The organism is Streptomyces sp. NPDC058295, assembly GCF_042880655.1.
GTDB lineage: Bacteria > Actinomycetota > Actinomycetes > Streptomycetales > Streptomycetaceae > Streptomyces > Streptomyces coriariae.
Map to the genome: position 1 here is coordinate 1 of NZ_JBHVYO010000007.1, position 220,871 is coordinate 220,871.

The 220,871-nt window shown below is 71.8% G+C and carries 216 protein-coding genes and 6 pseudogenes (1 of these 222 running past the window's edge); 104 read left to right on the forward strand and 118 right to left on the reverse strand.

Annotation, left to right across the window (positions count from 1 at the left end; all coding sequences use genetic code 11):
* The first annotated feature begins 313 nt into the window (after positions 1–313).
* Positions 314–859 carry a hypothetical protein gene (locus ACFVYS_RS09390; RefSeq protein ID WP_389500347.1) on the forward strand — a complete coding sequence of 182 codons (546 nt, stop codon included), beginning with the start codon at positions 314–316 and terminating at the stop codon, positions 857–859.
* Between the two features lie 13 nt (positions 860–872).
* Here the strand turns inward: ACFVYS_RS09390 and ACFVYS_RS09395 are convergent, their stop codons facing one another.
* From ACFVYS_RS09395 to ACFVYS_RS09410, 4 genes are all read right to left on the reverse strand, one after another.
* Entirely contained in the window at positions 873–1,418 is a 546-nt protein-coding gene (locus ACFVYS_RS09395; RefSeq protein WP_389500349.1) for a PadR family transcriptional regulator, read from the reverse strand.
* A 31-nt stretch (positions 1,419–1,449) separates the two neighbouring features.
* Positions 1,450–3,465, reverse strand: a complete 2,016-nt coding sequence (locus tag ACFVYS_RS09400) for an FAD-dependent oxidoreductase (RefSeq protein ID WP_389500351.1) — start codon at positions 3,463–3,465, stop codon at positions 1,450–1,452.
* A gap of 140 nt (positions 3,466–3,605) precedes the next feature.
* On the reverse strand, positions 3,606–3,974 hold the full coding sequence (locus tag ACFVYS_RS09405) for a hypothetical protein (RefSeq protein WP_389500353.1): 369 nt from the start codon (positions 3,972–3,974) through the stop codon (positions 3,606–3,608).
* 133 nt (positions 3,975–4,107) lie between these two features.
* Positions 4,108–5,001, reverse strand: coding sequence for a hypothetical protein (locus ACFVYS_RS09410; RefSeq protein ID WP_389500355.1), 894 nt, complete (start codon positions 4,999–5,001; stop codon positions 4,108–4,110).
* A gap of 244 nt (positions 5,002–5,245) precedes the next feature.
* Here ACFVYS_RS09410 and ACFVYS_RS09415 point away from each other — a divergent pair, with 244 nt between their 5' ends.
* Both ACFVYS_RS09415 and ACFVYS_RS09420 read left to right on the forward strand, forming a co-directional pair.
* Positions 5,246–7,312 (forward strand): SpoIIE family protein phosphatase, encoded by a 2,067-nt coding sequence (locus tag ACFVYS_RS09415; RefSeq protein ID WP_389500357.1) that lies wholly within the window; start codon positions 5,246–5,248, stop codon positions 7,310–7,312.
* A 117-nt stretch (positions 7,313–7,429) separates the two neighbouring features.
* Complete coding sequence (locus tag ACFVYS_RS09420) at positions 7,430–8,134, forward strand: hypothetical protein (RefSeq protein WP_389500359.1); 705 nt, start codon at positions 7,430–7,432, stop codon at positions 8,132–8,134.
* Here ACFVYS_RS09420 and ACFVYS_RS09425 read toward each other — a convergent pair.
* Positions 8,127–8,882, reverse strand: coding sequence for a putative protein N(5)-glutamine methyltransferase (locus ACFVYS_RS09425; RefSeq protein ID WP_389500361.1), 756 nt, complete (start codon positions 8,880–8,882; stop codon positions 8,127–8,129). The genes ACFVYS_RS09420 and ACFVYS_RS09425 overlap by 8 nt on opposite strands.
* A gap of 375 nt (positions 8,883–9,257) precedes the next feature.
* Between ACFVYS_RS09425 and ACFVYS_RS09430 the strand changes: the two genes are divergently transcribed.
* Positions 9,258–9,719, forward strand: a complete 462-nt coding sequence (locus ACFVYS_RS09430) for a MarR family winged helix-turn-helix transcriptional regulator (protein WP_389500363.1) — start codon at positions 9,258–9,260, stop codon at positions 9,717–9,719.
* Positions 9,720–9,738: 19 nt separating this feature from the next.
* On the opposite strand, the gene ACFVYS_RS09435 is transcribed toward ACFVYS_RS09430, so the two are convergent.
* Both ACFVYS_RS09435 and ACFVYS_RS09440 read right to left on the reverse strand, forming a co-directional pair.
* Positions 9,739–10,467, reverse strand: a complete 729-nt coding sequence (locus tag ACFVYS_RS09435) for a GNAT family N-acetyltransferase (protein WP_389500365.1) — start codon at positions 10,465–10,467, stop codon at positions 9,739–9,741.
* Positions 10,464–11,396 carry a zinc-binding alcohol dehydrogenase family protein gene (locus ACFVYS_RS09440; protein WP_389500366.1) on the reverse strand — a complete coding sequence of 311 codons (933 nt, stop codon included), beginning with the start codon at positions 11,394–11,396 and terminating at the stop codon, positions 10,464–10,466. Before ACFVYS_RS09440 ends, ACFVYS_RS09435 begins: the two co-directional genes overlap by 4 nt.
* A 207-nt stretch (positions 11,397–11,603) precedes the next feature.
* Here ACFVYS_RS09440 and ACFVYS_RS09445 point away from each other — a divergent pair, with 207 nt between their 5' ends.
* The 7 genes from ACFVYS_RS09445 (at position 11,604) to ACFVYS_RS09475 (ending at position 17,361) form a co-directional block, all read left to right on the forward strand.
* Positions 11,604–12,209, forward strand: a complete 606-nt coding sequence (locus ACFVYS_RS09445) for a sulfite oxidase-like oxidoreductase (protein ID WP_389500368.1) — start codon at positions 11,604–11,606, stop codon at positions 12,207–12,209.
* Entirely contained in the window at positions 12,202–12,957 is a 756-nt protein-coding gene (locus ACFVYS_RS09450; protein ID WP_389500369.1) for a ferredoxin reductase, read from the forward strand. Before ACFVYS_RS09445 ends, ACFVYS_RS09450 begins: the two co-directional genes overlap by 8 nt.
* Before the next feature lie 156 nt (positions 12,958–13,113).
* Positions 13,114–13,701 (forward strand): hypothetical protein, encoded by a 588-nt coding sequence (locus ACFVYS_RS09455; protein WP_389500738.1) that lies wholly within the window; start codon positions 13,114–13,116, stop codon positions 13,699–13,701.
* 87 nt (positions 13,702–13,788) lie between these two features.
* Positions 13,789–14,757 carry an acetylxylan esterase gene (locus ACFVYS_RS09460; protein WP_389500371.1) on the forward strand — a complete coding sequence of 323 codons (969 nt, stop codon included), beginning with the start codon at positions 13,789–13,791 and terminating at the stop codon, positions 14,755–14,757.
* Between the two features lie 10 nt (positions 14,758–14,767).
* Entirely contained in the window at positions 14,768–15,172 is a 405-nt protein-coding gene (locus ACFVYS_RS09465) for a nuclear transport factor 2 family protein (protein ID WP_389500373.1), read from the forward strand.
* A 108-nt stretch (positions 15,173–15,280) separates the two neighbouring features.
* The gene (locus ACFVYS_RS09470) at positions 15,281–16,447 is read left to right on the forward strand and encodes a serine hydrolase domain-containing protein (RefSeq protein WP_389500375.1); all 1,167 of its coding nucleotides are present in this window, start codon (positions 15,281–15,283) and stop codon (positions 16,445–16,447) included.
* Positions 16,448–16,602: 155 nt separating this feature from the next.
* Entirely contained in the window at positions 16,603–17,361 is a 759-nt protein-coding gene (locus ACFVYS_RS09475; protein ID WP_389500377.1) for a GntR family transcriptional regulator, read from the forward strand.
* Between the two features lie 29 nt (positions 17,362–17,390).
* On the opposite strand, the gene ACFVYS_RS09480 is transcribed toward ACFVYS_RS09475, so the two are convergent.
* A complete protein-coding gene (locus ACFVYS_RS09480; protein ID WP_389500379.1) occupies positions 17,391–18,119 on the reverse strand; it encodes a class I SAM-dependent methyltransferase in 729 nt (242 codons plus the stop codon).
* 5 nt (positions 18,120–18,124) lie between these two features.
* The gene (locus ACFVYS_RS09485) at positions 18,125–18,688 is read right to left on the reverse strand and encodes a PadR family transcriptional regulator (RefSeq protein WP_389500381.1); all 564 of its coding nucleotides are present in this window, start codon (positions 18,686–18,688) and stop codon (positions 18,125–18,127) included.
* Between the two features lie 79 nt (positions 18,689–18,767).
* Here ACFVYS_RS09485 and ACFVYS_RS09490 point away from each other — a divergent pair, with 79 nt between their 5' ends.
* Complete coding sequence (locus tag ACFVYS_RS09490; RefSeq protein ID WP_389500383.1) at positions 18,768–19,175, forward strand: nuclear transport factor 2 family protein; 408 nt, start codon at positions 18,768–18,770, stop codon at positions 19,173–19,175.
* Between the two features lie 121 nt (positions 19,176–19,296).
* Here the strand turns inward: ACFVYS_RS09490 and ACFVYS_RS09495 are convergent, their stop codons facing one another.
* Together ACFVYS_RS09495 and ACFVYS_RS09500 are read right to left on the reverse strand one after the other, a co-directional pair.
* Positions 19,297–20,196 carry a hypothetical protein gene (locus ACFVYS_RS09495; RefSeq protein ID WP_389500385.1) on the reverse strand — a complete coding sequence of 300 codons (900 nt, stop codon included), beginning with the start codon at positions 20,194–20,196 and terminating at the stop codon, positions 19,297–19,299.
* Positions 20,197–20,248: 52 nt separating this feature from the next.
* Positions 20,249–20,818, reverse strand: coding sequence for a hypothetical protein (locus ACFVYS_RS09500; RefSeq protein ID WP_389500387.1), 570 nt, complete (start codon positions 20,816–20,818; stop codon positions 20,249–20,251).
* 41 nt (positions 20,819–20,859) lie between these two features.
* On the opposite strand from ACFVYS_RS09500, the gene ACFVYS_RS09505 reads away from it, so the two are divergent.
* The 3 genes and pseudogenes from ACFVYS_RS09505 to ACFVYS_RS09515 all read left to right on the forward strand — a co-directional run.
* Positions 20,860–21,162 (forward strand): hypothetical protein, encoded by a 303-nt coding sequence (locus ACFVYS_RS09505; protein ID WP_389500389.1) that lies wholly within the window; start codon positions 20,860–20,862, stop codon positions 21,160–21,162.
* Positions 21,163–21,396: 234 nt separating this feature from the next.
* On the forward strand, positions 21,397–22,539 hold the full coding sequence (gene rho, locus ACFVYS_RS09510; RefSeq protein ID WP_389500391.1) for a transcription termination factor Rho: 1,143 nt from the start codon (positions 21,397–21,399) through the stop codon (positions 22,537–22,539).
* A gap of 88 nt (positions 22,540–22,627) precedes the next feature.
* Positions 22,628–23,515: pseudogene (locus ACFVYS_RS09515) on the forward strand (D-alanyl-D-alanine carboxypeptidase family protein); the annotation flags it as partial.
* A gap of 83 nt (positions 23,516–23,598) precedes the next feature.
* Here the strand turns inward: ACFVYS_RS09515 and ACFVYS_RS09520 are convergent.
* From ACFVYS_RS09520 to ACFVYS_RS09590, 15 genes are all read right to left on the reverse strand, one after another.
* Positions 23,599–25,017, reverse strand: coding sequence for a glycosyltransferase 87 family protein (locus tag ACFVYS_RS09520; protein ID WP_389500393.1), 1,419 nt, complete (start codon positions 25,015–25,017; stop codon positions 23,599–23,601).
* A 20-nt stretch (positions 25,018–25,037) separates the two neighbouring features.
* Positions 25,038–26,693: a polyprenol phosphomannose-dependent alpha 1,6 mannosyltransferase MptB gene (gene mptB, locus ACFVYS_RS09525; protein ID WP_389500395.1), complete on the reverse strand. Its 1,656-nt coding sequence runs from the start codon at positions 26,691–26,693 to the stop codon at positions 25,038–25,040.
* Positions 26,594–27,532 (reverse strand): glutaminase, encoded by a 939-nt coding sequence (locus tag ACFVYS_RS09530; RefSeq protein WP_389500397.1) that lies wholly within the window; start codon positions 27,530–27,532, stop codon positions 26,594–26,596. Before ACFVYS_RS09530 ends, mptB begins: the two co-directional genes overlap by 100 nt.
* Positions 27,533–27,605: 73 nt before the next feature.
* Positions 27,606–29,018 carry an aspartate ammonia-lyase gene (gene aspA / locus ACFVYS_RS09535; protein ID WP_389500399.1) on the reverse strand — a complete coding sequence of 471 codons (1,413 nt, stop codon included), beginning with the start codon at positions 29,016–29,018 and terminating at the stop codon, positions 27,606–27,608.
* 266 nt (positions 29,019–29,284) lie between these two features.
* Positions 29,285–30,301, reverse strand: a complete 1,017-nt coding sequence (locus ACFVYS_RS09540; RefSeq protein ID WP_389500740.1) for an asparaginase — start codon at positions 30,299–30,301, stop codon at positions 29,285–29,287.
* A gap of 44 nt (positions 30,302–30,345) precedes the next feature.
* A complete protein-coding gene (locus tag ACFVYS_RS09545; protein WP_389500401.1) occupies positions 30,346–31,785 on the reverse strand; it encodes an amino acid permease in 1,440 nt (479 codons plus the stop codon).
* Complete coding sequence (locus ACFVYS_RS09550; RefSeq protein ID WP_057605258.1) at positions 31,782–32,459, reverse strand: FadR/GntR family transcriptional regulator; 678 nt, start codon at positions 32,457–32,459, stop codon at positions 31,782–31,784. The genes ACFVYS_RS09545 and ACFVYS_RS09550 overlap by 4 nt, the downstream gene beginning before the upstream one ends.
* Positions 32,460–32,667: 208 nt before the next feature.
* On the reverse strand, positions 32,668–33,504 hold the full coding sequence (locus ACFVYS_RS09555) for an undecaprenyl-diphosphate phosphatase (RefSeq protein WP_389500402.1): 837 nt from the start codon (positions 33,502–33,504) through the stop codon (positions 32,668–32,670).
* A gap of 93 nt (positions 33,505–33,597) precedes the next feature.
* On the reverse strand, positions 33,598–33,963 hold the full coding sequence (gene crcB / locus ACFVYS_RS09560) for a fluoride efflux transporter CrcB (RefSeq protein WP_389500403.1): 366 nt from the start codon (positions 33,961–33,963) through the stop codon (positions 33,598–33,600).
* Positions 33,960–34,364, reverse strand: coding sequence for a DUF190 domain-containing protein (locus tag ACFVYS_RS09565; RefSeq protein WP_389500405.1), 405 nt, complete (start codon positions 34,362–34,364; stop codon positions 33,960–33,962). Before ACFVYS_RS09565 ends, crcB (ACFVYS_RS09560) begins: the two co-directional genes overlap by 4 nt.
* Positions 34,361–34,816, reverse strand: a complete 456-nt coding sequence (crcB, locus tag ACFVYS_RS09570; protein ID WP_389500407.1) for a fluoride efflux transporter CrcB — start codon at positions 34,814–34,816, stop codon at positions 34,361–34,363. Before crcB (ACFVYS_RS09570) ends, ACFVYS_RS09565 begins: the two co-directional genes overlap by 4 nt.
* Positions 34,817–34,894: 78 nt before the next feature.
* The gene (locus ACFVYS_RS09575; RefSeq protein WP_389500409.1) at positions 34,895–35,863 is read right to left on the reverse strand and encodes an SMP-30/gluconolactonase/LRE family protein; all 969 of its coding nucleotides are present in this window, start codon (positions 35,861–35,863) and stop codon (positions 34,895–34,897) included.
* 132 nt (positions 35,864–35,995) lie between these two features.
* Positions 35,996–36,283 carry an ArsR family transcriptional regulator gene (locus tag ACFVYS_RS09580; protein WP_389500411.1) on the reverse strand — a complete coding sequence of 96 codons (288 nt, stop codon included), beginning with the start codon at positions 36,281–36,283 and terminating at the stop codon, positions 35,996–35,998.
* Positions 36,284–36,503: 220 nt separating this feature from the next.
* On the reverse strand, positions 36,504–38,072 hold the full coding sequence (locus ACFVYS_RS09585; protein WP_389500413.1) for an arabinogalactan endo-beta-1,4-galactanase: 1,569 nt from the start codon (positions 38,070–38,072) through the stop codon (positions 36,504–36,506).
* 104 nt (positions 38,073–38,176) lie between these two features.
* Positions 38,177–40,198 (reverse strand): beta-galactosidase, encoded by a 2,022-nt coding sequence (locus ACFVYS_RS09590; protein WP_389500415.1) that lies wholly within the window; start codon positions 40,196–40,198, stop codon positions 38,177–38,179.
* 228 nt (positions 40,199–40,426) lie between these two features.
* Here ACFVYS_RS09590 and ACFVYS_RS09595 point away from each other — a divergent pair, with 228 nt between their 5' ends.
* From ACFVYS_RS09595 to ACFVYS_RS09620, 6 genes are all read left to right on the forward strand, one after another.
* The gene (locus ACFVYS_RS09595; RefSeq protein WP_389500417.1) at positions 40,427–41,755 is read left to right on the forward strand and encodes an ABC transporter substrate-binding protein; all 1,329 of its coding nucleotides are present in this window, start codon (positions 40,427–40,429) and stop codon (positions 41,753–41,755) included.
* Positions 41,752–42,687 carry a carbohydrate ABC transporter permease gene (locus ACFVYS_RS09600; protein ID WP_389500419.1) on the forward strand — a complete coding sequence of 312 codons (936 nt, stop codon included), beginning with the start codon at positions 41,752–41,754 and terminating at the stop codon, positions 42,685–42,687. Before ACFVYS_RS09595 ends, ACFVYS_RS09600 begins: the two co-directional genes overlap by 4 nt.
* Complete coding sequence (locus ACFVYS_RS09605; protein ID WP_389500421.1) at positions 42,684–43,589, forward strand: carbohydrate ABC transporter permease; 906 nt, start codon at positions 42,684–42,686, stop codon at positions 43,587–43,589. Before ACFVYS_RS09600 ends, ACFVYS_RS09605 begins: the two co-directional genes overlap by 4 nt.
* A complete protein-coding gene (locus ACFVYS_RS09610) occupies positions 43,586–44,620 on the forward strand; it encodes a LacI family DNA-binding transcriptional regulator (protein ID WP_389500423.1) in 1,035 nt (344 codons plus the stop codon). Before ACFVYS_RS09605 ends, ACFVYS_RS09610 begins: the two co-directional genes overlap by 4 nt.
* 126 nt (positions 44,621–44,746) lie before the next feature.
* The gene (locus ACFVYS_RS09615) at positions 44,747–45,097 is read left to right on the forward strand and encodes a VOC family protein (RefSeq protein WP_389500425.1); all 351 of its coding nucleotides are present in this window, start codon (positions 44,747–44,749) and stop codon (positions 45,095–45,097) included.
* Positions 45,098–45,172: 75 nt separating this feature from the next.
* Complete coding sequence (locus ACFVYS_RS09620; protein WP_389500427.1) at positions 45,173–45,565, forward strand: MarR family winged helix-turn-helix transcriptional regulator; 393 nt, start codon at positions 45,173–45,175, stop codon at positions 45,563–45,565.
* Positions 45,566–45,629: 64 nt separating this feature from the next.
* Here ACFVYS_RS09620 and ACFVYS_RS09625 read toward each other — a convergent pair whose 3' ends face one another.
* Positions 45,630–46,028: an SseB family protein gene (locus ACFVYS_RS09625; protein ID WP_389500429.1), complete on the reverse strand. Its 399-nt coding sequence runs from the start codon at positions 46,026–46,028 to the stop codon at positions 45,630–45,632.
* 475 nt (positions 46,029–46,503) lie between these two features.
* A complete protein-coding gene (locus ACFVYS_RS09630; RefSeq protein ID WP_389500431.1) occupies positions 46,504–47,133 on the reverse strand; it encodes a MerR family transcriptional regulator in 630 nt (209 codons plus the stop codon).
* A gap of 132 nt (positions 47,134–47,265) precedes the next feature.
* Here ACFVYS_RS09630 and ACFVYS_RS09635 point away from each other — a divergent pair, with 132 nt between their 5' ends.
* Complete coding sequence (locus ACFVYS_RS09635) at positions 47,266–47,667, forward strand: DUF3291 domain-containing protein (protein WP_389500433.1); 402 nt, start codon at positions 47,266–47,268, stop codon at positions 47,665–47,667.
* A gap of 118 nt (positions 47,668–47,785) precedes the next feature.
* The gene (locus ACFVYS_RS09640) at positions 47,786–49,240 is read left to right on the forward strand and encodes a glyceraldehyde-3-phosphate dehydrogenase (protein ID WP_389500435.1); all 1,455 of its coding nucleotides are present in this window, start codon (positions 47,786–47,788) and stop codon (positions 49,238–49,240) included.
* A gap of 56 nt (positions 49,241–49,296) precedes the next feature.
* Here the strand turns inward: ACFVYS_RS09640 and gndA are convergent, their stop codons facing one another.
* The 4 genes and pseudogenes from gndA to ACFVYS_RS09660 all read right to left on the reverse strand — a co-directional run.
* The gene (gene gndA / locus ACFVYS_RS09645; RefSeq protein WP_054240726.1) at positions 49,297–50,736 is read right to left on the reverse strand and encodes an NADP-dependent phosphogluconate dehydrogenase; all 1,440 of its coding nucleotides are present in this window, start codon (positions 50,734–50,736) and stop codon (positions 49,297–49,299) included.
* Positions 50,737–50,924: 188 nt separating this feature from the next.
* On the reverse strand, positions 50,925–51,431 hold the full coding sequence (locus ACFVYS_RS09650) for a MarR family winged helix-turn-helix transcriptional regulator (protein WP_389500437.1): 507 nt from the start codon (positions 51,429–51,431) through the stop codon (positions 50,925–50,927).
* A gap of 307 nt (positions 51,432–51,738) precedes the next feature.
* On the reverse strand, positions 51,739–53,421 hold the full coding sequence (locus ACFVYS_RS09655; protein WP_389500742.1) for a cellulase family glycosylhydrolase: 1,683 nt from the start codon (positions 53,419–53,421) through the stop codon (positions 51,739–51,741).
* A gap of 234 nt (positions 53,422–53,655) precedes the next feature.
* Positions 53,656–54,066: pseudogene (locus tag ACFVYS_RS09660) on the reverse strand (hypothetical protein); the annotation flags it as partial.
* A 45-nt stretch (positions 54,067–54,111) separates the two neighbouring features.
* Here ACFVYS_RS09660 and ACFVYS_RS09665 point away from each other — a divergent pair.
* Positions 54,112–54,309, forward strand: coding sequence for an SDR family oxidoreductase (locus tag ACFVYS_RS09665; protein WP_389500439.1), 198 nt, complete (start codon positions 54,112–54,114; stop codon positions 54,307–54,309).
* 29 nt (positions 54,310–54,338) lie between these two features.
* Here the strand turns inward: ACFVYS_RS09665 and ACFVYS_RS09670 are convergent, their stop codons facing one another.
* Positions 54,339–55,082, reverse strand: coding sequence for a GntR family transcriptional regulator (locus ACFVYS_RS09670; RefSeq protein ID WP_389500441.1), 744 nt, complete (start codon positions 55,080–55,082; stop codon positions 54,339–54,341).
* A gap of 455 nt (positions 55,083–55,537) precedes the next feature.
* On the opposite strand from ACFVYS_RS09670, the gene ACFVYS_RS09675 reads away from it, so the two are divergent.
* Positions 55,538–56,197: a YceI family protein gene (locus ACFVYS_RS09675; RefSeq protein ID WP_389500442.1), complete on the forward strand. Its 660-nt coding sequence runs from the start codon at positions 55,538–55,540 to the stop codon at positions 56,195–56,197.
* 266 nt (positions 56,198–56,463) lie between these two features.
* Here the strand turns inward: ACFVYS_RS09675 and ACFVYS_RS09680 are convergent.
* Positions 56,464–56,616, reverse strand: a pseudogene (locus ACFVYS_RS09680) (FAD-dependent monooxygenase); the annotation flags it as partial.
* A gap of 234 nt (positions 56,617–56,850) precedes the next feature.
* On the opposite strand from ACFVYS_RS09680, the gene ACFVYS_RS09685 reads away from it, so the two are divergent.
* A complete protein-coding gene (locus ACFVYS_RS09685) occupies positions 56,851–56,991 on the forward strand; it encodes a hypothetical protein (protein WP_389500443.1) in 141 nt (46 codons plus the stop codon).
* A gap of 407 nt (positions 56,992–57,398) precedes the next feature.
* Here ACFVYS_RS09685 and ACFVYS_RS09690 read toward each other — a convergent pair whose 3' ends face one another.
* Positions 57,399–57,959 (reverse strand): TetR/AcrR family transcriptional regulator, encoded by a 561-nt coding sequence (locus ACFVYS_RS09690; RefSeq protein WP_389500444.1) that lies wholly within the window; start codon positions 57,957–57,959, stop codon positions 57,399–57,401.
* A gap of 111 nt (positions 57,960–58,070) precedes the next feature.
* Between ACFVYS_RS09690 and ACFVYS_RS09695 the strand changes: the two genes are divergently transcribed.
* The gene (locus tag ACFVYS_RS09695) at positions 58,071–58,757 is read left to right on the forward strand and encodes an SDR family oxidoreductase (protein WP_389500445.1); all 687 of its coding nucleotides are present in this window, start codon (positions 58,071–58,073) and stop codon (positions 58,755–58,757) included.
* Positions 58,758–58,797: 40 nt separating this feature from the next.
* On the opposite strand, the gene ACFVYS_RS09700 is transcribed toward ACFVYS_RS09695, so the two are convergent.
* Positions 58,798–59,298: a PaaI family thioesterase gene (locus tag ACFVYS_RS09700; protein ID WP_389500446.1), complete on the reverse strand. Its 501-nt coding sequence runs from the start codon at positions 59,296–59,298 to the stop codon at positions 58,798–58,800.
* 91 nt (positions 59,299–59,389) lie between these two features.
* Between ACFVYS_RS09700 and ACFVYS_RS09705 the strand changes: the two genes are divergently transcribed.
* Positions 59,390–59,863, forward strand: a complete 474-nt coding sequence (locus ACFVYS_RS09705; RefSeq protein WP_389500447.1) for a winged helix-turn-helix transcriptional regulator — start codon at positions 59,390–59,392, stop codon at positions 59,861–59,863.
* Here the strand turns inward: ACFVYS_RS09705 and ACFVYS_RS09710 are convergent.
* The 8 genes from ACFVYS_RS09710 to ACFVYS_RS09745 all read right to left on the reverse strand — a co-directional run bounded on the left by ACFVYS_RS09710 (position 59,817) and on the right by ACFVYS_RS09745 (position 66,569).
* The gene (locus tag ACFVYS_RS09710) at positions 59,817–60,647 is read right to left on the reverse strand and encodes a hypothetical protein (RefSeq protein WP_389500448.1); all 831 of its coding nucleotides are present in this window, start codon (positions 60,645–60,647) and stop codon (positions 59,817–59,819) included. The genes ACFVYS_RS09705 and ACFVYS_RS09710 overlap by 47 nt on opposite strands.
* A 69-nt stretch (positions 60,648–60,716) precedes the next feature.
* Complete coding sequence (locus tag ACFVYS_RS09715; protein WP_389500449.1) at positions 60,717–61,436, reverse strand: DinB family protein; 720 nt, start codon at positions 61,434–61,436, stop codon at positions 60,717–60,719.
* A gap of 389 nt (positions 61,437–61,825) precedes the next feature.
* Positions 61,826–62,611, reverse strand: coding sequence for a PfkB family carbohydrate kinase (locus ACFVYS_RS09720; protein ID WP_389500450.1), 786 nt, complete (start codon positions 62,609–62,611; stop codon positions 61,826–61,828).
* Between the two features lie 19 nt (positions 62,612–62,630).
* Positions 62,631–63,212 carry a DUF84 family protein gene (locus ACFVYS_RS09725; protein ID WP_389500451.1) on the reverse strand — a complete coding sequence of 194 codons (582 nt, stop codon included), beginning with the start codon at positions 63,210–63,212 and terminating at the stop codon, positions 62,631–62,633.
* A complete protein-coding gene (locus ACFVYS_RS09730; RefSeq protein ID WP_389500452.1) occupies positions 63,202–63,858 on the reverse strand; it encodes a class I SAM-dependent methyltransferase in 657 nt (218 codons plus the stop codon). Before ACFVYS_RS09730 ends, ACFVYS_RS09725 begins: the two co-directional genes overlap by 11 nt.
* Positions 63,851–64,468, reverse strand: coding sequence for a uracil phosphoribosyltransferase (locus ACFVYS_RS09735; protein WP_389500453.1), 618 nt, complete (start codon positions 64,466–64,468; stop codon positions 63,851–63,853). Before ACFVYS_RS09735 ends, ACFVYS_RS09730 begins: the two co-directional genes overlap by 8 nt.
* 2 nt (positions 64,469–64,470) lie before the next feature.
* Positions 64,471–65,853 carry a prenyltransferase/squalene oxidase repeat-containing protein gene (locus tag ACFVYS_RS09740; RefSeq protein ID WP_389500454.1) on the reverse strand — a complete coding sequence of 461 codons (1,383 nt, stop codon included), beginning with the start codon at positions 65,851–65,853 and terminating at the stop codon, positions 64,471–64,473.
* Entirely contained in the window at positions 65,850–66,569 is a 720-nt protein-coding gene (locus ACFVYS_RS09745) for a hypothetical protein (RefSeq protein ID WP_389500456.1), read from the reverse strand. Before ACFVYS_RS09745 ends, ACFVYS_RS09740 begins: the two co-directional genes overlap by 4 nt.
* A gap of 237 nt (positions 66,570–66,806) precedes the next feature.
* Between ACFVYS_RS09745 and ACFVYS_RS09750 the strand changes: the two genes are divergently transcribed.
* Entirely contained in the window at positions 66,807–66,932 is a 126-nt protein-coding gene (locus tag ACFVYS_RS09750) for a hypothetical protein (RefSeq protein ID WP_389500458.1), read from the forward strand.
* Positions 66,933–67,077: 145 nt separating this feature from the next.
* Here the strand turns inward: ACFVYS_RS09750 and ACFVYS_RS09755 are convergent, their stop codons facing one another.
* The gene (locus tag ACFVYS_RS09755) at positions 67,078–67,812 is read right to left on the reverse strand and encodes a dienelactone hydrolase family protein (protein ID WP_389500460.1); all 735 of its coding nucleotides are present in this window, start codon (positions 67,810–67,812) and stop codon (positions 67,078–67,080) included.
* 615 nt (positions 67,813–68,427) lie between these two features.
* On the opposite strand from ACFVYS_RS09755, the gene ACFVYS_RS09760 reads away from it, so the two are divergent.
* Together ACFVYS_RS09760 and ACFVYS_RS09765 are read left to right on the forward strand one after the other, a co-directional pair.
* The gene (locus tag ACFVYS_RS09760; protein ID WP_389500462.1) at positions 68,428–69,285 is read left to right on the forward strand and encodes an SDR family oxidoreductase; all 858 of its coding nucleotides are present in this window, start codon (positions 68,428–68,430) and stop codon (positions 69,283–69,285) included.
* Positions 69,286–69,499: 214 nt separating this feature from the next.
* Complete coding sequence (locus ACFVYS_RS09765; protein ID WP_389500464.1) at positions 69,500–69,631, forward strand: hypothetical protein; 132 nt, start codon at positions 69,500–69,502, stop codon at positions 69,629–69,631.
* Between the two features lie 22 nt (positions 69,632–69,653).
* Here ACFVYS_RS09765 and ACFVYS_RS09770 read toward each other — a convergent pair whose 3' ends face one another.
* The 3 genes from ACFVYS_RS09770 to ACFVYS_RS09780 form a co-directional block, all read right to left on the reverse strand.
* Positions 69,654–71,171: a glycoside hydrolase family 43 protein gene (locus ACFVYS_RS09770; RefSeq protein WP_389500466.1), complete on the reverse strand. Its 1,518-nt coding sequence runs from the start codon at positions 71,169–71,171 to the stop codon at positions 69,654–69,656.
* A gap of 233 nt (positions 71,172–71,404) precedes the next feature.
* A complete protein-coding gene (locus ACFVYS_RS09775; protein WP_389500468.1) occupies positions 71,405–72,271 on the reverse strand; it encodes a GNAT family N-acetyltransferase in 867 nt (288 codons plus the stop codon).
* A gap of 78 nt (positions 72,272–72,349) precedes the next feature.
* Complete coding sequence (locus tag ACFVYS_RS09780) at positions 72,350–73,120, reverse strand: response regulator (protein ID WP_389500470.1); 771 nt, start codon at positions 73,118–73,120, stop codon at positions 72,350–72,352.
* Positions 73,121–73,229: 109 nt separating this feature from the next.
* On the opposite strand from ACFVYS_RS09780, the gene ACFVYS_RS09785 reads away from it, so the two are divergent.
* A complete protein-coding gene (locus ACFVYS_RS09785; RefSeq protein WP_389500472.1) occupies positions 73,230–74,837 on the forward strand; it encodes an ATP-binding protein in 1,608 nt (535 codons plus the stop codon).
* Complete coding sequence (locus tag ACFVYS_RS09790; RefSeq protein WP_389500474.1) at positions 74,834–76,039, forward strand: PP2C family protein-serine/threonine phosphatase; 1,206 nt, start codon at positions 74,834–74,836, stop codon at positions 76,037–76,039. Before ACFVYS_RS09785 ends, ACFVYS_RS09790 begins: the two co-directional genes overlap by 4 nt.
* Before the next feature lie 30 nt (positions 76,040–76,069).
* Here the strand turns inward: ACFVYS_RS09790 and ACFVYS_RS09795 are convergent, their stop codons facing one another.
* The 10 genes from ACFVYS_RS09795 to ACFVYS_RS09840 all read right to left on the reverse strand — a co-directional run bounded on the left by ACFVYS_RS09795 (position 76,070) and on the right by ACFVYS_RS09840 (position 86,359).
* Positions 76,070–76,672 carry a dihydrofolate reductase family protein gene (locus tag ACFVYS_RS09795; RefSeq protein ID WP_389500476.1) on the reverse strand — a complete coding sequence of 201 codons (603 nt, stop codon included), beginning with the start codon at positions 76,670–76,672 and terminating at the stop codon, positions 76,070–76,072.
* Entirely contained in the window at positions 76,669–77,577 is a 909-nt protein-coding gene (locus ACFVYS_RS09800; protein ID WP_389500744.1) for a metalloregulator ArsR/SmtB family transcription factor, read from the reverse strand. Before ACFVYS_RS09800 ends, ACFVYS_RS09795 begins: the two co-directional genes overlap by 4 nt.
* A gap of 139 nt (positions 77,578–77,716) precedes the next feature.
* Positions 77,717–78,529 carry a VOC family protein gene (locus ACFVYS_RS09805; protein ID WP_389500478.1) on the reverse strand — a complete coding sequence of 271 codons (813 nt, stop codon included), beginning with the start codon at positions 78,527–78,529 and terminating at the stop codon, positions 77,717–77,719.
* Between the two features lie 304 nt (positions 78,530–78,833).
* Positions 78,834–79,526: a response regulator gene (locus ACFVYS_RS09810; RefSeq protein WP_389500479.1), complete on the reverse strand. Its 693-nt coding sequence runs from the start codon at positions 79,524–79,526 to the stop codon at positions 78,834–78,836.
* Positions 79,523–80,890 (reverse strand): sensor histidine kinase, encoded by a 1,368-nt coding sequence (locus ACFVYS_RS09815; RefSeq protein WP_389500480.1) that lies wholly within the window; start codon positions 80,888–80,890, stop codon positions 79,523–79,525. Before ACFVYS_RS09815 ends, ACFVYS_RS09810 begins: the two co-directional genes overlap by 4 nt.
* 7 nt (positions 80,891–80,897) lie before the next feature.
* A complete protein-coding gene (locus tag ACFVYS_RS09820) occupies positions 80,898–83,156 on the reverse strand; it encodes an MMPL family transporter (protein ID WP_389500482.1) in 2,259 nt (752 codons plus the stop codon).
* Positions 83,157–83,566: 410 nt separating this feature from the next.
* Positions 83,567–84,364 carry a maleylpyruvate isomerase family mycothiol-dependent enzyme gene (locus tag ACFVYS_RS09825; protein ID WP_389500483.1) on the reverse strand — a complete coding sequence of 266 codons (798 nt, stop codon included), beginning with the start codon at positions 84,362–84,364 and terminating at the stop codon, positions 83,567–83,569.
* Positions 84,365–84,393: 29 nt separating this feature from the next.
* Positions 84,394–84,519, reverse strand: a complete 126-nt coding sequence (locus ACFVYS_RS09830; protein WP_389500485.1) for a hypothetical protein — start codon at positions 84,517–84,519, stop codon at positions 84,394–84,396.
* Positions 84,516–85,523, reverse strand: coding sequence for an NADP-dependent oxidoreductase (locus ACFVYS_RS09835; RefSeq protein WP_389500487.1), 1,008 nt, complete (start codon positions 85,521–85,523; stop codon positions 84,516–84,518). Before ACFVYS_RS09835 ends, ACFVYS_RS09830 begins: the two co-directional genes overlap by 4 nt.
* Positions 85,524–85,657: 134 nt before the next feature.
* Entirely contained in the window at positions 85,658–86,359 is a 702-nt protein-coding gene (locus tag ACFVYS_RS09840; RefSeq protein ID WP_389500488.1) for a TetR/AcrR family transcriptional regulator, read from the reverse strand.
* 146 nt (positions 86,360–86,505) lie between these two features.
* Between ACFVYS_RS09840 and ACFVYS_RS09845 the strand changes: the two genes are divergently transcribed.
* The 3 genes from ACFVYS_RS09845 (at position 86,506) to ACFVYS_RS09855 (ending at position 89,820) form a co-directional block, all read left to right on the forward strand.
* Positions 86,506–87,558 carry an alcohol dehydrogenase catalytic domain-containing protein gene (locus tag ACFVYS_RS09845; RefSeq protein ID WP_389500490.1) on the forward strand — a complete coding sequence of 351 codons (1,053 nt, stop codon included), beginning with the start codon at positions 86,506–86,508 and terminating at the stop codon, positions 87,556–87,558.
* Between the two features lie 172 nt (positions 87,559–87,730).
* Complete coding sequence (locus ACFVYS_RS09850; protein ID WP_389500492.1) at positions 87,731–88,213, forward strand: DUF485 domain-containing protein; 483 nt, start codon at positions 87,731–87,733, stop codon at positions 88,211–88,213.
* Positions 88,210–89,820 carry a cation acetate symporter gene (locus ACFVYS_RS09855; RefSeq protein ID WP_389500494.1) on the forward strand — a complete coding sequence of 537 codons (1,611 nt, stop codon included), beginning with the start codon at positions 88,210–88,212 and terminating at the stop codon, positions 89,818–89,820. Before ACFVYS_RS09850 ends, ACFVYS_RS09855 begins: the two co-directional genes overlap by 4 nt.
* 150 nt (positions 89,821–89,970) lie before the next feature.
* Here the strand turns inward: ACFVYS_RS09855 and ACFVYS_RS09860 are convergent, their stop codons facing one another.
* Positions 89,971–92,391 carry a SpoIIE family protein phosphatase gene (locus ACFVYS_RS09860; RefSeq protein ID WP_389500496.1) on the reverse strand — a complete coding sequence of 807 codons (2,421 nt, stop codon included), beginning with the start codon at positions 92,389–92,391 and terminating at the stop codon, positions 89,971–89,973.
* 599 nt (positions 92,392–92,990) lie between these two features.
* On the opposite strand from ACFVYS_RS09860, the gene ACFVYS_RS09865 reads away from it, so the two are divergent.
* The gene (locus ACFVYS_RS09865; protein WP_389500498.1) at positions 92,991–94,406 is read left to right on the forward strand and encodes an MFS transporter; all 1,416 of its coding nucleotides are present in this window, start codon (positions 92,991–92,993) and stop codon (positions 94,404–94,406) included.
* Between the two features lie 66 nt (positions 94,407–94,472).
* Here ACFVYS_RS09865 and ACFVYS_RS09870 read toward each other — a convergent pair whose 3' ends face one another.
* The 4 genes from ACFVYS_RS09870 to lnt all read right to left on the reverse strand — a co-directional run bounded on the left by ACFVYS_RS09870 (position 94,473) and on the right by lnt (position 99,462).
* Positions 94,473–96,401 (reverse strand): helix-turn-helix domain-containing protein, encoded by a 1,929-nt coding sequence (locus ACFVYS_RS09870; protein ID WP_389500500.1) that lies wholly within the window; start codon positions 96,399–96,401, stop codon positions 94,473–94,475.
* A gap of 85 nt (positions 96,402–96,486) precedes the next feature.
* Positions 96,487–97,290 carry a 3-hydroxybutyrate dehydrogenase gene (locus ACFVYS_RS09875; RefSeq protein ID WP_389500502.1) on the reverse strand — a complete coding sequence of 268 codons (804 nt, stop codon included), beginning with the start codon at positions 97,288–97,290 and terminating at the stop codon, positions 96,487–96,489.
* Positions 97,291–97,344: 54 nt separating this feature from the next.
* On the reverse strand, positions 97,345–97,824 hold the full coding sequence (locus ACFVYS_RS09880) for an NUDIX domain-containing protein (protein ID WP_389500504.1): 480 nt from the start codon (positions 97,822–97,824) through the stop codon (positions 97,345–97,347).
* A gap of 27 nt (positions 97,825–97,851) precedes the next feature.
* Entirely contained in the window at positions 97,852–99,462 is a 1,611-nt protein-coding gene (lnt, locus tag ACFVYS_RS09885) for an apolipoprotein N-acyltransferase (RefSeq protein WP_389500506.1), read from the reverse strand.
* Between the two features lie 221 nt (positions 99,463–99,683).
* Here lnt and ACFVYS_RS09890 point away from each other — a divergent pair, with 221 nt between their 5' ends.
* Positions 99,684–100,766: an O-antigen ligase family protein gene (locus tag ACFVYS_RS09890; RefSeq protein WP_389500508.1), complete on the forward strand. Its 1,083-nt coding sequence runs from the start codon at positions 99,684–99,686 to the stop codon at positions 100,764–100,766.
* A 25-nt stretch (positions 100,767–100,791) separates the two neighbouring features.
* Here ACFVYS_RS09890 and ACFVYS_RS09895 read toward each other — a convergent pair whose 3' ends face one another.
* Both ACFVYS_RS09895 and ACFVYS_RS09900 read right to left on the reverse strand, forming a co-directional pair.
* Entirely contained in the window at positions 100,792–101,367 is a 576-nt protein-coding gene (locus ACFVYS_RS09895; protein WP_389500510.1) for a hypothetical protein, read from the reverse strand.
* A gap of 105 nt (positions 101,368–101,472) precedes the next feature.
* Positions 101,473–102,258, reverse strand: a complete 786-nt coding sequence (locus tag ACFVYS_RS09900) for a glutamate racemase (protein WP_389500511.1) — start codon at positions 102,256–102,258, stop codon at positions 101,473–101,475.
* Between the two features lie 39 nt (positions 102,259–102,297).
* Here ACFVYS_RS09900 and ACFVYS_RS09905 point away from each other — a divergent pair, with 39 nt between their 5' ends.
* Positions 102,298–103,491, forward strand: coding sequence for a glycosyltransferase (locus ACFVYS_RS09905; RefSeq protein WP_389500746.1), 1,194 nt, complete (start codon positions 102,298–102,300; stop codon positions 103,489–103,491).
* 75 nt (positions 103,492–103,566) lie between these two features.
* Here ACFVYS_RS09905 and ACFVYS_RS09910 read toward each other — a convergent pair whose 3' ends face one another.
* Positions 103,567–104,874 (reverse strand): TerD family protein, encoded by a 1,308-nt coding sequence (locus ACFVYS_RS09910; RefSeq protein WP_389500748.1) that lies wholly within the window; start codon positions 104,872–104,874, stop codon positions 103,567–103,569.
* A 299-nt stretch (positions 104,875–105,173) separates the two neighbouring features.
* Here ACFVYS_RS09910 and ACFVYS_RS09915 point away from each other — a divergent pair, with 299 nt between their 5' ends.
* The 4 genes from ACFVYS_RS09915 (at position 105,174) to ACFVYS_RS09930 (ending at position 109,812) form a co-directional block, all read left to right on the forward strand.
* On the forward strand, positions 105,174–105,605 hold the full coding sequence (locus ACFVYS_RS09915) for a DUF6643 family protein (RefSeq protein WP_020125984.1): 432 nt from the start codon (positions 105,174–105,176) through the stop codon (positions 105,603–105,605).
* Positions 105,606–105,644: 39 nt separating this feature from the next.
* The gene (locus ACFVYS_RS09920; protein ID WP_389500513.1) at positions 105,645–106,469 is read left to right on the forward strand and encodes an MOSC domain-containing protein; all 825 of its coding nucleotides are present in this window, start codon (positions 105,645–105,647) and stop codon (positions 106,467–106,469) included.
* Between the two features lie 182 nt (positions 106,470–106,651).
* Positions 106,652–107,257, forward strand: coding sequence for a hypothetical protein (locus tag ACFVYS_RS09925; RefSeq protein ID WP_389500750.1), 606 nt, complete (start codon positions 106,652–106,654; stop codon positions 107,255–107,257).
* A gap of 107 nt (positions 107,258–107,364) precedes the next feature.
* A complete protein-coding gene (locus ACFVYS_RS09930; protein WP_389500515.1) occupies positions 107,365–109,812 on the forward strand; it encodes a right-handed parallel beta-helix repeat-containing protein in 2,448 nt (815 codons plus the stop codon).
* Positions 109,813–109,817: 5 nt separating this feature from the next.
* Here ACFVYS_RS09930 and ACFVYS_RS09935 read toward each other — a convergent pair whose 3' ends face one another.
* Positions 109,818–112,163: a hypothetical protein gene (locus tag ACFVYS_RS09935; RefSeq protein WP_389500517.1), complete on the reverse strand. Its 2,346-nt coding sequence runs from the start codon at positions 112,161–112,163 to the stop codon at positions 109,818–109,820.
* Positions 112,164–112,443: 280 nt separating this feature from the next.
* Between ACFVYS_RS09935 and ACFVYS_RS09940 the strand changes: the two genes are divergently transcribed.
* Both ACFVYS_RS09940 and ACFVYS_RS09945 read left to right on the forward strand, forming a co-directional pair.
* Positions 112,444–113,274: a DeoR/GlpR family DNA-binding transcription regulator gene (locus ACFVYS_RS09940; protein WP_389500518.1), complete on the forward strand. Its 831-nt coding sequence runs from the start codon at positions 112,444–112,446 to the stop codon at positions 113,272–113,274.
* A gap of 55 nt (positions 113,275–113,329) precedes the next feature.
* Positions 113,330–113,800 (forward strand): SRPBCC family protein, encoded by a 471-nt coding sequence (locus ACFVYS_RS09945; protein WP_389500520.1) that lies wholly within the window; start codon positions 113,330–113,332, stop codon positions 113,798–113,800.
* A 39-nt stretch (positions 113,801–113,839) separates the two neighbouring features.
* On the opposite strand, the gene ACFVYS_RS09950 is transcribed toward ACFVYS_RS09945, so the two are convergent.
* The gene (locus tag ACFVYS_RS09950; protein ID WP_389500521.1) at positions 113,840–114,964 is read right to left on the reverse strand and encodes a PLP-dependent cysteine synthase family protein; all 1,125 of its coding nucleotides are present in this window, start codon (positions 114,962–114,964) and stop codon (positions 113,840–113,842) included.
* 385 nt (positions 114,965–115,349) lie between these two features.
* Between ACFVYS_RS09950 and ACFVYS_RS09955 the strand changes: the two genes are divergently transcribed.
* Together ACFVYS_RS09955 and ACFVYS_RS09960 are read left to right on the forward strand one after the other, a co-directional pair.
* A complete protein-coding gene (locus ACFVYS_RS09955) occupies positions 115,350–115,673 on the forward strand; it encodes a hypothetical protein (RefSeq protein ID WP_054240675.1) in 324 nt (107 codons plus the stop codon).
* Positions 115,674–115,897: 224 nt separating this feature from the next.
* Positions 115,898–116,434: an ATP-binding protein gene (locus ACFVYS_RS09960; RefSeq protein ID WP_389500523.1), complete on the forward strand. Its 537-nt coding sequence runs from the start codon at positions 115,898–115,900 to the stop codon at positions 116,432–116,434.
* Between the two features lie 84 nt (positions 116,435–116,518).
* Here the strand turns inward: ACFVYS_RS09960 and ACFVYS_RS09965 are convergent, their stop codons facing one another.
* Genes ACFVYS_RS09965 through ACFVYS_RS09975 form a run of 3 tightly spaced genes read right to left on the reverse strand, consistent with a single transcriptional unit; the run spans position 116,519 to position 120,125 of the window.
* Positions 116,519–119,080, reverse strand: a complete 2,562-nt coding sequence (locus ACFVYS_RS09965) for an ABC transporter permease (protein ID WP_389500525.1) — start codon at positions 119,078–119,080, stop codon at positions 116,519–116,521.
* Complete coding sequence (locus ACFVYS_RS09970; protein ID WP_389500527.1) at positions 119,077–119,835, reverse strand: ABC transporter ATP-binding protein; 759 nt, start codon at positions 119,833–119,835, stop codon at positions 119,077–119,079. The genes ACFVYS_RS09965 and ACFVYS_RS09970 overlap by 4 nt, the downstream gene beginning before the upstream one ends.
* Positions 119,832–120,125 carry an SHOCT domain-containing protein gene (locus tag ACFVYS_RS09975; protein WP_020125972.1) on the reverse strand — a complete coding sequence of 98 codons (294 nt, stop codon included), beginning with the start codon at positions 120,123–120,125 and terminating at the stop codon, positions 119,832–119,834. The genes ACFVYS_RS09970 and ACFVYS_RS09975 overlap by 4 nt, the downstream gene beginning before the upstream one ends.
* 172 nt (positions 120,126–120,297) lie before the next feature.
* On the opposite strand from ACFVYS_RS09975, the gene ACFVYS_RS09980 reads away from it, so the two are divergent.
* Genes ACFVYS_RS09980 through ACFVYS_RS09990 form a run of 3 tightly spaced genes read left to right on the forward strand, consistent with a single transcriptional unit; the run spans position 120,298 to position 122,377 of the window.
* A complete protein-coding gene (locus ACFVYS_RS09980) occupies positions 120,298–120,879 on the forward strand; it encodes a TetR/AcrR family transcriptional regulator (protein WP_389500529.1) in 582 nt (193 codons plus the stop codon).
* Positions 120,880–120,887: 8 nt separating this feature from the next.
* Positions 120,888–121,472: a DUF4865 family protein gene (locus ACFVYS_RS09985; protein ID WP_389500531.1), complete on the forward strand. Its 585-nt coding sequence runs from the start codon at positions 120,888–120,890 to the stop codon at positions 121,470–121,472.
* Complete coding sequence (locus tag ACFVYS_RS09990; protein ID WP_389500751.1) at positions 121,469–122,377, forward strand: phosphotriesterase; 909 nt, start codon at positions 121,469–121,471, stop codon at positions 122,375–122,377. The genes ACFVYS_RS09985 and ACFVYS_RS09990 overlap by 4 nt, the downstream gene beginning before the upstream one ends.
* A gap of 24 nt (positions 122,378–122,401) precedes the next feature.
* Here the strand turns inward: ACFVYS_RS09990 and ACFVYS_RS09995 are convergent, their stop codons facing one another.
* The 3 genes from ACFVYS_RS09995 to ACFVYS_RS10005 form a co-directional block, all read right to left on the reverse strand.
* Entirely contained in the window at positions 122,402–122,824 is a 423-nt protein-coding gene (locus ACFVYS_RS09995; protein WP_389500533.1) for a PPOX class F420-dependent oxidoreductase, read from the reverse strand.
* Positions 122,825–122,888: 64 nt separating this feature from the next.
* Positions 122,889–123,773, reverse strand: coding sequence for an NAD(P)-dependent oxidoreductase (locus ACFVYS_RS10000; RefSeq protein ID WP_389500535.1), 885 nt, complete (start codon positions 123,771–123,773; stop codon positions 122,889–122,891).
* 9 nt (positions 123,774–123,782) lie between these two features.
* On the reverse strand, positions 123,783–123,953 hold the full coding sequence (locus ACFVYS_RS10005) for a hypothetical protein (RefSeq protein WP_389500536.1): 171 nt from the start codon (positions 123,951–123,953) through the stop codon (positions 123,783–123,785).
* A gap of 111 nt (positions 123,954–124,064) precedes the next feature.
* Between ACFVYS_RS10005 and ACFVYS_RS10010 the strand changes: the two genes are divergently transcribed.
* The 4 genes from ACFVYS_RS10010 to ACFVYS_RS10025 all read left to right on the forward strand — a co-directional run bounded on the left by ACFVYS_RS10010 (position 124,065) and on the right by ACFVYS_RS10025 (position 127,030).
* Complete coding sequence (locus tag ACFVYS_RS10010) at positions 124,065–124,538, forward strand: hypothetical protein (protein WP_389500753.1); 474 nt, start codon at positions 124,065–124,067, stop codon at positions 124,536–124,538.
* 42 nt (positions 124,539–124,580) lie between these two features.
* Positions 124,581–125,192 (forward strand): hypothetical protein, encoded by a 612-nt coding sequence (locus ACFVYS_RS10015; RefSeq protein WP_389500538.1) that lies wholly within the window; start codon positions 124,581–124,583, stop codon positions 125,190–125,192.
* A gap of 1,319 nt (positions 125,193–126,511) precedes the next feature.
* Complete coding sequence (locus tag ACFVYS_RS10020; protein WP_389500540.1) at positions 126,512–126,844, forward strand: MerR family transcriptional regulator; 333 nt, start codon at positions 126,512–126,514, stop codon at positions 126,842–126,844.
* A gap of 63 nt (positions 126,845–126,907) precedes the next feature.
* Entirely contained in the window at positions 126,908–127,030 is a 123-nt protein-coding gene (locus ACFVYS_RS10025; protein ID WP_389500542.1) for a hypothetical protein, read from the forward strand.
* Between the two features lie 396 nt (positions 127,031–127,426).
* On the opposite strand, the gene ACFVYS_RS10030 is transcribed toward ACFVYS_RS10025, so the two are convergent.
* Positions 127,427–127,963, reverse strand: a complete 537-nt coding sequence (locus ACFVYS_RS10030) for a hypothetical protein (protein WP_389500544.1) — start codon at positions 127,961–127,963, stop codon at positions 127,427–127,429.
* A gap of 227 nt (positions 127,964–128,190) precedes the next feature.
* Here ACFVYS_RS10030 and ACFVYS_RS10035 point away from each other — a divergent pair.
* The 6 genes and pseudogenes from ACFVYS_RS10035 to ACFVYS_RS10060 form a co-directional block, all read left to right on the forward strand.
* Positions 128,191–128,513, forward strand: a pseudogene (locus ACFVYS_RS10035) (hemolysin III family protein); the annotation flags it as partial.
* 486 nt (positions 128,514–128,999) lie between these two features.
* Positions 129,000–129,203 carry a cold-shock protein gene (locus ACFVYS_RS10040; RefSeq protein WP_007387007.1) on the forward strand — a complete coding sequence of 68 codons (204 nt, stop codon included), beginning with the start codon at positions 129,000–129,002 and terminating at the stop codon, positions 129,201–129,203.
* Between the two features lie 322 nt (positions 129,204–129,525).
* Positions 129,526–131,037, forward strand: coding sequence for a DEAD/DEAH box helicase (locus ACFVYS_RS10045; RefSeq protein ID WP_389500546.1), 1,512 nt, complete (start codon positions 129,526–129,528; stop codon positions 131,035–131,037).
* A gap of 52 nt (positions 131,038–131,089) precedes the next feature.
* Positions 131,090–131,494 carry a CBS domain-containing protein gene (locus ACFVYS_RS10050; protein WP_389500548.1) on the forward strand — a complete coding sequence of 135 codons (405 nt, stop codon included), beginning with the start codon at positions 131,090–131,092 and terminating at the stop codon, positions 131,492–131,494.
* Between the two features lie 52 nt (positions 131,495–131,546).
* Positions 131,547–131,858 carry an SCO5918 family protein gene (locus ACFVYS_RS10055; RefSeq protein WP_362521259.1) on the forward strand — a complete coding sequence of 104 codons (312 nt, stop codon included), beginning with the start codon at positions 131,547–131,549 and terminating at the stop codon, positions 131,856–131,858.
* A gap of 347 nt (positions 131,859–132,205) precedes the next feature.
* Positions 132,206–133,444, forward strand: a complete 1,239-nt coding sequence (locus ACFVYS_RS10060; protein ID WP_389500754.1) for a PP2C family protein-serine/threonine phosphatase — start codon at positions 132,206–132,208, stop codon at positions 133,442–133,444.
* A 438-nt stretch (positions 133,445–133,882) separates the two neighbouring features.
* On the opposite strand, the pseudogene ACFVYS_RS10065 reads toward ACFVYS_RS10060, so the two are convergent.
* The 8 genes and pseudogenes from ACFVYS_RS10065 to ACFVYS_RS10100 form a co-directional block, all read right to left on the reverse strand.
* A pseudogene (locus ACFVYS_RS10065) lies at positions 133,883–134,035 on the reverse strand (transposase); the annotation flags it as partial.
* A gap of 265 nt (positions 134,036–134,300) precedes the next feature.
* Entirely contained in the window at positions 134,301–134,798 is a 498-nt protein-coding gene (locus ACFVYS_RS10070) for a hypothetical protein (RefSeq protein WP_389500550.1), read from the reverse strand.
* A complete protein-coding gene (locus tag ACFVYS_RS10075; protein WP_389500552.1) occupies positions 134,782–137,883 on the reverse strand; it encodes a dynamin family protein in 3,102 nt (1,033 codons plus the stop codon). Before ACFVYS_RS10075 ends, ACFVYS_RS10070 begins: the two co-directional genes overlap by 17 nt.
* Positions 137,884–137,923: 40 nt before the next feature.
* The gene (locus tag ACFVYS_RS10080; RefSeq protein ID WP_389500554.1) at positions 137,924–139,726 is read right to left on the reverse strand and encodes a hypothetical protein; all 1,803 of its coding nucleotides are present in this window, start codon (positions 139,724–139,726) and stop codon (positions 137,924–137,926) included.
* Positions 139,716–141,620: a dynamin family protein gene (locus ACFVYS_RS10085; protein WP_389500556.1), complete on the reverse strand. Its 1,905-nt coding sequence runs from the start codon at positions 141,618–141,620 to the stop codon at positions 139,716–139,718. Before ACFVYS_RS10085 ends, ACFVYS_RS10080 begins: the two co-directional genes overlap by 11 nt.
* 85 nt (positions 141,621–141,705) lie before the next feature.
* A complete protein-coding gene (locus ACFVYS_RS10090) occupies positions 141,706–142,074 on the reverse strand; it encodes a hypothetical protein (protein ID WP_389500558.1) in 369 nt (122 codons plus the stop codon).
* 18 nt (positions 142,075–142,092) lie between these two features.
* Positions 142,093–142,467, reverse strand: coding sequence for a hypothetical protein (locus tag ACFVYS_RS10095; protein WP_389500560.1), 375 nt, complete (start codon positions 142,465–142,467; stop codon positions 142,093–142,095).
* Between the two features lie 231 nt (positions 142,468–142,698).
* A complete protein-coding gene (locus ACFVYS_RS10100; protein WP_389500562.1) occupies positions 142,699–143,088 on the reverse strand; it encodes a hypothetical protein in 390 nt (129 codons plus the stop codon).
* A gap of 126 nt (positions 143,089–143,214) precedes the next feature.
* On the opposite strand from ACFVYS_RS10100, the gene ACFVYS_RS10105 reads away from it, so the two are divergent.
* The 5 genes from ACFVYS_RS10105 (at position 143,215) to ACFVYS_RS10125 (ending at position 146,019) form a co-directional block, all read left to right on the forward strand.
* Positions 143,215–143,697, forward strand: coding sequence for a LysR substrate-binding domain-containing protein (locus ACFVYS_RS10105; RefSeq protein WP_389500564.1), 483 nt, complete (start codon positions 143,215–143,217; stop codon positions 143,695–143,697).
* Entirely contained in the window at positions 143,603–144,202 is a 600-nt protein-coding gene (locus ACFVYS_RS10110; protein ID WP_389500566.1) for a LysR substrate-binding domain-containing protein, read from the forward strand. Before ACFVYS_RS10105 ends, ACFVYS_RS10110 begins: the two co-directional genes overlap by 95 nt.
* Complete coding sequence (locus ACFVYS_RS10115) at positions 144,147–144,527, forward strand: hypothetical protein (RefSeq protein WP_389500568.1); 381 nt, start codon at positions 144,147–144,149, stop codon at positions 144,525–144,527. The genes ACFVYS_RS10110 and ACFVYS_RS10115 overlap by 56 nt, the downstream gene beginning before the upstream one ends.
* A gap of 60 nt (positions 144,528–144,587) precedes the next feature.
* Positions 144,588–145,172, forward strand: coding sequence for a TetR/AcrR family transcriptional regulator (locus tag ACFVYS_RS10120; RefSeq protein WP_389500569.1), 585 nt, complete (start codon positions 144,588–144,590; stop codon positions 145,170–145,172).
* Between the two features lie 79 nt (positions 145,173–145,251).
* Positions 145,252–146,019 carry an SDR family NAD(P)-dependent oxidoreductase gene (locus ACFVYS_RS10125; RefSeq protein WP_389500571.1) on the forward strand — a complete coding sequence of 256 codons (768 nt, stop codon included), beginning with the start codon at positions 145,252–145,254 and terminating at the stop codon, positions 146,017–146,019.
* A 74-nt stretch (positions 146,020–146,093) separates the two neighbouring features.
* On the opposite strand, the gene ACFVYS_RS10130 is transcribed toward ACFVYS_RS10125, so the two are convergent.
* The gene (locus ACFVYS_RS10130; protein ID WP_389500572.1) at positions 146,094–147,338 is read right to left on the reverse strand and encodes an ROK family protein; all 1,245 of its coding nucleotides are present in this window, start codon (positions 147,336–147,338) and stop codon (positions 146,094–146,096) included.
* Positions 147,339–147,365: 27 nt separating this feature from the next.
* Complete coding sequence (locus tag ACFVYS_RS10135; RefSeq protein WP_389500574.1) at positions 147,366–148,028, reverse strand: alpha-ketoglutarate-dependent dioxygenase AlkB family protein; 663 nt, start codon at positions 148,026–148,028, stop codon at positions 147,366–147,368.
* A 78-nt stretch (positions 148,029–148,106) separates the two neighbouring features.
* Here ACFVYS_RS10135 and ACFVYS_RS10140 point away from each other — a divergent pair, with 78 nt between their 5' ends.
* Positions 148,107–149,246, forward strand: a complete 1,140-nt coding sequence (locus ACFVYS_RS10140; RefSeq protein ID WP_389500576.1) for a methyltransferase — start codon at positions 148,107–148,109, stop codon at positions 149,244–149,246.
* Here ACFVYS_RS10140 and ACFVYS_RS10145 read toward each other — a convergent pair.
* Together ACFVYS_RS10145 and ACFVYS_RS10150 are read right to left on the reverse strand one after the other, a co-directional pair.
* On the reverse strand, positions 149,233–150,075 hold the full coding sequence (locus tag ACFVYS_RS10145) for a ketose-bisphosphate aldolase (protein WP_389500578.1): 843 nt from the start codon (positions 150,073–150,075) through the stop codon (positions 149,233–149,235). The two genes, ACFVYS_RS10140 and ACFVYS_RS10145, sit on opposite strands and share 14 nt — an antisense overlap.
* A gap of 27 nt (positions 150,076–150,102) precedes the next feature.
* Entirely contained in the window at positions 150,103–150,984 is an 882-nt protein-coding gene (locus ACFVYS_RS10150; protein ID WP_389500580.1) for an SIS domain-containing protein, read from the reverse strand.
* Between the two features lie 94 nt (positions 150,985–151,078).
* Between ACFVYS_RS10150 and ACFVYS_RS10155 the strand changes: the two genes are divergently transcribed.
* Positions 151,079–151,858 (forward strand): DeoR/GlpR family DNA-binding transcription regulator, encoded by a 780-nt coding sequence (locus ACFVYS_RS10155; protein ID WP_389500582.1) that lies wholly within the window; start codon positions 151,079–151,081, stop codon positions 151,856–151,858.
* A gap of 90 nt (positions 151,859–151,948) precedes the next feature.
* Here the strand turns inward: ACFVYS_RS10155 and htpG are convergent, their stop codons facing one another.
* From htpG to ACFVYS_RS10170, 3 genes are all read right to left on the reverse strand, one after another.
* Complete coding sequence (gene htpG / locus ACFVYS_RS10160) at positions 151,949–153,883, reverse strand: molecular chaperone HtpG (RefSeq protein WP_389500584.1); 1,935 nt, start codon at positions 153,881–153,883, stop codon at positions 151,949–151,951.
* A 175-nt stretch (positions 153,884–154,058) separates the two neighbouring features.
* Positions 154,059–154,691, reverse strand: a complete 633-nt coding sequence (locus ACFVYS_RS10165) for a hypothetical protein (RefSeq protein WP_389500586.1) — start codon at positions 154,689–154,691, stop codon at positions 154,059–154,061.
* A 100-nt stretch (positions 154,692–154,791) separates the two neighbouring features.
* Positions 154,792–155,568, reverse strand: coding sequence for a class I SAM-dependent methyltransferase (locus ACFVYS_RS10170; RefSeq protein WP_389500588.1), 777 nt, complete (start codon positions 155,566–155,568; stop codon positions 154,792–154,794).
* Between the two features lie 339 nt (positions 155,569–155,907).
* Here ACFVYS_RS10170 and ACFVYS_RS10175 point away from each other — a divergent pair, with 339 nt between their 5' ends.
* The 5 genes from ACFVYS_RS10175 to ACFVYS_RS10195 all read left to right on the forward strand — a co-directional run bounded on the left by ACFVYS_RS10175 (position 155,908) and on the right by ACFVYS_RS10195 (position 160,489).
* A complete protein-coding gene (locus tag ACFVYS_RS10175; protein WP_389500590.1) occupies positions 155,908–157,284 on the forward strand; it encodes a sensor histidine kinase in 1,377 nt (458 codons plus the stop codon).
* Positions 157,281–157,928 (forward strand): response regulator, encoded by a 648-nt coding sequence (locus tag ACFVYS_RS10180; RefSeq protein ID WP_389500592.1) that lies wholly within the window; start codon positions 157,281–157,283, stop codon positions 157,926–157,928. The genes ACFVYS_RS10175 and ACFVYS_RS10180 overlap by 4 nt, the downstream gene beginning before the upstream one ends.
* A gap of 50 nt (positions 157,929–157,978) precedes the next feature.
* The gene (locus tag ACFVYS_RS10185) at positions 157,979–158,182 is read left to right on the forward strand and encodes a hypothetical protein (RefSeq protein ID WP_389500594.1); all 204 of its coding nucleotides are present in this window, start codon (positions 157,979–157,981) and stop codon (positions 158,180–158,182) included.
* Positions 158,183–158,403: 221 nt separating this feature from the next.
* Positions 158,404–159,693, forward strand: coding sequence for an MFS transporter (locus ACFVYS_RS10190; RefSeq protein WP_389500595.1), 1,290 nt, complete (start codon positions 158,404–158,406; stop codon positions 159,691–159,693).
* A 49-nt stretch (positions 159,694–159,742) separates the two neighbouring features.
* Positions 159,743–160,489 carry a maleylpyruvate isomerase family mycothiol-dependent enzyme gene (locus ACFVYS_RS10195; RefSeq protein ID WP_389500597.1) on the forward strand — a complete coding sequence of 249 codons (747 nt, stop codon included), beginning with the start codon at positions 159,743–159,745 and terminating at the stop codon, positions 160,487–160,489.
* A 67-nt stretch (positions 160,490–160,556) separates the two neighbouring features.
* Here ACFVYS_RS10195 and ACFVYS_RS10200 read toward each other — a convergent pair whose 3' ends face one another.
* Positions 160,557–160,961, reverse strand: coding sequence for a MarR family winged helix-turn-helix transcriptional regulator (locus ACFVYS_RS10200; RefSeq protein ID WP_389500599.1), 405 nt, complete (start codon positions 160,959–160,961; stop codon positions 160,557–160,559).
* Positions 160,962–161,047: 86 nt separating this feature from the next.
* On the opposite strand from ACFVYS_RS10200, the gene ACFVYS_RS10205 reads away from it, so the two are divergent.
* On the forward strand, positions 161,048–162,538 hold the full coding sequence (locus ACFVYS_RS10205) for an MFS transporter (protein WP_389500600.1): 1,491 nt from the start codon (positions 161,048–161,050) through the stop codon (positions 162,536–162,538).
* Between the two features lie 102 nt (positions 162,539–162,640).
* Complete coding sequence (locus ACFVYS_RS10210) at positions 162,641–162,925, forward strand: DUF6332 family protein (RefSeq protein WP_389500601.1); 285 nt, start codon at positions 162,641–162,643, stop codon at positions 162,923–162,925.
* Here the strand turns inward: ACFVYS_RS10210 and ACFVYS_RS10215 are convergent.
* From ACFVYS_RS10215 to ACFVYS_RS10225, 3 genes are all read right to left on the reverse strand, one after another.
* Positions 162,886–163,551, reverse strand: a complete 666-nt coding sequence (locus tag ACFVYS_RS10215) for a response regulator (protein WP_389500603.1) — start codon at positions 163,549–163,551, stop codon at positions 162,886–162,888. The genes ACFVYS_RS10210 and ACFVYS_RS10215 overlap by 40 nt on opposite strands.
* A gap of 104 nt (positions 163,552–163,655) precedes the next feature.
* Positions 163,656–164,915, reverse strand: a complete 1,260-nt coding sequence (locus ACFVYS_RS10220) for a histidine kinase (protein ID WP_389500604.1) — start codon at positions 164,913–164,915, stop codon at positions 163,656–163,658.
* A 335-nt stretch (positions 164,916–165,250) separates the two neighbouring features.
* Positions 165,251–165,940, reverse strand: a complete 690-nt coding sequence (locus ACFVYS_RS10225; protein WP_389500606.1) for a TetR/AcrR family transcriptional regulator — start codon at positions 165,938–165,940, stop codon at positions 165,251–165,253.
* A gap of 182 nt (positions 165,941–166,122) precedes the next feature.
* Here ACFVYS_RS10225 and ACFVYS_RS10230 point away from each other — a divergent pair, with 182 nt between their 5' ends.
* Positions 166,123–166,578, forward strand: coding sequence for a nitroreductase family deazaflavin-dependent oxidoreductase (locus tag ACFVYS_RS10230; RefSeq protein ID WP_057605354.1), 456 nt, complete (start codon positions 166,123–166,125; stop codon positions 166,576–166,578).
* Positions 166,579–166,593: 15 nt separating this feature from the next.
* On the opposite strand, the gene ACFVYS_RS10235 is transcribed toward ACFVYS_RS10230, so the two are convergent.
* Positions 166,594–167,865, reverse strand: a complete 1,272-nt coding sequence (locus ACFVYS_RS10235) for a geranylgeranyl reductase family protein (protein ID WP_389500608.1) — start codon at positions 167,863–167,865, stop codon at positions 166,594–166,596.
* Between the two features lie 193 nt (positions 167,866–168,058).
* Here ACFVYS_RS10235 and ACFVYS_RS10240 point away from each other — a divergent pair, with 193 nt between their 5' ends.
* Together ACFVYS_RS10240 and ACFVYS_RS10245 are read left to right on the forward strand one after the other, a co-directional pair.
* A complete protein-coding gene (locus tag ACFVYS_RS10240; protein WP_389500610.1) occupies positions 168,059–169,414 on the forward strand; it encodes a dipeptidase in 1,356 nt (451 codons plus the stop codon).
* A 127-nt stretch (positions 169,415–169,541) separates the two neighbouring features.
* Positions 169,542–169,817: an MBL fold metallo-hydrolase gene (locus ACFVYS_RS10245; RefSeq protein ID WP_389500612.1), complete on the forward strand. Its 276-nt coding sequence runs from the start codon at positions 169,542–169,544 to the stop codon at positions 169,815–169,817.
* 121 nt (positions 169,818–169,938) lie between these two features.
* Here the strand turns inward: ACFVYS_RS10245 and ACFVYS_RS10250 are convergent, their stop codons facing one another.
* Entirely contained in the window at positions 169,939–170,982 is a 1,044-nt protein-coding gene (locus ACFVYS_RS10250) for an NUDIX domain-containing protein (protein ID WP_389500614.1), read from the reverse strand.
* Positions 170,983–171,132: 150 nt separating this feature from the next.
* Entirely contained in the window at positions 171,133–171,327 is a 195-nt protein-coding gene (locus ACFVYS_RS10255; RefSeq protein WP_389500616.1) for a hypothetical protein, read from the reverse strand.
* Positions 171,328–171,445: 118 nt separating this feature from the next.
* On the opposite strand from ACFVYS_RS10255, the gene ACFVYS_RS10260 reads away from it, so the two are divergent.
* Positions 171,446–172,417, forward strand: coding sequence for an ADP-ribosylglycohydrolase family protein (locus ACFVYS_RS10260; RefSeq protein WP_389500618.1), 972 nt, complete (start codon positions 171,446–171,448; stop codon positions 172,415–172,417).
* A gap of 184 nt (positions 172,418–172,601) precedes the next feature.
* Here the strand turns inward: ACFVYS_RS10260 and ACFVYS_RS10265 are convergent, their stop codons facing one another.
* Entirely contained in the window at positions 172,602–173,585 is a 984-nt protein-coding gene (locus tag ACFVYS_RS10265; protein WP_389500620.1) for an ROK family protein, read from the reverse strand.
* Between the two features lie 233 nt (positions 173,586–173,818).
* Here ACFVYS_RS10265 and ACFVYS_RS10270 point away from each other — a divergent pair, with 233 nt between their 5' ends.
* From ACFVYS_RS10270 to ACFVYS_RS10280, 3 genes are all read left to right on the forward strand, one after another.
* Positions 173,819–174,856: a LacI family DNA-binding transcriptional regulator gene (locus ACFVYS_RS10270; protein WP_389500622.1), complete on the forward strand. Its 1,038-nt coding sequence runs from the start codon at positions 173,819–173,821 to the stop codon at positions 174,854–174,856.
* A gap of 6 nt (positions 174,857–174,862) precedes the next feature.
* Positions 174,863–175,600, forward strand: a complete 738-nt coding sequence (locus tag ACFVYS_RS10275; RefSeq protein ID WP_389500624.1) for a hypothetical protein — start codon at positions 174,863–174,865, stop codon at positions 175,598–175,600.
* Between the two features lie 86 nt (positions 175,601–175,686).
* Positions 175,687–176,076, forward strand: a complete 390-nt coding sequence (locus tag ACFVYS_RS10280) for a VOC family protein (protein ID WP_389500626.1) — start codon at positions 175,687–175,689, stop codon at positions 176,074–176,076.
* A gap of 170 nt (positions 176,077–176,246) precedes the next feature.
* On the opposite strand, the gene ACFVYS_RS10285 is transcribed toward ACFVYS_RS10280, so the two are convergent.
* Complete coding sequence (locus ACFVYS_RS10285; RefSeq protein ID WP_389500628.1) at positions 176,247–177,587, reverse strand: DUF6986 family protein; 1,341 nt, start codon at positions 177,585–177,587, stop codon at positions 176,247–176,249.
* Positions 177,588–177,765: 178 nt separating this feature from the next.
* Here ACFVYS_RS10285 and ACFVYS_RS10290 point away from each other — a divergent pair, with 178 nt between their 5' ends.
* Positions 177,766–178,686 carry an endonuclease/exonuclease/phosphatase family protein gene (locus ACFVYS_RS10290; protein WP_389500630.1) on the forward strand — a complete coding sequence of 307 codons (921 nt, stop codon included), beginning with the start codon at positions 177,766–177,768 and terminating at the stop codon, positions 178,684–178,686.
* Between the two features lie 63 nt (positions 178,687–178,749).
* Here the strand turns inward: ACFVYS_RS10290 and ACFVYS_RS10295 are convergent, their stop codons facing one another.
* The 4 genes from ACFVYS_RS10295 to ACFVYS_RS10310 form a co-directional block, all read right to left on the reverse strand.
* Positions 178,750–179,712 carry an electron transfer flavoprotein subunit alpha/FixB family protein gene (locus ACFVYS_RS10295; protein WP_385254212.1) on the reverse strand — a complete coding sequence of 321 codons (963 nt, stop codon included), beginning with the start codon at positions 179,710–179,712 and terminating at the stop codon, positions 178,750–178,752.
* Positions 179,713–179,762: 50 nt separating this feature from the next.
* Positions 179,763–180,551 carry an electron transfer flavoprotein subunit beta/FixA family protein gene (locus tag ACFVYS_RS10300; RefSeq protein ID WP_389500632.1) on the reverse strand — a complete coding sequence of 263 codons (789 nt, stop codon included), beginning with the start codon at positions 180,549–180,551 and terminating at the stop codon, positions 179,763–179,765.
* 218 nt (positions 180,552–180,769) lie between these two features.
* The gene (locus ACFVYS_RS10305; RefSeq protein ID WP_389500634.1) at positions 180,770–181,279 is read right to left on the reverse strand and encodes a flavin reductase family protein; all 510 of its coding nucleotides are present in this window, start codon (positions 181,277–181,279) and stop codon (positions 180,770–180,772) included.
* A 208-nt stretch (positions 181,280–181,487) separates the two neighbouring features.
* Positions 181,488–181,901, reverse strand: coding sequence for a thioredoxin family protein (locus ACFVYS_RS10310; RefSeq protein ID WP_389500636.1), 414 nt, complete (start codon positions 181,899–181,901; stop codon positions 181,488–181,490).
* A 75-nt stretch (positions 181,902–181,976) separates the two neighbouring features.
* Between ACFVYS_RS10310 and ACFVYS_RS10315 the strand changes: the two genes are divergently transcribed.
* From ACFVYS_RS10315 to ACFVYS_RS10325, 3 genes are all read left to right on the forward strand, one after another.
* Positions 181,977–182,393: a DUF4395 domain-containing protein gene (locus ACFVYS_RS10315; RefSeq protein ID WP_389500638.1), complete on the forward strand. Its 417-nt coding sequence runs from the start codon at positions 181,977–181,979 to the stop codon at positions 182,391–182,393.
* A 190-nt stretch (positions 182,394–182,583) separates the two neighbouring features.
* Positions 182,584–183,312 (forward strand): lysophospholipid acyltransferase family protein, encoded by a 729-nt coding sequence (locus ACFVYS_RS10320; RefSeq protein WP_389500640.1) that lies wholly within the window; start codon positions 182,584–182,586, stop codon positions 183,310–183,312.
* A gap of 211 nt (positions 183,313–183,523) precedes the next feature.
* Positions 183,524–184,522, forward strand: coding sequence for a hypothetical protein (locus ACFVYS_RS10325; protein ID WP_389500642.1), 999 nt, complete (start codon positions 183,524–183,526; stop codon positions 184,520–184,522).
* Positions 184,523–184,533: 11 nt separating this feature from the next.
* Here ACFVYS_RS10325 and ACFVYS_RS10330 read toward each other — a convergent pair whose 3' ends face one another.
* The 5 genes from ACFVYS_RS10330 to ACFVYS_RS10350 form a co-directional block, all read right to left on the reverse strand.
* Positions 184,534–185,778, reverse strand: a complete 1,245-nt coding sequence (locus tag ACFVYS_RS10330; RefSeq protein ID WP_389500644.1) for a hypothetical protein — start codon at positions 185,776–185,778, stop codon at positions 184,534–184,536.
* Positions 185,779–185,825: 47 nt separating this feature from the next.
* Positions 185,826–186,419 carry a transglutaminase domain-containing protein gene (locus ACFVYS_RS10335; protein ID WP_389500646.1) on the reverse strand — a complete coding sequence of 198 codons (594 nt, stop codon included), beginning with the start codon at positions 186,417–186,419 and terminating at the stop codon, positions 185,826–185,828.
* 81 nt (positions 186,420–186,500) lie between these two features.
* Positions 186,501–187,571 (reverse strand): threonine aldolase family protein, encoded by a 1,071-nt coding sequence (locus ACFVYS_RS10340; RefSeq protein ID WP_389500648.1) that lies wholly within the window; start codon positions 187,569–187,571, stop codon positions 186,501–186,503.
* On the reverse strand, positions 187,568–188,314 hold the full coding sequence (locus ACFVYS_RS10345) for an SDR family NAD(P)-dependent oxidoreductase (protein ID WP_389500755.1): 747 nt from the start codon (positions 188,312–188,314) through the stop codon (positions 187,568–187,570). The genes ACFVYS_RS10340 and ACFVYS_RS10345 overlap by 4 nt, the downstream gene beginning before the upstream one ends.
* 41 nt (positions 188,315–188,355) lie before the next feature.
* On the reverse strand, positions 188,356–189,753 hold the full coding sequence (locus ACFVYS_RS10350; protein ID WP_389500650.1) for a DUF6421 family protein: 1,398 nt from the start codon (positions 189,751–189,753) through the stop codon (positions 188,356–188,358).
* Between the two features lie 288 nt (positions 189,754–190,041).
* Between ACFVYS_RS10350 and ACFVYS_RS10355 the strand changes: the two genes are divergently transcribed.
* Positions 190,042–190,725, forward strand: a complete 684-nt coding sequence (locus ACFVYS_RS10355; protein WP_389500652.1) for a glycerophosphodiester phosphodiesterase — start codon at positions 190,042–190,044, stop codon at positions 190,723–190,725.
* A gap of 29 nt (positions 190,726–190,754) precedes the next feature.
* On the opposite strand, the gene ACFVYS_RS10360 is transcribed toward ACFVYS_RS10355, so the two are convergent.
* Complete coding sequence (locus tag ACFVYS_RS10360) at positions 190,755–191,294, reverse strand: GNAT family N-acetyltransferase (protein WP_389500653.1); 540 nt, start codon at positions 191,292–191,294, stop codon at positions 190,755–190,757.
* Between the two features lie 73 nt (positions 191,295–191,367).
* Between ACFVYS_RS10360 and ACFVYS_RS10365 the strand changes: the two genes are divergently transcribed.
* Together ACFVYS_RS10365 and ACFVYS_RS10370 are read left to right on the forward strand one after the other, a co-directional pair.
* Complete coding sequence (locus ACFVYS_RS10365) at positions 191,368–191,760, forward strand: VOC family protein (RefSeq protein ID WP_389500654.1); 393 nt, start codon at positions 191,368–191,370, stop codon at positions 191,758–191,760.
* A 358-nt stretch (positions 191,761–192,118) separates the two neighbouring features.
* On the forward strand, positions 192,119–192,883 hold the full coding sequence (locus ACFVYS_RS10370) for a VOC family protein (protein WP_389500656.1): 765 nt from the start codon (positions 192,119–192,121) through the stop codon (positions 192,881–192,883).
* 49 nt (positions 192,884–192,932) lie between these two features.
* Here the strand turns inward: ACFVYS_RS10370 and ACFVYS_RS10375 are convergent, their stop codons facing one another.
* Together ACFVYS_RS10375 and ACFVYS_RS10380 are read right to left on the reverse strand one after the other, a co-directional pair.
* A complete protein-coding gene (locus ACFVYS_RS10375) occupies positions 192,933–193,448 on the reverse strand; it encodes a MarR family winged helix-turn-helix transcriptional regulator (RefSeq protein WP_389500757.1) in 516 nt (171 codons plus the stop codon).
* A gap of 287 nt (positions 193,449–193,735) precedes the next feature.
* Entirely contained in the window at positions 193,736–195,349 is a 1,614-nt protein-coding gene (locus ACFVYS_RS10380; protein ID WP_389500758.1) for an FUSC family protein, read from the reverse strand.
* A gap of 258 nt (positions 195,350–195,607) precedes the next feature.
* Between ACFVYS_RS10380 and ACFVYS_RS10385 the strand changes: the two genes are divergently transcribed.
* From ACFVYS_RS10385 to ACFVYS_RS10405, 5 genes and pseudogenes are all read left to right on the forward strand, one after another.
* The gene (locus ACFVYS_RS10385) at positions 195,608–196,150 is read left to right on the forward strand and encodes a DUF5134 domain-containing protein (protein ID WP_389500658.1); all 543 of its coding nucleotides are present in this window, start codon (positions 195,608–195,610) and stop codon (positions 196,148–196,150) included.
* 98 nt (positions 196,151–196,248) lie between these two features.
* Positions 196,249–197,184, forward strand: a complete 936-nt coding sequence (locus ACFVYS_RS10390) for a M56 family metallopeptidase (protein WP_389500660.1) — start codon at positions 196,249–196,251, stop codon at positions 197,182–197,184.
* Between the two features lie 690 nt (positions 197,185–197,874).
* Positions 197,875–198,546, forward strand: coding sequence for a phosphatase PAP2 family protein (locus tag ACFVYS_RS10395; protein WP_389500662.1), 672 nt, complete (start codon positions 197,875–197,877; stop codon positions 198,544–198,546).
* A gap of 48 nt (positions 198,547–198,594) precedes the next feature.
* A pseudogene (locus ACFVYS_RS10400) lies at positions 198,595–198,678 on the forward strand (hydrolase); the annotation flags it as partial.
* Positions 198,679–198,891: 213 nt separating this feature from the next.
* Positions 198,892–199,575 (forward strand): TetR/AcrR family transcriptional regulator, encoded by a 684-nt coding sequence (locus tag ACFVYS_RS10405; RefSeq protein ID WP_389500664.1) that lies wholly within the window; start codon positions 198,892–198,894, stop codon positions 199,573–199,575.
* Here ACFVYS_RS10405 and ACFVYS_RS10410 read toward each other — a convergent pair.
* Positions 199,563–201,065 carry an LVIVD repeat-containing protein gene (locus tag ACFVYS_RS10410; protein ID WP_389500666.1) on the reverse strand — a complete coding sequence of 501 codons (1,503 nt, stop codon included), beginning with the start codon at positions 201,063–201,065 and terminating at the stop codon, positions 199,563–199,565. The genes ACFVYS_RS10405 and ACFVYS_RS10410 overlap by 13 nt on opposite strands.
* Before the next feature lie 191 nt (positions 201,066–201,256).
* Between ACFVYS_RS10410 and ACFVYS_RS10415 the strand changes: the two genes are divergently transcribed.
* A complete protein-coding gene (locus tag ACFVYS_RS10415; RefSeq protein ID WP_389500668.1) occupies positions 201,257–201,895 on the forward strand; it encodes a DUF305 domain-containing protein in 639 nt (212 codons plus the stop codon).
* 231 nt (positions 201,896–202,126) lie between these two features.
* Here the strand turns inward: ACFVYS_RS10415 and ACFVYS_RS10420 are convergent, their stop codons facing one another.
* Positions 202,127–202,705, reverse strand: coding sequence for a DUF6214 family protein (locus tag ACFVYS_RS10420; RefSeq protein ID WP_389500670.1), 579 nt, complete (start codon positions 202,703–202,705; stop codon positions 202,127–202,129).
* A 199-nt stretch (positions 202,706–202,904) separates the two neighbouring features.
* Here ACFVYS_RS10420 and ACFVYS_RS10425 point away from each other — a divergent pair, with 199 nt between their 5' ends.
* Both ACFVYS_RS10425 and ACFVYS_RS10430 read left to right on the forward strand, forming a co-directional pair.
* Positions 202,905–204,281, forward strand: a complete 1,377-nt coding sequence (locus ACFVYS_RS10425; protein ID WP_389500760.1) for an FAD-dependent oxidoreductase — start codon at positions 202,905–202,907, stop codon at positions 204,279–204,281.
* A gap of 155 nt (positions 204,282–204,436) precedes the next feature.
* Positions 204,437–205,831: a nucleobase:cation symporter-2 family protein gene (locus tag ACFVYS_RS10430; protein WP_389500671.1), complete on the forward strand. Its 1,395-nt coding sequence runs from the start codon at positions 204,437–204,439 to the stop codon at positions 205,829–205,831.
* 41 nt (positions 205,832–205,872) lie between these two features.
* Here the strand turns inward: ACFVYS_RS10430 and ACFVYS_RS10435 are convergent, their stop codons facing one another.
* Positions 205,873–207,174 (reverse strand): PHB depolymerase family esterase, encoded by a 1,302-nt coding sequence (locus ACFVYS_RS10435; protein WP_389500673.1) that lies wholly within the window; start codon positions 207,172–207,174, stop codon positions 205,873–205,875.
* A gap of 556 nt (positions 207,175–207,730) precedes the next feature.
* Between ACFVYS_RS10435 and ACFVYS_RS10440 the strand changes: the two genes are divergently transcribed.
* Positions 207,731–208,534, forward strand: coding sequence for a pectate lyase (locus ACFVYS_RS10440; RefSeq protein ID WP_389500675.1), 804 nt, complete (start codon positions 207,731–207,733; stop codon positions 208,532–208,534).
* 81 nt (positions 208,535–208,615) lie between these two features.
* On the opposite strand, the gene ACFVYS_RS10445 is transcribed toward ACFVYS_RS10440, so the two are convergent.
* The gene (locus ACFVYS_RS10445; protein WP_389500677.1) at positions 208,616–209,368 is read right to left on the reverse strand and encodes a PaaX family transcriptional regulator C-terminal domain-containing protein; all 753 of its coding nucleotides are present in this window, start codon (positions 209,366–209,368) and stop codon (positions 208,616–208,618) included.
* Between the two features lie 72 nt (positions 209,369–209,440).
* Between ACFVYS_RS10445 and ACFVYS_RS10450 the strand changes: the two genes are divergently transcribed.
* Complete coding sequence (locus ACFVYS_RS10450) at positions 209,441–211,147, forward strand: acyl-CoA dehydrogenase family protein (RefSeq protein ID WP_389500679.1); 1,707 nt, start codon at positions 209,441–209,443, stop codon at positions 211,145–211,147.
* A 101-nt stretch (positions 211,148–211,248) separates the two neighbouring features.
* Here ACFVYS_RS10450 and ACFVYS_RS10455 read toward each other — a convergent pair whose 3' ends face one another.
* Positions 211,249–211,830, reverse strand: a complete 582-nt coding sequence (locus ACFVYS_RS10455; RefSeq protein ID WP_389500681.1) for a hypothetical protein — start codon at positions 211,828–211,830, stop codon at positions 211,249–211,251.
* Between the two features lie 280 nt (positions 211,831–212,110).
* On the opposite strand from ACFVYS_RS10455, the gene ACFVYS_RS10460 reads away from it, so the two are divergent.
* The 4 genes from ACFVYS_RS10460 (at position 212,111) to ACFVYS_RS10475 (ending at position 216,113) form a co-directional block, all read left to right on the forward strand.
* On the forward strand, positions 212,111–213,196 hold the full coding sequence (locus ACFVYS_RS10460; RefSeq protein ID WP_389500682.1) for a WD40/YVTN/BNR-like repeat-containing protein: 1,086 nt from the start codon (positions 212,111–212,113) through the stop codon (positions 213,194–213,196).
* Between the two features lie 81 nt (positions 213,197–213,277).
* Positions 213,278–213,955, forward strand: a complete 678-nt coding sequence (locus ACFVYS_RS10465; protein ID WP_389500684.1) for a uracil-DNA glycosylase — start codon at positions 213,278–213,280, stop codon at positions 213,953–213,955.
* 80 nt (positions 213,956–214,035) lie between these two features.
* A complete protein-coding gene (locus ACFVYS_RS10470; protein ID WP_389500762.1) occupies positions 214,036–215,001 on the forward strand; it encodes an N-acetylglucosamine kinase in 966 nt (321 codons plus the stop codon).
* Positions 215,002–215,189: 188 nt separating this feature from the next.
* Complete coding sequence (locus tag ACFVYS_RS10475) at positions 215,190–216,113, forward strand: sirohydrochlorin chelatase (RefSeq protein WP_389500686.1); 924 nt, start codon at positions 215,190–215,192, stop codon at positions 216,111–216,113.
* A 113-nt stretch (positions 216,114–216,226) separates the two neighbouring features.
* Here the strand turns inward: ACFVYS_RS10475 and ACFVYS_RS10480 are convergent, their stop codons facing one another.
* Positions 216,227–217,267, reverse strand: coding sequence for a lactonase family protein (locus tag ACFVYS_RS10480; RefSeq protein WP_389500688.1), 1,041 nt, complete (start codon positions 217,265–217,267; stop codon positions 216,227–216,229).
* Positions 217,268–217,523: 256 nt separating this feature from the next.
* The gene (locus ACFVYS_RS10485; RefSeq protein WP_389500690.1) at positions 217,524–219,107 is read right to left on the reverse strand and encodes an FUSC family protein; all 1,584 of its coding nucleotides are present in this window, start codon (positions 219,105–219,107) and stop codon (positions 217,524–217,526) included.
* A gap of 315 nt (positions 219,108–219,422) precedes the next feature.
* Between ACFVYS_RS10485 and ACFVYS_RS10490 the strand changes: the two genes are divergently transcribed.
* Together ACFVYS_RS10490 and ACFVYS_RS10495 are read left to right on the forward strand one after the other, a co-directional pair.
* Positions 219,423–219,899, forward strand: a complete 477-nt coding sequence (locus ACFVYS_RS10490; RefSeq protein WP_362521057.1) for an Lrp/AsnC family transcriptional regulator — start codon at positions 219,423–219,425, stop codon at positions 219,897–219,899.
* A gap of 139 nt (positions 219,900–220,038) precedes the next feature.
* Positions 220,039–220,871, forward strand: the start of a protein-coding gene (locus ACFVYS_RS10495) for a beta-L-arabinofuranosidase domain-containing protein (RefSeq protein WP_389500692.1). It continues 1,954 nt past the right edge of the window; only the first 833 of its 2,787 coding nucleotides appear in the window; its start codon is at positions 220,039–220,041; its stop codon lies beyond the right edge, outside the window.

Genomic DNA, 220,871 nt, shown 5'->3' on the forward strand with positions numbered 1-220,871 from the left:
GGTCCGGCCACGGCCGGGGCCACTGCCCGGCCGTGGCATCGCGCCGACACTCGCACCGCGGGTCGCCCCGCGGCCGGGGCATCGGCAGGGGCATCGGTCGAGGGACCGTCGGGCCCCTCGGCCTCGGGTCGGTCACCGCGCCGGGAGGCGGTCCGCATGGGCCGTCCGAAGGAATCCGTCACCTGGGCGGTGGCCGTCCGCATGCGGGGCGGGACCGGGGCGCGTTGGCTTCCCCTGAGGCAGCACGGGCGTACCCGACCTTCGGCGGCGCAAGGGATGTACCGCCAACCGTGCCGCCGCCGGAGGACATCCGATGCGCACTTCCCGTTTCCTCGTCCACTCAGGGCTGACCGTCGCAGCCGCCGCCGCTCTGCCGCTCGCCCTCACCGCCCAGCCGGCCGTGGCCCGCGCTTCGGGCATCTCCGTGAGCACGACCGGCTCCACGGTGTCGGTCGTGACCAGCGCCTGCACCCAGATCAACGGCAGCTGGGGCACGGCGGCGCTGCTCGGCAGCGCCCAGGCGAATTTCGCCCAGGGGCGCCAGGTCGCCCTGTCCGGGACGGCCGCCGGCCAGTCCGCCGCCTGGTCCGGCGTCTCCCCGGGCACGTACACCGTGGTCGTCATGTGCTCCAACGGCAGCACCGCGGGCACCCAGTCGGTGATCGTCTCGACCCCGGCCACGGCCTCCCCGCGGGTCACGGTGACACCTACGCCCTCGCGGGGCGTCATGGGAGGCCTCGGTGGCGCGGCCCGCGACTTCGGCCCCGTCGCCATGGGGGTGGGCGGGGCGCTGGTGGGGACGGGCATCATCGCGGCGGCCTGGTTCCTGCGCCGCCGCTCGAAGCCGTACCGGCTCTAGGCCCCGTCCCCCACTAGGTCGCGTCCCCCACCACGGGCAGCTCCTCGACGGCCTGGGTGAGCCACTGGGTCCAGAAGGTCTCCAGCTCGATGCCCGCGCGCAGGACCAGGTGCTGGAGCCTGGCCTGCGCGCTGTCGTCGCCGGGCGGGAAGTCGCGCTTCTCGATCTCCTCGTACTCGGCCAACTGCCGCCGGTGCAGCTCGAGATGGCGGCGCAGGTCGGCCTCGATGCCCGCGGTGCCGACGACCGCCGCGGCGCGCAACCGCAGCAGCATGGCGTCGCGGTGCGGCTTCGGATCCTGGGCGGCCGCCGTCCACCGGGCGAGTTCGGCCCGTCCCGCGGGCAGCACCTCATAGGCCTTCTTCTGCCCGCGGGCCGGCGCCTGGGTCGGCAGGGCCCGGATGTGCCCATCGGACTCCAGTTTTCCCAGCTCGCGATAGATCTGCTGGTGCGTGGCCGACCAGAAGTAGCCGATCGACCGGTCGAACCGGCGGGTCAGATCCAGCCCCGACGAGGGCCTCTCGAGCAGGGCGGTCAGGATCGCGTGCGGGAGTGACATGCAGTCATCCTAGGGAGGCGCCGGCCCGGTCCTACAGCGCCGCCGCCAGTTCCGTGCCCTGCTGAATCGCGCGCTTGGCGTCCAGTTCGGCGGCGACGTCGGCGCCCCCGATGAGGTGCGCCTTCGCGCCGTCGGCGAGAAGCGCCTCGTACAGGTCCCGGCGCGGGTCCTGACCCGTGCACAGCACGATGGTGTCGACCTCCAGGAGCGTGCTCCGCTCGCCGACGGTGAGGTGCAGCCCGGCGTCGTCGATACGGTCGTAGCGCACGCCGGGAACCATCGTGACGCCCCGGTGCTTGAGCTCGGTGCGGTGGATCCAGCCGGTGGTCTTGCCGAGGCCCGCGCCGACCTTGCCGGTCTTGCGCTGGAGGAGGTGGACCGTGCGCGGCGGGGCCGGGCGCTCGGGAGCGGTGAGACCGCCGGGGCCCTGGTAGTCCATGTCGACGCCCCACTGCCGGAAGTAGGCCGCCGGGTCCTCGCTCGCCTTGTCGCCGCCGTCGGTGAGGAACTCGGCGACGTCGAAGCCGATGCCGCCCGCGCCGAGGATCGCGACGCGGTCGCCGACGGGGGCGCCGTCGCGCAGGACGTCGAGATAGCCGACGACGCTCGGGTGGTCGACGCCGGGGATGTCGGGGGTGCGGGGGCTGACGCCGGTGGCGACGACGACCTCGTCGTACTCGGCCAGGTCCCCGGCGGCGACGTGGGTGTCGAGCCGTACGTCCACGCCGTGCCCGTCGAGCTGGTGGCGGAAGTAACGCAGCGTCTCGTCGAACTCCTGCTTGCCGGGGACCTTGCGGGCCACGTTGAGCTGGCCGCCGATCTCGCTCGCCGCGTCGAAGAGGGTGACGTCATGGCCGCGTTCGGCGGCGTTCACCGCGCAGGCCAGGCCCGCCGGACCGGCACCCACCACCGCCACCCGCTTGCGCAGCCGGGTCGGGGCGAGGATCAGCTCGGTCTCGTGGCAGGCGCGCGGATTGACCAGGCAGGAGGTGATCTTTCCGCTGAAGGTGTGGTCCAGGCAGGCCTGGTTGCAGCCGATGCAGGTGTTGATGGCCTCGGAGCGGCCGGCCGCGGCCTTGGCCACGAACTCGGGGTCGGCGAGCATCGGACGGGCCATCGACACCATGTCCGCGCAGCCGTCGGCGAGCAGTTCCTCGGCCAGTTCGGGGGTGTTGATGCGGTTGGTGGTGACGAGGGGGACGGAGACCGCGCCCATGAGCTTCTTCGTCACCCAGGTGTAGGCGCCGCGCGGCACGGAGGTGGCGATGGTGGGGATGCGCGCCTCGTGCCAGCCGATGCCCGTGTTGATGATCGTGGCGCCGGCCGACTCGACGGCCTTCGCGAGGGTGACGACCTCGTCCAGGGTCGAGCCGCCGGGCACCAGGTCCAGCATGGACAGCCGGTAGACCACGATGAAGTCCTCGCCGACCGCCTCGCGCACCCGCCGCACGATCTCGACGGGGAAACGCATCCGGTTCTCGTACGAGCCGCCCCAGCGGTCGGTGCGGTGGTTGGTCGGGGCGGCGATGAACTCGTTGATGAGGTAGCCCTCGGAGCCCATGATCTCGACGCCGTCGTAACCGGCCCGCCGGGCGAGGCGGGCGGCGCGGACGTAGTCCTCGATCGTGCGCTCGACGTCGGCGTCGGTCAGCTCGCGGGGCGGGAAGGGGCTGATCGGCGCCTGGAGCGGGCTGGGAGCGACCAGGTCCCGGTGGTAGGCGTACCGGCCGAAGTGCAGGATCTGCATCGCGATGCGGCCGCCCTCGCGGTGCACGGCGTCGGTGATCGCCCGGTGCTGCTCGGCCTCCGCCTCCGTGGTGAGCTTCGCGCCCCCCTCGTACGGCCGCCCCTCGTCGTTGGGGGCGATGCCGCCGGTGACGATGAGGCCCACTCCCCCGCGGGCGCGGGCGGCGTAGAACGCGGCCATGCGCTCGAAGCCGCGCTCGGCCTCCTCGAGGCCGACGTGCATCGAGCCCATCAGGACGCGGTTGGGCAGCGTGGTGAAGCCCAGGTCGAGCGGGCTCAGCAGATGCGGGTAACGGCTCATGACAGCCCTCCGTGCGCGGTGTCTTCCCTCCAGTTCTAGAGGACCGCGCACGGTTTATGCAACTAGTTGCACAATGGGATCGGCATCATGTGCCGCAGGTCACCGGCGTCGCCGCCTACCGGCTCACCGGCGTCGCCGCCTCACCGGCTCTCCAGCAGAACGTGCAGCTCCCGCTCCTGGTCCCCGGAGGCCGAGGAGAGGTCGCGCACCGCGAAGACCGAGTCCAGGGTCGAGCGGAGCCGCTCGATCGCCCAGTAACTGCCCTGCGCGTCGGCCTCGACGGAGGACGAGAGCCGGGCCGGCCGGGCGCAGTCGCGCGCCTCGGTCACCTCGAAGGTGCCGAGCCACACCATCGGGCGGCTCTCGTGGAGCTGCTGCGGCGCCTCGTCGCTGCCGCGATCCGACTCGAAGCACTCGTTCAGCGTGTCGAACACGATCCGGGCGTCCTCCTTGCTGCACCCGCTGATCTCGACGGAGACGGACTCCTCGTGCGGTCGTTCGCGATCCATCGTGATCGCTCCTCTCGTGGGATGTGACGCGGAGGTGCGGGTTCCCCGCGCACCGCGCCACATCCCCAGAAAAGCACCACTTTCCGAGTGGGACCAGCGACAGGAGGGGCGCCGGAGGTCGGGCCGGCCCCGGTCAGCTCCGGGTGAAGCGGTACGTCTTGCTGTCGGTCAGCACACAGAACCCGGGAGACACGACGATCACCCGCAGGGTGCCGGAACGGCGGTCGTAGTCGATGCCCTCTGCCTCGAACGTGCCCGAGCAGGAGCTGCGCAGCGGCAGCTGACGCAGGGCGGTGACATGGCCGGTGACGTCGGAGGTGCCGTTCGGTTCGGCGGACAGGTCGATCTGGAGGAGGGGCTTGGTGATGCCGAAGAGAGTGCCCGCCGGGTCGTCCGAGGCGCACAGCAGGGTGGTCGGGCCGGTGAAGTCGCAGCCCTGGACATCGCGCACCGCATGGTCGAGGCGGACGGTCGACACCTGCGGCAGGTTCGCGGAGGGCGAGGTGGCGGGGTTGGCGCCCGGGGTCGGGAAGACGAGGAACCGGGTCATGGTGCCCCACTCGCCGGACAGCATCCACTGGCTGTTCGGGGTGATCGCCGCCCAGGAGTTGTTCAGGGCCTCACCCGAGCCGAGCGCGTGGACGTACTCGGACCAGGCGCCGCCCGGTGCCTGCACGCGGTACATCTTCGCGTTGTTCGAGTCGCTCTGGTACGGCTCGACGTAGTAGCCGTCGTAGGAGGCGTCGGGGTCGCCGACGTGGTTCCAGCCCCGGGTGGAGACGGAGAAGGGGATGGTGCCGATGCCGGTGTAGCGGTTGGCGCTGCCCGCCGGGATCTCGACCGACGCCAGGCCCTGGCTCTCGGTCAGCGGGTCGGCGCGGTCGGAGCCGACCTCGGTCCAGGTGTCGGCGGCCGCGGCGGGCGGGGCCGCGGAGAGGACGGCGACCGTCGCCAAGGCCAGCGCCAGGGCGGCGGTGCGGGCGGTGCCGGCCGGGGGGCGACGGCGGCGGGCAGGACGCAGGGGCATGGGACTCCTCGTCAAGTGGGGGGGGTGGGCGCGCTCGGCGGACAGTCTGGCCCGGCAGGATAGTCATGTACAGACCAATTCCATGGACAGGTGCGGGCCTTGAGGAGAACGGCGCGCGACGCCGTACTGGAGGAGCATGAAGAAGGGCGCCCAAGGCGTGGGAGAAAAGGGTTGAGCACGGTAGAACAGGGGAGTCGGCACGGGGGACGGCGTGCCGCGTCGATAAGCGGAGGCGGTGCGTGGCATGAACGGAGCCGGATCGTCCGCGGCTGAGGGCAGTGCCCCGACCGGGCCCAGCGGCCTGCTGGACGTGCTCAACGTGGCTTCTGTGGTGCTCGACACCCAGGGGCGCATCGCCCTGTGGAGCCCCCAGGCCGAGGAGTTGTTCGGATACTCGGCCCATGAGGCGCTGGGGCGGTACGCGGCCCATGTGATGGTCCACGAACGCCACGTCGACCTGGTCGTGCAGCTGTTCGCCGATGTCATGGCCACCGGCGAGAGCTGGGCGGGGGCGTTCCCGATCCTGCGCAAGGACGGCACCACCCGGTTGGTGGAGTTCCGCAACATGCGCCTCATGGACGACCGGGGCGACGTCTACGCCCTGGGTCTCGCCACCGACCGGACGACGGTGCGCCGGCTGGAACGGGACCTGGCTCTCTCGACGCGGATGGTCGCGCAGTCCCCCAACGGCCTCGCCGTCCTGGACACCGACCTGCGGTACGTCTCGGTCAACCCGGCGCTGGAGCGGATCAACGGCGTTCCGGCCGCCGATCACCTGGGCCGGACCATCCACGAGGTGCTGCCCCGGCTGGACGCGGAGGCCCTGGAGGCCGCGGCGCGCCAGGTGCTGCGGACCGGGGAGCCGCTCCTCGACCGGTCCACGGTCGGCCGCACCCCCGCCGACCCTGACGAGGACCACGCCTGGTCCCTGTCCCTGTACCGCCTGGAGGACGCCCGCGGCACCGTGCTGGGCGTGGCCGTCTCGGTCGTCGACGTCACCGACCGGCACCGGGCCGCCGTCGAGGCCGAGGCGGCGCGCCGCCGGCTGGCACTGATCGCGGACGCCTCCGCGCGGATAGGCACCACCCTGGACCTGGAACGCACCGCCTTCGAACTGGCCGACGTGGCCGTTCCGGAACTGGCGGACGTGGCCGCGGTGGATCTGCTCGACGCGGTGATGGCGGGCCGCCGCACCAGCCTGGGGCCCGCCGAATCGGCCGTGATCCGCGCCCTCGCGGTGTGCGGCGCCGACGAGCCCGACGCCCTGCGGGCCGCCGACCAGCCCGGCCAGGTGGCCCGCTACGCGCCCGACCGGCTCGTCACCGAGTGCGTACGCTCGGGCCGGCCGGTCATGGTGGCCCAGGTCAAGGACGAGGACCTGGGGCGCATCGCCCACTCCCCCGAGGCGGCCGCCCTGCTGGCGCGGGCCGGTGTGCACTCCTATCTGGCCGTGCCGCTCATCGCGCGGGGCGAGGTGCTGGGCGCCCTCGACCTCAAACGGACCCGCAACCCCCTGCCGTTCGGCAACGACGACCTGCTGCTCGCCCGCGAGCTGGCGGCCCGGGCGGCCGTCCAGATCGACAACGCCCGCTGGTACCAGAGCGCCCGCACCACGGCGCTCACCCTCCAGCGCAGCCTGCTGCCGAGCCATCCGCCCGTCACCGGCGGCCTCGAGGTCGCGTCCCGCTACCAGCCCGCGGGCGCCACCACCGAGGTCGGCGGCGACTGGTTCGACGTCATCCCGCTCCCGGACGGCAAGACGGCGCTCGTCGTCGGTGACGTGATGGGCAGCGGTATCGACGCCGCCGCCACGATGGGCCGGCTGCGCACCGCGACGACCACGCTGGCCTCCCTCGACCTCGACCCGGCGGTCCTCCTGGAACACCTGGACCGGATCACCCAGGGCCTGGACCACTCCATCGCCACCTGCGTGTACGCCGTCCACGACCCCCGGCTGGGGAGGTGCCGGATCGCCAACGCCGGCCATCTGCCGCCGGTGCACATCCGCCCGAACCGTCAGCCGGAGCTGCTCGACCTGCCCACCGGCGCGCCGCTGGGCGTGGGCGGGGTGCCGTTCTCCACGACCGACGTCGACTTCGCCCCCGGCGACCAGCTCGTGCTGTACACCGACGGCCTGGTCGAGACCCGCACCCACTCGCTCGACGAACGGCTGGACGCGCTGCTGGCGCTGCTAGACGATCCCGCGCGGCCGCTGGAGGAGGTGTGCGACCTGCTGCTGAGCGCGTTGCACCGCCCCGACAACCACGACGACGTGGCGCTGCTGGTGGCGCGTGCGCGGGCCGGGGAGTGAGCGGCGCCGCCGTCCGATTCACAGGCTTTTGTTATCGCTTCCTTACCGCACACCTCGGACAATCACAGTGAGGCGTGGCAGTGGTGCCGCCGTCGTGGCCGAGGAGAGTGAGCCGTGATGCAGGAGCCGGACAGGCCCGAAGGGCCGCAAGAGGTCGAACTGCTCTCGGGACCGGTCCACACGGAACGGGACCGTGCGGACCTGCGCGCGCTGTGGCGGCGCCGGTCGGCCCGCGGCCGGGCGGTGATCGCTGCCACCACCGTCGCCGTCCTGGCGCTCGGCGGCACCGTCGCATACGCGGCGACCTCGGGCGACTCCGGAGGCGGCTCGCCGTCGGCGGCCCCGTCCGCGTCCTTCTCCGAGGGGCCCGGTGGACGGCACGGCCACGGCGGCATGTGGTTCGGGACGGGCGGGGACGCCGCGCACGGTGAGGCGACCGTCAAGGACCCCGAGAGCGGCGACTGGGTGGTCCGCGTCTGGCAGCGGGGCACCGTGACGAAGGCGGCCGACGACCGGGTCACCGTCAGGAGCGAGGACGGCGTCTCGTGGACGTGGACGGTGGGCGCGGACACGACCGTGTCCGCCGACGGTGCCTCCGGCTCCGGGGCCGACGCGCTGAAGAAGGGCGACACCGTCCGCGTCGTCGGCTCCCGTTCCGGTCACACCTACACCGCCGACCGCGTCCTGTCCGGCACCTTCGACGAACGCGGCCCCGGCGGACGCGGCCCCGGCGACCGGCACGACGACTCCCCGGGGCACGGCCCGTGGAACCGCGGGGACGACCGCTCCCCCGGCCCCACGGGCAGCGGAGCCGCTACCTGACCCTGGTGCCGACGACCACGTGGGCGTACAGCTCCTCGTCCTCCGTCAGACGCACCGTCAGACCGCCGCGGGTGAACGCCTCGACGGCGGCCGGGGCCTGGCGCTCGCTGGTCTCGACGAGGACACAGCCGCCGGGGGCGAGCCAGCGCGGCGCCTCGGCGGCGACCCGGCGCAGCACGTCCAGCCCGTCACCGCCGCCGTCGAGGGCGGCGAGCGGCTCGTGGTCGCGGGCCTCCGCGGGCAGCAGGGGGACCTCGCCGGTGGGAACGTAGGGCACGTTCGCCGCCAAGATGTCTATTCGGCCCCGTAGTTGTCCGGGAAGCGCCGCGAACAGGTCGCCGACGTACGCGTGTCCGCCGTGCTCCGCGAGGTTGCGCCGGGCGCAGCTCACCGCCGCCGGGTCGATGTCCGCGGCGTGCAGCTCGACTTGTCCGAGGGAGGCGGCGAGGGCGGCGCCGACGGCGCCCGAGCCGCAGCACAGGTCGACGACGACGCGGGCGTGCGGCACCGCGGCGAGGGCCTGGTCGACGAGGAACTCGGTGCGGCGGCGAGGCACGAAGACGCCCGGCTCGACGGTGATCCGCAGACCGTGGAACTCGGCCCAGCCGACGACGTGTTCGAGCGGCAGGCCCGCCGCGCGGCGGGCCGCCATGGCCGCGGCCTCGTCGGGCGTGCGGGCGGCGGTGAGGATCAACTCCGCCTCGTCCTCGGCGAACACACACCCGGCACCCCGCAGAACGGCGACCAAAGCGTCACGGGACGACGAAGGGGAGGCCGAGGAAGGCGAGGAACCAACGGGAGAACGAGAAGAGCGAGAGGAACGCGGAAGGGGAGAAGCGGGAGAGGACGAAGACGCGGGAGAACGAGGGGGCATGAAGCCGAGAAGCCTTTCGGAAGCCGAAGGGCGCTCTCACGGTCGCCTACCGGCGGCGATCCACGCTGTCACGGGAGGAGAGCACCCGACCTGACACTGCGGTAATGGGTCCCACCTCCTCGGTCACGCGCGACTGGGAACCTCCGCAGCCGGACGGCCACCCTACCCCAGAGACCGGACGGCGTTCCTGGCACGGGAGCCCTCGCCACCTGAGTTGTACTATGCAACCAGGCTACTGAGGGAGGACCGGTGGAAGCACCCGAGGCCGTGGAGACCATCCAGCGCGAGATGACGAGCTTCGCCCGGCGGGCCCGTGCCTCGGCGGGCCGGCTGCACCCCGAGCTGTCGCTGGTGTCCTACACGCTCCTCGGCCACCTCGAGGACAGCGGCGGCTGCCGGGCCACCGACCTCGCCGCGCACTACGCCCTGGACAAGTCCACGGTCAGCCGCCAGGTCGGCGCCCTGGAGCGCGCCGCCCTGATCGAGCGGCGCCAGGACCCCGAGGACCACCGCGTCCAGGTCCTGCACCTCACCGACACCGGCCGCCGCATCCTCGCCCAGGTCACCGAGAGCCGCCGTACGGCCTTCCGGGAACGGCTGGCGCAGTGGCCGCAGGCGGACCTGGAGCGGTTCGCGGAGTACCTGGTGCGCTACAACGCGTGGCGCGGGCCCGCCGCCGGGAGCGACCTGCCTCCCCCGGCGGCCCCGTGACCCCCGGCCGGCCGGCCCGCTACGCCACCGGGACCGACTCCCGCCCCTCCCCCAGCCGCTCCGGCACCCGTGCCGCCAGGAACGCCGTTCTGCGGCGCAGCCGGAAGCCCAGGGACTCGTAGAGGCGGATGGCGTTCGTGTTGCCCGCGCTGGTGTGCAGGAAGGGCGTCTCGCCCCGTTCGCGGATGCCGTGGGCGACGGCCAGGATCAGCCGGGTCGCCAGGCCCTCGCCCCGGAAGGCGGGGTCGGTGCAGACCGCGCTGATCTCGGTCCAGCCCGGCGGATGCAGGCGCTCGCCGGCCAGGGCGATCAGGGCGCCGTCCCGTCGTATGCCCAGGTAGGTGCCGAGTTCGATGGTCCGGGCCTCGAACGGCCCCGGCTGGGTGCGGGCGATCAGGTCGAGGATCTCGGGCACGTCGGCGGCACCGAGCCGGACGGCCTCGGGTTCGGGTGCGGCGGCCAGCCCGTCGTCGACGAACTGCACGCCCTCGATCTGCAGGGTGAGCTCCCAGCCGGCCGGGAGCTCACCGCGGAAGCCCGGCAGCGGGACCTCCGCGCCGGGACCGGCGAGCGCCGCGAGATCCGCCCAGTCGGCCGCGTCCGGCTCGTCCGGCAGCGCCAGCCAGGGCGACACGTCGACGGGGTAGCGCAGCACCCGGCCCCGGCGCTCGGCGAAGTGGGCGTGCGGACCGGTCAGGGAGGCGAGGGCGGGGTTGTCGAGGACGTGCGGGGGCTCGACGGCGCTCATGCGTCCGCTCCGATCTCCAGGACGACCTTGCCCCGGGCGTGGCCGCTCTCGACCTCGCGCAGTGCCTCGCCGGCCCGCTCCAGCGGGAACGTGAGGGTGACATGCGGGTCCAGTTCGCCGCGCACGACCAGGTCCGCCACCGCCCGCAGCACGGCCGCGTCGCGGGCGCGGGCCACCCGGGCGCCGCCCAGCCGCTCGACCTCCTCGGCCGGGGCTCCGGCGGTGATCAGCCGGGTGCGGTCCCGCACCAGGCCGGCCGCCTCGTGCAGCACCTCGCCGCCGACGAGGTCGTAGACGCCGTCGACGCCGTCCGGCGCGGTCGGACGCACCGCTGCCGCCCAGTCCGGGCCGGACGGCACGTGCACGGCGCCCAGCGACTCGAGGAGGTCCTTCTTGCCCTCGCTCGCGACGCCCAGGACACGCAGTCCGCGGGTGCGGGCGATCTGCGCGACGGCGACCCCGACTCCGCCGCCCGCGCCGGTGACCAACAGGGTCGCTCCGGCCGGCAGGTCGAGCTGGTGCACACCGTCGTAGGCGGTCGCCGCGGCCACGGGAAGGGTCGCGGCGTCGGCGAACGACAGCCCGGCGGGCTTGTGCGCGGTGATGCCGGCGGCCAGCAGCGCGTACTCGGCGTAGCCGCCCGCGACCGCGGTGCCGAACACCTCGTCGCCGGGCGCGAACCCGTTGACGCCCTCGCCGGTCTCCTCGACCACGCCGGCCACCTCGTTGCCCAGGACCGAGGGGAACGCGCGCTCGCCGCTCTCGCCGGGGCGCCGGTATCCCGTGCGCTGTTTCCAGTCGACGGGGTTCACACCCGCCGCGCGCACGGCGACGAGCACCTCGCCGGGCCCGGGCCGGGGGCGGTCCAGGTCGACGAGGGCCTCGGTCTCCGGGCCGCCGTACCGGGTGAAGACGTACGCCTTCGGCATTGCTCCCACTCTCCTTCGCTGGCACCGGACCGCTGGACCGCTGGATCCGGAACGACACCTGCAAGAGCCGGGGCCCGGTGGCTATTCCCCCCTCGCGGGACTGTTCATACGGGCTTAATGATCGGCGGGCGGACCGGTTGCGGAGCACGGCTGACATGCACGTACGGTGGACTGCGTGAACATCCGCCGTCCGCCCGCTGGAACCCCATGAACGTCACCCGAGGCTTCACCGGCCGTCCCCGTGTCCACCGTCCGGGACTGCCCCCCGGCCAGTACGACGCGGGCGACGACTGGCCCGTGCTGTCCGCCGAGGTCACGCCCGACCTCGCGCCCGCGGACTGGACCTTCCGCGTCGACGGGCTGGTGGCGGCGCCCCGCACCTGGGACTGGGACGAGGCGCACGCGCTGCCGGAGTCCGCGTACGAGGGTGACATCCACTGTGTGACCAGCTGGTCCAAGTTCGGGGTGCGGTTCGGGGGCGTGTCCCTGGACGCGTTCCTCGCGGCCGTCCGGCCCGACGCGTCCGCGACGCACGCGGTCGCGTACTCGCACACCGGCTACTCCACCAACCTGCCCCTGTCCGACCTGACCGGCGGCCGGGCGTGGATCGCCTGGGAGTACGACGGGAAGCCGCTCGCGGCCGAGCACGGCGGTCCGGCGCGGCTGCTGGTGCCGCACCTGTACTTCTGGAAGAGCGCCAAGTGGATCGCGGGCCTGCGGCTCCTCGACCACGACGAGCCGGGCTTCTGGGAGCAGAACGGCTACCACGCGCGGGGCAACCCGTGGGAGGAGCAGAGGTACGCCGGTGACTGAGACCTTCACTCCCCCGACCCGGTTCGCGGTGCCGGGCCGGATCGCCGTGAGCAACCGGGCCGCCGCCCTGTGGCAGACGGCGACGCTCACCGAGATCCGCCGCGAGACCCCGCACGCGGCCACCTTCCGGTTCGCGGTGCCGGCCTGGGCGGGGCACCTGCCCGGCCAGCACCTGATGCTGCGGCTGACCGCGGACGACGGCTACACCGCCCAACGGCACTATTCGATCGCCTCGGCGCCCGACGACGGCGGGCACGTGGAGCTGACCCTGGACCACGTGGACGGCGGCGAGGTCTCGGGCTGGTTCCACAGCAGGGCACAGCCGGGTGACGAGGTCCAGGTGCGGGGTCCGCTCAGCGGCTTCTTCGCCTGGCCGGGCGACCGGCCCGCGCTGCTGATCGGGGCCGGCTCCGGGGTCGTCCCGCTGATGTCGATGGTCCGCCACCACCGGGCGCGCGGCCTCGGCGTACCGCTGCGGCTGCTGGTGTCCGCGCGCGGTCCCGAAGAGCTGATCTACGCGCGGGAGTACGGCGCCGAGACGACGCCCGTGTTCACGCGGAGCGCGCCGCGGGGTGTGCCCGTGGGGCGGCTCGCGGCACGTCACCTCGCCCCGCTGCTCGCCGAGGAGCCGGCGGGCGGCTGGGAGGCGTACGTGTGCGGCTCCAACGCGTTCGCCGAGCACGCCTCGCGGCTGCTGGTCCGGGCGGGGCAGCCGGTCGACCGCATCCGGATCGAACGCTTCGGCTGACCCGCCGGGCCGCCGCACCGGGCCGCTCCCTCCCCGCCCGTCCCCGGCGTCCCCGGCTGCCGAGGGGCCGACGTGAACGATGCGTGAAACGATGTACTCCGAACGGGGTATGACGCTCATGTGGGCACTCGTACGCGTGACGGCGAGGAGGTCGACATGCGAGACCGGGTGCGCGGCCGACGTCTGCGGGACAACCCGCTGCGACGGCGGTCCGACGTGGTGGAGGCGTGGACGGCGCTGTTCTTCGCCGTGCTGCTGCTGGTCGCCGTGCCGCTGGCCGGGGCGCTCGCCGGCCAGTGGGGCCATGCCGACGCCCAGGCGGTCGCGGACCGACTGCGGGCCGAACGCCACCGGGTCCGGGCCGAGGTCGTCGGTCACCCTCCCGAGGCCCTGCCCACGGTGGAGGGCGTAAGACAGCAGATGTCCACGGTGGCCGTGCGGTGGACCCCGCCGGGCGAGCCCGCGCGGACGGCCACCGCCCGGGTTCCGGCGGGCACGCGCGCGGGCGAGATGGTGGACGTCTGGTTCGACACGCGGGGCCGCAACGTCGCACCGCCGCCGAACGACACCATGGTGTGGCAGCACACCCTCACCATGGGTGCGTGCGCGGCCGGGGGTACGGCCGTCGTGGTGCTGCTCGGGCACGCCGTGACCCGCCGGGTGGCGATGCGGCACCGGCTGGGCGAGTGGGAGCGGGAGTGGGCCCGCACGGAACCCCGGTGGACCCGCCGCAGGCCCGCCTGAAGCTCCTGACCAAAGTCTGGCGAGGCCTCCCGGTGCCCACGTACGGTGTGATCATTCGTATGGGCACTTAACAAAAGGCGGTCCTTCATGCCCCTGTTCGACCTGACCGACGAGGAGCTCCGTACCTACCGCAGCGCGTCCACCGAGCCCGAGGACTTCGACGCGTTCTGGTCCAAGACCCTCCAGGAGGCCCGTGCGCACGACCTGGACGCCCGCTTCGAGCCGGTCGACACGGGTCTGACCACGGTGCGGGTGTACGACGTGACCTTCGCCGGCTTCGGCGGGCATCCCGTCAAGGGCTGGCTGACGCTGCCCGCCCAGGCGGAGGAACCGCTGCCCCTGGTCGTGGAGTTCGTCGGCTACGGCGGGGGACGCGGGCTGCCGCACGAGCATCTGCTGTGGGCGTCGACGGGCCGCGCGCACTTCATCATGGACACCCGCGGCCAGGGCAGCGCCTGGGGCGGGGGCGGCGGCACCGCGGATCCGGTGGGCGGTGCGCCCTCGTACCCCGGTTTCATGACGCGGGGCATCGACGCCCCGGAGAACTACTACTACCGCCGGGTGTTCACGGACGCGGTGCGCGCGGTCGAGGCGGCCCGCTCCCACCCGCTGACCGACGCGGCACGGACCGTGGCGACCGGCGGGAGCCAGGGCGGCGGCATCACGATCGCCGTGGGCGGCCTGGTGCCGGATCTCGCGGGCATCGCCCCGGACGTGCCGTTCCTGTGCGACTTCCCGCGCGCTGCGGTGCTGACGGACCGTCACCCGTACCGCGAGATAGGCCTGTTCCTCAAGACGCACCGCGGCCGCTCGCAGGACGTCCTGGGCACCCTGGCGTACTTCGACGGGGTGCACTTCGCGTCCCGGGGTTCGGCTCCCGCGCTGTTCTCGGCGGCCCTGGAGGACCAGACCTGCCCGCCGTCGACCGTGTTCGCGGCCTTCAACGCGTGGGCGCACGAGGACAAGGAGATCGAGGTGTACGACTTCAACGACCACGAGGGCGGCGGCCCTTACCAGGAGGCGGCCAAGCTGCGCTGGCTGCGGTCGTACGTCTGAGGGCCGGCGCGTGGACACGCGTGCCGCCGCCGAGCGGTTCACAGCGGTGTGGGAGCGGGCCTGGGCCTCGCACGACGTGGCGGCGCTGCTGGAGCTGTACGCCGAGACCTGCGTCCACCTGTCGATGCCGTTCCGGGAACCGCACCGGGGGCGGGCCGAGCTGGAGGCCTATCTGCGCTGGTCGTTCACGGCGGAGCGGGTGACCGACGTGCGGTTCTCGCCTCCGCTCGTGGGCGCGGACCGGGTCGCGGTGGCGGAGTTCCGGGTGCTGGCCGAGGAGGACGGGGCGGCCGGCACGCTGGCCGGCTGTGTCTTCGTCCGGTTCGACGAGGCCGGGCTGGTGGTCGAGTCACGGGACTACTGGCACACGACGGAGGGCCACCAGGAGCCGACAGGGCCGGCCTTTCTCCTGTGATCCAGGACCCGTTCGGCACACTTCCCTCCAGTCCGACCAGTCGGTATGTTCGGGGTGCCCGGGCCGCACCGTAGCGGTCCGGGGTTCCGGCGGAACCACGGAGGCTCCATGTCCGAGCACGTGCCACAGATCCACGGCCACTGCGATCCACGGTTCGCGGCGGTGCGCGCGGCCTTCGAGGAGAACTTCCGGGACCGGGGCGAGCTGGGCGCCGCGGTGAGCGTCACGGTCGACGGCGTACCGGTGGCCGATCTGTGGGGCGGCCGGGCCGACGCGGCGGGCACGCGCGCGTGGGAGCGGGACACCGTGGTCAACGTGTGGTCCACGTCGAAGGGGCCGACGGCGCTGTGCGCGCACATCCTCGCCGACCGGGGGCTGCTCGACCTCGACGCTCCGGTGGCCGCGTACTGGCCGGAGTTCGGCGCGGCGGGCAAGGAGCGCGTCCTGGTCCGGCAGTTGCTGTCCCACCGGGCGGGCCTGGCCGGGCTGCGCGAGCCGCACTCCCTGGAGCAGCTCTACGACTGGGAGCTCACCACCGCCCGCCTCGCGGCCACGGAGCCCTGGTGGGAGCCGGGCACCCGGTCCGGCTATCACGCGCTCACCTACGGCTTCCTGGTCGGGGAGGTGGTGCGGCGGGTGTCGGGGCTGCTGCCGGGGGCCTTCCTGGAGCGGGAGGTAACCGGTCCGCTGGGCGTCGATTTCACGATCGGGCTGCCGGAGAAGGAGGCCGGGCGGGCGGCCGAGCTGGTGCATCCGCCGGTCGCCTCGTCCAGCGAACAGGCCGCGATCCTCAGCCAGTTGGCACCGGCGGCCGTCGCCGCCCTGACCAATCCGGTGGCGGGCGCGAGCGAGGCCAACTCGCCGCGCTGGCGGGCCGCGGAGATCCCGGCGGCGAACGGCCACGGCACCGCGCGGGCGGTGGCCGCGCTCTACGGGATCTTCGCCGGCCGGGGCACGTACGGCGGGCGTCGGGTCCTCTCCCCCGAGGCGGCCGAGCGGGTGCGCGAGGGACAGGGCGCCTGCCGGGACCTGGTGCTGGGGGCGGGGTTCGCGCACGAGACGGAGATCGGGCTCGGGCTGTGGCTCAGCGGTCCGAACGGATCGTACGGACCCAACCCGCGCGCTTTCGGACACGACGGCTTCGGCGGCTCGTGCGGGCTCGCCGACCCGGAGGCGGGGGTGTCGCTGGGGTACGTGATGAACCGCATGGGGCCGCACATCGCCGACGACCCGCGGAAGACGGCGTTGGTGGACGCCCTGTACAGCGCGCTCTGAGCGGCGGCGCGGCGCGGGCGTACGGGCGGCGCGGGGCGGTCCGGTTTCGGCCGATCGGGCGGCACACCCTTCCCTGCTGGTTTAGACCAATGCTAGATCTGGTGGCGCACCGAGTCCGCACGACCACGGCACGTCACCCACAGGAGGCGCGCGGCATGGCCCGCAGCACCACCCCCACCACCCCTCATGTCCACCCGCACCCCGACGAAGGACCGCTGTACCGGCGGATCGCCACGGAGCTGCTCGGCGAGCTGCGCGAGGGCACCATCGCTCCCGGCGAACGACTGCCGGCCGAGCGGCGGTTGGCCGGACACTTCGGCGTCAGCCGGCAGACCGTACGGCAGGCCCTGGAGGTCCTGCGGAGCGACGGGCTGGTCGAGACCGACCGGCGGGGCAGTCACGCCGCCCTGCCGGCCGGGTCGCTCGGCACCCCGTCGTTCCTCGCCTTTCCCCTGGGCGCCCGGCCCGCGGACGACGCGTCGGCGGTGGCCCGCGCCGCCGTCAGCTGGGAGACGCCCCCGCCCGCGCACGCCGAGGCGCTCGGACTCGCCCCGCACCGGCCGACGCTGGTGCACCGCTACGAGTCCGCCCGCGCCGACGGACGCGGTCTGCGTACGGCCGTCACGTCCTTCTCCGCGGTCGCCCTGGCCGAGGTGGAGGAGCTGGCCCGCTACCGCGACCGCGCCGACTCGAACGCCTCCCCGGAGCTGCGGCGGGCCTACGACTGGATGCGCCGGGCCGGCCTGACCCTGCACCACCGCGACTGCATCACGCATCTCGACGACGACCCGTCGATGCGGGTCACCCGGCGCGTGCACGACCAGTACGCGCGCCCCCTGGAGATCACCGACCTGGTGGTGGACACCCGGCGGGAGGCACTGGTCTACGCGTTCACACTGCCCGCGGCCGGCTGATCCCGTCCGGACCGGCTCCGCGCACCGTCTCAGCGGTCCGTCCGGCGCGCCTCGACCATGCGCACCCGTGGGCTTCCGTCGCTCCTCGTCCCGAACTCGGGCAGGGCGCGGAGGTCCACCCGGAACCCGGCGCGCTCCAGTTCGCGCCGCACGTCACCGAGCCGGAAGGCGCGGTAGTACATCACGAACGGCGGCCGCCACAGGGCGTTACGGACCCGCATCACGGCGTCGAAGCCGAGGAGCATCCAGTACGCCGGTGAGGACCGCCTCGGCGGGGCCAGGACCGGGAACGCGAAGCATCCGCCCGGCCGCAGCGCGGTCCGCACCCGGGCGAACAGGCCCGGCAGCTCGCGGGGCAGGAAGTGCCCGAACGCGCCGAAGCTGACGACGAGGTCGAAGGCCGAGGTGAACGGCAGGGCGCGGGCGTCCGCGCGCACCCAGGACACCCGCGGGCCCGCCGGACGGACCCGCTCGCGCGCCTGCGCCAGCATGCCGGCGCTGAAGTCGACGCCCGTCACACTCCCCCGGCACACCGTCGCCAGGACCTCGGCCCCCGCGCCCGTGCCACAGCACAGGTCGAGGCCGTCCTCGTACGGGCCGGAGTCCTTCAGGGCCGAGGCGACCGCGTCCAGGACGGCGTCCGGGGTGCGGAAGGGCGTGTGGTCGAACTTCGGCGCGAGGAGGTCGTAGCCGTGCTCGACGGACGACATGGCCTGGACGGCGAGTTCGCGCAGGGTGGGACCTTCGGGACTGAACATCCGCGTCAGCCTACGGCCGTCCGCCGCTTCAGGAGCAGCAGGGCGCGTTCGCACCAGGCCAGGTTCGTCTCCTCGAAGGCGATGCCGGCCGTCAACGTCAGATAGGGGCCGATCCGGTCGGCCTCGGTCAGGTACGCGTCCTCGGTGCGTCCGTCGAGGAGGCGGTCGCGCACCCGCAGATAGCGGTCGAGCTTGGCGCGGGACCAGGTCCTGCGCTCCTCGACCAGGGCGCGGGTCACCTCGGGGTCCACGCCGTCCATCGCCTGGATCCTGATGAGGAGTTCGTCGCGGATGACGGTGGGCCGGCGCGGCGGGGTGGCGGCGAAGGCGTCCAGGTCCGCGCGGCCGGCCTCGGTGAGGGTGAACATCCTTTTGTTCGGCCGGCGTTCCTGCTGCACCACCCGTGCCTCGATCAGGCCGTCCTGCGCGAGGCGCTCCAGTTCGCGGTAGAGCTGCTGCGGGGTCGAGGGCCAGAAGTTCGCGAGGGAGACGTCGAAGACCTTCGACAGTTCGTAGCCCGAGGCCTCGCCTTCCAGGAGGGCGGCCAGGACGGCGTACTTGAGGGACATATGGACACGGTAGCAGGAGGCGATTATTGTCATCGACACCTACTCAACAAATTTATTACTTACGCGATGAGGTGATCCGATGCGCGCGTTCCGCGAGGCGGTCGAGGCCGGCGATCTCGATGCCGTCGAAGCGCTGCTGGCCGAGGACGTGGTGTTCACCAGTCCGGTCGTGTTCAAGCCGTACCCGGGCAAGGCGATCACCGCGTCGATCCTGCGCGGGGTGACGCGGGTCTTCGAGGACTTCCGCTACGAGCGCGAGCTCGACGGGGGCGACGGGCGGGACCACGCGCTGGTGTTCCGGGCCCGGGTGGGCGGGCGGGAGCTGACCGGCTGCGACTTCATCCACCTGAACGAGGAGGGGCTCATCGACGAACTCACGGTCATGGTCCGCCCGTTGTCGGGCGCCCAGGCTCTCGCGGCGGCGATGGGAGCGCAGTTCGACCAGATCCTGAAGGAGGCGGAGGCCCGGTCGGCCTCCGCCTCCTGACGTCGGGCCACCGTGAGAGTGAGGGCTCCCGTGTAGGTCGCGCCCGGCGCGAGGGCCGTCGGCGTCCCGTCGACGGCCAGGGTCACCTTCCTGCCCCGCGGCGCCTTGACCCGGGCGGGCCTCAGCCCCCGAGGTCCGCCAAGGTCGTCCTCGTGTCCGTCTTCAGGTAGCCGGTGACCTCTTCGAGCGTCGGCGGGTCCTTGTCGTCGTCGTACGAGGAGTAGTAGGCGCTGTAACTCATCGTGTACGTCACCCAGCCGTCCCGCACGGCGAGCGTGGCGTAGAGGGATCCGCTCGTCGACCCGGACGTGGTGTCGTCGCTGACGAGATAGGCCTCGTCGCCTATGCCCGTGACGGCCTCCACGTCGTAACCCGTGTGGCTGTCCGCATAGTTCTTCCACGCCGCCGTGAACTCCGGTCCCGGGTCGGTCTTCTTGTGCAGGTCCAGCTGGGAGTACAGGTAGGCGTCCGCGTAGCTGGACGTGGACTTCTTCAGGCTGATGCTGCACAGGCCCTCGTCGAGGGCGTCGTCCTTGAGGCTGTTGTGCGTCGGGGAGGTGTCGTTGTCCGGGTACTCCTCCTTGAAGGACGAGTAGTCCGTGGAGTTGCACAGGTTCGACGGCGCCGAGTAACCGCGCAGGTCCGGATCATCTTCGGCGCCGATCAGGAAGACGCCGGCCGCCCAGGCGGCGGACGCCAGCACCGCTCCGACGGCGCCCCACAGGACGGCCTTCCCCGCGCCACCGCCACCGCCACCGCTTCCGGGCGGCGGGCCGACCACGGGGTACGGACCCTGCTGGAGGTACGGGTTGACCGGCTGGGGCGGCGCGGGCTGCCCGACCAGGGTCGGCTGGGCATAGACGCTCGGCTGGCCGACTTGGGTCGCGGGCGCCGCCGGCGGGAAACCCAACGGCCCGCCGGGGGCCGGCGACTGCGGATGCGGATAGGGGTACGCGCTCGGCTGGGCCGGCGCCTCGGACGACTGCTCCGGCTGCTGCGGGGGCTGAGGCGGCGTGGACATGACGTGAAGATAATGCAGAAATGGCGGTCAAGTCCCCTACCGTTACGGATCGTTACCCTCTGGGGACATCTGTGGGAGAACCCGGAAGAGGCCGGGACCTTCGCCCGGCCTCTCCTGGGTGCGCCGTCGGTCCGGCTCCCCCTCCCGGACCGCTGGTGCGGCCGAGGGCCGGTGCCTGGACGGTCGCCGTCTGCACCTGGGCGCCGACCGTCGCCTGCGCGGTGCTCCTCCGCACCAGGAACAGCGTGACCAGCGCGCCCAGCAGCGACGCGCGGCCGCAGATCACCACGCCGGCCGCCATCCCGTGACCGAGGGCGGCCTCGGCCGCCGCGCGGGCGCTGTCGCTGCCGGCGTTCACGGCGGCTGAGGTCAGTGAGGAGACCACGCAGATGAAGCCGATGCCGAGCAGCAGCACCGGGCCGATGAACGCGGCGAGCGAGGTGGTCGTGATGGGCAGGGCCGCGATCCAGAACTGCCCGGCGGCCATCGGCAGCAGGCCGCCCATCAGCAGCCGGCGGGGTTCTACCCGGGTGAGCATCCGGCTCAGCACGGGCGCCAGGAGCAGCGGGACGAGCTGGAGGATCACGAACGGCATGCCGGCCCGCAGCGCGCTGAGGTGCATGGCGGCGCCGAGGCGGATCGGAGACGCAGTAGGCGGTGCCGATGAAGCCGAACACGCCGGCCGGCGCACCCACGGCGGCGGACGCGAACGACGGGATCCTCAGGAGCTCGAAGTTGAACATCGGCGACGCGGCGCGCTGCTCCGCGACGACGAAGGCGACGAAGGCGACGAAGGCGACGAAGGCGACGAAGCTGGTATGCGGCCGCGACGGACGGCACGGCTCGGCACAGGCGACACAGCACCTCCGCGCCACCCTCCGTTGGGTGGCCGCGCTATGGGGAACAACCGTCGCCGTGGGGGCGTTGACGCCATCGGGACCGACCGGCGTGCTACAGTGCCGGTAGCACTTGTGTACGCCCCCTTTGTGGGCGCCGGTGCCAGTTCCCTTCAGTTCGCCGCATCACCCGTCGTTTCCGACCGGTACAGCGGCTTTCCCGCACCACCTCACCGACGGTTCGGTTCCGCCGTGGCCGAGGTGTTGTTCCCGCCGCCCGAGGCGCGCCGTGCGCCCTCCCTTCGCGGCTGCTCCCCCCTCTCCGCATGCCTCATGCCTTCCGTCCTCGAAAGGACCGACCACCATGACCACCACTCTCGAACACCCCCCTGTACGGCAGCAGCCCCCGGTCCGGGTCGCCGCCGGTGTCCTCGACATCGACGCCGGCGGGAAGGGGCAATTGCGCCCCGCGGACTGCCTGCCCACACCCGCCGACCTCCAGGTCCCGGCCGCGCTGATCCGCCGTCACGGCCTGCGCAGGGGCGACCTCGTCGAAGGGGTGCGCGGTACCCAGCGCGCCCTCACCGAGGTCGCCCGTGTCAACGGCCGTACGCCCGAGGAGCTGCGCGCCCGCCGGAACTTCCGCGATCTCACACCCGTCCACCCGCACGAGCGGCTCCGCCTGGAACATCCCGCGGCCGGCCTCGCCGGACGCGTCACGGATCTCCTCGCGCCGATCGGCAAGGGCCAGCGCGGACTGATCGTCGCCCCGCCGAAGACGGGCAAGACCGTACTGATCCAGCAGATCGCCGCCGCCGTCGCCGGTAACCACCCCGGGGCACGGCTGATGGTCGTCCTGCTCGACGAGCGGCCCGAGGAGGTCACCGACATGCGGCGCTCCGTGCGCGGCGAGGTGTACGCCTCGACGTTCGACCGGGCGCCCAAGCAGCACATCGCGCTGGCCGAACTCGTCATCGAGCGGGCCAAGCGGCTCGTCGAGGCGGGCGAGGACGTCGTGATCCTCCTCGACTCGCTCACCCGGCTGTGCCGGGCCCACAACAACGCGGCCGCCGCCGGGGGCCGCACCCTCAGCGGTGGTGTGGACGCGACCGCGCTGATCGGCCCCAAGCGGTTCTTCGGCGCCGCCCGGGCGGCCGAGGAGGGCGGCTCGCTCACCGTCCTCGCCACCGCCCTGGTCGAAACGGGCTCCCGCGCCGACGACTTCTACTTCGAGGAACTGAAGAGCACCGGCAACATGGAGCTCCGCCTCGACCGCGAACCGGCCTCCCGCCGGGTCTTCCCGGCCGTCGACATCGACGGCTCCGGCACCCGGCGCGAGGAACTCCTCTACTCCCCCGGCGAGTTGACCGCCGTACGCGGTCTGCGCCGGGCCCTGCAGACCCGGGACGGCCAGGCGAACCTGGAGACGCTCCTGGAGCGGATGCGCGAGACGCCTGACAACACGGCCTTTCTGCGCCGCATCCAGCCGACCCTGCCCGCCGCATAGGGCGCAGCGTGCGGCATCCGGGTGCACGCGCCCCCGTGTCCGGCACGGGAAGCGCGGGGAACGCCGGGTTCATTCCTACGTTGTTCGTATGACGATCGGATTCTCTTCCCGGGCCGTTGCGACGGCGTGCGCGTTCTGTGTGGCGGGCGTCCTCGCCCTCGGCCCCGCCGTGGCCGCCCCGGCCGGCGCGGACCCCGGAACGCCCGGTGGACCCGGATCGCCCGGTGGACCCGGAACGCCCGGTGGGCCCGGTGGACCAGGTGGCCCACGGGTGACCGTGCCCCGGCCGTCCGTGCTCTACCGCTCCGGGACGCAGGTCAGACCCCACCGTGGCGCCCCCGAGGTCCCGGACGTCTCGGCGCTGTCCTGGCTGGTCTCCGACGCGCGGACGGGTGAGGTGCTCGCCGCGTCGAACGCGCACCGCAAACTGCCCCCGGCCAGCACCCTCAAGACCCTGTTCGCCCTCACGGTGCTGCCGGTCCTGCCCGGCGAGATCCGGCACCGGGTGAGCGAGGAGGAACTCAGCGGCGTCGGGCCCGGCAGCAGCCTCGTCGGAGTCACCGAGGGGCACACGTACCGGGTGGCCGACCTGTGGCGCGGAGTGTTCCTCAACTCCGGAAACGACGCCGTGCACGTACTGGCGGCCCTCAGCGGCGGCTGGCACGCCACGGCCACCCGGATGCAGGCCAAGGCGCGCTCCCTGGGCGCCCTGGACACCCAGGTGCTGTCGCCCGACGGATACGACACCCCGGGCCAGGTGTCGTCCGCGTACGACCTGGCGGTGTTCGGGCGGGCGGGACTGCGCAACGCGGACTTCGCCCGGTACTGCGGCACCGCGGAGGCGAGCTTCCCCGGGGACGAAGGCTGGTCGTACGAGATCGCCAACACCAACCGGCTGCTGACCGGGGCGGACGGGGTCGAGCCGTACCCGGGGCTGATCGGGATCAAGAACGGCTACACCAGCAACGCCGGCAACACCCTGGTCGCCGCCGCCCGTCAGGGCGGACGCACCCTCGTCGTGACGGTGATGAACCCTCAGGCGGGCGGCGGGTTCGAGGTCTACGAGGAGGCGCGCGCGTTGCTGGACTGGGGGTTCGCGGCCGCCGGGCGGGTCGATCCGGTGGGCTCGCTGGACGCGCTGCGGGTCCGTCCGTGGCCGTTTCCCGGCCCCGGGCCGAAGCCGGCGTCCACGCCGGAGCCCACGCCCGATTCCACGCCGGTGCCCGGCACGACCCCGGTCGCCGTCGCCGCCGCTGTCGACGCCGGCCACGCTCCCGGCTGGCCGGAGGCGGCGCTGATCGCGGGCGCCGCCGCGCTGGGCGGGGCGGCCGTGGCACTCGGGCTGCGGCTCGCCGGCCGGCGCTCTTCGGGAAGCTGACCGGCGGGCAGCCACACCAGCAGGCCGAGCGTGATCCAGGTGTAGGTGTTGCTGCCGAGGAAGCCGTCGACGCCGGACGCGTCGTCGAACCACAGCCACACCACGCTGGTGCACAGCACCGCGTACAGGGCGCCCGCGACGCGTGGGCGCCCCGCGCGGATCAGCACCGCGAAGGACGGCAGCAGCCACACCAGGTGGTGCACCCACGTCACCGGGCTGACCAGACAGGCGGTGAGGCCGGTCAGGGCGAAGGCCGCCTGCCAGTCCCCGGCGGCGACCGCCCGCCGGGCCCGCCACACCCACCAGCCCAGCGCAGCCAGCACCAGCACCGCCCAGACCACCCGGCTCTCCACGCCCAGCCGTGCCAGGACGCCCTGGAGCGACTGGTTGGAGACGTAGTCGAGCCGGCCCACCCGGGTCGTGTCCCACAAAGCCCGCGTCCAGTAGAAGCGCGAGGCGTCCGGGGCGACCAGGGCCGCGAGCGCGGTGGCGGCCGCCGCCACGGTCGTGGCCACCGCGGCGGCCCGCCACCGGCGGGCGACCAGCAGCAGGCCGATGAAGAGCGCGGGCGTGAGCTTGACGGCCGCCGCCAGGCCGATGCCGACGCCGGCCCAGCGGGTCCGCCCGGACGCGAGCAGCCCGGCGTCGGCCAGCACCAGGGCCAGCAGCAGCAGGTTGACCTGGCCGAAGCTGAGGGTGTCGCGCAGCGGTTCGAAGAGCGCGAGCGCGCAGGCGGCGAGGCCGGCTCCGTACCAGCCGTACCGCCGCCACCGGGGTCCGACGCACACCCGCACCGCGAACGCCAGCGCCGCCAGGTTGAGCAGCAGGGCGGTCACGATCGCGGTGCGCAGCCCGACCAGCGCCATCGGCAGCATGACGACGGCCGCGAACGGGGGGTAGGTGAAGCCGTACGGCGTGCCCGGTACCCGGTAGTCGTAGACCCGGCCGCCTTCGTGGATCCAGCTGTTGACGGTGCCGTAGTAGACACGCAGGTCGAACCAGTCGCGCAGCAGCGGAACCGTCGCAGTGAAGACGGTGACGACGGCGGCGAGCGCGAGGAGCAGCAGAAGGCGGCCGCGGTCGGTGCGGGGCGGTCTCACCCCGCGGATCTCACGAGGTCTCACGCCGTACGACCCAGGGCGGTCGGCGCCTGTGCCGCGAGGTGGGCCTGCCACAGGACGACCACGGCGAGCGCGCCGCCGCAGACGGCCAGGATCAGGCGGCCCGAGTCGGCGGGGTCCCCGTCGGGCAGGACGGCGAGGGCGAGGACGCCCGCCACGGCCGCCGTCCGGTGGCGTATCAGGGTGTCCGGGGCCGCCGCGGCGATGAGGAACAGACCCCACAGCGCGTACCAGGGGCGGAGGGCCGGGCCGAACGCGGCCACCGTGGCGAGACTCAGGCCGAGCGCGTACACCGGGCGCCGACGCAGCCGCCACCAGATGACGACGAGGGCGACGGCGGTGACCGCGAGGCCCAGGGCGTGCCAGACGGGTACCGCCCAGGGCGCGAGGTCGCTGCCCAGGCCGTCCAGGAGAGCACGGGTGGCCCGGCCCAGCAGGCTGGTGAGCGCCCAGTTGTGCGCGGAGACGGGTGTGTCCAGGGCGGCTATCCAGCCGTAGCCGGTGCCCGCGACGGCGGTCGCCGCCACCGTGGTGACGGCCGTCGCGGCCGCCGTGCTCAGCAGGGTCCGGACCGGGGGCCGGCCCGCGCGCAGGGACAGGACCACGACGGCGACGAGGCCCAGGGCGGCGGGCGCCTTGACCAGCGCGGCCAGGGTGACCAGGACGGCCCCGAGCACCGGGCGCCGGCCGAGCGCGGCCACCAGCCCGACACCGAGCAGACCCAGCATGATCGCGTCGTTGTGGGCGCCGGCCACCAGATGCAGCAGGACCAGCGGATTCAGCGCGCCGAGCCAGAGCGCGGCGGCCGGGTCCGCTCCGCTGTGCCGGGCGAGGCGGGGCAGGGCGGCCGTCATCAGCGCCACCCCCGCGATCGCGACGCACCGCATGCCGAGAAGGCCGGCGGACAGGGCGCCCCGGGTCAGTCCGGACAGGGCGGCGGCGACGGCGAGGAAGACCGGGCCGTACGGGGCTCCGGTGTTCCGCCACAGCGGGGCGACCTCGTCGGCGAGCGGACCGCCGAGCCGGGCCGGACCGTGCGCGTACACGTCGAGGTGCGCGTCCACCATGGCGCCCTGCGCCAGGTAGCTGTACACGTCCCGGCTGAACAGCGGCGGCGCGATCAGCAGCGGCGCCGCCCAGACGGCGAGGACCAGGACGAGGGCGCGGGGGGCCGGCGGATCCGCGCCGCGCACCAGTGTGCCGAGCAGGATCCAGGCCGCGGTCAGCAGCACCAGCCCGAAGTACACGCCAACCAGGCCGAGCACGGCGTGCACCGAGGACGGGGCCAGGAGCTCCCGGGCGGGCAGCGCGCCGGCCGTCTCGCCGCCGAGCGCGAGACAGGCAGTTCCGGCCAGGCCCAGAACCTGACAACGCCGGAGATCGATGGGAAAAGCCTTGGTCAGCACGCTGTCATGGTGTCCGGCCCGGGTGACCGCAGAGCGACATCGCGCCTGCCTGGCGGCGGCCTGCGCGTGACCGACGTGTGAGTCGGGCGCCGTGGCGATGAGCGCCGCGGGCCGGGACCGTCCCGCTGTCCTCTGTCCGAACCGCGGGCTCAGAACACCGACACCCCGGTCAGAGTCGTGAACCGGTCCAGGGCGGCCACTCCGGCCACCGAGTTGCCCCGTTCGTCCAGACCCGGGCTCCACACGCACAGCGTGCAGCGGCCCGGTACGACGGCGATGATGCCGCCGCCCACGCCGCTCTTGCCGGGCAGGCCGACCCGGTAGGCGAAGTCGCCGGCCGCGTCGTAGGTACCGCAGGTCAGCATCACCGCGTTGACCTGCTTGGCCTGGCTGCCGGTGAGCAGCCGGGTGCCGTCGGCGCGGACGCCGTGCCGGGCCAGGAAGCCGGTGGCCAGGGCGAGGTCGGCGCAGGAGGCGGTGAGGGAGCACTGCCGGAAGTACTGGTCGAGGAGGACCGGTACCGGGTTGTCGATGTTGCCGTAGGAGGCCATGAAGTGGGCCAGGGCGGCGTTGCGGTCGCCGTGCGCGGCCTCGGAGGCGGCCACTCCCTCGTCGAAACCGAGCGTGGGGTTGCCGCTCTCCGCGCGCAGGAAGCCGAGGAGTTCGCCCGCCGCGTCCCCCGTACGGGTCTGCAGCCGATCGGTGACGACCAGCGCGCCCGCGTTGATGAAGGGATTGCGCGGGATGCCGTTCTCGTATTCCAGCTGGATCAGGGAGTTGAAGGGGTTGCCCGAGGGTTCGCGGCCCACGTGCTCCCAGAGTTCGTCGCCCTCGCGGGCCAGGTCCAGGGCGAGGGTGAAGACCTTGGTGAGGGACTGCGTGGAGAACGGCTCCCGCCAGTCCCCCACGCCGTACACCGTGCCGTCCGGCTCCGCGACGGCCATGCCGAAGCGGCGCGGGTCGCAGGCCGCGAGCGCCGGGATGTAGTCGGCGGGACGGCCCCGGCCGGGGGTGCGTTCCATCTCCTCGGCGATGCGGTCCAGGACCGGCTGGAAGGCACGGGACGGCGTCGTTGTCATGATCACCATTGTGCCTCCGTGCCGGCCCCGGCGCGTCGTCGCGGGCGACGGGTGTCGGACGAGGGCGGTCGGACGAGGGGGGTCAGACGAGGGGGGCTCCGCTGCCCGCCAGGACCTCGGGGCGCAGCAGTTCGGCGAGCCGCTCGGCGGGCAGCAGGCCCTTCTCCAGGACGAGTTCGGCGACGCCGCGGCCGGTGACGAGGGCCTCCTTGGCGATGTCGGTGGCCGCCGTGTACCCGATGTGCGGGTTGAGGGCGGTGACCAGGCCGATGGAGTTCTCGACGGTCGCGCGCAGCACCTCGGTGTTGGCGGTGATGCCGTCCACACAGCGCTCGGCGAGGGTGAGGCAGGCGGCGCGCAGGTGGGTGATCGACTCCGACAGGGAGTGCAGGATGATCGGCTCGAAGGCGTTGAGCTGGAGCTGTCCGGCCTCGGCGGCCATGGTGATGGTGACGTCGTTGCCGATCACCTCGAAGGCGACCTGGTTGACGACCTCGGGGATCACCGGGTTGACCTTGCCCGGCATGATGGACGAACCGGCCTGCACGGGCGGCAGGTTGATCTCGCCGAGGCCGGCGCGCGGCCCGGAGGACAGCAGCCGCAGATCGTTGCAGCTCTTGGAGAGTTTGACCGCGACGCGCTTGAGCACGCCGGACATCTGGACGAACGCGCCGCAGTCCTGGGTGGCTTCGACCAGGTTGGCCGCCGTAATCAGCGGCAGCCCGGTGATCTCGGCGAGGTGGCGGCGGGCGGCCTCGGCGTATCCGGCGGGGGCGTTGAGTCCGGTCCCGATGGCCGTGGCACCCAGGTTGATCTCATGGATCAACTGGACTGCCTCGTCAAGACGGTTACGGTCCTCGTCAATCATGACGGCATAGGCGGAGAACTCTTGACCGAGCGTCATCGGTACCGCGTCCTGCAACTGTGTACGGCCCATCTTGAGCACGTCACGGAACTCGACGGCCTTACGGGCGAAGGCGTCCTGGAGTACGGACATCGCCTTGAGCAGTCCACGTACCGCGAAGACCGTCGCTATCTTGACGGCGGTCGGGTAGACGTCATTGGTCGACTGCCCGAGGTTGACGTCCTCGTTGGGATGCAGGTACCGGTACTGCCCCTTCTGGTGCCCCAGCAGCTCCAGCGCCCGGTTGGCGACGACCTCGTTGGCGTTCATGTTGGTCGAGGTGCCCGCGCCGCCCTGGATGACGTCGACGACGAACTGCTCGTGCAGCTTCCCCGCGCGGATCTCACGGCAGGCGGCGACGATGGCGGCCGTCTTGTCCGGCGCGAGCAGGCCGAGCTCCTCGTTGGCGAGGGCGGCGGCCTCCTTGACGGCGGCGAGGGCGTCGATGAGGTGCGGGTAGGCGGAGATCGGCGTCCCGGTGATGGGGAAGTTCTCCGTGGCGCGCAGGGTGTGGACGCCCCAGTACGCGTCGGCCGGGACGTCCCGGTCTCCGAGCAGGTCGTGTTCGCTGCGGGTGACGGCGGCGGTCATGAGGGTGCGGCCTCTTTCCGAGGGTGAGGGTGCGGATGAGCGGCGGGCGGCGCGGGTGGGGTGATGCCGGCTCGGGCGGTACGGGGTGACGACCGCCCGAGCCGGTCGGGCGCCGGTCCGGTGGTGACCGGACCGGCGGTTCGAGGGCCGGGCGCGGGCCTGATCGCGGGCCTGATCGCGGGCCTGATCGCGGTACGGGGACCGCGCGCGGCGATCCGGGAGTACGCCGGTGACCACCGCGCACACCCGGTGGTCACCGGAGACCGTCAGGCGCAGGCGCGCACGGTGACCGGGTCCAGCGCGCGGACCGGGCGGACGCAGCCGACCGGTTCGCCGCCGCCGAGGAGGGGTTCGCCCGCGAACCCGGTGAGCAGGGCGGGGTCCACACCGGCGCGGACGAGGGCGGCCGCGGTGACCGGGACACGGGCACGGTTGGCGCCGTCGGAGATCTTGACGGCGACGGCTCGGCCGTCCGGGAGCGCGGCGACCTCGACACCCTCGAAGCCGTCCTTCGCCAGCAGGCCGGGGACGGCCCGCATCAGCGCGGCCACGTCCCGGCCGGAGCCGGACGCCATCTCGGCGTGCTCGCGCATCGCGTCGGCCACCCGCGCCTCGGGCGTGCCGGGCGCGGAGGCGGTGACGCGGGCGGCGGCCCGGGCGAGGCCGTGCAGGGAGACCGAGAACAGGGGGGCGCCGCAGCCGTCGACGGTGACCCGTGCGATCCGCTGTCCGGTGAGGTCCTCGACGATCTCGGCGATCGCATGCTGGAGCGGGTGCCTCGGGTCGAGGTAGTCGTCCAGGGACCAGCCGTTGAGCCTGCAGGTGTACAGCATGGCCGCGTGCTTGCCGGAGCAGTTCTGGGCCAGTCGGGAGGGCGCGCGGCCCTCCCGTATCCAGCCGTCGCGGACCGCCGGGTCGTACGGCAGGTCGGTGACGTTGCGCAGGTCGTCCTCCGCGACGCCCGCCAGTTCGAGGATCCGCCGGGTCCCGGCGAGGTGGCGTTCCTCGCCGGAGTGGCTGGCGGCGGCGAGCGAGAGCAGCTCGCCGTCGAGCGGCAGCCCGGCCCGGACCATGGCGACGGCCTGGACTGGCTTGAGCGCCGAGCGTGGGTAGAAGGCGGCCTCGATGTCGCCGAGCTGGAGCTCGATCTCGCCGCCCGCGCCGAGGACGACGACGGAGCCGTAGTGGATGCCCTCGGTCACCCCGCCGCGGACGAGGTGGGCGACGGGGGCGTGGAGGGGTTCGCGGATCGCGGGGGCGTCGGCGAGGGAACTGCTGTACATCACTGCCTGCATCACTGGTGGGTGGTCGGCGGCCGGCGTCGGGGTCACGCGCCGGCCTTGGCTGAGGTGCGCGCGAGGTTGCGGCGGATGGCGTACCACCCGGCGACCAGCGCAGCGGCGATCAGCGGCAGGCACAGCACGGTGGTGCGTCCGGCGCCGCCGTCGGCGTACATGAGGACCAGGACCGAGGCGAGGAAGAACAGCGTCACGAGTTCGGTCCAGGGGGAGCCCGGCAGCCGGTAGTCGGGCCGGGTCAGTTCGCCCTTCTGGGTCTTCTGCCAGAAGAGCAGGTGACAGATCATGATCATGCCCCAGGTGGAGAGGATGCCGATCGCCGCGAAGTTCAGCACGATCTCGAAGGCGTCCGCCGGGACCACGAAGTTGAGGCCGACGCCCAGCACACAGATACCGCTGGTGAGCAGGATGCCGCCGTACGGGACCTGGCTGCGGCTCATCACGCCGGTGAACTTCGGCGCGGAGCCGGACATCGCCATGGAGCGCAGGATGCGGCCGGTGGAGTACAGGCCGGAGTTGAGCGAGGACATGGCAGCGGTGAGGACGACGAGGTTCATCACGCCGCCCGCCGCGGGAATGCCGATGTTGGAGAGGACCGTCACGAAGGGGCTCTCGCCGGACGTGTACTTGTTCCAGGGCAGCAGCATCGACAGCAGGACCACCGAGCCGACGTAGAACAGACCCACCCGCCACATGATCGAGTTGATCGCCTTCGGCATGATCTTCTCGGGGTTCTCGGTCTCACCGGCGGCGACGCCGACCAGCTCGACGGAGGCGTAGGCGAAGACGACGCCCTGGATGATCAGCAGCATGGGCAGCAGACCGCTGGGGAACAGTCCGCCGTTGTCGGTGATGAGGGACGGGCCGGGGGTGGCGCCGTCCACCGGGTGCTGCGTGACCAGCAGGAAGATGCCGATACACATGAAGATCACCAGTGCGCTGACCTTGACGATGGCGAACCAGAACTCCAGTTCGCCGAAGATCTTCACCGAGATCAGGTTCACGGTGAGGACCACGGCCAGGGCGATGAGCGCGATCACCCACTGGGGTATGTCGGAGAACATCCCCCAGTAGTGGGTGTAGGTGGCCACCGCGGTGATGTCGGCGATGCCGGTGGTGGCCCAGTTCAGGAAGTACATCCAGCCGGCCGTGTACGCGCCCTTCTCGCCCATGAACTCGCGGGCGTAGGACACGAAGGCGCCGGAGGAGGGCCGGTACAGCACGAGTTCACCGAGGGCGCGTACCACGAGGAAGGCGAAGACTCCGCAGACCGCGTAGGCGATGAAGAGGGACGGGCCGGCGTCGGCGAGCCGCCCGCCGGCGCCGAGGAAGAGACCGGTGCCGATGGCGCCCCCGATGGCGATCATGTTGACGTGTCGGGACTTCAGCGACTTGCTGTAGCCCTCGTCTCCGGCGTCGACGTGACGGGTCGAGGGGCGCGTCTCGTCTTTGAGGTGCTGGTCGCTCACGCCGCGGGTCCGCCTTCCAGGGGAGGGTCCGTGCGCGGGGCGCGCACGATGTCGGTGAGGGTCGTCTCGACGCGGTCGAGGTGGTGGCTCATGGCCTCCACCGCGTCGGGCTCGGAACCGTCGATCAGCGCCTCGACGATCGCCCGGTGCTCGCGGTTGGACTGCTCGCGCCGTCCGCCCAGCTCGTTGAGGAAGGCCGACTGACGCGCCAGTGCGTCCCGGATCTCCTCGATGACCCGGCGGAACACCGGGTTCTGGGCGGCCTCGGCGACGGCCAGGTGGAAGAGGGTGTCCATCGCGACCCACGCGGTGGTGTCCGTCTCCCGCTCCATGCGGTCGAGGAGATGCGCCAGGTGGTCCAGGTTCTCCGGGGTGCGGCGCAGCGCCGCGTACCCGGCGACCGGGACCTCGACGTGCCGGCGCACCTCGAGCAGGTCGCTGGCCGCGTAGTCGCCGAAGGTGGGGTCCTCCACGGTGTTCGCGATCACAAAGGTGCCTTTGCCCGTCTTGGCGACGGTCAGGCCCATCGTCTGCAGGGCGCGCAGGGCTTCCCGCAGGACGGGCCGGGACACCTCGAGGGTGCGGCAGAGCTCCGCCTCGGAAGGGAGCTTGTCACCGATGGCGTAGCGGCCGCGTTCGATGGCGCCGCGGAGGTGGGTGAGGACCGCTTCCATCGCGCTGATGCGTCGCGGCCCCGCTCCACCTGTCTGGCTGTCTGACAGGTTCACGGGAGTGATACTCCGGGTGTGCTGCCGCCGCTGTCAAGACGGGCCGTGAAACAAAAAATTCAGGGGGCGGAGAGCCTGAAAGGCATCTTCCCGCCCCCTGAGGGGATCGCGAGGGGATTCCCCCACCGGCACGCGACCGGCCGCCGGGGCCCGGTCAGCTGTCGAGGACCCCGGCGGCCAGCAGTCCGAACAGGGCCACGCCGACGACGAGCCGGTAGATGACGAACGCGTTGAAGGAGTGCTTGGCGACGAACTTCAGCAGCCAGGCGATGGAGGCGTAGGCGACCACGAAGGACACCGCCGTGCCGACGGCCAGGGGCGCCGCGCCGGCGCCCGTGCCCAGGGCGTCCTTCAGCTCGTAGATGCCGGCGCCGGTCAGGGCGGGGATGCCGAGGAAGAACGACAGCCGGGTGGCGGCCACCCGGTCCAGGTCGAGCATGAGCGCGGTGGACATGGTGGCGCCGGAGCGGGAGAAGCCGGGGAAGAGCAGCGCGAGGATCTGGGAGCTGCCGACCAGCATCGCGTCCTTGAACGAGGTGTCGTCCTCGCCGCGCTTGTGGCGGCCCATCTGGTCGGCCGCCCACATCACGCCGCTGCCGACGATCAGCGAACCCGCGACCACCCACAGCGAGGCCAGCGGGCCCTCGATGAAGGGCTTGGCGGCGAGCCCCACGACGACGATCGGGATCGTCGCGTAGATCACCCACCAGGCGAACTTGTAGTCGTGGTGGTGACGCTCCTCACGGCTGCGCAGCCCGCGGAACCAGGCCGTGACGATCCGCACGATGTCCTTGCGGAAGTACACGAGCACGGCGGCGATCGCCCCGACCTGGATGACGGCCGAGAACCCGACGACGGCGTCGTCGTCGACCTTGATGCCCATCAGGCCCTCGGTGATCTTCAGATGGCCGGTGGAGGAGACGGGGAGGAACTCGGTCACTCCCTCGACGGCTCCGAGGACGACGGCTTGGCCGACGGAGATGGCGCTCATGGAATCCAGTTCTGAGGAGACGAATCGGTCGACAGCGTTGTATACGCTCCGGTGCGTACACAGTCCTACCAGGCGCGGAGCCGGCCGGACCGCCTACGACCACGCCCACCGGCCTATCGCGACCCCGGCGAACGCGGCCCCGAGACCCGCCGTCACACTCGCGACGGCGTTGACGGCGGCGTAGAGGCCGGCGCCGGTCTCGGTCAGCCGCAGTGTCTCGTACGAGAACGTCGAGTACGTCGTCAGCGCTCCGCAGAAACCCGTCCCCAGGAACAACCGCAGGTCGGGACCGACCGTGGCGGCGCCGGTCAGGGCGCCGAGGATCAGGCAGCCGCCGATGTTGACGACGAAGGTGCCCCAGGGGAAGAGCGAGTCGCGCCGGGCCTGTACCGCGCGGTCGGTCAGATAGCGGAGCGGGGCGCCGATCATGCCGCCGGCGACGACCACCAGCCAGTTCACAACGACTTCTTACCCTTCGTGTCCGTATCGTCCTGTTGCTCGACCCGGTGCTCCGCCCGCTCCCCGCCTCGGCCGACGTACCGGATGACCTCGCAGGGATCGAGGGTCACCATGCCCTCGGTGACCAGCTCGTCGAGCTCGGGCAGGAAGGCCCGCACCCGCTCCTCGGTGTCCACGACGACGATCGCGACCGGCAGGTCCTCGCTGAGCGACAGCAGCCGGGAGGTGTGGATCAGCGAGGAGGCGCCGAAGCCCTCGATGCCGCGGAAGACGCTGGCTCCCGCGAGACCGGCGGCGCGGGCGCGGTGCACGATCTCCGTGTAGAGGGGCTTGCGGTGCCAGGTGTCGCTCTCGCCGACGAAGACGGTCAGCCGCAGGGCAGTGCCGGTCGGTCTCGTCATCGCCGCCTCCACAGAAGAACGCGGCGGGTGGCCGTGGCCGCCAGCCGGACCGCGAGGAGCGCCGCGAACAGGGTCGCGGCGAGGTAGGCCAGGGCCGTGCCGGGACGGCCCTCGTCGAACAGCTTGCGGATGTCGACGGCGTACGTCGAGAAGGTGGTGAATCCGCCCAGCACACCGGTGCCGAAGAACGGCCGCACGAGCCGGTGGGCGGTGACCGCCTCGGTGATCACCACCAGGAAGACGCCGATCACCGCGCAGCCGACCACGTTCACCCAGAAGGTCGTCCAAGGGAACCCGCCGGTCTGCGTGGGCCACCGGAGGGAGGCCGCGTAGCGGGCGGCGGCACCGAGCCCGCCACCGACGGCCACGACGGCGACCACCGGGAGCTGACCCGTCCCGGTGGCCCTGCGTGCCGCGCCGGTGCGGAGGCTCTCGGCCTCCGGAGCTGTCATGTCGTACGTCTCCTGCCCGGGCCGGGACCGTCCCGCCTCATCGAAGTGATCACGACCGGGCACCAGCGTAACGCCGTCTCACTTGGTCACGGGCGCCTCGCAGACCGCGATGCCGCGCTCCCAGAGGCTGCCCAGGACCAGTCGGCCGCCGGTCTCGCAGACGCTGGTGACCATGCGGAACCCGGAGCGGCGGTGGGTGAGGTGGTGGACGATCCGGCCGTCGTCGTCGACCGCCAGCACCCCCGTCGTGCCCGACGGACGGTACGGCGCGTTCACGGCGAGGCGGGCGGCGCGGCGGCGTACGGCGGGGCCGGCGCGGTGCAGGAGGTCGAGCGGGGGGACGCGCGGGCCGGCCAGCGCCACCCAGACCGGGCCGTCGGGCGCGCCGCGCCACAGGTTGTCCGGGAACCCCGGCAGCTGCTCGACGAGCGGCTCGGCCCGGCCGGCCCGGGGGCCGGTGAGCTGGTAGCGGGTGAGGCGGCGGGCACCAGTCTCCGCGACGATCAGGAAGGAGTCGTCGGCGCCGCGCGCCAGGCCGTTGGCGAACTGGAGCCCCTCCAGCACGACTTCGGCCTCCCGGGCGCCGGGTTCCAGGCGCAACAGGCGTCCGGTACCGGTGTGTTCGACGAGGTCGCCCATCCAGTCGCGCAGGGGGTGGACCTGGCTGGACACGGTGAAGTAGACGGTGCCGTCGGGCAGCGCGACGACGTTGCTGCAGAAGCGCAGCCGCTCCCCCGCCACCGACTCGGTCAGGACACGGACGTTTCCGGTACCGCCGTCGGGGTCGAGGCGCAGCAGCGCGCCCTCGGCGCAGCAGACCAACAGGTCGCCGTCCGGGAGGAGTTCGAGGCCGAGCGGCCGGCCGCCGATCTCGGCGATGTGCTCGACCCGGGCCGCGGGCGGGTCGTCCAGACCGTCGATACGCAGGATCCGCCCGTCCGCCACCCCGGTCAGTACCCGCCCTCTGGGGTCGGCGACGACGTCTTCGGGGCCGTGCCCGGGGAGTGTGATGTACCTGAGGGGGACGAGAGGCGTCCGACGGTCCATATGGGCCGCCTTCCTTGAGGAGGCGGCCATCCTCGCAGGCGGGCAGGGCGTCGACAGGTCGTGGCCGGGGTCTTTGCCTGGCCTTTCCGGAGGGTGGGCCCTCCGTCCCCTATCGCCCCTTCCCGAAGTCCTTCACCACCCCTTCTCGAACATCCGCGCCACTTCGGCGATGCGCATCTCGTCGCGCCGGTAGTAGGTGCGGCGTCTGATCCGCTTGGCGCGCAGCAGGCCGATGCCGGCGAGCAGGCTGAGGTGGGTGCCGGCCACCTGCCGGCGCACGCCCAGCTTGGCCGCGACGAGGTCCGCCGTGACACCGTCCTCGACGAGGTCGCCGTGGCGCTGTGGCGGGAAGTGCCGGCTTGGCTCCTTCAGCCACTGCAGGATTTCCAGTCGCCTCTCACTCACGGGAGTCCTCAGCATCGTGGTCCCCTCCGTCCCTGCGGTCGGGGCTCCCCCGGTACCGCGTCGTCCCACTGTTCCGCAGCCGGGGCCGCCGTGTCCCGCACTCCGCGAGCCTTGGCCGGGATCGAACATCCTTGCCCCGCAAGGGCGTTCGGATGAACGGCCGGAAGACGGACGGGGGCCCGGCCGCGCGGTGCGGCCGGGCCCCCGCTTCGGGAGAGAAGGACGGATCAGCGGATCAGCGGTGGCTGAACCACGACATGGAGGACAGGGCCTTGTCGTCGTAGCCGAACAGGGCCTGGTTCTCCCAGCCGTTGCCGGAGGAGGCGTCGGTCGGGTCCCAGCCGTTGCCGGTGACGGCGGTCCAGGTGGACTCCCAGTAGAAGACGCCGAGTCCGCGGCCGTTCGGGACGGCCTCCACGATGCTCGCCACGTCGTTCATCCACCGGGTCTGGCCGGCGACGGAGGCCGGGTAGCCGGACACCAGCTCACTGGAGAGGTCGATGATGTTCTCGTGCGAGTCCTCGCTGTCCAGCCGGAACGGGTACGCGGTCTCGGCCACGAAGACCGGCTTGGCGTAGCGGGAGGCGGCGTCGTCCAGGGTGGTCTGGAAGTCGGCGAGCGTGCCGTGCCAGTACCCGTAGTACGACAGGCCGATGACGTCGAACTTCACCCCGTTGGAGACGGCGTTGTCGAACCACCAGCGGGTGCCGGCCAGGTCACCGCCCTTGGCGAGGTGCAACGCCACGGTCGTACCGGAGTTGACCGCCTTGACCGCGTCGTAGCCGGAGTTGAGCAGTCCGGCGAGCTGCGACCAGTTGTCGGTGGAACCCGTGGACCACAGCATGCCGCCGTTGATCTCGTTGCCGACCTGCACCATGTCCGCGGTGGTGCCCTGCGCCTTGAGGGCGTTGAGGACGTCGTAGGTGTGGTTGTAGACGTCCGTCTTCAGCTGGCTGTAGGAGTGCCCGGCCCACGCGGCGGGCACGGTCTGCGCCCCCGGGTCGGCCCAGATGTCCGAGTAGTGGAAATCCACCAGGAGCTTCGTGCCCTGCGCCTTGATGCGCTTGGCCGCCGCCAGGACCCGCGCCTTGTTGTTGTAGCCGTCGGCGGGGTTCACCCAGACCTTGACGCGCGCGTAGTTCTGCCCGGCGTTCTTCAGGACGGCGAGCGCGTCCTGGGTGGTACCGGAACTGTTCTTGTAGACGCCGCCGAGGGCCTCGCTCTTGATGAGCGACGACACGTCCGAGCCCTTGACGGTCAGGCCGGTGGAGCCCGACGCGAAGGTCAGGTCGTCGACGTTGATCCAGTTCCCGGCGTTGGCGTCGGAGTTGACGCTGACGGTGCACTGGTTGTTCGTCACCGCGATGGAGGTGACGATGCGGATCCAGCCGCTCGACGAGACCGGAATCGCGGTGCGCTGCTCGGCGCTGCCGCAGTTCTTCAGCGCTATGTACGCGGAGTTCTGGCCGCCGCCGGAGCGCACCCAGGCGGTGAGCTTGTAGGTGCCGTTGGTGAGCCCGGACAGGTACTGGTACGTCTCGACCTTGTAGGCGGAGGCCGAGTAGTGCGAGAGGCGGTAACCGCCCGCGTGACCACCGGACTCGGTGAAGGAGGCGGAGTTCTGCCCGGCCGCCGAGTACGTCGACCAGCCGGACGGGGTCGCGGTGCCGGCGCCGTCGGTCTCGAAGCCGCCGTTGGTGAGGGTGGTCGCGGCCTGCGCGGCATGCGCGGGCAGGACGGTGAGGGCGAGCCCCGCGGCGAGCGGCAGCAACAGGGTTCTGAGCGTGCGTCTGGGATGGAACATCGTCGTCCGTCGTCCCTTCGACGTGATGGATGGGGTTTCCCTCGTGCGATGAGGGACCCCCTCCGCCCGCGGCTCGCGGCTCCACGGGCGAAGGGGGAGTCGGCTCAGCCGTCGAGTCGCACGACCCGTACGGCTCCCGCCGGGACCGCGAGGCGGCCGGCGGCGCGTTCGCCCGTCAGCAGTTCGGTGCCGGAAGTCTCCAGCGGCACCTTGACGTCGGTCGCGGTGTGGTTGATCGCGAAGAGGTAGCTGCCCGTCTCGCCCGAGCGGCGCACGACCTCCACATCGTGCGGCAGCTCGGCGCGCGGGGCGATCGCCGCGTCTTCGGCGGCCCGGCCGAGCAGCGCGTCCAGGCCGTCCTGGCCGAGGCGGGTGGAGACGTACCAGGCGGTGCCCTCGCCGAGCCGGTGCCGGGTGACGGCGGGCCGGCCGGCGGTGAGGCCGTCGGCGTAGCTCCAGACGGTCTCGGCGCCGCGCGGCACCACGAACTCCGTCCACACGTCGCCGGCGAGCTCGCTGCCGTCGGGGCCGGTGAGGCGCACGCTCCCGCCCTGGAGCAGCGGCGAGAACTCCTCGACCGTCAGGCCCAGTACGTCGCGGAGCACGCCGGGGTAGGCGCCCTCGTGGACGGCGTCGTGCTCGTCGACGATGCCGGAGAAGTACGACACCACCAGGGTGCCGCCGTTCGCGACGTACTCCCTGAGATTGTCGCCGGCCGCCTCCGTCATCAGGTACAGGGCGGGCACCACGACCAGCGGGTACCGGGAGAGGTCGGCCTCGGGGTGGGCGAAGTCGACGGTGAGGTGGCGGTCGTAGAGGGCCTCGTAGAAGGCGTCGGCGCGTTCGCGCGGGTCGGCGTCCTCGCTGGGCCGCCAGTCGAGGTTCTGCGCCCACCAGGAGTGCCAGTCCCACAGGACCGCCACGTCGGCCTCGGTGCGGGTGCCGCGGATCACGCCGAGCGAGTCAAGGGAGGCGCCGAGTTCGACGACCTCGCGCCACACACGGGTGTCGGTGCCGCCGTGCGGGACCATCGCCGAGTGGAACTTCTCGGCGCCGCGCCGGGACTGCCGCCACTGGAAGAACATGGCGCCCTCGGAACCTCGGGCCACGTGACCGAGGGAGTTGCGGGCCATCTGGCCGGGGGCCTTGGCGGGGTTGCGCGGCTGCCAGTTGACGCCCGAGGTGGAGTGCTCCAGGAGGATCCAGGGGGCGCCGGCGGCGACGGACCGCGTGAGGTCGGCGGCCATCGCCAGGTTGACGTGGGTGCGGCGGCCGTCGGTGATCAGGTAGTGGTCGTTGGTGACGATGTCGACCTCACGGCCCCAGGCCCAGTAGTCGACCGAGTCGCACTGGCTGAGGGCGGTCATGAAGTTGGTCGTCACCGGGACGCCCGGCGCGAGGCGGTGCAGGATGTCCCGCTCCGCGCGGAAGTTCTCGCGCATGGTGGCGTCGGCGAAGCGCTTGTAGTCGAGGGCCTGCCCCGGGTTGCCGACCGTGGGGGTGGCGCGCGGCGGGTTGACGTCCTCGAAGCTCGCGTAGCGCTGGCCCCAGAAGGCGGTGCCCCAGGCCTCGTTGACGGCGTCGACGGTGCCGTACGTGGTCTCCAGCCAACGGCGGAAGTGGGCGGCGCAGGAGTCGCAGTAGCAGGCGGAGACGGGGACGCCGTACTCGTTGTGCACGTGCCACATCGCCAGCGCCGGGTGGTCGCCGTAGCGCTCGGCGAGGCGGGTGGTGATGTTCGCCGCGGCCGCGCGGTAGTCCGCGTTGCTGTGACAGATCGCGGCGCGCGAGCCGAACTCGTAGCGCACGCCCTCGGGGGTCACGGGCAGGGCGTCGGGATGGTCGCGGTAGAACCAGACCGGCGGCGCCACGGTGGGCGTGCCCAGGTCGACGCGGATGCCGTTGTCGTGCAGCAGGCTGATGACGCGGTCCAGCCAGCCGAAGTCGTACTCCCCCCGCGAGGGCTCCAGCAGGGCCCAGGAGAAGATCCCGACACTCACCATCGTGACGCCGGCCTCGCGCATCAGCCGGACGTCGTCCTGCCAGACGCTTTCCGGCCACTGCTCGGGGTTGTAGTCCCCACCGAAGGCGAGCCTGGTGAGGCCCTTGGGGCTGGTCTCCGGCATGGATCTCTCCCGTTTAATCGATCATTTGGGAACGTGCACACACTGCGGCGGCGTTCGGATCCCAACATAACCGCACAGCAACAACCATTGACAAGTGTCCGGGATGTTTCTCTACTGTGAACGCTCACAGACAGCAGAGCAGCTTCTCGCGACGGGCGGGGAGCCCGCTCATGCGATCGCATGGCAGGTTTTCGCACCGGGCGAGAACCCAGGTCAGGGGAGAGATCCATGCCCAACACGAAGCGCCGGCGGCTCTTTGTCAGAGGTGCGGCTGCCGCCATCACCGTCACCCTCGGCGCCACCGCCCTCACCGCCTGCGGCTCGTCCGACGAGGACAGCGCCGAGTCCGGTCCGGTCTCGCTCACGTACTGGACGTGGACGCCCGGCATGGACAAGGTCGTGGACCTGTGGAACAAGGGCCAGGGCAAGAAGGACCAGATCACCGTCACGGTGAAGAAGCAGGCGTCCGGCGACACGCTGGTCACCAAGATCCTCACCGCGCACAAGGCCGGCAAGGCCCCCGACCTGGTCCAGGCCGAGTACCAGGCACTGCCGACGCTGGTCAGCAATGACGCGCTGGCGGACATAGCGAAGAACGTCGGCGACGCGCAGAGCAAGTTCGCCGACGGTGTCTGGCAGCAGACCACGCTGGGCACGGACGCCGTCTACGCGGTGCCGCAGGACATCGGCCCGATGATGTTCTACTACCGCGCGGACCTGTTCAAGAAGTACGGCCTGACGGTCCCGACGACCTGGGAGCAGTTCGCGGCGACCGCCCGGACGCTGAAGGAGAAGGCTCCGGACACGGACCTCACCACCTTCTCCGCCAATGACTCCGGCCTCTTCGCGGGCCTCGCCCAGCAGGCCGGCGCCAAGTGGTGGACCACCTCCGGCGACAAGTGGAACGTCGGCATCGACGACGCGGCCACCAAGAAGGTCGCCGACTTCTGGGGCGGCCTCGTCAAGGAGGGCGCCATCGACAACCAGCCGATGTACACGCCGGCCTGGAACAAGGCGCTCAACACCGGCAAGCAGATCGCCTGGGTCTCCGCCGTGTGGGCCCCGGGCACCCTGACCACCGCCGCGCCCGACACCAAGGGCAAGTGGGCCATGGCCCCGCTCCCCCAGTGGTCGAACAGCGAGAACGTGACCGGCAGCTGGGGCGGATCCTCCACGGCCGTGACGACGGACTCGAAGCACAAGGAGGCCGCCGCGAAGTTCGCCGCCTGGCTGAACACCGACGGCGACGCCCTCAACGCGCTGGCCAAGGAGGGCGGCATCTACCCGGCCTCCACCTCCGCCCAGCTCAGCGGCGCCTTCACCACCCCGCCGGACTACTTCTCGAACCAGGCGGACTTCTACACCACGGCCGCCAAGATCGCGAAGACCACGGCGCCGTCGGCCTGGGGCCCGAACGTGAACGTCGCCTACACGACCTTCAAGGACGCGTTCGGCGCCGCCGCGAAGGACAAGTCGGACTTCTCCGCCGCCCTGGCCAAGATGCAGGCGGACACGGTCGCCGACCTCAAGAAGCAGGGCTTCGAGGTCTCCGAGTGACCATCGCACGCCGGAGGTCGTACGGGGTCAAGGGGGCCCCGTACGCCTTCCTCGTCCCGGCGACGCTCCTCTTCGCCCTGTTCTTCGCGCTGCCCATCGGGTACGCGGTGTGGCTCAGCTTCCGCAAGGTGCACGTCTCCGGCCTCGGCCTGGGTTCGGGTGCGCGCAAGGAGGTCTGGGCCGGCCTCGAGAACTACACCGACGCCTTCACCGACAGCGAGCTGCTCGACGGCGCGCTGCGCGTCCTCGGCTACGGCTGCATCGTCGTCCCGGTGATGCTGGGCCTGGCGCTGCTGTTCGCGCTGATGCTCGACTCCGACAAGGTGCGGCTCGCTCCGTTCACCCGGCTCGCGATCTTCCTGCCTTACGCCATCCCCGGCGTGGTGGCGGCGCTGCTGTGGGGCTTCCTCTACCTGCCCGACGTCAGCCCGTTCTACTTCGTGCTGGAGAAGCTGGGCATGCCGCAGCCGGACCTGCTGGACGGCGGTCCGCTGTATCTCGCCCTGTCGAACATCGCGGTCTGGGGCGGCACCGGCTTCAACATGATCGTCATCTACACCTCGTTGCAGGCCATCCCGGCCGAGGTGTACGAGGCGGCGAAGCTGGACGGCGCCACCCCGACCCAGATCGCGCTGAGGATCAAGATCCCGATGGTGGCGCCCTCCCTGGTGCTGACCTTCTTCTTCTCGATCATCGCCACCCTGCAGGTGTTCAACGAGCCGACCACCCTCAAGCCGCTCACCAACTCCGTGTCCACGACCTGGAGTCCGCTGATGAAGGTGTACCGGGACGCGTTCGGCACCGGAGACATCTACCAGGCGGCCGCCGAGGCCGTGATCATCGCCTTCGCCACGCTGGTGCTGTCCTTCGGCTTCCTGCGGGCCGCGAACCGCCGCAACAAGCAGGACGCCCGTCAAGGAGCCGCACGATGAGTTCTCTTGCCGTCCGGAAGGCCCCCTCCGCGGCCGGCGCGACCGGCGCGTCGCACAGCCGTCCGCCGCTGCGCGGCCGGATCGCGCTGGTCCCCACGATCGGGCTGCTGCTGGGCGCCCTGTACTGCCTGCTGCCGGTGGCCTGGGTGGTGATCGCGTCCACCAAGTCCGGCAGTGAGCTGTTCTCCACGTTCACCTTCCTGCCGGGCAGCGGTTTCACCGACAACCTGCACGACCTCAACGCCTACCGCGACGGTATCTACTGGCAGTGGATGGCCAACTCCGCCCTGTACGCCGTGCTCGGCGCGCTGCTGTCCACCTGTGTGTCGGCGTTCAGCGGCTACGCGCTGGCGATGTACCGCTTCCGGGGCCGAGAGACGCTGTTCAACGTCCTGCTCGCGGGCGTGCTGATGCCGCCGATCATCCTCGCCATCCCCCAGTACCTGCTGATGGCCAAGGCGGACCTGACGGACTCCTACTGGTCCGTGCTGCTGCCGCAGATCCTCTCCCCGTACGGCGTCTACCTCGCGCGCATCTACGCGGCCGCGGCCGTGCCGAGCGACGTGGTGGAGGCGGGCCGGATGGACGGCGCGAGCGAGTGGCGGATCTTCACCAGGGTCGCGCTGCCCATGATGGTGCCCGGCATGGTGACGGTGTTCCTGTTCCAGTTCGTGGCGATCTGGAACAACTTCCTGCTGCCGTACATCATGCTCAGCGACGACGAGAGGTTCCCGCTCACCCTCGGCCTGTTCACGCTCCTCGAACAGGGCGCCAACACCCCGGCGCTCTACACGCTGGTGATCACCGGCGCGTTCCTGGCGGTGATCCCGCTGGTGGCGCTGTTCCTGGTCATTCAGCGGTTCTGGAGCCTGGATCTGCTGTCCGGAGCCGTAAAGTCATGACCATGAACCATGGTGCGGGGGGCCGCCGCAGACCACCGACCATCCACGACGTGGCACGGGAGGCGGGCGTCTCACGGGGCACCGTCTCACGGGTGCTCAACGGTGGACACTACGTCAGCCCCACCGCGGCCGAGGCGGTCAACGACGCCATCCGCAGGACGGGTTACGTCGTGAACCGGCACGCCCGCTCCCTGATCACCGGCCGCTCCGACTCGGTGGGCTTCCTGCTGACCGAGCCCCAGGAGCGGTTCTTCGAGGACCCCAACTTCAATGTCCTGCTGCGCGGCTGCACGCAGGCGCTGGCCGCGCACGACGTCCCCCTCCTGCTGATGCTGGCCGGGACCGAGGACGAGCGGCGGCGCATCACGCGGTACATCACCGCCGGGCACGTCGACGGGGTGCTGCTGGTCTCCAGCCACTCGGGGGACCCGATCGCCACGGAGCTGCGCGAGGCGGGCGTCCCCCTGGTCGCGTGCGGCAAGCCGATCGGGATCGGGTCCAAGGTGAGTTACGTGGCCGCCGACGACCGCGACGGCGCCCGGGACATGGTGCGCCATCTGCTGGCGCAGGGCCGTCGGCGGGTCGGCGTGGTCACCGGACCGCTGGACACCCCCGGAGGTGTGGAGCGGCTGGCCGGCTACCGGGAGGTGCTCGCCGAGGCAGGCGTCGACTACGACGAGCGGATCGTCGTCTCCGGTGATTACAGCCGGGCCAGCGGTGAGGCGGGCGCCGAGCGGCTGCTGGCGCAGGCACCGGACCTCGACGCGGTGTTCGTCGCGTCCGACCTGATGGCACAGGGCGTGCTGACGGCGCTGCACCGGGCGGGACGGCGGGTGCCCGAGGACGTCGCGGTCGGCGGCTTCGACGACTCCCCGGCGGCGACCGCGGCCAGCCCCTCGCTCACCACCATCCGTCAGCCCTGGGACCGGATCAGCAACGAGATGGTCCGGGTGCTGCTCGCCCAGATAGGGGGCGAGGACCCGGCGGCGGTGATCCTGCCGACGGAACTGGTGAAGCGGGAGTCCACGTAGCCGACCGGGCGATGCGCGCCGAACCGGTCAGGATCGGAGAAGCCGTCGGCCGCTCCCCGGCCTAGCGTGAGTAGTGCGGGAACACGGACCCGTTCCCGCCTACCGCACTTCACCGAGGAGAACGTCATGAGCGCCGGCCTGCAGACGATCATCTACCCCGTCAAGGACCTCACCCGGGCGAAGGCCCTGTTCAGCGCACTGCTGGAGGTCGAGCCGTACGCCGACGAGCCCTACTACGTCGGTTTCAAGGCCGCGGGGCAGGACGTCGGTCTCGACCCGAACGGACACGCCAAGGGCATGACCGGACCGGTTCCGTACTGGCACGTCACCGACCTGCGCGAGCGGCTCGCGGCGCTGGTCGCGGCGGGGGCGGAGCTGCTCCAGGACGCGCAGGACGTCGGCGGCGGCAGGCTGATCGCCTTCGTCAAGGACGCGGACGGCAATCAGGTGGGGCTGCTCCAGGACCCGGCCGCCTGAGGCGCCCGCGGAACCGCTTGCAACCGCACTAGTTGCACACTCAATGAATCGCCGTATCGGTGTTACCGTGCACATATGGCAGCGAAGACGGCCGTTGCGGGCCTCGAAGAGCGGTGGCGGGACATCCTGTCGGTGCACGCGCGCACGATGTGCGAGATCGATCGCGCGCTGCACCCGCACGGTCTCGGGGCGAGCGACTTCGAGGTGCTCGACATCCTGGCCTCCGAGGCCCCCCGGGAGGGCGACCAGTGCCGGGTGCAGAACCTGGTCGGGCGGGTGCACCTGAGCCAGAGCGCGCTGTCCCGGCTGATCGGCCGCCTGGAGAAGGAAGGCCTGGTGGAGCGTTCCGTCTGCGTGGAGGACCGGCGCGGGGTGTGGGTCGCCCTCACCCGCAAGGGCCGCGACCTGCACACCGAGGTACTGCCGCTCCAGCGTGCGGTACTGGGCCGGATGCTGGCGGAGTCCTAGTCACTCACGCCGCCCGGCTCCCCCGGCCTGCGGGGGAGCCCCGATGCGGGGAGGCGTCCGTGGGTCAGCGGGCCAGCAGCGTGCGGACCCCCTCCGAGGTGAGCGTCAGCGGATGGTCTCCGGCCGCGTCGATCGACAGGGACAGCTCACCGGTCGGCCACTGCGCGGCGAGCGCGCCGAGCGGCACGAGACGGTAGCGGGCGACCTCGGGCAGCAGGTCCGCCATCTCCGGCTCGGAGGTGAAGACCGGCACCACGGGCGCGCCACCGGGCTGTTCGAGGACGGGCAGCGCGACCGTGGCCGGGTTGGTGACGTCCTCGTCGATGGCGTCGTCGGGCACGGGCACCAGGACGTCGCAGTGCGCGAGCGTGTCCAGTGCGGCCGTGTCTGCGGTGTCCCGGGCCAGCGCGTCCAGCGCCAGCGCGGCGGGGTTGTTGATGCGGTCGTGCGCGGGTGTCTCCATGACGGTCTCCCTGGTAGCGGCGGTCCGGCACGCGTACCCGACCGGCAGACGCTCAATCCCCCGCCGGCCGCCGGGGGGCCGACCGCCACATGCCCAGCACAGATCCGGACGTTCCGTACGATCCGTGTGCCCCATGGAGAGACGGCCCGAGCCCGCCCGGGACCGGGTCGCCCGGCCGGTCCGGAACGGGTTCCCCCGGCTGACCGAGACGGGTTCCCCGGCCGGTCCGGAGACACTCGGATGCCGACGCCGGCCGCGCGAAAGCCTCACCGCGACCCTCGTGACAGCCCTCACCGCAGCCCAGCGCGCCCCTCACCGCGACCCTCGTCGCGCACCTCCCACCGGCTCACCGTCCCGGCGCTTCGATCACCCGGCGGCGCCACCCCTGGCGACGTCACGCGCTCGCCGCCGGGCGCTCAGCGGGGCGACGCGGACCGCGCGGCAGCCCTCCACGGCGTCGGCGGGGGTCCGTGGTTCACGGCAGTTCCCGGGAGGAGTGCCGGCGGGCCGACTCGTTCTCCTGCGCCATGCGCCTGAGTGCCATCAGTGCGGGCTCCAGCAGGACGGTCAGCAGCAGCGCGCGTTCGGCGGCCTCCAACGGGTCGGTGAGGCCTTCGAGTTGGTCGAGATCGAGGGTGGCGGTGCGCTCGGCGAGCCGTGCGTACGGCAGCAGGGTGCGCCGGTCCAGCGGGACGCCGAGGGAGCGCAGCGAGGCCAGGGTTTCGGCGAGGGTGGCCCGGGCGGGCGCCGACTCGTGCACGTTCCAGCCCAACTCCTCGACCAGCGCGGCCACTTCGGCGGCCTCCGGTGTCTCCTCGGCGGGCTCGTCGTCCACCCGGAGCGAGCCCAGGGCGAGGCCGAGCAGGCGGTGGGTGTCGCCGGTGTGCTCCGCGAGGGCGTCCAGCACCTCGCGGGTGGTACTGACGGACAGCCCCCGGACGCCGGTCAGGGCGCGGATCAGGCGGAGCCGGCGCAGGTGCTGGTCGTCGTATTCGGCCTGGGTCGCCGCCGTCTGCCGGCCGGGCCGGAGCAGGCCCTCGCGGAGGTAGTACTTGATCGTCGTCACGGAGACGCCGCTGTGGCGGCTCAGCTCGGAGATGCGCATGCGGTTCGGCTCCGGTTCCTGCGGTTCGGTTTCGGTCGGGCACTGCCCTTGAAAACTGGATACCTTCACTGTCTAACATGGATAGTGAAGGTATCCAAAGTTCCTTCGCCCACCGAAGAGAAGGCGACAGCCATGCCCACCCTGCGCTGGACCACCGTCGACACCCCCGCTCCGGACACCGAGGCGTTCGTCATGGCGTCCCGGTTCGAGGTGCGCTCGCTCAAGGACGTGCCGCACTTCTTCGCCCAGTCCCTCAGGGCCTGGAAGCAGGTCTCCGGCGCGCCCGGCGCCTACGGGGCCTCACTGATCGCCCAGCCGCTGAAGCGCACCTTCTGGACCCTGTCGGCCTGGGAGGACAAGGCCGCGCTGTACACGTACGCGCGGACCGAACCGCACAAGTCGATCATGCAAGGGCTGCGGCCCACGATGAAGGGCTCGGTCTTCACCTTCTGGGAGGCACCGGCGGCCGACCTGCCCGTCGACTGGACGGACGCCCGGCGGCGACTCGCCGACCAGGAGCGGTCCGGCGCCTGAAAACCCTCCTCCCGAGGCCTCCCGGCACGGGGGTGCACAGCTGAGCGCGGCCCCGCTTGAATGATCGAATGACCGCAGGGTTAGCATATGAGCGCCACCTAGCTCGAAAGATAGGCCCGTGACGCTCAACGACGATTCGTTCACCAACTGGAAGAACCGCGAGGAGATCGCGGAGTCGATGATCCCGATGATCGGGAAGCTGCACCGCGAGCGGGACGTGACCGTCCTGCTGCACAGCCGCTCCCTGGTGAACAAGTCGGTGGTCAGCATCCTCAAGACCCACCGGTTCGCCCGCCAGATCGCGGGCGAGGAGCTCTCGGTCACCGAGACGCTGCCGTTCCTCGAGGCCCTCACCACGCTCGATCTCGGCCCGTCGCAGATCGACCTCGGCATGCTCGCCGCAACCTACCGGGCCGACGACCGCGGTCTGTCGCTGGCGGAGTTCACCGCGGAGTCCGTGGCCGGTGCCACCGGCGCGAACAAGATCGACCGGCGCGAGCCGCGCGATGTCGTCCTGTACGGCTTCGGCCGCATCGGCCGGCTCGTGGCCCGTCTGCTCATCGAGAAGTCGGGCTCCGGCAACGGCCTGCGACTGCGCGCCATCGTGGTGCGCGGCGGCGGCGAGCGGGCCGCCGAGGACATCGTCAAGCGCGCGTCCCTGCTGCGCCGCGACTCGGTGCACGGGCAGTTCCAGGGCACGATCACGGTCGACGAGGCCAACAGCAGGATCATCGCCAACGGCAACGAGATCACGGTGATCTACGCCGACGACCCGAGCCAGGTCGACTACACGGCGTACGGCGTCCGCAACGCCATCCTCATCGACAACACCGGCAAGTGGCGCGACCGCGAGGGCCTCGCCAAGCACCTGCGGCCGGGCATCGACAAGGTCGTGCTGACCGCGCCCGGCAAGGGCGATGTGCCGAACATCGTGCACGGCGTCAACCACGACACCATCAAGCCGGACGAGCAGATCCTGTCCTGCGCCTCCTGCACCACCAACGCGATCGTCCCGCCGCTGAAGGCGATGGCCGACGAGTACGGCGTGCTGCGCGGCCATGTGGAGACCGTCCACTCGTTCACCAACGACCAGAACCTGCTGGACAACTACCACAAGGCCGACCGTCGCGGCCGTTCGGCGCCGCTGAACATGGTCATCACCGAGACCGGCGCCGCCTCCGCCGTCGCGAAGGCGCTGCCCGACCTCAAGGCGCCGATCACCGGCAGCTCGATCCGGGTGCCGGTGCCGGACGTCTCGATCGCCATCCTCAGCCTGCGGCTGGGCCGGGAGACGACCCGCGAGGAGGTCCTCGATCACCTCCGTGAGGTGTCGCTGACCTCGCCGCTCAAGCGCCAGATCGACTTCACCACGGCGCCGGACGCGGTCTCGATGGACTTCATCGGCTCGCGCCACTCCTCGATCATCGACGCCGGCGCCACCAAGGTCGACGGCGACAACGCGATCCTCTACCTCTGGTACGACAACGAGTTCGGCTACTCCTGCCAGGTCGTCCGTGTCGTCCAGCACGTCTCCGGGGTGGAGTACCCGACGTACCCGGCGACTGGCGTCTGAGACCGACCGCGCGGAGCAGCAGTGGGGCGCCCTGGGCCGAGGGCGCCCCACGTGTGTCAGGCCGACGTCTCCGGGCGGTCGGCCTCGGCCCAGTGGGTGTGGAAGGCGCCGGGACGGTCGGTGCGCTGGTAGGTGTGGGCGCCGAAGTAGTCGCGCTGGCCCTGGAGAAGGGCGGCGGGCAGGCGCTCCGCGCGCAGGGTGTCGTAGTGGGCGAGCGCGGCCGAGAAGGCGGGCACGGGGATTCCACGGCGGGCGGCGGAGGCCACCGTCTCGCGCCAGGGCACCTGCGCGTCCGTGATCTCCATGGCGAACTCCATCTCGCCGAGCAGGCTGACCAGGTCCGGGTCGGCGGCGTACGCGGCGCGGATGCGGTCGAGGAACGAGGCGCGGATGATGCAGCCACCGCGCCAGATCCGGGCGACCGCACCGAGGTCGATCTTCCAGCCGAACTCGCCGGCCGCGTCCTGGATCATCTTCCAGCCCTGGTCGTAGGCGATGACCTTCGACGCGTACAGGGCGTGCTCGACCTGTGAGGTGAAGCGGGTGGCCTCGGTGCGGCTGAGCGGGGGTGTGGTGCCGCCGGGGAGGCCGGCGTAGGCGGCGCGCAGGGCGCTCTGCCCGGAGGCGGCGCGCGCGAAGGTGGCCTGGGCGATGGCGGTGACCGGGGAGCCCAGGTCCAGGGCGGTCTGCACGGTCCAGCGGCCGGTGCCCTTCTGACCCGCGGCGTCGGCGACGATGTCGACGAAGGCCAGGCCGGTGGTGGCGTCGGTGTGGCCGAGGACGTCAGCGGTGATCTCGATCAGGTAGGAGCCGAGCCGGCCCTCGTTCCAGGTGCGGAAGATGTCGGCGATCTCCGCCGGGGTGTAGCCGGCGACCTGGCGCAGCAGGTCGTACGCCTCGGCGATGAGCTGCATGTCGGCGTACTCGATGCCGTTGTGCACCATCTTGACGAAGTGCCCGGCGCCGTCGGTGCCGATGTGCGTGGCGCAGGGCTCGCCGCCGACCTTCGCGCTGATGGACTCGAACATCGGGCCGAGGACGTCGTACGACTCGGTCGAGCCGCCGACCATGACGGCCGGCCCGTTCAGCGCGCCCTCCTCGCCGCCGGAGACGCCGGCGCCGACGAAGTGGAGGCCGCGCTCGCGCAGGGCCTCCTCGCGGCGGCGGGTGTCGGCGTAGTGGGCGTTGCCACCGTCGATGATCATGTCGCCGGGCTCCAGGAGCGGGGCGAACTCATCGATGACCGCGTCGGTGACCGCGCCCGCCTGCACCATGATCATCAGCCGGCGGGGCCGTTCGAGCGCGGCCACGAAGTCCGCGGCCGACTCGGCGGGGACGAAGGCGCCCTCGTGGCCGAACTCCTCGACGAGCGCGCGGGTGCGACCGGCGGAACGGTTGTGGACGGCGACGGTGTAGCCGTTGCGGGCGAAGTTGCGCGCGAGGTTGCGGCCCATCACGCCGAGGCCGGTGACGCCGATGGCGGCGGTTGCGTTCACGAGGTACGTCCCTAGGATCGGTGGCGTGGTCGGAGGGGCGGGCGGCCCCCCGGTACCCCCAGGTACGGACCGTCGGCCGGTTCTTCTCGATCCGTCACCGATTCCTTGCGGCGATCAGCGATTCCGTGAGCCGGTCAGGCCCCGTCGAGCCGCCCGGACCGACGGGACCGACCGAGTCGCCCGACCCGCTACCGGCGGCGCCAGGGCAGCCCCGCGGGGTCGGCCTCGGTGTTCTCGGCCCGCACCAGGGCCTCGCTGATGGCCTCGCCGATGTCCGCGAACTGGCGCACCTGTTCGGGGGTGAGGGCGTCGAACACCGCTCGGCGGACGGCCTCCACATGCCCCGGTGCGATCTCCTCCAGCAGGGACCTGCCCTGTTCGGTGAGGAAGGCGAGCTGGCCCCGGCCGTCGGCGGGGTCCTCCCGCCGGTCCACGAGACCGACCTCGCGCAGCCGGTTCACCGCATGGGTGAGCCGGCTACGGGTGATCTTCAGACGCTGCGCGAGCTCGGACATGCCGAGGGTGTCGTCCGGGGCCGCGGAGAGGTAGGCGAGCACGCTGTAGTCGGCGTGGGTCATCCCCGCGTCGCGTCGCAGCTGCCGGTTGAGGTGGTCGGCGAGCAGGGTGGAGAAGTCGATGTAGGCCAGCCAGGCTCGTCGTTCGTCGGCGTTGAGCCAGCGGGGCGTCGTGGACATGGGCACACCCTACGGCGTGGTCCCGTGCCCGCCCGGAGAGTCCGAATGGGCGGACGGGCGGGCGGACGGGCGGACGGGCGGACGGGCCGGAACTACCGGACGTGCCGGAACGACCGAACGAGCGGAACGGCCGGACCGCTTCGTCGGAGTGCGCCGAACGCAATGCGGCGGCCGATCTTCGGTTGGCCCCTTTCCGGGACGGCACCCCGGGACGGAACCCCGGTAGGAAACCCGGGACAGAATCCTGGTACGAAGCACCGGCCGGCGGAGGCACCGAAGTCCTCCGCCGGTCGGGGGGAGCGGCCGGTCAGGTGGTGGCGCAGGCACCGCCGTTGAGGGTGAACGCGGTCGGTGCGGTGTTGGTCGCGCCCTTGCTGCCGATGAAGCCGACGGTGACCGAACCCCCGGCGGGGACGGTGGACGTGTACGAGGCGGGGGCGACGCTCACCGAGCCGCCGCTCTGGGTGGCGGTCCCGCCCCACATGTTGGTGACGGTCTGGCCGTCGGCGAAGGCGAAGGCCAGTTTCCAGCCGCTGATGGCGGTGGTGCCGGTGTTGCGCAGGGTGATGTCGCCCTGGAAGCCGCCGGGCCACTCCCCCACGACGCGGTAACCGACGGCGCAGGCCACGGCGGGTGCGCTGCCGGTGGTGACGTTCACCGAGGCGGAGCGGGCGGAGCGGTTCCCGGCGGCGTCGCGAGCGTAGACGGCGAAGGTGTACGCGGTGTTCGCGGTGAGGCCGGTCACGGTGGCGGAGTTGGTGGTCGAGGCGGCGACACCGGTCTCGGTGGTGCCGCTGATCCGTACGACGTCATAGCCGGCGACGCCCACGTTGTCCGTGGCGGCCGTCCAGGAGAGCGTCGCGGAGGTGGCCGTCACCGTGGCCGCGGTCGGGGTACCCGGGGTGGTGGGGGCCTGGGTGTCACCCGGCGAGCCGCCGCCGAAGATCGTGGCCTCCTCGGCGGTCTGGGCGATGCCGTTGACGCCGTTGAAGATGCGCTGGCCCCATGAACTGAGCTGCGCGGGATCGAAGTTGATGGTCAAGTCGAGGATCGGGTCGGTGTTCCCGCTCCAGGACCAGGCGAGGTAGCCCAGGTCGAGCTGCTGGGCGGTGGCCATCATGGTGTCCTCGTCGGGGTCGCCCCACTGGTCGGCTGGCCCCCCGAACTCGCCGATGAGTATCGGGAGTCGGGCGTCGACGAAGGCGTTCAGATAGTCGGTGATCTCCGCCGCGGTGTCGAAGACGCTGTACATGTGGATCGAGAACATCAGGTTGCCGGTGGTGTCGGCGGCGTACACGGACTGGGCGTTGGCGCGCATGACGCCCTGCCAGTCCTGACCCCAGTTGGGCGCGTCCACCATGATCGTGTGCTGGAAGCCGGCGTTGCGCAGCTTCTTGATCGCGGCGATGGTCGGATCGGTCCAGCCCGCCGGATCGGTGTTGCCCCAGGGCTCGTTGCCGATGTTGACGATGATGTAGTTCTCCTGGCCGGCCAGCACGTCCTTCAGGCCGATCCAGTAGTCGGCCGCCTGGTCGAGCGTGCCGGCCGCGGTGTCCTCGCCGTACCCGGTGGTGTCGTGCACCTCCAGTACGCAGATGAGCCGGTTGGCCTTGCACTGCGCGACGACGGTCGCCACGTCCGACGCGCTGTTCGCACTCCAGCGGTGGCCGTCGGCGAGGACGACCCGCACCGCGTTGGCGCCCATCGCCTTGATGTCGGCGAGCGACTGCTGCGTCCTGCCCGGGTACCAGGTGTGGGCGTGGTTCACGCCGCGCATGACGAAGTCGTTCCCGTTGCTCTCGACCAGCCGGCCGTCGCTGATGTGCAGGCCGGTGGCGAGAGCGCCGGGCGATCGGGTCTGGGCCTGGGCGGCGGCCGGGCAGAGGGCACCGACGAGGACCAGGCCGAGGAGGGCCGCGAGTCTGGTCAACAGCGTGCCCAGGGGGTGCGCCGGCGACACGCCGCGGGTCGTGCTCCTTGCCGTGCGCACAGTTGCGCGCACAGCCGTGCTTCTCTTCGTGATTCTTTTCGTGCTTCTCTTCGTGCTCCTTGTCGTGCTCGGTGTCGTGCTCCTTGTCGTTCTCACTGCGACTCCAGAAGTGAGGCCAAGAAACTCAGGCGGCAGAGGGGGTGGGGGGTGCGGGGGATGGTACGTGGGAGCGCTCCCATGAAAGCCACTGCGTCAAGTACACGTCAAGCCCTTGCGCAGGGTCCCGCCGGATACGGGGAGGCACGCGAGCGCCGCGCCGAGGTCCGCGGTGCAGTGGTCGTCGGGGAAGACCGCCCGGGTGCCGCCGATCATCTCCAGGTCGGCGGCTCCCGGCCGGCCGCGGCCATGGCCTCCCGGAGCGTCCGCAGATCCTCACCTTCACGCACGACGCGGCCGGACGCGAAGTGGAGCGCGTGCGGTGCCGGCCGCCCCAGCGGATGGAAACCGTGGCCGTACCGTACGAGCCTGCGCAGGACGGGCCCGCCGAGGCGCTGATCGCCGAAGCAGAGCCGTGGTCCGGTGGGGCGGAACGCCTTGGGTTCGAAGTGGACGTCCCGGAACGGGTAGTGCTCGCTCTCGTGCGAGATCGGCGACGCTCCCCCAGGCTTTCGCCCAGATGTCGAGATGTTCGTCGAGCAGCCGCCCGCAGGAGGCCCGTCGGGCATTCGCGCCGACACCAACTCGCCCGGCATGGTACGGGCGCCCGCGACCGGGTCCGCCGGGGCCCACGACGGCGCGGCCCGGGAGGCGCGGCCGGCCCGGATCCCGCTGGGCCGGGTCGGGACGCCCGAGGACATCGCCTGGCGCGCGGTCTACCTCGCGTCGGAGGAGTCAGCCTGGGAGACGGGCGGCGACTTCCCCGTGGACGGCGGAGTGCCGGCCAAGTGAAGTGTTCCCAGGGGGTGTTGCGGCGGGGGTTAGGAGGCGGCGCGACGGCCGCGCGCGGGCTTGCGTCCGCGTGCCGCGCCGTCCTGCTCCAGCTGTTCCTCCACGGCCCGCTGCGCCCGTACGGTCGCCCCCGCGATCAGGGCGGAGGCCAGTTCCCCGTCCCGCTCCTCGCAGGCCTGGAGCAGCCGTTCCTGGTCGTCGGCGCTGTGCGCGAGCCGGCCGGCCCGGGTCAGGCTGAGGTGCCGCAGCATCAGCGTGCGCAGGGCCAGCGAGTCCAGGATCTGCTTCAGCGTGGGGTTGCCGACGATCTCGGTCATCCGCTCATGGAGCAGCACGTGGTTCCACAAGTACCCGTCCACGTCACCACCGTCGGCGAGCTTGCGCATCCGTTCTACCCGGGTGCGCAGCTCGGCGAGTTGCTCGTCGTCGGCCCGCTCCACCAGCAGCCCGGCGAGCATCGACAGGAGGTTCTTGCGCACCTGGTAGATGTCCCGGATGTCCTGCGGGGTCGGCGCGGCCACCCTGGGGCGGCGGCGCGCCTTCATCTCGACCAGGCCCTCCTGTTCGAGGAGCATCAGCGCCTCGCGGACGGGCGTCCGGCTGGTCTCGAACCGGCGTGACAGATCGACGCTGTTGAGGTCCTGACCGGGCTCCAGGCGGCCCTCGATGATGCCCGCGCCGACCCATTCGGCGATCTGCGCGACCAGCGGTTCACGCCGGTCCCGCAGCCGCAGGAGGCGCTCCAGCACGAGGTGCGTGTCCTGATCGGTCATGCGGCACATCTCCCTGCCTGCCCGGGCTCACAGCCGACGCAACGGTGTCGACACTATCTCACCCCAGGGTGGTCTACGCCGGAGATCCCCCCGCATCCTGTCGACAGACGGGCCCGCTTACCTCAGTTCGACCCGGAGTGGACAGAGACGTCGGCAAAAAGGCTCTCTTCGAACTGTCCACGCTGACGGGCCACTACAGCACCCTGGCTCTCCAGCTACCGCTCTTCGACGTCCCGGCCCGACGGCGATTTCCCCGGATTTCATCGAGCGGGTCCGATACGGAACCACCGGCCGAAGTCCGTGGATTCACTTGACCAAGGAGTGACGGGCATGTGTGGGTATTGTATCCACCGGTCATTCCGTGACGGTGTATCAGCCTTTCGGTACGGATTCCTCCGCCGTCGCTCCGGAGAAAGGCTTGCGGCGATATCTGCGGTGCAGTAACTACGTGAATCATGAACCTGTTCACCCGCGGCGCATCCTCCCGACGCCCGGCTCCCCCCACAGCTCCGCAGCGCCCGACCGACTCGCCCTTCCCTCCCTCCGCCGGCCTGCCGAATCCCGCCCTCGCGGCGCTGACCGGCGACTGGATGATCGACCCGGCGCACAGCCGTATCGGCTTCTCCGTCCGGCACGCCCTGGTGACCACCGTGCGCGGTGCTTTCACGGAGTACCAGAGCCGGCTCTACTTCGACGGCCACGACCCGGCCCGCTCACGGGCCGAGATCGTGTTGTCCACCGCCAGCGTCGACACCGGCGTGGAGCAACGCGACGCGCATTTGGCCGGCCGTGACTTCTTGGATGCCGCGACCTATCCGCGTATGCGTTTCACCAGTACCGCCGTACAACTCGCGGGTCCCGACGTCTACCGCATGAGCGGCGACCTCACCATCAAAGAGACTACTCGTCCCGTAACCCTTGAACTCACCTACATAGGACATGTCACCGACCCGTTCGGCTATGAACGCGCCGGTTTCGACGGGACCACCACCATCGACCGTTCCGAATGGGGCCTGACCTACAACGCGCGACTGGCCGAGGGCGGCGCCATGGTGAGTGAGAAGGTGCGCCTCCAGTTCGACATCGCCGCCATCCGCACCACCCCCGCGCGCTGACCTGCTCGGGCGGGACGTCGGCGCAGGGCCCCTTGGTGGCGTCAGCGATGAATCCACGGGCGAAGAAGGTGAGCCGCCGCCCCTCGCCGCTTCCGCATGCGCACCTCGACGTGCGCGGCCGCTACGGCACCCCCGTCTCCGCCGAGGCCGCCTGCGCGCCCTGCGCCCTGCGCCCTGGGCCCGCTTCGCGATCCAGGCGCTGCGGAGCCGGACGAGGACGACGACGCAACGTGACCCGGCCGCATGTGCGGCTGCCGGAGCGAGCCGTCGAGCAGGCTGGAGTCGCCTTCCTCGACCTGGCGGATGACAGCGCGGGCGAAGACCTCGGTGTCGTGGAGGGCGAGGTGGATGCCCTCGGCCCTCATCGGCGGGACGATGCGGGCCGCGTCTCCGAGACGGAAGAGCCTGCCGCGGCTCAGGACGCACCGGCACAGCAGGATCAAGTACTGGCGGCTTTGGGCTTACGCCGGCGCTGCGCCCGCCCGGGTGCCGGGCCCTACCGGGCCGGGCCTCCCTGTACGTCGTCGTCAACCAGGCCGATCACCGCTGCCTGGACGCAGACGCCGCCGGTGCGGGCCTCAACGGCCACGGGGTCCACAGCACCCGGTGCGACGGGGCCGGCCGCGCAGCGGTGGTGGCTGGGCGCCTCCGCCGTGTCCGGCACCCGGACCCCGGTCGGCGTTCCGGACGGTTTCCGTCCGGACGCGGAGGCCGCCGGTTCCGGCCAGGACGGTCAGCGGGTCCAGGCCTGGAGCTGCGCGGGCAGTACCGACCAGGCCTGGAAGTGGGGCTGACCGCACGCAGTGGGCGGCGGCGCCCCGGACCTTGCGGCCGCACGGTCCGGCAGGTGACAGGGTAGGCGTGTGAGCGGCCCGTGCGGGCCCTGCAGCTCGGCGTGCCCATCGTGTCCACCGTGTCCTGCGGGCACCCGTCACCGCTCGTCGCCTGGCACGTCGAGACGGCCACCCGGCGTCTCGACGCCGTCCCGACGGACGAGAGCCCGCGGAGAGTCCGGTGCAGGCGGCTCCGGCGCAGCACAAACCCGCACCAGCCCTTCATATGCCGGGCACCATCACCAACAACAGGGCCCGCCTCCACGTAGGGGTGCCTCCCCCGCGGGCATGCCTCCACACCCGTCGGGCAGGCACCCCGGCCCGCAGCCGCACTCCTCCGTACGAGGTCTGCCTGGAGTCGGGCCTTATCAGCCCTCGTCCGTCAGGGCCGCCCGCGCGGCGGCGAGGATCTCCTCGGAGAGGGGCGAGTCCTTGGTGGCCCGAGCCAGGACGAGTGCGCCGAGCATCGTGCACAGTCGGGCGATGCCGTCCTCGTCCTCGGTGGCGAGCCACTCGGCGAAGTCGCCCACGCCCTGGGTGTAGACGCGATGCGCCCCGTCGGCGCCGGGTTCACGGGCCATGTCGTGGGCGAGCGCGGCCGTGGGACAGCCCTCCGCCGGGTTGTCGCGGTGCTCGACGGACAGATAGGCGTCGATCAGCGCCCGCTGGGCGGCGGCGCGCCGTCCGGCGCCCTGCTCGAGGGCGGCCGCGCGATTCTGGGCGAGTTCCCCGAAGGCATGGGCGGTGGCCTCGTCGATGAGCGCGTCCTTCGACGCGAACTGCTTGTAGAAACCGCCGTGCGTCAGCCCGGACGCCTTCATCAGGTCGGCGACGCTGATGTGCGTGCCCTGCTCGCGGAACAGCCGGGAGGCGGTTCGCACGACCCGCTCGCGGTTCTCCCGCGCCTGCGCCTGTGACACACGACCCATCGGCCCTCCTCGGTTGAATGTCGGTTGCCATCTATTCTATGCTCAGTTTAGATTGCGAACGTAATCTAAATACGGACCCCTCCCCCGGGGTCCACAGCACCGGGAGCAGACATGGAACTCAAGGACGCCGTCGTAGTGGTCACCGGCGCCAACCGCGGACTGGGGCGCGAGCTGGCCACCCAGCTCCTGGAGCGTGGCGCGAAGGTGTACGCGGCGGCGCGCCGCCCGGAGACCGTCGACCTGGCCGGCGCGATTCCGCTCCGCCTGGACGTCACGGACGAGGAGTCCGTCGTGGCCGCGGCCCGCGTGGCGTCCGACGCGACGCTGCTGGTGAACAACGCCGGCATCTCCACCGGCACCCCGCTCATCGCCGGCGGCCTGGACGCGGTGCGACAGGAGATGGCGACGAACTTCTTCGGGCCCCTCGCCGCGACCCGGGCCTTCGCCCCGGTCATCGAGCGCAACGGCGGCGGCGCCGTACTCAACGTCCTGTCCGTGCTCTCCTGGCTGCACCCGGCCGGCCTCGGCTCCTACGCGGCGAGCAAAGCCGCCGCCTGGGCGCTGACCAACGCGACCCGGGAGGAGCTGGCGCCCCGCGGCATCACCGTGTCCGCGCTGCACGTCGGGTACATGGACACCGACATGGCCGCCGCGGTGCCCGCCGACCAGAAGGCCGACCCCGCCGACGTCGCCGCACAGGCGCTCATCGGCCTCGAGCAGGGCCTGCCCGAGGTCCTCGCCGACGAGACCACTCGCTACGTCAAGCAGGGACTGGCCGCAGCGCCGAGCGCGGCATGAGGCCGCCCCGCCGGATGGCCCGGTCCCGCACGGAGCCGGGTCATCCCTGAGGGCGAGGCACCGGGAAGAGCAGGCAGCTGCTGGTGGCGTGGGCGAGGAGACGGTCCGTCGCGTCGAACAACTGCGCCTGGGCCAGGGCCGTTTGACGGCCGGCGCTGACCACCGTACCGATGGCACGGACGGTGCCCGTGTCGGCGGTGATCCGCCGCAGGAACTTCACCGTCAGGTCGAGCGAGGTGTAGGCCGTGCCCGGCGGGAGGGTGGACTGGACGGCGCACCCCGCCGCCGAGTCGAGCAGGGTGGCGAAGATGCCGCCGTGGACGCTGCCGATCGGGTTGTAGTGCTCCTCCCCGGGCGTCAGGGAGAAGACGGCCCTACCGGGCTCCACCTCGTCCAGGGTGAAGTCGAGGGTGTGGCTGACGGGCGGTGCCGGCAGTCGTCCCGCCTGCAGCTCGCGCAGGAAGTCGATACCGGCCATGCGTCCGGCGGCGTCCGCCAGGATCTCCGGATCTTCCCACTGATACGTACGTGTTCGTCCCACGGTCCCGTGCCTCCATCTGGCTTTTTGAAGTGAAGCTAGCCTCCCCGTCGGCTGACTGTCAATGACGAAGTCAGGGCCCTAGGATGGCGGGATGAAGTGGCTTGAGGCGAGCACGGAGAACTGCCCCGTCCAGCGCACGCTCGACGTGATCGGGGAGAAGTGGACCCTGCTGATCCTGCGCGACGCCGTCAACGGTGTCCGCCGCTTCGACGACTTCCACCGCCATATCGGTCTGTCGGAGGCCGTCCTCAGCGACCGCCTCCGCAAGCTGACCGCGGCCGGCGTCCTGAGGACCGTCCCCTACCAGGAGCCGGGCAGCCGCCCCCGCAACGAGTACCGCCTGACCCGCAAGGGCTGGGACCTGTGGCCCGTCCTGATGGCACTGAGCCAGTGGGGCGAGGCGTACACCCTCGACGCCGAGGGACCCGTGCTGGACGTGCGCCACACCGACTGCGGCGCTCCGCTCCGCGTCGTCGTCGAATGCTCCGCGGAACACTCCGCCCTCGGCCCCGGGGAGGTCACCGCCCGGCTGGGACCCGGCGCCCGAACCCGGTCGCGAGGGTGACGTCGTACGCCTCCGGGTCGAACCCGGCCAGCCGTCGGCGCATTCGGACCGTCGACCAGGGCCAGCTGAAGCTGTTGCGGCCGTTGCCGTCGAGGTAATAGCTCGAGCATCCACCGGAGTTGTAGACGGTGGGCGGAAGGGCCTGCTGCACCTCGGCGTTGAAGGCGGCCTGGACCTCGGGACGGACGTCCGTGGCCGCCCAGCCCGCCGAGCGGATGTGCCGCACCGCGCCCGCCAGATACTCCAGTTGGGCTTCCAGGACCATGAAGGCCGAGGAGTGCCCGGTTCCGAGATGCGGCCCGAGGAGGATGAACGCGTTGGGGAATCCGCTGACGGTGGTGCCCAGATAGGCGTCCGGGCTGCCCTTCCAGTGCCGCTCCAGGCAGACACCGTCGGTGTCGAACACCCGCTGGGCGATGGGCATGTCCAGGATGTGGAAGCCCGTGCCCAGGATGATCGTGTCGACGTCGGCGCCGGTGCCGTCCGTGCCGACGACCCGGTTGCCGCGGACGGCCTCGACCGCAGTGGCGTGGACCGTGACGTTGAGCCGGGTCAGTGCCGGGTAGTACGTGTTCGACAGCAACAGCCTTTTGCAGCCGAGCGTGTAGTCGGGTGTCAGCGCCCGGCGCAGCCGCGGGTCCTTCACCGTGGCCGCGAGATGGAGGGTGCCCACCTTCTGCACCGCCCGCAGAAGGGCGGGATGCCGGAAGCCTAGGCCCAGGGTCTCCATCGCCGCGTACTCCGCGCTCCGCAGGGCCCGTTGGGCGGCCGGGAAGCGTCGCATGAGCCGGCGTTCGGCCCCCGGCACACCGGACGCCCGGCCCAGCCGGAGGTGTGCGCCGGGCTGCCCGGCCTAGCCGGAGGTGGTGAAGCGGGACCGCCACAGGTCGCGGAGCAACGCGATCTCAGCCATGTGGTGGATGAATTCGAGGTTGGCCGACGCGAGCACACCGATGTACGGGTAGTCGCGGTCGTTGCTGTACGGGTACCGCGAGAACCCGACCGTGTCGAGCTGCTGGTCGGTGACGCCGGCGACGCCGTCCCGCCAGCGGTCGATCACCGCCCAGAACCGCTCCAGTGTCGGGGCGGCGGCGGGCGTGAAGTCGACCATCAGCTTCGGGTCCTGCCGCCGTTCACCGAAGGTCCACTCCCACATGCCCGCGAACTCGAAGTGCAGGTGCCCCAGCCGCCACGCGATGGTCGTGATCGGCGTCGCGTCGGGCTCCGGGGCGCCGGTGTGGGCGAGGATCTGCTCGACCCGCTCGACACTCACGCTCCAGTCCTCGGCGATCTTGGCGACGGACATGCCGTCGGCGGCCTGCCGGGCGACCTCGGCGTACTCGTTCGCCGGGATGTCCGCGGCACCCAGGTCGAGCACCCACTCCCCTGGCCCGAACGCCCTGGGCGTCGCCGCCTCGCCCCGGCGCCGGAGCGACCAGCAACCGGGCACCGGCTCCCACAGATACTCCTCGTCGCCGAGCCCTGTCAGCCGCACCTGGGCCATCTCCCTGGCCTGGTCGAACTGGTCGAGCAGTGGACCCAGACGGTCGGGTCGCGCGCCCTCGGTCTCCATACGTGGCTCCCCTCACGGTCGCGCCTCGTAACCCACCGCGTTCAGGCGGAAGTTAACGGCTCACCTCACAGGACGCCACCGAATTCCCCGCTGTGCGGAGCGGCAGGTGGTGCGGCGGGCCACAGGCGCTACATCATGGGTTCGCTGCCGGCGGGCTCCCGCATCGCGAACAAGCCGAACATCAAGGCCTTCCTGTCGAAGCCGTCCACACTCTGGTTCCTGTTCCTGTTCCTGTTCCTGTTCGACGGCGGCGGGGCCGCGTTCTGCCGCCTGACCATGGACTCCGTGAAGGGCGTGGCGACGGCCGGTACGGACCTGGTGCCGCTGGGCGCGACCGGAGGCCTCGTCGGAAAGCTCCGAACCGAATGCGCTGGATGTTCCGCACGACGTCATAGCGAGATGAAGTGCTCGCGCAGTGTCGACACCAGAAGTCTGTCGGTCAGTCCGCGCCGTTCGAGGGCGTCCGACGGGCGGGGAAAATCGCCCTCCACGATGCCTGAGCGGGTGTGGACGTGGTAGCGGTCGCCGAGGGTGTGCATGAGCACTCCGCGGACGTCGTCGAGCAGAAGTTCCGGTGAGGCTCCGAAAGCCGCGAACGTCTTGTGCTCGCCTGCCAGAAAATCCACCGGGCCGAGCAGCGACCGCAGTTCCTCCAGCCGCAGCCGGCGGTTCACCGAATGCGGGACGATATCGAGGGCCACCCTGGCGCCACGTGCCGCGGCCCGGTGCATGATCTCCAGAGTGCCCTCCCGCGTCGATGCGCGGAACAGCATGTATCCCGAGACAAGGACGAACGGGGCTCGCACGGCGCCTGCCAGGGTGACCGCGTGTTCGGTGAGGGCGCTCCGATTGGCGTTCGGCGCCGCCACCATGGCGCGCGAGCCGTCCGGAAGGTAACCGACGAGTACCGCCCCAGTCTGCTCGACGGTGTTCTTGTCGCTGATCAGGTCGATGCCGAGCGATTGCAGTTCCTCGGCCAGAAACCGGGCCGGGAAGGATTTGGGGTCGCCCAGGCCACAGACCAGCGAAACGGGCGAGAACCCGTTCTCCGTGCCCGCCCGGGCGAGGTTGAAGCCGGAGCCTCCCGGAGTGAGAAGAACCGCCCCCTCGGTGTATCCCCCTTCGCGCAGATCCTCATCGGGCGTCACCAGTACGTCGACCGCGATGTCCCCCACGACCAGGAGCCCCACGCCGTCACCGCGAGACATCGAAGTGCGAGGCGAGGCTTTCCCGCGCCTCGGACCAGGGGCCGAGGAACGGGAGAAGCGCAAGGGTCACCGGTTGTACATAGAGAGAGCCTCTGGTGATCAGCCCGGTGGACAGCCAGGCCACCAAGCCGCACGTCCGCCAGTCGTCGCCTCCCACGGCTGCCGAGACATCGCCGAGAGAGCCGCCGGCCGTGAGAACGGCGGCGGCCGAAGGGGGCAGTTGGTAGGTGGAGCTTCTGCTGAGTCCGACCTGGTCGGCGGTGGTGATGACGACCCAGGCCATGACCATGAGCGTGCCGTCGACCGTCTCGACTCCCCCCTCCAGTCCCACCCAGAAGTCAGCTTGCGGAAGTGCCTTCCGCACCGCCTCGGCGCGGAACTCGGCACCCCTGCGCGTCTCGTCGTCACCGCGGGGCTGCTCCGGGGCGCCCGCGATCGCCACGCCTTCGACCAGGACGGGTCCGAGCAGCTGGGTGAAGCCCTCCCGGATCGCGTCGATCTTGGCCTGGTTGGTCGAGCCGACGGCGATGCGCGGGCGCGCGGTCGAAGTCATTTCCTCAAAGGGCATGGGGCTTGCTCCATGTCACGGTCATTCGGCCTTCCTCGTGGGAGAAGCGTGCACCGGGCAGGAGCGAGCCGTAAACGGATACGAAATCCCGCTCGCTCAGAAAGACGTCCGCGCGAAGATGAGATCTCCACCGCGGACCCAGACGGAACAGTACGATCCGCAGCGCCGCGACGGCACCGAGGCGACCTCGATAGTTGCGGAATGTTTTGACGACCCGCCAGCTGTATCCCATCCGGCGTTGTCGGGGCACATCCGTCGCGGAGAAATCGATGAGAACGATCCGTCCGCCGGGAGAGGTGACCCGAACGATTTCCGCCAGCGATTGCTCCGGATCGGTGTGGTGCAGCGCTCCGTAGCTGAAGACATAATCGATGCTTTCTGTGGCGAACGGCAGCGTCGCCGCGTCCGCCGTGATCAAGGGAACCTCGGGAACCCTCGCGCGGCGCAGTAGGGCGTGATCGATGTCGAGCCCGATCACGCGGTCGAAGCGATCGCTCAACTGCCGTGCCACAGCGGCTGAGCCGCACCCCACATCGAGTGCCACGCCGGACATCGTCTGTGACCCGGTGACGCCGAGCCCCTTCAGGATCGCCGCGCCGGTGAGGGGGGCCCGGGTTCGTTCCCAGTGAGCGAGCCCGTCAAGCATGTTCGCCCCTTTCACCGCTCCAGACGAGATGCCGACCGTTCCACCCGAGGACCAGGTCCCCGACGTCGAATCCCGGGCCGACCATGCGACCGTCGCCGTCGACGTCCTCCGCGTGCCATACGCAGTGGAGGTGGGTGTCGGCCGCGTCGGCGATGATGCGTTCCCGGCCGGCGGTGGCGAGGAAGGGTGCGACGACGTCCACCCGGGCTCCTGGAACCCGGACCCGCAAGGCGTGGAGACACGCGGTGATCGTGCGGCCCGAAGCGACGAGTGTGTCCACCAGCGCGTACCGAGCGCCGGGCACCACAGGCAGGGAGGCGTAACGGACCGTCGGTTCCTCGGTGTGCCGCGCCCGCCACGGGACGATCACTCCGGTCGGCCCGAAGCCCGCGGCCTCTGCGTAGGCGTCCCTGAGGGCGAGCCCGCCCCGCAGAACGAAGATCGGCACCAGACCCGCGGTGTCCATACGAAGGAACAGCTCCCTGCCGATCGCACCGAGAATGCCCGTCTCATGGTGCTCGAGGAGACGGCTCTTCAGGCGATCGGCTTCCTGAGAGGGGTAGATGTGCAGGCGCGGATCGATCTGTTCGGGATACGAGATCTCCTGCATGTTCATCCTCGTCGTGCGGCCATGATGAACAGCGGGATCGCCACGACCCAGGCGCCCCAGGCGAACACGAGGGCTTCGGTGTCCCCTCCGATCACCCTCCCCAGGGCGGCGACGAGACCGCCGCCCAGGGCGACGGCGGTCAGTTCGAGCGCGAGCACGCGCGGGGACAACAAGGCCGTCCATGCGCGACGGCCCTCGTCAACGGGTGGTGTCGCGAGCACGTCGGTGCGCAGGCGTAATTCTTCCTGAGCCTGCTCCAGCTCCGCGATACGCGGGATGACGCTGCCCGTCAACGCTTGGCAGACAGTCCGCCAGCGGGATGCTTCGACCGCGTCCAGGTAGCGGCTGAGCGCGTTGACCGCCTCGAGCACCGCCCACGAGGCCGATACGGCCGGGACGCCGGGGACCTGCCAGCAGAGTTCCTTCTCGTGCCGTTCGGCCAGGTCGTCGACGAGCCGGCGCACCGTGGGGTGGTGAACGTCGACTCCCAGTCCCAGTAAGGCGATCAGTGATCTCTCGGCCGGCAGGTGGGTCCAGCGGAGGCGGGCCGAATGCAGGCGGCGGGGCAACCCTGAGGCGATGGAGGCGGGTAGCTGGTAGTGCTCGATCCACGGGACCAGGGGCGCCTGCGGAAGCGTCGCGAGGAGCCACTCCCTGGCGTCGTCGAGGGCGGCGGCACAGGCCCATGGCATGTGGGCGGCCTGCATGCCCTCCACCGCGTGTGCCGTGTGGGCGGCCGTCGAGCGCTCGCCGTGCCGGATGCCCCAGCCACCGTCGTCGTTCTGCTGGCGGACGAGCCAGTCGGCACCTCGTTCTCGCACCTGTCGGAGAGGGGACGCCGATGCATGGCTCATGTCCAGCGCTCTCAACGCGTAGGCCGTGGCCGTGACGTCACTCAGGTCGTCGGAGGCCAGACAACCCCACCCGCCGTCGTCGTTCTGCGCGCGACTGAGCCACATCAGGCCCTCGTCGACCACCGGGTGTCCACTGAAGAGGCCGAGCGCCGCGAGAGCGTGCAGGGACAGGCAGGTGACCAGAGTGAGGCTCAGGTGATCGGCGAACCCCGGCTTGGACCAGCCGCCGTCGGCACACTGCTCGCTGCACAGCAGGTCGGTCGCCTCGATCAGGTGGACATCCTGGCGCTTGACCCCCATGCGGATGAGCGACGACGCCACGCACGCGGTTCCCGTGGCGGTCGGGGGACCCGATTCGTCCAGGAATTGGGGCCAGCCGCTGGCCTCGGGACGCTGGACGAAACGGCTGTAGATGTAGTGGTGCGCCTCTTGAAGGTCGGCCGACACCTGGGCGATGTCCTGATCGATGCGTAGCAGCGCGCGTTCGAAGATCCGGCTCACATCGGTTCCGCCGACATCACCCGCGGTCATGAACGCTCCGGTTCCACGCCGTTGCGTTCGGCGGATTGCGCCGGGGCACCGTCGGGCCTGCATTCAGGACATCGACGTAGCCCCTTCACGCGCGCCTCGCTCAGTGTCACAGCCGTCAATTTGACGGTCTCGGTCCTGCGGCAGCCCTGCCGGTGATATTCACGGCTTTTACCGAAGGTGTTGCCGAGAGCGGCTGGAGTCGCGTAGACGAGTGGATTCTGGCGACGGATTTCAGCGATGCTCATACGCACGGTCACCGGGTCCCTCGTCACCTCCGCCAAAGGGGTCGATTCACACGAAGACCGGTTCGCCCAGGCCGCATTGACAATCGCCTCGGCCTGCCTCCGCGCGTCGGCAATGATCTCGTCCGCTTGCCGGCGGGCTGCTTCGAGCAGCCGTGCGCATTGTTGTCGGACCGCCTGGACGTCGATGTTCGCCGGAGGACCTTCGATGGTGGCGAGGCGTTCCCAGGCCCGCTCCCACGGAGCGGTCCGGCTGATGCCGCACTGACCGAGGAAGGCGAGCAGCACGGCTTTCCTCGGGAACCGTCGACCGGCGAGCATGTCCGACGTCGTCGATCTGGAGAGTCGGACAGGCGCGTTGCGGGTGCGTAACTCCAGCTCGCGCAGGGAGGGGTGATCCGCACGGAGGTGGACGACACGAAGCAGGGCCGCCAGCTCGAGACGGGTCGTCACGGTGGAGAGTTCGTGGTCCACATCCGCTGTGTCAAGTCGCTCGATCACTGAACCACCCAGTGTCCGCACCTGTCCGCACCTGTCCGACGGCAGTCTAGGTCAGCCGCTGTGCGGCGAAAAGGGCGCGTCCTGAAACGGCTTCATTCGTCCGCCGACGCCACCTCTTCGTCCGCCCATCTTCTGGACACCCCCTCAAATGCCTTCTCCTTTTACCAGGATCCCCGACGCATCGGGGTGGGGAATGAAGGGGAGAGTCACATGCCGAGCGGAACTCCGATGAAACCCGAAGACCAATACTGGCGCACGCTCATCGCCATCGAGAGTTTCAAGGTGACGGTCTGGACTATTATCCAGATCATCTCCGTCGTCGTGAATTTCTTCTAGTGCCCGGCACTCGGAAAGGTCCTGTCGGCGGTCCCGCGCTCGAAAGGGAGAGCGGGACCGCCGACGGCTTTCAGCTGGAGCCGGACTTCAACAGGCAGCTGTCACCCGGACCGACCACGACCGGTTTGGTTTCCGAGCTGCAACCTCAACTGTCGGCCAGGGTGTGGTCCAGGAGAGGGAGCAGGCGATCCCAGTGGCGCTGCAGCCCGGAGGCGCTGAAAGCGTCGGTGTCGGACATGGTGAAGCCGTGGACGGTGCCGGGGTAGATCTCGGAGGTGTGGCCGACGCCCGCGGCATCCAGGGCCTGGTTGAGCTCGTCGAGGGCCTCGGGGGTCATGTCGCCTTCGGCGTGGCCGAGGTGGACCTGGGCGGTGAGCTTGGAGAAGAGGTCGGGCCCGTCGACGCTCACGGGGCCGTGGAATGCGGCGACGGCGGCCACCTGGCCGGGGTGGGCCGCGGCAGTACGCATCGCCAGGAGGCCGCCTATGCAGTAGCCGGTCACCGCGACCGGTCCGGCGGCGACCTCGGGCTGGGTGGTGAGGAACCTGAGGTAGGCGTCGGCGTCGCGCAGGACCCGTTCCGCGGTGTGCGCCTCGATCAAGGGCATCACCTGGGCGAAGACCGCGGGCCGGGCCTCGTCTCCGATGTACTCGGGGAGTTCGATCACCGGTGCCGGGCCGTGCCGGTAGAAGAGGTTGGGGACGAGCACGTAGTACCCGTGCGCGGCCAGTTCGCGGGCCATCTCCCGCAGCACGGGCCGGATGCCGAAGCCGTCCGCGTACATCAGCACCCCTGGGTGCCGCTCGCCGCGGTCGGGGAAGGCGGCGAAAGCGTCGGCCCGGCCGTCCGCGGTGGGAATGTGCAGCGTCTTGGTGGGCATGAGTTCTCCTGTCGTGGTTGATGTGTCGAGCATGTGATCAACACGACGGAGGCGGAGCCCGCGCAGCAGCGCGAGGTCCTCGATCGAACAGCGGGCCCGCACCGGCCCGCACGGCGCTCAGAGGAGCACCGGGTCACCCATCCGTGTGTGGCGCGATGCCGTCCCGGTAATCATGTCCGCAACATAGTCCACCGAACAAAGCCGATGCCAACACCCCCAGTCCACTGTGTGGTTCGCGAGAACGATCTCGGCCAACTCCTCGGTCCCGGACCCGGTCGACGCGCTGTCCGTGAGACCAGTGACGAGGTGGCGGACCGGGGAGGTTCTGCCGCGCGAGGTTCTGCCGCGCTGCGGAGGGACGCCGATCGCGCGCGCATGGACTGGGCGGCCGACCGGGCCCATGAGCGGCTCGTCCCGCCTCACGTCGTAGGACGAGGTCTCCAGCGTCACTCGTCAAGCGTGAAGCAGGAGCAGGGCGCCCGGTCGCCATCGTCGGCGTCGCCCTCTTCCGGCGCGACGCGCCCACGGTGCGCGCCTGCTCGTCGAGGGGCGCGACTCCGGTTTCAATACACCGGCGTCAACCACCCACACCGACCTGACGGAAGTGATGTCAGCATGACCGGATCACCTCGACCGACCCTGGTGGTCACCGGAGCCACGGGCCGACTCGGCGGTCGTGTCGCCCGTCGGCTGGCCGCGCGGGGAGTGGCCCAGCGGATGCTGGTCCGCAACCCCGAGCGGGCGCCCGAACTGCCCGACGCCACGCCGGTCCAGGGCGATTTCGGCGACCACGACGCCGTCCTGCGCGGTCTGGACGGCGCGAGGACCGTGTTCATGGTGTCCGCCTCGGAGAGCCCCGACCGGCTCCTCCAGCACAAGACGTTCGTGGACGCCGCTGCGGAGGCGGGCGTCGAGCACCTCGTGTACCTCTCCTTCTTCGGCGCCGCGCCGGACGCCACCTTCACCCTCGCCCGCGACCACTTCCACACCGAGGAACACATCCGTGCGCGCGGCCTGTCGTACACGTTCCTGCGCGACAACCTCTACGCGGAGTTCGTCCCCGACCTGGCCGGTGAGGACGGTGTCATCCGTGGTCCGGCCGGGCACGGACGTGCCGCGTTCGTCTCGCAGGACGACGTCGCCGACGCCGCCACCGCCGTACTGACCCGCCCGGCCGAGCACGCCGGCCGCGTCTACGACCTGACCGGGCCCGACTCCCTGAGCTTCGCCGAGGCCGCGGTGATCCTGTCCGAGACGCAGGGCCGCACCGTCACCTATCTGCCCGAGACGGTCGAGGAGGCGTACGCCTCCCGCGCCTCCTACGGCGCCCCGAGCTGGCAGCTCGACGCCTGGGTGTCGACCTACACGGCCGTCGCCGCCGGTGAGCTCGACGGGGTCGGCGAGGCCGTGCCCCGCCTCACCGGCCGCCCCGCCACCCCGCTCGCCGACGTCATCCGCGCGAGCCAGGGCTGACCGGCGCGAGGACCCTCCGTCGACACCACCGGCGCCGCGGATCGAAGCGATGTCGTTTTTTGACCATCAGAGGTCGTCAAAAGGTGACGGCGACCCTTCCATGTCGGCATGTTTGAACACATCACCCCCGCGCAACCGCCGACAAGGAAGACAGTCACTGCTGCACCTCGGATTCAACACCCCCGGCGTGATCCGCCGGCCCATGGAGAACCCGGTGCGCCGAACGCCTCGGGCCCGACTCGTCCGGGTCAACCCCGAACACCCCGAGGTTCCCGCCGACCTCGCCGGACGAGCGCTGTCCGTCCCTCTGGGCGCGGACCTGCTCCTGCACGAACTCCTCGCTTGAGGGGCCTCGGACCCGGGGCGGGTCAGCGATCGACCGGCTCGTACGCGAACCAGTCGAAGTGGACGGCGCCGGAGCCCGCGAACATGCCGATCACCCGGCCGGTGAAGCCGCCGGCGACCTCCGTGGAGAGGTACTTCCCGTCCAGTGAGGCCAGTTCGACGAAGGTGCCGTCCGGCTCCTCGATGCCGAACGTGACGGTGTCCGGGCCGGTGCGGGCATCGCGCACGGCGTGCACGGCGGCCACCTCGACGCGGAGGACCACGGGACCCGGGGGCGTCGGCCGGGACGCCACCACGGTGTTCGAGGGACCGATACGGGCCCGCACCCGCACCTCACCTGACGAGGCCTCGATGTCATAGTGATGCTGCTCGTCAAGGCGGACGGCCAGGCCCCCGCGGCCGTCCGCCACGTCGACCAGGGCGCGCACGCGGCACGACATGTGTTGCTGGCGCCGGCCGACGAACGTCACGTCGGTGTCGTCGAGCGATCCGCCGCGGGCACGCAGGGTGAGCCAGCCGGGCTTCTCCTTCGTCGTGCACACCTCCGGCGACCGGTGCCTCAACGAGACCCAGAACGGGGCGAGTTCACTCAGCTCGAAATCGTCCCGGTCCGGCACCGCAGGCTGCGGCAGCAACGGCCAGGGGGGTGCGGGCATCGAGGTCGACAGTTCGCCGACGACCGGCCAGCCGTCCACCCAGTCGACCGGCACCAGAAACGTCTCCCGGCCGAGTACATGCCACCCCGGGGTGCCACCGCCCGGCCGCACGCCGAGGAGCACCATCCACCACGAGTCGTCGGGTCCCTGCACCAGGTCCGCATGACCGGTGTTCTGGATGGGATGGTCGGTGCCCCGGTGGGTCAGGATCGGGTTGGCCGGGCACGGCTCGAACGGGCCGGCGGGTGTGCGACCGCGGGCGACGGAGACGCTGTGGCAGCGCTCGGTGCCGCCTTCGGCGATGAGCAGGTACCAGTAGTCGCCGATCCGGTAGAGGTGCGGTGCCTCCGGGGCCTTGGCACCGGGGCTGCCGGACCAGAGCCGGCGCTGCGGGCCGAAGGTCTCCCCGGTGTGGGGATCGATGCGGATCTGGCCGACTCCGGCGGTGGTGCACCAGCAGGTGCCGTCCTCGTCCCAGGCGAGGTCCGGGTCGATGCCGTGCACTCCGGGCAGCCGGACGGGATCGGACCAGGGGCCGGCCGGGTCGGTGGCCGTGAACAGCAGATTGCCGTCGGCGCTCACATTCGTGACGATCAGCCAGAAGCGGCCGTCGTGGTGGCGGAGCGTGGGGGCGTAGATGCCGCCCGAGGACGGGGTGTCGAGCGGCAGGCGCAGCTGACTCGGCCGGTCGAGGGCGTTGCCGAGTTGCGTCCAGTGCACCAGGTCCCGGCTGTGGAAGACCGGTACTCCCGGGAAGTACTCGAAGCTGGAGCAGGCCAGGTAGTAGTCCTCCCCGACCTTGCATACGGTCGGATCGGAATGGAAGCCCGGAATCACCGGGTTGTCGACGGTCTCGGCCTTCTCTGACTTGCTCGACACCCTCATCGAGTCCTTTCACTGGTGTGACCCGCCACAGGCGTCGGCGGAGCCGGTCAGGTCGGTTCAGCGGCGGAGCTAAGACGATCACGATCGAGTAGGCGCGGCGCGCTGCTTCCTGTCAATTTCTCCGCCGCGTACCGAAAGTTTTCGTCGCCGAGAAGGATTCCGTCGCGGAGAGATCCAGCGAGCTGACCGGCGGGTCTCCCCCGGTGCCGCGGCAGACGGTGGTGAGCTGCGGCTCAGGCGTCCCGGGACAGATCCCGGGTCTCGGCCAGTTGCCGGAAGCCGGCCGCCCGGTAGGTGGCGACGGCGCCCGCATTCGCGCTCGGGGTGCAGACGATCGCGCTCGACGAGCCGAGTTCGCGGAGCGCGGCCGCCGCGGCGACGGTGATCGCCTTGCCGTGGCCGTGACCGCGATGTTCCCGGTGCACGCCCATCGGCTCGAGCAACCCGGGCTTGCCCGGACCGGCCGACCACACCGTCACCGCCGCCACCGCGTCGCCCTGGGCGTCGTACCCGAGCAGACACCGGGCGTCGGCGTACGGCGGTCCGGCCGCCATCGCGTGCCAGTGCTCGTCCGTGAACGTCGACCTGTCGAACGCTGCCCGCTGGACGGCGGTCCGGGCCCGCGCCTGCTCCGGCCCGGTCACCTCGATCCGTAGGCCTGGGTCCTTCACCGGGCGCGTGAGGTCACGGCGCAGGGGCGTCCAAGGCTCGTCGGCGTTCCAGCCGTGCTCGAGCAGCAGATCTTGGAGCAGTGCGTCCATCGGCGCCTCGACGGACACCTTGCCCGCAGGCAGTACGCCGTGCTCGGGCTCGGCCAGGTCCTCGAGGAGCCGCTGGGCCAGCTCCTCGTCCCGCCGGGCGTCGGGGGCGATCGTCAGCCGTACCAGCCGGGGCTCGTCCAGCAGCCCGACGGCGAGAATCCGGCCGTCCCGGCTCCAGGTCCGGACCGCCGCGGCCGTCGCCTCGGCTCCGAACCGCCAGAACCAGCCCAGGTCCCCCGGATGCAGTTGCGTCGGCGCCCCGTCGTACTGCCACTCCCGCAGCACGCCCACGGCCGCCCTCAGCCCGTCGGCTTCCGGCTTGCCCAGCACCATCGCCATATCCCCGATGACACACCACCGCGCCGCCCGCCCGCACCCGAGATTCCGAGGGGCGGGCGTGGTGGGGGTTCGGCTGCTTCAGGGGCGGGGCCGGGTGGCGGTGTCGAGGTAGAAGGCGTCGATGCTCTGGACGGCCTGTTCGAACTCGTCCAGGTTGACGGGCTTGGTCACGTAGGCGTTGGCGTGGCTGCTGTACGCGTCGGTCACATCTCCGGGGGCCGTGGACGTGGTGAGGACGACCACGGGGATGGTCTGGAGGTCTTCGTCGCTCTTGAGGACCTTCAGCAGCTCGCGGCCGTTCATGCGCGGCATGTTCAGGTCGAGGACGATGAGGTCGGGCCGCGGGTTGCCGGGGGTGCGCAGGTGCTCCAGAGCGGCGACCCCGTCGGTGACCTGGACCAGGTTGCGCGCTCCACGCTCGGAGAGGGCTTCCTCGATGAGCATCGCGTCGGCGGCGTCGTCCTCGACGAGCAGGACGTCGAACGGGCGGGCGGGGGTGGTCATCATCGGATGCTCCGTGGGTGTCTCGTCAGAGTGGTGAAAGAGCCCCGGCCAGCGACGCCGGGCGCCTTGGCGGGTCAGGCCGCAGGCGGCGCCGAGCTGCGGGTAGCCCGCTCCCGCGCGGGCGGCAGCCACGGCTGCTTCCCGCTGGAGCCGTTCGGCGGCCTGTTGGAGTTGGTCCAGCAGGTGGAGCAGGGCCAGGGCATGGGCCGGGTCGTCCGGTGCCGGGTCCGGGGGGCCTTCCAGCAGCCGGTGGGCAAGGCGCTGGGCAAGTTTGCCGACCGCGGCGTCCGCGATGACGGCCGTCTCCTGCGGACCGGTCCGCAGACCGAAGTTCTTGCCTGGCATACCTGGCACTCTATGGTCCGGGAGGAGCTCGCGACAACAAGCGTTGTCGCCGTCTAGAGTGTGCAGACCGTTGCCTTCGGGCAAATGTTCGCAGCGAGGAGTCCACAGAATGACCGGCAGTGAGAGACCACCGCGTACGCGGTGGCTTTCCACGTGGACGACCCGGCGGTGGCTCCGCGTGGGGGCGGCCATGTCCCTGGCGGTTCTGGCTCTTCTCGGTAGCACGGGAGCCTGGGTCCTGGCACGGACCGAGTCGATCAGCAGGGACCTCGTCGACGTGCGGTCCCCCGCGCTGACCACGGCGATCCGGCTGGAGTCGGCTCTTCTCGACCAGGAGACCGGGATCCGCGGCTACGGGATCACCGGCACGGCGGACTTCATCACTCCCTACCAGGAGGGCCTGGCCGAGCAGAAGACGAGCATCGCGCAGCTCACCGGGCTGCTCGCCGGCGACCGGGCCGGCCTGGACGACCTGAAGGCCGTACAGGCCGCGTTGACCACGTGGCAGGAGAGGATCGCGCGGCCGATCGCCGCCGCGCCGGCCGGCTCACCCTCACCGCTGGCCACCGAACGGGCGGCGGAGGGCAAGAAGACCTTCGACGACGTACGTGCCGCCCTGAGCGCGCAGCAGGAACGGCTGCGCGCGGAGCGCGTCCGGGCGCGGGACGACCTGATGGCCACGATGGCCCTGCGGAACGTGGTGTTCGGCGCCGCCGCGGTGCTCGTCGTCGTCCTCACCGCTTTCGTCTTCGAAGGACTGCGCCGCGGCATCACCCGGCCGCTGGATCAGCTCGGCGCGGACGCCCGCACCATCGCCGACGGTGACTTCGACCACCCCATCTCCCCGACCGGCCCCGCCGACCTGCGGCGCCTCAGCGGTGAGATCGAGTTCATGCGCCGCCGCCTCGTACGGGAACTCGCCTTCAGCGAGGAGGCGCGTCAGCGTCTCGACGCGCAGGCCGCGGACCTTCAGCGCTCCAACGCGGAGTTGGAGCAGTTCGCGTATGTCGCCTCCCACGACCTCCAGGAGCCGCTGCGCAAGGTCTCCAGCTTCACCCAGCTCCTCCAACGGCGCTACGGCGGGCAACTCGACACCCGGGCCGACCAGTACATCGACTTCGCGGTCGACGGCGCGAACCGTATGCAGGTCCTCATCAACGACCTGCTCGACTTCTCCCGGGTCGGACGGATGCACAACACCCACCAGAGCGTCGACCTGGACACGGTGCTGGAGCGGACCCTGTCCGCGCTGAGCGTCGGCATCGAGGAGGCCGGAGCGACGGTCACCCACGATCCGCTGCCGACCCTGGTCGCCGACCCCACCCAGATGGGCATGCTCTGGCAGAACCTGATCGGCAACGCCGTCAAGTTCCGCCGCCCCGGCGAAGCACCGAAGATCCATGTCACGGCGGCCCGGGAAGACGAACTGTGGCGGTTCACCGTCACCGACAACGGCATCGGCATCGCTCCGGAATACGCCGACAAGGTCTTCGTGATCTTCCAACGGCTGCACACCAAGGACGCCTATTCCGGCAGCGGCATCGGCCTCGCGATGTGCAAGAAGATCGTCGAATTCCACGGCGGCACCATCGGCGTCGACACCGCCTACCAGGCCGGCGCCCGCATCACCTTCACCCTGGCACCCGAGCCGCCGGCGGACCCAGGCCCGTCCACCCTGCCGCAGGCCGACCGGGCCGGCACCGAGCAGACACGATGACCACAGCGATGACGACCGGCCCCGAAGCGGCGCCCGACGCGCCGATGTACCGCATCCTTCTCATCGAGGACGACCAGGGCGACGCCCTGCTCGTCGAGGAGCTTCTGTACGACACGGGGCTGCGGTTCGAACTGACGACCCGCACCACCCTGGCCGAGGCTCGCACCGAACTGGCCGGCGCCCCGATCGACTGCGTCCTCCTCGACCTGCACCTCCCCGATGTGTCGGGCATCGACGCGGTCGCCGCCGTGCGAGCCCTGGCCCCGCACACCGCCGTCATCGTCCTGACCGGGCTGGCCGAGGCCCAGGCGGGCACCGACGCCATGGCCGCCGGAGCCCAGGACTACCTGGTCAAGGGCAAGGTCGAAGCGGACCTGCTGCACCGGACGGTGCGCTACGCCGTCTACCGCAGCCAGACCGAGCGCGCAAGCGCCGAAGCCCAGGCCACCCGCCTGCGGGCGGAGGAGAACGCCCGCCTGGAACGCGGCCTGCTGCCCCAGCCGATGCTCGACACCTCCACCGTGCGAGTGACCTCCCGCTACCTGCCCGGCGCCGCGATGGCCCTGCTCGGCGGGGACTTCCTCGACGTGGTGGAGGGAGACGACGGACTGCTGCACGCCGTCGTCGGTGACGTCAGCGGCCACGGCCCGGACGCCGCCGCGCTCGGTGTCTGCCTGCGCATCGCCTGGCGTTCCCTCGTTCTCGGCGGACATCGCGGCGAGGACCTGCTGCATCTGATGGAACGCATCCTGATCGCCGAACGCGGCGACCAGCAGCTGTTCGCCACCTGCACCCTCCTCACCCTCGACCAGGACACCGCGACCGCCACCCTCCACCTCGCGGGACATCACGAGCCCCTCCTCACCACGGTCGACGGAACCCGGGAACTGACCGCAGCGCACGGCATCGCCCTGGGTATCGTTCCCGGGCTGCACAGCTGGCCCTCCACTGTCATACCGCTCCCGGCCACGGGAGCCCTGACCCTGTACACCGACGGCCTCACCGAGGGGCACAACGGGGCGACGAACGAACGGCTCGGCGTCGAGGGACTGCTCACGCTGATCGGAACCCTGCCGTCGGCGGACCCTGCCGCCCATGTCGACCTCCTCATCAAGGAGACCCACGAGTTGAACGCCGGACGCCACTCCGACGACCTCGCCGTGCTGCGCCTCGACTGGGGCGTGCGCCCCACCCACCCCTGAGACCTTCCCGAGCGGCGGCTCCGCGGGAACTCAGCGGACCCGGTCGTAGACGAGGGCCAACGTGCCGTGCTCGCCCGCGGTCTGGCTGACGAGCGTCCACCGCTGCGCGGGCAGGCCGTCGTCGAAGAGGCGTGGCCCGCCGCCGAGGAAGACCGGGAAGACCGTGAGCGCCAGCCGGTCGACCTCGTCGGCCGCCAGCAGCGCCTTGACCACGCTCGCGCTGGAGAGCACGAGAATGTCGCCGCCCTCGGTGGCCCTGAGGTCCGCGACGACCTCTGCGGCCGGCTTGTCGACGACCGTCGTGCGCTCCCACGGCGCCTTGTCGAGGGTCGAGGAGAGAACCACCTTGTCGGTGTCGACCAGCCACTTCGCGAAGCCCTCGTCGCGCGGGTCGGCGCCCTCCATACCGATGACGGTGGGCCAGAAACCGAGGAAACCCTCGGCGTTGACCCGCCCGAGCAGGGCCGTCGTGGCCGGCTCCCAGAGGCTGGTCAGGTGGTCGCGGGCGACGTCGGTCACGGCGTACGGCATCACCCAGCCCATGTCCACGGGGTTGTCCGGTGCGGCGTAGCGACCGTCGAGGGAGAGGGCCATGTTGGTGACCACTCGACGGCCGGCGATCTGCTCTGTCATGTCGCGCTCCCTGTGTCGGTGCGGGCTGCGCCGCCCGCACTGTCAGTGCTCTTGGTGTCTGTGCCGTTGGTGTCGGTGTCGCTGTCGTGCGGGTCCGTGGCGAGGGTCGCCGCGAGCTTGTCGAGGCTCTGGCCGAAGCCGATCTCGATGCCCGCGACGAAGTCCGCGGACTCGACGGTGCTGTCGGTCATTCGCCAGTGGACGTCGAGGTCCGTGCCCGTGCCGGTGGGCCGCAGGCCCATGTCGACGTGGGCGGTGAACGCGAGGCGGCCGTCGGGAAGCAGCGGGGAGAGCCGGTAGGCGAGGCGCTCACCAGGGCTTACGTCGACGACGACGCCCTCCGCGCGCCCGGCGACCGGGTCGGAGCCTCCGTCGTCCTCGGCATCGCGGTACTCCTGGACGATCCGCCCACCGGGCCGTGCCTCGAAGACGAGTTCCGAGACGCGGAGGTCTTCGGGGGTCCACCAGCGCGCGAGCAGCGCGGCCTCTGTCAGGTGGCGCCAGACGAGTTCGGGGCGTTCCGCCAGTGACCGGTGGAACGTGAAGGAGCGGCCGTCGGCCCACCCCGGCTCCTGCGCGGCGAGCCGCTCCGTGTGGACGCTGAGCCCGTAGCGGTCGTACGGCGTGTCCGTGCCACTGACCTGGTCCGCGGCATCCGCGAGCCGGCTCAGCGCGGCCGCCAGCTCGCGGAGGGGGCCGGGCCGGAGCGCATAGATCCGGCGCTGACCGGTGCGCCGGGAGGTCACGACGCCGACCCGCTCAAGGGTCTGCAGGTGCTTGGTCGTCTGCGGTTGGCGTGCGTCGGCGAGCTGGGCGAGAACACCCACCGGGCGGGGCCGCTCGGCCAGCAGGCTCACGAGCCGCCGGCGGGCCGGGTCGGCCAGTGCGGCGAGGAGTGCGTCCATGGCGTCCATGGCAGCAAGTATTCCCGATGACGAATATTCGTGTCAAGGAATATACAGGCCACCGGACCCGGCAGCACAGCTGCACGTCCCGCCGGGACCCGCGACCCGCGGCCCCGACCCCATGCGGGAGGGGGAGCGCTCAGCTCGGGGAGGTCGGGGTGAGCACCACGAAGTCGGCGTCGGACGGGTCGAGGCAGACGGCGAGCCGGCCGACGCCCTCCGCGTCCATCGGTCCCATCTGCACGCTGCCGCCGCCCCCGGTGACCGCGGCCACCGCGGCGTCACAGTCGGCGACGGCGAACACCGGGTGCCAGTACGCCTGCCCGCCCGCCAGGGCGAGGTCCTCCTCGCGGACCTGCATCAGGCCGCCCTGCATACGTTCCTCGGGAAGCCCGGCCGGTGTGATGAGGGTGTACGTGCCCCCGCCGCCCGGCATTTCCGTGTCACTGAACCGCCAGCCGAAGACCCCTCCGTAGAACTCCTTCGCGGCCGCGGCGTCGCTCGTGTACAGCTCGGTCCAGGACAGGGAACCCGGTACGTCGGCCAGCTCGAAGCCCGCGTTCTTCCCTGGCTGCCAGACCGCGAACTGGCCGCCCGACGGGTCGGTGTACTGCGCCATCCGCCCCCACTCACCGAGGTCTCTCGGGGGCACCCGGACCGTGCCGCCCGCGCCCTCCACCGCCTGGGTGGTGGCATCCGCGTCGGTGACGCAGTAGTAGATCATCCAGGCCGAGCGAGCGCCCTCCTCGGACAGCTTGCCCAGACCGGCGACGGTCTTGCCGTCCTTCTGGAACATCCCGCCCTCCATGTCCCCGTCCTCGCCCCCGCCGCCGCCCATGGACTCGTAGTTCCAGCCCAGCACCGAGCCGTAGAAAGCCGCGGCGGAGCGGACGTCGGGCGCCCCGAGGTCGAGCCAGCAGGGGGAGCCGGGAGTGAGCTCGGTCGTGATCACGGCTGTTCCCTTCGCAGGTCCTGTGTCATTTCAGCGTGACACCCGCCACCGACAATCGCGCGTCGGCCGCGGCCGAGGCTCGGGTGTCGGACCGTGCGCCCAGGCTGGCCGCCGGACAAGTGATCAAGGAGCGGCGTAGTGCGGATAGAGCGTCACCAGGTGGGCGGGGCAGTGGTTTCGGCGGCGCGCGAGGACTTCGCGAACCGGCTCGGCGGACAGGTCCGGTCGATGTCGAAGGCGGGTCGGATGGCCACGTACGAGCGCGGGCACGGCGGCGTCCCCGGAAGGGCCCGGCACCGGCGGGCTACGACAGGTGGTCGGTGCGGCCGTCGGGGGCGGCGCGGGCCAGGCCCGTCCGGTAGGCGATGACGACGAGTTGCGCCCGGTCGCGGGCGTCCAGCTTCGTCATGGCGCGCTGCACGTGGGCGCGGACGGTGAAGGGGCTCAGGAACATCCGCTCGGCGATCTCCTGGTTCGACAGGCCGGTCGCGACCAGAGCCACCATCTCGCGTTCGCGCGGGGTGAGCGCGGCGAGTTGTTCGGGGTGATACGGCGGGGCGTCGTCCGGTGTGGCCAGGAAGCGGGCGACCAAGGAGCGGGTCGCGGCGGGCGACAGAAGGGTGTCGCCGTCGGCGATCGTACGCACCGCGTCCAGCAGGGCCTCGGCCCCGATGCCCTTGCCGATGAAGCCGCCTGCCCCCGCGCGCAGCGCCTGAGCAACGTACTCCTCGGTCTCGTACGTGGTGAGGATCAGGATGCGGCTGGCACGCAGTTCCGGGTCCGCGCAGATCTCCGACGTGGCGGTGAGACCGTCCACCTCGGGCATACGGATGTCCATGATCACCACGTCCGGGCGCTGTTGACGAGTGAGTCTCACCGCCTCCCGGCCGTCGGCGGCCTCACCGACCACGGTGATGTCGTCGGCGCTGCCGAGAAGTATGCGGAAGGCCTCGCGCAGCAGGGCCTGATCGTCGGCGAGCAGTACCCGGAACGTCACGGCGCATCCCCGGCCTCTCCGCCGCCCGTTCGGCTGTCGGCTGTCGTTGCGTCGGCTGTCCGCCCCTCGATGGTGGTCGCTCCGTCAGTCCTCCGTGCCGTGTCCTTCGTGGGGTCTTTAGCAGGTTCCTTCGCGGGGTCCTTGGCGGGCGGGAGGGGCAGTTGGGCGGAGACGAGGAAGCCGCCCTCCGGGGGACTGGCCGCCGAGAGCTCTCCGCCGACCGCGGTGGCCCGTTCACGCATCCCGATCAGACCGTAACCGGGCGGCCGTTCCACCGCCGTGGACGCACTCGGTCCCGCGGGTGGGGTGGACGTCGTACGGGCGCCCCCTCCGTCGTCGGCGACGGTGATGGCGAGGCGATCGCGCTTCCACGCGAGGCGCACCCGGGCGGTGGCGGTACCGGCGTGCTTGGTCACGTTGGTCAGGGCCTCCTGGACGATGCGGTAGGCGGTGAGGTCCACCCCCGGCGGCAGCGGCCGGTCCGTGCCTTCCTGGTGCACCGACACCTCCAGACCCGCGCGGCGGAACGACTCGACGAGCGTGGGCAACCGGGACAGCCCGGGCGCCGGTTCGGAGGGCGTGGGCGCGTCCCCGGACTGACGCAACAGGCCGACCGTGGCCCGCAGTTCGTCGAGCGCGTGGCCGGTAGTCTCGACGAGCTCCTTCAGGCTCTTGCGGGTCTGCTCCGGGCGGGTGTCGAAGAGGTGGGCGGCGACCGTGGCCTGCGCGTTGGCCAGGGTGATCTGATGGGCCACGAGGTCGTGCAGTTCCCGGGCGATGCGCACCCGTTCCTCGGCGACTCTCCGGCGCGCCTCGCTGTCCCGGCTCTCCTCGGCCCGCCGGGCCCGCTCCTCCACTGCCGCCAGGTAGGCCCGTCGGTTCTGCGCCGAGTGACCGAGTACGCCGGCCACCAGCGGGAACGCCGCCACCGCTGCCACCCGGCTCGCGTCCTGCCACGAGAGGGCCCCGAACAAGGGGGCGGAGGCGACCAGCAGCGCCGCGGAGATGAGCAACACCGCGCTCACCGCACGCCGTTCGGTGCGCGCGGTGAGCGAGTACGAGTAGGCGGTGATCACGGCGGGGGCCACGATGAGCGGGCTCAACAGGAGGCCAAGGGGCGGCCCCAGCACTCCGCCCGCGGTCGTGACCGCCATGGCGGTCAGGGGCGCCCGGTGCCGCAACGGCAGCACGGTACAGGTCCCCACCGCGATGACGTAGGCGGCGGCGGTCGGCGGTGACAGCCTGCTGCCGTCGTCCTGCACCGCGCCACCGAGCAGACAGAGCGCGAACGCCGTCGCCGTGATCGCTGTCTCCCGCCACCACCTGCCGCGTGGTCGCGGATCACCGCCACCCGTGTTCTTCATGGCCGACTCAGTGCCGGTGCCGGCCGACAGGGAGGAGCGGCACCACCGCGTCCGGCTCGGCCGCGGAGGCCGGGACAGGCTTGCTCAGCTTCTCCCCCTCGATATCCACATTCGGCAGCACACGGTGCAGGATACGGGGCAGCCACCAGGCCCGGTGGCCGAGCAGTGCCAGGACCGCGGGTGCGATCGTCATCCGGACCACGAAGGCGTCGAAGGCGACGGCGGCGGCCAGGCCGACGCCCATCGTCTGGATGGTCGGGTTGCTCATCCCGATGAATCCGGCGAACACACTGATCATGATGATCGCCGCCGCGGCCACCACACGGCCGCTGTGCCGGAACCCTGTGACGATCGCCTCGCCCGGGGACGCGCCATGGACGTAGGCCTCGCGCATCCGGCTGAGCAGGAACACCTCGTAGTCCATGGCGAGGCCGAACACGATGCCGATGATGAGAATCGGCATCAGCGACATCACCGGGCCGGTCTGCTCGATGCCGACCAGGTCTGCCGCCCAGCCCCACTGGAAGACGGCGACGAGGACGCCGAAGGCGGAACCCACCGACAGCAGAAACCCGAGCGCTGCCTTGACCGGGACCAGGACCGACCGGAAGACCACCAGCAGCAGGAGTACCGCCAGTCCGATGACCACGGTCAGATAGGGAAGGAGAGCGTCGGACATGGCTTCGGAAATATCGATGTTCAGCGCGGTGGTGCCGGTCACCAGGATGCCGGCGCCCGTGTCGGCCTCGACGCCGGAGACCGCGCTGCGGATCGCGTGCACCAGGTCCTTGGTCTCGCCGCTGTTCGGCGCGGTCCGCGGGACGGCGGTGAGGACGGCGGTGTCCGCGGCCCGGTTCAGCACCGGTTCACCGACCGACGCGACCCCGTCCACTCCCCGGAGGGTCTTGACGACCAGGTCCGTGGTGGCCCGGGTGTCGGCGGACTCCGACGCGTCCACGACCACGGTCAACGGGCCGTTGAAGCCGGGTCCGAAGCCTTCTGAGAGCAGGTCGTAGGCACGGCGCTGCGTGGTCTCCACCGACTTGGACTCGTCTCCGGGCAGCCCGAGTTCGAGGCTCAGCGCCGGCAGGGCCACGACGCCGAGACCCAGTACGGCGATCATCAGCACGGCCATCGGCCGACGCAGCACGAACCGCGCCCAGCGCGTGCCGAGCTTGGCCCGGCCGCCGACGGTGTCCGGGTGCCGGCCTTCACTTCCCGGCCCGGCGGCCTTGCGGGCGGCCTTGCGGGCGGCGCGCGAAAGTATCCGCCGCCCGAAGAAGCCGAACAGCGCGGGGACCAGGGTCAGCGCCACGAGTACGGCAAGGGCCACGGCGCCCGCGCCGCCCAGGCCCATCTTGGTGAGTTCGGGGATTCCGACGACCCCCAGCCCGACCAGGGCGATGAAGACGGTCGCGCCGGCGAAGACGACGGCGGATCCGGCCGTGCCCACCGCCCGGCCGGCAGCCTCCTCCGGCTCGCTTCCTCGGGCGCGCTCGTCGCGGAAGCGGGAGGTGATGAACAGCGCGTAGTCGATGCCGACCGCCAGCCCCAGCATCAGCGACAGGATGGCGACGGTGGACGTCAGGCCCAGCGGAACGGCCAGCGCCGAGACCAGGCCGAAGGAGATGGCCACGCCCACGAAGGCGGTCAGCAGCGACAGTCCGGCCGCGACCAGCGACCCGAGGGCCAGGACCAGCACCACCGCCGCGACCGCCACGCCGATGAGCTCCGTCGTACCGCCCGGTGCCTCTTCCGAGTCCAGGGCCGAGCCGCCGATCTCCACGGTCAGCCCCGCGTCCCGTGCCGCGTTCGCGGCGCTCTCGAGGGCGCTCCTCGTCGACTCGGTCAGGTCGACCGCGTCCGCCGTGTAGGTGAGGGTGGCGTACGCGATGGTGCCGTCCTCGCTGACGGCGCCGGTCTCATAGGGGTCGGTGGCCGACGCGACCTGATCGCCCCCGTCCAGGGAACCGAGCGCGTCCTCGACGGCCGCCCGGTTCTCCCCGGCCGTCACCCGCTGTCCGTCCGGGGCCCGGAACACCAAGCGGGCCTCGGCGCCCTGGGAGTTGCTCCGGGGGAAGCGCTCGTCCAGCAGGTCGAACGCCTTCTGCGACTCGGTGCCGGGCATGGAGAGGTCCTCTTCCTCCCCGGCCGGGGCCATGGCCGCGGCAGCGATGGCCAGCACCAGGGCACCCAGCCACAGACCACCGACGAGCCGGCGCCGACGGAACGCCCACCGTCCGATCCGGTAGAGAAATGTCGCCACCTGTTGATCACTCCAGACACCGCTAGGCAAGGGGGAACGCGTGAGATTCACGCGCCTCCCACCCTCCCCTCGGGCGCCCCGCCGGGCATCGTCCCCGGCCGCCGTCTTCCTCTGGTGCACCCGGACCAGCCGCCCACGTGTCGTGGTGCCTACGCACTACACGCCGACTCGGGCCGTGGCAGGGCGAGCAGCCGTACCCCGGCCGGGAGTTCGGCGACCCGCACCACGACGGGACCGTCACGCCCCCGGCCGGTACCGCCGACCGCCTGGAAGTGGTGGCGATGTCCTCCCCCGCGACCGCTCCGCCGGCCCCGTCGAACCTGGAACGCTGATCGCCGGTGAACGTGCCAGGGCGTTCACCCGCAGTCCGTTGCTCCGCGAGCGGTGCGGGAACGGCGAAATGCGCCTTCTCAGAATGCGGAGTTGGCGAACCAGTGGGCCAGCAGGTGCTCGTCCCCCTCGTGGTCAAAGGCCTCTGCCTCGTAGGGCAGGCGACCGTATACGAGCAGGAGCAAGTCGGCCGCGGTTCCCCGGAGGGTCGCGTCAGCGGTGGTCGTCGTCGGGTGTGCGGTGTCGAGCCCGAAGCCGCCGGACCGCAGGCGGACGTCCCAGACTTCGTCCCCGTCGGTCGCACGGAAGCGAATGATCTTGTCGGGGCCGCGCAGCTGGGCCACCTTGGGGGCGAAGAAGGTGGCGAAGGGCAGATTGACGAGGAACTCGTCGATCCCGTCGACCGCGACCGGACGGTCGATCGCGGACCGGAGGCCGAGTGCCAGCTCGGCGTCGGTCCGGTGCACCACGGTCTCGAAGAGCATCCGCCGTGCCCAGAAGCGGGCGTGCTGGTCAGCGCCCCATGCCCACATCGGCTCGTTCGGGCCGGTGGCTGCGAAGGCCTCCGCCGCCACCGTCGCGCTCTCGGCCAGCCAGTCGGCGTATCCGTCCTCCTGGTCCGGGAGCCGAAGGTCCACTTCACGCCTGCGCGGGGGTTCCTGGATGCGCGCACGCAACAAGGCCGAGAACCAGCGCTGGACGCTGCCCGTGTGCTTGACCAGGTCGGCCAGTGTCCAGCCCGGACAACTGGGCACCGGTGCAGCCAGGTCGGCGCCCTCCACCGCCGCGACGAACCGGGCGGTCTCCGTGGCGACAGCCGTGCGGTGATCGACCGCGACGGAAGCGGAGGCGTGGTGGGTCTGGTCGGACGTCTTCATCGTGAGCTGCCTTTCGAGAGACCGCGGGTTCAACCGGACGACTGGTCGAGGGCCGCTTCGTCGTGACTGAACCTGTCGATGGACGCCTTGCCCTCGAGCGCGCCGCCGTCCGTGTGTCCCGACCGGGCGGCGGCCTCGCTCTCGACGGCGGTCATGCCAGCTCCAGGACGAGTTTTCCGACGTTCTCCCCGCGAAAGAGCATCCGCAACGTCTCGGGGAAGTCGTCCACGCTCCCCCTCACCACATGTTCCTTGACCTTGATGCGGCCGGCGCCGATCCAGGCGGAGATGTCCTGCGCGGCCTGCGCGTAGCGCTGGGCGTAGTCGAAGACGACGAAGCCCTCCATACGGGCGCGGCGCACCAGCAGCGAGAGGTAGTTGGAGGGGCCCTTGACCGGAGTGTCGTTGTTGTACTGACTGATCGCGCCGCAGACCACGACGCGCGCGTGCATCGCCAGCCGCGTCAGGGCGGCGTCGAGGATGTCCCCTCCGACGTTGTCGAAGTAGACGTCGATGCCGTCGGGGGCCTCTCGGCGCAGTGCCTTCCTGACGTCCTCGGTGCGGTAGTCGATCGCCGCGTCGAATCCCAGTTCGTCGATGAGCATGGCGCACTTCTCCGGCCCGCCGGCGATGCCCACGACCCGGCAGCCCTTGGCCTTCGCGATCTGACCGGCGATGGTGCCGACCGCCCCGGCCGCCCCCGATACCACGACCGTCTCGCCGTCCTTCAGCGCGCCGACGTCCAGCAGGCCGAAGTAGGCGGTCATGCCGGGCATGCCCAGCGCGCCGAGATACGTCGAGGGCGGGGCGAGGGAGGTGTCGATCTTCATGGCACCCCTGCCGTCGGACACCACGTATTCCTGGACGCCGAACGTGCCGACCACATGATCGCCCGGCTGGAAGTCGGGGTGGTGGGACGCGGTGACCTCGATGACCGATCCGGCGCGCATCACCTCGCCGATGCCCACCGGCGGCAGGTAGGAGGGACGGTCGTCCAGCCAGCCCCGCATGGCCGGGTCCAGGGAGATGACGCGCGTGCGGCCCGCGAACCGGCCCGGGCCCGGGTCGTCGACGGTCTCCGAACAGTGCTGCCAGTCATCGGCTTTGACCTCGCCCACGGGGCGAGCCGCCAGACGGATCTGGCGATTGGTCGCGGACATCGTGTCTCCTGTCGTTCGCGGCTTCGCCGCAGGGTACCGACCGGTAGGTATGCCACGCTGCATGACGTTCACCACACACCCTGCGCGCCCCCCGCCCTCCACGCTCCGCGCCGGACGGGCCGGCCAGTCGAGGTCTACCGCTCGGGCCGGCCCTTACGGTCTCGCTCGTGCAGCAGTCGTGCGGTCTGCTCGGACACCGGCGCGGCCAGCAGTGCGGTGACCAGGTCGACCAGTCGGCTGGTGAACAGCCGGTCGTCCCCGCGAGGGCGGGCAGCGGCCCGGGCCGCGAGTTCGGCGTGACAGAAGCGCATGGCGGTGAAGCGGGTATGGAACACCGCGGTCGACTCGGGAGTCAGCAACGGCTCCAGCAGGCGCCGCCAGGGATAGATGCTCGACCCCTGCGTCACGACGACCTCGACCAGGGGTTCGGGGCGATTGAGCAGTTCGGCCACGATCTGCAGGAACTCGCGGCCGCCGTCGGGGTCGGCGAGTTCCGCGGCGGCGGGCAGCACCAGCGCGGCGGCCAGCGGCCGAAGATCGCCGCCGTCGCCGCCGTCGCCACTGTCCTCGTACTGCTGCAGCAGCACCTCCCGGCGGGCGTCCACCGCAGGAAGGTGTTTGTCGAGTACGGCCCGCAGCAGACCCGACCGGTCGCCGAAGTGGTACTGCAGGGCCATCGCGTTGCGCTGGCCGGCGGCCCGCTTGATCTCGTTGAGCGACGCACCGTCGACGCCCTTCGCCGCGAACAACCGCTCGGCGGCCCGGATGAGCGTGCCGCGGGTGTCACCGGCCTTCCGGCTCCCGGGCGACGTGGCCTGCGTCTCATGTGCTGTCACGAAGGCCCATGCTAGCGTCGCCCCGCCGAAATAATACGCACGCATTAATCCTTGATGAAGGCGCCTTGATGCGCTGCGGAAGTCATGTAACCGCTCCGGAATCCCTGTTCTGCACGGCGCCGCCCCGCGCCGGATGGAGGCATCCAGTGAAGACACTGACCTACCACGGCCCCCACGACATCCGGTACGAAGACGTACCCGACCCGGCCGTCACCAGCCCCACCGACGCGGTCGTCCAGGTCACCACGGCCGGTATCTGCGGCAGTGACCTGCACATCTACGGCGGCAACGGGTTCAGCCCGGAGACCGGCTACACACCGGGACACGAGTGTGTCGGCGTGGTCGTCGACACCGGCGACCGGGTCACCCGCTTCAAGCCCGGCGACCGGGTCATGGTCCCCGCCTCGGTCGGCTGCACCCTGTGCGGAACCTGCGCGCGGGGACTCACCGCGAGGTGTGAGCGAGCCCAGGCCCCGACCGACCTCTGCTACGGAGTGAGCCCGCACCTCCCGGGCAGTCAGGCCCAGGCGCTGGCCGTGCCCCATGCCGACGTCAACCTGGTGCCCCTGCCCGAGGGCATCTCCGACGAGGCCGCCGTCGTCCTGACGGACAACGCTCCCACGGCCTGGTACGGATGCCGCCGCGCCCGCATCCAGCCCGGCGAAACGGTGCTGGTCATCGGTCTGGGCCCGGTCGGCCTCATGGCCGCGCAATCCGCCTTCGCGATGGGCGCCGCACGTGTGCTGGGCGCGGACCTGGTCGCGGAGCGCCGTGCCTTCGCCGCCACCCTGGGCGTCGAACCGGTCGAGGGCGAGGACGCGCGGACGGCCGTACGGGAGATGACCGCGGGACGCGGACCGGACGCCGTGGTGGAGGCCGTGGGCTCGGACGCCACCATCGAGCTCGCCCTCAAGGCCGTCCGGCAGGCGGGACGCGTCAGTGTCGTCGGCGTCAGCCAGAACAGGGCCTTCCCCTTCCACATGGGCCTGGCCCAGGTCAAGGAGCTGGAGTTCGCCATCGGACTGTGCTCGATCCCTTACGAACTCCCTACACTGATCCCCCTCGCCCAGGCCGGCCGGATCACCCCGGAGGTCGTGGTCTCCCACCGCTTCCCCCTCTCCGAGGGCCCCGCGGCGTACGAACTGTTCAACAGCCGCGCCGCCGGCGTCCGCAAGGTCCTTCTCGACCCCACCCGTTGATCCGCCTCGCGAGGGCAGTCGCCCGGCCGTCTCCGCCCGGGGACCACATCGACCCCGAAACGTGACCCACAGGGGGATCACAGACATCCCAACCGGTCGGTATGGTGCGCCCGCCAGAACCGTTCCTCCCCGTTCACCTCCACGGATCCGAGCCGCAGTGGAAGGCCAGGCGATGACGTACGCCGACGAGAACCGATATCCGCCGTCAGCACCCACGGGACGGCCGCTGCCCCCCACCGAGCCCCGGACGTACGGCCACGACGTCCCTCAGTACGACTCGTACGGGAACTCGTACGGGAACTCGTACGGGCGAGCCGCCTGGGACGAGCCGCACAGGCACGAGCCTCATCGACCCGGTGCCGACCTCGCCGCACTCCGCTCGGCCTACCGCCGGCTGCGTCGAACCGCCACGCTCACCGCGCTCGGCTCCTTCGTGGCGTATGTCGTGCTGTCCTGCTACGCGCCTGGACCGATGGGTACCACGGTCGTCGGAGAGCTGAGCCTGGGAATGGCCCTGGGGATCTTCCAGCTCGTCGTCACCTTCGCAGCGGTCTTCTGGTACGGACGCGGCGCGCAACGCTCGGTGGATCCGCTGGCCCGCGCGGTCAGGGAGCGTGCGGTCCACACCGGCCGGAACGCGGGGGTGGCGAGATGAACGACTCCGGGACGCAGGCCACCGTCCTGGTCCTGTTCACCACGCTGGTCACCGTCACGCTGATGATGTGCGTCATGACGGGACCGGACCGCGAGGACCTGACGAACTTCTACACCGGCTACCTCTCGCTCACCCCGCTCAAGAACGGGCTGGCGATCGCGGGCGACTACATCTCGGCCGCCACGGTACTGAGCACCACCGGCATCATCGCGCTCGCCGGATACGACGGCTACGTTCTCGCGGTCAGCACCGCCCTGTCGCTGGTACTGCTGATGTTCCTGTTGGCCGAACCCCTGCGCAACGCGGGCAGGTTCACCATGGGCGACGTCCTGGCCCGCAACATGCCGGGACGGTCCGTGCGCGTCGCGGCCTGCGTGGTGACGCTTTCGGCGACCCTGCCCTTCCTGGTCGTCCAGCTCTCCGGGGCCGGGTCGCTGCTCACCTTCATCCTCGACATCCCGCACGTGGCGGGCGCCAGGACGGCGTGCATCGTCATCGTCGGCAGCCTGATGATCATTTACGCGGCGATCGGCGGCATGAGGGGCACCGCCCTCATACAGATGATCAAGATCGTCCTCCTGCTCGGCACCAGCGTCGTCGTCGCCGCGTTCGTACTGAACCGCTTCGACTGGAACCCCAGCGACGTCCTCAGAGCCGCCCAGCACGGCAGCGGCGCGGGCCCCGCCTACCTCCAGCAGGGCCTTCAGCTGGGCACCTCGACCGTCGACCGGCTCGACTTCGTCGGTCTCCAGGTCACCGTGGTCCTCGGCGTGGCCTGCCTGCCCCACATCACGATGCGTCTGTACTCCGCGCAGGACGTGCCGGCCGTGCGTCGCTCCATGTCGTGGGCGGTCGGCACGGTCACCACGTTCTGCCTGCTCGTGATCGTCATGGGGACGGGCGCGGCGGCGCTGGTGGGGTCGCGGGCCATCACCGCGGCCGACCCGCACGGCAGGACGTCGCTGCTCATGCTGTCGCAGGCGCTCGGCGGAGCCCCCGGCTCCGCGGGCACGACGATCCTCTACTCGGCCGTGGCGGGCATGGTCTTCATCACCCTGTTGTCGTCGGTCGCGGGGATGACCCTGGCAGCGGCTTCGTCGCTCGCACACGACCTGTTCGCCCATGCGTCGCGGCGCGGGCAGGCGTCGCCGCGCACGGAGATGACGGTGGCGGCGTGGACGAGCGTGGTCGTGGGGACCGTCGCGATCGTGCTCTCCACCCTCGTCCAGCACTGGGACGTCGGCGTGCTGACCACTCTGGCCATCTGCATAGGCGCCTCCGCCGTGGCGCCCGCGCTCACCTACTCCCTGTTCTGGCGAGGATTCACCCGCACCGGCCTGCTCGCCACCCTCTACGGCGGCGCGGCCTGCGCCCTGCTGCTGATGATCTTCTCCAAGGCCGTCTCGGGCACACCGTCCGCCGTCTTCCCCGACGCCGACTTCCACCTGTTCCCCATGCAGTCCACCGGGCTGGTCTCCATCCCGTTCGGCTATCTGGCGGGCTGGCTGGGGAGCCGTCTGGACCACCGGCACCGCCCGGCCGACGGCCACGAGAACCGGCGGCTGTACGAGGAGAGCGAGGCACGGCTGCTCGCCGCAGCCGAGTGACCGACATCGGAGGCGGGGCGGGGCGGCGAGGTTGTGCCGGGGGTGGTGCGACGCGCCCGCTCGCATCCCCACGCGCGCCCGCTCGCATCCCCGCCGCCGAGCGCGCTCCACGCCCTGCGCCCGCCGGAGCCCCGGCATGGCCCGAGACGGTCAGGCGGGCGGGCCCGCCAGTGCTTGCTCGGTCCACACGGTCTTGCCCTCGCGGGTGTAGCGGGTGCCCCAGCGTTCGGTCAGCTGGGCCACCAGGAACAGGCCCCGCCCGCCCTCGTCGGTGGTCCGGGCGCGGCGCAGGTGCGGTGAGGTGTGGCTGGTGTCGCTGACCTCGCACACCAGAGACCGTTCACGGATCAGCCGCAGGGTCGCAGGACCATCGGCGTAACGGTAGACGTTGGTGACCAGTTCGCTGGCGATCAGCTCGGTGGTGAACGCCAGGTGCTCCAGGCCCCATTCGGTCAGTTTCGCCGAGGTCAGTGCCCGCGCCCGGGCGGCACTGACAGGTCCCGGCGGAAGGGACCAGGAGGCGACGTCCTCCGGTGGCAGCATGCGGGTGCGGGCGATCAGCAGAGCGACGTCGTCGCTGGGGCGCGATGACACGAGCGAGTCGACCACGGCTTGGCATGTTCGCTCCAAGGTGTCCGCGGGGCGGGTGAGCGCCGCGCACAGCTTGGCCAGGCCGATGTCCGCATCGATGTGGCGTTCGCCGATGACACCGTTGGTGTACAGGCACAGCAGGCTTCCCTCGGCCAGTTCGATCTCCCGGGCCTCGAACGGCAGGCCGCCCAGGCCGAGCGGTGGGCCGGCGGGCAGGTCGAGCGGAGCCGCCTGTCCGTCCGGCGCGGTCACCACGGGCGGCGGGTGGCCCGCGCGGGCCACGGAGCAGCGCCGGGAGACCGGGTCGTACACGGCGTACAGGCAGGTGGCGCCGACGACCTGCTCGCCCACGGGCTGTTCGCCGGTCGCTTCCTGCTCGACCGCCAGCAGGTTGACCAGGTCGTCCAGGCGGGAGAGGACCTCGTCCGGTTCCAGGTCGAGGCTGGCGAGCGTGTGTACGGCTGTTCGCAGCCGCCCCATGGTGGCGGCGGCATGGATGCCGCGTCCCACCACGTCGCCGACGACAAGGGCGACCCGGGCCCCCGACAGGGGAATGACGTCGAACCAGTCACCGCCCAGTCCCGGGGCCGCGCTGGCCGGCAGGTACCGCAGGGCGACTTCGACGGCCGACTGGGCCGGAACCGCCCGGGGCAGGAGGCTGCTCTGCAGGGTGAACGCGGTCTGCTGCTGCTGAGTGAAGCGCCGGGCGTTGTCGATGGCGACGGCGGCACGCGAGGCGAGTTCCTGGGCGAGGGTGAGATCGTCCACCTCGAAGGGATCGGGTCGGCGCGAACGCCACAGGGTCATCACCCCCAGCACCAGACCACGCGCGGCGAGAGGCATCACGATCAGTGAGTGGACGCCCAGGTCCGGAACATGGGCCCGGAGGCGGCCCTCCGCGGAGAACCAGTCGGGCGGCAGAACCGGTTCGAGGACAGGGCGTCCTTCGGCCAGGCATCTGGCCTGGGGTGTATCGGGCGCGAACTGCACCGGCTCGCCGTGGGGGTGGGTCGGGCCGGGTTGCTGGGCACCGACGCCGCAGGCCCCCACTCGTACCAGAGGCCCTGCCAGGGTCCGTGTCAGCTCCTCACCGCGCGTCACCGGCTGAAACAGGTCCACCGACACATGGTCGGCGAGGTGAGGCACCATCACCTCGGCGAGTTCACGGGCGGTCTCCGCCACGTCGAGGGTGGTTCCGATACGGCTGCCGGCCTGGTCGAGGAGCGCGAGCCGACGCTGGGCCCGATGACGTTCGGTGATGTCCTCGATCATCTCGGCCACACCCAGGACACGGCCGGTGGGGTCCTCCATCCGGAAGGACGAGACCAACGCGACCCGCTCGCGAGCGGGATCCTGCTCCAGACGGGCGAACTGCTCGGAGTAGACCAACGGGCTTCCGGTCTCCAACACCTGACGCACCCGGTCCACGGCCTCGCGTGCGTCGTCGGGGAGGAGCATCTGGCCGGTGGGCAGCCCCCGGAAGTCTGCTGCCGGAACGCCGCTGAAGCGTTCGACGGCCCGGTTGACCCGGAGAAGCCTCAGGTCGGGGCCGTGAATGACCAGGCCGATCGGGCACCGGCGGTACAGCCCGTCGAGAACCGCGAGGTCCACCTGCCACTCCATGACGTCGACCGCGAGTGCCCCGGCGAGAAACCATTCACGGACCCGGTCACCGCGTGACAGCGCATGGGCTCTGAGCCCCAGCTCCACCGGCCGCCCGTCGCGGTGCCGCACCTTGAGCACGCCGAACCAGCCGCCGGCTCTCCTGCAGATCGCCGCGGCCTCCCTGGCAGCCGGCAGATCGCGCGGATCGACAAGGACCTCCCACGCGGGACGACCGATCACGGCTGTGTCCGGATGGCCGAGCAGTTCCTCGGCCTGCCGGTTCCACCCGACCACGATTCCTTGGTCGTCGAGCACCGCCAGGGCCGCGAGGTGCAGGGCGAACGGATCGTCGTGGCTTTCGCTGAGCTCCGTCATCCGCTTCTCCACCGCTGAACACCACCTTGTACTCGGTCACCGATGTGCCACCGCGGGTCCCGACCCCGGCCGGTGACCGGCATGACGGCACCCGGGACGGCGGCTCGGCGTTCCCGTCCTGCCGGGCCTCGCGGAGGGCCTCCACCTCGCGTGCCGCGGAGGGCTCGGCCGAGCTCCACCGCGATGTCGGAGCGTCCGGGCCGGTGCCGGTCGGCTCCCCGGAACGGCGCGGCCGGTGGCGGACGGTGTCGACCTCGGTGTGTGCGCTGCGGCCGACTGCGCGGGTGTGCCGTCCCTCTCCGGGTCTCCCGGCACCGACTCCGCGACGAGCGCACCGAAATCCCCTCCGTCTCCAGTGGACGCAGAGAGCGGTCGAGCAGCAACTCGGCAGGTATGCGTCCTGCCCGAACAGTGCGACGCGGACAGTGCTCTCGCGGCTCGATCGGGGCGCTCGTGGAGGCGTCGGCGTCGCCGTCATGGTGGTGGCACGCACCTCAGCGCGCAGAACTATGGTGTCCCACCACATGTGCCCCTGACCTGCGGATTCCTACGGTATGGCGACACCGTACGTCCCCGCCAACCGCTTGGAAGTGGTACCGATGTCCTCCCCCGCGACCGCTCCGCCGGCCCCGTCGAACCTCAAACGCATCGTCGCCGCCAGTCTCATCGGCACCACCATCGAGTGGTACGACTTCTTCCTCTACGGCTCGGCCGCCGCCCTCGTCTTCAGCAAGCTGTTCTTTCCGGACTCCGACCCGCTCGTCGGCACGCTCCTGTCCTTCCTGACCTACGCCGTCGGATTCGCCGCGCGACCGCTCGGCGCGCTGGTCTTCGGTCACTACGGGGACCGGCTCGGGCGCAAGAAGCTGCTGGTGCTGAGCCTGCTGCTGATGGGCGGGGCGACCTTCGCGATCGGGCTGCTGCCGACGCATGCGACCGTCGGGAGCGCCGCCCCGGTGCTGCTGACCGTGCTGCGGCTGGTCCAGGGTTTCGCGCTCGGCGGTGAGTGGGGCGGCGCCGTCCTGCTGGTGTCCGAGCACGGGGACGCGCGGCGGCGCGGTTTCTGGGCCTCGTGGCCGCAGACGGGCGCCCCCGCGGGGCAGTTGCTCGCGACCGGTGTGCTGTCCCTGCTCACGGCCGTGCTCTCGGACGCCGCCTTCGCCTCCTGGGGCTGGCGGATCCCCTTCCTGCTCTCCGGGGTGCTGGTGGTCGTCGGTTTGTGGATACGTCTGTCTGTCGATGAATCCCCCGTGTTCCGGCAGGCGTTGGCGCAGGCCGAGGCCCGCAAGGCGGTGCCGTCGGCGGAGACGGAGCAGTTGCCGCTGGTGTCGGTGCTGCGGCACCACTGGCGTGACGTGCTGGTCGCGATGGGCGCGCGGATGGCGGAGAACATCTCCTACTACGTCATCACCGCGTTCATCCTCGTGTACGCGACCACCTCGGCCGGTGTCTCCAAGCAGACCGCGCTCAACGCCGTGCTCATCGCCTCCGCCGTGCACTTCGCGGTGATCCCGGCCTGGGGTGCGCTGTCCGACCGGGTCGGGCGACGGCCGGTGTATCTGCTGGGCGCGGTCGGGATCGGGCTCTGGATGTTCCCGTTCTTCTCGCTGGTCGACACCGGTACCTTCGGCAGTCTGGTCCTCGCCGTGACGGTGGGGCTGGTCCTGCACGGGGCGATGTACGCGCCCCAGGCCGCCTTCTTCTCCGAGATGTTCGCGACCCGGATGCGCTACTCCGGCGCTTCCATCGGCGCCCAGTTCGCCTCGGTCGCGGCGGGCGCGCCGGCGCCGCTGATCGCCACCGCGCTGCTGGCCGACTACGACAGCTCCACCCCGATCGCCCTCTACGTGATCGCCGCGGCGCTGCTGACGGTCCTCGCCGTGGGAGTCGCCAAGGAGACCCGTCACCGTGACCTGACCGACGGCGACCCGACCGGCGGCGACCCGACCGGCGGCGGTCCCGGCGTGGGCGCGGAGCACCCGCGGACCCCGGCGACGGACGCGCGCGCCGTCTGATCCCGTCCCCGTCGTGGCCGCCGCACAGCCGCCTCCGTACGCCGTCCGCGCGCGTACGGGGGCGGGTCAGTGCGGTGTCGGATTGGCCAACCGGTGCAGTCTCAGGGCAAGTTGGATCTCCAGTGCGCGGGCCGGTCTCTGCCAGTCGTCGCCCAGGAGGCGGCCGACGCGTTCGAGTCGCTGGGCCACCGTGTTGACGTGGACGTGGAGTTCGTCCTTGGTGCGGGCCGGGCTCATGCCCGAGGTGAAGTACGCGTCCAGGGTGCGCAGCAGGTCCGTGCCGCGTCGTTCGTCGTAGGCGACGACGCGGCCGATGGTGCGGTCCACGAAGCCCGACACGTCCCGGTCGCCGGCGAGGAGCAGTCCCAGGAAGCCGAAGTCCTCGGCGGCCGCCCCGTCGCCGGTACGGCCCAGCAGCCGCAGGGCGTCGAGACAGCGGCGGCCCTCCGCGTACGCGGCGACCACCGTGTCCGGGTCGGCGGCGAGGCCCCGCACCGGCGCGGATGCGCCGACGGTGACCGCTTCGTGGACGGCGGTGCCGAGGTGCAGCGCGGTACGGCGGGCCAACTCCGTGGCGGTGTCGCCGTGTTCGAGGGGCAGCAGCAGGACGGTGCCGCCGTCGCGGGCGGCTGCCAGGCCGTGCCGGGTGGCGGCGAGGTGGGAGGCGGCGGACCACAGGCGGCGGCGCGCGGCTGCCTCCTGGTCGGCGTCGGGTGCGGCGGCGTCGAGGCGGGCCGCGAGCACGACATGGGTCGCGTCGAGGTCGGCGTGCAGCCGGGTGGCGCGCTCGCGCAGCAGCCGCGGGTCACGGTCGCGGGCTTCGAGCAGGTCGTCGAGGAGCTCGCCGCGCACGCGCTGTTCGGCCTCGGCGGCCGAGCGTCTGGCCAGGAGCAGCAGGGAGGTGACCATGGCGGCCCGCTCCAGGGTGCGCTGGTCGACCGGGTCGAGGCCCGGATGGCCGCGCAGCACCAGGGCGCCGAGCAGTTCCCCGCCGGCCGCGACCGCCGCGACCCAGTCGTGCTCATGGCGTACGGCGTGGCCTTCCGCGCGGGAGACCTCCACGGCGGCGGCCGGTGCGCTCTCCAGGAACTCCACGGTGCCGTCGAGCACTTGGGAGACCGCGGCGGCCACGTCGTGGACCCCGCCGCCGCGCAGGACGAGTTCGGCCAGCCGGTCGTGGACGTCGGAGGCGCGCTCGATGACCGCGCTGCGGTCCCGGATGATCTCGTTGGCGTGCTCCAGGCCGGCCAGGGCCGAGCGCGTCTCGGTGAGCAGGTTGGCGGTGTCGATGGCGGCCGCGGCGAGCGCGGCGAACGAGCCGAGCAGGGCGATCTGCTCCCGTTCGAAGACCCGGGCGCGCCGGTCGGCGGCGAACAGCACCCCGATGACGTGCGGTCCCAGCATCAGCGGAACCCCGAGGATCGCGACCAGTCCCTCGTCGCGCACGCCCGCGTCGATGGTCGTGGTGTGCCGGAAGCGGTCGTCGCGGAAGTAGTCGTCGGTGACGTAGGGACGGGCCGTCTGGGCGACCAGGCCGCCGAGCCCCTCCCCCATTCCGAGGCGCAGCTGCTGGAAGCGGGCGGCGACCGAACCCTCGGTGACCCGCATGTACGTGTCGCCCCTGGCCGGGTCGTGCAGGCTGAGGTAGGCGATGTCGGTGCCGAGCAGCGAGCGGGCCCGTTGCACGATCGCCTGGAGTACGGCGTCCACGTCGCGTGGGCCCGCGAGGTCGTGGGCCGTCTCGAAGAGGGCGGACAGCTCGGCCTCGCGTCGGCGGCGGCCCTCCAGCTCGGAGCGGACCCGCAGCGCGAGCAGCTTGGCGTGTTCGAGTGCCGCGATCCGCTCGCCCGACCCTCCCTCGGCGCGGGCGAGCAGCACGGGCCGGTCGTACGCCTCGGCGGCCGCGCCCCGGGCGAGCAGCTCGAGGAACGGCGCGTCGGCGTCGTAGGTGGGACCGAGGGCGGTCGTGGCGCCCTTCAGGTGATCGCGGGACATGCTCACAGGATTCCTCATCGCCGGGCCGCCCCGTCAGCCCTGTGGACAACTCCGCCGGCGCGGGAGGGCGGGGTGCTCGGTGCGCTCAGTGCGCGGTCCAGCCGCCGTCGAGGACCAGCGAGGTACCCGTCACGAAGGACGCCTGCGGGCCGCACAGATACGCCACGGCCTCGGCGACCTCCTCCGGTTCGATGAGCCGTTTGACGGCGCTGTCCCGCAGCAGCACCTCGGCCAGCACACGTTCTTCGGGCACACCGTGCGTCCGCGCCTGGTCGGCGAGCTGCCGCTGCACGAGCGGGGTGCGCACATAGGCGGGGTTGACACAGTTGGAGGTCACGCCGTGGGGCGCGCCTTCGAGGGCGGCGGTCTTGGAGAGGCCCTCGAGTCCGTGCTTGGCGGCGACGTACGCCGACTTGTAGGCGGAGGCGCGCAGTCCGTGCACGGAGGACACGTTGACGATGCGGCCCCAGCCCTGTCCGTACATGTGCGGCAGGGCGCCGCGGATGAGCCGGAACGGTGCCTCCAGCATCACGGTGAGCACCGTGTGGAAGACGTCCGGCGGGAACTCCTCCAGCGGGGCCACCCGTTGCAGTCCGGCGTTGTTGACCAGGACGTCGGTACCGGCGGCCGCGAGTTCGGCGGCGCCCAGGTCGGTGAGGTCCAGGACGTACGGTTCGACCCAGCCGGGCAGACCGGCCGCGCTCCCGGCGAGCGTCTCCAGTCCTGCCGCGTCCCGGTCGACTGCCCGGACCTTGGCCCCGGCGGCCGCGAGCCGCAGCACGCAGGCTTGTCCGATGCCGCCGGCCGCGCCGGTGACGAGGGCGGTGCGGCCGCCGAGGTCGAGCAAGGGGGTGGCGGGACCGGGGGCGGTGACCGGGGGCGAAGTCATGCGACGAGCCTAGGCAGAGCCGGGTCCCTGCCCCATGTGGTCACCGCCCATACTTCAGACCGAAGGCGTGGTCTCGAACCACGTGGGTTCGTCGGTGAGCGCCTGCTTGATACGGAACAGCTGCCGGTCCTGCATCGGCGGCAGCGCGTCCAGCGCGAACCAGCCCACCGCGACGGACTCGTCGTCGTTGACGCGCGCCTCGCCGCCCACGGCCCGGCAGCGGAACGTGACGTCCATGAACTGGCATTCGTCGCCGTTCGGAAACTGCACCCGACTCCCCGCACGGACCAGGACGACGCGCTCGGGGACGCAGTGCACGCCCGCCTCCTCGTACACCTCCCGCACCGCGCAGTCCGCGGGCTGCTCACCCGGTTCCGGGATGCCCGAGATCACGCACCACTGGTGGTTGTCCGAGCGCTGGCCGAGCAGCACCCGTCCCTCGTCGTCGAGGACGACGGCGCTGACGCCGGGGAGCCAGAGCAATTGGTGGCCCGCGGAGGCCCGAATCTCGGTGATGAAGTCAGGAGTCGGCATACGGCGACCCTATCCGGGCCGCCCGTTTCAGCCGGTGGCGCTCCGACGGGCCCGCACCCCGGCGCCGATCGCCCATCCCAGGCCGCCCACGGCGACGAGCACCAGGGCGATCTCGGGCAGGATGCCGAGCTTCGTCGCCGGCGTCTCGGAGGAGCGCAGAGGGACCTTCTGCACCAGGGAGTCCGCGACGAACATGCCGGTCTTCTGGGTGATCTTCCCGTCCGGCATGATGATCGCGCTGACGCCGCTGGTCACGGGCACCGTGACGGTACGGCTGTGCTCGACGGCGCGGACCCGTGACATGGCCAGCTGCTGGTAGGTCATCTCGCTGCGGTCGAAGGTGGCGTTGTTGCTGGGCACGGAGATCAGCTGGGCGCCGTGGGTGACCGTGTCGCGCACGGCCCAGTCGAAGGCCGCCTCGTAGCAGGTGGCGAGGCCGACCTCGGTCCCGTCCATGTCGAACACACCCGGCTTGCTGCCCCGGTTGAAGTCCTGGCCGACCATGGAGGTCCAGTTCTCGTTGATGGCGCCGATGAACGAGCGCAGCGGGAGGTACTCGCCGAACGGCTGGACCTGCCGCTTGTCGTACGTCTGGGTGGGCCCCTTCACCGGGTCCCACAGGATCTGCTCGTTGTAGAGCTTGCCGTCCCGCTCGACCACGCCGCCGACCGAGATGGGCGCGTTGATCGCCTTGGCCGCCTTGTCGATGACCGCGGCGGCGTCGGCGTAGGCGAAGGGGTCGATGTCGGAGGAGTTCTCGGGCCACAGGACGAAGTCGGGCTGGGCGACCTTGCCCGCCTTGACCTCGGCGGCCAGGCGCTCCGTCTCGCGCGCGTGGTAGTCGAGCACGGCCCGGCGCTGGGCGTTGAACTCCAGACCGAGACGGGGGACGTTGCCCTGGATGACGGCGACCGTCGCGGTGCCGTCCTCCGCCTTGTCGCTGACCAGCGAGCGGGCGGCCACGGCGCCCAGGACCGGGACGGCCACACCGAGCAGGGCCAGGACGGCCGCCGACCGCCGCACCTCACCGGTGCGCCGCCGCTCCAGGACGAGGCGCACGACCTCGTACAGGCCGAAACCGCACAGGACGACGGCGAAGCCGAGTACGGGGGTGCCGCCGAGCGCGGCGAGGGGCAGGAAGACGCCGTCCGCCTGGCCGAAGGCGATCTTGCCCCACGGGAAGCCGCGGAAGGGCACGCGCGCGCGTGCCGCCTCACCGGCGATCCAGAGCGCCGCCGCCCACAGCGGCCAGGCCGGCAGCTTGGACACGGCCGCGACGCCCACGCCGACCAGCGCGACGAAGACCGCCTCGATGACCACCAGGGCGAGCCAGGGCCCGGGGCCGACCTCGACGCCCGTCCACACCAGGAGCGGCAGCAGGAAACCCAGCCCGAAGAGGTAGCCGAGACCGAGGGCCGCCTTCCAGCTGCGACCGCGCAGCACCCAGCCGAGGACGGCGAAGGCCGGCAGCGCCAGCCACCACAGGGTGCGCGGCGGGAAACTGACGTAGAGCAGCACTCCGGAGAGCGCCGCTGCGGCGGCCGGGACGAGGCGCAGGAGCCGCGCGCCGCGCGGGGCCCGCGCGGCCTGGGGCTCCTGCTGGTCCGGCTGGCCCACGGAAGTTGCGGTGACGGTCACTCCGGGAGTGTACGGCGAGTGACCTTTTGGCCGACAACGCAGTCCGCGGGACGGTCTTCGCTTGCCGCACAACCCGGCGCAACTCATCCACAAACCGCCCATCAGCCGTTACGGTGTGCCAGTGCCCCAGGCCGCGCGCGGGCGGCCGGGGTCCGTCACGGTTCAGGGCCGTCACGGTCGGGGGGCGACCGGGTTCGGGGGGACGGGTGGGTTCCACGGGGATGACGTCTGCGCTCGACGCGGACAGGGACGGGGAAAGACGAAACGTTTCTGACGCGGCGGGCGTGGCCGTGCTCGGGGTCTGCGCCATCTGGTCCCTGGTCACCGCCGCCGTGCACGACGGACGCCCCGAGGGGGTCCTGCTCGCGGTGCTGGCGGTGGCCGCCGGCTACGCGGCGGGACGGATCCTCGGAGTGTTGCTGCCGGTCGCCGGGCCCTGTGCCGGTGCGCTGGCGGGGCTGACCCTGTCGGTGGCCCGGCCCCGGCTCGCTCCGGGCCCCGAGATCGCCGCGCCGCTGGGTCACGCGGGTGCCACCGCCGCGGTGCTGACACTCTCGGCCGGTGCCGCGTGCTGCGCCGCCTGGGCGGCCCCCGTGCCGGTGGCGCGGCTCGGGCTGTGGCTGCTCGCCGCAGGCATCACGGTCGCCGGGGCCCTCCTGGGCTCGACCACGGCGGTGGTGACCTGTTGCGCGGTGCTGCTGTGTTCCCTGGCGGCCGGCCGGATGCGCCACCGGGGGCCCGCGCTCGCGGCCCTGGCCGTGGCCGCCGCCCTGGTGACGGGCCTGATCTGGGCGGTCGCCGGGAACGTGCTGTCCGGCCGCCTCGCCGATGCGCTGACGGGCCGGCTGACACCGCACCGGGTCGATCTGTGGCGCGACGCCCTGGGCATGGCCCACCGGGAGGCAGGCCTCGGTGTGGGCCCCGGGCGCTTCGGGGAGCTGAGCGGTACGGCGGCCCAGTCGACGCTGTCCGACGGCAAACCGCACTCGGCGCCGCTGCAACTGGCGGCGGAGCAGGGTGTCGTCGGTGTGCTGCTGCTCGCCGCGACCTTCTGCTGGGTGCTGTTCGCCCTGTGGCGCGCGCCGCGCCCCACCCCGGTCGTCCTCACCGCGGGTGCCGCGCTCACTGCTCTGGCCGCCGTCGCCGCGATCGGCAACGCGCTGAGCTTCACCACGGTGTCGGTCGGTGCGGGACTGCTGGCCGGCCTGGCCACGGCCCGGCCGCTCACCGAGGAACCCGCGGCTCCCGAGGCCCGGCCGGAGTTCGACCGGATCCTGCGCCAAGACGACCGCCCGGCCGCCTGACCTCAGTGTCTTCCCGGTGCGGGATTCAGGGCGTGGTGCCGGGTGTGCCCGCCCGCAGCCGGTCCCTGATGACGCGCACCGCCGACTCCGCGTCGTCCACGGTGATGGTGAACGTGTGACCGTCCCAGAGACGCAGCAGTACGCCCTCGCCACGGCGGACCACGACGGCCGTGCCCTTCTCCGGGCGCCAGCGATAGCCCCAGCCGCCCCAGTGGCGCGGAGTGACGAGCGGTACGAAGTCGGCCCCGGCGACATGGGCCAGCGGGATCCGCCGGCGCGGCAGCCCGATGTGGCCGCAGCGCACTTCGAGCGACTCCTTGTCGAGCTTCAGGTCGACGTGGACGAAGGCGAGGGTGCCGAAGAGAACCAGCAACCCGGCGGCGATACAGCCGACGACGGACATGGCGAGCGGGGCGATGCCGGACGTCCACGCGGATTCGACGGCGAGCTCGACGCCGAGCGCCATACAGGCGGCGCCGACGAGCGCCAGCACCCACTGGAACCGGTTGGTGGCGCGTCCGGTCCAGACGTCGGGATGCGGGGTGTCTGCATGCGGGACGTCGGGAAGCGGGATGCTCTCGTCGTGGGGGTGGTCCCTCATATTCATGAGGTTACTCAGGTTTCGCTGCGCCGGTAGCACGTAGCGCAGGGTGACTGCTCCGCCCGGGCGGCGGGCGCCCCCGAGTTGCCGGTGCGGGCCCGTCGGTCACCGGGCGGGGCTGACGGCCTCCAGCAGTCGGCCTTCCGCATAGGCCAGGGCGGGCACCGGGAGAGCGCCGGGGCGGCCGCTGAGGAGAACCGTCACGGTGCCGAGCGCCGGCGCCTCGGGGGCGGGGCGCGCGCCGATGCGGCGCAGTGCCTGCGCGGCCACGGCGCCGGCCGAGCCGTGCAGGACGAGCGGCGGCCGGTCGGGGCGCTGCACGGCGGCACGGATGCGGTCGGCGACCAGTTCGTAATGGGTGCAGCCCAGGACGACGGTCGTTACTTCCTCGGGGGTGAGGGCGGCGGCCGCGGTGATCGCGGCGTCGATCGCCGCCTCGTCCGCGTGCTCGACCGCCTCCGCCAGTCCCCAGCAGGGAACCTCGGCGACCGTGACGTCCCCGGCGAAGTCCCGGATGAGGTTGCGCTGATAGGGGCTGCCGGTGGTGGCGGGCGTGGCCCAGATCGCGACGGGGCCGCCGCCGGCCGCGGCCGGCTTGATCGCCGGGACGGTGCCGATGACCGGGATGCCGGGTTCGAGGAGGGACCGCAGCGCGGGCAGGGCGTGCACGGTCGCCGTGTTGCAGCCGACGATGAGGGCCTCGGGCCGGTGCGCGGCGGCGGCCGAGGCGACGGCCACGGCACGCTCGGTCAGGTCTTGCGGAGTGCGCGGCCCCCAGGGCATGCCGTCGGGGTCGAGGGAGAGCACGAGATCGGCGTCGGGTCGCAGGCGCCGTACCGCGACGGTGGCCGCCAGCAGGCCGATTCCGGAGTCCATGAGCGCGATCTTCACCCGGCCACCATAGACGATGTGCTCTTGCGGCCCGGTGGCGTGGGGCAGACTGCGCGCGTGAGCGCCATCGTGTGGATCGCCGCCGTGACTCTGGCCGCCTGGATGTGGCTGTTGCTCTGTCAGGGCTTCTTCTGGCGCACGGACGTCAGGCTGCCGGCCCGGGAGGAGCCACGGGAGTGGCCGTCCGTCTGCGTCGTCGTCCCCGCGCGCGACGAGGCGGCGGTGCTGCCCGCGAGCCTGCCCTCCCTGCTCGCACAGGACTACCCGGGGCGGGCGGAGATCTTCCTCGTCGACGACGGCAGCTCCGACGGCACGGGCGAACTGGCGCGCACGCTCGCCCGGCAGCGCGGCGGGCTCCCCCTGACGGTGGACTCGCCGGGCGAACCTCCCGCGGGCTGGACCGGGAAGCTGTGGGCGGTGCGTCACGGCATCGGCCTGGCACGCGCGCGTGAACCCGAGTACCTCCTCCTCACGGATGCCGACATCGCGCACGGGCCCGACAGTCTGCGGGAGCTGGTGTCGGCGGCCCGCACCGGAGGGTTCGACGTCGTCTCCCAGATGGCACGGCTGCGGGTGGAGAGCCTGTGGGAGCGGCTGGTGGTACCCGCCTTCGTCTACTTCTTCGCGCAGCTCTATCCCTTCCGGCGGATCGGCCGACGCGGGGCGCGGACGGCGGCCGCAGCGGGCGGTTGCGTCCTGCTGCGCACCGACGCGGCCGAGCGGGCGCGGATCCCGGACGCCATCCGGCACGCCGTCATCGACGACGTGGCACTCGCGCGGGCCGTGAAGGGCGCGGGCGGTCATGTCTGGCTGGGGCTGGCCGACCGCGTGGACAGCGTGCGCCCGTACCCGAGGCTGCGCGATCTGTGGCGGATGGTCTCGCGCAGCGCCTACGCGCAGCTGCGGCACAGTCCGCTCCTGCTGACCGGCACGGTGTTCGGCCTGGCGCTGGTGTACCTGGTGCCTCCGCTCGCCCTGCTCGGCGGGCTCGCCGCAGGCAGTGAGGCCACCGCCGTGTGCGGCGGTCTCGCGTGGCTGGTGATGGCGGGGACGTACGTGCCGATGCTGCGTTACTACCGTCAGCCGCTGTGGCCGGCTCCCCTGCTGCCGTTCACCGCGTTCCTCTATCTGCTGATGACGGTCGACTCCGCGGTCCAGCACTACCGGGGACGCGGCGCGGCCTGGAAGGGCCGCACCTACGCCCGTCCGGAGGCCGTCGCGGACGAGGGTTGAGCCGTCGTGCAGGGACCCGTGCCAAGGCGTACAGGGGCCCCTGTCAACAGGGGTCCCCGGCCACAGGGGCGGCCTCTACTTGCGGCCCGGCGTCCAGTTCATGCCCCACCCGTAGGTGTAGTCGACGGTCCGCTGTGGGCTCACCCCGCGCTCGGGCACCAGGTAGCGGGCCTCGCGCTGGACGACGAGGTCGCCCCCGTTGTTGGTGATCAGTGCGAGCGCGCACACGGTCGAGGGGACCGTGCACTCGTCCAGGGAGAAGTCGATCGCGGCACCGAACTGCGGTTGCAGCGTGACGGTGGCGTGCAGGTCGGCGAAGGAACGGGCGCCCTCGTAGATGGTCACGAAGACGAGGATGCGCCGGAAGTCGTTCTTGTGGTCGAGGTTCACGGTGAGGTTCTCGCCGCTCGCCAGCCCCCCGGTGCGGTCGTCGCCGTCGAGGTGGATGTACGGCGGTTGGTGCAGGGCGCCGAAGGCGTTGCCGAGGGCCTGGACCACACCCTTGCGGCCGTCGGCGAGCTCGAACAGGGCGCACAGGTCGAGGTCGAGGTCGTTGTGCATGGCGATGGCGCGGCCGCGCTTGCTGCCCCACCCCGAGAACTGCTTGCGCACCTCCCAGTTCAGGTTCACGCGCAGGGCGCCCGAGGTGCCGCCCTGCTTGCTCAGGGACACCGACGGGGCGGCCTTGGTCAGCGTCACCTTGGTCAGCCGGACCGGTGCGACGGGCGGGGCCGGCGGCGCAGGCGGGGCCTGGTGGACGGGCGGGGGCACCGTGGCCGGAAAAGCGGGCATCGTCGGCTGCTGGGACGGCGGCGGCGGCGGAGGAACCTGACGGGCGGGCGCGGCCGGGGCGGCCGCCTGCTGCGGTTCGTCCACGGCGATCCCGAAGTCGGTGGCCAGGCCTTCGAGACCCCTGTCGTAGCCCTGGCCGACGGCCCGGAACTTCCAGGCGCCTTGGCGGCGGTAGAACTCTCCCAGCACGAAGGCCGTCTCCACCGTCGCGCCTGCGCTGTCGAACCGTGCCACGACGGTGCCCTGCGCCGCGTCCCGTACCTCGATGTAGAGATCCGGCACGTGGCCGAAGGAGCCGCCGTCCGTCGAGGCCGCCAGGACGATGGTCTCGATCGCGGGCTCCACGCGCGCGAGGTCGACGAGCAGGCGGTCGGTCACCCGGCCCCCGGCGTCGCGCTTGCCCTCGTGCCGGACGGCGCCGGAGGAGTGGGTCGGCTGGTTGTAGAAGACGAAGTCCGCGTCGGAACGGACCTTCCCGCCCACCAGCAGCAGCGCCGAGGCGTCCGCGTCCGGAACACCCGTTCCCGAGCGCCAGCCCAGTTCGACCCGCAGCGCCGTGGTCGGCACCGGAGCATTGGACCCCTTCGACATTGACATGTACGCCCCCATCGCGTGTCAGTGCACCGGGCCGCACGCCTCGGCACCCCTCGGGTTGTCTTTCCGGCCAACCTATTGCGCGGGACGGAGAACTCCCATCGGGAGCGCAGGATCGGCCCTGACCAACCGCCGGTAACCCGCTCGGAACTCGGCCTTTACACGATCGGAAGGTCGCGCGCCGTCCCTTTTCCCCAAGTTCGCTCGCATTGGGGGTCCGAGGTCACCGCGGACACGGAAATCAACCCTCTTATCGGTCTCCCCAACCAGCACATCGTGGGCTTAACTTATGTGCCATGACCTCCCCCCGCTCCACCTATGGCGGCGGCTACTACGCCTCCTTCCCGGACACTCCGATCTACGACTCGCTCGTGGCCGAGCGGGGCACCCCGCAGATCGCCCCGATCCGGGTCCCCGCCGCGTACGACATGGGCAGCAGCAACCTGCCCGCCTTGCCGTCGGCGCTGCCCGCTCTCCCGGCGGGCCCCTCGCAGTCCTACGGCTACGGCTATCCGCAGGCGCAGCAGCCCGCGCCGTTGCAGCAGGCTCCGGCGGCGTACATCCCGCCGCAGGCAGGCGCTCCGCGCGGCTATCCCGGACCCCAGGCGCAGCAGCAGCCGCGTCCGGCGGGCCCCGGCACGGGCTACGACGCCATGCGCCCGGCCGCTCCCCGGCCCGCCGCGCCCCAGTACCAGGACCCGTACAACCAGCAGTACCGGGGCTACTGAGCCCACGGGGTCGTCGGTGCCACCTGGCAGGATGACCCCATGGGGCATGTGCAGCTGCTGTCGATTCACGTCCATCCGGTCAAGGCGTTCCGGGGTCAGGCACCCCGGGAAGCCGTCGTGGAGCCCTGGGGGCTGGCCGGGGACCGACGCTGGGCGCTGATCGACGACGGGGGAAAGGTCGTCACGCAACGTCAGCGGCCGCGCCTCGCGCTGGCCGCCGCCGAGCTTCTGCCCGGCGGCGGTGTGCGTCTGTCCGCGCCCGGTCTGGAGCCGCTGACCGTGCCGGTGCCCGAGCCGGTGGGCACGGTGTCGATGGAGATCTTCCGTGACAAGGTGGAGGGGGTCCTCGCCGACGACACCGCGCACGCCTGGTGCAGCGCCCTCCTCGGCGCCGACGTGCGGCTGGTGCACATGGACGACCCCGCGACCCGACGGCCCGTGGACCCCGGGTACGCGCGACCCGGCGAGACCGTCACCTTCGCCGACGGATATCCGCTGCTGGCCGCCACGACCGCGTCCCTGGACGCCCTCAACTCGCTGATCGCGCAGGGCGAGCACGCCGAGGAGGGCCCGCTGCCGATGAACCGTTTCCGGCCGAACCTCGTCCTGGCGGGCACCGATCCGTGGGCGGAGGACGGCTGGTCGCGCCTCGCCGTCGGCGAGGTCGAGTTCCGGGTCGCCAAGCCGTGCGGCCGCTGCGTCGTGACCACCACCGACCAGGACACCGCGACCCGCGGCAGGGAACCCCTCCACACCCTGGGCCGGCATCGGCGCCTCGGCGGCAAGTTGATCTTCGGGCAGAACCTGGTGCCTCTCGGTCACGGCACGATCAGAGTCGGTGATCCGGTGCGCGTCATCGCATAGTTCCGGCCTAGGTCGGAGGCCGGGCGATCCGTGGGAACCCCGGCCCGGCTCCGGAGCGTTGGGATTGGGTGAGAAGTTCATGAGAGGTCCCGGGCTCTGGTGATTTCGCTCTCTCTTTCCCCGGGCTCGCGCGTGAACGGCTCCAACGGGGGTTATCACGGAGCGGGAAGGGGGTGGGGGCGGTGCGAGCGATCGGCGGAATCTGGCGCTGGCGACACAACCCACTGCGTCGGACGACGGATCTGGTCGAGGCGTGGGTGGCCTTGTCGGCCTTGTTGCTGGTCCTCCTCGTCGCGCCCGTGGTGGGTTCCCTCGTCGGCGCCGTGGCGCAGGACGTGCTCCAGCAGTCGGTCCGGGAACAGCGACAGTCCCGCCACGCGGTCACGGCCACCGTGGTGCGCAAGGTGGACGGTTCGCCGCTGGAGGTGGACCCGGAGACGGCCACCGGCCGGGAGGCCCGCACCCGGGTCGTCGCGGACTGGACGGCCCCCGACGGCACGACACGGCACGGCACGGTCCTGGCGGGCCTCAAGACCCCGTACGGCGGCGACCACTTCGAGATATGGACGGACGGGCACGGCGCGCTGGTGGCCCGCCCGCTGGACTCCGCCACGGCGACGACGCACGCCGTGCTCGCCGGCTTCGGCGCGGCCCTGCTCACCGCGGGCACCGTCGAGGGCGTTCGGCGGCTGATCGTCTGGCGCCTGGTCCGTCGCCGGTACGCCCGTTGGGACCAGGCCTGGGACCGTGCGGGCCCGGACTGGGGCCGCACCGGCACCGGCAGCTGACGGCCTTCCGTCTCTGGTCAACCCACCACCCGCGCGCACGCTACGGTGGTCCGGCCGAACCATTCGGCATCAACCCGCGTACCACGAGGTGGGGGCACATCAACGCCATGGCACAGGGCACGGTCCAGGTGACGCACACCGGCACATCGAGGTGGCGGCGCCGCACGGGTGAGTACGCATCGCTCGCCGCCGCCCTGGAGGCCGCGGCCGAGGGTGACGTGCTCACCATCGCTCCCGGAACCTATCGGGAGAACCTGGTCGTGGAGCGGTCGGTGACGCTGCGCGGCCCGGAGGGCTCCCCCGGTTCCGTGCGCCTCGCGCCCCTGGACGGGGTGCCGTTGACCGTGCGCGCCTCGGCGGTGGTACAGGACCTGCACGTGGAGGGCCAGGACGCGGCCGCGCCCGCGGTGCTCGTCGAGGACGGCACGCCCGAGCTGCTGGACGTACGGATCGTCACGCGGTCGGCGGCGGGCATCGAAGTGCGGGGCAACGCCCGCCCGACGGTGCGCCGGTGCACCGTCGACAACCCGGCGGGCATCGGCATCGCCGTGGTCGACGGCGGTGGTGGTGTCTTCGAGGAGTGCGAGGTCGTCGCGGCGGGTCAGGCCGGCGTCTCGGTGCGCGGCGGGGCCCACCCCCGGCTGGAGCGCTGCCGGGTGCACCACACGTCGGGCGCGGGTCTGAGCGCGACCGGCGACAACTCCTCCCTGGAGGCGGTGGGCTGCGAGGTCTACGAGGTCAGGGGCAGCGGTGTGCAGATCACCGCCCGGGCCACCGCGCACCTCACCGACTGCGATGTGCACCGCACCACCTCCGACGGCGTCACGCTCGACACGGACGCCGTGCTGACCCTGGCCGACTGCCGTATCCACGACATCCCGGAGAACGCGGTCGACCTGCGCTCCCGTTCCGTACTGACACTGACCCGTACGACGGTGCGTCAGTTCGGCCGCAACGGGCTGTCGGTGTGGGACCCGGGCACGCGCGTGGACGCCAACCAGTGCGAGATCTTCGACAGCACCGGCGACTACCCGGCCGTCTGGGTCAGCGACGGCGCCACCGCGGTCCTCGACTCCTGCCGGGTGCACGACGTGCCCGACGCCCTGTTCGTCCTCGACCGGGGCTCCCGCGCGGACGTCGTGGACAGCGACCTGTCCCAGGTGCGCAACACGGCCGTGTCGGTGAGCGACGGGGCGACCGCCCAGCTCGACGACTGCCGGATCCGGGACGCGGCGACCGGCGCGTGGTTCCGTGACCACGGCAGCGGCGGCACCCTCAACAACTGCACCGTGGACAGCACCCAGACCGGCGTGATCGTCACCAAGGGCGCCGACCCCACCGTCGAGCGCTGCACCGTCGACTCCCCCGCCGAGGCCGGATTCTATGTGTCGGCCGGTGGCCGCGGCACCTTCCTCGACTGCCGGGTGACGAACAGCGGCGGCTACGGCTTCCACGTGATAGACGGCAGTCGTACGACGCTGCGCAAGTGCCGTACGGAGCGCTGCGCGCGCGGCGGTTACGAGTTCGCCGACGCCGGGGGCGACGCGGGCTCGGGCTCCGGTCCCCTGGTCGAGGACTGCACCAGCGACGAGAGCGCGGGCGTGCGGACACCCGGGGCCGCGGCGGCGCCGGCGCCGGTGGTGCAGACGACCGCCCAGTCGCCGGGTGTGCTGGGCACGCTCCCCGAGCAGCGGGTCACCGCGCCGGAACCGCAGCGGGCCGCCGGTGAGCCGGAGACGTCGGTGCGGACCTCGAAGGACGTGCTCGGCGAGTTGGACACGCTGGTGGGCCTGGAGAGCGTCAAACGCGAGGTGCGGGCCCTCATCGACATGATCGAGGTGGGCCGGCGCCGTCAGCAGGCCGGGCTCAAGGCGGCGTCCGTCAAGCGCCATCTGGTCTTCACCGGCTCCCCCGGCACCGGCAAGACCACCGTCGCCCGCCTCTACGGCGAGATCCTCGCCGCCCTGGACGTGCTGGAGAAGGGCCATCTCGTCGAGGTGTCCCGCGTCGACCTGGTCGGCGAGCACATCGGCTCGACGGCGATCCGCACCCAGGAGGCCTTCCAACGGGCCCACGGCGGCGTGCTGTTCATCGACGAGGCGTACGCGCTGTCGCCGGAGGACGCGGGCCGCGACTTCGGCAAGGAGGCCATCGACACCCTGGTGAAACTGATGGAGGACCACCGGGACTCCGTGGTGGTGATCGTGGCGGGGTACACGGCGGAGATGGAGCGCTTCCTCTCGGTCAACCCCGGGGTGGCGTCCCGTTTCTCACGGACCATCACCTTCGGCGACTACGGCCCCGAAGAGCTGTTGCGGATCGTGGAACAGCAGGCCGAGGAGCACGAGTACCGGCTCGCTCCGGGCACCGCGGACGCCCTGCTGAAGTACTTCACGGTGCTCCCCAAGGGGCCCGCCTTCGGCAACGGGCGTACCGCGCGCCAGACGTTCGAGGCGATGGTGGAGCGGCACGCCAGTCGAGTGGCCCAGGTGGCCGAGCCGAGCACGGACGACCTGACCTTGCTGTACGCGGAGGACCTGCCCGAGCTGCCCTGATCCGCTCAGGTGCGCTGCACGGGCAGCTCCGGTCGCAGCCGTCCCAGCAGCATCTCGCGTTCCTCGACGAACACCGGGTCGGCCTGGTAGTCGGAGTGGCCCAGGACGGGCGCGGGCAGCGGGTGTTCCTCGGTGCGGCCGTACGCCAGCGGGTCCGCGAGGGGCTCGCGGTCCACCTGGGGGCCGCAGTCGTCGCCGGACAGCCGGACCGGGCCGCCGATGGGGTCGGTGAGCCGGTACAGGTTGCGCCAGCAGGCGATGTCCTCGTGCAGGGCGGCGAGGGCGGCCGGACCGAAGTGGGCCGGGAACCAGCGGCCGTAGAGGCGCTCGATCGGGGAGCCGTAGGTGAGCAGGGCGACCCGCTTGCGGTCGGAGGGTTTCAGCTGCCAGGCCGCGGCGGCCGCGAGGACGCTGCCCTGGGAGTGCCCGGAGATCACCAGACGTCCGCCCGTGGCGCGCGTCCAACCGGCCATCCGCCAGGTCAGGTCGGGGACCGCGCGCTCCGCGTAGCAGGGCGGGGCGAAGGGGTGCGCGGCGCGCGGCCAGAAGGTGCCGACGTCCCAGAGGATGCCGATCGTGCGCCGCGCGGAGGCGTCCTTGTAGGCGCGCCGGCCCCAGGTGACGAAGAGGACGAAGCCGAGCCCTATGAGCCAGGAGCCCATGGCCTGAGCGGTCTGGGCGGCGCCCTGGACGAAGGCCTGGGCGCCGTCCGTGGCGCGGACCGGGGTCTTCCCGGTGCCGAAGGCGCCGACGAGCGCGCCCGCGCCCAGGAGGAGCGTCGCGGTGGAGACGACGGCGACGAGGAGCGGGCCACGGTCGGTGAGCGTGGCCATGGCGCGGGCGCGGGCGATGCGACGGGTGCGGGCCGGGTCGCCGGGTCCGACCCCGTACGCGCGGCCCACCGCCTCCTCCTCGGCCCGGGTGAGCAGCCAGGTCTGCCGTCCGAGCAGTCCGCACAGCGTCAGCAGGACGACGAGCAGCACGGGGATGACGGACGCCTGCCAGGTCAGGAGGACGGGCGGTCCGTCGAGGAAGGTCCCGGTGCCGTCCAGCCAGTCCGACACGCGCTGCGACACCCCGCCGGACATCACTCCGCCGAGCGCACAGGCCAGCATCGCGACAGCGGGCCCGCCGAGCCCGCGCAGGGCGCAGCGCTCCTGTTGGACGAGTTGCACCCGCTCGACGGCAGTGGCCCCGTTCGGGTCCGCCGGCTCGTGGCGCTCGCGTGGGCAGTGGTGCAGGACGCGGGCGACGACCGCGAGGGCGATCACCAGGGCGCCCTGGGCGAGGGCGAGACCACCGAAGGTCGCGTCGCCGGGGAGCCGGCCCTCGGAGTGCCAGCCGGGGCGCTGCCACCCGGCGTACACCAGGGTGAGGGCGAGCAGGACGAGGGCGGCCAGGGGCAGCCGGTGGACGAGGTGCGCGTCGATGCGGCGGTCGAGGCGGTGCTCGCTGCGGCCCCGTCGGCACACCACCCACACCGTGGCGAGCGCGCCCGCCACCAGGGACGCCTCCAGCAACCGGCCGAGCCAGTCGAGGAGGGCGGGGCCGCCGGGTCGGCGGTCCTGGCGCACGGCCGCGGTGCCGACGGCCGCGGCCACCGTCAGCAGTCCCGCCGCGGTGTGGGCCGCGCGCAGGCGGGCCACCAGCCGGCGCCCGTACCAGAAGCCGGGCCGGCCGAGTGCGGTGTGACCGGGACCGTTCTCGGGTTCGGCGGCGCGGTCGAGGGGCTCCTGGGACTCGTACGCCCGCCAGGTGCGGTGGGACAGGTACCACAGGAGACCGACGAGGGCGGTCGGGACCAGGGCGGCGAGGGCGAGCCGGCGGCCCGGCAGGCTCCACCAGCCGCCGCCGGAGACCGCCGGGGAGAGGAAGCCCAGCCAGGAGTGACGCTCGGCGCACGCGGTCGTGCCGGCGCACTGCCAGGCGGTCAGGTCGAGGGCGACCTCGCAGGCCGCGGCGACGAGCAGCACCGTCAGGCTCAGTGCCGCGAGCCGCACGAGCAGGCCGTACAGCCGCACCGCGCGGACGCCCTCCCGTGCGGCCGGGCGCATCCAGTGGGCGAGGTTGACGACCATGAACGGCAGCAGCAGGAGCCACAGGGCGCGGGTGCCGTTGCCGGAAGTGAGGTTGGACCACACATAGGCCTCGGGAACCGGGGCGTCGCGGCCGCGGTCGTCGGCGGGGCCGGTGTCCGCCGTGACGTCGTCGGCGCGCCGGAACACGGCTGCCGTGTCGTCGCCGGTGATCCGCACCGTGCGCGGATCGTTGAGCATCTTCTCGGGCGTGGCGCCACCCACGCCGTGGACCAGGAGTTCCAGGGCCGTTCTGTCCGCTGAGGCACGTTCCACTGTTCGCACTTCCCCCGTGACACGCCTTCGACATGTGTCCGCGCGGACATAAGGATCGCCACTTCCACGGCTTGATACACCTCCCGTCACGGAACCTCCCCGGAGCGGGTGGGAACGCCCACGCCACACGGGAGTGGCATGCACGCGTCGGGGTGGTGGACCAGCTGTGAGCAAGCCGTGCGAGGATGGGACGCCCCCGCACCGGAATCGGCGAGAATGGCCTCGTCGGAGCAGGTGAGCGGGCCTGCCGGACGGGCTGAGGGAAAGGACCGGAGCGTACGTGAGTGAGAATCAGAACCTCCTCGCGGAGCAGCGCCGCGCCCTGATCCTGGACGAGGTACGCCGCCGGGGCGGCGTACGGGTCAACGAGCTGACCCGCAAGCTCGGCGTGTCGGACATGACGGTGCGCCGCGACCTCGACGCGCTGGCGCGACAGGGTGTCCTGGAGAAGGTGCACGGCGGTGCGGTGCCGGTCGTGGAGGCGAGCACCCACGAGCCGGGCTTCGAGGCGAAGTCGGGTCTGGAGCTGACCGCCAAGGAGGACATCGCGAAGGCGGCGGCGGAGCTCGTCGCCGCGGGCAGCGCGATCGCGCTGTCGGGCGGTACGACGACGTACGCCCTGGCGCATCATCTGGTGGACGTGCCGGATCTGACCGTGGTGACCAACTCGGTGCGCGTGGCCGACGTCTTCCACGTGGCGCAGCGCACCTCGGGCCCCCGGCAGGGTGCGGCCACGGTCGTGCTGACCGGCGGGGTGCGCACGCCGTCCGACTCGCTGGTGGGTCCGGTCGCCGACCAGGCCATCGCGGCGCTGCACTTCGACATGTTGTTCCTCGGTGTGCACGGGATATCGGCCGAGGCCGGTCTGTCGACGCCGAACCTCGCGGAGGCCGAGACGAACCGACGTCTGGTGCAGTCGGCGCGCCGGGTGGTGGTGGTCGCGGACCACACCAAGTGGGGTGTGGTGGGCCTGAGTTCGTTCGCGGCGCTGGAGCAGGTCGACACGCTGGTGACGGACGCGGGGCTGCCGGAGGCGGCGCGCGTGGAGGTCTCCGAGCACCTGCGGCGGCTGGTGGTCGCGGGCGAGCCCGGTGAGGGTACAGACATCTGAAGGGCCTGCGGCTAGGGTGACGCACCCGTTTCCTCGCCCTGAGGAGGTTGCGCGCATGGCTCACCGGTTGCGCCCCGAAGGACTCGCGTTCGTCGAGACCGCTCCTGTACGGCTGGTTTTCGCTCGGGAGGTGTCCGCACCCCCTGAGCTCGTCTTCCGTGCCCTCGCCGAGGACGTGCCCGGCTGGGCGGAGTGGTTCCCGGCCGTGAGGTCCGTCGAGCCCCTGGACGACGGCGCGGGGCGCGACGTACGGCTCAGGGGCGGCACGCGTTTCCGGGAGACGGTGCTCGTGGCGAAGGAGCCGGAGCTGTACGCCTACCGCGTGGACGTGACCAACGCGCCGGGCGTCCGGGCGCTGGTCGAGGAGTGGCGGCTGACGCCGGCCGGGGCGGGGACGCGGGTGCAGTGGACGTTCGCCGCCGACGGCAACGGCGCGTTCCGGGCGGTCCTGCGGCTGGTGCGGGCCGGTCTGGGGCGGTCGTTCCGGGACGCGGTGACGGAGCTGGACCGCCGGCTCACGCCGTAGGGGCCGCGGTCCGTCCGCTCGGGCGGCGCGTGCCGGAGGTCAGGCCGGCCACACGCCCGTGGCCAGGAGCGATTCGATCGCGGCGGTGTACGGGGCGATGTCCAGGCCCTGTTCGGCGAGCCAGGCGTCGGAGTAGTACTTGTCGAGGTAGCGGTCGCCCGGGTCGCACAGCAGGGTGACGACGCTGCCGCGGTGTCCGTCGGCCACCATCTCGGCGACGATCTTCAGCGCGCTCCACAGTCCGGTGCCGGTCGAGCCGCCCGCCTTGCGGCCGATGGCCCGTTCCAGGGCGCGTACGGCGGCGACGCTGGCCGCGTCCGGGACCTTCATCATCCGGTCGACGGCGCCGGGCACGAAGCTGGGTTCCATGCGCGGCCGGCCGATGCCCTCGATGCGTGAGCCGCAGTCGCAGGTGACGTCCGGATCACCGGTGGTCCAGCCCTCGAAGAAGCACGAGTTCTCCGGGTCGGCGACGCAGATGCGGGTGTTGCGCCGCGTGTAGTGGACGTACCGGGCGAGGGTCGCGGAGGTGCCCCCGGTGCCGGCCGTGGCCACGATCCAGGCGGGCTCCGGGAACCGCTCCCACTCGAGTTGGCGGAAGATGGATTCGGCGATGTTGTTGTTCCCGCGCCAGTCCGTGGCCCGTTCGGCGTAGGTGAATTGGTCCATGTAGTGACCGCCGCTGTCCGCCGCGAGACGGGCGGACTCCTCGTACATCGTGCGGGAGTCGTCGACGAAGTGGCACCGGCCGCCGTGGAACTCGATCAGCCGGATCTTCTCGGCGCTGGTCGTACGCGGCATGACCGCGATGAAGGGCACGCCGATCAGCTTGGCGAAGTACGCCTCGGAGACGGCCGTCGAACCGCTGGACGCCTCGATCACCGGGCGGTCCGGCCGGATCCAGCCGTTGCACAGTCCGTAGAGGAAGAGCGAGCGGGCGAGTCGGTGCTTGAGGCTCCCGGTGGGGTGGGTCGACTCGTCCTTGAGATACAGGTCGATGCCCCACTTCTCGGGGAGCGGAAAGCGCAGCAGATGGGTGTCGGCCGAGCGGTTGGCGTCGGCCTGGACCTTGCGGACGGCTTCTTTCAGCCAGTCGCGGTAGGCGGTGTCACTGCGGTCGACGTCGAGGGTGGCGCCGGTCCTGCTGCGCTGGGGGGTGGTCACGGCGGGGCTCCTTCAGGCTTCGCGCCGACGGTGGTCCGCGCGGCCGACACACCGATCATAAGCACCAGCCACATGCTTCTCACCTGCATAAACACACCTTTGAGAGCCTCAAAGGCGGGCCTGGGGGGCGGCTTTGGGGGCGCGGGGGCGCATTCCCGTGAATGCTCCGGACGGGTAGCGCCGAGGCGTCGTGCGCACTGGTGCTCGACGCCGGGCGCGGGCAGACTGCACCCCGGTCGGGCGAAGGTCCGGGCGGGTGATGACGCCGGCCCGGACGGGGGCGCACACTGGACCGAGGACGGGTTCGATCACGACGCGGGCTGGATCACGACCCACGCGGTCGGACGGTTCGGCTCGCCCAGGCGCACAAAGGGGGCGGGGAGGCATGGCGGAGCCGGAGTTCACGGCTACGGGCGTGCGCATCGGCAAGCGGCTGCGTTCGCTCACCCGAGCCGGCCAGGTCCGGATCAGCGACGGCAGGCTGGAGCTGCTGACCAGCTACGGCAGCGAGATCGACAGCGCGCCCGTGCAGGCGGTCCGCGCCTCCAGGCCCTGGTTCGCGCCGGAGGACCGGGCCCTGGCCGACCTCAACGGCAAGCGGTATCTGCTGACCCTGGGTGACCACGACCCGGCGCCCGGCGAACCGGGGCCACCCGCGGCGCGCCGCTTCATCGAGGCCGTGCGCAGGGCGGCGGGGCGCGGCGGCTGAGCCTGCGCCGTTGTGCCGCGCCCGAGGCCGAACGGGTGGCGTGGCCGACGCGAGTTGCGGCTCTGCGGCCACTGCGTCACTCTGGTCTCACGTCACTCTGGGTTTACCGGCGATAACGCTGCGAACCAGCCCGCCGGCCACGACAGCAGGCGGCCGCCTTGCGCAGACGCTCTGCTCGATCCGAATCCCGTGTTCTTCCGGACCTAAGTCGGGGAGTCGCAGCCGTGATCACCAACCCGAACAGGCACTGCACGGTCGAGCTTCAGGCCCTGCCGTCGCGGATCGGCCAGGTCCGCAGAATCGTATCGGCGCAGTTGCGCTACTGGCATATGGATCCGCTCATAGACCGCGCCGCGCTCGGTGTGACGGAGTTGTTGACCAACGTCCACCTGCACGCGCAGCCCGACAAGCTGTGCGTCGTGGAGATGGAGCTGCTGCTCGACCGGCTCACCGTCTCCGTGCGCGACCACGATCCGCGCCTGCCGGTCGTGGGGGCCGCCGACGAAGGGGCGCTCGCCACCTGCGGGCGCGGCCTGGCCATGGTGGCGGCGGTGAGCGAGAGCTGGGGCGCCCGGCCGGACGGCGAGTCCGGCAAGGTCGTGTGGTTCACGCTGCCGGCCCCCGTCGCCACGCGCGAGCTGTCGGCGCGTCCGCCGCGTCGTACGCCCAGGGAGCAGGTCGCGCCGCGGTTCACGGAGGTCGTCTCCGTCGACGACCTGCGGCCCGCACATGCCCCCGCCCGGTCGGCCGTCGTCGGCTGACCGGGCGGTGACGTCACCTTCGGGGCGTCCGTCGCCACGGGTCACGGTGACCGGTCCCTGAGGCGTACGCCGTCCGGGTGTACGTCACTCCGTGGCGATGGCCCGCAGCACGTCCAGGCGCGCCGCGCGCCGGGCCGGACGCCATCCGGCGAGGGCTCCGGCGGCGACGCCCACCAGGGCCACCACGGCGAGCCGCGCGGGCGGCAGCGCGAAGGCGAAGGCGCTGTCGCTCGACCCGTCGGAGGCCCGGACCAGCACCCAGCCGAGGAAGGCGCCGAGGGCCAGGCCGCCCACCGTGCCGAACGCGGCGACCAGAACCGACTCCCAGCGGACCATGGCCCGCAGCTGGGACCGGGTCTGGCCGACGGCCCGGAGCAGGCCGAGTTCGCGGGTGCGTTCGTGGATCGCCAGGGTCAGCGTGTTGGCGATCCCCAGCAGGGCGATGAGGACCGCGAGGGCCAGCAGGGCGTAGACCAGGGTGAGCATCATGTCGATCCCGCCGGCCGAGGACCTCGCGTACTCGGCGCGGGTCTGCACCTCGGGGTTGCCGTAGCGGGCCGCGACCTTCTCCACGGCGGCCTTGCCCTCGGCCGTGCTCACGCCGTCCGCGAAGGAGACCGCGAGCAGCGTGTCGGCGTCCTGGGTGCGGTGCGGGGCCCAGGCCGCGCGGGTGATGACGTAGTCGCCGGCGAGTTCGGAGCGGCCGTAGACGGCACGCACGGTGAACGTCTTCTCGTCGCCGTCGGTGAAGGCGAGCCGGGCGGTGTCTCCGGTGGTCAGGTGCCGGCGGTCCGCCTCCTGCCGGGTGATCGCGATGCCGTCGGTCCCGAGGGCGCCCAGGTCGCCCCGGACGGTGCCGAGGTCGAAGGTGCGGCGCAGTGCGACCGGGTCGGTGACGGTCAACGCCCGCCCCTTCCCGTCGACTTCCGCGACTCCGCGGCCGAGTCCGACGGCCGTGTCCACCTCGGGCAGTGTGCCGAGGGCCGGTGCGAGCCGGGGGCTTAGTCCGCTGCCGCCCGCGCCGAACGACGGGGCGCTGACGGCCACGTCGCCCGCGAAGGAACGGGAGACGGTCTGGTCCATGGTCGCCTTGAGGGAGGCGCCGAACACGGTGAAGAGGGAGACCACGGCGACGCCGATCATCAGGGCGCCGGCGGTGGCCGCCGTCCGCTTCGGGCTGCGCAGGGCGTTGCGGCGGGCGAGGCCCCCGGTGACCCCCCGCAGCCGGTCCAGAGGGCTGCCGAGGACGCGTACGGCCGTGCTGGACGCGACCGGACCGAGGACGACGAAGGCGATCAGGGCCAGCACGGCTCCGCCTCCCGCCAGCCAGACGGACGGGGTGACCAGGACGCCGGTCAGGGTCGCCGCCACGGCGAGGGCGAGCAGGCCCGCGCCGGTGACGGCGCGCGGACGGGAGGCGCCGGAGGAGTCCACGGCCGTCTCGCGCAGCGCGGCCAGCGGGGCGGTGCGGCCGGCGCGCACGGCGGGCAGCAGCGCGGACCCCAGGCAGACCAGGACGCCGACCACGAGGGGGACGGCCAGCGACAGGGCGCCGATCACCAGGTCGTCCTCGGGGAAGGGGAATCCGATGGCCGGGAACAGCGCCTGGAGGCCGGCGGCGATACCGATGCCGCCCGCGAGTCCGGCGGCCGAAGCGGTCACGGCGACCGCGGCGGCCTCGACGAGCGTGGCCTCGGTGACCTGACGGCGGGAGGCGCCGAGGGCGCGCAACAGGGCGTTCTCCCGCGCGCGCTGGGCCACGACGATCGCGAACGTGTTGTGGATGGAGAAGGTCGCGACCAGCAGGGCCACGCCCGAGAACACCAGGAGGAACGTGGTGAAGATCGTCAGGAACCGGCTGGCGATCATGTCGGTGTTCTCCTGCGCGGACTCTTGACCGGTGATGGCCTCGACGCCCTTGGGCAGTACGGGAGTCAGCCGGTCGACGAGTTCCGCCTGGCTCACTCCCGGGCCGGCGCGCACGACGATGCTCGTCGCCCGGCCGGGCCTGGCGGTCAGGTACTTCTCGGCGTCGGCGCGGGTCATGCCGGTGAAGGTCACCTGGGCCATGCCGTCCTCGCCGCCGAAGGTCGCGAGTCCGACGATCGTCACGCGCACGGGGTCGGGGGTGCGCAGCGTGGTGGTGTCGCCGATCTTCAGGCCGCCCTTGTCGGCGGTACCCCGGTTGACGACGACCTCGCCGGACCGGGCCGGTGCGCGTCCCTCCGCGAGCCGGTAGGGGTTGAGCTTCTTGTCGGTGATCCAGTTGCCGGCGAGGGTGGGAGGGCCCTGGCCGCCGATCGGTTCGCCGTCACTGCCGACGAGTTGCCCCGCGCCCTGGATGTCGGGGGCGACGGCCGCGACGCCGGGGACCGCCGCGACGGTGCCCACCATGTCCCGGGAGACGGGCTGTCGCACGCCCTGGCTCTCGCCGGGGGTGGTGATGGTGTCGGCGCCGCGCACGACGGCGTCGGTGCCCGCGGTCGCGTTGCCGAACATCGAGTCGAAGCCGGCCCGGAGGGTGTCCCCCATGACCAGCGTTCCGGCCAGGAAGGCCACGCCGAGGAAGACGGCGAGGAAGGTTCCGGCGAAGCGGCGCCGGTGGGCGCGCAGGGACGAGAGGCTGAGCCGCAGGGACGCGTTCATGACGGCACCTCGAAGGCTTTCATGCGGTCCAGGACGCGGTCGGCGGTCGGGGACTCCATCCGGTCCACGAGCCGTCCGTCGGCGAGGAAGACGACCTCGTGGGCGTGGGCGGCGGCGACCGGGTCGTGGGTGACCATGACCACCGTGCGGCCGGTCCTGCGTACGGTGCGGGCGAGGAGCCCGAGCACCTCTCCCCCGGCGCGGGAGTCGAGGTTGCCGGTGGGCTCGTCGGCGAAGACGACGTCCGGCCGGCCGGCGAACGCCCGTGCCACGGCGACGCGTTGCTGCTGGCCGCCGGACAGCTCGGAGGGCCGGTGGTGGAGGCGGTCGCGCAGCCCGACGACGTCCACGAGGGCGTCGATCCACTCCGACTCGCCCCGCTCGCCCGCCAGGTCCAGCGGCAGCCGGATGTTCTCCTCGACGGTCAGGGTCGGCACCAGGTTGTACGCCTGGAAGACGAACCCGACCCGGTCGCGGCGCAGAAGGGTGAGGCGACGGTCGTCGAGCGTGCGCAGTTCGGTGTCGCCGATGTACGCGGTGCCCGAGGTGAGGGTGTCCAGGCCGGCGGCGCAGTGCATCAGGGTGGACTTGCCCGAGCCCGACGGGCCCATGATCGCGGTGAACCGTCCGGCCGGAAAGGCCACGTTCACCCCGTCCAGGGCCCGTACGGCGGTGTCGCCGACGCCGTACACCTTCACGGCGTCGACGACCCGCGCGGCGTTCCGCGTGGCCGTGGTGGCGGTCGCGGTGCTCATGCCGCACCACCCTTGCCCGTGCGGCCGAACTGCTCGTCCAGGACGGACAGCCGACGCCAGTACTCGTCCTCGTCGATCTCACCGGAGGCGAAGCGCCGGCCGAGGACGGCGAGGGGCGAGTCGCCGGTGGGCCGGGGGTCGCCGGCCGCGCTCCAGGGACCGCGGCGGCCGCGCCACACCGTGCGGCGCAGGAGCGTCACGACGCCCACGACGACGGCCGCCCAGATCAGCGGGAAGAACAGGATCCACGGGCCGGGTCCGCCACCGTCCCAGTTCGCCAGGGTGTTCATCTCGGGTCATCTCCTCAGTGGTTCCGCGTGATGCCTCGAGAGTCCCGCCGGGAGGGGGTCCGGGTCGTCGTACGGCCAGCGGCAGTGCGCGTACCTCGCCGGGAGTACGCGCGCGTGCCGCGGCTGCTCCCTGAGAGCTGTTCCGTGGGGCTCGACTTCTGTAACTACCAGTATGTACAGTCGGGTCGTGAGCACTTCGGAGCGACTGATCGAGTCCACCCGGGAGCTGCTCTGGGAGCGCGGTTACGTGGGGACCAGCCCCAAGGCGATCCTGGAGCGCGCGGGCGCCGGGCAGGGCAGCATGTACCACCACTTCAAGGGCAAGCCCGACCTCGCCCTGGCGGCGATCCGGCGGACGGCCGACGAGATGCGGGCCACCGCCGAGGGAGTACTCGACGGGCCGGGCACACCGTACGAGCGCATCGAGGCGTACCTGACACGTGAGCGTGACGTGCTGCGCGGCTGCCCTATCGGGCGGCTGACGATGGATCCGGAGGTGATCGCGAGCGACGAGCTGCGCGAGCCCGTCGACGAGACGATCGACCGGATCCGTGAACGGATCGCGCACCTCGTCGAAGAGGGCAAGGAACAGGGGCAGTTCGGGGCCGAGCTGGACGGCGAGGCGATCGCCGCCACCGTCGTCGCGACCGTCCAGGGCGGTTACGTCCTGGCCCGCGCGTCCGGTTCACCCACCGCCTTCGACGCGGGTGTCCGCGGGCTGCTGTCGCTGCTCGCGCCCCGTCCGGCCGACTAGGAGGCCCGATGCACGCCATGCAGTACGAGCTCACGCTGCCCGCCGACTACGACATGCGCGTCATCCACGCGCGCGTGTCCCGTGTCGGGCATCTGCTCGACGACTGGGAGGGCCTGGGCCTCAAGGCGTACCTGCTGCGCGAACGCGGGGTACACGGTTCGCCGGTCAACCAGTACGCGCCGTTCTATCTCTGGAACACCGTGCAGGGCATGAACGCCTTCCTCTGGGGAGGCGGCTTCCAGCGGCTGAGCGACGACTTCGGGCGTCCGACGGTCCGTCAGTGGACCGGTCTGGCGTACGAGGAGGGCGTCGCCGCCGGTTCCCCCGCCCTGTTCGCCGTACGGCGGCGCGAGCCGGTCCCGGACGGAGCGCTGCCGTCCGAGATGGCGCGGGACGCGGCGGACGAGGTGGGGCGGCTGGCGCGCGAGGAGGGCGCGGTGCTCGCGGCGGCGGCGGTCGACACGAGCCGCTGGGAAAGCGTGCACTTCTCACTCTGGGAGCACGACACGCCGAAGGCCGACGGTGATCTGTTCCAGGTGCTGCATCTGTCGGCGCCGGGGCGGGCCGCCCTGCCCGGGGGCCGGCAGTGGTGAACGCCGTGCGGACCGTGCTCGGGGACCTGCCGGCGGAGCGGCTCGGCGTGTGCGACGCGCACGACCACCTGTTCTTCGGCAGTCCCCGGCTGCCCGGTCAGGAGCTCGACAGCCGCTCCGCGGCGCGTGCCGAGCTGGCCGCGTTCCGCGCGCAGGGCGGTGACGCCGTCGTGCAGTGGACGCCGTACGGTCTCGGTCGGCGCGCGGCGGATCTGCCGCCGCTGTCCCGGGAGACCGGGGTGCGGGTGGTGGCCGCGACGGGGCTGCACCAGGACGTCCACTACGACCAGGGGACACTCCACGGCCTGCGGCACCGGCTCGCCGAGGTGTTCGTGGCCGAACTGACCGAGGGCATCGGGACGTCGGGGGTCCGCGCCGGGCTGGTCAAGGTCGCGGGCGGGTTCCACGCCCTCGACGCGCACACCCGCTGGACCATGGCCGCCGCGGCCGAGGCGCATCACGCGACGGACGCGCCGGTCGCCGTCCATCTGGAGCTGGGTACCGGTGCGCTCGACGTGGTCGACCTGCTGTGCGGGGAGTTGGGCGTACCCCCGCACCGGCTGATCCTCGGGCACCTCAACCGGGCGCCCGACGAAGTGGTGCACCGGCAGGCCGCCGAGGCGGGCTGCTGGCTCGCCTTCGACGGCCCGTCACGCGCCCACCACGCCACCGACTGGCGGATGCCGGACGCCGTACGGGCCCTGGCCGATGCCGGTTTCGGCGACCGGCTGCTGCTCGGCGGCGACACCACGACGGCCGCGGCCCGCTCGGTCGACGGCGGCCCCGGCATGCCGTATCTGCTGCGCCGGGTCCGGCCACGGCTGGCGCTCGCCGTGGGTGAGGAGCTGGTGGCGCGGATCCTGGCGGAGAACCCGGGGCGGGCCTTCGGCGTCGAGTGGCGCTGACCGCCGGGCCCGGCCGCGGGACGCTCAGGTGGACGCCTGGTCGCTGTCCTTCAGGGCGCCCCAGCCGTGCCAGCGGTCGATCTCGATCCAGGCGCTGACACGGGAGCGGACCCGGTCGGGGTACGGCTTGCCCGTGTAGTGGGTGGAGATGCGGTCGATGTCCACCAGGCCTTCGTCCTCGCGCAGCTCGGCCACCCGTCCGATGAGGGTGACATGCGTGTACCAGTCGTCGGAGTCGAGGACGGTGAGGGTCAGGCGCGGGTCGCGGCGCAGATGCTGGAGGCGGACCCGGCTCTCGTCCAGGCTGATCAGGACGCGCCCGTCCTCCCAGATGTACCAGGTGGGGGTGGAGACGGGGGCTCCGTCGGAACGCAGGGTCGCCATCACACAGGGGTTGGGGCGGCCCAGCAGTTCGACGGCTTCGGGCGGCAGCGGAGGCTTGGACACGGGATCTCCTCGCGGTTCTGGTGTCTCGCGGTTCTGGTGTCTCGCGGTTCGGGTGTCTCGCGGTTCAGGCGTTCTTGTCGAAGCTGGCGAAGTAGGCGGCGGCCATGTCCTCGTCGCCGTGGCCCTGGGCGGCGGCCCGCTCCAGACGCTCGGCACTCGCCGCCGCCACGTCCAGGCGGACGCCGTGCTCACGACCGGCCTCGACGATCAGCCGCGCGTCCTTCGCCGCCGTCGCGACCGCGAACTGTGCGGGCAGGAGCCGGTCGTCGAGGATCAGGTCGGTCTTCGCCTTCAGGTACCCCATGTCGAGCGGGCCACCCGCGATCAGCTCGAAGAAGGCGTTCGGGTCGACATCCAGCGACTGCGCCAGGGCAAGGACCTCGCCGGCCGCGGCGGTGGCCGCGATGACCCAGCTGTTGGCCACCAGCTTCAGGCGCGTCGCACTTCCCTCGCCACCGTCCTCGCCCGTCCACACCGTCCGCGCGCCCACCGCGTCGAACACCGGCGCCACCGCGTCGCGGTGCTCGCTCGGGCCGGCCGCCAGCACGGTCAGCCGACCGGCCTCGGCGGGCTGCCGGGTGCCCAGGACGGGCGCGTCGAAGAAGACGAGGTCGTGTGCGTGCGCAAAGGCTGCCAGGTCGCCGATGGCCCCGGTCCCGGCGGTCGTCGACTGCACCCAGGCCGCTCCGGCGCGCAGGCCGGGCGCGGCCTCGCGCATGACCTCCAGGGCGGCGGGCCCGTCGTAGAGCATGGTGAGGACGACATCCGCACCCTCGACGGCCTCGGCAGGGGTGTCGACGACGCGGACGCCGTCGGCGGTGAGCGGCTCGGCCTTGGCGCGGGTGCGGTTCCAGGCGCGCACGGTGTGGCCCGCTCCTGCCAGGTTGCGGGCCATCGCGGCGCCCATGATGCCGGTGCCGAGGACGCTCACGGTCAGTTCGTCTGTCATGGCCTCAACCTACTTCGACGCGGCGCCGACCAGGCCGTCCAGCCACGCCTGATGGCGGTTGGGCATCGGGTCCGGCCGCTCGCCCGCCAGGGCGGCCGCGGGCCGCCCGAGCTGGGTCTCCTGGGTCAGGATGCGGACCCGGCCGCCGGGCAGGTCCTCCACCAGCCAGGCGTGCGGCATGTCCGTTCCGGAGCCCCGCCGAAGGAGTCCCGGCCTTGAATCCGTGTGCCGTTGTGCGTAAGGAAGCCGGTGACTGCCTGGCGGCCAGGACTGACGGAAGCGCTCCACCTCGTGGCACCGCCAGCTTTGCCAAACCGGCGGCCGCAACACCCGACGGCGCGCGAGGAGGAGATCCTCCGCGCGATCCGCCACTCCATCCAGGACCGTGGCGAGGCACTGTCCGTGCGGCAGCCGGCGCGGGAGATCGGGATGAACAGCCCGGCGTCCGTCGTCTACCACCTGAGGAACCTCGAGGAGCGCGGCGCCCCAGACAGGAGAAACCGGCACGGAGACTACGGACGAACCGTTGGACGCTCACCGCTCTCAAGCAGCCCGCCCCAGCCACCCCGGCGAACAGGGCGCGGTGAGGCAGTGGCCCTTCGCCGCTTGCAAGCCGACGCTCAAGATGCCGCACGTTCCGACGTCTCCCGGAGCCTCGCAGTGCAACGGCGCAGCGTGATTCGGCTTCACGAGGCTGCGCGTCCTCGGCCGGGGCCGCGCCCCGCGCGGCGGCCTCGGCGGCGCGGACACGATGCCGGCATCTGAGGACGTGGCGGCCGGGTGCTGCTCTGTACGCTGCGATCCGCCGTGACCAACCCGGCGGCCCGGCCGGCCAGGGACGACCGCAGGTCATCGCCGAAAACACACCCAGCGGTGAGGAGACATGACGTGGCTGTCCCATGGGGGCTTGTGATATCCACCGCAGGCGGCGTCGCCGCCACCATCGTGGGTGTCATCGCAGGCGGCATCGTCGGCCGCCGCAGCCAGAACCGGCAGTGGCTGCAGCAGGCCAGGACAGCCGCCTACGAAAAGTTCCTGCAAGCCTTCGGAACCGTGGAGATGGAACTCAGGCACGCCTTCCTGGACCGGCGCCGCCCCGCCGTCGTGTGGGGGCCGTTCAACGCCGCGCTGCAATCCCTGTGCCTGGTGGCGAGCCGGGAAGCCGCCACCGCGGCCGGGGAGATCTGCGACATCATCGAGGCCTTCACCGTTCTCTTCCACGGCCGGCAGCCGACCGACCTCGCAGAGCTCCAACCGATACACACCGGGCTGTACGAGGCACACGTGAAGTTCGTCAACGCCGCCCGCCGCTCGCTCGATGTGTCCCAGGAAGACCTTGTCCGGACCCTGGGCGGTCCCTCGCCATGGGACGGGGTCGAATCCTTCTACGCCCGAGGTGAAGGGCCCCCTGGCAACTGAGCACGTACGGGCGCGTGAACGGCCCCGCCCTGTGCAACCGGCGCAGTGCAGGTGTGAGCCAGGACGCGGAAGGCCACTCGGCCGGAGAGGGGTTGGTGTGACAGCCTCTCGGGCTCTTCGCCGGTCTGGGTGCGCATGCGCGGCTCTCGCGGGCTGGTGTCGTCGACGGCCACCTCGATGGTGTCGGGATGAGCGGTCAGGCGGAGTGTGCAGGTTCCGCCGCCGTGACGCAGGACGTTGGTGACGAGTTCGGAGCGCCCAAGATGACGGAGTCGGCGTCTTCGGGTGCGATTTCCTGCTGGCCGAGGGCTCCCAGGAAGACCCGGGTGGCATCGCGTGCGGCGGCGACGGCGTTCGCGGAAGACTCGGCTGCGGCGTTGACGCTCACCGTGTCCATCAGGTCACCCCGGTCTTGCATCGTCGATGCCCGGTCCGCCTACACGCCGGCCCTACCCGGTCCTGGACCCACTCACCGCGCCGGGCCGGTCTTCGGGGTGTGGTGCCGATCGCGAGGGAAGCCGGATGAGGTGCTGCGATCCGCGACGCGACGCAAGTGCGCCGACCGGAGCGGCTGCCCAGCCGCAGGGGGCCAGGGGTCTGCTTGTTCGTTGTTGTTCGTGGGCGACTACCTCGTGGCCGGACCCACGAAAATCTATGTTGGCTGGAGTAGACATTGGGTGGCGGGCCAGTTATGGTTTCTCTCGTAGACGAGATCAAGAAGGGCCCGGCAGAAATGAACTGCCGGGCAGCAGTACGCAGGACGGTGCGGCGGTGGAGTCCCGAAGCCAGGTTGTTGCAGGACGGCGACGGGGCTGACGGCCGGACCGGGGGGCCCGCAGTGATCAGGGGCCGCCATGAGCAGGACAGCAGTACCAAGCAGTGCAGTTTTCCTGTGGTTCCCCGGTAAAGGCGTCTGACTGCGGGCGCGCGTACCGGGAAGTTCGGCAGTGGGGTTCTAAGCCAGAGCAGATGCAGGACGGGCGACGGGGCTGGCTGCCGAAGAGTGGCGCTTGTTCCAGGCCACCAGCAGTACCGCAGTACCGGTTTCGCAAGTGATTGATCAGAGGGAAGAACGGAGGAGCCCGCGCCATCAGGATCGCCCGGACGAGCAGTGGGTCCGGGTACCGCAGGACATCGATAGTGAGGTGGTCTCCGGTCACGCATTCGCGATCCCCGCATCCCCGGCAGTGTTCAGGTCGGGTCCGCGGAAACATGAGACCGGCGCAACAGTAGGGCCGGCAGATGGTGTAGCAGTTCCTTCGGGGCCCTGGTGCCGGTACGGCACCAGGGCCCCTCCACGCGTTCCGCAGAGAGGTGCGATGACAGCAGACGACTCGTTCGGGCGTCTCGACGACGACGACTACCCCGCCTACACCATGGGCCGGGCCGCCGAGATGCTCGGCACCACCCAGGGCTTCCTCCGCGCCGTCGGCGAAGCGCGCCTCATCACCCCGCTGCGCTCCGCAGGCGGACATCGCCGCTACTCCCGCTACCAACTGCGCATCGCCGCCCGCGCCCGCGAACTCGTCGACCACGGCACCCCCGTCGAGGCCGCCTGCCGAATCATCATCCTCGAAGACCAACTCGAAGAAGCCCAGCGCATCAACGCCGAACACCGCGCCGCCGAAGCGTCCGAACCACCCGCAGCCTGAGGCAGTGCGGGCATTGCCTCAGATGACAGGGTGTACGGGCGTGCAGCGCCTGCGTCAGCTGTCATGATTCGGAACTTCCTCTTCGCCCACGTCTTCGGCGTGGGCGTTCTGCTGTGCTGCTGGAACCGGGCGACCATCTCCGCCTTGCGCATGTTGCGCGAGGCGTACATCGGCTCGATGGCTTGAGACATGGTCGCGTCCGGTAGCTGCCGTACGCATGCGGGCGGTGCTGTCAGCCGGCAGTGGGTCCCTCTCGCGGGTGGGGAGAGGGCCTGTCACCGACAGGACCGGGGTCGCGCGGCCGTGGCTGCGCGAACCTAGGTGCCTCTGGGCACGGCGCTGCCTCGGCCGAGTGTTCCTGGATGTCGGCGTCGGCTGAGAGCGTTCAACCGTCGCCGAGACTGGAAGCGACGACGCTGCGCTCCTGGTCGCCGGCGTGCTGATCGCCGGCGACCAGGGTGTGGCTCGGAAGGGACAGGAGCACCAGGCCGCATGAGTAGGGATACGAGGCCGGGGCCGCGTGGCGCGGCTGGGGGGCCGCATGCCCGGTGCGGCTGTCGTGCGGTTTGGCGGAGCAGACGTTCAGACGCTCGTCCAGGCTTCGAGGAAGGCTTTCCGTCCAGCAGGATCGTCCGACCTGCGGTCGGCGTGCAGGACGCGCCAGGCGGTGAGTTCGAGATCGCGGAGCCACAGTTCTCCGATGACCTGTGTCTTGAGGTCGGGGAGATGGTCGGACTCGACGAGCGCTCGACCGATCACCTCCCCGGCCGCGACGCGTTGGGGCGGGGTCATCTCATCGACAGCCGAGAGGATCTGTCGGGCCAGGGCGGTTCCTTCGCCTGTCAGGGCTTGCACCACCTCGGCCTTGATGTTGGCGGGTAGCAGGTAGGCGGTGCCCGAGGACCTCCACAGGTCCGACCAGAAGCGTTCGCCTGCATCGGTGGGAGCAGGGAGCGCGGCCAGCAGCCCGAGGAGATGGCCGATGGACGCGTAGCCACCGGAGTGGGCAGCCGCGACGACCGCGATGCCGGCGACACGCTCCACATCGAGATGCCGGGCTTCAAGGTCGGAAGCGAGGCCCAATTGGTGCTCCAACTGGTTGGCGAGCGGGGCGGACACGTGGGGGCGGACCTCAGGAAGCATCGGCGATCCTTGCGGGTAGGCGAGCGGAGATGCCAGTTCGGAAGCCCTGATCGTTCCCCAGGACCAGTGGCGCTACTCGGCTCAGGGCGGCCCAATTGGCGGGACCTGGGAGCCGCACCGGCGTCCACCCGCCGCGAGAGAGCCCACGCCCGGCCGAGGCGGCGCCTGGTTTTCGGGCCGGCCTCTCGAAAGGCTGTCCTGTGAGTCTCCTGGTGTGGATCGTGGGGACGGGGGCGTTGGCCGGCATCGCGTTCCGGGTCCTGTGGATCGGAGCCCCGCGCCGGCTGTACACCCCGTGCTACCTGGCCCTGGGCTGGGCGCCGGTGCGCTACCCGCCCGGCTTCCTGCACACCGGCGGGGCGGCCGTCCTCACCCTGATCGTGGCCGGCGGTCTTCTCTACAGCGCGGGCGCGGTTGTCTACGCCCTCCAACGGCCCGACCCCTTCCCCCGCTGGTGCGGCACGAGGTGTTCCACGCGTTGACCGTGGCAGCCTTCGCCGCGCACTACATCGCCATTTCCCTGGCCACCTGCCGACCGCCACACCACTGCGTGCCTGCCGGCCTGCCGGCCTGCCCGCTCGCCCGCCCCACCAGCGGCCCGGGGCCGCGGCGAGACCGGCGCACGGGCCACCGGGGTACACGCCGGGCAGGAAATCTCCACCGGAATACGCGCTCTCTTGAGCGCTTCACGGCGACCCCTGTTCCTGAAACGCTGCGCTTCGGGTGGGTCAATATCTATGGCCGCGAAGTGAGGGTTTGACACGTCGCGCGGAAAGTGTTTTTGCTGCAATCAGCAGGACGGAGCCATTTACCGCACTCGGCCCGCCAGCTCATGCTACTGTCGATCTCAGTTGCAGTTGTGGTTCCCAAAAACTTCAAGCGCCTTCATCGGAATTTTCAGCCGCTGGCGGCGTTTTCGTATTGCCGGTCGTTTTCCGGACGGGGCATCATCGCGGCGACCCGGTATCCGTACATCGCGGGTCCCGGCGTACTGCCCAAGAGGAGATATGACATGGCGTCAGGCACTGTGAAGTGGTTCAACGCAGCCAAGGGTTTCGGCTTTATCGAGCAGGACGGTGGGGGCGCCGACGTATTCGCCCACTTCTCGAACATCGCCGCCCAGGGCTTCCGCGAGCTGCTCGAAGGCCAGAAGGTCACCTTCGACATCGCGGCGGGCCAGAAGGGCCCGACGGCCGAGAACATCGTCCTCGCCTGACGCTGACGCGCACTTCGTAGCTGGGGCCCGCATCCCTCGGGGTGCGGGCCCCAGCTACGGATATTTCCCGCAGTGGTGCGACCTGCGGGACGAGAAGCGTCCGTGGGCCCTCGTCCAGGGACACGCGCCTCTTCCAAGGCGCAACCGGTAGGCGCTCGGGATTTCACGTCCATATGACGTCAGAAATTCGTCGATGCAATCCGCACCAGATCTACCGCACTCCAGATTCTTTTTCGCGTCCATTCGGTCCGTTCTTGTGATTCCCCGCGCTGCTTACGCTGCGGGAATTCCTTGATACGTGCCGTATCAAGGAAGGTTCTCAATGAACTCCGCACGTACCAATGACCGCTCTTCCCGCCGCAGCCGTGGCGACGGCCCCGCTTTCGGTTCCAGCGCCGGTTCGAAGCGGGGCAGCCGTTTCGGATCATCCGCCCCGAACCGTTCAGGGGGTCCGAGCCGTTCGGGCGGCTACGGCCGGCGGCCCGCAACGGTGCAGGGCGAGTTCGCCCTGCCGGAGACGATCACTCCCGCGCTGCCCGCGGTCGAGGCGTTCGCCGACCTCGACATGCCCAAGCAGCTGCTGGCCGCGCTGACCGCGCAAGGCGTGAGCGTCCCGTTCCCGATCCAGGGCGCGACCCTGCCCAACACCCTCGCGGGCCGCGACGCCCTGGGCCGCGGGCGCACCGGTTCCGGCAAGACCCTCGCCTTCGGCCTGGCCTTGCTGGCCCGCACCGCCGGACAACGCGCCGAGGCCCGCCAGCCGCTGGCCCTGATCCTCGTGCCGACGCGTGAGCTGGCCCAGCAGGTGACCGACGCACTCACCCCCTACGCCCGCTCGGTGCAGCTGCGTCTTGCCACGGTCGTGGGAGGGATGTCGATCGGCAGGCAGGCCAACGCGCTGCGCAGCGGTGCCGAGGTCGTCGTCGCGACGCCGGGACGGCTCAAGGACCTCATCGACCGCGGGGAGTGCCGGCTGAACCAGGTCGCCATCACTGTCCTGGACGAGGCGGACCAGATGGCCGACATGGGCTTCATGCCCCAGGTCACCGCGCTCCTGGACCAGGTCCGCCCCGAGGGCCAGCGCATGCTGTTCTCCGCCACCCTCGACCGCAACGTCGACCGCCTGGTCCGCCGCTACCTCACCGACCCGGTCGTCCACTCCGTCGACCCGTCCGCGGGCGCGGTCAGCACAATGGAACACCACGTGCTGCACGTCCACGGTGCGGACAAGCACTGGACGACGACGCAGATCGCGGCGCGCGAAGGCCGGGTGATCATGTTCCTGGACACCAAGCACGCCGTCGACCGGTTGACGCAGGACCTGCTCAACAGCGGGGTGCGGGCCGCCGCCCTGCACGGCGGCAAGTCACAGCCGCAGCGCACCCGAACCCTGACCCAGTTCAAGACCGGGCACGTCACCGTGCTCGTGGCCACGAACGTCGCCGCCCGCGGCATCCACGTCGACAACCTCGACCTGGTCGTCAACGTCGACCCGCCGACCGACCACAAGGACTACCTGCACCGCGGCGGCCGCACCGCGCGCGCCGGCGAGTCCGGCAGCGTCGTCACCCTGGTCACCCCCAACCAGCGCCGCGACATGACCCGTCTCATGACCGCCGCCGGCATCATGCCCCAGACCACCCAGGTCCGCGCCGGCGAAGAGGCACTCAGCCGGATCACCGGCGCCCAGACGCCCTCCGGCATCCCGGTGACGATCACCGCGCCGGTCGCCGAGCGCCGTCAGCGCAGCACGTCGTCCTCACGCGGCCGACGCAGCCCCGCCTCGGTCACCCGGCGCAGGACCCGGCAGTCCTCGTTCGACGCGGCGGCGTAAGGACTTCGTGTTCAGATTCAGGAATCTGGCCCACCTCTGCAGGAGGCACGTTGTGACGATGGTTCAGATGCAGCCCCGCTCGACGGGCGCCGCCCCCGCGCCCAGGACAGTGGCCGACACCATGGAGACCGCCGGACCGCAGGTCTGCGACGACATGACCGTCGAGGTGGCCCTGTCCGTCATGGCGAGCGCCCGCACCTCACACCTGCTCGTCTGCGACAACGACGGCGTGTGCACCGGACTTCTCACCCAGGCCCAGCTCACCGCGGTCCGCGACAGCTCCGCATACACCGACCGGGTCCAGCTGCGGGACATCCTCGTCGACCAGGGGCCCTTCGCCTCACCCGTGACCACGATGACCGAAGCCGAGCACGCGATGCGCTACCGCCGCCTCGATGCCCTGCCCGTGGTCGACGAACACGGCAACGCCCTGGGCGTCCTCGCCCTGGCCCGCTGAACCGCCTCAACCGCGGCAGAACCATCCCCTCGTTCTTCACCTGTGAGGCATCATGCGCTGTGTCATCGCCCGCTTCCCCTTCGACCTCACCAAGAGCGGTGTCCTGGAATCGATGAAGGGCGTCAAGCCCGAGGAAGTCTTCGGGGCGTCCGTGATCGTCGGCCGTCGCACCTACCCCGTCAAGCAGGTCGGGCAGGTCGTCACCCGCCAGGACCGCCGCGACTTCAGCACCGGAGAAGTCCTGCGGGCCATGACCCAGCTCGGCTTCACCTGCCGCGACCGTTCCCCAGCCGCTGCACCCACGCGCACGCTCAGCGCGTTCCAGGAGGCTTCCGCGATGCTCGGGGCCCCCGCAACCGTCTGACCGACGGGCAGGAGTGAGCCGCGGTCGCGGCGGCAGTGAGCTTCGCCGCCATCACCGTGCACTTCGGTGCCGTCCTTCCGGCAGCCACATGAGGCACATGCGGCAGCGCAGAGCGCACGGGGCCTGAACCTGACCGCACACCGTCCGAGAGCGGTGACGGCCGGGCGGCTGAGTACCCGGGCGCAGGCTGGGACACGTGGACACGTGGTGCCATATGACCCGTTCGGTGCTGGACTGGACACCGGCACCCGCGGGTCCGGGACGCGAGTCCTGAGCGGCATCGAGTCGAGGAGTGAGGAGGCGCCGTGACCGCATGGGGGTCAGGCGGGAATCGTGCGGGCGAGGCGTTGACGCTGGCGGGGGCGTTGGAGGCGGCGGAGGCCGCGGCGCCCGTGGAGTCGCTCGACGTGGTCGCCCGCATGCTCAAAGAGCGCCTGGGGGCGGCGTCCGTTTCGTTCCTGATCACCGACTTCAACGGCAGCTCGGTCGTACGGCTGGGCGCCGCGGGCAGTGTCGAGACCGGTGAGCCGGCCCGGCGCATTCCGCTGCGCGGCACCCTGTACGACGATGTGATCCGCAGCCAGCGGCCCGGTGTCCAGGACAGGAGTGAGGGCGCGCTGGTGCGGATCGTCGCTCCGGTGACCAATCGTGGGGACGCCATCGGCCTTCTGGAACTGTTCTTGCCGGCGGCGCCGGATGCGGAGACGATGCGGGAGATCGGTGAGACGGCGCATGCGCTGGCGTACATCGTCATCGCGAACCGGTCGTTCACCGACGTCTACCAGTGGGGCCGGCGCACTGTCCCGCTGAGCCTGGCCGCAGAGATCCAGCACCGGCTGCTCCCGGTGTCGCTGGCGTGCGAGGCGGCGCAGTTCGCGGTGGCCGGGGCGCTGGAGCCTGCCGACCACGTCGGGGGTGACACCTTCGACTACGTCATCGACCGGGACGCCGTCCAGCTCTCCGTCACCGACGCCATGGGTCACGACGTCGCCGCCGCACTGTTGGCCACCCTGGTGGTGGGCGCCCTGCGCCGGGCGCGGCGAGCGGGCGCCGCCCTTGAGCAGCAAGCCCGCCAGGCCGACCAGGCCATGCGCGAGCACGGCCATGGAGGCTACGTCACCGGTCAGCTGCTGCGGATCAGTCTGCTCGACGGTGAGGCGCACTTCATCAACGCCGGGCACCCCTGGCCGCTGCGGATGCGGGACGGGAAAGTGCAGCAGATCGTCCCAAAGGTCGATCTGCCGTTCGGCGTCCACCCCTCGCACCCCTATCGGGTGCAGTCGCTGGACCTGCGACCCGGCGACCGGCTCGTGATGTTGACGGACGGCATGCTGGAACGCAACGCCAACAGCCTGGACCTGTCCGACCTGATCGTCAGCACCCGTGCGCTGCACCCCCGAGAGGCGGCTCGCACCCTCATCGGGGCGATCGTCGCCGCCAGCCACGGTCACCTGGAAGACGACGCGACCGTCATGTGCCTGGACTGGCACGGTGCCGGCCACTCTCAACGGGACGCCGCCACCGGCGCCGACCTCGCCGATGCCTCACCCCCGTCAAGAACGGGACCAACCGCTGCAGGGCGTTGAACTCTGGGCCGCATGGCGCGGTCCCACGCCACCAACAGCGTCGTGCGATACCGCAACGCCGCTCGGCAAGGCGGGTATGACCAAGCCTTCCTCGACCAGATCTTCTGGTGCTGCCTCGCCACGGTAGAGCTGACCAATCGACTGATCTCGTCGCGGGAAACCTGCCTGCACCCTCCGGATCAACCGTCGACCCCATGGTCGAATCCTTTGAGCCTGGGGTCCTATTCGGCGGACAAGAGCACGGCCGGGTGCCCGGATGCTCTGCGACGGCCAGTGCCATATCCAAGATCAGTACCAGCGCTCGGGAAGGAGCTTCCTCACAAACGACGGTGCGATAGCCCGGCCGGGCCCGCGGCCCCCGCCCAGCTTCCGCAGGACCCAGCCCGTTGGCCGCGCGTCCCCGGATCGGTGCGGGAAGTCATGCGGGAGGTAGCGTCATTGGACGCCGGTACGGTCCACGCACAAGATCGCGTCCGTGATGTCGCGCAGGTCGTGCTTGGGCGGCCGGCCGAAGTCCAGGCCCCTGCCACGGCGCTCGAAGCGCCAGGCGGCAAGGACCGGCTCGATCAACTCCCAGCGGGGATCGGACAGATCGCTCGGCTACGGGCAACGCTTCGGCATGCTCGTGATGTATCCCCGCGGACCAAGTGCGCCCAGGCGCACAGCAACGCCGCCAGAAGCGCGCAGGGCTTCGAAGACCAGGCTTCCTGGATGAAACAGTCACCAGCCCTATCCCACCCCACACGACACACCACCCGCCCCACAAGACCCAACCGCACCGGATGCCTCTTCCGCACCGCACCCCTGCACGACCAGTAAAAGACCATTTCGGAATGAGACTGGTGAAAATGACCTCTTAGCTGCGGCTGTCTACGAACAACATGATCAGGACGGCCACCGGAGCGACCACTGCGAGGGGCAGACCGATCAGCAGGTAGCGGCGCAACGTGGCGAGCCGGGTCGCCAGCGCCTCCCGGGCGTCGTCCGCTGACCGGGCGCCGGCGCATCGGGCGGTCTCCTGCGCCTCCAGTCGCTCTTCCAACGCTGCCATCCGATCCACGAGCAGGGCCAGCCGGTCGTTCAGGTCGTGCAGCAACCGCTCCTGCGGCTCTAGGCCCTGGCGCACCTGGGCCGTCCCCCTTTCGACGGCGTCCGCAAGTCTTGTCGGAACGGCGTCCACGGCCGTGCGTACCCGGCCGATGGCCTGCGGCAGCCGACTCAAATCTTCGCCGAATCCCGCCAACTGATCTACCAACGGCCGGAGTTGTGGTCGGAGCGCATTATCGACGGTCTCCGCCACTGCCGCTGCCAGTAGTTGCGCTGTCTCCTGCTCGTAGTCACCGATGGCGGCCATGTCTTTCTCCGTTCTCCAGCGTGCGTTCTAACGCGGCCAGTCGGCCCTGCCACCGCTCCAGATCCTTGCGGATTCGGGCGATCTCGCCGAGTCGGGCCTTGGACATCGGTCGTGCCTGGGCCGAACGCTCGGCCAACAGGGAGTCGATCAGTCGCGAGATCTCGTCGGTGAGGTGCTGCCCACCTTCCTTTGCGCGCTCCTTCAACGTCTGTCGCCCGGCCGCGTCACTCTCCCCCCACGCTTCGACCACGCGGTTGCGGTTGCGCACGGTATCGCTGCCCTCGCTCCGGCCGGCGAATAAATCCTTGGTCTTCTGCCACCTGTTGCGCCAATGGGCGGCTCGGGCGGCAGCGGCCACCCGAGCAATGGGAAACAGCGTTCCTGTCGACGGGGTGGGCGGGTCGCTGATCGAGGCGGTGATGCCCGCAGCCTCGCTCCGGCTGCGGATCTCGTCGGCCATGAGGGCGAGCTGGGCCGCGACGGCTTTGTCCGCGCTGTCGTTCAGGTCCCGGAACGCGTTCTGCAGGTCGTCTTCGACAGTCCGGTACGTGTCCGGTCCTTCAAGGCCATTGACGAGCCTGGTCACCTCCTGCCGGTTGAGCGAGGTAGCCTTCTCCACGCGTTTACGCAACCGTGGCAGGCCCCATTCAGCGGACGTCTCGGCGTCCTTGCGTATCTCAACCAGTACCGTCAGGCTGATGTCCAGCTCGGCCAGCCGGGTCCGGCGGGCGGCCTCGTCGGCATGCGCGATCGCCACCTCTGCGACGCACCTCCGGTCGGTCTCGGTCAGCAGGTTGTGCAGCTGGCGGGTCCAGTCCAGCAGGTACGGCCGCCGGTCTGCCTCGGCGAACCTCCCGAGGTCGCGGACCAGATCCTGGAAGTCCGCGTTGCGGTTCTTCACATCGGTCAGATAGAGCTTGGGCGACTCAACCCCGAGCCGCTTCAGTAGCTTTAGAGCTGATTGCCGGATCTCCGGTAGTTCCTCCGGCGCCTTGAGATCGACCGCCGTAACCGCCACGAACAGCCGCTCCAGGCCCCGGCTGTCCCGCTCCATGTAGCGGAGGATGCGGCGGAGGTTCTTCTCGTCCTCCTGCGCGGCGGCGCGGTCCGCCGGGAGACAGCACAGCACGGTGCACTTGCTCTCGGAGAGGATGCTGTGAGTGATCTCGGCGTGGTGCGGCTTCGGCGCGTCCGTCCCTGGGGTGTCGATGAGCGTGACGTATTTCAGCAGCTCCAGCGGATAGCCGAGGCGTAGTTTTCCGACGCGCAGAGAGATGCCGAGATCCCCGCCGATCCGCTCGAAGGCCTGCTCGGGCGTGAGCGGTTTCAATGTCTTGGTCCAGGGCGCCCCAGCGAATTTACGTACCTCGACCCGGGTGACCACCGTCCTTTCGGGCAGTGTGCGGCCGTCGGGATCGTTGGCGCCGTGCGGATAGACGTAGTCGGGCAGCTTGCCGTGGGCGCCTAGTTCACGCAGTACGTCGACCGTACGGTGGAAGATCTGAACCGTGTCCTTGTCGCCCGCCTGCACGGTCTCGCGTTCCGGGTGGCCCTTGATCAGCCAGAAGGTGCAATCGGCGGGCGTCACCTGACCTGTCCGGAGCCAGCTTGCGAAGGCCTCGATCTCGTCGGCCCGGATCCGGAACCGTGCTTCCTCGTCCCGCTCCCGGGCGAGGAAACACAGGTCGGCCGTGGTACGCCAGTCGACTCCGAGGACCTGCTCCTGCTCAGCCCAGGAGACGATGTTGACGGTCGCGGTCTCGGCACGGACGCTCGTCGGCAGGAGCTTGCGCACCCGGTCGCCGAACCGCTGCTCCACGATGGCGTTGATGAGAGAGGACTTGCCGGACGAGAACTGCCCGAGCATGGCGATCTCGATGCTCTCCGACGCCGACTTGTGGCGAAGTGTGCGGAGCGTGTTCCGCTCCTCCTGGGTCAGTCCCAGCTCTTTGGCCTGCGCGGCGAGGTTGCACATCATGCCGTGCAGGTCGGCGCGCGCTTGCAGGTACCTGCGGGCGAAGTCCGTCTTCGGGGCCTGCAGCGGCGCATCCCCCTCGGCACCTTGGCGGCCCGCCCGGATGTTGCAGTGGTCCACCAGCGCCGACGCTGAGTGCGCGACCAGCGGACGCAGGAACGACACGGGATGGAACCGGGTCTGCTGTGCGTCGCGGCAGAGCTCCTTCAGCACTCCGTCCACAGGAAGGAGGGTCCGGCAGTCCCGCAGTGCGCGGGCCAGCTCACCCCACGCCGCGACCCGCTGCACAGTGGCGTCGACTCGTGCGTCGTGGTGGATCACCGACATCCGGTCAGAGATCGCCGAAGACAGCCGGGGGGCGACCTGGGCGGACCACTCAAGCACCGCCGATCCGGTGCCAGGGCGCATCGCCTGCGCTCGCAGGACCGCCAGGCAATCCAGCAGTACCGTCCGGCCACGGCCGGACGAAGTCGCACCGCCGTGGCCGGTCACCTCGGAGACGACCAATGGAAGGGCATACGGCCAGTCCGCCACAGGTACCGGGACCAGTTCGAGAAGCGACTGACGCGGCAGCAACTGGTCGTCCCTGATGGCCTGCACCACCACCGGCTGCCGGCCGCGCAGCGCCTCGAAGGCCTGGACGTCGAGCTCGGTGACTCCGCGGTGGGGCAGCACGTACAGCACACCGACGGCCGGATCGGCCAGCTCCTCGGCATACTCGGCGAGGTCGCTGAGCGCCCCGTCGAACCCCGGCAGGTCCAGTACCCGTAGACCACCCGCCAGCAGATCGCACGGGACGTGCACGCGCACCCGCCGGAACCGCGCCCCGATCGCCTCCCGCTGCGGCTCCACCGGGAAGGCCGGCCGCCATCCGTCGGTCGCACAGCCGTGGACCTCGATGCCCGGCCCGGCACCGTGCACGTACTCTGTGGGCCCGTGCCACTGCCTGGCGACGGCAGCAAGCGCAAGAGCGCCTGCCGACCCACCCCCGAGCAGCGCTCTCAGCAGCGTGGTCTTGCCGCAGCCCCGGGGCCCCACCACGGCCACCGTGCCGGACTGCGGCGGGGCCGTCGGCAGCTCGATGCCCGCCGCCGCGGCCAAGCCGGTCACCGAAGCGGTGTGTCGCGGCATCCGCAGCACGGCCCTCCGCTCACCGGACAAGGCGCCCCTCCGTCCGGCACCACGCGCGCAGAGCCTCGATGCGCGCCTGTCCTGCCGACCAGGAGTGCCGGTCGGCAAGCGCGACGGCCACCGCCTCGAGCCAGGCGGCCCGGGTCTGCCCGGCGCACTCGGCGTCTACGCCTGCAGCTTTCACCACGGCCTGTTCGACAGTTCGGCTCAGCGTCTTGATCTGCGGTTCGAGTACGGTCTGCATCCCGGTCTGCAGCAGGCCGCGCAGATCGGCACTCTCCTGCGGGACGTTGTTCACCGCACGCAACACGGTCTCGTGGAGCAAATGCAGGTTGCGGTCGATAAACTCCGCCGCCTGCCCGAGGCCCGGGTTGGCCCACGGCGGTTCTGGGGCGGCGGCCCTCTCCTGGCCGGCATTCGCCTTGCGGTACGGCGGCTCCGACTGCTGTTGATGCTGCTGCTGTACATCAGGATCGGAATCCTGAGCTCGGGACGGGTTGTCGTCGTCCCGGCGCGGGCCTGCGCCTGGTTCGGCATCGTGGTCCGGCTGCTGAGCCGTGTATTCCTGGGGGGTGCCCCACGGGTCGGAGCCTTTCGTCCCCCTCTCGATGTCGGGGTGTGCCTCTCCTCCGCCAAGGCCGGTGCCGAGGTGCCACTCGTCGGCATCGCGTGGGGGCCCGGGCATGGCGTTCTCAGCGCAGTGGCGCAGCCGGTGCAACATGCCGTCCAGATCGCACCGGTCGAGCGCAGTCAGTGCTTCCTCGACCTCTGTGTTCATCCACTGACCAGACCACAGCGGCGAAGGCAGGTCTCCGACGTTCAGCATCGCCGCAGCGCGGCGATCGTCGCCCAGCACCTGCTCGCACTCGGCCCGGAAGCCCGCACAGGCTCCCGGAACCGCTTGCTTTGCTTGGCGTCGGAAGACCCGCCACGCCTCACGCAGCGGCTGTACGACCGACTCCCAGGGGGCGACGCCCTCTTCGCCGTCCTCGGCCCACTCGACGGCACGCCCGCCGACGGTCAACGACACTCGCGTGAGCTGCTGCTCACCAACGCGGATCGCGTCAAGCGCGCGCATCCGGGCCAGGTCGGCCTCATTGTGCAGATGTCCAGCCACGGGCTCTTGCCGGCTGCGCAGTTCGGCCAGCCGCGCCGACTCCCGGCGCTTGATCTCCACGCGTCCTTCGAGCTGTGCCACAGCCGTGTCGACCAGGGTGGCGAGCGCACGTAGCGCGGGGCGGCGGTGCGGTTGTTCGGCTGCCTCGGCCAGCACCTGCCGTAGCAGCGCCGGGAAGGTGCCCTGGCTCCCGCCCGCCGCGTGAAAGTGCCACTGTGCACCCAGTGGGCCGAGGGCGGGGCGCAGCCGGAACCTCTCGATCTCGCTGCAGGCTGCATGCTGTTCCGAGTCCCCGCCCAGCAGCTCGACATCCGTGACCAGCACGACGACACGGCAGCCGTCCGCCGCGGCCTGCCGCACGGCATCCTCTTCCCGCTGCGACAGCGCCTGTTCTGCCGGTGTGGCAAGGACGACGACATCACACAGAGGCCGTTCGGCCCAGTCCGTAACGGCGTGCCGCAGCATGCGGACCTCCGGAACGGCATCGGCGACCGCCCCCGCGACAGCGTCGGCAACGGTTGCGCCCGTCGGCCTGGCGATCAGGCAACACGTCGGTGCCGCCACCAGGAACGCTGCGAGCTCGTCCGCCCGGCCGCCGAGATCCAGGCCCAGGTCGGCGACCGTGGAGACCAGGCCCGCCAGCGCCTCCGCGAGGGATACGTCGGCGCTCGCGCCACACTCCACCAACGCTTCCTCACCTGCCACGCTCGGCCCCCTCTGATGCGGACACACGCGTCGGCCCCAACCCGCCGCAGGCGTCGGCGAGCCGGGCACAGACATCGGCTGCCTCCTGCCACTGCCGTGAGCGCTCCTGGGCCTCCATCTGCAAGCGTCCGCCCTCACCGGCCCTGCGGTCAGCCTCCGCCTTCAGCCGCTTGAAGATCTTCGCGTTCTCTGCCCGATAGAACTTCCCCTGTGCCTCATGGAGGCTGGCCCGGGTGGCCCGCACACCAGTGGCTGCCTGGCGACGTGCGAGGCTCAGCTGGTCCCGCCGTCGCTGCGCACCTGCTCCGATGCCGAGGTCGTTCAACAGCATTTCGGTGGCTGCGACGGCCTGGCTGGCCGGGTGGCACATCATCGTCACGGAGCGGAAGAGCTCATCGGAGGCCTCCTCGACCAGCCCCTGCGCTCCCGCCGTCACCTGTGTGAGTACGGGACCGAGCTCGGCGGCGACCACCTCGCCGACCTCGTCGATGCGCAAGTCGCTTTCGTTCCAGCCGAACGACAACTCGCCGAGCGCGGCGCGATGGAGCGCATGGGAGAAGATCCTCAGGCGGTCTGGTCCGAGAGCGTCCCGGACCATGCGTTCCATCCTCTCTGCGAGGGTGAGCCCGGAATCGTCCGTGAAGATCGACGAGATGCTGGCCCACAAGCCCTGCACCGCCATACGCCGCGCCTGGGCGTGAACCTGCTCCACCGCCAACTCCGCGGCCTCGGCCACGTCCTCGAGCAACTCGCCGATGTGCAGGTCCAACAGATCCTCGAGCCGACGGTCGAGGCGGCGCTTTTGAGGAAAGAGGGCCGTCTTGACGAACTCCGCATGCTTGTCCTTCTCGCCCCCGGCCTTCTCGGCCTCAGCCGTGAGGCGCTCAGCCTGCCGCTCCGCCCGGGCAACGAGTCGTTTCAGCGTGTCTCGGACGTCTGACAGCGCCTGACTGCTGCGCCCGGAACTGCACTGCCCGCCGAGGAAGGACGCCGAGAGATGCTCGTACAGGGCCGTGTATCCCGAGGCGGCGAGACGGTCCTGCGCCGCGCGGACTGCCTCGGGGTCGCCGCCGTGTGCCACCGTCCGCAGCTCCTGCAAGGCCGCCAGGCCGTCGATGGAGTCAACCGCGACGGGCTCCCCGTCGGCGGTGGCGCCGAAGGTGTCCATGACGGCAGCCAGAGCCACATTCACGTCCGGGATCTTGTTCTTCTTGGTGACCACGACAAGGAATCGCCGCCTGGTCCGCCGCAGTTGCTCGGCGAGCCGGACCGCTTTGTCGCCCCCGGGCTGATGGCCGCTCACCACGAGCACGGCCGCGTCCACCAAGTGCAGAGCCTCCATGGTCGTCGCGTCGTCCGCCTGCGTGGCGCTCAGCCCGGGCGTGTCCAAGATGATCAGGTTCTTCAACACGCCCGCCGGTAGGCGCAGGATCACGCGCACCCGCCGACCGTGCACCGACCGTCCCTCGACGGTGCGCTGGTCGGTGTACCGCTGCGCCTCCTCCAGCGTTCCACGGAACAGGGTCGCGCCGTCCTGGTCCAGCACCTCTCCCGACTCGGTCCCACCCCACCACAGCTCGGTGAGCGTCCCCGTGGTGGCAACCACGCCCTCAACCACGGCACCGCGGCGGCCGAGCATCATGTTGATCAGCGTGCTCTTGCCGGCGTTGAAGTCCCCGACAACGCCGAGCCGGTACGGCTCCCCGTAGCGTCTGCTGATCTCCGTGACCCGGGCGGAGCCGGCAGCGAATCCGTCCACCGCGTGCCCGCCCGCCTCGGTGTCCAGGTGCCTGAGCTCGTTCAACGCCTCAGTGATGCCGCCGAGCAGGGCCTCTATCTCCCGAGGGGAACCGCCGGGAGTGAAAGCGGCTCCGTACGAGCCGGGAGGTGCCATCCCATGTCCTTTCTCGTCCCACCGTTGGTGGGCGAACGAGCCCATAAGGGATCTCAACGACGTCGCAAGGTGGAGGCTGTCGCGCCTAAATGGCCAAGACACCGAAGACGACCACGAACGCCAACCCCATCGCGAAGAAGGTCATTTGCAATGCGGCCGGCAGTCGGATGTTCGTCGAGTAGATGGAGGTGGTGTCGTCACTCTCGCTCACGGTGCCGGCCAGAGCCAGGAGCGTGCCAACTCCAGTGAGTACGGAGATGGCGTGAGCCAGCCAGGCCAGCTGCAGCCACACCAAGTCCGAGGGAGTCGCATCGGCGACGATGTCCTTGGCCAGACTGATCGTGATGGTGACGACCGCGGTCGTCAGCGTCAGGACGTGCTTGCTCGTATCCGACGCCACTGTCAGGGCGGCATTGCGTCGTCCTGCTGCGGCCGCTTCTCCAGCTGCTGCCATGGTGGCCTTCTCTCAGGATCAGCAGAACGGCCACAGTGGACAGGTGTGTTCCCTGATCGCGGTGAACACGGCCAAGGTGACGGTGGCCAGACTGCGACGGCGCGTCTCGACGGCCAGATTCGAGGCGAACCCCTCAAGATTGTGGGTGGCCTCGGGCAGTCGAGCCTCGGGATCCGACACCGCCATCAGCTCGTTGAGGCCGCCGTGCAGGAACTGCACGAATACTGGTTGCGTCTCCTCGCCGACAGGGACACCTGCCAGGCCGCGCTGCGTGGCGGCGTTGAACTCCCGTACGGCCCGGTCCCTGAGCTGTGCGGTCGCGCGCCGGTTGTTGGACCGGCTTCCCGGCCTTGGGGTCCCCTCGGACTGCCGCCGACCTTGATTGCCGCTCATGAGCCCCCCGGTTCACGCCCGCCTTACCCCACTCGCTTGGGGCCCGCGCCGTGCACCCGCGACATCACCAGTGCAAGAACTATGTCCTCATGGCGGAAAGGCCCCCATCCGCTTAACGCACAGCGACGCTATCCGCGGAGTTGCACGTTGTCAGCGGCGCGTTGAGGGCACAGAAGTACTTCAGGCGTGCGCCCTCGGCGCACGTTCGACCACCGAAGCCCCTTGGGATGCCTATGCGTCAGGTCCGACTGCAAGGCGCACCCGCTCACCTGAGCTGAGGTGACTGACGATCTTCCTGGCGACCTTGAGGGAGAGGTACTCCACGAAGCAGTGGGCTCGGGTCTCGGGCGTTGATGACGGCGACGTAGGTGAGGGTGCCCGCCCAGTCGTCTGACAGTGGGCATCCTCACCTACGCCGCCCTTCAGCTCGGGGCCGCGCCCCTGCGGGAAGGAGATGTCGGCGACGTTGTCGTAGTAGTCCGCCCACTCGGAGGTGTCGATCAGGAAGCGCCAGACCTTCGCGGCCGTGAGGCCCTGCACGATCACCTCGTTGGAGACGAAGTTGTCGCCGGTGCCGGGCAGGTACTTCTCGGGCCAGCCGATCGCGTTCTGCGTGGTCATCGGGGTTCCTTCCGGAGAGTGCGGGTTCCGTCGCTCGGCTGGGCTCTCGCAGCCCACCGTGACCGCCCAGATCCGCCCCCTGGAGCAGCACACCGGGCGTGAGCGCTTCACCCGGCTCCCCAGGGGGTGGAACCGACACCGCCGGACCACGAGCTCGCCGGGCAGGTCGCCGCGCCGCTCGACACGCTGGCCTCGCTCGAGGGCGGCGGTCCGCGGTCCGGACAGACCACGCCGGTGCATCTGGCGGGGCCGTCGGAGCTGCTGTGCGTGCGGGTGCTGCTGCCGGCGCTGGCCCCGCTGGTCACCGACGGGCTTCAACTGCGGGTCACGCAGGGGCTGACCGAACCGCTGCTGGAGGAAATGCGGGCCGGCCGGCACGATCTGGTGATCGCCACCCGGCGGCCGCGCGGTCGTGCGGCGGAGTCGGTGCCGTTGGCCGACGAGGAGTACGTCCTGGTCGCCTCCCCCGCCTGGGCCCGGCGGGTCGAGCAGTATCCGGCGGGGACGGCGGTCTGTGCGCCGCGCTGCGCGACGTCCCCCTGGTGTCGTACGCCGAGGACCTGCCCATCGCCCGGGGCTACTGGCGCAACGTCTTCGGCAAACAGCTAACGCCCGCGCCGCGGTCACGGTGCCCCATCTGTACGCGGTCCTGTCGGCGGTCAACGCGGGCGCCGGCTACAGCCTGCTGCCGCACTCGCTGTGCCAGGAGTACCTGGCCAAGGGCCGCCTGACCCGCCCACTCCCCCGAGGAACCCCCGCTCAACACGCTCTTCCTCGTCCAGCGTCCCGGCAGCGAGGCCCACCCCAATGTGCTGCGGGTCCGCGACCGCCTGCGGGCGGCGGCACGGGCCCGGTAGCAACTCGTCCACAGGCCTTGTCCGTTGAGCCTGCCCAGGTCAGGATGTGGGTCTGTGTCAGGGGGTGTCATGCGGATCCGGTACGCCGCCGCGGCCTGCGCCGCTCTCGCGGTGCTGGCCTCGTCGACCGGCTGCACGGTGCCGGAGGCGGGCAGTACGGGCATCACGGTGACCGAGGAGGGGCAGCCGGTCGGGGTGCTGGTGGTCTGTCGACACCACATCGACGGGGCCGTCCTGTACACCGGCGACGGCGGTGACGAGTCCGAGGACGTGGGGAGCTGGAGCCGCGCGGAGCCCGCCACCGGCTTCGTCACCTGGCCACTGCGCACCGGAGGCGGGGGCTGGAGCGTCGACCGGCAGCTGCCGGCCACGCTCGACCGGCAGCGCACCTACGTCCTGTACGGAGCGACCGAGGACAACTCCTGGTCGACGGCAGACGTCTCCTTCACGCTCGCCCACCTGGCCGCGCTCACCCCGGGCCGGGTGCGCTACTTCGCGGGCGATGTACCGGGTGCCGACGACGACGGCTATCTCAGCGCGTCGATGGAGGGCTTCCGCGCCGACGCCTGCGAGGACGACTGATCCGCGCCCAACCCCCTGCCATACTTGACCGATCATTCTCGTTTGATCTAGCGTCGGCTCATGGCCAGGACCAAGGAATTCGACCCGGACTCGGCCCTCCAGTCGGCGCTGGAGCTGTTCTGGCGGCGCGGCTACGAGGCCACGTCGATGGCGGACCTCGTGGAGCACCTGGGCATCGGCCGCGCCAGTCTCTACGCGACCTTCGGCAACAAGCACGACCTGTACCTGAAGGCGCTGGACCGGTACGGGGAGAAGCATCAGCCGCTGCTGCTGGACGAGTTGTCGCAGCCGGGGCCCGCGCTCCCCGCGGTGCGCGCCGTGGTGCGGCGGTTCGCCGCGGAGGCGACGGACGAGGCGAGCCGGGCGTACGGGTGCCTCGTCACCAACACGGCGGCGGAACTGGCCCCGCACGACACCGCGGCGGCCCGCCGGGTCGAGCGCAGCTGGGAGCACCTGGAGACGCTGCTGGAGTCGGCGCTGGTGCGTGCGCGGGCACAGGGCGAACTGCCGGCCGGGCGCGATCCGCGCGGGCTGGCGCGCCTGCTGCTGGTCCTGCTCCAGGGACTGCGGGTGGTCGGCAAGGCCTCCCCCGATCCCGCGCGGGTGCGGGACGCGGCGGAGCAGGCGCTCACGCTGCTGGACTGACCGACCCCGACCCCGTCGAACCGCCGGGGTCGCTTTTGTCTGCCCACATATTGGAATGATCGGTCTGGAAAGGACTGTCATGTCTCGGAACCGCTTCTCCGGCCGCACCGCACTCGTCACCGGTGGTGGTTCCGGCATCGGACGGACCCTCGCCCTGGCCTTCGCCGCCGAGGGGGCGCAGGTCGTCGTGGCCGGGCGCACCCGCGCCTCGCTCGACGAGACGGTCGGGCTCGTCGAACGGGCCGGCGGGACCGCTCTCGCCCGGGTCGCCGACGTCTCGCGCGCCGCCGACCTGGACGCGCTCGTCCGGGCGGCCGTCGACCGCTTCGGCTCGCTCGACGTCGCCGTCAACAACGCGGGTGTCCTCCGGGCCGGACGGCCGCTCGCCGACGTCGACGAGGAGGACTGGCGGTCCATGCTCGACACCAATCTGACCGGTGTCTTCCTCGCCCTGCGGGCCGAGGTGCGGCAGATGCGGACGCAGCCGGGAGGCGGCGCGATCGTCAACGTGTCGTCCAACATCGGCGTGCACCGGCAGATCCGGGGCCTGACCGCGTACGCCACGAGCAAGGCGGCCGTGACCGCGCTGACCCGTGGTGCCGCGCTGGAACACCTGGGCGACGGCGTCCGGATCAACGCCGTCAGCCCCGGCCCGTCCGAGACGGCCATGTCGCTGCGGCCGGGCGAGTCCGAGGCCGAGCGTGCCCTGCGGATGAAGGAGCAGTCACCGCTGGGCCGGGTGTCGTCGACCGAGGAGGTGGCCCGGGCGGTGCTGTACCTCGCCTCGGACGACGCGGCGTCCGTCGTGGGCGCCGACCTGGTCATCGACGGCGGGGCCGCGCTGTAGGCCTGCGTGCGGTGGGCGGGCACCGCGGCAGGCCGGGCCCTGCCGTAGGCCCGTGCCGAGGGCAGCGCCGCGTCTCACACGGGGCCCAGCGCCCCCAGCGGATCGTCCAGCACCGGCTGCCAGGCCAACTCGGCCGCGCCGACCAGGCTGTTGTGGTCGAGGGAGCAGGCGAGGATGGGGACGCCGCCGCTGCGGCCCCACAGGCTCCGGTCGGCGACGACGGCGCGCAGCCGGTCGGGGTCGGCGTCGAGAAGGGTGCGGTGCAGACCGCCGAGGATGATCCGGTCCGGGTTGAGGATGTTCACCAGACCGGCCAGCCCCAGACCGAGCCGGTCGATCAGGGCTTCGGCGGCCATGCGGACCACCGGATCGCCGTACTCCTCGCCGATCAGCTCGTTGGCCTGCTGGAGCAGGGAGCCCTCGGGGCCGGGTTCGCGGCCCGCGGTGGTGAGGAGGGCGAGCGGGTCCGCCTCGACGTCGAGACAGCCCCGGCTGCCGCAGTAGCAGGGGCGGCCCTCGGGATTGACGGTGAGATGGCCGACCTCCAGGGCGAGGCCCGAACTGCCCGTGTGCAGACGGCCGTCCAGCACCAGTGCGCCACCGACGCCCCGGTGCCCGGTGGCCACGCACAGCAGGTCGCGGGCGCCCCGTCCGGCGCCGTGCCGGTGTTCCGCGAGGGCGGCGAGGTTGACGTCGTTGCCCACGAACCCGGGGCCGGTGAGCCCGGCGGAACGGATCCGCTCGGCGAAGATCTCCCGTACAGGCGCGCCCACCGGCCACGCCAGGTGCAGCGGGTTCAGCGCCAGCCCCTCGGGTTCGGTGACCGCGGACGGTACCGCCAGTCCGGCGCCCACACAGGGCCGGCCCGTCTGCCGCAGCAGTTCGGCGCCGGCGTCGACCGCGGCGCCGAGCACCTTGGCCGGATCGGCGTCGACCGTCTCGCAGCTCGGCGTGGTGGCCACGATCCGCCCGCCGAGACCGACCAGCGCGGCCCGGAACCCGTCGGCGTGCACCTGCGCGGCGAGAGCGACCGGGCCCTCCTCGGCCACCTCGAGCCGGTGGGAGGGGCGGCCCTGCGAACCGGCGGCCGCCCCCGGCCGTGCGTCGACCCTGATCAGGCCCAGCGCCTCCAGCTCCGCGGCGACCGCGCCGGCCGTCGCGCGGGTGACGCCTAGTTCGGCGGTGAGCACCGCTCGGGTGGGCGCCCGTCCGGTGTGCACGAGCTCCAACGCGGGCCCGAGCGCACCGCGCCCCCGGTCCAGCCGCGCTCTCGAGGTGGTCCCATCCCCCGCCGGCCGGGGGTCCGCCTTGCCGCTCATGAGGGCGAGTCTCCCATGATCCGTTCCTCAGGTGACGACGGGGAAGCCGCTCACCCGCAGGGTGATGTTCAGCCGTCCGGTCAGGCCGAGACCGGCCGGCGCCGTGCCCGGGAGGACCCTCGGCACTCCGTGGTACGCGAGCCGCGACGGCCCACCGAACACGAACAGGTCGCCGCTGCGCAGCTCGACGTCGGTGTAGGGCCGGGTCCGGGTCCGCGGGTTGCCGAAGCGGAAGACGCAGGTGTCGCCGAGGCTGAGGGAGACCACCGGCGCGTCGGACTCCTCGTCGGCGTCACGGTGCATGCCCATCCGGGCGTCGCCGTCGTAGAAGTTGATCAGCGCGATGTCGTACGCGGCGCCCCGTGCCTGCTCCGGTCCCAGCGCGTCGGCCACCGCGCGCCGGCCCAGCTCGCCCAGCCAGGCGGGGAAGGGCTTGACGGGCGCGCCGTCACCGTCGCTGACCGTACGGGCGTAGGCGTACGGGTACCAGTGCCAGCCCAGGCAGACCTGGCGGGCGGTCATCGTGCCGCCGCCGGGGGTACGGACCGTGCGCAGGCCGGCCGGCGGACGGGCCCAGTCCCGGCAGGCCCGGAGCAGCTCACGCTGGTGGGCCGGGTCCGCCCAGTCGGGCACATGCACCGCGCCCGGCGCGACCTGCGCCCGTTCCCGCGGAAACAGCTCGGAGTCCATGGACCCATCCTCCGCCATGGGTCCGACACCGGGCCTGAGCTGCTGCTCGGTTAGCCTTGAAGCACGATGAACGACCCTATGACGACGCCGTGGGGCGAGGTCACGCTGGCCCGCCACCCCGAGGATCCGCGCGAGACGCTGCGCGCCTGGGACGCATCCGACGCGTACCTGCTCAGACACCTCGCGGAGCGGGACGTCCCGCTGACCGGCACGGTGGTGGTGCTCGGCGACCGCTGGGGCGCGCTGGTCACGGCGCTCGCGGCGCATCGCCCCACGCAGATCACCGACTCCTGGCTGGGCCAGGAGGCGACCCGGGCGAACCTGGCGCGGGCCGGCGTCGAGACCGGCGCGGTCCGGCTGCTCACCACCCAGGACCCGGTGCCGGACCGGATCGACGTGCTTCTGGTCCGGGTGCCCAAGAGCCTGGCGCTGCTGGAGGACCAGCTGCTGCGGCTGGCGCCCGCCGTGCACGCGGGCACGGTCGTGGTCGGCACCGGCATGGTGAAGGAGATCCACACCTCGACGCTGCGGTTGTTCGAGCGGATCCTCGGGCCGACCCGGACCTCGCTCGCCGAGCAGAAGGCCCGGCTCGTCTTCTGCACCCCGGACCCGGCGCCGCGCCGCCCCGCCAACCCGTGGCCGTACGTCTACGAACTTCCCGACGACGTCGGCGGCGCCCTCTCCGGCCGTCCGGTCGTCAACCACGCGGGCGTGTTCTGCGCCGACCGGCTCGACATCGGCACCCGGTTCCTCCTGAAGCACCTGCCGACGACCAGCGGCACCCGCCGGGTCGTCGACCTGGGCTGCGGCAACGGCATCGTCGGCACGGCGGTGGCGCTGGCCAACCCGGAGGCCGAGGTGCTGTTCACGGACGAGTCGTTCCAGGCGGTGGCGTCGGCGGAGGCCACGTACAAGGCGAACGGGGTGCCGGGGCACGCCGAGTTCCGGGTCGGGGACGGGCTGGCGGGGGTGGCGGACGGCAGTGTGGACGTCGTGCTGAACAACCCGCCGTTCCACTCCCACCAGGCGACGACGGACGCCACGGCCTGGCGGATGTTCACGGGGGCCCGGCGCGCCCTGCGGCCGGGCGGCGAACTGTGGGTGGTGGGCAACCGGCACCTGGGCTACCACGTGAAGCTGAAGCGACTGTTCGGCAACAGTGAACTGGTCGCCGGTGACCGGAAGTTCGTAGTGTTGAAGGCGGTCAGGCAAGGGTGAGCCCGACACCGGTGACGAGCCGCTCGACGGTGCGCGCCATGGCCTCCCGTCCCGCGCTCAGGTAGGTCCGGGCGTCGACCGCGTCCGGATGCGCCCCCAGGTGCTCGCGGATCGCGCCGGTCATGGCCTGGTTGAGCGCGGTGCCGATGTTGACCTTGGCGATGCCGCCCGTGACGGCGGCCGTCAGCTCGCGGTCCGGGACGCCGGAGGAGCCGTGCAGGACGAGCGGCACGTCGAGGGCCGTGCGGAGCCGCTCGAGCAGGGCGTGGTCCAGGACGGCGGTGCGGGTGGTCATCGCGTGGACGCTGCCGATGGCGACGGCCAGGGCGTCCACCCCGGAGTCAGCCACGAACGCGCGGGCCTCGACCGGGTCGGTGCGGGCACCGGGCGCATGCGCGCCCTTGCCGCCTATCTCCCCCAACTCGGCCTCGATCCACAGCCCTCGGGCATGCGCCAGCTCCACGGCGGCCCGGGTCGCGGCGAGGTTCTCCGCGTACGGCAGGCGGGAGGCGTCGTACATCACCGAACTGAAGCCCGCGTCGGCCGCCCGGCGGAGCAGCGGGTCGCTCTGGACGTGGTCGAGATGCAACGCGACCGGCACGGCGGCCCGTTCGGCGGCGACGGCGGCGGCGCGCGCGAGCGGGAGCAGCTGACCCTGGCGGTAGGCGACGGCGTTCTCGCTGACCTGGAGGACGACGGGCGCGCCTGCGGACTCGGCGCCGGCGATGACGGCCTCGACGTGTTCCAGCGTGATGATGTTGAAGGCTGCGACGGCGGTACGGGCCGCGTGCGCCCGGGTGACCAGTTCGCCGGTGGTGGTGAGCGGCACGGCAGCTCCTCTTCGGGAGTCGGGGGCTCAGGGGGTGAGGATCACCGAGCGGGTGAGGTGACGCGGGCGGTCCGGATCGAGGCCGCGGGCGGCCGCGACGGCCACGGCGAGGCGCTGGGCGCGGACCAGTTCGGCGAGGGGGTCCAGCTCACCCGGCACCCACAACGCGCCGGTGGCGCCCACCTGCCGGGCCAGCCCGTCGGGTGCCTCGCCGAACATCCAGGTCGCGGTGGAAGCGGTGGCGACGCTGATGGGGCCGTGCCGGTACTCCATCGCGGGATAGGCCTCGGTCCAGGACAGCGACGCCTCGCGCATCTTCAGCGCGGCCTCGTTCGCCAGTCCGACGGTCCAGCCGCGCCCGAGGAAGGTGAACTGCCCGCAGTCCACGAGGCCGCGGGGCAGCGGCTCGGCGAGCGCGGTGCGGGCGTCGGTGACGACGCTGTCGCCGTGCAGGCCGAGATGGGCGCGGAGCAGGGTGAGCGCGGTGGTCGCGAACCGGGTCTGCACGACGGAGCGTTCGTCGGCGTAGTCCAGGACCACGACGTGGTCGGCCGACTCCATGACCGGGGTGTGCGGGTCGGCGGTGATCGCGGTCGTGCGGGTGTGTCCACGCAGCCGGCCGAGCAGTCCGAGGACCTCGGAGGTGGTGCCGGACCGGGTCAGGGCGACGACCCGGTCGTAGGAGCGGGCGTGGGGGAACTCCGAGGCGGCGAAGGCATCGGTCTCGCCGTGCCCCGCCCCCTCGCGCAGGGCAGCCGCGGCCTGGGCCATGAAGTACGAGGTGCCGCACCCGACGATCGCCACCCGCTCCCCGGGCTTCGGCAACTCATCTGCGTATCGGGAGACTTCGGCTGCGGCTCGGGTCCAGCACGCGGGCTGGTCGGTCAGTTCGTCCTCGACGTGGGTCATGCCCCACCTCTCCCCGACGGTGACTGTTGATGCGTGTTCATGCAAGATAGAGCCACCTTTCGAGCAACTTCAAGCATGAGGACGGAGAACGTCGATGTCACGTGACGCCCGCTGGAAGGCGCTGCTGGAGCTGCTCGTCGAGCGCGGCCGGCTGGACGTCGAGGACGCGGCGGCCGCGCTCGCTGTGTCGGCGGCGACGATCCGCCGCGACTTCGACCAACTCGCCGAGCAGCAGATGCTGCTGCGCACGCGGGGCGGGGCGGTGGTGCACGGGGTGTCGTACGAGCTGCCGTTGCGGTACAAGACGGCCCGGCAGGCCACCGAGAAGCAGCGGATCGCGAGGGCGGTGGCCGATCTGGTCGCACCCGGCGAGGCGGTCGGGCTGACCGGCGGCACGACGACCACGGAGGTGGCCCGCGCGCTGGCCGTGCGCGGCGATCTGGCGTCCGGCTCGCCGGCGTTGACCGTGGTCACGAACGCGCTGAACATCGCGGCGGAGCTGGCGGTGCGCCCCCAGTTCAAGATCGTGGTGACCGGCGGGGTGGCACGGGCGCAGTCGTACGAGCTGGTCGGTCCGCTCGCGGACGGCGTGCTGGGTCAGATCACCCTCGACGTGGCGGTGCTCGGTGTCGTGTCCTTCGATGTGACGCACGGCGCCGCCGCGCACGACGAGGCCGAGGCGGCGGTCGACCGGCTGTTGTGCGAGCGCGCCGATCGGGTGGTGGTGGCCGCCGATTCCAGCAAGCTGGGGCGGCGGGCGTTCGCCCGGATCTGCGCGGCCGACACGGTGGACACCCTCGTCACGGACACGGCGGCCGACGCGGCGACGGTGGGCCGGTTCGAGGAGGCAGGAATCAGGGTCCTCCTCGTCTGAACCCGCACCAGCGCGCCGGCCGCAGTGTTCGGCGTGCGGTACGTGAAGAGACCGGGCAGAGGACTCTGCCCGGTCTCCCTGTGGCACCGGCTACAGCGCGCGCTCCAGCTGGTCTGCCACCAGCTTCACGAACCGTCCGGGCTCCTTCGGCCGTCCGCCCTCGGCGAGGACCGCCAGGCCGTGCAGCAGCTCGGCCGTCTCGGCGAGCCCGGCACGGTCCTCCCGCTCCTTGTAGGCCTGGTTGAGGCCCTTCACGAGCAGGTGATCGGGGTTGAGTTCGAGGATCCGCAGGGCGCGCGGCACCTCCTGCCCCATCGCCCGGTACATGTTCTCCAGCGCCGGGGTGAGATCGTGCGCGTCGGAGACGATGCAGGCCGGGGACACGGTGAGGCGGGACGACAGCCGTACCTCCTTGACGTCCTCCCTCAGCTGCTCCTTCATCCAGCCGAGCAGACCGGCGTACTCCTCGCCCTGCTTCTCACGCTCGCCGTCGGCCTTCTCGCCGTCCTCTCCGCCGAGGTCGACCTCGCCCTTGGCGACGGACCGCAGCGGCTTGCCGTCGAACTCGCCCACCGCGTCGACCCACACCTCGTCGACCGGGTCGGTGAGGAGCAGGACCTCGATGCCCTTGGCCCGGAACGCCTCCATGTGCGGGGAGTTCTCGATGCTCTGCCGGGACTCGCCGGTCAGGTAGTAGACGGCGTCCTGCCCGTCCTTCATCCGCTCCACGTAACTCTTCAGCGTGGTCGGTTCGTCCGCGCTGTGCGTGCTCGCGAACGACGAGACGGCGAGGAGGGTTTCGCGGTTGTCGGAGTCCGACAGCAGTCCTTCCTTCAGGACGGCGCCGAACTCCCGCCAGAAGGTGGCGTAGCGGTCGGGGGCCGCGGTCATCATGTCCTTGACCGTGGAGACGACCTTCTTGGTGAGCCGGCGCTGCATCATCCGGATGTGACGGTCCTGCTGGAGGATCTCGCGCGAGACGTTCAGCGAGAGGTCCGCCGCGTCGACCACGCCCTTGACGAACCGCAGGTAGGGCGGCAGCAGCGCCTCGCAGTCGTCCATGATGAAGACGCGCTTCACATACAGCTGCACGCCACGCTGGTAGTTCTGGTTGTACAGGTCGTGCGGGGCGTGCGAGGGGAGGAACAGCAGCGCCTGGTACTCGAAGGTGCCCTCCGCCTGGAGCCGGACGGTCTCCAGCGGTTCGCGCCAGTCGTGGCTGATGTGCTTGTACAGCTCGTGGTACTCGTCGTCGGACACCTCGTCGCGCGAGCGCGCCCACAGGGCCTTCATCGAGTTCAGCGTCTCGGGTTCGGGCGCGGTGTCGGCGGCCCCGTCGGCGTCGGTGGTGCCGGCGGTGTCGCCGTCGACCGCCTTCGGGACCAGCCTGATGGGCCAGGTGATGAAGTCCGAGTAGCGCTTGACGATCTCCTTGATCGTCCGGTCCGCGGTGTAGTCGTGCAGCTGGTCGTCGGCGTCGGCCGGCTTCAGGTGCAGCGTGACCGTGGTGCCCTGCGGCGCGTCGTCCACCCGCGCCAGCGTGTAGGTGCCCTCACCGCGCGACGACCAGCGGGTGCCCTGGCTCTCGCCGGCCCGCCGGGTCAGCAGCGTCATCTCGTCGGCCACCATGAAGCCGGAGTAGAAGCCGACGCCGAACTGCCCGATGAGCCCCTCGGCCCCGCCCTCCTCCTGGGCCTCGCGCAGCTCCTGCGCGAACTTCGCCGTGCCCGAGTTGGCGATCGTGCCGATGAGCCGGCCGACCTCGTCGTACGACATCCCGATGCCGTTGTCCCGCACCGTCAGGGTGCGGGAGGCAGCGTCGATCTCGATCTCGATGTGCGGGTCCGAGACGTCGGCGTCGAGCGTGTCGTCCCGCAGCGCGGCGAGACGTAGCTTGTCCAGCGCGTCGGAGGCGTTGGAGACGAGCTCGCGGAGAAAGACGTCCTTGTTCGAGTAGACCGAATGGATCATCAGCTGCAACAACTGACGGGCCTCTACCTGGAACTCAAACGTTTCTGTCGACATGTTGGGCGTGTACCTCACAGGTTCCGGAGTCTCCTGGACTGGCGAGAGCCACTGTAAAACACCGCGTCAGCCTGCGGTGCTCGCTGTTCGTGATCGTCCGGACGCGGGCGATCCGGGGAGGCGGTCCGGGCCTGCGATCAGGGCGGCGGACGGGGGCGGGAGACGGGCCGCAGGATCAGCGCCGGACCTCCTCCACCTCCGCGAAACCTTCCGCTCCGCTCCACCGGAGCCGGGTCAGCCACTCGGTGGAACTGCGGGTGAAGACGAGGTCCCCCGAGCCGCCCGCGGTGGCGACCTTCGACCAGCCGTCGAAGCTCCTGGTGAGTTTCGTGTCCCACCGGCCGAGGTCCCCCGTGCCGACGGCCGCGATCGACTCCATGGGCGGTTCGCCGTCGTAGCAGTAGTCGCCCCAGTCGGCGATGACCGCGACCGTCCCTCCGAACACCTTGAGCGTGAGGCTCTGGCACCGGTCGGTCGCGGTCGCGTACACCACGCGCGGCGCGCTCCACACGCGCGTGTCCGCGTCCCGGTGCCGTTCCACCAGCCCGCGTCCCTCGACGTACGCCATGCCCACGCGTCGGCCGTCGGGCAGCCCGATCTCCTCGTCGAACCGAGGGGCCGACGCGGTCGGCGCGGTCGGCCCGGCATCGCTACCCGTACTCGTGCCGGTGGCCGTGCCCTTGGCGGGCGCGGTGGCCGTGGCGGTCGCCGACCCGCCGCCGTCTCCCTGTCCGCCGCAGGCCACCGCGACACCCACCATCAACACCGCCCCCGCCAGGGCCCGCAGCCGCTCTCCGTACATCCGCATGCCCCTATGGTCCCCTCTCTTCGAGTCGAGGCAGATCAGGTCGGTTCAGGCCGGGTCGGTTCAGGCCGGGTCGGTTCAGCTGAGGTCATGTCGTGTCATGTCAGGCCCCATGAGTGACGCGGATCTTGGACTGGCCGTGCGGGAGTTCCTCCCAGTCGTCCATGAAGCCGGCTCGCAGGCCGTGCTTCTCGGCCAGGGCCACGAGGGTGTCGGTGCGGTAGTAGAAGTCCTCGCGCAGCACCTGGTGTTCCTCGCCCTCGGTGCGGTCGAAGGTGAAGTCGAACCAGCCGCCCGGCGCGAGCACCCGCCCCACGTTGGCCAGGCACTCGTCGATGACCGGGAGCGGCGAGTGCGAGAAGACGCTGTGCGCGTGCACGACGTCGAAGTGGGCGTCGGGCAGGAACCGCAGCGTCAGGTCGCGCACCGGCGTCAGCGTCGGCAGCCGCTGCTGCAGCCCCATCTCCACGATCGTGTCCTGGGCGGCCACGAGGATGTCGGGTGAGATGTCGATGCCGTGGTAGTTGCCCGGTTCCAGGTGCCGGATGAACCGCCAGCCGCCCCGCAGGTTGCCGCAGCCGATCTCCAGCATGCGGTGCTCCGGACGCAGACCGTGTCCGAGCAGGTAGTCGAACTGCATGGCCCCGAGGGCGAGCCACCGTTCACGGCTGCGGCTGCCGACCGCCGCGTCCGGATCGGCGCGGGTGTCGGAGCGCATCACCGCGCGGTAGTAGGAGACGTGGTCCTGATGGCGGCGGCTCAGCCACAGGTCCCGGGCGGCACGGGCCACATGGCGGGGCACCCGGTCCGGGTGGCGCAGGGCGTACCCGATGCGGTGACCCAGGGCCGCGCGGTTGACGGTGAGCTTCTTGGCGGGCATGTGATTCCCGGCCTTTCCGAGCGATGTTCTCGAGATGCGTGACGTTCGCGAGGTTCCCGGCGATCACGCTGTTCCGGGCTGCCGCGCGCTGCGGGCTGTCGCGCGGTCACGGGCCCTCGCGCGATTCCCGCCGACGGGCGGTTCCCGGCCGACGGCGCGGTTCCCGAACGGTGTCTCCCGCCCGGTGTCTCCCGCACGGTGCGGGATCCGGTTCCAGCCTCGCGCCGCCCAGGCGCGTCCGCCTCGTACGACCGTCTCGGCCGACCGGCCGGTTCGGGCGATCCGGATGTCAGCCGATCGGTTGATGCGGTCGGGAGGCTCTCGCGTTAGACACGGAGGATGAGACACACCGATCCGGACGAGCGCTGGCTGGGCACCGTCGTCCACCTCGCGTTTTTCGTGCTGCTCGGCTCCTCGTTCGTCCGCTTCCTGAGCCGCGACCGGGGCGGAGCGCACACCGGCTGGGTGGTGGCGCTGTACGCGGCCTTCTGCCTGCTCTACGTCCTCGGGCGGGCCCTGGCCCCGGCGCCCCGGCCCGGTTCTGCGCCGTCCTCGCGCCACCTTGCGTGGCTGGGCTCGGTCTCGGCCGTTTGGGTGGTTCTCCTGGTGCTCGCGCCGAGCGCGACCTGGTGCGCCATGCCGCTGCTGTTCGCCGGCCTGCACGCGTTGCCGACACGGATCGCGGTGCCGCTCGCGGCCGTACTCACCGCGCTGGTCGTGGTCTCGGAGGTGCGCGTGGCCGACGGCGCGCTCAATCCCAACATGGTCCTGGCCCCGCCGGCCGTCGCCGCGGTGGCCACCGCCGTGATGGTCCATCTGCAGCGCCAGGGAGCCCGGCAGCGTGTGCTGATCGACGATCTGGTCCGAACCCGCCGCGACCTCGCGGCCTCCGAGCGGCAGGCGGGTGTCCTCGCGGAGCGGCAGCGGCTGTCCACGGAGATCCACGACACCCTCGCGCAGGGCCTGTCCAGTCAGCGCATGATGCTGCACGCGGCCGAGCGCGTCTGGGAGTCGGATCCCGACGCGGCCCGGGAGCACCTGCGCGAGGCCGCCGAGATCTCCTCCCGGGGCCTCGCCGAGGCCCGCCGGTTCGTGCACGACCTGGCGCCGGCCGACCTCGCCGCACACACACTCCCCGAGGCTCTCGCCCTGCTCGCCGCTCGGGAGAGCGGACCGGGTCTGGCCCTGGAGTTCCGGCTCGACGGCGACCCGGGCCCGCTGCCCGAACGGGTCGAGGCGGCGCTCCTGCGCATCGCCCAGGGGGCATTGGCCAACGTACGCGAACACGCCGCGGCGACCCGCGGTGTCCTGACCCTGACCTGCCTGGACGATCTGGTCTCCCTGGACGTCGCGGACAACGGGCGCGGATTCGGGCGGGGACGGGGGCCGGGGCCCGGCGAACCGGCCGGCCCGCGCGGCGCCGCCGCCGGTGCGCTCACCCCGGACACCGCCCCGAACTCCGCTCCTGGCACCCCTCTCGACGCCTCTCCGGGCACCGAACCGCACACCGATCCGGGCACAGCTCCGGTGCCGGAAGCTCCGGTGCCGGAACAGGACCGCACGCGCGGGCACGGATTGCCGGCCATGCGGATCCGGGCCCGGCAGGCGGGCGGCACGCTCAGCGTCGAGTCCACCCCGGGCGAGGGCACCGTCGTCACCGTCGCCGTGCCCCTGGCCTCGTTCGCCCCCGATCTTCACAAGGAGCCCGTCCCTTGAGCGCGTCCGTGCCCCCGCCGCCCGTCCGGCTGCTGCTGTGCGACGACCATGCCGTCGTCCGGGCCGGACTGCGCGCCCTGCTGTCCAGCGCCGACGGCATCGACGTGGTCGGCGAGGCGGGCACCGGCGAGGAGGCACTCGCCCTGGCCGCCCGGCTGCGCCCCGACGTGGTGCTGATGGATCTTCAGCTCGACGGCGGCATGGACGGAGTGACGGCCATCCGGCACCTGACCGGTGGACCGGAGGCGGGTCCCCGGGTCCTGGTGCTCACGATGTTCGACACCGACGCCGACATCACCCGCGCCATCGAGGCGGGCGCCACCGGCTACCTGCTCAAGGCCGAGCGGCCGGACGAACTCTTCGCGGCGATCCGCACCGCGGCGGCCGGCCGCACCGCGCTGTCGGCGCCCGTCGCCGACCGGCTGCTGACCAGGCTGCGCAGTCCGCGCCCCACCCTGTCCGCCCGTGAGCACGAGATCCTCGCTCAGCTGGCCCGCGGCCTGGGCAACCGGGAGATCGCCCGGGCGCTGTTCATCAGCGAGGCGACGGTCAAAACCCATCTCGGGCGGATCTACGGCAAGTTGGGGGTGGAGACGCGGTCGGGCGCGGTGGCGGTCGCCAAGGAGAGGCGACTGCTGCCGTGACGGTACGACGGGCTCGAGAGGCGGCTCGTGCCTCAGGGCCTGCCATCGCCGTGCGGACCGTCACCCTCGACGGCGAGAAGGACCCCTTCACCCCCGCGCGCGACGGCACGGCCTACCGCGACAAGTTCACCGGCGCCTACGCGCACCACACCCTGAGGGGGATCGGCCACAACGTGCCGCAGGGGCCCCCGGGGCATTCGCCGAAGCCGTCCTCGAAAGCCGTCCTCGAAGCGCACCGCCTCGCCGGCGCCTGACGCCCGGATCCCCACACCCCGCTGCTCCAGGAGATCACCACGCGCCTTCCGGGCCGGTGACAAGGACCGACGCCCGCCGGACACGCGCGGGAGGACGGGACGGGACGAGGCGGGCCGGGCCAGGCCGGGTCCGGTCCGGTCTCCACGGTCCGGGCGGAGGAGCGCGACCAAGACCCCCCGACGGCCTTGTTCAGTTCCGGACCACCACCTAGCCTGATTTTGTGCCGCAAATAAACAAAACCCGAACACGCGACGCGGTGCCGGCCCACGGCAGTGACCTCACCCGGCTCCGTATCGCCCTGACCACGTTCTTCGCCCTCGACGGCTTCGTCTTCGCCGGATGGGTCGTCCGTATTCCGGCCATCAAGGAACAGACCGGCGCCTCCCCCAGCACCCTCGGTCTCGCACTTCTCGGCGTCTCCGCGGGTGCGGTGATCACGATGATGTTCACCGGGCGCCTGTGCAGCCGCTACGGCAGTCACCCGGTCACCGTGGTCTGCGCGGTCCTGCTCTCCCTCAGCGTGACGTTGCCCCCGCTCACCCACTCCGCCACCGCGCTCGGCGCCGTCCTGCTGCTGTTCGGCGCGGCGTACGGCAGCATCAACGTCGCCTTCAACAGCGCCGCCGTCGATCTGGTCGCGGCGCTGCGCAGGCCCGTCATGCCGACCTTCCACGCGGCCTTCAGCCTGGGCGGCATGATCGGCGCCGGTCTCGGCGGGCTGGTCGCGGGATCCCTGTCCCCCACCCACCATCTGCTGGGCCTCGGGATCATCGGCCTGCTCGTCACCGCGCTCACGGCACCCACGCTGCTCCGGCTGGAGCCGCCGCGGTCGCCGGAGCACACGACCGCCGGGCCCGAGCACTCCCCCGCGGAGCCCGAGCACTCCACTGCCGGGCCCCGGTCCGCCGGCGCGGGGCCCGAGGATCCGGCACCCGGGAAGGCGGCTCCGCACCGGCTGACGCCCCGCACCCGTCGTCTCGTCGTCGTCTTCGGCCTGATCGCCCTGTGCACCGCCTACGGCGAAGGAGCCCTGGCCGACTGGGGTGCCCTGCATCTGCGGCAGGACCTGGGGTCCTCCGCCGGGGTCGCCGCGGCCGGGTACTCATGTTTCGCGCTCGCCATGACGGTCGGCCGGCTCACCGGCACCACCCTCCTCGAACGGCTGGGCCGCACCCGTACGGTGGTGATCGGCGGCGGGGTCGCGGCGGCGGGGATGCTGCTCGGCGCGCTCGCCCCGGCCCTGTGGGCGGCGCTCCTCGGCTACTCGATCGCGGGACTCGGACTGGCCAACCTCTTCCCGGTGGCCGTGGAACGCGCGGGCGCCCTGGCCGGCCCGAGCGGCGTCGCCACCGCCTCGACGCTCGGTTACGGCGGCATGCTTCTGGGCCCGCCCGCCATCGGCTTCATGGCCGACTGGTTCTCCCTGTCCGCCGCCCTCACCAGCGTGGCCGTGCTGGCCGGGGTGGCCGCGGCGATCGGCTTCGCCACCCGTCGCGCGACCGCCGGCTGACGACCGCCGCCCCTCCCCTCGACCGCACTCCATCCGGCACACTCCCCCCATGGAGACTGCCGAGTTCATCCACGCCCTGGACCGGGAAGGCCGGTCGCTCGCCGCCGCGGCGGCGCAAGCGGGTCCCGACGCGAAGGTGCCGACCTGCCCGGACTGGCAGGTGAGGGACCTGCTGCGGCACACGGGCGCGGTGCACCGCTGGGCGACGTCGTTCGTGGCCGAGGGTGCCCCCGCGCCCCGCCCCATCGACGAACCGCCGGAGCTCGACGGCGACGCGCTGCTCGACTGGTTCCGGGAGGGGCACCTGCGGCTCGTCGGCACCCTGTCCTGCGCCCCGCCCGACCTGCGGTGCTGGCACTTCCTGCCCGCGCCGTCACCGCTCGCGTTCTGGGCCAGGCGGCAGGCGCACGAGACGGCCGTGCACCGCGTGGACGCGGAATCGGCCCGTGGCCGGGCACCCGAGGAGATCGCCCGGGACTTCGCCGCCGATTTCGCGGCGGACGGCATCGACGAGCTGCTGCGCGGCTTCCACGCGCGCGCCAAGAGCCGGGTGCGGACCGACGGGCCCCGGATCCTGCGGGTGCGGGCGACGGACACGGCCGACGCCGTGTGGACCGTACGTCTGTCGGCAGAGCCGCCCGTGACGGAGCGCGACGGCGAGGGGGACGCCGACTGCGAGGTGTCCGGTCCCGCGGCACTGCTCTACCTGTCGTTGTGGAACCGGCTGTCGCTCCCGGCCGTGACCGGGGACGCGGCACTGGCGACACTGTGGCGGGAGAACTCCGCCATCGGCTGACAGGCCGCCGCCGACCGGCAGGCCGCCGTCAACCGGCAAGCCGCCGTCAACTGACAGTCCGCCGCGGTCAGTCCGTGAGCATCCGGGTCAACACCGCGCGCTGCAGCGGCCGTACGTCGCCGTGCAGCGCGCGCCCTTTCCCGGTGAGCGCGACCCGGACGCCTCGGCGGTCCTCCGCGCACATGCCGCGCTCGACCAGACCGTCCTTCTCCAGACGGGCGACGAGCCGGGACAGCGCGCTCTGACTGAGATGGACCCGCTCGGCGATCTCCTGAACGCGATAACTGCACGAGCCGTCCGGCGCCGCCGACTCCGCGAGGACGTCCAGCACCTCGAAGTCGCTTCCGCACAGGCCGTGTTGGTGCAGCGCCCGGTCGAGTTCGCACTGGGTCCGCGCATGCAGCGCCAGCATGTCCCGCCACCGTTCCACGAGCGCCTGCTCGACCTCGGCCTCACCCTTCTTAGCCGCCATGGGCCGCACCGTAGCAGAGAACACCAATTATTGCACCGGAATTAAATGCGTTTGCATTCGATGCATGCGCATGTAGTCTCTCCGGCATGACCTCTCCGCTCCTCTCCCCCGCGTCCCCTCTCGCCGAGGGCCGCTGGACCTCGCGGCTGTGGGGCACCCTGCTGGTGCTGTGTGCCGCGATGTTCCTGGACGCGCTGGACGTGTCGATGGTCGGCGTCGCCCTGCCGTCCATCGGCTCCGACCTCGGCCTCTCCACCTCGACCCTGCAATGGATCGTCAGCGGCTACATCCTGGGATACGGCGGCCTGCTCCTGCTCGGCGGTCGCGCGGCCGACCTGCTCGGCCGCCGTCAGGTCTTCCTGATCGCCCTCGGAGTCTTCGCGCTGGCCTCGCTGCTCGGTGGGCTGGTCGACTCGGGTCCGCTGCTGATCGCGAGCCGGTTCATCAAGGGCCTCAGCGCCGCCTTCACGGCCCCGGCCGGCCTGTCCATCATCACCACGACGTTCCCGGAGGGCCCGCTGCGCAACCGGGCGCTCTCCATCTACACCACCTGTGCCGCCACCGGCTTCTCGATGGGCCTGGTCCTCTCCGGCCTGCTCACCGAGGCGAGTTGGCGCCTCACCATGCTGCTGCCCGCTCCGATCGCCCTGATCGCGCTGGCGGTCGGTCTGAAGCTGCTGCCGCGCAGCGAACGCGAGAAGGAGCACAACGGCTACGACGTGCCCGGCGCCGTGCTCGGCACCGCGTCGATGCTGCTGCTGGTCTTCACCGTGGTCCAGGCACCGGAGTCCGGCTGGACCTCCGCACGCACGCTGCTGTCGTTCCTCGCCGTCGCCGTCCTGCTGACCGCCTTCGTCCTCGTCGAGCGCCGTTCGGCCGGCCCGCTGATCCGGCTCGGCGTGCTGCGTTCCGGCAGCCAGATCCGTGCTCAGCTCGGCGCGATGGCCTTCTTCGGCTCGTACGTCGGCTTCCAGTTCCTGGCCACCCTCTACATGCAGACGCTGCTCGGCTGGTCGGCGCTGCACACGGCACTCGCCTTCCTGCCGGCCGGCGCGCTGGTCGCGGTGTCCTCGACCAAGATGGGCTCCATCGTCGACCGGTTCGGCACTCCGCGGCTGATCGCCGCGGGCTTCGCCTTCATGGTCACCGGGTACGCGCTGTTCCTGCGCGTCGATCTCGACCCGGTGTACGCGGCGGTGATCCTGCCCACCATGCTGCTGATCGGCGCGGCCTGCGCGCTGGTCTTCCCTTCGCTCAACATCCAGGCCACCAACGGCGTCGCGGACCACGAGCAGGGCATGGTCTCGGGGCTGCTCAACACCTCCGTGCAGGTGGGCGGTGCGATCTTCCTCGCGGTGGTGACGGCGGTGGTGACCGCGGGCGCCCCCGCCGACCCCACCCCGCAGGCCGTCCTCGACAGCTACCGGCCCGGACTGGCGGTGGTGACGGCAATCGCCGCCGTGGGCCTGCTCATCACCCTCCCCGGACTGCGCACCCGGCGCACCCGCAACTCGGTCGTGATCGCCAGGTCCACCGTGCGGGAGGCGGACGCGGAGCCCGTGGGGGTCCGCGACTAGGGCCTGTCCCAACAGACGGGTCCTGAGGGGGGAAGCCGCCTCCAGGAGTGCGCCCGGCGGGGCCGATTGCCTCGCCGGGCGCACACCTGTGAGACTCGCCGTATGAGCGGATACGGGGGCCGGCGCACGCAGGCCGAGCGGGACTTGATCACCGTCGAGATCGGATACGCGCTGTGCAGTGCGGTGTTCGCGGCGGCGGTGCTCTTCGGGGCGGTCGCCGGTCCGGCGCTGCTCTTCGAACTGCCGGACCTGGCGGAGAAGTCGCTGCTGCGGGCGGGCCTGGCCCTCGCTCCCGTGGTGTTCGTGGTCCGGGTGGTCTCCGTCCTCGTCCGACTCCGTACGGGCGGTCAGCCCAGCCAGCCCGGCCGGACCAACCCCGACTCGTAGGCCAGAACGACCAGTTGGGCCCGGTCCCGGGCGCCCAGCTTCACCATGGTGCGACTCACATGGGTCTTGGCTGTGAGCGGGCTGACCACCAGCCTGTGAGCGATCTCCTCGTTGGACAGGCCGATCCCGACCAGCGCCATCACCTCCCGTTCCCGCTCGGTGAGCCGGCTCAGCGCGTCGGCCGCCGCGGGCTCCTTGGAGCGGGCGGCGAACTCGGCGATCAGCCGGCGGGTGACTCCCGGCGAGAGCAGTGCGTCCCCGGCGACCACCGCCCGTACGGCACGCAGGAGTTCCTCCGGTTCGGTGTCCTTGACCAGGAAGCCGGAAGCGCCCGCGCGGATCGCCTCGAAGACGTACTCGTCGAGTTCGAAGGTGGTCAGCATGATGACCTTGACCTGGGAGAGCGCCTCGTCGTCGGTGAGCCGGCGAGTGGCGGCCAGACCGTCGAGGAGGGGCATCCGGATGTCCATCAGCACGACGTCGGGCCGTAGTTCCCGCACCGCGCGCAGCGCTTCCTCCCCGTCGGCGGCCTCGGCCGCCACCTCGATGTCCGGCTGCGCGTCCAGCAGCGCCCGGAACCCCGCCCGGACCAGCGACTGGTCGTCGGCGAGCAGTACGCGGATCACCGTGCCTCCCTCGTCCACCGGTCCCGCCCCGTTGGCCGGTCCCGCCCCGTTGGCCGGTCCTGGCTCATGCGCCGGCCCCGCCCCGTTCGCCGGTTCCGGCGCGTTCACCGGTTCTCCCCGGCCCTTGTGGGCAGTACGGCGAGCACGTGGAAACCGCCGTCGGGCCGCGGTCCCGCCTCGATCGTGCCACCCAGGGCCGCGGCCCGCTCCCGCATCCCGGCGAGACCGTTGCCGCTGCCGCCCGCGTCGGCACCGGTCGCCGGACCGTCGTCGTCGATTCGCAGCCGAAGCGTCCCGCCACCCTGTTCGAGCCGCACGCGCGCGTGGCGCGAGCCCGAGTGGCGTACGACGTTGGTGAGAGCCTCCTGCACGATGCGGAAGGCGGCGAGATCCGTGTGCGGCGACAACCGGGGCGGCCGGCCGGCGACCTCGACCGTGAGGCCCGCGCGCGCCGCCTGTTCCACGAGTTCGGGCAGCCGGTCCAGGCCGGGGGCGGGCGCGCGCGGCGCGTCCCCCGGCGTACGGAGGCTGTCGAGCACTTGGCGCACCTCGCCCAGCGCTTCCTTGCTGGCGGACTTGATGGTGGTGAGCGCCGTGCGCGCCTGTTCCGGGTCGGAGTCGAGGAGCGCGAGACCCACGCCCGACTGCACGTTGATCACCGAGAGGCTGTGCGCGAGGACGTCGTGCAGTTCGCGGGCGATCCGCAGCCGTTCCTCGTCGGCGCGCCGCCGGGCGGCCTGGGCACGCTCGGCCCGCTCACGGGCCCACTGTTCGCGCCGTGTCCGCGCCAGTTCCGCGACCGCCACGATGGCCACGGCCCATCCCGCGACGACGATCTCCTGCCCGAAGGAGGCCTCGTCGTCACCGGCGGGCGGCAGCCACCGGTACAGCCAGTGCGCGACCAGCAGGTGGACGGTCCACAGCAGGCCCAGCGCCGTCCAGGCGGCCCGCCGATGCCCCGCGACCACGGCGGAGAAACAGGCCACGGCCACGGTCAGGAAGACGGGCCCGTACGGGTAGCCGGCGCCCAGATAGAGCGCGGCGGTGGAGGCCGTGCCGAACACGACGGCCACCGGATGTCGCTGCCGCCACAGCAGCAGCCCGGCGGCGAGCACCAGCAGCACGCGCGCGAAGGCGTCGAGCGGTGCCCGCTCCCCCTCCTGCGCATGGGCCGCGAAGTTCGAGCCGACGAGGACGAAGGCGGTGAGCAGCCCGGTGGAGCGCCAGGGCCAGCGCGCGCCCCGCGGCTCCGGGTCCGCCGCCCCGCCGTCCAGGCGCTCCCCCCAGCGGCGCAGCCGGCGCGGCGGCCCGTGCGACCACCACTGTCCCGGGCCGCCGCGCCCCTGCGTCCGCTCTTCTTCCATGTCCGCCACGCTAGACGGCGCCGGGCGCGCCGGACGTCCGCCGGGCGAGGTGATCAGCCGTACTCCCCTGGAAGTACGGGTCGGCCCTGGAGACGGTGCGGGCCGACGCGGGCGGCGGCCTTCGCCGGCCCCCGTCGGGCATCACCGGCCTGCTACGCCGGGCGCGTGGCCGCCGGGCCGCCGGGCCGCCGGGACCATGAGGCGACAGAGCTACCCGGCCACCCGGCCACGGCCGAGTAGCAGGCCGTGGCCCGCGACGACCGGGCCGACGGGGCAGACCGGGCCTGCGGCGCTTCCGGCCCGCCCGGACGCCCCCCCACGCTCAACAGCGTGTCCTAGCGGAGTCCCACCCCTTCGGCGAGGCGCGTGACCGCGTACCGGAAGAACGGCTCGCGTTCCTCCACGACCCGGTTGAACTGCCCGAACAGCTCGAACCCGACCAGCCCGTACAGCTGGGCCCACGCCGCCACCAACGCGGCGACCGCCCCCGGCGGAAGGTCGGGGGCGAGGTCGGCCGCCAGCCGGACCGCCTCGGGGACCAGCTCGTCCGTCAGGAGCGGCACCTCCAGCGCGTGACTCCGGTGTGCGTCGCGCACGATGCCGATGAGGAGCAGGCCGACGCGGGCGGCGGCCGGGACGGTCGTCTGGGGCGCGCTGTAGCCGGGCACCGGCGAGCCGTAGATCAGCGCGTACTCCTGCAGATGTGCCAGCGCCCAGCCGCGCACGGCCTCGCCGACCGCGACCCAGCGCTCGACGGGTGCGGCGTCGGTGACGGCCGCGTGCGCTGCTTCCGCGGCCTCGCCGAGGGAGTCGTAGGCGTCGATGATGAGTGCGGTGAGCAGGTCGTCGCGGCTCGGGAAGTAGCGGTACAGCGCGGAGGAGACCATGCCGAGCTCACGGGCCACGGCGCGCAGCGAGAGTCTGGCCGCGCCGTCGGAGGCGAGCTGTCTGCGGGCCTCCTCCTTGATGGCGGCGGTGACTTCGATCCTGGCGCGGGCGCGGGCCCCTCGAACGATGCTGCTCATACGGGCCAGTGTCCCATGAAGACAGAGCACCGCACCCAAGAGGGATCGGTGCACAAAACAGAGAGCACTGCTCTTGCTGTGGAGCGGTGACCTACGGCAGACTCACATCGAGCGAGAGCAGTGCTCACGCTTTCCGTCCCGTCCCGTCCCGTCCCGTCCGTTCCGTTCAGGAGGCAGCAGCCATGTCCACCCACGTGCAGAAGCCCGGCTGGTTCACCGTCAACGTCTTCAACCGCGCCGTGGCCTGGCTGACCCGCCGGGGTCTGAGCGTGTGGGGGTCCCGGGTGCTGGCGGTCCGCGGCCGCAAGAGCGGCCAGTGGCGGACCACCCCCGTCAACCTGCTGACCGTGGACGGGCAGCAGTACCTGATCGCACCGCGCGGCCACGTCCAGTGGACGCACAACATGCGGGCGGTGGGCGGCGGTGAGCTGCGCCTCGGCAAGAACGTGGAGGAGTTCACCGCGGTCGAGGTCGCCGACGACGACAAGACGCCGTTGTTGCGCGCCTACCTCAAGCGCTGGAAGGCCGAGGTCGGCGTCTTCTTCAACGGGGTGGGTCCCGACTCCCCGGACGCCGAGATGCGCCGTATCGCCCCTGACCACCCGGTGTTCCGGATCACCGTCACGAACCGACGGTGATCCGCGCCCTTCGGGTCAGGAGCCGCTCTCCTCGGCCACCGGCTCGGCCGTCGCCGCCTGCCGCCGGTCCACCGCGGCCAGCGCTCGCTGGGCCATCGGATGCGAGCGGATCAGCTCGCCCAGGGTCGTCCGGCCGCGGGTGATGTCGGTGAACGCCCGCCAGGCGGGGCGGACACCGGTGAGGGCGGCATGGAAGAGTCCGGGACGCCGCTCGAAGAGGGCGAGCAGTCGCTTGCCGACGCTCATCTCCACGCCGAGGCCGGCCTTGATCGCGAAGGCGTAGTTCAGCGCCTGGCGGCGGGCGTCCACCGCGTCGTGCGCCTCGGAGACACGGACCGCCCATTCGCCCGCGAGCCGGCCCGAGCGCAGCGCGAAGGAGATGCCCTCGCGGGTCCACGGCTCCAGCAGCCCCGCCGCGTCACCGCACACGAGGACCCGCCCGCGCGACAGCGGGGAGTCGTCGGCCCGGCACCGGGTCAGGTGGCCGGAGGAGATGCTCGGCTCGAACCCGGCGAGGCCGAGCCGCCCGATGAAGTCCTCCAGATAGCGCTTGGTCGCCGCGCCCTCGCCGCGTGCCGAGATGACACCCACCGTCAGCGTGTCCCCCTTGGGGAACACCCAGCCGTAGCTGCCGGGCATCGGACCCCAGTCGATGAGGACCCGGCCCTTCCAGTCCTCGGCGACCGTCTCCGGCACCGGGATCTCCGCCTCCAGGCCGAGATCCACCTGGTCGAGCTTCACCCCGACATGAGCCCCTATGCGGCTCGCGCTGCCGTCCGCGCCGACCACGGCACGCGCCAGCAGCGTCTCGCCGCCCTGGAGGACGACCGCGACCGTGCGCCGGTCCGGCACCGCCGAGCCGTGCTGCTCGACCCGCTGCACGGTGACTCCGGTGCGCAGCTCGGCGCCCGCCTTCTGGGCGTGCTCGACGAGCTGATGGTCGAACTCGGGCCGGTTGATCAGCCCGAACAGCATCTGCCGGGAGCGGCGGGTGCGGGTGAAGCGCCCGTTGTTCGAGAAGGTCACCGCGTGCACCCGGTCGCGGAAGGGCAGTTCGAAGCCGGGTGGCAGCGAGTCGCGGGAAGGTCCGATGATGCCGCCGCCGCATGTCTTGTAGCGGGGCAGCTCCGCCTTCTCCAGCAACAGCACCCGCCGTCCCGTGACCGCCGCCGCGTAGGCGGCCGAAGCCCCTGCGGGGCCCGCGCCCACCACGACGACGTCCCACACCTGCCGTGCGTCGTCCGCCGAAGAGTTCTCGTCGTCCGCCGGAGAGTTCTCGCTGCTCACGATGGTCTACTGCTCCTGATCAAGCCGCTTGCCGCACCTGTCCCCCGCATCCTACGGCGGAGATCGCCACGGTCCGCTGTGGGAGGATCGGCGGCGCGCGCGCCCCACATCCCGGCAGGCGCGTACGCTCGCACGGTCACCCGTACGGACCAGTACACACCAGTACAACGTCGCACCCACAAGGAGCGTGCCCATGTCGTCGAATCCGGTCGCCGAGACCGTCGCCTCGCTGCTGCCCAGGGCACGGGCGGAGCTCACCGAGCTGGTGGCCTTCAAGTCGGTGGCGGACTTCGACCAGTTCCCCAGGAGCGAGAGCGAGGCCGCCGCGAACTGGATCGCGGACGCGCTGCGCGCCGAGGGCTTCCAGGACGTGGCCCTGCTCGACACCCCGGACGGCACGCAGTCGGTGTACGGCTGCCTGCCGGGCCCCGCCGGTGCCAGGACGGTCCTGCTCTACGCCCACTACGACGTGCAGCCGCCGCTGGACGAGGCCGGCTGGACCACCCCGCCCTTCGAGCTGACGGAGCGGAACGGCCGCTGGTACGGCCGCGGCAGCGCCGACTGCAAGGGCGGCGTCATCATGCATCTGCTCGCGCTGCGCGCCCTGAAGGCGAACGGGGGCGTCCCGGTCACGGTGAAGGTGATCGTGGAGGGCTCCGAGGAGCAGGGCACCGGCGGTCTGGAGCGGTATGCCGAGCAGCACCCCGAGCTGCTGGCGGCCGACACCATCGTCATCGGCGACGCGGGCAACTTCCGGGTGGGTCTGCCGACCGTCACCTCCACGCTGCGCGGTATGACGATGATGCGGGTGCGGGTCGACACCCTCGAGGGCAATCTGCACTCCGGCCAGTTCGGCGGAGCCGCGCCGGACGCGCTGGGCGCGCTGATCCGCGTCCTGGACTCGCTGCGCGCCGAGGACGGCTCCACGACCGTCGACGGCCTCACCGACGACGCGCACTGGGAGGGCCTCCAGTACGACGAGGCGCAGTTCCGCCAGGACGCCAAGGTGCTGGACGGCGTCGGCCTGATCGGCTCCGGCACGGTCGCCGACCGTATCTGGGCCCGCCCCGCGGTCACCGTCCTGGGCATCGACTGCCCGCCGGTCGTCGGGGCCACCCCGTCCGTGCAGGCGGGTGCCCGCGCGCTGATCAGCCTCCGGGTGCCGCCGGGCGTGGACGCGGCCGAGGCGACGAAGCTCCTCCAGGCCCATCTGGAGGCCCACACGCCGTGGGGCGCCCGCGTGAGCACCGAACAGATCGGCCAGGGCCAGGCGTTCAGCGCGGACACCACCAGCCCGGCGTACGCGGCGATGGCCGACGCGATGGCGATCGCCTACCCCGGCCAGGACATGCAGTACGCGGGGCAGGGTGGTTCCATCCCGCTGTGCAACACCCTGGCCGCGCTCTACCCGCAGGCGGAGATCCTCCTCATCGGCCTGAGCGAGCCCGAGGCGCAGATCCACGCGCTCAACGAGAGCGTGTCCCCCGAGGAGTTGGAGCGTCTCTCGGTGGCGGAGGCCCTGTTCCTGCGCAACTACGCGGCCGGCTGACCCGCGACTGCCGCCGCCAGAGGGCCTCACCCACCGGGCGGGGCCCTCTCTACGGTCCCCCCGTCGCCATCGTGCTCCTCCCCCGCCTGCACCTGCCGCGCTTCCCGGTCGGCCAGGCCTGCCTCCGGTGCGACGACGAGTTGCCCCTGGTCGACACGGGGCCGCCCCGCTCCGGCGGGACCGTCACGGAGGCGGTCACGGCCCGCGGGTACCGGCCCGGGGCCTAGGGCGGATCGTCCTCACGCACGTCCACGCGGATCACGCGGGCGACGCGGCCAGGTTCGCGGCGCTCGCGGGGTCGGAAACCGTGGCGCACGCGAGGTCGGAGATCGTGGCGCACCCGACGGAGGCGGCCGTCCTGCGCGGCGAGGTCCCCGGACCGCCACCGGTGTGGGTGTCCTGAGACCGACCTCTGCCCGCCGCCGCACAACAGCGCCTGCCCCAGGGGGGGTTCACCAGACCCACCTGGATCACTGAGGTGACCGACGGAGATGTCCTGGAGTTCGGTGACGGCGTAGCGGCGCTCACTCGGTAGGCGCGCCCGCCTCCAGGTACAGTGCCGCCCCGCGCTCGCGGGCGCGCAGCGCCCAGCGCAGTCGCTCGTAGCGGACCGGCGGCAGGAGGTCGGCCGCCTCCTCCTCCGTGACGAAGCGCCAGGCCCGCAGTTCGGGGCCGGGCAGCAGCAGCCCCGCCACGGCGGCGGCGTCGAGCCGTCCGCCGTCGAAGAGGAGGCGCAGCCCACCGTAGGCGGGCGGGGTCGGCCGTTCCCAGTCGACGACCAGCAGCCGGGGTACGTCGTCCAGCCGGATGCCGGTCTCCTCCTCGACCTCGCGCACGCCCGCGCGCGCGGGCGCCTCACCGGGCTCCACCACCCCGCCGGGGAACTCCCAGCCGGGCTTGTACGTCGGGTCCACGAGCAGCACCCGGTCCCGCTCGTCGAAGAGGAGGACCCCGGCGGCCACCGTCTCGGCGGTGGGCTCGGGGGTCTGCACGATGTCGCACGCGGTCACGGAGCCGCTGCCCACGGCCTCGGCTATCCGGGCGGCCGTCTCCTGCGGAGTGAGGACGCCGTTGTCGACGGGATGGGCGTCGGCGGTGAGCCAGGAGGCGAGGGCGGCGTGGTACGGCTCGATGTGGTCGTACGACCACTGGCGGATGCGTATCTCGCCGTCGGGGAGGTCCGGGGGGAGCTCACGGGCGGCTATTCGCTCGCGCAGGATCGTTTCCCCCGGGGCGAGGAGCACATGGCGGACGGGGATCCGGCGGGCGGCGAGACCGCCGAAGATCTCGTCGCGGTACTCCTGGCGCAGCAGGGTCATGGGGACGACGAGGGTGCCGCCCAGCTCGGCGAGCAGCGCGGCCGCCGTGTCGATCACGAGCCGCCGCCAGATCGGCAGGTCCTGGAAGTCGCCGACCTCGGCGAGGCGTTTGGGCGGCAGCAGGTACGGGAGAGCTCCGCCGATGACCTCGGGGTCGAAGAGCGTGCTGTTCGGGATCAGGTCGATCAATTCCCGTGCGGTGGTGGTCTTCCCCGCACCGAACGCGCCGTTGATCCAGACGACGGTCACAGTTCCCCCTCTTCTGTTGGCCCCCTGTGGCTTGCCCGCTCCACCCTGCCACGGAAACCCGTTCCCGTTGAGGGCGCACGAACGCCGTGGCGCAGACCCCCTCGCGGTGGGGTGCCGGCGCCGCGGCGTTCGTGGTCGGTGCCCGGTCCGTCAGTCGTTCTGCCCCAGGGCGTCGTCGTCGACGGCCAGGCTGTCGCTGGCGATGGTGTGGTCGAGGGCGCTGAGGGTGTCGCCCACGTTCAGCCCTTCGAGGTCCGCACCGCCCAGGCCGTGCGAGGGGGTGATCGCCGCGACGACGAAGCCGGTGGCGAGGGAGGCGATGGCGAGCATGCTGCGCTTCTTCATGCGGGGATCAACGGCGGCGACGGGCCCCGGGTCACGCGTCATCCGGTAATCCCCGCGCACGATCGGCCGGTCTGCGGCGAGAATGCCGTGGTCACCGACGGTTCGGAGGAGCTTCGCCATGATCGGCCCGCAGCACGCCCATGCCGGCCTGGACGGTCTGGTGACGGGTGACGCCTTCGGCGACAGCTGGTTCACCCGCTCCGACGAGCCCGCCGAGGAGCTGTGGGCGGCGCGGGAGCCGCGTCCCGCGCCCTGGCCGTGGACGGACGACTCGGCGATGGCGTTCGTCCTGTTCGCCCATCTGCTTGAGCACGGGGAGGTCCGTCCGGGCGACCTGGCACGACAGTTCGCCGCCGAGTACCGCCGCGACCCGGGCCGCAAGTACGGCCCGTCCATGCACAGCGTGTTGCGGCGCGTCGGTGAGGGCGAGGACTGGCGGGCGGTGACGACGGGACAGTTCGGCGGACAGGGTTCGTACGGCAACGGCGCCGCGATGCGGGTCGCCCCGCTGGGGGCCTGGTTCCGGGACGACCTGGCCGCGGCCCGCGAGCAGGCCCGGCTGTCGGCGTTGGCCACCCATGCCCACCCCGAGGCGGTCGCGGGCGCGGTGGCCGTGGCGGTCGCCGCCGCGCTGGCGGCCGCCGGCGCGGGCCGGGACGCCCCTGCGCGGGACGCGTTCCTGCGGGAGGTCGCCTCACAGCTGCCGGACAGCGACGTCCGTTCCGGGCTGCTGGTGGCCGCGCGCCTCCCCGAGCGCGCCTCGGTACGACACGCGGCGTCCGTGCTGGGCTCGGGGACGCTGATCTCGGCTCCGGACACGGTGCCGTTCGCCCTCTGGTCCGCCGCGGGGCACCTGGACGACCTGCCCGAGGCGCTGTGGCGGACCGTCGGCGGGTGGGGCGACCGCGACACGACCTGCGCCATCGTGGGAGGCGTGGTCGCGTCCCGGACCGGCACGGACGGGATCCCCGCCCCCTGGCGGCGGTCCCGCGAGGCCATCCCGGCCTGGAGCGGCTGGGACGCCGCCACGGCGGCCGGGACGGCAATGGGGACGGCAAGCGGGACGGCGGGCCGACGCGTCGTCGAGTGACCGTCGCACGGCCGGCCGAGTGACGGTCGGGCTCCCGCCCGTGCCCGCGCCGCCCCCGGTCACCCGGCGCGTGCACCAGCACCAGCACCAGCACCAGCACCAGCACCAGCACCAGGGTCCACCACCGCCCCACATACCCCTGCGACGCCGGAAACGTTCCTGCGAGGGGGCCGCCCGTCCGGCGTCAGACCCCCGCCGCCGTGGCTTCCGCTTCCGCTCCTGCCCCCGCCCCGGCCCCCGTGCTCGCCGACAGCGCCGCCGCGGCCGCTCCCACCAGGCCCGCGTCCGTGCCCATCTGCGCGGGCGTGACGGTGAGGCGCTGGACGAAGGAGAGGGTGGCGTAGTCGCGCAGCGCCCGGCGCAGGGGGGCGAAGAGCACCTCGCCCGCCTTGCCCACGCCCCCGCCGATCACCGCGATGTCGATCTCGACGAGGGTCGCGGTGGCGGCGATTCCGGCGGCCAGGGCCTGGGCGGCCCGTTCGAAGGAGGCCACGGCGACCGGGTCGCCCGCGCGGGCGGCGGCGGCCACCGCGGCCGCGGAGGTGTCGCCGTCGGGGCCGGGCAGCCAGCCGTTCTCCAGGGCCCGCCGGGCGATGTTGGGGCCGCTCGCGATGCGCTCCACGCAGCCGCGCGCACCGCACGGGCACAGGTCGCCGTCGAGTTCGACGCTGATGTGGCCGATGTGTCCGGCGTTGCCGGTGGGACCGGGGTGCAGGCGGCCGCCCAGGACGAGGCCGCCGCCCACGCCGGTGGACACCACCATGCACAGGGCGTTGTCGTGGCCGCGGGCGGCGCCCTGCCAGTGTTCGGCCGCCGTGATCGCCACGCCGTCGCCGATGAGCTCGACCGGGAGGTTCCCGGTGGCCGCCCGGACCCGGTCGACCAGCGGGAAGTCACGCCAGCCGGGCACGTTCACCGGGCTGACCGTGCCCGCCGAGGCGTCCACCGGACCCGCGCTGCCGATGCCGACGGCCCGGACGCGCCCCCACAGCGGAGCCGCGGTCAGCTCCGCCAGCGTCTCCTCGACGGCCCGCATCACGGTGTCGCCGTTCTCCTGGGCGGGCGTGGGGCGCTGCGCGCGGGCCAGGATCGTGCCGTCGCCGTCCACCAGCGCTCCGGCGATCTTGGTGCCGCCGATGTCGAGCGCGGCCACGAGGTCGGTGTACATCAGTCTGGTTTCTCCCGGTCCACCATGGAATGGGCTGGCCGGTCCAGCGATTGGGGGACGCGGGCCGGAAGTGCGGTGGACAGTGTCTCCCGCATCTGACAACGTTGTCCAGGCTCTATGCTCGACGCCACATCCTCATACACACCCTGGGACCCTCGCACCCCCGTGCGCAACATCTTGTGGACGGCGTGCTTGGCCGACCTCCCGTGGACGACAGGACAGGACACAGCATCGTGCCCGAGACGCAGCGCCGGCCCGAGAGCCGCTACGGCAACCGTCCCACCATGAAGGACGTCGCCGCTCGCGCCGGAGTCGGCCTCAAGACGGTCTCGCGCGTGGTGAACGGCGAGCCGGGCGTCACGCCCGAGACGGAACGCCGTGTCCAGGAGGCCATCGACGCGCTCGGCTTCCGCCGCAACGACAGCGCCCGGGTACTGCGCAAGGGCAGCACGGCCAGCATCGGCCTGGTCCTCGAGGACCTCGCCGACCCGTTCTACGGGCCGCTCAGCCGCGCGGTGGAGGAAGTCGCCCGCGCCCACGGCGCCCTGCTCATCAACGGCTCCAGCGCCGAGGACCCGGACCGGGAGCAGGAGCTGGCGCTGGCGCTGTGCGCGCGCCGGGTGGACGGTCTGGTGGTGATCCCGGCCGGTGACGACCACCGGTACCTGGAGCCCGAGATCAAGGCGGGCGTCGCCACGGTGTTCGTGGACCGGCCGGCCGGGCAGATCGACGCCGACTGCGTCCTGTCGGACAACTTCGGCGGCGCCCACGAGGGCGTGACCCATCTGGTGGCGCACGGGCACCGCCGGATCGGCTTCATCGGCGACATGCCCCGCATCCACACCGCCGCCGAGCGTCTGCGCGGTTACCGGACGGCGATGGAGGACGCCGGCATAGCGGTCGAGGACGCCTGGATGTCGCTGGGCGCCACCGATCCCCTGCGGGTGCGCCGCGCGGCCGAGGAGATGCTGTCCGGGCCCGCCCCGGTCACGGCCATATTCTCGGGCAACAACCGGGTGACGGTCACCGTGATCCGGGTGCTGGCCGAGCAGGCCCGGCGGGTCGCCCTGGTGGCCTTCGACGACCTGGAGCTCGCCGACCTGCTCCAGCCGGGGGTCACGGTGGTCGCCCAGGACGCGGCCACTCTGGGCCGTACCGCCGCGGAGCGCCTGTTCGGGCAGCTGGACGGCACTCTGATCACCCCCGAGCGCATCGAACTGCCGACCCGGCTCGTCACGCGCGGCTCGGGCGAGCTGCCGCCGGCCGACTGAGACGCCATGGACGCCCGCGACGAGCACCGCACCCTTCGGGCGCTGGGCCTGGCCGACGCGCCGCGCGACCACCCGCTGAGCTATCCCGGCGCCTGGCCGGCCGCGTCCGGGCTGCTCCACGGGGACGAGCTGCTGCCGCTGGACCGGCTGACGCATCCCGGCCGCACTCCGGTCGTGGCCGTCGGTTCCAACGCCAGTCCCGCCCAACTGCGGCACAAGATGGCCGAGTTCGGGGTCACCTCACCCATCCCCATGGTGAAGGCCCGGGTGACGGGCATCGATGTCGGCGTCTCTGCGCATGTCAGCCGCGTGGGCTATGTGTCCGCGTCCCCCGTCGCCGCCCCCGCCGTCACCCGGGAGTTGTTCGTCATCTGGCTGGACCCCGAGCAACTCGCACTGATCGACGCGACGGAGCCGAACTACGACCGGGTCCTGCTGCCCGCGCCGGGTTTCCGGGTCGAGCTGGAGAACGGCGAGGCACTCCTCGACTCGTTCGCGTACGTGAACCATCATGGCGTGCTGCACAACGGCGACGGCATCCCGCGCCGTCATCCCGGGCAGCGTGCCCTGATCACCGAACTCCTCGCGCGATCAACGGCGTTGCGGAAGCTGTTCGGGGCGACCCCGGAGGAGTTCTGCGCCCGCGCCAGGGCCGACACACGGCTCTGCGAGCGGGGCACCCGGCTGTTCGCGGAAGAGAAGCTGGTGACCGCGTCCGGCCTGGAACACCTGCACGTCCGATAGAATGATCGAACGGCATCGCGTGTCGGTCACCGACCGGGTGAGGCATGGAGGTGCCCGTGAGTTTGCCTTACGGAGGCATTCCACACATGTCAGTCGAGCTGAACCACACCATCATCCACTCCCGTGACAACCGGGAGTCCGCCGCGTTCCTCGCCCATATCCTGGGACTCGAAGTCGGCCCCGAGTGGGGCCCGTTCGTCCCGGTGAACACCAGCAACGGCGTCACCCTGGACTTCGCCGCCATCCCGGTCGAGTCGATCGTCATGCAGCACTACGCGTTCCTCGTCTCGGACGAGGAGTTCGACGCGGCCTTCGAGCGGATCGAGCGGGCCGGGATCACCTACTTCGCCGATCCGCACGGCAAGCAGCCGGGTGAGATCAACCATCACCACGGCGGCCGGGGCGTGTACTTCATGGATCCCGCCGGGCACGGCATGGAGATCATCACGCGTCCGTACGAACTCCCGCAGCAGTAGTAGTCACCGCTGAACAGAGGCCGGTGGGGCTGGGGTTGCGCGGTATCCGCCGAGCGGTGCCGGTCCTCGGCGAGGACGCCCCGCTCCGCCGGCCGGCGCGCCCTCCGGAGCGGAGGCGGACGTCGGGCGCGGTCGGGGGCGGGGAAGCCGAGGTCCGGGCCGCCGGACGGTCAGGCTCCGGGGCCACCCCTCGCGGGCCGCTGCCGCTCCTGTCCGGAGGCCGTCAGATCGCCTCGGCGCGGCGTCGCGAAGCCCTCCAGGGCCGCCCGGTCGAGCCCGGTCGCACCGGTCACCTCGGCGAGGTCGAGGGCGCCGCAGTCCAGACCGCGCAGCAGGTACCCGCTGAGGGCCTTGGCGGTCGCGGGCTCGTCCATCACGTCACCGCCGGCCCGGTTGGCGTACCGGGCGAGCCGCTCGGCGGCCTGCGCGAAGCCTTCCCGGTAGAAGGCGAAGACGGCCGCGTAGCGGGTGGGGATGTGGCCGGGGTGCATGTCCCAGCCCTGATAGTAGGCGCGGGACAGGGCGCGGCGGGTCAGTCCGTAGTGCAGCCGCCAGGCGTCGTGCACCTGCTCGGTCGGGCCGACCGGCAGCACGTTCGTGGAGCCGTCCGAGACGCGCACCCCGGTGCCGGCCGCCGCGACCTGCATGATCGCCTTGGCGTGGTCGGCGGCGGGGTGGTCACTGGCCTGGTAGGCGGCGGAGACGCCGAGACAGGCGCTGTAGTCGAAGGTGCCGTAGTGGAGGCCGGTGGCGCGACCTCGGGCCGCCTGGATCATCCGGGCGACCGTCGCGGTGCCGTCGGTGGCGAGGATGGACTGGCTGGTCTCGATCTGGATCTCGAAGCCGAGCCGTCCGGCGTCGAGGCCCCGCGCCCGCTCGAAGGCCTCCAGGAGCCGGACCATCGCGGTGACCTGCTCCGGATAGGTCACCTTCGGCAGCGTCAGCACCAGGCCGTCGGGCAGGCCGCCGTTCTCCATCAGGCCGGTGAGGAAGATGTCGAGGGTGCGGATGCCCCGGTCGCGCACCGCGGCCTCCATGCACTTCATGCGGATGCCCATGTACGGGGCCGCGGTGCCCTTCGCGCTCGCCTCCGCGATCAGCCGGGCCGCGCGGGCGGCCGTCGAGTCCTCCTCGGCGTCCGGGCGGGGGCCGTAGCCGTCCTCGAAGTCGACGCGCAGATCCTCGATGGGCTCGCGCTCCAGCTTGGCCCGCACGCGCGCGTACACGGGCTCGGCGAGGTCCTGGGAGAGGCCGAGACAGGCGGCGAAGGACGCCGCGTCGGGGGCGTGCTCGTCGAGGGCGGCGAGGGCCCGGTCGCCCCAGGAGCGGATGGTGTCGGCGTCGAAGGCGTCGCCGGGGATGTAGACGGTGTGGACGGGCTGTCGGGTGCCGGGGTCGCCGGGGTAGCGGCGGTCGAGTTCGGCGTCGACCGGGGCGAGGGAGGCGCTGATCTCCTCGCTCACGGCGCCCGCGAGGCTCGTCGTGACCGTCTCCTGCTGGCCCTGACCCATTCCACACCCTCCGGTTTTTCCGCTGTACGGAATCAACAATCCGTAGAGCGAAGTTATCCGCGCAGCTTCCGGCAGGTCAACACCCTGTCCACGGCGCGGTTCCTCCGCTCACGCGCACCGACTCCCTCTTCCGCACGACCGTCCTCACCTTCATCCTGTCTCACAAGGGAGGGAACATATGACCGGCACCACGGGGCAGACCCGACGGGCGGGGCTGCGCACGGCCTTGGCCGTCCTGGCGACCGTGCCCGTGCTGGGCACGGCAGGGTCGTCCGCCATCCGGCACGAGAGCCCGGCGCGCGGGGTGCCGCAGCCCGCGACCGTGCCGCCGCTGGAGGTCATGACCTTCAATCTGCGCTACCCGGGCGCCAAGGACGCCCACACCTGGCCGGTCCGCCGTCCGGTGATGCGCGCACTGCTGCGCCGGGCGGCTCCGCACGTCATCGGCACCCAGGAAGGTCTGCCCGCCCAGCTGCGCGACATCGAGGCCGACCTCGGTCCGCACTACGACTGGATCGGCAAGGGCCGCAGCGTGGAGGACCCGGAGGCGGTTGCCGTCTTCTACGACACCCGTCGGCTCACCCCGGTCGAGCACGCGCACTTCTGGCTCTCCGACACGCCCGAGGTGCTCGGCTCCAACACCTGGGGGGCAGGCTACCCCCGCATGGTCACCTGGGTCCGCTTCCGTGATCTGCGCGCGCGGCGGGAGTTCTACGTCCTCAACACCCATCTCGACAACGCCAGCCAGTACGCGCGTATGCGCTCCGCCGACCTGATCGCCGCACGGATCGCCCGCCTGGACCGTTCCCTGCCACTGCTGCTGACCGGCGACTTCAACGCCGTCGCCCACGTCAATCCGGTCTACGACAGGCTGCTGGCCGCCGGGCTGGTCGACACCTGGGACACGGCACGCGCGCGTGGCGGGGCCTTTGCGACCTACCACGGGTACCAGCCGCCCACGCCGAACGGGGACCGCATCGACTGGATCCTGGCGACGCCGGGCGTCACCGTCCACCGCGAGTGGCCCGACACCTTCCTCCTGGACGGCCAGTACCCGAGCGATCATCTGCCGGTGCGGGCCTCGATGACCCTGGAATGAGCCGAGGCCCCCGTGACCTGTGCGGTCACGGGGGCCTCGGACAGTCCTGCGAATGCCGGGTGATCAGCCCTTGCGGGTGTTGATCTCCTCGGTGAGCTGCGGGACGACGTCGAACAGGTCGCCGACGACGCCGTAGTCGACCAGGTCGAAGATCGGGGCCTCGGCGTCCTTGTTGACCGCCACGATGGTCTTCGAGGTCTGCATGCCGGCGCGGTGCTGGATGGCGCCGGAGATGCCGTTGGCGATGTAGAGCTGCGGCGAGACGGACTTGCCGGTCTGGCCGACCTGGTTGGTGTGCGGGTACCAGCCGGCGTCCACCGCGGCGCGGGAGGCGCCGACGGCCGCGCCGAGGGAGTCGGCGAGGGACTCGATGAGGGCGAAGTTCTCGGCGCCGTTGACGCCGCGGCCGCCGGAGACCACGATCGCGGCCTCGGTCAGCTCCGGACGCCCGGTCGACTCACGCGGCGTGCGGCCGGTGACCTTGGTGCCGGTGGCCTGGGCGGAGAAGGTCACCGCCAGGGCCTCGACGGCACCGGCGGCCGGGGCGGCCTCGACGGCGGCCGAGTTCGGCTTCACGGTGATGACCGGGGTGCCCTTGGAGACACGGGACTTGGTGGTGAAGGACGCGGCGAACACCGACTGGGTGGCCACCGGGCCCTCGGCGCCGGCCTCGAGGTCGGTGGCGTCGGTGATGATGCCGGAGCCGATGCGCAGCGCCAGACGGGCGGCGATCTCCTTGCCCTCGGCGGAGGACGGGACGAGGACGGCGGCCGGGGAGACCGACTCGACCGCGGCCTGGAGCGCGTCGACCTTCGGTACGACGAGGTAGTCGGCGTACTCGGAGGCGTCGTGGGTCAGCACCTTCACGGCGCCGTGCTCGGCGAGCGCGGCGGCGGTGTTCTCGGCGCCCGCGCCGAGGGCGACGGCGACCGGCTCGCCGATACGGCGGGCCAGCGTCAGCAGCTCCAGGGTGGGCTTGCGGACGGCACCGTCCACGTGGTCGACGAAGACGAGGACTTCAGCCATGGGATTGCTCTCCTGCGAAACGAAGTTGAGGGGCGGTCGGCGAAGGGCCTTTAGATGAACTTCTGGCCCGCGAGGAACTCGGCGAGCTGCTTGCCGCCCTCGCCCTCGTCCTTGACGATCGTGCCCGCGGTGCGGGCCGGACGCTCGGTCGCGCTGTCGACCGCGGTCCAGGCGCCCTCGAGGCCGACCTCGCCGGCCTCCAGGTCCAGGTCGGAGAGGTCCCAGGACTCGACCGGCTTCTTCTTGGCCGCCATGATCCCCTTGAACGACGGGTAACGCGCCTCGCCCGACTGGTCGGTGACCGACACGACGGCCGGCAGGGAGGCCTCGAGCTGCTCGGAGGCGGCGTCGCCGTCCCGGCGGCCCTTGACGGTGCCGTCCTCGACGGAGACCTCGGAGAGCAGGGTGACCTGCGGGACACCCAGGCGCTCGGCCAGCAGGGCCGGGACGACGCCCATGGTGCCGTCGGTGGAGGCCAGGCCGGAGATGACCAGGTCGTAGCCGGCCTTCTCGATCGCCTTGGCCAGCACCAGGGAGGTGCCGATGGCGTCGGTGCCGTGCAGGTCGTCGTCCTCGACGTGGATCGCCTTGTCGGCGCCCATGGAGAGGGCCTTGCGGAGCGCGTCCTTGGCGTCCTCGGGGCCCACCGTCAGGACGGTGATCTCCACGTCGTCGTCGGAGTTCTCGGAGATCTGCAGCGCCTGCTCGACCGCGTACTCGTCGAGCTCGGAGAGCAGACCGTCCACGTCGTCCCGGTCGACGGTCAGGTCATCGGCGAAGTGCCGGTCGCCAGTGGCGTCGGGCACGTACTTCACAGTGACAACGATCCTCAAGCTCACGCCGGCTCTCCTACTGCATCGTCAGTTCTCGGCTGCCTTCTTCCAGGCAGCATAGGCGCCACAAGCGGCCGATCCCGGTCGGGGCGGCCCGCGCTCCGACCGAAATATTACTCATCAGTACATCCAGTTCCTGCCCGCTAAGCAAGCGCTTTGAACTGTGACCTTCGCAACGCAGCGTAATCGGAACTCGACGAGTTCGCAGGAGAGCCGGGCAGTGATCAATCCCGCAGGGCGGTGAACCGCCCCTGGTGGTAGAGCAACGGGCGGCCCGCGCCCTCCGGGTCGCCCAGGACGACCTCGGCCAGCACGATGCGGTGATCGCCCGCCGGGACCCGCGCGACGACCCGGCACACCAGCCACGCCAGCACGTCGTCCAGCACCGGAACCCCCTGCGGACCGTCGCGCCAGGCGGTCGGGGCACCGAAGCGGTCGGCGCCGCTGCGGGCGAAGGTGGCGGCCAGCGCCTCCTGGTGCTCGCCGAGTATGTGGATGCCCACGTGCGTGGCCCGGGACAGCACGGGCCAGCTGGAGGCGCCGGTGCCGATGCCGAAGGAGAGCATCGGCGGCTCGGCGGAGACGGAGCTGAGCGAGGTGGCGGTGAAGCCGACCGGGCCGCTCTCACCGGAGGCGGTGATCACGGCGACCCCCGCGGCATGCCGACGGAAGACGGACCGCAGGAGGTCGGGAGAGGCCAGGCGGGTGGAGCCGAGGCCGGGTATGGCCGTCATGGGGTTGTCCTTCTGCGGGAAGTGGCGAGCCGGGCCGTGGGTGCTCAACGGACCGGACAGCGCGCGCTCGCGGTACGGACCAGGTCCACGTGGACCCGTCCGTGGAGAAGGATTTCCTCAGGCATACGGTCAGGCTGACGATAGGTGGCGCGCACAGTCAAGTACGTTCCGGCATCTGGGAGATGCCTCACCGTCCCCCGCGGGTGGATCACACCGCCTCCCCCAGGGCCGCGATGACGTCCGCCTTGCGGGGCAGGCCTGTTGCCCGTCGGACGATGTGGCCGTCGGCGTCGAGCACCAGGACGGTCGGGGTCTTGAGGATGTCGAGCTCGCGGACGAGGTCCAGGTGCGCCTCGGCGTCGATCTCTATGTGGGTGACTCCGGGAACCACGCCGGCCACCTCGCCGAGGACCCTGCGGGTGGCCCGGCAGGGCGCGCAGAAGGCGCTGGAGAACTGCACGAGCGTGGCCCGTTCGCCGAGTTCGCCGCCCAGCCGGTCGGCTCCGAGCCGTTTGCCGTCGTCGCGCCCGCGCACCCGCACCCTCCCGCTCCGCCGCTTGTGCAGCACTCCGTAGGCGCTCGCCGCCGCGAGCACCGCCACGCACACCAGCAGTCCTGCCATCAGGTCCTCCAGCGTTCACGAGACTGCAAAGATTCCCGACCCCTGGAATCGTTTCCGTTGCGGAATGCTTGATTCATGGACATCGATGCGAGGGGCCCGCGCTTCGGGGCCGCCGTGACGACCGTAGTACTCGCGGCCGTGCTGATCAGCGGCAGCGCCTGGCTGCTGGCGTGGCAGACGCTGGCGTTCGCGCTCGGCGCGGCGGGCGGGGTGGGCCGCTCGCCGTACGGCTGGGTGTTCCGCAGGGCCGTACGGCCGCGGATCGGGCCGCCGACCGAGTTCGAGGCGCCGGAGCCGCCGCGGTTCGCGCAGTCGGTGGGCCTGCTGTTCGCGGGGGTCGGACTCGTCGGCCTCACCCTGGGTCCCCACTGGCTGGGCCTCGCGGCGACCGGGGCGGCACTGGCGGCCGCCTTCCTCAATGCCGCTTTCGGGTACTGCCTCGGATGCGAGATGTACCTGCTCGTACGGCGGGTCTCGGTACGCGCGGAGTAAAGGCGGCTTAAAAGCCCGAGGTGGATCAAGGGGGGCCGAAGTGACGAGGATCTCGCCGTTCCCGGGCACTGGGGCTGGCTCCCCGGCCGTTCTTCGGGCACGATCTGCGAGATGCCGTAAACCTACGGCTGCGTAACTTTGCCGTCGGGAGCCCCTCCCCGGCGAAGAGAAGGAAGGGTCCGCCCCGCCCATGGCAGAGATTGTCTACCGCCCCGTCGTCGGCCTCGCCCAGACGTTGTTCAGGGCCTGGGACCTCAAGATCGACTGCAAGGGTTCGGAGAACATCCCGCGCTCGGGTGGAGCCGTGCTGGTGAGCAATCACATCAGCTACCTCGACTTCATCTTCGACGGTCTGGCCGCGCTCCCGCAGAAACGTCTCGTTCGTTTCATGGCGAAGGAATCCGTCTTCCGCCACAAGATCTCCGGCCCGCTGATGCGCGGCATGAAGCACATCCCGGTGGACCGCAACCAGGGCGAGACGGCCTACGCGCACGCCCTGGAGTCGCTGCGCTCGGGCGAGATCGTCGGGGTCTTCCCCGAGGCCACCATCTCGCAGTCGTTCACGCTGAAGAGCTTCAAGTCGGGCGCGGCCCGGATGGCCCAGGAGGCGGGCGTCCCGCTGATCCCGGTGGCCCTGTGGGGTACGCAGCGGCTGTGGACCAAGGGCCACCCGCGCAACTTCAAGCGCAGCCACACCCCGGTCACCATCCGCGTCGGCGAGGCCATCGAGGCCTCCCGCGACAAGTACGCGGGCGCGATCACCCGGCAGCTGCGCGAGCGCGTCCAGGAGCTCCTGGAGGCCGCTCAGCGCGCCTACCCCGTCCGTCCCAAGGACGCGAACGACACCTGGTGGATGCCGGCCCACCTGGGCGGCACGGCTCCGACGCCGGAGCAGGTACGCGAGGCCGAGGCCCGCTGACGCGGTTCACGCGCCCACGGGCCCCGGCCGGCATCCGCCCGGCCGGGGCCCGTTTTCGCCACCCCGCGCCCCGTGCGCGCCGCGGCGGCCGATAAGGTCCCGGCCAGAACGGGAAGCCGGATGCGGGGGCGCCGAGCGGTTGTCGGGCCGGCTGTTGTCCGCCGCACGCGCTACGGGGGCGAAGATGCGGCGTGGGGTCAAGGTGTCGGTCGTGGCTGCGGCGGTGCTCGGTCTGGGTGGCTGGATCGCCCAGCCGTACGTCCACCAGTGGTGGGTGATCCGCACCGCCTGCGACGGCACGCTGCCCGCCGGCGCCGTCCGCGACCTGATTCCCGAGGACGCCCGGATCACGGGCGCCGAGGCGGGCGGGGTGAAGGCGCTCGGCGACTACGGCTGCGAGGTCACCGTCGCAGGCGAGCACAGTGCCGACCGGCCGCTGCTGTCCCTGTACGCCTACACCCGTCGCGACGACCAGGACCGCGAGTTCATGGCCGCGTTCCCGGAGAGCGGATTCGGCTCCCAGGCTGCGATGCCGGACGGGCTGCCCGGGTTCGTCTCCCGCCTCGGCACCCTCGAGTTCCTGCTGCCCTGTCCCGACCTGGGCAAGGACGCCGACGGCCGGCAGCGCAAGCTGCTGGTGCACGCGGGCGTCGACCACAACGGCTCCTGGCGCCGGCCCGCCTCGTACGAGGTCGCCGTCGCCTTCGTCAACTCCGCCTCGAAGCACCTGGGATGCGGCGCCGAGCCGCTGACGGCACCGGAGGGCGTCAGCCCGGCCGACCCCGAGGAGGACGAGCCCGAGACGGTCCCCCTGGCCTCCGCACAGGACACCGCCTGCGGCTGGCTGGCCGGGGCGGGGCTGCCGAATCCGGCGGACTGGAAGCTCGACGTCCAGCTCACCGACATGGCGCCGACGGGCGGTTGCGACGTGACCGTCGACGACGCGGCCGCGTCCGGCCGCCCGAAAGGGATGAACTTCGTGGCCTGGTTCGGGGACTGGAGCAGCCGGCTCGTCTCCGGCAACGGCCACGAGCGTCCGTCCCTGACCGCGAGCGCCCGCTGTGCCGGCGAGGCCGCCCACTTCGGGCTCGACGCCTCCAAGGATCTCCCGGGCGTCGACGAGGCGAAGAAGCGGGCGCTGCTGCGGGCCTTCGCCGCCGCACAGGTGGAGCGGCGGGGCTGCACCGGCCTCGAGGTGGACGGCGCCTGACGCGGTCGTCGTCAGATCGTCAGCCAGAGCGCCCGTACGTAGCGGTCGTCGATGGCCTGCCGCATGACGTCGGCCCGCGCCTTCGGGACCTTCCGTGCCGTCGCCCAGAGGGACACCACTCCGAGCAGTTGGTGCCGGGCGTCCATCAGGTCACCGCGCATCCGGCCCGCGTAGCGCCCGGCGATCCCAGCCATCGGCGGGCGGGTGGTGACCTGTGTGGTGTGGGCGAGATAGGCGCCGGGCGTGTGCCGGCCGACGGCCGCGTCGAAGGCGGTGACGTCGGCGATGGTGCCGTCGCGGGCGTAGCGCGCCCGGTACTTCATCAGGGCGCCGACCCGGTCGGCCATGTGCTCCAGGTCGCTGTCCACCCAGTAGGTGTCGGGCGTCTCGTACCCGTCCTTGCTCGGCTTCGGGCGGTAGTCGGGGTCGCGTCCCTGCCCGTCGAGCCGCTCCAGGTAGTAGGCCAGCCAGGCGCGCTCGGCGGAGTAGAGGATGGCGAAGGCCTCTGGGTCCTCGGCCAGTTCGGCGACCAGTTCCTCCGGGTCGGCCTCGATGTCCGAGTAGGGCTGGGTGTGTTCGAAGTCGGCGTGTGCCTCGCCGGGGGCGAGGAAGCGGCCGTACGTGGTCCAGCCCTCGTCGTCGAGGCCGGCCTCCTCGGCGGGCACCGCGGGCCGGACGGCGTCGTCGTCGGAGCCCGACCAGCGGTGCTGGTCGACGACGTACTGGGCGAGCATGCGGGCCACCCCGGGGGCCATCCCCTCGGGCAGTTCGACCCCGTTCAGGGCGGCGGCCACCGCGAAGGCGCCGCGTGCCTGGGCCAGGGTGTGCGGGTTCTCGGTGCCGGTGGCGCGGGTGGCCGCGTCCACGATCCGGCCCAGCACCTCGCCGCCGTCGCCGCACGGGTGTTCGTACACGAGGAGTGCGCGTACGGCGTCGAACCGGGCGAGGTCGTCGCCCGGGTCGAGCGCGCGGGTCGCGGCGGCCGGGTCCCCGGCCAGGGCACGGGTGGCGGCGGGCAGCTCCCGGCAGGGTGTCCTGTCCCCGGAGGCGGCGAGGACCGTCGGGACGGTGACGGCGGTCGCGAGGAGGGCCAGGGCCACGGCCGAGCAGAGCAGCGGGTGCTTCCGCAGCCGGGCGGTGAGGCGCCGCCGTCCACCGGGCGGTTCCTCCGGCCCGCCCGGCTCGGCTGGAGCGTCCTGTCCCGGATCCTCGTTTCCGTCCGCACCGGCCTCTCGGGCCTCTCCCCCATCACCCATGCCGGGGAGATTAGCGACCGCGCGGCCGTGGTCCGCGGTGGGGGTGGTCACAGTGCGGTGGGGAGGGTCTCCCACAGGTGCGGCCGGTCGGGGGCGGCCCGCAGGGCGCCGAGGACGCCCTGATGCGGGGTGGCGTAGAGGCCGGGGTAGTCCAGCTCGCCCGCCGCGGGGTCGGGCAGGAAGGCGAGGTGCTCGCCGTCCAGGGAGAACCGCGCGTCCACACCCGGTTTGTTGCCGCGTGGGTCCTGGCGGTGCCAGGCCCCGTTGAAGCGCACGGCGACGAGCCCGTGGAGGGCGTATCCGGCGCCCGCGTCGTGCACGAACCGCTGGTAGCACAGGGCGGTCGGGATGTCCTCGGCCCGCAGCAGGGCGGCCAGGGCATGGGCCTTGGCGTGGCAGATGCCGGTGCCCTGTGCCAGCACGTCCGAGGCGCGCCAGGTCACGCGCGGGTCGCCGGCGTCCTGCGAGTGGGGAATGGTGTCACGGACGAATTCGAAGGCGAGGCGCGCATAACCATACGAGTCCGTCGCATCCTTCGCGAGGCGCGCGGCCGTGTCCCGCACCAGCGGGTGGTGATGGTCGATGACGTCGTCAGCAGCCAGATAGGCCGAGAGGTCAGGGTTCTCCTGGATCAGCTCCATGATGGGAGAGCATAGGAAAGCGATCACCCGAGAGTCAATGACTTTTCAGGTGACCGCATACCTATGCAATCGGCGTTCTGGCTACCGCGCCATCTCTTCCTTGACCGCGGCGACGAAGGTGTCCACGTCCTCCTCGGTCGTGTCGAACGCGCACATCCAGCGCACGACACCCGCCGCCTCGTCCCAGAAGTAGAACCGGAACTTCTTCTGGAGCCGCTCGCTCACCTGGTGCGGGAGCCGCGCGAACACGCCGTTGGCCTGCACGGGGTAGAGGATCTCCACGCCGTGCACGGCCCGCACGCCCTCGGCGAGCCGCTGGGCCATCTCGTTGGAGTGGCGGGCGTTGCGCAGCCACAGGTCCTTGGCCAGCAGGGCCTCCAACTGCACCGACACGAAGCGCATCTTGGAGGCGAGCTGCATGGACAGCTTGCGCAGGTGCTTCATGTGGCGGACGGCGTCCTGGTCGATGACGACGACCGCCTCGCCGAACAGCGCGCCGTTCTTCGTCCCGCCCAGCGACAGGAGGTCGACGCCGACGGCGTTGGTGAACGTCCGCATCGGGACGTTCAGCGAGGCCGCCGCGTTGGCTATCCGGGACCCGTCCAGGTGCACCTTCATGCCGTGCGCGTGGGCGTGGTCGCAGATCGCGCGGATCTCCTCGGGCGTGTACAGCGTGCCCAGCTCCGTGCTCTGGGTGATCGAGACGACCTGCGGCATCGCGCGGTGCTCGTCGTCCCAGCCCCAGGCCTGCCTGTCGATCAGCTCGGGGGTGAGCTTGCCGTCCGGGGTGGGCACGGTGAGCAGCTTGAGGCCGCCCATGCGCTCGGGCGCGCCGCCCTCGTCGACGTTGATGTGGGCGCTCTCCGCGCAGATCACCGCGCCCCAGCGGTCGGTGACCGCCTGGAGCGCGACGACGTTGGCGCCGGTGCCGTTGAAGACCGGGAACGCCTCCGCCGTGGCACCGAAGTGGCTGCGGATGATCCCCTGGAAGTGCTCGGTGTAGTCGTCCTCGCCGTACGCCACCTGGTGGCCGCCGTTGGCCAGGGCCAGGGCGGCCATCACCTCCGGGTGAGCCCCGGCGTAGTTGTCGCTGGCGAAACCGCGGACCTCCGGGTCGTGATGGCGCCGTGCGTCGGTCTTCGGAGGGTTCACGGCTTCTCGGTGAGCCACAGACGCTGTCCGTTCACTTCGGGGGCGGGCTTCTCCCAGACTCCGGTGATGGCCTCGGCCAGGTCCTTGACGTCGGTGAAACCCGCGAACTTCGCGTTGGGGCGGTCGGCGCGCATCGCCTCGTGCACCAACGCCTTCACCACCAGGATCGCAGCCGCGGAGGTCGGGCCCTCGGCACCCCCGGCCTTGCGGAACGCGTCGGCGAGCGCCAGGGTCCAGGCCTCGGCGGCCGCCTTGGCGGCGGCGTACGCGGCGTTGCCCGCGGAGGGGTTCGAGGCGCCGGCGGCGCTGATCAGCACGTACCGGCCGCGGTCGCTGCGCTGGAGACCCTCGAAGAAGGCGAGCGAGGTGTGCTGCACGGTCTTGACGAGCAGCAGCTCCAGGAAGTCCCAGTCGTCCAGGCTGGTCTTGATGAACGTCTCGCTGCCGCGCCAGCCGCCGACGAGGTGGACCACGCCGTCGATCCGGCCGAAGTCCTTCTCGACGCGCTGCGCCCAGTCCCGGGTCGAGTTCAGGTCGAGCAGGTCGACCGGCTCACCGGTGACGGTGGCGCCGCCGGCCCCGTAGCGGGCCGCGTCGACGGCCTCCGCCAGGCGCTCGGGGTCGTTGTCCGCGCCGGCGACGATCGCGCCGGCCTCGGCGAGTCGGAGCAGCGCCGCCCGGCCGGCCGGTCCGCCCGCACCGGCCACCGCGATCACCGCACCGCTGAGAGCCCCGTTCCCCATGGTCTTCGCCTCCTGAGCAGTGTTCTCGGTACGCAGGTCGCTCATGCGGCGATCCGCTCGGCGCCGTCCGCCGTGATGCCCCGGGTCGAGGCGATCACGCTCTTGAGCTTCTTGGACAGTGCCTCATAGAACATGCTCAGCGGAAACTCGTCCGGAAGCACGTCGTCCACGAGCTTGCGGGGCGGCTGGGTCAGGTCCAGGGCGTCGGGGCCCTTGGCCCACTTGGAGCCCGGGTGCGGGGCGAGGTAGGCGGAGACCAGCTCGTGGGCGGCGAACCAGTGGACGAGCTTGGGGCGGTCGATGCCGTCGCGGTACAGCTGCTCGATGTCGGCGCACAGCTGGTTGGTGACCTGCGGGGCGCGCTGCCAGTCGATGTGCAGCTTGTTGTCGGTCCAGCGGACGACGTCGTGCTTGTGCAGGTAGGCGAAGAGCAGCTGGCCGCCGAGGCCGTCGTAGTTGCGCACCCGGTCTCCGGTGACCGGGAAGCGGAACATGCGGTCGAAGAGCACCGCGTACTGCACGTCACGGGCCTGCGGGACGCCGTCGGCCTCCAGCTTCACGGCCTCCTTGAAGGCGGTGAGGTCGCAGCGCAGCTCCTCCAGGCCGTACATCCAGAACGGCTGGCGCTGCTTGATCATGAAGGGGTCGAAGGGCAGGTCGCCGTGGCTGTGGGTGCGGTCGTGGACCATGTCCCACAGGACGAAGGCCTCCTCGCAGCGCTTCTGGTCGTGGACCATGGCGGCGATGTCCTCGGGCAGCGACAGACCCAGCACGTCGACGGCCGCGTCGGTCACCCGGCGGAAGCGGGCGGCCTCGCGGTCACAGAAGATGCCACCCCAGGAGAAACGTTCCGGCGCCTCGCGGACGGCGATGGTCTCGGGGAAGAGGACGGCGGAGTTGGTGTCGTAGCCGGCCGTGAAGTCCTCGAAGGTGATGCCGCAGAACAGCGGGTTGTCGTAGCGGGTGCGCTCCAGCTCGGCCAGCCACTCCGGCCAGACCATGCGCAGCACCACCGCCTCCAGGTTGCGGTCCGGGTTGCCGTTCTGCGTGTACATCGCGAAGACGACCAGGTGCTGGAGCCCGTCGCGACGGTTCGCGGCGGGCTGGAAGGCCAGCAGCGAGTCGAGGAAGTCCGGCACCTCGAAGCCGCCCTCGGCCCAGACCTGCAGGTCCTTGGCGAGCGCCCGGTGGTAGTCGGCGTCGTGCGGGAGCAGCGGGGACAGCTCCTCGACGGCCTCGATCACCCGCAGGACGGCCTGCTCGGCCTCCGTGCGCGGCGGTGCGCCCTCGGCCGCGAAGTCGATCGACCCGTCCTTCGACTGCCAGGGCCGGATCCGCTCCACCGCATCCTTGAGCACGCGCCACGCCGGGTGCTCGACCACCCTGTCCGCCGGAGGAACCCGCTCCCCCGTAGCCGCCTGCACAAGAATTTCCGTCATGTCCCATCCTTCACTGGAGAAGCTCGCGTCAGGACACCGTATGCATAGGAGGTTTCCTCCAGCAAGTGGACCCCCCGGAAATTATCCTGCGCTCCCGCATCTTCACCGCACTTTTTCCTGCCTGACACCGAAGATGCGACTACTTCCGCTAGTGCCTGTCCAGCGGGTCGGATCTCGGTTCCGGACGGGTAGAGGAACCCTCGGTGCACGCTCATGTCCCTGACGGCCTCCGGGCCACTAGGCTGCGTGCTCCTCCAGCCCAAGCCGTCGACGGAAGCGGGTCGTGTCTTGAACTTCCTCACCATCGGTCACCGCGGAGTCATGGGTGTCGAGCCCGAGAACACCCTGCGTTCCTTCGTCGCCGCGGAACACGCCGGCCTGGACGTCATCGAACTCGATCTGCATCTGAGCAAAGACGGTGCTCTGGTGGTCATGCACGACGCCGATGTGGACCGGACGACCGACGGGACCGGGCCCATCGCCGACCAGACACTCGCGGAGCTGCGGACCCTCGACGCGGGCCGCGGCGAGCGCGTGCCGTTCTTCGAGGAGGTCCTGGACGCCGTGCGGCTCCCGCTCCAGGCCGAGATCAAGGACGTCCAGGCCGCGCGGGCGCTGGCCGAGGTGATGCACGCCCGGGACCTCGTGGACCGCGTGGAGGTGTCCTCCTTCCACGACGAGGCCGTCGCCGAGATCGCGCGCCTCGTCCCCGGGGTGCGCACCGCGCTCATCGGCAGCCGCTACGGCCTCGACATCGTCGACCGCGCCGTGGAGGCCGGCGCGGCGACGGTCTGTCTCAACCTGCGCCGGCTCACCCTGGAGATCGTCGAGGAGGCCCGGAAGCGGGACCTGCGGACCATCGGCTGGGTGGTCAACACCCAGGACCAGCTGCGGCTGGTCCGCGCCCTGGAACTCGACGGCGCGACCACCGACTACCCGGAGATCAGGCGCACGGGCCGTTTCACCGCCTAGGACGGATCCCGGCGGTCAGGTCCCGGCGGTCAGGCGAGTTCCTTGACCAGCAGCTCGAACCGGAGGTCGTCGCGCTGCGGAATGCCGAAGCGCTCGTCGCCGTAGGGGAAGGGGGTCATGCGACCGGTCCGCCGGTAGCCGCGACGCTCGTACCAGGCTATGAGGTCCTCGCGTACGGAGATCACGGTCATGTGCATCTCGGTGACGCCCCAGTACTCGCGGGCCTGTCGCTCGGCCTCCGCCATGACCGTCTTGCCGAGCCCGCCGCCCTGGACCGCGGGACTGACGGCGAACATGCCGAAGTAGGCGTGGCCGCCACGGTGTTCCAGCTGGCAGCAGGCGACGATCCGGCCCTGCTGCTCGACGGTGAGCAGTCGGCTGTCCGGCGCCTTGATCACCGCGAGCACGCCGTCGGGGTCGGTCCGCTGCCCCTGGAGGATGTCGGCCTCGGTCGTCCAACCCGCCCGGCTGGCGTCTCCGCGGTAGGCCGACTCGATGAGCGCGACGAGGGCGTCCACGTCGGCGTCGACGGCGTCGCGGAAGGTGAATTCGGTGGCGGCGGTGTCCATGCGGGCGTTCTCCGGTCTCGACTCGGCTGGGGCACCGCCGAGCGTAGACCCTGCGCCGGTAGGCTCCGGCTGCATGGTGCACGTACTCAGCAGTAGGACCCTGCTCCGGCCGACCGACCCCGAGCGTTCCCGTGTCTTCTACGGGGAGCGGCTGGGCCTGGCGGTCCACCGCGAGTTCGGGACGGGGCCGGAGCGCGGGGTCGTCTACTTCCTCGGCGGCGGTTTCCTGGAGGTCTCGGGCCGCTCGGAGACACCGCCGGATCCCGCCGTACGACTGTGGCTGCAGGTACCGGACCTGGCGGCGGCGCACGACGAGCTGCGCGCCCGGGAAGTGGAGATCGTCCGGCCGCCGGTGCGCGAGCCATGGGGGCTCCTCGAGATGTGGATCGCCGATCCGGACGGCACGCCGATCGTGCTGGTGGAGGTACCGGCGGACCATCCGATCCGGTACCGGCCGGGAATCTGAGCCGCGCGGGCACCCCACCGGGAACGCGAGCTGACCGGGTACCCGGCGGGTGGGTGTCGGGCGGGGGGAGTCCGAGGTCCGGGGCGAGGTGCCGAGGGTGCCGAGGTCGGATCCGGGGCGGGCGAGGACCGGAAGGGCCCGGTCGGACCGGCTCCCCGGGTCGGTCCCGCTCATCGTCGGCTGTGGGCCAGCGGGCCGCCCGGTCGACCGCAGCCCGGGCGAGCAGGGCGGTTCGGCGGCGGGTGGTCGAGGCCATCGGGCCAGGCCGGACCCCTTTTCGGGTCTCGGCGGCCACCGGATGCCAGAGGCCCGACCGAGGCATAGCGTGCTGAAGGGGGCCCCTTGCGGAAGGAACGCCATGAAGCTCGACGCGCCCGTGCCCGGCGGGCCCTGCTGGGCCGAGCTGGGCACCAGTGACCTGGAGGCGGCGAAGCGGTTCTACGCGGAGCTCTTCGGCTGGCGCGCGGAGACGGATCCGCGCCAGGAGGCGGGCGGCTACACGGTCGCGCACCTCGGCGAAGCGGCCGTCGCCGCGCTCAGCCCCCTGTACCAGGAGGCACAGCCGTGCGCCTGGAACGTGTCGTTCGCGGTGACCGACGCGGAGGTCAGCGCGCGGCTGCTCACGGAGGCCGGGGGCAAGGTGCTGGTCGGCCCGATGGACGTCTTCGACGTGGGTCGTTTCGTGGTCGCCCTCGACCCCGGCGGTGCCGCGTTCCAGTTGTGGCAGGCGCGGACCTTCCCTGGCGCCGGGCTGTTCAACGCTCCCGGCTCGCTCGGCTGGGTCGAGCTGCTGACCCGCGATCGCCACCGGGCGGAGACCTTCTACACCACGGTGTTCGGCTGGACAGTCCGTTCCTCGGAGAACTACCTCCAGTGGGGCGTCGGCGGCGCGGACTTCGGGGGCATGATCACGATGGACGAGAAGTTCCCGCCCGAGGTGCCCCCGCACTGGCTGCCGTACTTCGCGGTGACGGACGTGGACGAGTCCACCGGGACGGCGGTGGAGGCGGGCGGCGCGGCCCTCATGGAACCGACCTCGGTGCCGGACGGTCCACGCATCGCCGTACTGCGGGACCCGCAGGGCGCGGTGTTCGGCGTGTACCGGGCGGAAGACGAGGGGTGAACGTCGACGGGTCGCGGTCACCTGGTCCGGCCCCGCGGCGACGCGGCGTTCAGACCCGCAGGGCTCGCATGTGCCCCTCGAGTCGGCTCAACAACTCGCCCAACAGATCGGCCAGTTCGCCCTGCCGGTCGTCGTCCAGGGCGGACAGCACGGCACTCTCGTAGACGAGCTGCTCGGGCATGATGCCGTCGACGAGGTCGCGCCCGGCGTCCGTGAGGCGGAGGTGGGCCACACGGCGGTCCCGGGTGTCGACGCGACGCTCCACCAGTGCGCGCTCGGTGAGCTGCTTGAGCCGCTTGGTGACGGCCGCCCCGGAGGAGAAGGTCTCCCGGGCCAGTTCGCCGGGCGTCAGCTCATGGCCGGTGCGGCGCAGCGCGCCGAGCAGGTCGAACTCCGCACGGCTCAGGCCGGCCCGCCGCAGGGGGGCGTCCTCGGCCTGCTGGAGCAGCGCGGCGCAGCGGTTGACGCGGCCGATGATCTCCATGGGGCCGGTGTCGAGGTCGGGCCGGACCGTCTGCCACTGCCGCACGACAGCGGCGACGGTGTCGTTCCGAGCCGACTCCACCGGCTCGACCGACTCCACCGGCTCGCCCGGCTCGACCGGCTCGACGGGCTCCACGGGCTCCACCGGCCCTGACGGCTGTGCGGGCCGCTCCGGGTCGCCGCTGCCCGTCCGGCCCCGGCCACCGCTCCCCCGACTCTCCCCGCTCCCCCGCCCGTCGCCGCCGGCCGGCCCGTCGCCGCTCCTCGGGCCGTCGCCGGTCGTTCCGGGGCCGCCGGCCGCAGGCTCCGCCCCGGTCGCCCGTCCTTCCCCCGTCCCGTTCCCGGCCGCCGCCCGTCCCTGCGTCGCCGTCATCGCCGTACGTCCTCCGCTCCCGTGCTCGCGTCCCGGTCCAGGAGGAGCCCCTGGCGCCGTACCGTCGCCGCGAGCGTACGGTGTCCCGACTGTTCGGCCGCGACGACCCGCTCCTCGGGCAGTGCACGCTGCCACCACTCGCCGGACGCGGCGTCGGCGGTGGCGCGCAGGTCGACCAGCGCGGCGGCGAGGCCGCGGCGGGCGGACTCCAGGGCGCCGGGGCCGGGACGCGGCTCCGCCAGGAGGCGGGCGGCCTGCTCGCGGGCCCGTTCGGCGGCCGTCAGGGCGTGCCCGAGTCGGTCGCCGGCCCGGCGGTTGGTGACGGCGACCGCGGCGACGAAGCCGACCACGGCGCCGACGAGGGTGTCCATCAGCCGCTCGGTGATCAGCCGGCCCGGGTCCTGGACCTGCGCGAACTCGGTGATGAGCAGCGCCATCGGGGTCACGCAGACACTGCCGAGCCAGTAGTTGCGGCTGATCAGCGCCTCGGCGCCGAAGTTCAGGGCGAGGCAGATCAGGACGAGGGCGGCCTGGGTGAGATGGGCGAGCGGGACGAGCGCGGCGAAGGCGAGCACGCCGACCAGGTTGCCGACGACGCGCTGCACTCCGCGGCTCCAGGTGAGGGTGATGTTCGCCTGGTAGAGGGATGCGGCGGTGACCAGGGCCCAGTAGGGGCGGCCGACTCCGACGGCGAGAGAGGCGTATCCGGCGAGGGCGCAGCCGAGGGCGGTGCGCGCGGCGATCGGCGCGAGGGGGCCGAGGCGGAGCCACAGCGGCGGTCGTCCGGTGGCGAGTTCGGCGTCGACGCCGAGGAGTTCGTCGTCGTCCACCAGGTCGCCCGGGTGCGGTACCGGGCCGGTGCCGCGCAGGTCGCGGGCCCAGTCGCGCAGCCGTTCCGGGTCGGTGTCGGCGGGGGCGGCGAGGGCGATCTCGGCGCGGACGACGAGACGCTCCAGGGCCCGCCGGGTCTCCGTGGCGCGGGCCGCCAGCAGGGTCTGCCAGGCGGCGTGCACGGCGGCGGCCGCGGCGGCGCGGGTCCGGGTGTGGCCGTCGCCTGGGCCGTCCGTGGCGGCGTGGGCGGCGGCCGTGTTCAGGGCGTGGGCGGTGGCGCGGCGCTCGGGGCCGTGCGGCCGCAGCAGTCCGGGCGCCATGCCGATCAGCCAGGCCCAGGCGCCCGCGGCGAGTGCCAGCCCCAGGTGGCCGGGGATCTGCCCCAGTGTCTGCGGGGTGAACAGCGCGGCGGAGCTGATGAAGGTGAGGACGACGTTGGCGGGCGGACCGAGGCGGGTCGCGTCACAGAGGGCCTTCTGCGCGGCCGCGAGCAGGGCGCCGACGGTGACCAGGGCGACGGCGTCGGTGGTCAGCGCGGCCGCGAGCAGGGCGAGGGCCAGTCCGGCGGTCATGCCCAGCACCACCCAGGCCAGGACACGGGCCCGGGCCGCGTAGGGGCGGTTGTGGGCGTACAGGGCGCACAGGGACCCGGCCATCGTGTACATCGCCAGGTCCAGCCGCCCGAGGGCCAGCAGGATCAGGTTCGGCGGGGCGACGGCGGCGATCACGCTCAGGGCGGGCTTGAACCAGATGTCGGAGGGCCGGCCGAGGCGCAGCACTCCGGCGATCGGGAGCCGGCGTCCCGGGCGCCGGCTGCGCCGACGGCCGTGCTGCCCGCCGCGCGGTTCGGGACGGGCTTCGGGGCGGGGATGCTGCGGGGTCGCACTGCTCATACCCACTAATTTAGCATGTGTTTTACCAGTGAAATATTTTATGCTCCGTCGAATGCCCCCCGTGTACACCCTTGCGCCCGCGTGCGCACGGTGTGCCGTGGGCATCGCAACCCTCGATTGCGAACGTCGAGCGGGGAGGTGCGCGTGCACGGACCGGCTTCGCCCGGCTGGCTGCTGGTGGCGCTGTGTGCGGCGACCGGGGCCTACTGCCTGCTGCGGATGCGCAGCGCGGTCGAGGAACAGCGCAGGGCCGCGGGCAGCGAGGCGCTGATGGGCTTCGGGATGGCCGCGATGGCCGTGCCCGCGGCCGCGTTCACCCCGCCCGCGTGGGCCTGGCCGGCCTTCGCGGCGGTCTTCGGGGCGGCCGCGTTGCGGGCCCTGTGGGCGGCCCGCGTCAGCGCCCACCACCTGCACCACCTGGTCGGCGCAGGGGCCATGGTCTACATGGCGGCCGTGATGGCCGCGGCGCCCGCGCACCGGCACGGACCCGGCGGCTCCGGCGTCCCGCTGCTGACGGGGGTGCTGCTCCTGTACTTCACCGGGTACGTCCTGCTCGCCGGGGTCCGGCTGCTGCCGGTGGCCGGGACGGGCGGCGGCGCCGTGGCCTGGGGCGACCGGCCCGAGGTGGCGCGGGCGTGCCGGCTGTCGATGGGGATCGGGATGCTCGCCATGCTGCTGACGATGTGAACCCGACGACGAGTTGAACCCAACTCGGGGGTGGTCTACGTCACTTCGCTGTGACAAGCCGTACCCCTGAGCGGTACGCCGCTCATAGGCTGCTGCCCATGATGGTCCCCGCGGTACTGCTGCTGCTCGGTGCCCTGACCGCCGTGATCGCCCCCCGGCTGATCGCCCGGGCCGACTGGCCGGACCACGAACCGGTGGTCGCGCTGTGGGTGTGGCAGTGCGTGGTGGCCGCGGTCCTGCTGTGCTGTGTGCTGTCGATGACGCTCAGCGCGGCGGCGGCCTGGCAGGCGGTGCGCGGCCACGTCTTCGCGCCGGCCCCGCGCTCGGTGGTGGAGGCGTACGCGCTGGGCGCGACGGGCCCCTGGGCGGCCGCGACCGCGGTGGCGCTCGCGTGCGGCGGACTGTGGAGCGGGGCGATGCTCGTGCGGGAGGTGCTGCGGAGCCGGGCCGGGCGCCGGTCGCGGCATGCCGAACTCCGGTTGCGCGCGCCGCTGTTGCCGGGCGAGGAGTCCGCGTCCGGCCGGCTGCTCGTCCTGGAGGGCGAGCGGCCCGACGCCTGGTGGCTGGCGGGTGCGGCGCCCCAACTAGTCGTCACCACAGCGGCGTTGCAGCGCTTGAAGGGGCGTCAGCTGGATGCCGTGCTGGCGCACGAGCAGGGGCACGCCCAGGCACGTCACGACTGGTTGCTGAACTGCTCGACCGCACTGGCCACCGGCTTTCCGCAGGTACCGGTGTTCGCCGCGTTCCGCGACGAGATGCACCGGCTGGTCGAGTTGTCGGCGGACGACATGGCCTCACGGCGCTTCGGCCGACGGACGACCGCGCTGGCGCTGGTCGAACTCAACGAGGACCGGGGGGTGTTCGGCCCCTCCCCCGCCCCGCAGGCCCATGTCTCACAGCGCGTGCACCGGTTGCTCACACCGCCCGACCGCCTCACCGCGGCCCGCAGACTACGACTGACGGCGGGAGCCTCCCTCGTACCGGTGATCCCGGTACTGGTGACCCTGGTCCCCGCCCTGCGGACACTGGGCTGAACCCCACGGTCCCGAAACACCCGCCGCCCCCGGAGCCGGAAACCAGCCGCTTCGGAACCGGAACCCACCGTCCCAGAGCCGGAACCAGCCGCCGCAAAGCCGGAACCGGACGCTCCGGAGACGGCCGGACAACCTCACCGGCCGACGCGACCACCCCGGAGGCCCGGCCGACCACCTCGGACCCACGGACGACCACTCCGCCTCCCACGGGGCGTCCACGCCCGCGGCCGGAACTGCCACCCCGGAAGCCCGACCAGCCCCCCCCGGGCCCCACCAGCAGCTACGAGCACCGCCTCGCGACCCCGCCTGACCGACCCGACCACCACCGGCTCCCGTCCGCCTTCTTGAACAGGCCATGCCACTGATCGAGGATCGACCACCACCGAGGCCCCCGGACATCCCCAGGGCCATCACCAGCAGCACCCCGGACACCGCCTCGCGTCCCCACCCGGCCGGCTCAACCGCCCCAGACCCGACCCGCCCCCTGATCAGGCGATCCACCCAGGATCCGCGACGGACACCTCCGAACCACGGCGGGCCACCCCGGTAGCCGGGACGACCGGCGCGGCGGTCGGGGCAGCCGCGTCAGAAACCACCCCACCGACGCCAGGACGGGGGCCGGCCGCCCCGGAACCCGGACCGAGCACCCCGAGTTCGCTTCCGGCCCCATGGTTCGGCGAGGATCTCCGTATGCCCCATCCGCCCGTCGACTCCCCGCCCCGCCGCCCGGCTCTGCGCACACCGCTCCGGATCGCCCTGGTCCTGGGGCTGTGTTCGGCCCTGCTCCTCGCCCTGGTCGCGGCCGACTGGCATCCCCTGATCTCCGCCGACGGCGACATCTCCCGCACCACCCACCGCTGGGCCGTCGCCGACCCCGACGTCACCCAGGCATGCCGCATCCTCACGGACTGGGTCTGGGACCCCCTGACCATGCGTCTGCTGGGCGCGGCGGTCGCGGTGTGGCTGGTGTGGCGGCACGGGGCGTGGTGGACGGCCGGGTGGCTGGTCGTCACGTCGGCGGTGGGCACACTGCTCCAGCAGTCCCTCAAGGCGGGGGTGGGCCGTGCCCGCCCGGTCTGGCCGGACCCGGTCGACTCCGCCCACTACGCGGCGTACCCCTCCGGGCACGCCCTGACGGCCACGGTGGTGTGCGGTCTCCTGCTGTGGTTGCTGCACCGGCACGGCGTCGCCCCTGTCGTGTGGCGTACGGCGCTGGCGGTGGCGGTGGTCTCCGTGGCGGGCGTGGGACTGACCCGGATCTGGCTGGGCGTGCACTGGCCCTCGGACGTCCTGGGCGGCTGGCTGCTGGGCGCCCTGCTGGTGGCGCTGGCGATCGCGGCACACCGGCGCTGGTCCCCGTGACCCTGCCGGGGTGGCGGTCGACGGTACGGCTACGTGGGCCCGGAGAACGGATGCGCGGTGCACTTCGTGGACCATCTGCCGGCGGCCGAACGCCCGGACGCGCTGCGGACGGTGCTGGACCTGGTGGGGTGACCCGAGCTGGACCCGGTGGGACGACCCGACGGCCTCGGCCCGTCCTCCACCGACGGTCGCCTGAGGCCACCATTACGGGAAAAGCACGCCCACTCTGGACGATCCCCCGCGTCGCCCAGAGCAGGCGGCAGCCCGGTGCGCTCCGAAGCGGAACCTCACCGGGTCGACCCTGAGTATAGTTGGCTGCCAGCCAGTCAACGCAGGAGTTCCAGGATGTCCCCGCGCAGCGCCTCGGTCAATGAAGAATTGCGGCGGCGTTCCCGGGAACGGCTCCTTCAGGCCGCGGTGGAGCTGGTGGGCGAGCGCGGCTACGAGGCGACGACGCTCGGTGACATCGCGGACCGGGCCGGCTCGGCGCGCGGTCTGGTGTCCTACTACTTCCCCGGCAAGCGTCAGCTGGTCCAGTCCGCCGTGCACCGGCTGATGCACCGCACGCTGGAGGAGGCGCTGGAGCGGGAGCCGCGCACCGAGGACGGCCGGGAGCGGATGGCGCGGGCCATCGACGGCATCCTGGGCCTGGCCCGGGACCGCCCGGTGCTGATGCGCCAGCACATGGCGGGCCTACTGCAGGCCGAGGGGTTCGTGCAGTGTCCGGAGCAGCAACGGCTGGCCGAGCTGCTGCGGGAGACCGCGGCCCGGCACGGCTCGCAGGACGTCCACCACGACTACCCGATGCTGCGCTCCCAGCTGATGGGAGCGGTCTACGCGATGGTGCTGCCGAACGTGCCCCTGCCGCTCACGACGCTGCGCGCCGAACTGTTCGCGCGCTACCGGCTCGACTGGGAGCAGGGGGTCCCGCCGGACGCCGAGGCGTCCGGCGGGAGAGGTGACACCGATCTGTCGCGCTTCTTCGCGACCGACCCGACGACTCCGCGGAGCGAGGGTCAGTCGAAGTAGTCCGGCTGGGTCTGGACGTTGAGCTCGTGGACACGGACCCGCTTGGCCGGGTCGGTGCGCCGGTCGCTGAGCTTCAGCACGTCGAAGCCCTTGGCGATGTCGTTGGAGTAGATGTAGCCGTTGTAGTAGTACGCCGACCAGGAGCCGCCGCCCGTCAGCACCTGGGTGTTGAGCGGACCGCGTTCGAAGTAGGCGATCTCCTTGGGCTTCGAGGAGTCGGTGAAGTCCCAGACCGAGACGCCGCCCTGGTACCAGGCCTGGACCATGATGTCCTTGCCCTTGACCGGGATCAGCGAGCCGTTGTGGGCCACGCAGTTCTCGGTGTCCGCCTGGTGGCGGGGGATCTTGTAGTAGCTGCGGAAGACCAGCTTGCGTTTGTCGCCCTTGCCGACGATGTCGTAGATGCCGTCGGCGCCCTTGTCCGGCCCGATCGCCGCGTTGCACGTGGCCGCGCCCCCGCCGCCGAGCTCGTCGGTGAACACGACCTTGTTCGCCTTCTGGTTGAAGGTCGCCGAGTGCCAGAACGCGAAGTTCACGTTGTCCTGGACCTGGTCGATGACCTTCGGGTGCTCCGGGTCCTTGATGGAGAACAGGATGCCGTCGCCCATGCAGGCGCCCGCCGCCAGATCCTTGGAGGGCAGGACCGTGATGTCGTGGCAGCCGGTCGTCTTGGAGACCCCGGGGTTGGTGGGCGAACCCGGGTTGCCGCCGCCGTCCGGGCCCTCCCCCGGGAACAGCACGGGGAAGCTGACGATCGCGGCCTTCTCCGGCGTCTTGCGCGGCACCTTGATGACCGAGATGCCGTCGTGCGGGGGCTGGCAGTCCGGGTAGGCGGCGTTCGGCGAGTAGGAGGAGACGTAGATGTAGACGTTCTTGCGCTCGGGCACCAGGGTGTGGGTGTGCGAGCCGCAGGCGGTCTCGACGGCGGCGACGTACTTGGGGTTCGCCTTGTCGCTGATGTCGAAGACCTTCATGCCCTCCCAGGAGGACTTCTCGGTCACCGGCTGCGTGGTGCTGTTGCAACTGCTGTCGCTGCGCGAGGAGTCGGTGGACAGGAACAGCAGGTCGCCCGAGACGGAGATGTCGTTCTGCGAGCCGGGGCAGAGCACCTGGGCCACGGTCTTGGGGGACTTCGGGTTGCTGATGTCGAAGACCCGGAAGCCGTCGTAGTTGCCGGAGAAGGCGTACTTGCCCTGGAAGGCGAGGTCCGAGTTGGTGCCCGGCAGGGCGTCCTTCGGGATGTTCGTCAGGTGCTCGATGTTGGCGGAGCGGACGATCTCGTCCTGCCCCGGTATCTCGCCGTCGGCGATCGCGGCCGCCGCCTCGGCCCGGGCGCCCTCGGACACCTTCTGCTGCACGGCGGGCCCGTCCCCCGGGTCGGGGGTCGCGGCTGCCGGGACGGCCGTCAGGAGCGCGGCCAGCAGTCCGGTACACGCGGCGGCCACTCCCAGCCGTCTGCGTCGCGTTCGAAGGTCGTTCAACAGGGTCACTGCGTCCTCCCTTGTCGCCGTTCACGTGGAACGGTTCGCGGTGCTCCGAAGTATCGTCTTCATCATGCACATATCAAGGGCTGGCAACGCACTCGTAATGAATCTTTCGGTTCAGTAGTGCGACCCATGGTGCGAAGATCCAGACGAGGACGGCGCCCCCGTCCTCAACTCACCCGCTTCAGGAGGTCGTTGTGCTCGTCCGCCGCGCGCCCCTCGTCTCAGCCTCACTGCTGCTCGTCCTCGCCCTCGCGGGGTGCGACTCCGGGCCGGACACCAAGTCGGGTGCGGCGAGCGGCCCTTCGGTGATCGCGCCGGGCAAGCCGGGCGAGACGAACCGGACCCTCTCCGCCCAGGACGCGGCCGAGCAACGCGCCGACGACGACACGCCCAACTCCGCCGACGTGGCGTACGCGCGGATGATGATCCAGCACCACGCCCAGGCCCTGGAGATGACCGAACTCGCCCCGAAACAAGCCGAGTCGAAGGCCGTCAAGGGCCTCGCGTCCCGGATAGGCGCCGCACAGGGGCCGGAGATCCAAGCCATGAAGGGCTGGCTCACGACGTACGGCGAGGACGAGACGGGCGGCGAGCACGACCACTCGGCGATGCCCGGAATGGCCACCGAGGCACAGCTGACCCAGCTGCGCGCGGCCCGCGGCAAGGCGTTCGACGCGCTGTTCCTCTCCCTGATGATCACCCACCACGGGGGCGCCCTCACCATGGCCGCGGACGTCAAGGCACAGGGCAACAACGTGCGGATCGAGGAGATGGCGGACGATGTGATCGCGCAGCAGACGAGCGAGATCACCCGGATGCGCGGGATGCAGTGACACCCCGGCCAACGGAACCTCGCCGATCGGCCTCGTCGAAGGGGCCGATCGGCGGGACCGGTCGGCGAGGCCGGCCAACGGGACCGGTCGGCGAGGCCGGTCGGCGGGGCCGGTCGAGGGCGGGATCCTTCAACGGCTCAGTGCAACAGATCTGTTCTCAGTGCAACAGGTCTGTTCAACGAGTCCGTTCAGCGGGTGTCGCCTGTCGTCCTCGCCAATGAGCGGGCGGCGTCAGCGCCGGGCGTGACGTGGGGTCAGATAGCCCGCGTCACGCGCCTGGGCGATCAGCCTGAGTGATCTGCGGCGGCTGTGTCCCGTGGCGCACATGACCGCGAGGACGGGGTCCGCCCCCTCCTCCTGGGCCGCGCGGTACTCCTGCGCCACCAGCCACCGCCCCTCGATGCCGCGCGGCCAGGCCGGACGGGCCCGCCGGGGGCCGAACACCTCGTCGGCATCCCCGGCGACGGCCGGCTCCCGCGCACCCTCCGCGCCGTACCCGCCGTCCGCGTCCGCCGCGTCCGCCGCGTCCGGCCTGTCTGCCGTGTCGCCGATGCCCTGCCCGCCCGCCGCTTCGAGGGCGCCGCCTTCGTCGCACCTCTCGAACAGCGGCCCCTCGATCCAGTCGGCGAGCACCGTCAGGTCCACGAGCGACAGGGGCGGCTGTGCGCGGACGTCCTCGACGGAGACCCGCCCCTCGCAGACGACGGCCAGCAGCTCCACGCGCGCACCGTCGGCGAATCCCAGCCGCACATGGAACCAGGACGTGGCGCCCCCGGCTTCCTGGACCACCCACGCGGGCCACACGGACACCGTGCCGTCCTCGGCGGAACGATCAGAAAGATTAAGAAACGATGCTTCTAGCACACACGCAACGTAACCGCATGATCACTTTCCATACGAACGGACACGCACGCATCGAGCGCGCACAGCACCCTGTCAGCGGAGCCGCGCTGATGCGATGCTGGAGACACCAGCGATCTCCTCCGTCCCCCTGGGTAAGGAGTTCCGCGTGCTGCGTGTCGCCGTCGTCGGCTCAGGGCCGAGTGGGGTCTACACCGCCCAGAGTCTGGTCCAGCAGGACCCCGAGGTGCTCGTCGACGTCCTGGACCGGCTGCCGTGTCCGTACGGGCTGGTGCGGTACGGCGTCGCCCCGGACCACGAGAAGATCAAGTCGCTGCAGAACAATCTGCGCGCGGTGCTCGAGCACGAGCGGGTGCGCTTCCTCGGCGGGATCAGGGTCGGGACGGGCGGGGTGCCCGCGGCCCGGCTGCGGGAGCTGTACCACGCGGTCGTGTACTGCGTGGGCGCCGCGACCGACCGGCACCTCGGCGTGCCCGGCGAGGAGCTGCCGGGCAGCTGGTCGGCGACGGAGTTCGTGTCCTGGTACAGCGCGCATCCGGACACCGTCGCCGACGGGTTCCTGCGGGACGTCCGCTCGGCGGTGGTGGTGGGCGTCGGGAACGTGGCGGTGGACGTCACCCGGATCCTGGCCCGGCGGACGGCCGAGCTCACCCCGACCGACATGCCCCAGGCGGCACTGACCGCGCTGGCGGCGAGCGAGGTCGGCGAGATCCACATGGTGGGGCGGCGCGGCCCGTCGCAGGCCCGCTTCACCACCAAGGAGCTGCGCGAGCTGGCCGGCCTGCCGGACACCGAGGTGGTCGTGGACGAGACCGAGCTGGCACTGGACCCGGCGTACGGCGATCCCTCCGCGCTGCCGGCGGCGCAGCGGCGCAACGTGGAGGTGCTGCGCGCCTGGGCGGCGAACCCGCCGGCCCCCGGCGCCCGGCGGCGGATCCGGCTCCGGTTCTTCCTGCGGCCCGTCGAAATGCTCGCCCACGACGGCCGGTTGGGCGCGGTGCGTTTCGAGCGGACCCTTCCGGACGCGCACGGCGGGGTGACCGGCACCGGGCGGTACGAGGACATCGAGGCACAGCTGGTCCTGCGGTCGGTGGGCTATCGCGGGGTGCCGCTGGAGGGTCTGCCGTTCGATCCGGAGCGGGGCACGGTGCCGCATCTCGCGGGGCGGGTCCTGCGTGAGGGCGTGGTGGCACCGGGCGAGTACGTGGCGGGCTGGATCAAGCGGGGCCCCACCGGGGTGATCGGCACCAACCGGCCGTGCGCGAAGGAGACGGCGACCTCCCTGCTGGAGGACGGCCCCGTCCTCGTACGGCGGGAGCTGCCGGGTGATCCGCTCGAACTGCTGCGGGCCGCCGGGGCCGAACCCGTCGAGTGGGCGGGATGGCTGGCGATCGAGCGGGCGGAGGCGGCGCTGGGCGCCTCACTGGGGCGGGGTGTGGTGAAGCTGCCGGACTGGGCGGCGTTGTGGAGGGCGGCGGGTCCCGCCAGGATCGGTGTACAGGACACACAGCAGCAACATCGGTGAAATCAACAAACTGTTTAAGCCCCGTACGTTCTCGTGCTGTTGGGCCTGACCGGCCCCGTTCGGCCTGACCCGTCCGTTCGGCCGGTCCTGTCCGTTGGACCTGTCCGGCCCGTCCGGCCCTGTTCGGATGCCCCCGCCGCCGCCCTGGAGCGCCCATGACCCTGACCGCCCCCGTTCATCCCGTCGACGAGGTGCCACCCGCACGGCAGTTGGCCGCCTTCGGCCTCCAACACGTGCTCGCCATGTACGCGGGCGCGGTGGCCGTGCCCCTGATCGTGGGCGGTGCGATGAAGCTGTCGCCCGCCGACCTGGCGTATCTGATCACCGCCGACCTGCTGGTGTGCGGCATCGCCACGCTGATCCAGTGCGTCGGCTTCTGGCGGTTCGGCGTACGGCTGCCGATCATGCAGGGCTGTACGTTCGCGGCGGTCTCCCCCATGGTGCTGATCGGGACGACCGGCGGCGGACTGCCCGCGATCTACGGTTCGGTGATCGTGGCCGGGCTCGCGATCATGCTGCTGGCGCCCCTGTTCGGCAGGCTGTTGCGCTTCTTCCCGCCGCTGGTCACCGGCACCGTCATCCTGATCATCGGCATCTCACTGCTTCCGGTCGCGGGCAACTGGGTGGCGGGCGGCGCCGGTTCGGCGGACTTCGGGGAACCGAAGAACATCGGACTCGCCGCGTTCGTCCTCGCCGTGGTGCTCGCCGTGCAGCGGTTCGCGCCGGCGTTCCTGAGCCGGATCGCGGTGCTGATCGGCATCGTGGTGGGGCTCGCGGTCTCGGTACCGTTCGGGTTCACCGACTTCGACGGCGTCGGGGGCGCCGACTGGGTCGGGATCAGTACGCCGTTCCACTTCGGCGCGCCCGCCTTCGAGGCGTCGGCGATCATCTCGATGCTGGTCGTGGCGCTGGTCACGATGACCGAGACCACCGGTGACCTGATCGGGGTCGGCGAGATGACCGGCCGCAAGGTCGAGCCGCGCAGCCTCTCCGACGGGCTGCGCGCCGACGGCCTGTCGACCGTCCTCGGCGGTGTCTTCAACACCTTCCCCTATACGGCGTACGCGCAGAACGTCGGCCTGGTGGGCATGACCCGGGTGCGCAGCCGCTGGGTCGTCGCCACCGCGGGCGGCATCCTCGTGCTGCTGGGCCTGCTGCCCAAGCTGGGTGCGGTGGTGGCCGCCGTTCCGGCGCCGGTCCTCGGCGGGGCGGGGCTGGTGATGTTCGGGACGGTCGCCGCGAGCGGTCTGCGGACGCTGGCCGAGGTCGACTTCGAGGGGAACCACAACCTGACGGTGGTGGCCGTGTCGGTCGCGATGGGCGTGCTGCCGGTCGGCGTGCCGACGATCTACGAGCAGTTCCCCGACTGGTTCCGGACGGTGATGAACAGCGGTATCAGCGCCGGCTGCCTGACGGCGATCGTCCTGAACCTGCTCTTCAACCACCTGCCCTCGAAGGCCGGTCCGGCGCCAGAGACGGTCGTCCGGCCGGCCGGCGGCGAGGAGCCCGTCGGGGACGTGCCGGAGAAGTCGAGGCAAGAGGCCGTCTAGACGACCGTGGGCGGCCGGGCTCACCGGCCGCCCACGGAACATCAACTCGCGCCGCAGGTGGCTCCGTTGAGCGTGAAGGCGCCGGGCGCCGCGCTGTTGCCGGTGTGGTTCGCCTGGTAGCCGATGGTGACGCTCGCGTTGGGGGCGAGCGTGCCGTTGTACGTGGCGTTGGTCGCCGTCACCGCTCCCGAGGCCGGTGCGTAGGTGGCGCCCCAGCCGTTGGTGATGGCCTGGCCGGAGGGCAGGGTGAAGCCGAGCCGCCAGCCGTCGACCGTGGTGGTACCGGTGTTGGTCAGGGTCACGGAGGCGGTCAGACCGGTGTTCCAGGCGTTGGTCGTCGCGGTCACCCGGCAGCCGCCGGGCTGGGGCTGGGGGGTCGGGCCGGCGGCGTCCAGGCCGAAGAAGGTGATCACGCGGGCGGCCATGCCCCAGGCGTACAGGTTGTGGCCGACGCCCTGGAGGCTGACGGCCTCCACGGGGGCCTGGTCACCCGTGCCGCCGTACCGGGTGCGGGTCCAGCCCGAGACGGGCGAGTCGGTGGCGGCCGGGGTCTGGCTCACCCCCCGCACGTCGGTCCACTGCTTGATCTCCTCACCGAAGTTGGGGTAGCGCAGCACGTCGTCCTCGGTGCCGTGCCACAGCTGCATACGCGGCCGGGACCCGGTGTAGCCGGGGTAGGCCGCGCGAACGAGGTCGCCCCACTCCTGCGCCGGGTGGATCACGGTGCCGCCGGAGCAGGCACTGTTCCACTCGGAGCCGTCGGTGGTGGCGAAGCAGCCGAAGGGCACCCCCGAGAAGGCGGAACCGGCGGCGAACACGTCGGGGTAGTCGCCGAGCAGGACGTTGGTCATCATCGCCCCGGAGGAGATACCGGTGGCGTAGACGCGGCCGGTGTCGGCCGCGTAGGCGGCGGTCACCCAGTCGATCATCGACTTGACGCCGACCGGGTCGCTGCCGCCGCCGCGCCGGAGCGCCTGGGGCGAGGAGACGTCGAAGCACTTGCTGCTCCGGGTGACGGACGGGTAGACCACCACGAACCCGTACCGGTCGGCGAGTTGGGAGTACTCGGTGCCGGAGTACATCGCGGGCCCGGAGCCGCCGCACCAGTGCACCGCGACGAGCACCGGCGGGTGAGCGGTGACGTTGGCCGGTGCGTAGACGTACATCTGGAGATTGCTGGGATTGGCGCCGAAGCCGGTGACCTCGGTGAGGGTGGCCGCCGGGACCGGCGCGGCGGCCTGCGGGCGGGCGGAGGCGGCGGGAGCGGTGAGAAGAGCGGCGGTGAGCAGGAGCAGCAATGCCCCGCATAACGAACGCAAGGCTCTCCCGGGGGAGTTCGGCATGCGCCTGTCCCTTTCTGGTAGCGGCTCGGGGGACGTCGTACATGGGGTGCGCGAGAGGGAATCGACGGCTCGGCGGGTGGCGCGGTGCGCGTGGACAGACCGGGACACATGCCCCTCTCCGACACTCGCGAAGGGGGTTCCGCACCGCATGGTGACATGCACGCGCTTGCCATGGAAGCGCTCCCACGGCAACTCCCGGCAAGCCCTTACTGGTTGGCCGGGGCCTGGCCGAGTGGCCGAATGCGTTCTGCGCAAAGCGTTGACTAGAAAGCGCTTGCCCCCTACGTTCCGTTCAGCAGTGTGACCGAGCCGCTCCCCCCAGACCCACAAAGGGCCGCACTGCTCGCACAGGGCGTTCCACATGGCGCGCGACATTCACTTACCTGACCAACTCCCCTCCCCACGAAGGGACGCACCGCATGCGTACAGGGCCCCCGCGTACACAGGCGCAAACGTCTGCCCCCGTCGCGTGCGGCCGCACGGCCGAGGCCGCCCGGAACACTCCGGCCGCCCGGAGCACTCTCACCATCCCCCACCTGGAAGAAGGCATCGGGACATGACTTCACCAGCACTGCCGCGCCGACGGCGCACTCTGACGGGCGCTCTCGCCGCCCTCGCGCTTTCGGTTGGCATGATCATGACTACCGGGGCGCTGACTCCGGCGAACGCCGCCACCTGGCCCAGCGCGACCGGCAGCCAGGCGGTCTCCTCCACCATCGCGGTGTCCGGCACCAAGGACTACGGGATGATCCGCCTCTACGGCACCGGCGACCTGGGCAGCGGCAGTCAGGACGAGGACCAGGGGCCGATCCTGGAACTGGCCGCCGGCGCGGTGCTCAAGAACGTCATCATCGGCGCCCCCGCCGCCGACGGCATCCACTGCAAGGGTGCCTGCACCCTTCAGAACGTCTGGTGGGAGGACGTCGGCGAGGACGCGGCGACCTTCCGCGGCTCCTCGTCGTCCAACGTGTACACCGTCTCGGGCGGTGGCGCGCGGTCGGCCAGCGACAAGGTGTTCCAGTTCAACGGCGCCGGCACGCTGAACGTCTCCAACTTCGCGGTGCAGACCTTCGGCACCTTCATCCGCTCCTGCGGCAACTGCTCGACGCAGTACAAGCGGACGATCAACCTCAACACCATCGAGGCGACCTACTCGGGCAACAAGCTCGTCGGCATCAACACCAACTACGGCGACAGCGCGACCCTGAAGAAGATCACGATCGTCGGGGACAGCAGCAAGAAGATCATCCCGTGCCAGAAGTACATCGGCAACAACACGGGAGCCGAGCCGACCACCAACGGGACCAGCGCGGACGGTACTTACTGCAAGTACGCGTCGTCCGACATCACCTACAAGTAGCCAACTCCCCACCGGTCCCCCCACGGTAGGAAGGCGGCCGTACGAAGCGTCCCCGCACGGCGCTTCGCACGGCCGCCGTACCTATGCGCCCGCCCGCGACGCGGTGGCGACGAGTTCTCGCCGGTAGTGACCGTAGGCGGTGCGCAGGGCCGGCCCCGGCCAGTCGGCGGGCAGGAGTCCGGCCGGCAGCACCGGGTCGGCGAGGAGATGCCGTACGACCGCCGCGAGGGCCGTGAAGCGGTCGGCGGGCCGCTGGGTGCCCTCGACGTGGTCCAGCAGGACCCGGGCCGTCCGCGCCCACGCGTCGAGCGGCCACAGTCCGGCGGCCAGGCCGGGGGCGGGCGGACCGGGGCGGGCAATGAAGTGCTGGAGCACGTCCCCGAGATCGGCGGGCCAGGGCCGGCCCAGATTGGCGGGCCGCAGCCAGACCCCCTCGCGGAGCTCGGCGAGCCGGAGGGCGGCCAACCGGCCGCGCAGCTCGGCGCGCTCGGCGGGGCCGCGGCCGGTCGCGGTGATGACGGCCATCTCCCACGTGCCGTCCCACGCGCGCGTGTCCGGGTGCACGGCGTCGTCCTGGCGGCGCTGGCGCTCCAGCAGCCGGTCGCTGAGCCGGTAGACGCCGTCCGTCCGCCGCAGGTCGCCCGCCGCCACCATCCGGCTGAGCGCCGCCCGCACCGTCGATCCGCCGACGCCGAACGGCTCCACCCCGCGTACCAGGTCCTTCGCCGCCATCTCGGGCGGATGCGTGCCCAGCAGCAGACTCAGGACCACCGACCGCGCGGACAGCGGGGGCAGGTCGACCTCGCCGGGCTGCGCCGTCACGTTCATCCGCATGAGGCCGTACTGTACGTGCGGCTCCAATGTTGCACTATTGCTACAGCCGTAGGAAAAGTGCAACATGGCCGTATGGCCCAGATACTCTCCCAGCCGCAGGCCCGGCCTGCGCCGCCCGTCCCGTCGTACGCCACGCCCGACATCGCCACGCACGACGTCACCAATCAGCCTCCGCCCCTGGCCCCGTACGACGCCTCCGACGACGTCGCCCTGCTGGAGGGGCTGCGCCGGGAGGGCGCCGGATGGGCGGAGCCGGACGTCCGCCGGATCGGTCTGCTGGCGGGCGGCGTCGAGGCGCAGGAGTGGGGCGAGCTGGCCAACCGGCACGAACCCGTCCTGCGCACGCACGACCGCTACGGGCACCGTGTCGACGAGGTCGACTTCCATCCCAGCTGGCACGAGCTGATGCGGGTCGCGGTCGCGGAGGGGCTGGCCGGCGCGCCCTGGGCGGACGACCGGCCGGGCGCCCATGTGGCGCGCACGGCGGGCGGTCTCGCCTGGGGGCACACGGACGCCGGGCACGGCTGCCCCACGTCGATGACCTATGCGGCCGTCCCCGCGCTGCGCCGGCAGCCGGACCTCGCCGCCGTCTACGAGCCGCTGCTGACCGGCCGGGTGTACGAGCCGGGGCTGCGGGTGCCGACGCAGAAGCGCGGGCTGCTCGCGGGCATGGGGATGACCGAGAAGCAGGGCGGCTCCGACGTCCGGACGAACACGACGACGGCCCTGCCCACGGCGGAGCCCGGCGTGTACACCCTGCGCGGGCACAAGTGGTTCACGTCGGCACCGATGTGCGACGTCTTCCTGGTGCTGGCACAGGCGCCGGACGGGCTCTCGTGCTTCCTGGTGCCGCGTGTGCTGCCCGACGGCACCCGCAACACCTTCCGCGTCCAGCGGCTGAAGGACAAGCTGGGCAACCGCTCCAACGCGTCCTCCGAGCCCGAGTTCGACGGGACCGTGGCCTGGCTGGTCGGGCCCGAGGGACAGGGCGTGAAGACCATCATCGAGATGGTCAACTGCACGCGCCTGGACTGCGTGATGATGTCGGCGACGCTGATGCGCAAGACGCTCGTGGAGGCGGGGCACCACGTGCGGCACCGCAGCGCGTTCGGGGCGCGGCTGCTGGACCAGCCGCTGATGCGCAACGTGCTGGCCGACCTGGCGCTGGAGTCGGAGGCCGCCACCACGCTCACCCTGCGGCTGGCCGGTGCGGCCGACCGGACGGTGCGCGGAGACGACGGCACGGATGCCGAGCGGGCGTTCCGGCGGATCGCCACCGCGGTCGGCAAGTACTGGGTGACCAAACGGGGTCCGGCGTTCACCGCGGAGGCCCTGGAGTGCCTCGGCGGCAACGGCTACGTGGAGGACTCCGGAATGCCCCGCCACTACCGCGAGGCGCCCCTGCTGTCCATCTGGGAGGGCTCGGGCAACGTCAACGCCCTCGACGTGCTGCGGGCGTTGACCCGCGAACCGGCGACGGCGGACGCCCTGTTCGGCGAACTCGCCCTGGCGCGGGGCGCGGACGCCCGCCTCGACGCCGCCGTCTCGCGGCTGCGGACCCGGCTGGGCGAGGCGACTGCGGCCGGCGCCCGCCGACTGGTGGAGCAGATGGCCCTCACCCTCCAGGCCTCGCTCCTGGTCCGGCACGCCCCGCCCGCCGTCGCCGACGCGTTCTGCGCGACGCGGCTGGGCGGCGACTGGGGGTACGCCTTCGGCACACTCCCGGACGGCGCCGACCTCGACGGGATCCTGGAGCGGAGTCTTCCCGGCACGAGCTGACGTCTCTCACGTGTGAGCCGTCGCCGGGCCCCCTCGGCCGCTCGCGCTCCCGCCCGGTCGTCGGGTCTCCTTCCGGGCGGGAGCGCGAGGGGGTCGTCGGGTCAGCCCGTCGGGCGGCCCCAGAGCGCGTCGAAGCGGGCCCAGTCGGTGTCCCACTGCTCCACGCGCCGGCGTTCCATCCGGCCCCGCAGGACGCGGCCGCCCGCGAAGGGGAGGACGGCCGCGCCGACTCCCGCCAGGCCGCCGACGAGGGAGGCGCGCAGTCTGGCCTGGGCGGCGGTGGCCGGTTTCGTCACCAGGCGGCCCTGCCGGTCCGTCCAGACCGTGACGGGGGTGCCCGCGGCGCTGCCCGGGCCGACCCGGACCTGGCCCTGGTGCGGGGAACCGTCCGGTCCGGTCCAGCCGACCTTCGCCCACACCTGATCACCGACGGCGGAGCCGTTCACGGCGGTTTTGCCCGGGGCCTGCTCGGTCAGCCGCCCCAGGAGGGGCCGCCACTCGACGCGTTCCCGCGCCAGACCGTGTTCGACGGCCCCCGAGGTCGCCCACCCCGCCAGCACCCCGGCGAGGACGGTCAGCGCCCACGCGCCGAGCACGACCCAGGCCTCCACCGTGTCGGCGCGGCGCTTGAGCGGGTTGCGCCGCCAGCGCCACAGCCACACCTTCGGACCACGGAACGCCATCGAAGGCTTCCTCCTCATGAGCGCATGAACATCCCGGCCGCCCTCCCATACGGGGCGGGCGGGCCTGATGCTCAGGGCGAATCCCTCGTCCCGACGGTGCCACGGGCCCGGCGCCCGCGCAGGCGTCCCGCTGAAAGTGGCCGAGGTCTTGCGCTCCCGGACCGCCGTCGCCGCTGTGACCTGCGGCGACGGCGTTTCCAGAGGTGACTGTCAGTGGCGGGGTGCAGACTGGCCGGTGTCTGGGACAAAGACGTCAAGGACACAGCGGAGGTGATCGGGCATGACCGAGACACTGCTTGCCGTGGGCACGCGCAAGGGCCTGTTCATGGGGCGCCGGCGCGGTGGCACATGGGAGTTCGACGAATCCCCCTACTTCAACGCGCAGGCGATCTACTCGGTCGCCATCGACACCCGCGGCGACCGCCCGCGGCTGCTGGCCGGCGGCGACAGCGCGCACTGGGGCCCGTCGGTGTTCCACTCCGACGACCTCGGCCGGACCTGGACCGAACCGGCCGCCCCCGCCGTCAAGTTCCCGCAGGACACGGATGCCTCGCTGGAGCGGGTGTGGCAACTGCACCCGGCGGCCGCCGAGCCCGGCGTGGTGTACGCGGGCACGGAACCGGCCGCCCTGTACCGCTCGGAGGACCGCGGCGAGAGCTTCGAGCTGGTCCGCCCCCTGTGGGAGCACCCGACGCGTTCGAAGTGGGTGCCGGGCGGCGGCGGGGAGGGCCTGCACACGGTGCTCACCGACACGCGCGACCCGCGGTCGGTGACCGTGGCCGTGTCCACCGCCGGGGTGTTCCGCACGAGCGACGGCGGCACGAGCTGGGCGCCCGCCAACTCCGGTGTCTCCGCGGTCTTCCTGCCGGATCCGAACCCCGAGTTCGGCCAGTGCGTGCACAAGGTCGCGAGGGACGCGGTGAATCCGGACCGTCTCTACCTCCAGAACCACTGGGGGGTCTACCGGAGCGACGACGGGGGCGGGCAGTGGACCGACATCGGCGCGGGCCTGCCCTCCACCTTCGGCTTCGCCGTCGCCGCGCACCCGACGCGCGGAAACACGGCGTACGTGTTCCCGATCAACGCCGACGCGGACCGGGTGCCCGCCGACCACCGGTGCCGGGTCTTCCGCACCTCGGACGCGGGCGAGAGCTGGGAACCGCTCACGGCCGGCCTGCCGCGGGAGGACCACTACGGCACGGTGCTGCGCGACGCTCTCTGCACGGACGACGGGGACCCGGCGGGCGTGTACTTCGGCAACCGCAACGGCGAGGTGTTCGCCTCGGCCGACGACGGCGACAGCTGGCGGCAGTTGGCCGCACATCTGCCGGACGTCCTGTGTGTACGGGCCGCGGTGGTCGGATGAGCCGACCCGTGCGCGAGGGGCGGCCGTCCGGTCTTGGCCATCGGTTGATCAGCGACGTGTGTACGGCAGTAGGGTGACGCCGTGGCACCACGACCCTTGCATGACATCGTCGAACCGGGCTGGGCCGAGGCCCTTGGTCCCGTCGCCGGGAAGATCGCCGAGATGGGCGACTTCCTGCGCGCGGAGATCGCCGCGGGACGCACCTACCTCCCTGCCGGACAGAACGTCCTGCGGGCCTTCCAGCAGCCTTTCGACGACGTCCGCGTCCTGATCGTCGGACAGGACCCGTATCCGACACCCGGGCACGCGGTGGGTCTGTCGTTCTCGGTCGCTCCGGAGGTCCGCCCGCTGCCCGGCAGCCTGATCAACATATACCGGGAGCTGAACACCGACCTGGGCCTGCCCCAGCCGTCCAACGGCGACCTGACTCCGTGGACGCAGCAGGGGGTGCTGCTGCTCAACAGGGCGCTCACCACGGCTCCGCGCAAGCCGGCGGCACATCGCGGGAAGGGCTGGGAGGAGGTCACCGAACAGGCGATCCGGGCGCTGGCGGCGCGCGGCAAGCCCCTGGTGTCCGTGCTCTGGGGCCGGGACGCCCGCAATCTGCGTCCGCTGCTCGGGGACCTGCCCTCGGTGGAGTCCGCGCACCCCTCCCCCATGTCGGCGGACCGCGGGTTCTTCGGCTCACGGCCGTTCAGCAGGGCGAACGACCTGCTGGTCCGGCAGGGAGGTCAGCCGGTGGACTGGCGCCTGCCGTGACCGGCGGAGCCGGTCCGGGCGACGGGGCCTGGACCGGCACCGCGGTCGGCTCCGGCACTGCGGTCGGCTCCGGCAGCGGCATCCTCGCCGTGGACTCGGGCGGATCAGGTCTCCGGGTCGTCCTGGGGACCGCCGAGCGCGGTGCGCTCGCCCAGCGCTCGTCCCCGGTACCCGTGCGCACCGGCGCGCGGGGCATCGACCCGGACCATCTGATGTCCCAACTGACACCGCTGGTCAGGGCGTTGTCGGCCTCGACTGGTGTCCTCCGGCCCGCTACGGCGGTCGTGGGCGCGGCGGGGCTCAGCACCCTGGGCGACGCGCTGCGCGCGGAGCTCCCGGGCGCCCTGGCGCGGGAGTTCGGCGTCCGGACCACCGCGCTCGTCGCCGATGCCGTCACCGCCTACGTCGGTGCGCTCGGAGCACGGCCGGGCGTCGTGGTGGCCGCGGGTACGGGCCTGATCGCGATCGGGACGGACCTGACGGCATGGCAGCGGGCGGACGGCTGGGGCCATCTGCTGGGCGACTGCGGCGGCGGCGCGTGGATCGGGCGGGCCGGTCTGGAAGCCGCCCTGCGCGCCTACGACGGGCGGCCCGGCGGGTCGGCCGCGCTGCTGGCCCGGGCCGAGGAGCGGTTCGGGCCGATGACCGCGCTGCCCGGTCTGCTGTACCCGCGCGCGGACCGGCCGGCCGTCCTCGCCTCCTTCGCGCCGCAGGTGGCCGCCTGCGGCCAGGAGGACGACCCGGTCGCCGCCGGCATTCTGCGCACCGCGGCCCGGCACATGGCCGAGTCGGCCGCCGCCGTCTGTCCGGCCGGCGGAGAGCCCCGGATCGCCCTCACCGGCGGTCTGTTCAGGATGGGCCACCCGCTCCTCGTCCCGCTGGAGGAGGAGCTCGCGCGGCTGCTGCCGCATGCCCTGCAGGTGCCCGCCGAGGGCGATCCGCTGGACGGCGCCGTGCGCATCGCCACCGCGCTGGCGACGGGCACGCTCACGCTGCCGCGCGAGGAGAGCCTGTTCTCGGTGGAGTGCCCGGCGAACCCCCTCTGATGCATCGTGCGTAGGGAACGTACGTCATGCCCCAAAAGGGGGATTACCGCCTCCGAGGGCAAGTCGCCTGGAAAACACGCTGATCACTTCTGATCCGTACGTAACTCATCAGACAAAACCGGACGGATACCGCTCACGTGCACCCTCCCCGAACAGGGGAGCCCAGGAAGCCAGTAACATGCGTCGCCATGAGCTCCCCCACTGGGCCCGCGTCCGGCCTGCCAGTACGAATGCCGCGGCCTCGCCAGCCTGGGCGGCACCGCCGACCCGAGCCGGTGGCGGCTCCCGAGGGCGCGCCCGCGCTCGTCCTCGCGGTGCCTGGTCCGCCGAGTGCCGCCACGCGCGGTCTCGCCGAGGAGATCGTGAGCATCGCCCGCTCCGAGCTGCCCGGCCTCGACGCACGCATCGGTTACCTGGACGGGGACGACAACGGTTTCCCCACCCTCCAGTCCGTTCTCGCGCACGCCGCCGGTGAACGCACCGCCCGCTTCGAGCAGGCCCGTGCCGCCGGACTGGACGTCAAGGAGCCCGACGGCCCGGTGGGCGTCGTCGTGCCGCTGCTGGCCGGTCCCGACGGCGCGCTGCTGCGCCAGGTCCGCCAGGCCGTCATGGAGAGCCGGATCGCGGCCGAGCTGACCGATGTGCTCGGCCCGCACCCGCTGCTCGCCGAGGCCCTGCACGTGCGGCTGTCCGAGGCCGGTCTGGCCCGCGCCGACCGCGCCCGGCTGTTCACCGTGGCGACGGCCGCGGACGGCATCATCCTCGCCTCCGTGGGCGGCGATGAGGCCGTGCAGGCCGCCGGGATCACCGGCATGCTGCTCGCCGCGCGCCTCGCCGTGCCGGTGATGGCCGCGGCTCTCGACCAGGAGGGCTCCATCGCCTCCGTCGCCGAGCAGCTGCGCTCCTCCGGCTCCCAGCAGCTTGCGCTGGCGCCCTACCTGATCGGACCGGAGATCGACGCCACGCTGGTCGCGGAGGCGGCCAGGGAAGCCGGTTGTGCCGCCGCCGAGGCGCTCGGCCCGTACCCGGCCATCGGCAAGCTCGCGCTGGCCAAGTACACGACCGCCCTCGGTATCGCCCCGCCGCAGCCCCAGGGCGCGCCGGTCCGCTGAGCCGAACGCACGGACGCCGTACGAACGAAGGGCCCGCTCCGGGTGTGGAGCGGGCCCTTCGCGTCCCCCGGGCCGGCGCGAGGCCGCTCGGCGGTGCGGGTCGGCGGTGCGGGTCAGCCGAGGATTACGCAGGAGGCGGCGGGGACCGCGATCGAGCCGGCCCGCCGGGGCAGACCGGTCGCCGGGTCGAGGGAGAACCAGGTGACGTCGCCCGAGCGTTCGTTCGCGACGTACAGGAAACCGCCGGACTCGGCGACGGCCCGCGGCCAGTGTCCGGCGCAGGGCACGGTCCCGACCAGCCGCAGCATCTCCCCCGCGCCCTCCACGGCGAACACGGAGAGCACGTCCTCGCCCCGGGTGGCGGTCCAGACGAACCGGCCGTCGGGCGAGACGGCGAGGCCCGAGGGGTAGGCGTCCCCGGCCGGGGCGCCGGGCAGGACGGCGGACTCGGCCAGCGGCTTCAGCGAGCCGTCCGAGGCGTCCCAGCGGCAGACGGTGACGGTCGGGGTGAGCTCGTTGACCACGTAGGCGTAGCCGCCCCCCGGATGGAAGGCCAGGTGGCGAGGTCCGGAGCCGGGGCGCAGCGCGTGCTCACGGTGCAGGACGGGGCTGCCGTCGCGCAGGGCGCACACCCGTACGGAATCCGTCCCGAGGTCCACGCTGACCGCCCAGCGGCCACTCGGGTCGGGCTGCACCTGGTGGGCGTGCGGGCCCTGCTGGCGTCGCGTGTGCGGGCCCGAGCCGGTGTGCCGCAGGACGCCGGAGGCGACGCGGGCGAGGGTGCCGTCGGCGCGGACCGGGACGGCGGTGACGCTGCCGGAGCCGTAGTTGGCGGTGAGGACGTGTCCGTCGAAGACGCTGAGGTGGGTGGGGCCGCTGCCGCCGACCGGCACCGGTGGCCCGGTCTGCTCCGGCGCGTCGCCCGTCACCCGGTACGCGGCCACCGCGCCGTCCGCCGTCTCGCTGACCGCGTACAGCGTCTCCCCGGTGGGCGACAGGGCCAGATACGAGGGGTCGGGGACGCCGTTCACGCTGCTCAGGACGGTCAGCGCGCCGCTGACCGGGTCCACGGCGGCGGCCACGATCCCGGGCCCTCCAGCCGCCGTGAACGAGCCGATGAACGCCCGCCGTCGCCTTCCGCCGAGGTCTGCCACCGCTGTCCCCTCCCGGGTCGCCGCTGCCGCTGCTGACGCTGCTGCTCGGGGTGACCGTAGCAGTCGATCACCAGCGGTCTAGACCAGGCGCGCTTACCCGGCCGCCCGACGGCCCCCGACCGGCGGGCCACCGCGTCCGAGTACCACGTCCGGGTGCCGCGTCCGCTCAGGCGCCGAGCGGTGCGGCGACCCTTGCGGTGGGTGCGGCCCGGCGCGCCCGGTCCGCGGGCCGCCGCGCCGAGAGGTCCGCGTCCGCTCAGACGCCGGCCGGGGCGCGGGCCGCGCCGCGCAGGGGCACCGCGAGCTCGAGAAGAGCCCGCTCCAGGGCGTGGAGGTGGGCCAGCACCGGTTCCGACCCCGCGCCGAGCGGTACGGCGACGGTTTCGGCGGGATGCGCCCGTCCCTCGGCCGGTGTGGCGGTGTGGGCCTCGACCGGTGTGGCGGTGACGGCCTCGACCGGTGTGGCGGTGACGGCCTCGACCGGTGTGGCGGTGAGGGCCTCGACCGCGGACTCCACCCGCCAGCAGGCGGCGACGAGCCGTGCGTCGTGCGAGGCCTCGGGGTCCGCGGCGACCGAGGCCAGCCCGCGCACCTCGCGGGCACAGTCGTCGAGCAGCTCCAGCACGTGCCGGGCCCGGCCCTTGCGCGCCCGCAGGGGGCTGAGCGGATGCACCAGCGGCGCCAGCGACAGCCGGACCCGGGCGAGGATCTGCTCCAGTTCGACCACCCGCCGGGCCGGGTCCGCCGCCTCGGAACCCGCGAGCCGGGCGGCGGCCTCTGCGGTGCACAGGTGCACACAGCGCAGGGCGCGCTCCACCCAGGCGTCGGTGACGGAGTGCGTGGTCACCGGGAGCACCAGCAGCACCGCCAGTGCGGCCCCCAGCGCCCCGACGGCCGTCTCGGTCACCCGCAGGGCGAGCAGCGCCGGGTCGAGCAGGCCGAGCAGCCCGTACAGGGCGCTCGCCATGACGGTGACGGCGAGCATCATCCAGGTGTACGACACGGCGGCCGAGTAGAAGATCCCGAAGACGCCGACCGCGACGACCACGGCTGTCGCCACCGGCTCGCCGTGCAGGGGCAGGGCCACGACCAGACCCAGCACGATCCCGAGAACGGTCCCCAGGAACCGCCGGAACCCCCGCACGAGGGTCTCGCCGCGCGAGGTGGTGTTCACGAACACCCACCAGGTGGCGCCCACGGCCCAGTACCACCGCTGGTCCGACAGGGCCTGTCCGACGACGAGGGCGATCCCGGCGCCCACGGTCGCCTGCGTCGCCTGCCGCGTGGTGATCCGCGCCAGTCCGGTGCCGCCGCTCGGCGGGGCGACGGTCGCGGGCGCCGGGTGCCGTCGTTCGTAGGGCCACACCCCGAACCGCACCGCGGACGACGCGGCGATCGACAGCAGGACGGCCGCGCACAGCTCGGGCAGCTGACCGGGGACGGTGTGCAGGAACTGGGCGGCGAAGAAGGTCATGAACGCGAACACCCCGAGCGAGTGCCCGCGCGGCCCCCAGCGCCGTGCGTACACCCCGGCCCCGACCACGGCGAGGAAGGCCGCGTCACGGGCGACGGGCACCTCGTGCAGGACGGCCGCGAGCGCCAGCACCGGCAGCCCGACGACCGGGAGCAGGGCGGTGGTCACGGCCTGTCCGCGCACCGTCGGGTCCGTCACCGTGAACAGCGCGAGCAGCGCGGCCAGGCCACCGGTGACGGCCGCCACCAGCGAAAGCCCGGCCGGCCCGCACAGCGCGACGGCCAGCCCGATGCCGAGCACGGCCCGGGAGGCGAACCGCAGTCGCATCCGTCCGGGATCCGGTGCCACGAACGCCCTCTTCAGCAAGCTGCCCCGCCCTTTCCCCACCCTGGTGTACCGCGACATACCGCGACATGAGAATGGCGCCGCGGGGGTCCGCAGCGCCATCGACTCCGCCATTTGAGCATCCGGGGGGCTGGTGGTTCAACCGAGTCTGGTTCGACTGGGCCAATGGCTCACTCCAGGTCGGGATCCCCTCGCCAACAGCCTGCCATCGGCACACTCCCGCCGACGGCTTCGGCGGCGGCGTCCACCCGGCCGGTGGTGCGGGCCCCGGCCGTCATGCTGGGCCATTGGTACAGTCGGCGCTGATCACGAACGTGCGACGAGGAGGCCCGCCGGATGGCCGTGGACGAGCTGGACACCCGCATCCTGCGCCTGCTGCTCGAGCAGCCGCGGACGAGCGTGCGGGAGTACGCCCGGCTCCTCGGCGTCGCGCGCGGCACCCTTCAGGCCCGCCTCGACCGGCTGGAGCGGGACGGCGTGATCACCGGAGCGGCGCCCTCGCTCTCCCCCGCCGCGCTGGGCCACCCGGTGCTCGCGTTCGTGCACATCGAGGTCACCCAGGGACACCTCGACGACGTGGGCGACGCGCTGGCCGCCGTACCGGAGATCGTCGAGGCGTTCTCCATCACCGGCGGCGGCGACCTCATCACCCGGGTCGTGGCGCGCGACAACGCGCACCTGGAGGACGTGATCCAGAAGCTGATCAGCCTGCCCGGCGTGGTCCGCACCCGCAGCGAGGTCGCGCTGCGCGAGCGCGTGCCGCACCGGCTGCTGCCCCTGGTGGAGTCGATCGGGCGAGCGGCCGCGAAGTAGCGTCCGCCTCCGCAACTTTCCGTCCCGTCAGGACCGTTGACGCTCCCCCGTCACCCCTCTAGCGTCTGGTCGACCATCCGTGCACCGTTCGTGATATCGAACGGACGTGTCGATCCCCTGTGGACCGGAGGAGCAGCACATGGCACCGCCCCTCACCCGACGGATCCTGCTCCAGAGCGCGATGCTCACGGCGGCCGTCCCCGCGATATCCGCCACCGCCGCGGCGGGGGCCTCGGCCGCCGCGCTCCCGCCCTCGGCCGCCTGGTCGCTCCGGCCCTTCGGCCTCGAGGACGTCGCGCTCGGCGCCGGTGTCTTCGCAGCCAAGCGGCAGCTGATGCTCGACCACGCCCGCGGCTACGACGTGAACCGGCTGCTCCAGGTCTTCCGCGCCAACGCCGGCCTCTCCACCCTCGGCGCGGTCGCCCCCGGCGGCTGGGAGGGTTTGGACGGAGAGGCCAACGGCAATCTGCGCGGCCACTACACCGGGCACTTCCTGACCATGCTCTCCCAGGCGTACGCGAGCACCGCGGAGCAGGTGTTCGCCGACCGGCTCCGCACGGCGGTCGGCGCGCTGACGGAGGTGCGCGAGGCCCTGCGGCACGATCCCGCCGTCCTGAGCACCGACGGGAGATTCGGTACGGCCGTGGAGAACGTCCGCGGCTCCTACCAGTACGTCGATCTGCCCTCCGGCGTGCTCGGCGGCGCCACCGAGGTCACCCTGGCCGCCTGGGTGAAGCCCACCCATGACGCCGCCTGGACCCGGATCCTCGACTGCGGCAACGACACGACCCGGTATCTGTACCTGGCCGCCCGCAACGCGAGCGGGGTGCCCCGGTTCGCCATCACCACCGGCGGGCCGGGCGGCGAGCAGGGACTCGACGGCACGGCCGCGCTGCCCCTGAACCGGTGGAGCCACCTCGCGGTGACCCTCGCCGGGGGCACCGGCACCCTGTACGTCGACGGCACGGCCGT

What these genes read in the sequence shown, in the direction of transcription:
- ACFVYS_RS09390 (WP_389500347.1), top strand. Translation starts at nt 314, where the DNA reads ATGCGCACTTCCCGTTTCCTCGTCCACTCAGGGCTGACCGTCGCAGCC.
- ACFVYS_RS09395 (WP_389500349.1), bottom strand. Translation starts at nt 1,418, where the DNA reads ATGTCACTCCCGCACGCGATCCTGACCGCCCTGCTCGAGAGGCCCTCG.
- ACFVYS_RS09400 (WP_389500351.1), bottom strand. Translation starts at nt 3,465, where the DNA reads ATGAGCCGTTACCCGCATCTGCTGAGCCCGCTCGACCTGGGCTTCACC.
- ACFVYS_RS09405 (WP_389500353.1), bottom strand. Translation starts at nt 3,974, where the DNA reads ATGGATCGCGAACGACCGCACGAGGAGTCCGTCTCCGTCGAGATCAGC.
- ACFVYS_RS09410 (WP_389500355.1), bottom strand. Translation starts at nt 5,001, where the DNA reads ATGCCCCTGCGTCCTGCCCGCCGCCGTCGCCCCCCGGCCGGCACCGCC.
- ACFVYS_RS09415 (WP_389500357.1), top strand. Translation starts at nt 5,246, where the DNA reads ATGAACGGAGCCGGATCGTCCGCGGCTGAGGGCAGTGCCCCGACCGGG.
- ACFVYS_RS09420 (WP_389500359.1), top strand. Translation starts at nt 7,430, where the DNA reads ATGCAGGAGCCGGACAGGCCCGAAGGGCCGCAAGAGGTCGAACTGCTC.
- ACFVYS_RS09435 (WP_389500365.1), bottom strand. Translation starts at nt 10,467, where the DNA reads ATGAGCGCCGTCGAGCCCCCGCACGTCCTCGACAACCCCGCCCTCGCC.
- ACFVYS_RS09440 (WP_389500366.1), bottom strand. Translation starts at nt 11,396, where the DNA reads ATGCCGAAGGCGTACGTCTTCACCCGGTACGGCGGCCCGGAGACCGAG.
- ACFVYS_RS09445 (WP_389500368.1), top strand. Translation starts at nt 11,604, where the DNA reads ATGAACGTCACCCGAGGCTTCACCGGCCGTCCCCGTGTCCACCGTCCG.
- ACFVYS_RS09455 (WP_389500738.1), top strand. Translation starts at nt 13,114, where the DNA reads ATGCGAGACCGGGTGCGCGGCCGACGTCTGCGGGACAACCCGCTGCGA.
- ACFVYS_RS09460 (WP_389500371.1), top strand. Translation starts at nt 13,789, where the DNA reads ATGCCCCTGTTCGACCTGACCGACGAGGAGCTCCGTACCTACCGCAGC.
- ACFVYS_RS09470 (WP_389500375.1), top strand. Translation starts at nt 15,281, where the DNA reads ATGTCCGAGCACGTGCCACAGATCCACGGCCACTGCGATCCACGGTTC.
- ACFVYS_RS09475 (WP_389500377.1), top strand. Translation starts at nt 16,603, where the DNA reads ATGGCCCGCAGCACCACCCCCACCACCCCTCATGTCCACCCGCACCCC.
- ACFVYS_RS09480 (WP_389500379.1), bottom strand. Translation starts at nt 18,119, where the DNA reads ATGTTCAGTCCCGAAGGTCCCACCCTGCGCGAACTCGCCGTCCAGGCC.
- ACFVYS_RS09485 (WP_389500381.1), bottom strand. Translation starts at nt 18,688, where the DNA reads ATGTCCCTCAAGTACGCCGTCCTGGCCGCCCTCCTGGAAGGCGAGGCC.
- ACFVYS_RS09490 (WP_389500383.1), top strand. Translation starts at nt 18,768, where the DNA reads ATGCGCGCGTTCCGCGAGGCGGTCGAGGCCGGCGATCTCGATGCCGTC.
- ACFVYS_RS09495 (WP_389500385.1), bottom strand. Translation starts at nt 20,196, where the DNA reads ATGTCCACGCCGCCTCAGCCCCCGCAGCAGCCGGAGCAGTCGTCCGAG.
- ACFVYS_RS09500 (WP_389500387.1), bottom strand. Translation starts at nt 20,818, where the DNA reads ATGCACCTCAGCGCGCTGCGGGCCGGCATGCCGTTCGTGATCCTCCAG.
- ACFVYS_RS09505 (WP_389500389.1), top strand. Translation starts at nt 20,860, where the DNA reads ATGAAGCCGAACACGCCGGCCGGCGCACCCACGGCGGCGGACGCGAAC.
- rho (WP_389500391.1), top strand. Translation starts at nt 21,397, where the DNA reads ATGACCACCACTCTCGAACACCCCCCTGTACGGCAGCAGCCCCCGGTC.
- ACFVYS_RS09530 (WP_389500397.1), bottom strand. Translation starts at nt 27,532, where the DNA reads ATGGTGATCATGACAACGACGCCGTCCCGTGCCTTCCAGCCGGTCCTG.
- aspA (WP_389500399.1), bottom strand. Translation starts at nt 29,018, where the DNA reads ATGACCGCCGCCGTCACCCGCAGCGAACACGACCTGCTCGGAGACCGG.
- ACFVYS_RS09540 (WP_389500740.1), bottom strand. Translation starts at nt 30,301, where the DNA reads ATGTACAGCAGTTCCCTCGCCGACGCCCCCGCGATCCGCGAACCCCTC.
- ACFVYS_RS09550 (WP_057605258.1), bottom strand. Translation starts at nt 32,459, where the DNA reads ATGGAAGCGGTCCTCACCCACCTCCGCGGCGCCATCGAACGCGGCCGC.
- ACFVYS_RS09555 (WP_389500402.1), bottom strand. Translation starts at nt 33,504, where the DNA reads ATGAGCGCCATCTCCGTCGGCCAAGCCGTCGTCCTCGGAGCCGTCGAG.
- ACFVYS_RS09565 (WP_389500405.1), bottom strand. Translation starts at nt 34,364, where the DNA reads ATGACGAGACCGACCGGCACTGCCCTGCGGCTGACCGTCTTCGTCGGC.
- crcB (WP_389500407.1), bottom strand. Translation starts at nt 34,816, where the DNA reads ATGACAGCTCCGGAGGCCGAGAGCCTCCGCACCGGCGCGGCACGCAGG.
- ACFVYS_RS09575 (WP_389500409.1), bottom strand. Translation starts at nt 35,863, where the DNA reads ATGGACCGTCGGACGCCTCTCGTCCCCCTCAGGTACATCACACTCCCC.
- ACFVYS_RS09580 (WP_389500411.1), bottom strand. Translation starts at nt 36,283, where the DNA reads ATGCTGAGGACTCCCGTGAGTGAGAGGCGACTGGAAATCCTGCAGTGG.
- ACFVYS_RS09585 (WP_389500413.1), bottom strand. Translation starts at nt 38,072, where the DNA reads ATGTTCCATCCCAGACGCACGCTCAGAACCCTGTTGCTGCCGCTCGCC.
- ACFVYS_RS09590 (WP_389500415.1), bottom strand. Translation starts at nt 40,198, where the DNA reads ATGCCGGAGACCAGCCCCAAGGGCCTCACCAGGCTCGCCTTCGGTGGG.
- ACFVYS_RS09595 (WP_389500417.1), top strand. Translation starts at nt 40,427, where the DNA reads ATGCCCAACACGAAGCGCCGGCGGCTCTTTGTCAGAGGTGCGGCTGCC.
- ACFVYS_RS09605 (WP_389500421.1), top strand. Translation starts at nt 42,684, where the DNA reads ATGAGTTCTCTTGCCGTCCGGAAGGCCCCCTCCGCGGCCGGCGCGACC.
- ACFVYS_RS09610 (WP_389500423.1), top strand. Translation starts at nt 43,586, where the DNA reads ATGACCATGAACCATGGTGCGGGGGGCCGCCGCAGACCACCGACCATC.
- ACFVYS_RS09615 (WP_389500425.1), top strand. Translation starts at nt 44,747, where the DNA reads ATGAGCGCCGGCCTGCAGACGATCATCTACCCCGTCAAGGACCTCACC.
- ACFVYS_RS09620 (WP_389500427.1), top strand. Translation starts at nt 45,173, where the DNA reads ATGGCAGCGAAGACGGCCGTTGCGGGCCTCGAAGAGCGGTGGCGGGAC.
- ACFVYS_RS09625 (WP_389500429.1), bottom strand. Translation starts at nt 46,028, where the DNA reads ATGGAGACACCCGCGCACGACCGCATCAACAACCCCGCCGCGCTGGCG.
- ACFVYS_RS09630 (WP_389500431.1), bottom strand. Translation starts at nt 47,133, where the DNA reads ATGCGCATCTCCGAGCTGAGCCGCCACAGCGGCGTCTCCGTGACGACG.
- ACFVYS_RS09635 (WP_389500433.1), top strand. Translation starts at nt 47,266, where the DNA reads ATGCCCACCCTGCGCTGGACCACCGTCGACACCCCCGCTCCGGACACC.
- ACFVYS_RS09650 (WP_389500437.1), bottom strand. Translation starts at nt 51,431, where the DNA reads ATGTCCACGACGCCCCGCTGGCTCAACGCCGACGAACGACGAGCCTGG.
- ACFVYS_RS09665 (WP_389500439.1), top strand. Translation starts at nt 54,112, where the DNA reads ATGGTACGGGCGCCCGCGACCGGGTCCGCCGGGGCCCACGACGGCGCG.
- ACFVYS_RS09670 (WP_389500441.1), bottom strand. Translation starts at nt 55,082, where the DNA reads ATGACCGATCAGGACACGCACCTCGTGCTGGAGCGCCTCCTGCGGCTG.
- ACFVYS_RS09675 (WP_389500442.1), top strand. Translation starts at nt 55,538, where the DNA reads ATGAACCTGTTCACCCGCGGCGCATCCTCCCGACGCCCGGCTCCCCCC.
- ACFVYS_RS09690 (WP_389500444.1), bottom strand. Translation starts at nt 57,959, where the DNA reads ATGGGTCGTGTGTCACAGGCGCAGGCGCGGGAGAACCGCGAGCGGGTC.
- ACFVYS_RS09695 (WP_389500445.1), top strand. Translation starts at nt 58,071, where the DNA reads ATGGAACTCAAGGACGCCGTCGTAGTGGTCACCGGCGCCAACCGCGGA.
- ACFVYS_RS09705 (WP_389500447.1), top strand. Translation starts at nt 59,390, where the DNA reads ATGAAGTGGCTTGAGGCGAGCACGGAGAACTGCCCCGTCCAGCGCACG.
- ACFVYS_RS09710 (WP_389500448.1), bottom strand. Translation starts at nt 60,647, where the DNA reads ATGCGACGCTTCCCGGCCGCCCAACGGGCCCTGCGGAGCGCGGAGTAC.
- ACFVYS_RS09715 (WP_389500449.1), bottom strand. Translation starts at nt 61,436, where the DNA reads ATGGAGACCGAGGGCGCGCGACCCGACCGTCTGGGTCCACTGCTCGAC.
- ACFVYS_RS09725 (WP_389500451.1), bottom strand. Translation starts at nt 63,212, where the DNA reads ATGCCCTTTGAGGAAATGACTTCGACCGCGCGCCCGCGCATCGCCGTC.
- ACFVYS_RS09730 (WP_389500452.1), bottom strand. Translation starts at nt 63,858, where the DNA reads ATGCTTGACGGGCTCGCTCACTGGGAACGAACCCGGGCCCCCCTCACC.
- ACFVYS_RS09735 (WP_389500453.1), bottom strand. Translation starts at nt 64,468, where the DNA reads ATGCAGGAGATCTCGTATCCCGAACAGATCGATCCGCGCCTGCACATC.
- ACFVYS_RS09740 (WP_389500454.1), bottom strand. Translation starts at nt 65,853, where the DNA reads ATGACCGCGGGTGATGTCGGCGGAACCGATGTGAGCCGGATCTTCGAA.
- ACFVYS_RS09750 (WP_389500458.1), top strand. Translation starts at nt 66,807, where the DNA reads ATGCCGAGCGGAACTCCGATGAAACCCGAAGACCAATACTGGCGCACG.
- ACFVYS_RS09755 (WP_389500460.1), bottom strand. Translation starts at nt 67,812, where the DNA reads ATGCCCACCAAGACGCTGCACATTCCCACCGCGGACGGCCGGGCCGAC.
- ACFVYS_RS09760 (WP_389500462.1), top strand. Translation starts at nt 68,428, where the DNA reads ATGACCGGATCACCTCGACCGACCCTGGTGGTCACCGGAGCCACGGGC.
- ACFVYS_RS09770 (WP_389500466.1), bottom strand. Translation starts at nt 71,171, where the DNA reads ATGAGGGTGTCGAGCAAGTCAGAGAAGGCCGAGACCGTCGACAACCCG.
- ACFVYS_RS09775 (WP_389500468.1), bottom strand. Translation starts at nt 72,271, where the DNA reads ATGGCGATGGTGCTGGGCAAGCCGGAAGCCGACGGGCTGAGGGCGGCC.
- ACFVYS_RS09780 (WP_389500470.1), bottom strand. Translation starts at nt 73,120, where the DNA reads ATGCCAGGCAAGAACTTCGGTCTGCGGACCGGTCCGCAGGAGACGGCC.
- ACFVYS_RS09785 (WP_389500472.1), top strand. Translation starts at nt 73,230, where the DNA reads ATGACCGGCAGTGAGAGACCACCGCGTACGCGGTGGCTTTCCACGTGG.
- ACFVYS_RS09790 (WP_389500474.1), top strand. Translation starts at nt 74,834, where the DNA reads ATGACCACAGCGATGACGACCGGCCCCGAAGCGGCGCCCGACGCGCCG.
- ACFVYS_RS09795 (WP_389500476.1), bottom strand. Translation starts at nt 76,672, where the DNA reads ATGACAGAGCAGATCGCCGGCCGTCGAGTGGTCACCAACATGGCCCTC.
- ACFVYS_RS09800 (WP_389500744.1), bottom strand. Translation starts at nt 77,577, where the DNA reads ATGGACGCACTCCTCGCCGCACTGGCCGACCCGGCCCGCCGGCGGCTC.
- ACFVYS_RS09815 (WP_389500480.1), bottom strand. Translation starts at nt 80,890, where the DNA reads ATGAAGAACACGGGTGGCGGTGATCCGCGACCACGCGGCAGGTGGTGG.
- ACFVYS_RS09825 (WP_389500483.1), bottom strand. Translation starts at nt 84,364, where the DNA reads ATGAAGACGTCCGACCAGACCCACCACGCCTCCGCTTCCGTCGCGGTC.
- ACFVYS_RS09830 (WP_389500485.1), bottom strand. Translation starts at nt 84,519, where the DNA reads ATGACCGCCGTCGAGAGCGAGGCCGCCGCCCGGTCGGGACACACGGAC.
- ACFVYS_RS09835 (WP_389500487.1), bottom strand. Translation starts at nt 85,523, where the DNA reads ATGTCCGCGACCAATCGCCAGATCCGTCTGGCGGCTCGCCCCGTGGGC.
- ACFVYS_RS09850 (WP_389500492.1), top strand. Translation starts at nt 87,731, where the DNA reads ATGACGTACGCCGACGAGAACCGATATCCGCCGTCAGCACCCACGGGA.
- ACFVYS_RS09855 (WP_389500494.1), top strand. Translation starts at nt 88,210, where the DNA reads ATGAACGACTCCGGGACGCAGGCCACCGTCCTGGTCCTGTTCACCACG.
- ACFVYS_RS09860 (WP_389500496.1), bottom strand. Translation starts at nt 92,391, where the DNA reads ATGACGGAGCTCAGCGAAAGCCACGACGATCCGTTCGCCCTGCACCTC.
- ACFVYS_RS09865 (WP_389500498.1), top strand. Translation starts at nt 92,991, where the DNA reads ATGTCCTCCCCCGCGACCGCTCCGCCGGCCCCGTCGAACCTCAAACGC.
- ACFVYS_RS09870 (WP_389500500.1), bottom strand. Translation starts at nt 96,401, where the DNA reads ATGTCCCGCGATCACCTGAAGGGCGCCACGACCGCCCTCGGTCCCACC.
- ACFVYS_RS09875 (WP_389500502.1), bottom strand. Translation starts at nt 97,290, where the DNA reads ATGACTTCGCCCCCGGTCACCGCCCCCGGTCCCGCCACCCCCTTGCTC.
- ACFVYS_RS09880 (WP_389500504.1), bottom strand. Translation starts at nt 97,824, where the DNA reads ATGCCGACTCCTGACTTCATCACCGAGATTCGGGCCTCCGCGGGCCAC.
- ACFVYS_RS09890 (WP_389500508.1), top strand. Translation starts at nt 99,684, where the DNA reads ATGACGTCTGCGCTCGACGCGGACAGGGACGGGGAAAGACGAAACGTT.
- ACFVYS_RS09895 (WP_389500510.1), bottom strand. Translation starts at nt 101,367, where the DNA reads ATGAGGGACCACCCCCACGACGAGAGCATCCCGCTTCCCGACGTCCCG.
- ACFVYS_RS09910 (WP_389500748.1), bottom strand. Translation starts at nt 104,874, where the DNA reads ATGTCGAAGGGGTCCAATGCTCCGGTGCCGACCACGGCGCTGCGGGTC.
- ACFVYS_RS09915 (WP_020125984.1), top strand. Translation starts at nt 105,174, where the DNA reads ATGACCTCCCCCCGCTCCACCTATGGCGGCGGCTACTACGCCTCCTTC.
- ACFVYS_RS09920 (WP_389500513.1), top strand. Translation starts at nt 105,645, where the DNA reads ATGGGGCATGTGCAGCTGCTGTCGATTCACGTCCATCCGGTCAAGGCG.
- ACFVYS_RS09930 (WP_389500515.1), top strand. Translation starts at nt 107,365, where the DNA reads ATGGCACAGGGCACGGTCCAGGTGACGCACACCGGCACATCGAGGTGG.
- ACFVYS_RS09945 (WP_389500520.1), top strand. Translation starts at nt 113,330, where the DNA reads ATGGCTCACCGGTTGCGCCCCGAAGGACTCGCGTTCGTCGAGACCGCT.
- ACFVYS_RS09955 (WP_054240675.1), top strand. Translation starts at nt 115,350, where the DNA reads ATGGCGGAGCCGGAGTTCACGGCTACGGGCGTGCGCATCGGCAAGCGG.
- ACFVYS_RS09965 (WP_389500525.1), bottom strand. Translation starts at nt 119,080, where the DNA reads ATGAACGCGTCCCTGCGGCTCAGCCTCTCGTCCCTGCGCGCCCACCGG.
- ACFVYS_RS09970 (WP_389500527.1), bottom strand. Translation starts at nt 119,835, where the DNA reads ATGAGCACCGCGACCGCCACCACGGCCACGCGGAACGCCGCGCGGGTC.
- ACFVYS_RS09975 (WP_020125972.1), bottom strand. Translation starts at nt 120,125, where the DNA reads ATGAACACCCTGGCGAACTGGGACGGTGGCGGACCCGGCCCGTGGATC.
- ACFVYS_RS09980 (WP_389500529.1), top strand. Translation starts at nt 120,298, where the DNA reads ATGTACAGTCGGGTCGTGAGCACTTCGGAGCGACTGATCGAGTCCACC.
- ACFVYS_RS09985 (WP_389500531.1), top strand. Translation starts at nt 120,888, where the DNA reads ATGCACGCCATGCAGTACGAGCTCACGCTGCCCGCCGACTACGACATG.
- ACFVYS_RS10000 (WP_389500535.1), bottom strand. Translation starts at nt 123,773, where the DNA reads ATGACAGACGAACTGACCGTGAGCGTCCTCGGCACCGGCATCATGGGC.
- ACFVYS_RS10005 (WP_389500536.1), bottom strand. Translation starts at nt 123,953, where the DNA reads ATGCCGCACGCCTGGCTGGTGGAGGACCTGCCCGGCGGCCGGGTCCGC.
- ACFVYS_RS10020 (WP_389500540.1), top strand. Translation starts at nt 126,512, where the DNA reads ATGACAGCAGACGACTCGTTCGGGCGTCTCGACGACGACGACTACCCC.
- ACFVYS_RS10025 (WP_389500542.1), top strand. Translation starts at nt 126,908, where the DNA reads ATGATTCGGAACTTCCTCTTCGCCCACGTCTTCGGCGTGGGCGTTCTG.
- ACFVYS_RS10040 (WP_007387007.1), top strand. Translation starts at nt 129,000, where the DNA reads ATGGCGTCAGGCACTGTGAAGTGGTTCAACGCAGCCAAGGGTTTCGGC.
- ACFVYS_RS10045 (WP_389500546.1), top strand. Translation starts at nt 129,526, where the DNA reads ATGAACTCCGCACGTACCAATGACCGCTCTTCCCGCCGCAGCCGTGGC.
- ACFVYS_RS10055 (WP_362521259.1), top strand. Translation starts at nt 131,547, where the DNA reads ATGCGCTGTGTCATCGCCCGCTTCCCCTTCGACCTCACCAAGAGCGGT.
- ACFVYS_RS10070 (WP_389500550.1), bottom strand. Translation starts at nt 134,798, where the DNA reads ATGGCCGCCATCGGTGACTACGAGCAGGAGACAGCGCAACTACTGGCA.
- ACFVYS_RS10085 (WP_389500556.1), bottom strand. Translation starts at nt 141,620, where the DNA reads ATGGCACCTCCCGGCTCGTACGGAGCCGCTTTCACTCCCGGCGGTTCC.
- ACFVYS_RS10090 (WP_389500558.1), bottom strand. Translation starts at nt 142,074, where the DNA reads ATGGCAGCAGCTGGAGAAGCGGCCGCAGCAGGACGACGCAATGCCGCC.
- ACFVYS_RS10095 (WP_389500560.1), bottom strand. Translation starts at nt 142,467, where the DNA reads ATGAGCGGCAATCAAGGTCGGCGGCAGTCCGAGGGGACCCCAAGGCCG.
- ACFVYS_RS10100 (WP_389500562.1), bottom strand. Translation starts at nt 143,088, where the DNA reads ATGACCACGCAGAACGCGATCGGCTGGCCCGAGAAGTACCTGCCCGGC.
- ACFVYS_RS10120 (WP_389500569.1), top strand. Translation starts at nt 144,588, where the DNA reads ATGGCCAGGACCAAGGAATTCGACCCGGACTCGGCCCTCCAGTCGGCG.
- ACFVYS_RS10125 (WP_389500571.1), top strand. Translation starts at nt 145,252, where the DNA reads ATGTCTCGGAACCGCTTCTCCGGCCGCACCGCACTCGTCACCGGTGGT.
- ACFVYS_RS10130 (WP_389500572.1), bottom strand. Translation starts at nt 147,338, where the DNA reads ATGAGCGGCAAGGCGGACCCCCGGCCGGCGGGGGATGGGACCACCTCG.
- ACFVYS_RS10135 (WP_389500574.1), bottom strand. Translation starts at nt 148,028, where the DNA reads ATGGACTCCGAGCTGTTTCCGCGGGAACGGGCGCAGGTCGCGCCGGGC.
- ACFVYS_RS10140 (WP_389500576.1), top strand. Translation starts at nt 148,107, where the DNA reads ATGACGACGCCGTGGGGCGAGGTCACGCTGGCCCGCCACCCCGAGGAT.
- ACFVYS_RS10150 (WP_389500580.1), bottom strand. Translation starts at nt 150,984, where the DNA reads ATGACCCACGTCGAGGACGAACTGACCGACCAGCCCGCGTGCTGGACC.
- ACFVYS_RS10155 (WP_389500582.1), top strand. Translation starts at nt 151,079, where the DNA reads ATGTCACGTGACGCCCGCTGGAAGGCGCTGCTGGAGCTGCTCGTCGAG.
- htpG (WP_389500584.1), bottom strand. Translation starts at nt 153,883, where the DNA reads ATGTCGACAGAAACGTTTGAGTTCCAGGTAGAGGCCCGTCAGTTGTTG.
- ACFVYS_RS10165 (WP_389500586.1), bottom strand. Translation starts at nt 154,691, where the DNA reads ATGCGGATGTACGGAGAGCGGCTGCGGGCCCTGGCGGGGGCGGTGTTG.
- ACFVYS_RS10170 (WP_389500588.1), bottom strand. Translation starts at nt 155,568, where the DNA reads ATGCCCGCCAAGAAGCTCACCGTCAACCGCGCGGCCCTGGGTCACCGC.
- ACFVYS_RS10175 (WP_389500590.1), top strand. Translation starts at nt 155,908, where the DNA reads ATGAGACACACCGATCCGGACGAGCGCTGGCTGGGCACCGTCGTCCAC.
- ACFVYS_RS10195 (WP_389500597.1), top strand. Translation starts at nt 159,743, where the DNA reads ATGGAGACTGCCGAGTTCATCCACGCCCTGGACCGGGAAGGCCGGTCG.
- ACFVYS_RS10200 (WP_389500599.1), bottom strand. Translation starts at nt 160,961, where the DNA reads ATGGCGGCTAAGAAGGGTGAGGCCGAGGTCGAGCAGGCGCTCGTGGAA.
- ACFVYS_RS10205 (WP_389500600.1), top strand. Translation starts at nt 161,048, where the DNA reads ATGACCTCTCCGCTCCTCTCCCCCGCGTCCCCTCTCGCCGAGGGCCGC.
- ACFVYS_RS10210 (WP_389500601.1), top strand. Translation starts at nt 162,641, where the DNA reads ATGAGCGGATACGGGGGCCGGCGCACGCAGGCCGAGCGGGACTTGATC.
- ACFVYS_RS10220 (WP_389500604.1), bottom strand. Translation starts at nt 164,915, where the DNA reads ATGGAAGAAGAGCGGACGCAGGGGCGCGGCGGCCCGGGACAGTGGTGG.
- ACFVYS_RS10225 (WP_389500606.1), bottom strand. Translation starts at nt 165,940, where the DNA reads ATGAGCAGCATCGTTCGAGGGGCCCGCGCCCGCGCCAGGATCGAAGTC.
- ACFVYS_RS10230 (WP_057605354.1), top strand. Translation starts at nt 166,123, where the DNA reads ATGTCCACCCACGTGCAGAAGCCCGGCTGGTTCACCGTCAACGTCTTC.
- ACFVYS_RS10240 (WP_389500610.1), top strand. Translation starts at nt 168,059, where the DNA reads ATGTCGTCGAATCCGGTCGCCGAGACCGTCGCCTCGCTGCTGCCCAGG.
- ACFVYS_RS10255 (WP_389500616.1), bottom strand. Translation starts at nt 171,327, where the DNA reads ATGAAGAAGCGCAGCATGCTCGCCATCGCCTCCCTCGCCACCGGCTTC.
- ACFVYS_RS10260 (WP_389500618.1), top strand. Translation starts at nt 171,446, where the DNA reads ATGATCGGCCCGCAGCACGCCCATGCCGGCCTGGACGGTCTGGTGACG.
- ACFVYS_RS10265 (WP_389500620.1), bottom strand. Translation starts at nt 173,585, where the DNA reads ATGTACACCGACCTCGTGGCCGCGCTCGACATCGGCGGCACCAAGATC.
- ACFVYS_RS10275 (WP_389500624.1), top strand. Translation starts at nt 174,863, where the DNA reads ATGGACGCCCGCGACGAGCACCGCACCCTTCGGGCGCTGGGCCTGGCC.
- ACFVYS_RS10280 (WP_389500626.1), top strand. Translation starts at nt 175,687, where the DNA reads ATGTCAGTCGAGCTGAACCACACCATCATCCACTCCCGTGACAACCGG.
- ACFVYS_RS10285 (WP_389500628.1), bottom strand. Translation starts at nt 177,587, where the DNA reads ATGGGTCAGGGCCAGCAGGAGACGGTCACGACGAGCCTCGCGGGCGCC.
- ACFVYS_RS10290 (WP_389500630.1), top strand. Translation starts at nt 177,766, where the DNA reads ATGACCGGCACCACGGGGCAGACCCGACGGGCGGGGCTGCGCACGGCC.
- ACFVYS_RS10295 (WP_385254212.1), bottom strand. Translation starts at nt 179,712, where the DNA reads ATGGCTGAAGTCCTCGTCTTCGTCGACCACGTGGACGGTGCCGTCCGC.
- ACFVYS_RS10305 (WP_389500634.1), bottom strand. Translation starts at nt 181,279, where the DNA reads ATGACGGCCATACCCGGCCTCGGCTCCACCCGCCTGGCCTCTCCCGAC.
- ACFVYS_RS10310 (WP_389500636.1), bottom strand. Translation starts at nt 181,901, where the DNA reads ATGGCAGGACTGCTGGTGTGCGTGGCGGTGCTCGCGGCGGCGAGCGCC.
- ACFVYS_RS10315 (WP_389500638.1), top strand. Translation starts at nt 181,977, where the DNA reads ATGGACATCGATGCGAGGGGCCCGCGCTTCGGGGCCGCCGTGACGACC.
- ACFVYS_RS10320 (WP_389500640.1), top strand. Translation starts at nt 182,584, where the DNA reads ATGGCAGAGATTGTCTACCGCCCCGTCGTCGGCCTCGCCCAGACGTTG.
- ACFVYS_RS10330 (WP_389500644.1), bottom strand. Translation starts at nt 185,778, where the DNA reads ATGGGTGATGGGGGAGAGGCCCGAGAGGCCGGTGCGGACGGAAACGAG.
- ACFVYS_RS10335 (WP_389500646.1), bottom strand. Translation starts at nt 186,419, where the DNA reads ATGGAGCTGATCCAGGAGAACCCTGACCTCTCGGCCTATCTGGCTGCT.
- ACFVYS_RS10345 (WP_389500755.1), bottom strand. Translation starts at nt 188,314, where the DNA reads ATGGGGAACGGGGCTCTCAGCGGTGCGGTGATCGCGGTGGCCGGTGCG.
- ACFVYS_RS10350 (WP_389500650.1), bottom strand. Translation starts at nt 189,753, where the DNA reads ATGACGGAAATTCTTGTGCAGGCGGCTACGGGGGAGCGGGTTCCTCCG.
- ACFVYS_RS10360 (WP_389500653.1), bottom strand. Translation starts at nt 191,294, where the DNA reads ATGGACACCGCCGCCACCGAATTCACCTTCCGCGACGCCGTCGACGCC.
- ACFVYS_RS10365 (WP_389500654.1), top strand. Translation starts at nt 191,368, where the DNA reads ATGGTGCACGTACTCAGCAGTAGGACCCTGCTCCGGCCGACCGACCCC.
- ACFVYS_RS10370 (WP_389500656.1), top strand. Translation starts at nt 192,119, where the DNA reads ATGAAGCTCGACGCGCCCGTGCCCGGCGGGCCCTGCTGGGCCGAGCTG.
- ACFVYS_RS10390 (WP_389500660.1), top strand. Translation starts at nt 196,249, where the DNA reads ATGATGGTCCCCGCGGTACTGCTGCTGCTCGGTGCCCTGACCGCCGTG.
- ACFVYS_RS10395 (WP_389500662.1), top strand. Translation starts at nt 197,875, where the DNA reads ATGCCCCATCCGCCCGTCGACTCCCCGCCCCGCCGCCCGGCTCTGCGC.
- ACFVYS_RS10405 (WP_389500664.1), top strand. Translation starts at nt 198,892, where the DNA reads ATGTCCCCGCGCAGCGCCTCGGTCAATGAAGAATTGCGGCGGCGTTCC.
- ACFVYS_RS10430 (WP_389500671.1), top strand. Translation starts at nt 204,437, where the DNA reads ATGACCCTGACCGCCCCCGTTCATCCCGTCGACGAGGTGCCACCCGCA.
- ACFVYS_RS10435 (WP_389500673.1), bottom strand. Translation starts at nt 207,174, where the DNA reads ATGCCGAACTCCCCCGGGAGAGCCTTGCGTTCGTTATGCGGGGCATTG.
- ACFVYS_RS10440 (WP_389500675.1), top strand. Translation starts at nt 207,731, where the DNA reads ATGACTTCACCAGCACTGCCGCGCCGACGGCGCACTCTGACGGGCGCT.
- ACFVYS_RS10445 (WP_389500677.1), bottom strand. Translation starts at nt 209,368, where the DNA reads ATGCGGATGAACGTGACGGCGCAGCCCGGCGAGGTCGACCTGCCCCCG.
- ACFVYS_RS10450 (WP_389500679.1), top strand. Translation starts at nt 209,441, where the DNA reads ATGGCCCAGATACTCTCCCAGCCGCAGGCCCGGCCTGCGCCGCCCGTC.
- ACFVYS_RS10455 (WP_389500681.1), bottom strand. Translation starts at nt 211,830, where the DNA reads ATGGCGTTCCGTGGTCCGAAGGTGTGGCTGTGGCGCTGGCGGCGCAAC.
- ACFVYS_RS10460 (WP_389500682.1), top strand. Translation starts at nt 212,111, where the DNA reads ATGACCGAGACACTGCTTGCCGTGGGCACGCGCAAGGGCCTGTTCATG.
- ACFVYS_RS10475 (WP_389500686.1), top strand. Translation starts at nt 215,190, where the DNA reads ATGAGCTCCCCCACTGGGCCCGCGTCCGGCCTGCCAGTACGAATGCCG.
- ACFVYS_RS10490 (WP_362521057.1), top strand. Translation starts at nt 219,423, where the DNA reads ATGGCCGTGGACGAGCTGGACACCCGCATCCTGCGCCTGCTGCTCGAG.